Here is a 230,686-nt window from a genome sequence, read left to right on the forward strand (position 1 = left end):
CATGCAAAAAAAAGGGCCGTTAGGCCCTTTTTTGTAGGTGTTTTCTGCATAGTTATCTATGCTGTTAATATGACGTTAAAAAGGGCTTTAATTCACTGTTCGTTTTAGCGAAAATAGCTTTGTAACTCAGCACTTACGACATTTATAAGGTTTACTAATGACAGTCAACTCACAGCGACACTCAGTACTGCTTGATAACGTTTATTCACTTATCGATAAAAAAGTGGATGCGCAGCAGAAGTCTCTTGTGCAGCAATTCGGCCGCCTGTTGTATAAAAACATTTCTAATGATGATTTAGAAAACCGCAACGACAGCGATTTGTACGGTGCCACACTCAGCCTATGGAGTGGGTTGGCAAAATTTAAAAGCACGGCCCCCTACATTCGTGTGTTTAATCCTGAAATTGAAAAACATGGTTGGCATTCAAGCCACACCATTGTTGAAATTATTGTCAATGATATGCCGTTTCTTGTGGATTCGGTAAGAATGTCTCTTAACCGGCTTAATATCACGGCCCATCTATTTTTACACAGCCCTATTGCGATTAAGCGAAATGACAAAGCGCAAGTCACTGCTTTTGCCGAGCCGGGTAAAACCCTTGAAGGTACACGCAAAGAAACGGTAATTTTTATTGAGGTTGACAGGCAAACAAGTAAGTCTGATATCGAGACCTTAACCAAAGAGCTGCATTCCGTGGTAGATGAAGTGTCGCTGGCCGTGGCTGACTGGCAAGATATGACAGGTAAGCTGCAGACGGTGATTAAAGACACGGCTAAATTTAACTGGCCGGTATCTGCTGCCCACAAAAAACAGACCAAAACCTTTTTAGAGTGGTTGAGCGATCACAACTTTACCATGATGGGCTATCGCTATTATGAGGTGAAAGCCATTGAGGGAGACCACAGATGGATCCCCGCTAACGACACCAGTCTAGGGCTATTGAAAAACTCAATTAACGACCGTGAACGCTTGCTTTCCAAGTTACCTGCCTCTGCCAGAGAAGAAGCATTAAGCGACCACCCGCTTATTCTGACGAAAACCAACTCACGTTCACGTGTTCACCGTCCAGCCTACATGGACTACGTAGGCGTGAAAGTATTTAACAAAGACGGCAATGTCGTAGGCGAGCACCGCTTCTTAGGCTTGTACTCTGCGTCTTTCTACAACATGAGTGTAACGCAACTGCCTATTTTGAAAGAAAAGGTGCAAGAAATTTGTGCACTATCAGGCTTTGAGCCAGGCACACATGCGTTTAAAGCGTTTGAAAACATTGTTGAAACTTACCCGAGAGACGAACTGCTGCAAACACCGGCGGACGAACTGGCTCAAATTGTTATGGGTATCTTTCAGATGCAAGAACGGGGTATATCTCGGCTATTTATTCGCAAAGATGTCTTCGGTCGTTTCTTTTCGTGCATGGTATTTGTACCTAGAGAACGCTACAACACGCAGTTGCGTAAAGAAACACAAGCATTATTGAAAGCCTCGCTGGGTGCAAAAGAAGAAGTTGAATTTACCACCTTCTTCTCAGAGTCCGTGTACGCACGCACCCATTACATCGCCAGAGTGAAAGATAACAATGCGGAATATGACGTGAAGGAAATCGAAAAAAACATCATTGAATTAACCAAAACCTGGAATGACAGGTTAGCGTCATCGATTTCTGCAAATTACGGTGAAGCGTCTGGTAAGGCTTTAGAGCGCAAGTATAACAATGCGTTTTCCCGTAGTTACATGGAGCACAACCTACCCGGAGCTGCACTTGTAGATATTGGTAAACTTGAGCAACTGAGTGACGAACGTACTTTAGATATGCTGTTTTATCGTCCTCAAGAAGAGCAAAACGACAGCCAAATAGTTAAACTAAAACTGTTTCATCGTGCAGAGCCCATTCATTTATCTGACGTACTTCCTATGTTGGAAAACTTCGGATTGCGGGTTATTGATGAAAGCCCTTATAAAATCACATGCTCGAAAGGGGAAAAGAATTGGGTAATGGATTTCACCATGTTGCACAAAAGTGGCCAACACTTTGACATGGAAAATGCCCAAATACTCTTTCAAGATGCCTTTGCGAAGGTGTGGTACAACACCCTCGAAGATGATGCGTTCAACCGCTTAATACTAGGTGCAAACCTTACAGGCCGTAAAGTCACGATATTGCGTGCTTACGCAAAATACATGCGCCAAACCGGCAGTTCGTTTAGCCGCGACTACATTGCAAATACATTAGCGAATTACCCTGACATTGCCCGTTTGTTAGTTAGCTTCTTCGATGTGCGTTTTAACCCCGCGAAAAAACGCAATGCTAAAAAAGAAGAAAGCTTACTTGATAACATCAAGGCGCAATTAGACAACGTGGGCAACTTAGACGACGACAGAATTATCCGTCGCTACTTAGATATGATGTCGGCCACGCTAAGAACCAACTTTTATCAAAATGATGCGCAAGGCAACGAAAAATCCTATGTTTCATTTAAGATGGCGCCAGAACGTATCCCTGATATGCCATTGCCGCTGCCTAAATTTGAGGTGTTTGTCTATAGCCCACGTGTAGAAGGTGTGCACTTAAGAGGTGGGAAAGTCGCCCGCGGCGGTTTACGCTGGTCTGACCGCCAAGAAGATTTTAGAACAGAAATTCTTGGCTTGGTAAAAGCACAGCAAGTTAAGAACACGGTCATTGTCCCCGTAGGTGCAAAAGGGGGCTTTGTATGTAAAAAGCTTCCTGTGGGTGAAGGGCGTGAAGCCATTCAAGCGGAAGGCCAAGCCTGCTATAAGATTTTCATTACCAGCCTTTTAGACATTACAGATAATATTGTTAACGGCCAAATTGTCCCCCCCGTTGATGTCGTGCGCCTTGATGAAGACGACCCTTATTTAGTGGTAGCTGCCGACAAAGGCACGGCCACATTCTCTGATATTGCCAATGGCATCGCTGAAGATTTCGGTTTCTGGTTAGGGGATGCCTTTGCCTCAGGTGGCAGTATTGGTTACGACCATAAGAAAATGGGCATTACCGCACGTGGTGGTTGGGAGTCGGTTAAACGCCACTTCAGAGAAATTGGTATTGATTGTCAGACTACAGACTTTACCTGTGTGGGTGTCGGCGATATGGCCGGCGACGTGTTTGGTAACGGTATGCTGTTGTCGAAGCATACGCGGCTTATTTCAGCGTTTAACCATTTACACATCTTTTTTGACCCGAATCCCGATGCGGCCGCTAGCTACGAAGAACGTATGCGTTTGTTTGAAAACCCACGGTTAACCTGGGAAGACTACGACACCAAGCTTATATCTAAAGGCGGTGGTGTATTCAGCCGTGCTGCAAAATCCATTAAACTAACCCCTGAAATGAAAAAGTGGTTAGGCACACGTCAAATGACAATGACGCCGAATGAGCTAATTCATAACATTCTTAAAATGCCCGTTGATTTGCTTTGGAATGGCGGCATCGGTACCTACATTAAGAGTAAAAAAGAATCCCATTCTGATGTGGGCGACCGTGCCAACGACGATTTACGGGTTAATGGACAAGATGTTCAAGCGAAAATTGTCGGTGAGGGTGGAAATTTAGGTCTCACTCAACTTGGTCGAATTGAATATGCTGCACATGGCGGCCGTGTTAACACAGACTTTATTGACAATGTGGGCGGTGTTGATTGTTCAGATAACGAAGTTAACATCAAAATTCTGCTAAATGGTTTGGTGAACGATGGTGAATTGACCCTCAAGCAACGCAACAAGTTACTGTATGACATGACTGACGATGTTTCTCGTATCGTACTGAAAGACTGTTATCGTCAAACGCAATCCATCTCTATCACGGAATTGGCAGGCGTCAAACAGCTGAAAGAACAATTGCGGTTTATCCATGGCTTAGAGCGTGAAGGTCAGCTTAACCGAGAACTGGAGTTTATCCCAAGTGATGATGAAATTTCAGATAGGGTGGCGTCAGACCGCGGCCTTACACGCCCTGAACTTAGCGTACTTATTGCTTACGGCAAGATGGTGTTAAAAGATGAGCTGAATATTCCTGACATTACGGATAACCCATATCATGGACGCTTACTCATTAGCGCTTTCCCAGAAGTCCTCAGACAGAAGTTTCAATCTCACATGCAGCAACATCCGCTGCGAAGCGAAATTATTGCCACAAAATTAACCAATAATATGGTTAACGACATGGGGCTTAACTTTGTCTTCAGATTACAAGAAGAGACGGGCGCTAGTGTGCAGGAAATTGCTGACGCTTACGCGATAGTGCACGGTATTTTCAATATGGACGATTTGTGGTCACAGATTGAAAACCTAGACAATGTGATTGATGCCAAATTGCAGTTACATATGCTAGACGAAGCTAGGCGTATTATGCGCCGCGCCGCGCGTTGGTACATTAGACACGGCAATAAGTCACTGAGTATTGAAGATGCCATTGCAAGCTACAAAGATACCTTCGAAATCTTGTCTAAGAACCTACAAGATTATTTAGTCGAAGGGGAGTACACACAATTAGAAGATAAAACCAGTCGCTACGCGAGCCAAGGTGTACCACAAGACATCGCTTACAAGGTGGCAAGTTTCTCTAATATGTTCTCAAGTTTCGATTTAGCTCAAGTGGTTAGCTCGAACAAACACAGCACAGACGTTATCGCGCGCTTATACTTCCAGTTAGGCTCTCGTTTAGAACTTCACTGGTTCTTAGATCAAATCAACAACCAAGCGGTCAGTAACCATTGGCAAGCCCTGGCCAGGGCATCTTACCGTGAAGAGCTTGACTGGCAACAGCGCTCAATTACAGCAAATTTGTTGCACTCTAACCCAGATATTGACGATGCCGATCAAATTCTCGATGAATGGATTGAGAGTAATCAGGTGTTGTTAAAGCGTTGGTATCACATGATGTCTGAGTTTAAAACCAGTACAACTCACGAATTTGCGAAGTTTTCTGTCGCATTACGTGAATTGATGCTTTTAAGCGTGAAGTCTAACCATTAGAATACACGCATTCAGAGATGTCCAAGCCCTGTTTATCAGGGCTTTTTTATACCAATTAAGTGATCGAAAACACCCATGCAATCATTAGTGCAAAAACTACTGCTTCAATGCGAACCTGAAAAAAGTCACGATTTCACCATAAACTGGCTAAACAAAACGCAACATACGCCATTAAAATGGATGTATAGCACCACAACTGTCAAGAAACCGGTGACGGTAGCAGGGATCACATTTGATAACCCAGTAGGCTTGGCGGCTGGGCTAGATAAAAACGGGGATTGTATCGATGCGTTTGCCCAAATGGGGTTTGGATTTGTAGAAATTGGCACAGTGACGCCTCGCCCTCAGGCAGGAAACCCGAAGCCTCGGTTATTCCGCATCCCTGAAAAACAAGCCATAATTAACCGCATGGGGTTCAATAATAAAGGGGTAGATCACCTCGTAGAACAGGTAAAAACGGCGCAATTTAAAGGCCCAATTGGCATCAATATAGGGAAGAATAAAGATACTGAAGACGAGAAAGCGTTAGACGATTATCTCATTTGCTTGAACAAGGTGTATCCTTATGCGAGCTACGTCACTATCAATATTTCATCTCCCAATACACCTGGGTTAAGAAATTTGCAATATGGTGCAGCGCTAGATGCATTACTTGCAGGGCTGAAAGCCGCACAAGAAACCTTAACGCAAACCCACGGTAAATACGTTCCCTTATTTATTAAAATAGCGCCAGATCTTAGCGACGCTGAAATTACTAGCATTGCAGCCTCATTGATAAACAGTAAAATGGACGGCGTGATAGCCACCAACACGACCTTGTCTCGTGAGCAAGTGAAAGGGTTACTGCATGGCGACGAAACCGGTGGCCTAAGTGGGTCCGTACTGACTGACATGAGTTTAAATGTTACCAAGAAACTTTCTGCCGCATTAGACAGAGCTATCCCTATCATCGGAGTAGGTGGCATAGATTCACCAGAAACGGCAAAAGCCCGACTGGATGCTGGGGCATCATTAGTACAAGTGTACTCATCGTTTATTTATCAAGGCCCAAGCCTCGTTAACCGAATTGTAAAAGCGTTATAATAGCGGCAAAACACTGTCGGTAAAAAAACACCAAAATTGACAAAATCGCGCACACCATGGTGTGCGCTCTATCAGGTAATTGAATGAATACTATTCTGGTAACAACCAGTCGCGGATTAGATGAACTTCTTAAACAAGAAATTCTGACCTTGTGTCCTGATGCGCAAATTAAACAAGCGCCAGGCATGATGCAGTTTGAAGGCAGCAAAGAAGACGCTTATCGGCTTTGTCTGTGGTCTCGGCTAGCCAACCGAGTCATTTGGGTACTCGCTACCGGTAAAGCCAATGATGCCGATGCCCTTTATGACACGGCCATGTCGGTGGACTGGCAGTTACACATGGCATCATCCCATACCTTATCTGTACAATTTATTGGTACCAACTTTGCCATAAAAAATACCCAGTTTGGCGCAGTTAAAATAAAAGACGCCATTGTGGATCAATTTGTAGAGCAAGGGTTGGCGCGACCTTCTGTCGAACGTAAATTACCAGATTTCCCTGTTTATGCGCGGCTGCAAAGGGATAACGTTATTATTGGTCTAGACATGGCAGGAGCCAGTCTCCACCAACGCGCCTACCGCCAACAAACCGGTGATGCGCCCCTAAAAGAACATATTGCCTGCGCGATGCTTATGCGTAGTGGCTGGACGGAAAATACCGAAGCCCCACTTACGGATATCATGTGCGGATCAGGCACTATAGCCATCGAAGCCGCCTATATTGCCCGCAATATTGCACCAGGTATGAAACGACAATTTTGGGGTTTTAACAAATGGCTAGGACACGAAGCCGCCATTTGGGATGCCTTAGTTGAAAGTGCCCTTGCTTCACAAAAGCCCGCCGCAACCGGCATTTACGCAGCGGACTCCAGCCGTAAAATGGTAAGTATTGCAAAAGCTAACGCTGACTTTGCCGGCGTGTTTAGCGATATTTCCTTTAGTGTACAAGATGCAACAAAATCTTCTCCGCCCACGGCCGTTCCGGGGTTTGTAGTGTCAAACCCGCCGTACGGTGAACGATTAGGTGAATTAACCTCACTTATTCCACTTTTTAATGACTGGGGCAAACGCTTCAAAGAAGCATGGAAAGGCTGGCATGTTACCTTGCTGAGTAGTAACCGCGATCTATTACGCGTCCTTAAACTTCGCGCCTCGAAAGACTATGCCATGAATAATGGAAAGCTTGAGTGTCGACTTGTTAATTATGCATTGAACGAAGAAAACGTGGTGCAGTTTAATGAGGATGCGGGTGATCATGAGTTTGCCAATAGACTCAAGAAAAACCTGAAACGATTGAAAAGCTGGATTAAAAAGACCGATACCAATTGTTACCGAATTTACGATGCAGATTTACCTGACTATAACGTGGCCATTGATCGATACGATGATTGGCTTGTGGTGCAAGAGTATGCGCCACCTAAAACCGTGTCAGAAGACAAAGCCCGTAAACGTTTGCAAGAAGTGTTGTTGTATTTGCCAACCGTTACTGGTGTTTCGCCAAAACAGATTGCATTAAAAGTACGCAGCCAACAAAAAGGTACAAAGCAGTACGAGAAATTCAATCAAACTGGCGAAATGATGACGGTGCACGAAAACGGCGCTCAGTTTCTTGTCAACCTAACCGATTATCTCGATACGGGTTTATTCTTAGATCATAGAAATACCCGCCAAAAAGTGATGCAGCTCGCGAAGGGAAAAGATGTTTTGAACCTCTTTTCCTACACAGGCAGTGTGTCGGTATTTGCCGCTAAGGGCGGGGCGAAATCGGTGACCACTGTAGATATGTCTAAAACCTATTTAGACTGGGCAAAAAAGAATGTCGCATTAAACAAACTGCAAGGCCCTCACGCGTTTATTCAAGCGGATTGCACCACCTGGTTAAGCGACCATAAAGGAAAGTACGACTTAATCTTTATTGATCCACCGTCGTTTTCTAATTCAAAGCGAATGCAAAGCACATGGGATGTACAACGAGATCACATTATGATGCTTACCCATGCGCACAAATGCCTAAATGAAAAAGGCACGATTATCTTTTCTAATAATAAACGTGGTTTTAAACTGGATAGCGCAGCCCTTGAAACTCTAGGTTTCGAAATAGAAAATATTACCAAGGAAACCATTCCAGAGGACTTTGCCCGCAAAGGAAACATCCACCAATGTTGGGTTTTAACGTTATGAAAATAGTGTTTTACACCGGCCCGCAGTGCAGTTTGTGTGATTTAGCGGAATTAGAGTTAAGCAAAACCGCTATGTATTCCGCGTTAGACATTGAAAAAGTCAATATTCGCAACGATGCCAACTTATATCATTTGTACGGCGCACGCATTCCCGTGCTGAAACGTGCAGACAATAACCGTGAGATAGGTTGGCCATTTGACAGTAGTACCTTGGAGACATTTTTACAGTGAGTATTTTGCAGTTAAAAAACATCACTGTTATTTACGGTAATCCCCCTTTGCTTGATGGTGTAGAACTGCTGGTTCAACCAAAAGAACGGGTATGTTTAGTGGGCCGAAACGGCAGCGGCAAATCCACCCTAATGAAAGTGATAGCGGGTGATATTATTGCTGACGACGGCCAGCGTATCATCGAAAATAACACTATTATTGCGCGGCTTGAACAAGATCCGCCTCAAACAACCGATGTAACCTTGTTTGACTATGTGGCTGAAGGGCTCGCAGATATTGGGGAAACATTAAAAGCTTATTTCCATCAAACTCGGTTAGTCGCCGAAGATCCGAGTGAAGTGAACCTGAATAAACTTCAGGCGCTACAAGAGATATTAGAAGCGCGCGATGCGTGGCAGTTTGAACAGCAAATTGAACAAACCCTGACCATGCTAAAACTCGAGCCAGAGATATCATTATCCACCTTGTCTGGCGGATGGCGCAGAAAAGCGGCTTTAGCCCGCGCGTTAGTTCGCCAACCCGATTTGTTGTTACTGGACGAACCAACTAACCACCTTGATATAGAAATGATTCGCTGGCTTGAATCGAGTTTGTCTAACTACAATGGCGCCATTGTTTTTGTTAGCCATGACCGCGCGTTTATTCGCAGTATGGCTACCCGTATCGTAGATTTAGACAGAGGGACAATCACCAGTTATCCCGGCAACTACGAAACTTATTTAGAGAAGAAGCAACACGACCTGGAAGTCGAAGCGGCACAAAATGCGGAGTTCGATAAAAAGCTAGCCCAAGAAGAGGTGTGGATTCGTCAAGGTATAAAAGCCCGACGCACCCGCAATGAAGGGCGTGTTCGTGCACTTAAAAAGTTACGCGAGGAACGTCATGCCCGACGCGTTGTACAAGGGAATGCCGTGGTGGGCCAACATCAGGGCGCACGCTCAGGTAAAATGGTATTTGAAGTCAAAGATCTTGCGTACAGTATTGGCGGAAAAACCATTGTCAAACGGCTTTCGCTCAACGTAATGAGAGGCGACAAACTCGCGCTTATCGGCCCTAATGGTTGCGGTAAAAGTACCCTGATTAAACTTCTTCTTGGTGAGTTACAGCCTAATAACGGAATAGCGAAACAAGGCACTAACCTTGAAGTGGCTTACTTTGACCAGCATAGACACGGGCTGGATTTAGAAAAAACCGTCATTGATGCGGTAGGTGATGGCAAGCGTGATCTTATGGTGAATGGTCATCCACGTCACGTCATCAGCTATCTCCAAGACTATCTGTTCACGCCTGAACGCGTAAACGCACCGGTTAAATCACTGTCTGGTGGTGAAAAAAACCGCCTTATGCTTGCCAAACTCATGCTTAAACCTAGCAATGTTCTTGTTCTCGATGAACCCACCAACGACCTTGATGTAGAAACGTTGGAAATGCTGGAAACCTTATTGAATGAGTATCAAGGTACTGTGTTATTGGTAAGCCACGATAGAGAATTCGTGGACAACGTGGCTAACAGCTGTGTGGTATTTGAAGGAGAAGGGGAGTTAAGAGAGTTCATTGGTGGCTTTACGGATGTTGAGAATTGGTACAAAGAAAGAGACGCTCAACGTCAGGCTGTGACGAAAGAAGAAAAAGCTAAAGTAAAGAATGAAACTAAATCAACAAGTGATAGTCCTAGCCATAAGTCTTCTCCCCGTAAGACGAAAAAGTTATCATACAAAGACCAACGTGAACTAGAAACACTGCCCGCTGACATAGAACAGTTGGAAAGTGACGTTGAAGCGTTACAATTGCAAGTGAATGACCCTGAATTTTTTAGACAGGACAATGACACCACTGCAGAAACATTATCGCGCTTAGCAGATAAAGAAAACGCCCTAGCCCTTAAGTATTCGCGCTGGGATGAATTAGAAAGTATGCTGGAAGATAATCAGCAGTAAATAGGATTTTAGATGAAACGAACTCAGCTTGCCGCCGCCGTTCTGTTGGCAACAGGAAGTGTTTCGGCCTTAGCCGCAACCTATTCAGTGACGCCTCTTCCTTTAGAGGACAAAAGTAGAAATTACTTTGCCACCTCAATTGATAACGCTGGCAAGATGCTAGCCACGGTAGAATCGGAGTACAACCCACCGGTAGATGTGGAACAATTAGAAGACGATACCACCTTCTTCGACCTCTACGGCGGCTCGTTAGAAAATGAAGACGATGCACGTCAAGGTGTATTCACTGACGCTGACTATACGTTTATTGTAAGCTACCTCATTAGCAACCAAAGCGCCTCTGTAGGGCAAAAGCTAACGAGCTATCGTACCTATATGACTGACACCAACGACTTTGATTTGGTGCCAGGGCTGGACGAAGTCACCGACAAGTTTGACGATTACACGCAGTCGGTTGAAGCCATTGGTCAAGATAGCTTAAACGGTAACTTCATCGTTGGCGACTCAACAGGTCTGGTTATTTTAGATGAATACGAAGATGAAGATGGCAATACCATCAACTACACGTATCCTGAATCAACACAGCAAGCCTTCGTACAATCCTCTAATAACACCAGTATTTTAACGCCCGTTGATGACACGCTAGGTGGTTTTGCTTCTGCCCGTGCCATTAACAGTAACCTGCAAGTGGCTGGGTTTAGTACGGTGAGCTTTCTAGATACGGTGGATGATGCCATCGAAATCTGTGAAGACGATGAATTGCGTGGCGATATCCCTGAAGGGCGCTGTTACTACAACATCTACGCTGGCGACTTTAACGTGCCACGTATTTCAAGTTACTTCGTTACCAATTCAACTAGCTTTATGTCGAGCTTTATCCTTGCCTCAGAAGTGAATGCTACGATTTGGCAAATTGACGTTAATGGCGACATCATTAGTACGGATACCTTCCCGTTATTGTTCGACCCTGATGAAGACAGCACAACCCATTATTTTACCTATGCTTATGATATTAATAACCAAGGCATTGCTGTGGGCGAGGGCTTAACCGGCGACACGGTTACCATTACTCGCCCTAACTCTTCGGGGTTAACGGAGAGCGAACGCGTTGCCACCGTATTTCGTGATGGTGAAACGGTGGAATTACTACCACGGGAAGAAAACTTGCTTAGCCAAGCGATTGCCATTAACGACAATAATTGGGTAACAGGTGCGGTTTTACGTGCGTACAGCGATATTGCTCGTGCGCGTTTATTTGCTTACAACCTAGACACCACAGAACAAGTTTACCCCGATGGCTTTTTCACGACGTCTGCGGTTATTGCCAATGCGATAAACAACAACAATATCATTGTAGGTAAAGCCGATATTGAAGCAACGTCAGATACATTGCGCGAAACACATGCGTTCATGTACGACATTGAGACCGAAGAATTTACTGACCTTAACGATCTCATTTCTTGTGATAGCGACTATGAGCTAGTAGAAGCGTTGGATATCAATGATGACGACGAAATTATTGCTAACGCGAGGATCAAGAAAGCAAGCACCTATATTACAGGGGTTGAAATTATCAATTCTGAAGGTGAGACTGTAGAAGTGGATTCAATTGTCGCAGTAAAACTAACCCCCTCGACAGGCACCATTGAAGACTGTGATGTGGAAGAAGAGGATGAGCCTTATGAACGCTCAGGGGCAAGTTCCTCTCAGTTAGGGTTATTGCTGCTTGCTGGTATGGCCTTCATCCGCCGACGCTGGTTCAAGTAAAAGGGTTAAGAAACCTGTTTTGAAGCCGCTCTTTCTAGAGCGGCTTTTTTATTACTTATGCATTTAAAAAATGAAATATTTATGCATAAAAAGTGTAACAATAAAATCCTCAAATCTTCATCATCTTATGGTTTGTCAAGCCATTTAACTTGTAATTTATCTTGAACCATTTGGTCAGTTGCACTATCACAGTAGTGTGCACTAAAAAATTTTCCGGCACTATCGACAAAATAGATGTAGAGCGCCTAGGAAAAGTTTTGTTGCACATCCAACAAAGACAAGAGGCTAATCAATGAAAAGACAAAAAAGAGACAAACTGACACGCGCCCATTCAAAAGGGTATCAGGCAGGAATTAGCGGTCGTTCTAAGGACATATGTCCTTTTCAACAGAACGATGCGCGCTCTCAATGGTTAGGAGGCTGGCGTGAGGCAGTAGAGGATAGGCACATAGGACTGAGCGTCAAGTAACGCCTTCTCTTTTAATGATTATGCATGTAAAAGCCCCTAGCGGGTAATGCCAGTCAGTTAAGCTGACTGGCATTTTTTCTTTTTGAGAGGATATTTCTTGGGTTTTGGCTTAACCCATCTTGGATAACACCTGTCCTCGCGCCTCGGCGGAAGTAAGCAGTATCCCATCTGAGTAAGTAAAGCATTGTATATTTTTGGTATGTTCCCCGGGCTACTTAGAGATACAGTAACGAAGAAGTGCGTAATGGCCATAGCGCAACTTGTAAAGCTGAGTTGATTCGGTAATACACCGCCTAGTTTATTCGCCGCCGCAGTCATACCTTGTCTGATTAAGTTGTAACATAATAGAACGCCCCATAACTCTTGCCTTATCATGTCTGGGCGTTTACTTCTCAGCGTATACTCATTGTTCAGTAGTGACTGCTTCATCTCGCGATAACCCAGTTCAATCTCCCAGCGATATCGATACAACTCTACCATCTCGTCGCTAGGAAAACGCAATGGGTCCACCATTGATGACAACATCCTATACGTTTTTCCTTTAATAGTTTTGGTTACTAATCTAGCTTCTATAAATTCAGGTAAATCTTCGAACTTCTTTCTTGCCTGAGGCGTGCACGCTAGGCGTATATGCTTGTCTTGCTTACTAAAGCTGCTTATCACTTCGTATCGAAGGTCTTTTCTAGCAGGTATCATCCAATGCCTTTGCTCACCAGCTTGGTGCCAACGGTTTAGTAAGCCAAGCGAGTAGTACCCTTTATCGAATAGTGTTAAAGAATGGTCAGGGGTTGTTTCTACTAGCTCCTCTGCCAACTTCATTTCATTGGTACGATAGCCTGCAAAAGCGCTATTTATAAGCTGATGGCTAGTAATCTCCATATGACAGACCATACGGATTTGGGGGTAAATATTTTCACTATGCTGATTACTTTGCGTTTCAAACACCTTATGATTTTCTGGTGTATCGGCGGTTCGCCAAACGACACCATCCACAGCAAGTAAATTGAGTCCCGCCCAACGCTCAAACCGCGTAGACTCATAGCTATTTTTTGCCATCAAACGAAACACTTCTCGCACTGCATCTTCTCCTAATCGTTGCCTAGCTTGAACCATTGCGCTTGGTGCAACTAAAGCCTTTTTATCTGGCAGCATGATGTCCATCTGCGTCGCGATATTCCAGACAGATTCTTGCCGATACAGTGCCATGCCAACAATTGACCAGAGTACTGTTTCTAAAGGCAGCCTTCGTTTACGAATAGTAGCGACACCTGCTTGTTCGAAGCCTTGCTTAATAAGCTCTGGAGAAAGAAGCTCCGCATATTTTTCAAAGGTGTGAAAATTGTCTGAAGACTTAAAAACATTCGCTAATTCGCTTTCAAAACGCATAAAAAATCCGATATCAGAACCTGATATCGGATTTTGAACCGTTAAAAAGATCGGTCAACCGATCGTTAAATTATTTCTTAACTGATCGGCATTACCCCTAGCGGGGCTTTTTTCATTATAGGGGCAACAACGTGTGCGCCCTTAGCGAAACTGGCTAAAAGTTTGAGGTATCTTGGAACAAACCGACTTTTAAATCTTTCGCTACATAGATTTCTCTACCGTCAACTTCAACCACACCATCAGCCATGCCCATAAACAGCTTGCGCTTAATGACACGTTTCATGGTGATTTTGTAAGTCACTTTTTTCGCTGTTGGTAAAATTTGGCCGGTAAATTTCACTTCACCCACACCAAGCGCTCGCCCTTTACCTGGACCGCCGCTCCAACCTAAGAAAAAGCCAACTAATTGCCACATGGCGTCTAAGCCCAAGCAGCCTGGCATGACGGGATCACCAGGGAAGTGGCAATCGAAGAACCAAAGGTCTGGTGAAATATCCAATTCGGCGATAATTTCACCCTTACCGTGCTCACCGCCGTCTTCTGTTATAGACACAATACGATCCATCATTAGCATATTTGGCGCAGGTAACTGACTGTTTCCCGGGCCAAACATTTCACCGCGACTGCAGGCTAAAAGGTCGTCTCTATTAAAGCTGTTTTTCTGTTCTGACATTCCCAACTCGTTGTTTTAAAAATTACGATGCTAATTTAGCGAACACTTGTAAGCCAAACAACTCTGAACAGTCATTTTTCTTCACAAAAACGCATGGTAAACTCGAATATCTAACGAGCTTGTGATTACTATGACAGAAAAAACCAAAAAAAGTACAGTAAAAGACAAAGCAAAAGCGAACGCTGATAAGCAACGTCGCTTTCGTGAACGCCAACGAGAAGCAGGTAAAAAACTGGTTCGCGGTTATGTCTCGCCAGAAGCAAAGCTTTGCTACGATGAAATTCGCGAAAAAACCGGATGGAGTGACAGTGAAGCAGTGTCTAATTCAGTCAGGCTAATGTATGCCGCGTACAAGTGTGGCCAAATTAAATTGTTAAATGAGTGGTTAAGAAAAAATAACCGCTAGCCCTCATGATGTCATGAATAGTGAAACTCATGGCACAATGTAACAGTGCACCGAGCGAAATGATCATTTCGTTTTGCGCATCTGTTGACTTACCCATTGTCGAGACGGGCTATGGCTTAATGTATGACGCCTAACAATACGTTGCGCTTCTTGTAAGACATCGTCTCGTTCTCGGTACTGCCATAAACGGTCAGCCGTTAACTTTGAGTGATAAGAAATGTCGAGAATGGGCGGTAGATAATCACGAACAAGGTCAAAATCTAGCATCACACACTCTAACGGACCTAACATCCAAGGAGCATGACAGGCGTCGGAAGGCAACAGAGAAAGCTCTGGCACCCATCGCTTAATAAACTCTCCATTAGGGTCTAGCCGTTGAGATTGCGTATGAGGATTATACAGGCGAACAGTGTGGACGCCTGTTACGCTAGCCTGCATCTGAATTTGTGGATAATGAATGCCTGGTTCAAAGTCTAAAAACTGGCTCGCTAAATAGTGAGCAGCCTTTAGCCAATGCACATTTAAGTGATGGCATAAAAAGCTGGTAACCATGGCACGCATTCTAAAATTCAAATAGCCCGTGGCTTTCAACGCCCGCATGCAGGCATCGACCAACGGATAGCCTGTGCGTCCGTTTTTCCAAAGGTAAAAGCGCCGCTCTGCCTCTGGGCCATCAATGTATGGAAATTGGTTGTATGCCTTGTTAATAGGCCGACACTCCATGTCGTGTTCACTTTCAAATTTTTGAATAAAATGGCAATGCCAGTGTAACCGCGAGAGCAGGGCGTTAATGGCGCTTCGCCACGATTTCGTCGTGTGTTCTTTCGCTGCCTTCTGGTGTACAACAAACTGGTAAACCTGCTTAATCGATAGATTTCCCCACGCGATGTAGGGGCTTAATCGTGTGCAGGACGTGCGCGAAGCTAGCGGTGCAGAAATATCGCGGTGGTACCGTTCGCCTCTACCTTTAAAGAAATGATGCATGACGTGCCAACCGCGAGGTTCCCCCCCGGGTTGCATTAGAGCATGTTGTACTAGCGAGGGTTGATACACACGGGTTTTCATCACTGGAAGATGCTGCCAAGGGAACCAATTAGCTTGGGATAAATCAGGGTCTAGAGTAGGAGCATGCATGGTCAACTCCCAATTACTTTGCCACGCTTTTCTGTTCGGCAATCCTCTGATAACCGCGCCGCTTTTGGCTTCATGCCATGTCACTTGATTCCGGCTACACCACTCGGCCACTGCCAAATCTCGGTTATGCGTAACCGAAACACCGATTTCTTGGTGACTTCTGATACGCGTAACCCCAACATGTTGGCTAAGAAAGTCCAATGCCGCCAACATTTCCATATGAAGCTGCAAAACGCTTATTGAAGCCGGCACTTGCGCGTTTATGGCCTCTAAACTCTGGTGTACAAACTGCCAGTGCCGATCAGACATATGCGGGTCGCTCATGAGGCTAGGCTCCCAACAGTAAAACAAAATAATAGCTTCGTTATTTTGTATCGCCCGATAAAGCGGTTCGTGATCTCGTAGTCGTAAATCACGCTTTAACCAAATTAACGTGACCTCTGAGGTATCTATGACAGCCACTTATTGCAAAATTCTCCGTTGGGGTCGTAGGCTTCTGTCTGTTTAAGCAAGTTAAATTGCCTATGGCCTCTTGGATCACTCCCGACGCCAGCGAGATAAAGCCAGTTCCCCCAATTACTCCCTACATCAAAATCAATTAATTTGTGCTCGAACCAAGCTGCGCCATACCGCCAGTCTTGGCGCAGCTCATGCACAAAACAACTGGCGACGATTTGCCTCCCTCGATTAGATAAAAAACCGGTTTTTGCCAGTTGCCGCATACAAGCATCAACGATGGGGTAACCCGTAGTGCCATTGCACCATGATAAGAATGCCTGAGGGTCGTGGCTGGTATTTGGCTGCTTTCCATGAATGCCTGAATAGGCAAACCACTTACTTCCATGTTTTTGTTGTAACCAGAAAAAGAATTCTCGCCAAAGCAATTCAAAATAAACCCAATAAGTAGAGTCGTTTTTAACGTGCTTTTCTTCAAACGCAAACAGTTGTCTCATCACCGTCTTAGGTGATAAGGCACCAATGGCTAACCAAGGAGATAACTTGGTACTGTCTCGCCAATTATCGAGGCTGTTTCGGGTTTCTTTGTAAGTTGAAGCACCTTTCCAATCAAAGAGATAGCGATGTAAATGCGCAAGGGCGGCACGCTCTCCTCCTGTAAAAGTTTCTGTGCATTCGTCATCAAGTTGTGGTGGCGCACTCAACGTCATCGTACGGGATTTATTCATGCGAGGTGTGAAAGACAATGGCCAATGGGTAACATCATCTGACGCTGGAATATTCACGCCGTGTTTTTCAATTTTGCGGCGAAATGGCGAAAACACATCGGGAGTGTCGTTCACATCAAATGGCAGTGTGGCGGGACTGTACAAAGAACACGTATTGCCAGTGACCATGGTTACCGCTGGGAAATATTGCTGAATAACGTCGACTTCTTTAACCTCATTAAAGCCACCGTAATGACTAACACCTAGATGACTAAAGCTATTTTCAGTCAATAATTCAACAAGCACTTCGGCCACATTACCCGTGATAACAACCAATTCATGCCCTACACTGGTTAATGCGTTATGTAAGTCTGAAAGCGATTCCATTAAAAATTGATATCTGTGTTCGCCCATTGACTGAACGCCATAAGCATTTGGACAAAACCAGCTTTCATCGAGAATATACACAAGGGTCATTTCGTCAACTAAGCGAGTCATTGCCGCTAGTGCAGCATGGTCATGTAAGCGAAGGTCGTATCTGAACCAAAATAGACCACGAGTCTGTCGAAGGTGTGATTCGGCGGTGTTCGCAGGCTGAGTATTTATATTATCCATATTAATCACAGGATTATTTTTAACTACAGGATCTTTACGCCCCAGTAAAACGTAGAAGACAGGTTGTTGATTAAAACACTACGAACTAAACCTTAATAAAGACTCATTAAAAAAGGAAAAATTGTGACGGTTCCAGTAAGCATCATGTGGTTTAGGCAGGATTTGCGAGTGAAAGATAACCCCGCTTTGAATGCTGCTTGCGCGTCGGGAAACATTATTCCCATTTATATTTACGACACGAAAACGCCAGACGGACGAGAGCCTGGAGGGGCCAGTAAGTGGTGGTTGCATCACTCGCTCAGCAGTCTGAATAAAAGACTAAACGGCCATTTGCAAATTTTTAAAGGCGATGCAGAAACGATAGTCTTATCCTTGATGGAAACCTTCGATGTTAAACACATATACTGGAACCGTTGCTATGAACCTTGGCAAATAAATCGCGATAAGGCCATAAAGAAAAAACTCATTGAAAAGGGGGCTCAACCTCAGAGTTTTAACGGTGCCTTGTTGTGGGAGCCTATGAAGGTGCTTAAGAAAGATAAGACGCCATACCGAGTATTTACGCCTTATTATCGAAAAGGCTGCTTAAATGTAGAGCCGCCACGCTACCCAGAATCAACGCCTTCGCGTATCACTTATGCTGATGTAAAAAATAAAGGTGATAGTATTGATAGTTTGACACTGCTCCCATCACTGGATTGGGCTTCTAACTTTCCAAACCATTGGCACCCCGGTGAAGAAGGCGCGGCAGACAAGCTTGCTACTTTTATTCAGCAAGGGGCTAGATCGTATAAAGATAAACGGGATATACCGTCTGTCACCGGCACATCTCAACTTTCTCCTCACTTGCACTTTGGAGAAATTTCTCCTAACCAGATTTGGTATGCCATCAAAGACAAGTTTGGTCATTCAGAAGATAAAAGCATAGATACCTATTTGAGTGAATTAGGGTGGCGAGAATTCAGTTACTATTTACTGTTTCATTTCCCCACCTTGCCGAATAAAAACTTTAACGAAAAGTTTGATAAATTTAATTGGCGAAGTGATAACAAAGCATTACGAGCGTGGCAGCAGGGCAACACTGGCATTCCTATTGTAGATGCAGGCATGCGAGAGTTGTGGCAAACCGGCTATATGCACAACCGTGTAAGAATGATCGTGGGCTCGTTCTTGGTAAAAAACCTATTACTGAGTTGGCATGAGGGAGAAAAGTGGTTTTGGGACTGCTTGCTTGATGCTGACTTAGCAAGCAACAGTGCAAGTTGGCAATGGGTAGCTGGCACCGGCGCCGATGCGGCACCGTACTTCCGAATATTCAACCCCATACTGCAAGGGGAAAAGTTTGATAAGCAAGGTAAGTACGTACGAAAATATTGCCCTGAGCTTAAAGACCTACCCGATAAATACATTCATAAACCATGGGAAACGCCACCCATTATTGCCAAAGAAGCAAACCTTGAACTAGGTACCCATTACCCCAAACCCATTGTCGATTTAAAAGCATCCCGCGAACGTGCTTTAGATGCGTTTCAACAATTAAAGGGGTAGGTGAATGGCAACTCTTATTCTTGTGCTTGGAGACCAACTCACGCCAAGTCTACCGGTACTCAGTCAGGCGGATAAAGCGAACGATCGCGTTTTGCTTGCAGAAGTGAAAGAAGAGGCTACCTATGTAAAACATCATAAAAAGAAAATCGCTTTTTTATTTAGTGCGATGCGTCATTTTGCAAAGCAGTTAACAGAACACGGCTTTGGGGTAACCTATATAAAATATGACTCAGCAGAAAACAAAGGCAGTTTACTTGAACAAATAAAACATACCTTAGCGAAGGGTAGCTTCGACCACGTGAAAGTTACCATGCCCGGCGAATACCGCTTATACAAAAGCATGCAGCAATGGCAACAGGTATTAAATGTACCTGTTACCATAGAAGATGACCCACGTTTTTTGGCCACCATTGACGAATTTAAACAGTGGGCCGACGGTCGTAAGCAGTATCGTATGGAATTTTTTTACCGGGAAATGCGCAGAAAACATGGGATTTTAATGGAAGGCAAAAACCCCGTAGGTGGGAAGTGGAATTATGACGCTCAAAATAGAGAACCCATGAGCGCAACAGAACAGGTTCCCCTGCATTCAAAATTTGCCCCCGATATTGTTACACAAGAAGTAATATCACTGGTTGAAGATAATTTTTGTGACCATTTTGGCGACCTAACACCCTTTCATTATGCGGTCACCCGCACACAAGCCCTTCAAGTCTTAAACACCTTTATTGACGAAAGGTTACCTCAATTTGGGCAGTATCAAGACGCCATGATTGAAGGTAAACCTTGGCTATACCATTCACACATAGCGCTTTACCTAAATTGCGGGCTATTAACCCCGTTAGAATGTATAAGCGCAGCAGAACAAGCGTATTACGCAGGCACCGCGCCGCTGAACTCTGTAGAAGGGTTTATTCGACAAATTCTTGGTTGGCGAGAATTCGTGAGAGGTTTCTATTGGTATTTCATGCCGGGACTAAAGACAGGTAACTACTTTAACCACACCCGTAGTCTTCCCGCATTCTTCTGGGATACACAAACCAACATGAACTGTATGCGCCAGTGCATTAAAGAAACCAAAGCCAATGCATACGCACATCACATTCAACGCTTAATGGTTATTGGTAATTTTTGTTTGCTTGCAGGGTTAAGTCCCAACGACGTTCAGCAGTGGTACCTTTTAGTGTATGCCGATGCCTACGAGTGGGTAGAGCTTCCCAACGTCGCGGGAATGATCTTGTACAGTGACGGAGGCCACTTAGCCAGTAAACCCTATGTTGCTAGCGGCAGTTACATCAACAAGATGTCTAACTACTGCAAAAATTGCGGTTATCACGTCTCTAAAAAAACCGGCGAAAAAGCATGCCCATTTAATTACTTATACTGGAATTTCATTAGCCAACAAAAAGAAAAGCTAAAGGGGAACCCACGTATGGCAATGATATATAAAACCTATGAGCGTATGAAAGACGACAATATTGATGCAATGAAAGCACACGCCAATGCCTTTATCAATAAGCTGGAGAATAATGAAGAAGTCTGAACTACCCGAAAAAATGTGTCCAGTGTGCCTGCGACCTTTTGTTTGGCGTAAGAAATGGGAGAAAAATTGGGCTCAGGTAAAATACTGTTCTAAACGATGTTCGGGTAATAGCCGTAGAAACAAATAACGCCCACAACGCGAAATACCGTTGTCATATAAAGGAAGTCACCATGGATGCACCCATATCAGTAGATAAATTTCGCTTTCTTGTATATCGCTTTAAAGAGCGTTTGTGGGTAAAGCCCTTAACCTTTTGCGTATTGTCCATCGCGGCCGTATTTACAGCGAAAATTGCAGATGGACTCCCCATTGCCGAGCATTTACCCGTTATAGATCAAGCGTCGGTGGAAGCCTTGCTGTCAATAATGGCCTCAAGCATGTTGGTCATTGCCACTTTTTCTGCAGGCACTATGGTGAACGCGTATGCCTCGGCTAGTCGCTCATCAACACCGCGATCTGTCAGCTTACTGATTGCTGATGATGTATCACAAAACGCATTATCTACGTTTGTAGGCGCATTTATATTCAGCGTTGTTGCATTAACTACGGCAAAAAACGCCTTTTTTGCAGATGCTGGCGTGTTTCTACTGTTTGTTCTTACAGGTATTGTCTTTGCCGTGGTTATACTCACGTTTATTCGCTGGGTAGACAGCGTTGCTAGGCTAGGGCGTGTAGGGTCAACCGTGAAAAAGGTAGAAGATGCTGCTAGCAAAGCCATACACCATCGTATTAACAACCCAAGGTTAGCGGGCACCATTCCCCCCAACATAAACGCGTTAGTAGAGCAGGGGGCAGAACCCATTTTTACTGACGAAATAGGGTACGTACAACTTGTCGATATGCCCAAAGCCCATACCTGGGCCAGTAACAACAATGCGCGGGTGCACATTCAAGTATTGCCAGGAGATTTTGTTACCCCTGATAAACCTCTTGCGTATATAGAATCGAACGCCGCTACTGGCCAGCAACTAAAGCACGGTGCAATCACTGCGTCAAAAGGCACACTAATATCAGCGTTCAATATTGGTGACGAACGTTCGTTTGAGGCCGATGCTAGGTTTGGTCTTATTGTATTGGCGGAAATAGGCGCTAGAGCGTTATCGCCATCAGTTAACGACCCAGGCACCGCCATAAGCATTATTGGCAGCTACACACGCTTGCTGACATATTGGTCACGTAAAGAAAACAACAACGTTAACCACAGCGAAAAGAAAGACTCTCAACACAGTGATAAAAATAAGCAATTAGAAAAGTACACAAATGTTACCGTACCAAAACTTAATACCGCAGATATGTTTAATGACGCCTTTACACCTATAGCGCGGGACGGCGCGAATATGATTGAAGTTTCTGTTCAATTACTCAAATCATTAGAAGCGTTATCTAAATTACCCGATGAAGATGTGAGCGTAAACGCAATCAATACTGCCAAAAGTACCTATAAAAGAAGCCTGAAAAAACTAAGCTTTGAAGATGATATTGCCACGTTAGAAAAACATTATTTCTTAAAATAAAATGCTATCTGTAGGTTTTACAAAACAGATTGCTAGCTACAAGTGCCCGTTATTATTCAGCCAAATTATGCAGCCAATAGTTAGGAGTAAATCCGTTTTTCTTTTCTTTCACCGTTAGTTAGACGTTATGCCATTTCTAATTATGTATTGTGTCTTTGGGCGTTCATTTAAAACGAGCAATGACATCAGTCAATACAACGCTCATTCAAACGTTCAGCTACGTAAAATGTGAGAGGCAATGCCGCCACTTATCACTCAGATTTAAATCTCACGCATATTATATTAATTAAGCTAACCACATTTTCTGCACGTTTTATTTCATTTGGCTAACACAGCGCGACGCTATGCCAAAAAAGTATGTAAGCCATCACGCACGACAAACCAACTAATAATACTGGCATCAACGCCCCTAAACCTCCATATACTTAATTTCGCATAATATATATTATGTTAAATAGAGTATAAAAGTATTTAAAAAGGTGTCTAGCCATTAGGTGCTACATTGAGTATTCCATTATTTAATAACAATAGTAGTCTTACCCTTTCTCTTAATTTAGGTAGGTAAAATACGTTCTGCCGTTGTATGTTAATAATCTAAACCTTTAAGACCTAATACGGCTGAACTACCGTTTAGGTCACTGAAATTCGATATTTTAACGTAAGCACCTGTTATTTATATATTATTTTTTTAAAGGTTTCACTTAATGCTTTTCTTAAACAAAAAACCAAAATCATGCATAGCGAATGAGAAATATTTGCATAAATAACATCCTGAATAGGTTTTCAGTTACTAACCTGCGCAACAAGACAGCTCACTGACATCCTTACTGAAAGTTTGCGCACACAGTTTCAGTCCTTCGACCATTGTAAGATAAGGAAAGAGTTGGTTTGCTAAGTCATCGATTGTCATTTTATTGTAAATCGCAAGGGCAGCACTTTGGATTAGCTCACCACCTTCGTGTGCTAGAATTTGTGCTCCGATAAGCTTATTAGATTGCTTGTCTACTACAAGCTTGATAAAACCGTCTGTCTCAAAGTTGGCTAAGGCTCTTGGAACATTGTCCATCTCTAAAACTCGGCTAATAACGCTTATACCTTGTTTTTCGGCTTCAACTTCTGTCAAACCAACAGTGGCAACTTGAGGATCGGTAAAAATAACGGCAGGCATTGTTGATAAGTCTAGTTTCACGTTAGCACCTGTCATATTCGAACCAACACGGCTGCCAGCAGCCGCAGCAACATACACATATTGAGGTATGGTTGAGCAATCACCTGCGGCGTATAGATGAGAGATATTTGTCTCTAGTTTTTCATTAACAATGATTGCACCTTTATTGTCTGTCACAACACCTGCGACATCTAAGTGAAGCCTTGAAGTGTTTGCGTGACGACCTGTAGATATCAATAACTTCTCACAGAGCAAATTCTCATCTTGGGTCTGTATTAAAAAACCGTTTTTATCATGGGTGATTCGAGTAACTTGAGAATTATTTCTAATTTCAATACCCTCTTTTTCAAAACACTGACTTAATCTATCGCCCAACAGTGGATCCTCACTTTTCAACAAGGTATTGCGCGCTAAAATAGTAACTTTGCAACCTAATCGAGCATATGCCTGAGCAATTTCTACAGCGACAACAGATGAGCCAATTACTGCAAGGCTCTTAGGTAGCTTTTTTTCGAACAACGCTTCTGTTGAAGTCCAATAGGGGGTGTTTTGTAGTCCTTCTATTTTAGGGATGGTGGGTGTTGAGCCTGTTGCAATAAGAAACTTGTCTGCAAGTAGTGTTACTTCGGTACCGTCAGTATGGGTAATATTCAGCTCATTTTGACTAATAAACCGGGCATACCCCTTAATCAAGGTTAATGCAGGATTGTTTTCCAATATATTTTGGTATTTTGTAGTTCTCAATTCTTCTACGCGACTGATTTGCTGATGCGATAAAAGCGTGCGGTCTATTTTAGGTTCGTGGTCTTCAATGCCTTCAAAAGGGTTGCTTCGTTGTTGATGCGCTAATTGAGCGGCGCGGATGAGAATTTTTGATGGAACGCAGCCGACATTAACACAACACCCGCCTATTACGTCGGCTCCTTCTATTATGGTGACCCTTGCACCATTTTCTGCCGCCTTAATGGCGCATGAGAATGCCGCAGACCCACTGCCAATAATAGCAACATGAAGTTGCTTCGCCTTGCTTGCACAACAATTAGAGCTGCCTTGTGCGTTCATAGATTAATCGCTACTTTTTACGTTAGACGAATAGCCTGCATTCTCGGTGGCTGCCATTAACTCTTTTGTATTGGTTTTCGTATCGTCGAAAGTAACAATAGCTTCATTTGGCTCATATGTGGCTTCGACTGTTTTCACACCTTCCACTTTTTTCAGTGCTAATTTGACCGTAACGGGACAAGTAACACAATTCATGCTAGGTACTTCTAGCGTGACTGTTTTTAACTCTGCCCACGCGGTGGTGCTTGAAAGTAAAGCCATCGTAAGTAATAGTTTTTTCATAATATTTTCCTGTTTTAAAATGTTTTAGGGATTGTGTAAGGTTCTCGAAATCAGATTAACCAAACTAGCCAATAGTTACTTGTGATCAAAACAAGTGCTATTAATGACGTTATCCAAAAGGCAATTTGACGACGACGCCTTGTTTGCGGAATTGCGCAGACACTGCCTGGTTGGCATTTTTCAATCGGCCGATGGATTTTATAACCTGCATAGCCAAGGAAGAGCATGACGGTCACTACAAAAACTGGACGGTATGGTTCAAAAGCGGTTAGGCTACTAATCCATGAGCCACTTATTCCAAGCAACAATAGGACTAACGGACCTACACAACAAATGCCTGCCCCGATCGCCGCGATAATACCTCCCACCATCGGCATTTTAGAGTCGTCGTTGATCATATTTAATCTCGATATTGCATAAGATAGCACCGAGTATAAAGTATGTACCTTAGTACAGAGTCAAGCTTGATTAGTTATTTCATTGTGATTTGTTAGCGGGATGCTCTAGATAGTTAGATACATTTACTTTGGTGACAAGGCATTAATAATGGGGCAATGGCTATCATCATCATTCGTCTGACACTTAGTGATGCTCTCCAATAGCGCATGCTCTAATTGTTTTAGGTCTTCCAGCTTAGATTGCACAGATGCAAGCCTCTGTTTTGCTAGCGCTTCTACCTTGCTACAGCACTCGCTATTTAACGACAGCAGAGATTCTATTTCTTTAAGCGTAAATCCTAATTCTTGAGCGCGTTTTATGAATCGGATCCTATCAACCGTTTCCTTAGGATATAATCGATAACCCTCAGAGGGCTTTTGTGGCTGACTGATTAAGCCATTGCGCTCATAAAAGCGAATAGTTTCTTTATTCACACCGATTAGTTTTGCAATCTTTCCGATTGTCCCTGACATAAGCGAATCACCTCTACAATATAATTGTAAGACACAAGTAGTTATATCAAAGGCTTAAGCCGAGATATTGCCTAACTAAATGTCAAATGTAGCTATTGAACTTTTCTATCTTTACCTGATGCTGCTCGGCGTTTTCGCTCCACTTGCACATAAACTGTGTCAGTGGTCGCACTACTTGAATGACCTAGATCCTCAGATAAATCTTTCAAAGGCCTGTCACGTTCAATCTCCATGCTGGCACCGGTGTGACGCAAGTAATGTGTCGTTGCTTCATTTAATTTCTGTGCGGCTTCTACTCCTTGTTCTGACTTCATCTTATCGAAAGCTGCGTCAAATACTTGCTGCACGAGCCTGGATATTTGACGGCTTGTTAAACCTCCACGACCTCGTATTTTTTCGACCAACACGGTTTGTTCACCTTTGGATGGCAACGGTGACAGTCCACGCCATTCTCTATATCGTTTCAAAAACGTAAGATAACCCGGTGGTACCGTGATATCTCTAATCTTTTTGCCTTTTCCATAGGTCTTAAACCACCAGTTGTTGTCCTCATCTGTCCAAAAATGACTCATCAACGGTGTCCAGTCTTGGCGTTCTGAGAGCTCTGAAAGTCTCAGAAATAGGGTTTTCATGGTAGCAATAACGAATAAATTGCGTTCCACAAGCGGATCGTTATCAGCCATTTCAACTGCGGTATCTAGGAGATATTGCCATTGCTGTTCTGTTAATCGACTGATAGTTTTCACCTGACTGTCTTTTATCATATATTTACAGTCACGTTTTGCTAATGGAATAGGATTGCCGAAACAAATTTCTTCATCGATGAGATGGCGATAAAAAGAGCTTAATGCCACAAAGGTAGATTCTAGGGTCTGCAATGACGGTTGGTACTTTTTCGGATCGAGCACTCTATCTTTATCGTATTTGGGCGGCGTTTGCCTGAACGGCGTCCACTTAAGGTTTGAAGCAAAGTATCCGTTTTTGAAGCTAAATCGGTCATGGAGCTGCGTACTTATCCATTTAACCGGTGGCGCCACACAAAAATCAATGTATCGCAAAATATCTGCTTTGCGTAAATCGTCCACTGGCTGCTTATCCACCATGAAGACCCACAGTAGAAACTTTTCGATGTCATTTCGAAAACGCACATACGTGTGTTGTGATTTGTTGCGACCGATATACAAAAGGTAATCTTTTGCCCAGTCCCAGTGCTGTCTAATCCATGTTGGTTGCTTATCTAAGAATGAACTTAGTTGTGGATAGTCAGATAAATTGAGTTCTGCCAGCTCAGTATACGTGGGAAACAACGGTGTAGGTTTAGTGATGGCCAAATGTGTTTTTATTGTTGGTTAAGGTTGCAACACTATACTTACTCTTGCACCCTATGTCTAATACTAAACCGTATTAGACATAGGAGGATTTTAAAGATAGGATGTTCGACGGTGATAATAAACCTTTCCTCTCTGACGAACAAAGGTAAATTTAATTTGAAATGGCAAGGCGAATATTGTTTTGGTGAAACCTGGATTGCGTTTCGAGGTATGAGCGCAGAAAATAATTTGCATGCCCATGCCGCTCTGCAGTTGGTTGCAGGCGCAGGCATTACTGTTACCGATGACAACACATTTGAAAAACAAGGTAATGGGTGGTTAATTCCCTCAGGTGTTAAACATAGAATTACTACATCATCACCCATCGTCATTCTACTTATTGAACCAGATTCTTTTTTTGCCGACGCTCTGCAACCCTCTCAGCAAAAAGGTTTAATAGTACAAAGCCTCTCTCTGGAAATGTTAGACACGTTGTTAGCGGATATTCCTTTGCGTGACATGATGAATAAGCTGGAAACACTTTATCATCAAAATAACAGTGTCATTGACGCACGACTAATCTCGGCGATGACTTATCTCAACAGTATCGATAAGCGCCCGACTGTCGAGCTTATCGGGAAACATGTAGGTCTTTCAGTCTCTAGACTTCGCGCCTTATCGACACACTACCTTGGCGTCCCATTTTCAAAAATCATTGTATGGAAACAGGTAAACTTGGCATTTCAATCATTAGCAAAAGGCGCTTCCTTAGCGGATGCCGCTTATGATGCAGGCTTTGCCGATCAAGCTCATTTTACACGAATTCTGCGCGACACTATTGGCGTAACACCAGGACAAACCCAAAATATGGATAAACAATAGGCGCTTTTGCTTAATACAGGCGATTTGTTCAATACCCTTCGACTAAAACCTTGAATAATTCCGGTTCATAGACAGTTTGAAGGCAGCAAAATTATGAAACCACTTCTAAAACGTGAATATGAACGCTCAAAGAAATTGGCTCGGGAACTCGAAGCAACAGGAGATTTATCATCTGCCTTCATCGCGTTAGAGCGTGCGCATATTCTGGGTCAACGTTATCTTATTCCTCATATACACGCTCATCTTTTAATGTTGAAGATCGGACTAAAACAACGGGATGTCCGTGAAATTTTTGGACAACTGCTCAGGATCGTTGCAACAATCCCAGGCTATCTTTTGGGGTGGGTGCCAAAAGGTAATACCGGAGGTAGTAACGTATCGGCGCTCAAACCTATGCCCCTCCCTCCCGATCTCGCGCCGGTTTTAGCCGATTACAATGTATGGCGTGATGTGATGAAGCGAGCAATAATCTTTTGTGTGATCGCACTGTGCGTGATTGCTTCATTGTTTATTTTTGACGCTCGCCACCAGTCATCCGCTAGTGCATTATCGCAATACTGGACATCTCAGCGCTTTACACCCATATCGATTGGAGAAAGTACACACAGACTGAGTGTCACGCCCGTGGTTAATTTTTATGGGGAGCCGGGGTTTGCCACAGAGGCTGGTGTTTCATACTTAGTGCAAACGGATAAGCACACCGTGTTATTTGATCTGGGACACAACCGACAACAAGCACAAGAATCTCCACTTGAGCAAAACTTACAGCGCCTTGATGTAAACACTGATGAACTTGATACTGTTTTTATTAGTCATTTCCATCGTGATCATATTGGTGGGCGTACATGGGAAGAAAAAAGCAGTATAGGCTTTGGTTTTAACCAACCAGCACTGGTGAATACGTCTATTTTTGCCCCCATCCCACTTAGCTATCCTGGCAAGGATGTAACGACTATCGACAAGCCGACGATACTCATGGATTCACTGGCGTCAACCGGCCCCATTCCTCGACAGCTAGTCTTGGGCCGAGTTGACGAACAAGCCTTGGTGATCCATCTCGAAAACAAAGGACTCGTGGTAGTTGTCGGGTGTGGTCATCAAACACTGACTGCGCTGATAACCCATATTGAAACACATTTTGAGGCTCCTCTATATGCGTTAATCGGCGATGTACATTTTCCACTTGAAACAGGCCGGCTGCATATTGCTGGTATAGATATACAGCGTCGTTTGGCGTCAGGTAGCGGGCTTTTTTCTCCCATCAGTAAACAAGATGTACTTAATGATATTGCGTTAATGTCACAAAAATTCGACATAGTTGCGTTAGGTGCTCACGATACAAGCGACCAAGCATTGGTATTGGTTGAGGAACACTTTACCGGCGAATTCATACCCGTTCGCGCCGGTAAACCCATACATTTTGATGAGTTTGTTACAAGACTAGAGGAGGCACGCTAATGTCACCTATCAACGCCACTTATTTACAAGCCACTCCCCTACTTGATTTCGATACGCCCGCTATTCAGACGCTTATTGCCGAAAAGGAGTGGCAGTCACTGACTACCTCTGAGCGTATTGGTGCTATTTACCACTTTATACAAAACGATGTCGCATTTGGGTATAACAAACGTGATGATATAGCTGCTTCGGAGGTGCTTAAAGATGGTCTTGGTCAATGCAATACCAAGGCAACCTTACTGATGGCACTGTTAAGGGCAACCGGTATTGCATGTCGTTTGCATGGGTTTACCATCGATAAGCGATTGCAAAAAGGTGCTATCACGGGCTTACTGTATATACTCGCCCCACGGCTAATCATTCATAGCTGGGTAGAAGTACAACATGACAAAGAGTGGATCTCGTTGGAAGGCTTTATTCTCGATAACGGCTATTTAAACAGTGTTCAAAAGCGATTCCCAAAAGCTACGACGTTTTCAGGTTACGCCATCGCCACTAAAAACCTGCAATCACCTAACATTGCTTGGTGTGGAAAAAACACTTTCATTCAAAGTGAAGGGATTGTCGATGATTTTGGCATTTTTGATTCTCCCGATACGTTTTATCAAGCCCATGGTAATAATTTAAAGGGATTCAAATCCTTTTTATATGAAAATATTTTACGGCATAGTTTGAACCGGCGAATCGACTACATCCGTTCAAACAAGCTTTAGGAGAGCACAATGAATAACCAACAACGTAAGAGTAAAGTCTTTATTTCACATGCCATTTTTAACCGCATTTGGTTGCTGGTAATTGGCCTGATATTCATTATCAGCGCTATATCACATAGCTTTATTTGGGAACAATCGGTTGTACACAACTTGCTATTTCATCCTCTGATTATTCTCGTCGGATTAGGCCTTTTTGCGCTATATTGTCAGTCTCGAGAATGTTCTAAACTGTAATTGTCGATTGACAAAAAAGTATCACCCAAAACAAAAAACAATCATACTAAACAAAAAAGTATCATTCTTTTATCTTCATAGTTTTAGCGGAAGCATTAGACAAATAGCAGACGTTAAACGATGCTATTTTCAACTTCTGACTTTAGGCAAAGAAAACTAGCTTAAATTGCTATTACCGGCGTTTGAATTCATATTTACCACCGCCTTGGCTCAGAATGAAACCATTCGATTGAGATGATGAGGCACTCGGTTTGTTAAAGTTGATGACGATACCCGCAGGATCAAAACGAAATTCTGTTTCTGAATACGCTGTCAGCGGAAGAGCGCCTTGACCTTCTCCTTGACTCATTAATCTTCCATTTTCAACCCAAAAGCGAATCTTAATAGGCACTTTTGTGCTCGCATATTTACCTTCAAATGAGCTTAAAATCTTTTCGCTTAACGTTATAGGTTTTGCAGAAAAGTCAGGAATATCTATAGAAAGACCGTACATGTTTTTTAGAACTGCAATCAAAACATCGTTGAAGTTATAGTTCAATGCATTACTTAGCACAGTTACGTTTAGACCATCTTCTGTATTGTAGCCCGCTGCGGAAACAAATCCGTCAATGCCACCAAAATGCCCGTAAAACTTCTTCTCGCCAAACGGGGCCGCTGTCATACCTAGGCCATAACCATCTTCAAGCTTCATCATGGCACGCAAAGAATCGCTTGATATCAGTCTACCGTCAAACAACGCAGTAAAAAACTGATTGGTATCTTTCGCAGTAGAAACAATTGCTCCTGCTCCGTGAGGCACGCTCATATGCGTTTCTGGCTGCTTGATCCAGTGTCCGCTATGTCGATAAGACGAGGCTTCATTTTCTTCAATTTCAATGCTATTACCGTAATAAGTGCTGTTTAAATCTAATGGTTGAGTAATTTTCTCAATAATTATTTCGTTAAGCGGCTTGTCGTATAGCGATTCAATAATGAAGCCTAAGAGCGCATAATTAGAGTTAGAATACTTGTGTTTACTACCCGGGCTAAACTCAGGCCGATACCCTTGAATCCTTAAAAGAAGCTTTTCTTTTGTCTGCGGGGTCGTCATAAAACTCGTGTAGTCAGGGTCATTGGTATAGTTGAATATCCCTGAACGATGACTCAATAAATGCTTAATGTTGATGTGTTCTGCATTAGGAATGGCAGGGTAGAATTGGTTTAGCTTTGTATCCAAACTCAGCTTTCTATTTTCGATAAGCTGCATTACGAGTACCGCTGTGAATGTCTTTGTCACTGAGCCAATTCGAAAACGTGTTTGGGCAGAGATTGGACTATTATCTTCGACTGAAGCAAGACCAGCATAGTGCTCATAACGTGGAACACCATTCTCAGTCACATACACCGCAGTCATAATCTTATTATTGTCACTAAGGGCCTTTAAATAGGTATCTAGATCAGCTTGATGTTGGCTCAAACTTTGTGCAGCAGTAGGAAGAGTGAATAGTATAGCCGCGAACTTTGCCCAAAATACTATTAACCTAATCGTCGTCATCCTTTCCATTTCATTTCCCTTAATTTGTAAACTGAGTGAATTCGTTCGTCCTGTTTTATACTACTAGTCCTATTAGCAAAATGCGACCTGAAAACATAAAGCTGATGTGCTGCTACGTAGCCGCTTTTTTTCGGTGACAAAGATTTTCAACTTGAGCCTAGCAAAGGTCCGCTTTACGTACTTTTGAGTCGTTCAGTATGATACATTTTTGTACGTTAATTCGAGCCTAGTCATCAGATTCGATTCAAGAGTATGATTGATTTAGGCTTCAGCGGATTGGTCTTATGCCCGAAAGCAAAGGGTAATTCATTGCCAAAGAGTGATAGTTTTTTGTGAATCAACAGTAATATAAACAGCGCAATTAATAAGAGGGCACTCGAACTCATATCGAATGCCCCAGCTCAGTACACAACAAGCTTTTTGTAAACCAATCGAAACAAAACAGGCAGCACTACCAGTGTTAGCAAGGTTGACGATATTATCCGCCGATGACCACTGTGGCCAAAGGCCGTTATACCTCTGCGCCAGTATCCACGTTGATCGGCATGGGCACGAACACAAGGCTTGCTGCCAATGCGGCCATCAATATCGGCCGTAACCGCGTTAGTGCGCTGTCAATAATTGAACGAACCAATTCCCCTGTTTCTTCCAGTATTTGTCTGATATGAACAATGAATAGGTGACATGACTCAATAGTTTAAGCACTCTAGCTTGGCTAGAGCGTAAATCTGAGAGACACATAAAATGATAATAAGCGATTTATCGATACAACGATAAGCCATAATAAAGCGATGCTGAACTTACTAAGAAAAGTCTCTTCGGTATTGGCGGCTGATCATGTTGCGTGTATTTGTTCCAGCTGCTAACCGTGTTTTAGTTTTACATACAAATTAACGGTTACCAAAGGTGCATAACACTAATCCCGCAACAATAATGCGGAATTAGTGCATTTCTGTCTAAAAGTATACACTAGAACCGATAATTTACGCCAATTTCAAACGAACGCTCAGGGCCAACATAAATACCTTGTCGCATGCCGGTGATGTAGCGTTTATCAGTTAGGTTTTTGATAGCGCCGAATACCTTCATATTTTTGTTAACGGTATAACTAGCGTTTACATCTAACAAGGTATAAGCAGGTAACAAGCCACCCCAAATGCCACCCGCGGCATCATCAGGTATGTCTACTGTGTTGCTTGCATCACCATATTGTTCGCCTCGATGATGCACGGTTAATGCCCCGCTTAACTTATCACTTTCATAACTCAAAGCAACATTGGCAATTACTTTTGGCGCATACGGAAGTCGGTTTCCACTATTTTCTCCTGTTTTAAATTCTGAAGTTGGGATAAACGTAGCGTTAGTATCAATATAAAAGCCACTACCAATATCATAGGCTAACAGCAATTCCATACCTAAATGTTCAGTTTCACCGCCGTTGGACTGAGACAAATTAGGGTCGCTATTACCCGTTACCACTTGATTGCTAAAGTCCATGATAAAAGCGGCTGCTTCATAAGTAATGTCGCCCTGCTTTCCTCTGAGGCCTAGCTCATAGTTAGTTGAACGCTCTCCATCTAAGTTTTGATCGCTCAGCCCGTCAAGTGCCACACCGTTTGAAGCGGGCGAGAAAGCGCGGTAAACACCACCATAAATTTGTGCCGAATCATTCAAGTCGTAAGTTGCGCCAACACCGGGTAGAATTTCGGTGTTGCTGGTTGTTGCTTCTGCATTATCGTTGGTTAGTATTATTCTTTTTTGCTCATAGGACTCTACTCTAAGGCCGGGTGTAAAAGCAAAAGCATTGCTTAATTGAATACGGCTTTGGGCATAGCCGGCATAGCTTTGCGCCGAATCAATACGGTGGCGATCGTTTGCTCCTGTGCGATCGGAGCTGCGCAGCGCTCGAATTCGGGTGTCGTTTGACTCCTCTTGCATGAAACGTAAGCCAAATTCACTGTTGGCTTCTACACCCATAAGGCTGTGTTCTAAAGTCAAGCGAGTTTCTATTCCAACGCGCTCAAACGAGCGATTATTTCCGGTTAAACTGTCGGTATATACCCAACTATTGGCCTCGTTTGAGGCCTCAGTATCAACACTATAACGCCAATAATCGCGGCTCACGTCACTCCAATAAACAAGGGTGTTTAGGGTTGCGTCGTTAGATAATGACCATTCGTGATTAATATCAAACGCTGTACGCTCGGTTAAGTAGTAATCGTCTGGTGCAGGGTTGTAGTCTTCACCCGCTTCATACTCAGCTAGTAATAATCCACGATAAGAGATATTTGCGTCATTTTCATAACGCGATAGTTTAATGCCTAACTTTTGACCATTGTCAAAAATAACACCAGCTTTTGCCATTACATCGGTCATATCATAGCCTTTATCCATAAAGCCATCGCTGCTAGCGCGGGTTGCTAAAACACCAGCAAATGCATCCTCGTCTTCGTTTTTGCCACCCGCTTCTACAGTAATTTCTTGCATATTAAAGGAACCAGCACGGCCAGTGAGGATGACACCATCATCGGGTGTTTTAGTTTTATAATTCACTACGCCGCCTATTGTGGATGGGCCATAGCGAAGTGAAGCTGAGCCTTTCAGTACTTCAATTTGACTTACACGCTGAATACGGGGATTAAAATAACGGTCGTTACCAATAAAAAGACCCGGTGCAACGGGCACGCCATCTTCTAAAAGTAGAGACTTAGATTCACTTGCTGAAAGGCCCCGAATACCAATGTTAGACACTATGGCAGTTTCTTCTTCACTTTTAATATTCACACCGGGAATACTTCGCAAAACATCTTGTGTCGACAAAGGTTGAATTTTATCAATTTGATCTTGATTGATAATAACAACGCTACCCGTTTGTTTTAAAAGAGCGGAGGTGCTGTCGCCTATTACGCGAATAACTTCTATAGCAGGCATTAATTTGTCACCCGCCTCGCCTACATCGGGTGTTTCTTGAGCTAGTGAACTGAAAGATAGTAGTGCGGTCGAAACTGACAAAGTTAAGCGCGTTAGCTTTGTTTGCATAAAAAGTATTCCTTGGTGGGTAGTGATAAAAAGGCTTTAGATTTAATTTATGAATGATAATACGAATACCTATCATTAGCAATATTGCGCGCAACAAATGTCTTAATAACTGATAATTTATACTTTAGTAAATCACGTGATGAGTAATATTAGACACGTGAATTGTATGACGCTAAAACGGGAGTTCTAGATTGACGGTCGTATTCCGATTTACTTAAACACTGAATTCTCGAAATCAGGGGAAAAGTGTGCTAAGTCTCACCTGAACTGGTGTTCAAGTGATGCCAGAGTAGTGTCCAATTTCCCTAGCCTGGAACAGATCTAATTGGCGTTTTCTGCAATGATTAATGCAGTAGACTGGTGCGAGCAAGAATAGACGCTGTCCGACTAAAAAACGAGATGAATAGAGGCGGATATTGGACATCGAAAACTCTTGAACCGCCAGATCCAAGCGGAAACGCATATTTTTGTTTACTTGACAGGGCAGCTTAATGGGTGAACCCCTTATAAAGTGATAATCAGCCTGCCGATGCTCATCGCACACAGCAGGCCAGCTGAGCTTAAGAAGGCGCTCTTGCCATATCTTTTAACTTCCCTTTTGAAAACCAGGCGAATAGCACAGGTAATACAAATAGAGTTAAAAATGTAGCGGTTACCAAGCCACCAACGATTACACTCGCTAAAGGCTTTTGGATTTCAGCACCAACGCCATTAGACAGTAACATTGGAATAAGGCCTAGCGCAGATGTAATCGCTGTCATCAATACAGGGCGCAGTCTTGATGTAGCACCATCAAATACGGCGTCAGATACCGATAACCCGTCTGCAACACGCTGATTGATGCTTTCTACCATCACGACTCCGTTTAACACCGCTACGCCGAATAGGGTAATAAAACCTACGGAGCTCGGCACAGAAAGATATTGACCTGATAACCAAAGTGAAAATACCCCCCCGATAACAGCCAATGGTACATTTACAAGTATCAACATTGCCTGACCAAATGAAGCAAAAGCAAAGTACAATAATAAAGCTATTAACCCCAAAGAAAGTGGCACAACCAATGATAGTCGCTTCTGCGCTCGTTGCTGATTCTCAAATTGCCCGCCAATATCCACTGAATAGCCAGTAGGCAGTGCTAGCTGCTCATCAATAGATTGACGAATATCTGCCACCACGCTACCCATGTCTCGACCTTGAACATTTGCCTGGATAACAACTCGCCTCTGTACGTCATCACGTCTGACTTGCGGTGGACCAGAAGCAATCGTCACTTCTGCAACATCTCCTAAACGAACCCATGCACCTGACGGAGTTTGTAAGCGCAAGTCGGCTATCGTTTGACTGTTATTTCGAAATTGTTCAGCAAGCCTGACATAAATATCATAGCGCTCATTACCATTGATGATTTGGCCAGCGCTGGCTCCACCTAAACCTTCGCTTACGAGCTCCATTACATCACCCACGGCCAACCCATAGCGCGACAGAGCGCGGCGATTCGGTGTCACAATCAGTTGAGATTCACCGGCAATTTGCTCCATAGCAACATCTCTTGCACCTTCAACTTCTTTTACTAAAGCTTCAATGGCTTGGCCTTTTTCAGCCAAGATGTCAAGATCAGGTCCAAATAATTTAATGGCAAGTTGAGCTCTTACACCCGATAACAACTCGTCCACTCTTGTCGCGATAGGTTGAGAAAAATTGAAGAGCAAACCCGGATGTTGCTCCATTTTTTCTTCCATTAACGCTTGCAGTTCATAGCGGTTACTTGCACTTGTCCATTCAGGCACTGGCTTTAACCCGATATAAATTTCGATATTGTTTACAGGCTCAGGATCGCCTCCTATTTCGGCGCGACCGATACGCGACAATGTATAGGTGACTTCTGGAAACCCCATTAATATATTCTCAAGCTTAGGGGAGACCTCTAGGGCAGTATCTAAACTAGATGAAGGCGCTAAAGTAACACGCAAGTTAATGGTGCCCTCTTCCAGTTCTGGTACAAACTCTGTGCCAAGCCGAGGAAGCACTACACCAGCAGCGACTACCATAATTGCAGCAATTCCAATCACTACTTTTTTATGCAAAATTGCCCACGATAGCCCTTTGCGATACCCCGCGTCTAAAGGTTTCAACACAACGCTTTCTCGTGGTTTCACGCCTTTTTTAAATAGATACGTCGCCAATGCCGGTACAATAATCAGTGCAACTAATACCGCCGAAAGCATGGCCAACATAATACTAATAGCCATTGGTTGAAATAATTTTGCTTCAACGCCTTCAAAGCTAAACAAAGGCATGAATACCACAAGGATTATGGCTGTTGCGAAGAAGATAGGCCGGGCTACCTCCTTGCCCGCTTCTTGTAATCGCAAAGCGATACCGTGCGTATCATGGGACGAGTCTAATGGATCATCATCTTCAACATGTTCACCCAATTGTCGCTTGTGATCATGCTCAGCATCAGTGTGAGTCAAGTGTTTAAACATGTTTTCAACCATTACCACTGAGCCATCTACTAGCATGCCGATTGCCACTGCAATGCCCCCAAGCGACATAAGGTTGGCAGAAAGTCCAAACCACGACATGACCATTAAGGCAATACCAATAGAAATAGGGATCGAAATCAGGACTAAAAACGTGGCTCGTAGATTCATCAAAAATAAAGCTAGAATAACAATAATAAATACGAACGCTAACATTAGCGCATTTACAACCGTATCCACGGCTTGAGTAATTAAGTCAGCTTGATCGTAGAATACTTCAAAACTCACGCCATCAGGCAATGCTTGGTTAATTCGCTGAATACGAGCATTGACGCCATCAATTGTGGCTTTCGTGTTAGCTCCCATGCGCTTAAGTACAATGCCTGAGACGACTTCACCTAAGTTTTGAATGTTACCGTCGGCGTCTTTTCTGGTCATGGTGGCAGCACCCTGACGAATTTCGCTACCTAACTCAACGTTCGCCACATCGGATACAGTAATCGTTGTTCCGTCTACGGTTTTTAAAGGTACCTGACGTAATTGCTCTAACCCTTCCTCGCCATGATCTAACCAGCCAGTGCCTCTTATCACAAGTTGCTCCTGCCCTCGGTTCATATACCACCCCCCCACATTGGTATTATTCCGCTCAAGTGCTTCCATCACTATATCTTGAGTCAAGCCATATCCAAGTAATTGAGATGGATTGAGGTTAACTTGGTATTGGCGTACTTCCCCACCAAAAGAGAGCACATCCGTTACGCCATCGGCAGGAAGCAGCAGCAATTTCACCACCCAATCATTTAAACTACGCAACGCCATAGCGTCTAGGCCTGAATCGGGCTCAGCCAACAATAGATACTGATACACTTGCCCCAATCCTGATGTGTTGGGTCCCATTTCTGGCGTACCGACGCCCTCGGGAATTAACTCTTTAGCCGCTTGCAGACGCTCGAATACCAATTGACGTGCAAAATAGATATCTGTGTCCTCGCTAAACACAACGGTCACACCTGAAAGACCTGTTTTGGAAATAGAGCGCACTTCCATCACATCCGGTAAGGCATACATCACCGCTTCTATTGGATAAGTAATTAACTGCTCTACTTCTTCGGCAGCTAACCCCGGTGCTTCTGTATTGACAGATACTTGCACGTTGGTGACATCTGGAAATGCATCCAAATTCAGTTTTGGAATAACAAAAACCGCGCTGACTATTAACGTTGTCAGAGCAATCACCACTAACAAACGATTAGTAACAGCCCAATCAATTAATTTATTAAACATAAAGACTCCTCCTAATTAGTGGTTGTGTGGGTCAAAACCGCCTTTAGCGATTTGTGAAGCGACAAAAAAAGCACCTTCGCTTACTACGCGAGAACCCGGCTCTACACCGGTTATTTCCCGCAAGCCACCAAGCGCTCTTCCAAGTTCAACTTCGACGGGTAAAAACTCGCCGGGATGATCTTCTACAAATACCATCCAGTCTCCATCGGGCCCTCGCATTAGCGCACTTTCTGAAACAGCCATTACCGGCATTTTTGTCAGAAAACGGAAATACACCTCGGCAAATTGACCAGGATGCAAACGATGTTCAGGGTTGCTCACTAATAGCCGAACCGTTCTCGTTCGAGTAATTGGGTCAATGGTATGTGCCTCTTGTGTAACCGTTGCATCAACTGTGAAGTCTCCCACTTTGATTTGTGCCGGAGAACCTGCACCTAACCGCAGGTTAATATTCGATGGTAGATGCGCTTCTACCCAAAGTTCACTTTCATCTGCCAACGAGATCAACGGCTCTCCCGCATCAATACGCTGACCTTGTTCAAACGAGTCACTGAGTACCGCGCCATCAATTTCAGCACGTAAGCTATATTCTCCTAATGCTATTGATTGCTGTGAGGTGAGCGTTTTCAAATCTGCATCGGATAAACCATATGAGATTAATACTGCACTAGCCGCTTCAAAATTAGCTTTTGCATCAATGTAGCGCTGCTCTCCAACAGTTTTTCGACCAAGTCCTTTTACTCTTTCCCATTCTGGATATGTTGTTCGGTAATTGGCTTGTGCTTGCGCAACGGTTTCGCTAAAAAGCGTGACAAGCACTTGGCCTTTATTTACCCTGTCTCCCAATGCCACATGACGACGCGTGACAACGGATGCCACTCTGGGTGATACTCTATAGCTGCTATAGCCGTTTGATAATATTTCACCCGGTGCATACAAAGTATAATTGACAATTTTGGGGCTTAGTGTGCTTACTTTAATGTTGGCTAATGCCATTTGATTGGAGTCTAGCGATGCAGAAGCAGATTCATCATGCTCTTCATCGTCTTTATTCTCGCTTTCACCTTTATCATGAGCATGTTCGCTTTCGTGATCATCATGTTCATCGGCCCCCTCGCCTCCGTGCTCATCATGCTTTTGACCATCTTGTAGTTCATGTTCTTCATGACCATCATCAGTATGTTCGTCATGCTTATCTTGTATGCTTTTATCAATTCTTGTTACCGTTTCATTGTGAGCATGCTTTTGATCAGACTCTTGTGCGAAACTTGGTGCAGCGCCGACATATGAGGCGATGAAAACTGCTAATACTGTTTTATTCATTTTGTTAATCCTGATGATCAATAGAGAAATCGTGTTGAACTGGGGGCAAGTCGATAAGGCGACCTGATTGCAGCATGAGATTTTTCAATGCTATGCGCGTTTGCTTTTCCAGCTCTATGCCAGACAGTAAGCTTTCTGCGCGTTGATTCAGTGCTAGCAGGTAATTAGTTGTTGATAAATCGCCACTTCGCCACTGCTTTTCTAACAAATTAGCACTACTCTCGATGCGACTCTTTACGAGCGATTGCCATTGTGAAAACTGCTGGTTGTAGCTTTGCCATGCGCCAAACGCACCTTGTAAATCGAAACGTAGTTTCTGATACTGCGCTCTAAAACGTGCTTCGGTTTCTAACGCCATTCGTTCAGCGGAACGAGTTTCTGCACTGTAATTATTACGAATGTTTAACGGTATAGAAAAGGTCAGTCCAACGACGTTTTCTCGCTCTTCCCGCCCCGCATTAATACCAAAAGTAGGATTTGCTTTTGCATTACGTCTAGTGACTTCTGCTTCTTCTTTTTGCGTGAGCCATTGCGCATAAGCTTTAGCTATTTTGGGGTGCTTTAGTAATTCTTCATCAGACGGATATGCAACTTTAGAAGGCCAAAACTCGTCCGGTATCCGCCCTCGCTCTGGCTCCCAATCAGGAAGTAACTCACGCACTATTGCTTCGGCCATTTGAAGTTGAGCCTCTGCTCCCGCCACTTGAGCAAATTGTTTCGATAACGACAAAAAGGTAAGCTCTGCATCGATACTCCCTAGATCACCAGCCGCTTGACGTATTTCGACCAATTCAAGTAACGAATTAAGTTGCTGTTGTTGTGATTTTGCAATTACAGCGGCACTTCTTGCTGCACGCCAATTGATTAATGCATCAATAGCATCAGCTGATTTGTTTAAAACGACTTCTTGGTATTGAGCTTGTGCAGCAGTGCGCATAAAACCCGCTTTTTGTCGCCTTGCGCCTTGCCTGTCCCAAAGGTCGATTGTCTGTTCAACACCCACGCTGTAGTCATTGTTATCGCCATTACGCGTATAGTCAGTTGACAATTCAGGGTTATAAAGGGCTCGTTCAGAAGCATCAGCGAGCGCACCTGTGCTTAACAATTGTTCTTTGGCCGCGACAATATCGGGATGTTTGTTTATCTGTGAAGAGAACCAACTTTCCCAGTTCTGATTTTGCGCATGAGCAAAAATCGGTACAAACAATAAGCAAGTGCACAGCAGTTTGGTGCCATTAAATGTAAGTAAGCTAAGCCGTCTCAATGATGTGGCTTTTGTTGTTTGAATACGCTTAAAAGGCGCAGATAGCAGTGGCGACCTGACATGCAGGTCACGCCCAATAAAATGAGTAAGATTCATAATAATCCTAAAATTAAATAATAACGGACGTCGCGTTTAAGGTTATCGCGACTAGCTTTAAACAGAATTTAGGATTTTTGCTTAGGTGGGCGCAGTAAGCGGTTGATAGGTGCGTCTATAAGAGCATCTAGATAGTTAAAGTTGTGGTTTGACACCACGTGATGGTGTTTATTGATACTGTCATGACCGACCCACTGAACATGTGTACCATGGCAATGACCACAGTGATGACAGTCGGCTGGATTATGCTGCCCCTGTACTTGGTCGGTACTTGCATCTTGCGTACTTGTTGATGACAAACTCTTATCATGCTCAGCATGATTGTGTTCATGTTGCAAATGTTGAGTGTCTATTGCATCAAAATCTAACGAATTGGCCACAGCAGAAAACGACTGAAAGAGTATCAGCGAGATCATGATGTAACATATACGTTTTAAATTTTTCATAACAAGTAGCATACCAAACCTATTTCATTTCGTCACGACATTGTTCATCGGCAAATTCTAGCTCAACTGTAGTATGTTCAAAATGATACTTGGCTAATGAGCTTTGTATGCTCTCTTTTAATGACTGAATGTGTTCAACACTAACTTCTCCTTTTAAGACAAGGTGGACAGTCATAACATTGCGCTCTCCGTCTAACGACCAAATATGAAAATGATGGAGGTCGCTTACCTTATCGTTTGCAAGCAAGTCGTTTCGGATTGTTGACATTTGCTCTTCATCTGGCGTTGCCTGTAAAAATAGCATCAGGGTTTCTTTTAGGTTACGAAACACATTGAAGAGGATGAACAAAGTGAAGCCAATGGATAAGATGGGATCTAAAATCGCCCAAGGCTTGAACATTAAGACGATGGATACGATAAATACTGCCACCCAACCGAGAACATCTTCTAACAAGTGCCAATTAAGCACTCGTTCGTTTAATGACGTTCCTTCGCTTAGTTTATAAGCGGCAAAACCGTTTACTGCCATACCAAAAATAGATAAGGCTAACATTCCCTCTACTTGGGGCATTTCAGGCTCTGCTAAACGAGGGATTGCTTCAAACAAGATCCAAATAGAGCCTATGGTCAATACAACTCCGTTGATTAACGCCCCCAATAGTGAAAACCGCTTATAGCCATAGGAAAAAGTGCGATTGGCATCTTTATCGCTAAGTTTATTTAAGCCCCAAGAAGTACCAATCGACAAACTATCGCCTAAATCATGAACAGCGTCCGCCATAATAGCGGTACTGTTCGTTAGCCAGCCACCAATAAACTCGATAATGGTGAACACCACATTTAGGAAAAACGCCCAACCAATACGCTTTGACGCATCACTCGAACGCCCATGTGAATGGTCGTGACTATGATTGTGACTGTGCATGATTTAACCTTTTAAACACATGATGTTTTGCTTCTTTACTAAAGTTCATAAAGCCCCTCCTACATATCTAATGTAGTTGCTTGGAGCGTCCTATTCATTTTCTTAACAGTATTACCGATATAGTTATAAAAAACCAATGACACCATCAACTATTACTTTTCAGCGTTTGTATTTCAAAGGTCGATACTAGGAATCGACCTTCTCCATAACTATTATTAACTAGCGTGATTAATCGTCAATTTAGTTAGATGTCTCCCATACACAATTCTGTAGAGAACTGGTAGAACAACCAAAGTAAGCAGTGTCGAGGACAAAATGCCGCCAATCACAACAGTGGCCAACGGTCTTTGCACTTCTGCACCTATGCCCGTATTCAGCGCCATGGGCACAAATCCAAGGCTTGCAACTAATGCTGTCATTAATACCGGACGCAAGCGAATAAGAGCCCCTTCAACAATGCTATTCACTAATTCTCCGGTTTCTAGCAAACGTTGCTTGATGAATGACAGCATTACCAATCCGTTTAATACGGCAATCCCAGACAGTGCGATAAACCCTACCGACGCGGATATGGATAAAGGCATATCCCTTAACCAAAGAGACATTACACCGCCTGTTAATGCCAAAGGGATACCTGTGAAGATAATTAACGCATCACGTATTGAACCAAACGCAATTACCAGCATAGTCAAAATCACAAACAACGTAACCGGTACCACAATCGTCAATCGTTGACTCGCACTTTCGAGCTGCTCAAAGGTTCCACCATAGTCGAGCCAATAACCAGCAGGTAAATTTACTTCATCATTAATTCTCGCCTGAGCTTCCTCAACAAAAGTGCCAATATCTCTGTCACGCACATTTGCTGTGACAACAATACTACGTTTGCCATTTTCCCGGCTTATTTGGCTAGGTACTTCTTTAAATGCAAGTGTGGCTAATTCGCTCATTGGTACATGCTCACCAGAGGGCGTGACTATGGGAATGGTCTCAAGCTGAGTGAGTTCATTTCGAATGTCGTCGGCATATCGCACGACAATTTTAAAGCGTCTGTCGCCCTCAAAAATCATTCCAGCGGTTTCTCCACCTGTCGCAGCATTGAGCCATAACTGCAAGTCGGCTATATCCAAACCAAAGCGTGCCAATTGATCAGGCTTTGGTGTGACGGTGAAGATTGGAATGCCTTCTACCTGCTCAAGCCTCGCGTCATCAGCCCCTTCAATCGTTGAAATAACGGTCAAAATGTCAGAAGCAGATGCAAAGAGCGTATCTAAGTCATCCCCAAATAGCCTTATCCCCAAATCTGCCCTTACGCCACTAATCAATTCGTTAAAACGCATTTGTATAGGTTGCGTAAATTCATAATTATTGCCGGGCAAAGTAAACAAGTCCTCTTCAAACGTTTTCACTAACTCAGCTTTTGTCATTGATGGATCGGGCCATTGCTCCCTAGGCTTTAAAATAACAAACGTATCAGTAATGTTTGGTGGCATAGGGTCGGTGGCGACCTCACCCGTACCCGTGCGACCGAATACCGTCTGTACTTGCTCATACTGCATAAGTTTCGCTTCAAGAGTTTTTTGCATTTCAACTGCTTGTTCTACCCCTGTCCCAGGGATGCGTATCGCCTGTACTAAGATATCACCTTCATTGAGCTGAGGAATAAACTCCGAGCCTAATTTACTGCCCATCCATAAACTGCCGACAACCAAAGCACTCGCTGCTACTACCACTAGCCATCTAAAACGCAGCGCTCCGGTTAAAACAGGACGATAGACTGCCTTTGCACCTTTAATAATTGGGCTTTCTTTTTCGCTAATTTTACCTCTCATGAAAATTGCTATCGCCGCAGGCACTACGGTAAAACAAAATACCATTGCGGCAAGCAAAGCCATTATCACGGTCGCTGCCATGGGGTGGAACATTTTACCTTCGACGCCAGTGAGCGTGAACAAGGGGATATAAACAATGGTAATGATCAATACACCAAACAAACTGGGACGTATGACTTCATTAGTGGCTTCATAAACAACATTCAGCCTTTCTTTGAGCGGTAGAGTAGCGCCGTTTTGTTTCTGGGATTCGGATAATCGTCTGATACAGTTTTCAACAATGATAACTGCGCCATCGACAATCAAGCCAAAATCCAGTGCGCCTAAACTCATTAAGTTAGCAGACACATCGGTTTTGACCATACCCGATATCGTGGCAAGCATTGCCATGGGTATTACAGCGGCTGTAATAAGTGCAGCTCGCACATTCCCAAGCAAAACGAATAGCACAACGATGACAAGTAAAGCGCCCTCGACGAGGTTTTTCTGTACTGTGTCGATGGTTTTGTCAACGAGGCTTGTTCTATCGTAAACCGCTTCAAGGATAACGCCCTCGGGTAAGCTTGTTTTAATGGTTTCGAGCTTACTGTCCACAGCTTTGGCGACCGTACGAGAGTTTTCTCCCACTAACATCATTGTCGTGCCAATCACTGTTTCTTGGCCATTTAACGTGCCGGCTCCAGAGCGCAGCTCTTTACCGAGGTTGATTTGGGCGATGTCTTGAATTTTTACCGGTACGCCATCAATGATCTTAACAACCACTTGGCCGATATCGTCGATGCCCTTCAGTTGGGCTTCCGATCTGATCAGTACTTGTTGCCCATTTTGTTCTACAAAACCAGCGCCTTGATTCGCATTGTTGCGTTCTAGCGCACTGAGAAGGTCACCTGTACTTATCCCAAAGTTTATCATTGCGACTGGATTAGGATTCACATGATATTGCTTTTCAAATCCGCCTATCGCATAAACCTCGGTCACCCCCTCAACAAGCGACAATTGGGGCTTAACTACCCAATCATGGATCTCCCTTAATGCCATAGCATCATAGGGTTGACCGTTGTCCTGTCGCGCCTGAGGCTCAGCACTTAACGAGTACATGTAAATTTCACCCAAGCCTGTGGCGATAGGGCCCATTTCAGGGGTTAACCCTGTTGGCAATTGCGCCGCGATGGCGGTGAGACGCTCGTTGACGAGATTTCGTGCGAAATATAAATCGGTGCCCTCTTTAAACACGACTGTGACTTGCGACAAGCCATAGCGTGATATCGAGCGGGTATACGATAAATTAGGCAAACCGGCCAGCGAGGTTTCAACTATAAACGTTATGCGTTGCTCAGTCTCCAAAGGCGAGTAACCTGGGGTTGCGGTATTTATCTGCACTTGCACGTTGGTGATATCAGGCACAGCATCAATCGGCAGTTGTTTGTAACTGTACATACCAAAAAAGGCGACAAACAAGGCGAACAACATCATGACACCACGGCGCTCAATGGATAGACGGAGTATTGGTGCAATCATGCTCTCACCTCACCGTTTTTATGGACTTGGCTTTGCTTTTGACAATAAATGCGCAGGTAATTAGTCATCATCGCCCGCCTCCATTTTTAATAAATCAGCTTTTAGTAGATAGCTATTTTCTACAACGACTTGCTGGCCTATTTGAACGCCCTTCACAATCTCTACTAAACGGTTGTCCGTGTTCCCAAGTTTTACTTGGCGGGGGTAAAATCGTTCCCCTTCTTTGACAAAAACAATGGTTTGCCCATCTAACTCTTGTATTGAACTTTTGGGGAGAGCCAGATTGACTTCTTGGAACCCAATCTGAATATAACCCTCTACCATAGCGCCTAAAGGCCAATAACCACTGCCATTATCAACGTTTACAAACGCGATAGAATAGGGTTTGTCATCCGGTGAGGACGTAATGTGGCTTATACTTGATTGTTGCTGCAATTCCTCAAGCCTTAAAGTGACTTCCATATCAGCGGCAATATGAGTACGTTGTTTGGGGAAAATAGCCAATTGAGCAATTGCGCGAGAGTAATTAGCAACAGAAAGCAGCACTTGACCGTTGGTGAGCTCACCATCATTGGCGTGTCTAGCTATGATTTTTCCAGACATCGGTGAGGTGATTGAGTATTGATTTAAACTCTCGTTTGACTCAATGATTGCCAGTGTGTCACCTTTTTCTACTTTATCTCCAATATTCACCATGATACGTTTTACAACACCGTCGAAGCGGGCACGAATATGACTCAGTGACGCAGGATCATGAACTATCCGCCCAAATGTTCTGGTTGTGAGCGATAATGATCCTGACGCGGCTGAAGCAGTCACGATATCGTGTTCAAGCATCCGTTCTTGAGATAACACTACGTACTCGGGTCTTTCTTCGGCTTCCTCATCGTCATCATCAGCCAGGGCGACAGTAGCAAACAGTAAAGTCAGTAGCATGGCTAACACGCCAAGCAAGTCACGTGCGCTAGTGAGTAATGTAAATTGTGATGTATTCATTATTTTTTCTCTAGTAATTCTGATGATTGAGCAGACGTCGAGGGAGAGTCAGAAAACACGGGAATTCCCGTAAGTGCCTCTAGATCTGCGCTTCGAAGGTGAACTAAGCCTGCGGCTTTTATCATAGTTCGTTGCATATCTATGAGTTGCTGTTGCGTTGTCACCCACTCTATATAGTTGTAGCGACCACTTTCATAGCCATCCCGCGCCAATTTCAATGCAGATTCCAATGTGGGAACGACATTGTCTTGAAGGGTCGTAACAGTGAGCAAGGCTTGGTCTTTTGCGCTAATGACTTGATTTAATTGGCGAGTGAGTTCACGAATTTTCGCTTGTTTTTGATAGTCGATACTGTCAAGCAATGCGCGCTGTTGTTCGTATTCTCCTAGATTCCGCTGCTTGGTATTTAACGGCACCGAAATACTGGCGACTAACGCTGTGTCATTAATTCCCTGCATTCTTCGGATACCGGCTTCCCACGCAATATCAAACAGCTGGCTAGTCTGAACCACTCTTAGTCGGGCCTCTTGAACCCGATAATTATCAGCATAAAGCAAAACGTGTGGATTGCTTTGAAGCTGTGAAAGCATATGTTCAAGTGACAGTGAATTTGGAAACGATAACAGTGTCCCTTCAACTTCCGCAAACGCAGCGTTAGTGTCACCCCACATGATGGCCAGGTCGCGTTTATACTCATTGAGTTTTTGTTCACTTATCAATAACGACAAACGCGCCTGCGACAACGCTGACTCTGCACGTTTTTTCTCAAGTGGTGAAGAAGCCCCCGCTTCAACCCGTGTAGAGACTGTCTGAAGCATTGTGCGAGCCAGCATTTCAGCTCGTTGCTCAGTCTTGTGCAACGCTTGTTGGACAATGACATTGATATATCGTCGAGTTGTTTCACCCAAGATGTCCAGCGTACGAATGCGCCGTTGTGTAAGCAGTTGTGCTTTTTTTGAACTCACCACATTCATTCGGCCGCTGACTTTATCGCCAAGCTCGATGACCGACGATAAGGTCAGTGTCAATTCGGCATCTTTGATACCAGACACTTCGCCTGTTCCCAACACATTTTCAACTTCAACCCCAACAGACATTTCAGGTCGTAAGCTGGCCATTTTTGATTCACCATCCAAAGCCGAAGATTTAAATTCGAACACAACTAAATCTGGGTTGTTTGATAATGTGCGTTTGAGCGCATTTTCAAGCGTGATTGAAGACTTTTGCGCATTGGCAGATTGAACAGATATGCTCATGGTTACCAGTGCAGCAGATATCAATTTCAGATACGCTGAGCTAGCTTTTTTTATGCCCAATGGGCGTGAAGAACGCATAAAAGAACCTTTTGTTCATAAGATAACGACATACATGGAAAGCACCCATGCAAACATATAGGAGGGAATGGATTAATGTTGAGGTGGGCGCAAAAGGCCTTCGACTAGGCCGTCAGTGACGTTGCGGGAATAACTGTATTGATTGGTATATAACGGTTTAGCTACGTCATTTATTGGGTGTTGTGCCAGAAACTTAATCTGTCCACATTGACATAGCACACAATGGAAACACTTAGACTCTTCACTCGACGTATTATCACCAGCATTTACATTTTTTTCGGGAACATCATAAGTGCCTATCGACTTTGATTGTTCAGGGACTGACGATACCTCCGCAGGGTAGTCATCGCATTGAGCGGCGAACGAAAAGCCCGATTGACACATGAGCAAAGTAATAAGTAGCCATGCCAACCTACGCAGTTTTGATGTGCAATTAAAAATTGGCATGTTCTTATCAACTTTGCGCATTAAGCGCTCGCTGTCTTTCATTTCCAGCCTCTTCGAGGATCATTTTTGCCCCGCGCAACACAACGCACGAAACTATCACACCGATAACCAGATCAGGCCATCGAGAATCGAGCCAAAACACCAAAACGCCAGCAAAAATAACGCCTAAGTTGGCAATCACATCGTTGGCTGAAAATATCCAGCTTGCCCGCATATGCACTTCTTCATTTCTTTGTTTGCGTATGATCACAAGACAAATGACATTAGCAACCAGTGCAACTGCCCCCATAGCCATCATTAGTCCCGATACAGGTTCGCTACCGTAAATTGACCGTCTTACAATATCAATGATAATCAACACACCCAGTGCCATCTGAAAAAAGCCGCTAATTCTAGCCGCATTGGCTTTGTGCAATAGCGATTTACCAATAGCATAAAGGGCAACACCATAGACAACTGCGTCGGCGAGCATATCAAGTGAATCGGCTATTAATGCGGTTGAATCAGCAAGCAACCCGATCCCCATTTCTATAACAAACATTGTCGCGTTTATTCCCAAAAGCCAATACAAAACCTGTCGTTGAGACTGGTCTTTTATTTCAACTTCGCACCCACATCCGCTCATTAGAAACACACTCTTTACTGATGAATAGTATGAGTATAAAGTCTATACTTGGTATAGAGTCAACGGTTAGGAGAAAAAAATGAAAATTGGTGATGTCGCAAAGACGACAGGTTGTAGTATTCAGACCATTCGTTTTTATGAAAAGAAGGGGCTCTTGCCTGAGCTTAAGCGCTCAAGTGGAAATTATCGTGTCTACGACAAGGGGACTATTGAACAACTCCTGTTTATCAAACAGTGTCGTTCATTAGATATGTCTATCATGGAAGTAAAAACGCTAATGGACAGTCGTTCGAGGCCAGATCAGAGCTGTTCAAATATCAATACGTTAATAGCTAAGCATTTATCAGACGTCATTATTCGCATTGAAGAGCTAAACGCATTAAAGTCATCACTCGAAAATATGGCGTCAAAGTGTGATCAAAACAAAACCATTAGGGACTGTGGTATTTTAAATTATTTACACACTTAAAAGTGTAAGAAGCACACAATTTCATAGCGGGCGCTCACCTTAACTTGTATCTATCGGCTAACATTCGTCATGTGTATAGATTTGTGAAGCAAAAAATACTAGCCTGAACTTTTGATAATGAGTCAGCTATGCATATTCATTTGTGGCCCTACAAAGCGATTTACATCGGAGTCAGTCCTGATAATGATGTTCATGCACATCATGCAGTCCAAATTTGCATTGGTTTAGACAGAGACATCTCGGTTCAAGATTACAAGGCACAAAGTATTCACACCGGACAATGTATTGTGATTTTCGAAGATGTCCCTCACAAGCTTTTTGCGCAGGATGATCAAATTGTAGTCATCTATTTAGAGCCTGAGGATAGGCATAACCAACAATTTCTCACTGCCTTGCGTCAAACCAGGAGTGATGGAATTAATACTCTGCCGCTTACTGGTAAAGAATTGGGATACATTTCTCAGCATCTATTTACTGACGTCGATATCGACAAAGTGTGGAAAACAGTAAATAAAGCGGTAGGGCTAGTCTACAGTCCTGCGCTTTCATCGCGCCCAGAGGATAAACGGGTACGAGCGGTCATCGACATTATTGCTTCGCAGCGAGGTTGTGCAATCGATATGGCGTTTTTATCATCGAAGGTTTTCTTGTCCCCAAGTCGTCTCACACATCTTTTTAAGCAAGAAGTGGGTATACCTATTAGTCGTTTTATTGTCTGGTGGCGTGTGCGCGCCGCAATAGAACAACTGAGTAAGTCAGCAACATTGACTGAGGCTGCCCATGCTTCGGGTTTTTCTGACTTACCTCATATGAGTAAAACGTTTAAACAGCTGTTTGGATTTGCACCTTCCTCGTTATTCAAACCGCACACCATTAAAATTCACAGTAATTAGCCGTTTGATACAAGCCGAATCAAGTTTGACTAGGGAATAATATACGCATCAATAAAAACGCGAATGTGTAAATACTATGAGAACGTTGGTCCAATGGATGTTCAGTCCATTATTTTTTTTAAGCTTTATCTTTGCTGCAACCAGTATTTCCCAAAACACAGGATCTCCAGCTTGGCTTATCCCCCTGCTTTTATTCGCCATCGTCGTATCTTTTGTAGCTGAGAAATGGTTACCATATGAAAAAGCATGGAATACACCGCAGGGAGATTTCGGGCGAGATATAGTGCATGCCATTGTCAATGAAGGCTCTTTGGCTCTCACGGTCGCGTTTATCCCAATAATGACCGCGATAGTGCCCCACTTCAGTATTTGGCCTCACCATTGGCCACTACTAGTACAACTTGGCTTTGCCATCATCGTCGCTGACTTTGGGATAACGATGGCACATTATTTTAGTCATAAATACAAAGTGCTTTGGCGCTTACACGCGGTTCATCATAGCGTTGAACGAATGTACGGGTTCAATGGATTGTTAAAGCATCCCCTTCACCAAGCGATTGAACTAAGTGCAGGTACACTCCCATTACTTTTGATAGGTATGCCCTTAGAAATAGGCGCATTGTTAGGGTTTAGTGCTACCATACAGTTGCTGTTGCAACACTCTAACGTTGATATGCGGCTTGGCCCGCTAAAATATGTTTGGGCTGTTGCCCCAGGTCACCGACATCATCACGTAAAAGACGGTACCAGAGGTGACGTTAATTTTGGGTTGTTTACACATTTATGGGATCACCTCCTTGGCACATTCGTCACCAATTCTAATGAACGACCCTCACCACGTGATGGGGAGCTAGGAATTGGTAGTCAACCTAATTACCCACAAAATTATATCTCGCAGCTTTTTCAGCCTTTTAAGTGAAAGATTTAGCTTTTGGTTTTCTAATCAACTGCTCGACAATTGCTGCTCCAGACTATTATTCATGAGGAATATTACAAACATGTAATCAACCAGTAATAGCAGCGTCATGAGTTAATTACTTATGTTCGGTAGCCTAACTTAGCAGTTATCGTTATTTCGAGGAAAAACAAATGCAAATTGAGCAATTCAGTGACATTTTAGAGTGGACAGCTAATTACCATAAGGCTCTCGCTGAACAACTGCATTGCTGTTGTAAGAAGACGGATTTGAACAAACTTGTACTCGATTATCTCGCAATGCATGAAAACCACCTAAGTAAGCTGATCTTAGCCTTCAAAAACTTAGGTAAAACCGGAGAATTGGATACTTATTTTGTTGAGTACATAAACGATAAGCCTGACATACCTTTACTGTGTCCGCCTAACCTAGATGATTGCACTACTTATGAACAGGTCATAGAGCACGTTATGAAACGCCATCAACAAATTATCGAATTATTTTCGTATCTAAGGAAGCAAATGGTCGTTGGGCATCAAATAGAACTACTTGATTCTATTTTAGAAACCGAACAACAAGAGATTAAAATAATGGCACATGGTATTAACCGAGCGCACGAATTATAAGCCTTTCATTGGATTCATAAACTATGGAGTGAGGTTGTGAGGAAGCACCAACACAAGTCAAATTACAAAGAAGGAAGTCTCAGTCTTATTGGCGCGGTTGCAATGGGTACAGGTGTCATGATCGGTGCAGGTATCTTTGCTTTGACCGGACAAGTGGCTGAATTGGCCCGCGAGTGGTTCCCATTAGCCTTTATCATAGCGGCAATGATCACATCAGCAAGCGCGTATTCCTACGTGAAGTTATCCAATGCTTATCCTTCTGCAGGAGGGATTGCCATGTTTTTACAAAAAGCTTATGGCAAGGGGACTGCCACTGCGGTTTTCGCATTACTCATGTACTTTTCAATGGTAATTAATGAAAGCTTAGTTGCGCGGACATTTGGTCAATATACCGTACAAATAATTAATACAAAACCCAACGATTGGTTTGTCCCAGCGTTAGGTGTAGCAGTATTGATCTTTGCCTTTTTCATAAACATTATGAGTAACAAGGCTATCCAATCTATTTCATTTGTAATGGGAATCGCCAAAGCTTTAGGATTGGCGGTATTAGCGTCTGGAGGAATATATGCGGCCCAAAGAGGAGTTGTTGACACTTTTGTTCAAACGACCGACGCTTCGATTGTTGACTTTCTGGGGGCCGTCGCGCTAGCCGTATTGGCATTTAAAGGCTTTACTACAATAACAAATAGTGGCGGTGAAATCGAAAATCCACGTAAAAACGTGGGTCGCGCAATAGTCATTTCAATTGCGATTTGTATTTTCATTTACCTATTAGTTGCCGCAGCAGTTGGAACAAACCTATCAATCCAGGAGATCGTCGCAGCGCGCGATTATGCATTGGCAGAAGCAGCAAAACCAGCCTTCGGACAATATGGACTTTGGATAACAGTCGGTTTTGCGATAATTGCTACCGTGTCAGGCGTCATCGCAAGTGTATTCGCTGTATCGCGTATGTTAGCGATGCTAACTGACATGGAGCTTGTACCACACAGCCATTTTGGTATGCCAGGAAATATCCAAAAACACACGCTGGTATATACAATAGTCCTTGCTATGACGTTAACGATATTTTTTGATTTAAGCAGAATCGCTTCTTTGGGTGTGATTTTCTATCTGCTGATGGATATTGCGATTCACTGGGGCGTACTAAACTACCTGCGTAAAGAAATTTCTGCCAACCGGTTTATACTGTTAACCGCCATTACATTAGATTTAATTGTACTGATAGCTTTCATCGTCGTTAAGGTGAAAGCGGATAGCATCGTAATTTGGACGTCATTAGCGGGCTTGTTTCTGATAATTACCGCAGAGAAGCTTTATCTTAGCCGCAAAAGAAAATGATTTTACTGTTATATAGATAGGTAACTGAGGTCTGCATAACTCTTTTTCCACATTCTGATTTTAGTAGAAGTAATCTCACACTAAATTGTAATCCGTACTTTCCGGCGAATGAAAATCGTTACTTTATTCAGCTCATTGATTGATAATTGTAACAGCAATATCACGTATTAAAGAACTTATGGCACAAATATTGGATTGTCTTAGGTAAACCGTAAATACATACTAAGCAAACGGCATAAGCCATCTGACTCTGTAAATGTTATGCGCGGATAGGTCATTTTTACACTGTGTCGAATTGCAGCTATTAAAGGATTGTAAATTTAGATGACTCACGACGACCACACGACAATAGCTTTAAGTACACTTATCAAGTGCTTGATGCTTATTGCAAGTGTGACTTATGGTTCATCTGTGTTGGGTTGCGAAAGTGAAGGTACTGGCAACATCTCATCCATGAAGGGAACACCGGAAATTGAACAAGCAAAGCTGCATGTTCAAATGCACATTGAAGATAATGTTGATGAGAGCTGTCATGAGGAGTGCTGTACAGAATCTTGCGATTGTTCTCATGGAAATTGTTTTACAATTTGGCTACTGACCGGCAATTATCACTACAAAATTAAGTCATTTGATTATGTTTTCTCATTATTCGAAGGTGATTTACTACGGTCTCCTCCTTCTAGATTGCTTAGACCCCCAATAGCATAAGCCCGTTCTAGTTTTAACTACGAAAACTCGGTACATGCTCGGTCCGTTTTAACGTAAGCATGTGTCTGAATCTATCCATCAAATTAGAGAACAATTTATGTTAAACAAATTAAATAAAGATAGGCGCAGATTCGTTAAGTCTGCCGCTTTGACATTAGGTGGGACAGCGCTTTTACGTCAAATTTCACCAGCCTGGGCTAATCCAGAGGGCTTATCTCATGCTGGGCAAGAGTTAAAACCAAGTTTTGGAAACAACGTTGTCAGCGGGGAAAACATCAATATGATGATTAGCAGGCAGCACAAGCGTATTGCAAGCGCAGCTGGCCTACCAATTACAATTAATGGTTCGTCACCGGGCCCGTTAGTGCGTCTAAAAGAAGGTCAGCATGTCACTATAAATGTAACTAACAACTTGCTTGAAAGTACGTCAATCCACTGGCACGGATTGATACTCCCTTACACGATGGACGGTGTACCTGGCGTATCGTTTCCCGGTATCGCCGCTGGCAGTACCTTTACCTATGAATTCGATATTGAACAAAACGGTACATATTGGTACCACAGTCATTCAGGTCTTCAGGAGCAGCTTGGGCACCTTGGCCCCATGGTTATTGAACCAAAAGATGGCGACATCGGTGCAGATCGGGAGCACACCATTATTCTCAGCGACTGGACCTTTGAAGACCCTCACGATGTTTTCCGTCACCTTAAAGTTGCTGAGGGCTATTATAATTATCAGCAGCGTACAGTCGAAAACACGATTAAAGATATAAAGAGCCAAGGACTGATCAATACGGTCAAAGAACGAGCAATGTGGTCTCGTATGCGCATGAACCCAAGAGACATACTCGATGTAACCGGCGCGACCTATACATACCTGATGAACGGCCGTGACCCGCAAACAAACTGGACTGCATTGTACAAACCCGGAGAAAGCATACGCCTTAGGCTTATTAACGGGTCAGCAATGACCTATTTTGATTTCCAAGTACCAGGGTTGGATCTGACAGTTGTTGCAGTAGATGGTCAGCCTGTTAAGCCAGTAACAGTAGGTGAAATACGGATCGCTGTTGCAGAGACCTATGATGTCATCGTAAAACCCAAAGATACTAAAACCTATACCATTTTTGCACAAAGCATGGACAGAAGTGGCTATGCCAGAGGCACATTGGCAACATCTGTCGGCAAAGAAGCAAGTATCCCGGCACTTCGCCCAATGCCTGAATTAGGTATGGACGCTATGGGGATGTCGGGAATGGCTGACATGGATTCAATGGACGCTACGAACAACAAGGAGACTTATGGTGGCCAAGAAAATCACGGTCCTAATCATTCGATGGCAGCGATGCAAAACAAGGTAGTTCCTGTGGACGGAATCCCTATTACGCACTCACCGGACGGTCACGGACCAGGTGCGTCTATGATTGCCAAAAATCCGATCAGCCGACTAGACGACCCTGGAATAGGGTTTGATGGAGTTTCTCACAAGGTACTTGTTTATTCAGACCTTACAGGTGCCAAGCAGTGGCCAGATAACCGTGAACCAACACAAACCATCGAACTGCATTTGACCGGTAACATGGAAAGATACATGTGGTCTTTTGATGGCAAAAAATTCACTGAAGTGGATAAGCCCGTTCATTTCAAGTACGGGGAACGCGTGCGCCTTATTCTTGTCAATGATTCGATGATGTATCACCCCATCCATCTTCACGGTATGTGGATGGAGCTAGAAAATGGTAACTCCCCTTCCCCCCGTAAACACACGATCAGTCTCAAACCGAGCGAAAAAGTGTCTTTACTGATCAGCGCTGACGCACCCGGAAATTGGGCATTTCATTGTCACCTTCTATATCACATGGACGCTGGTATGTTCCGCGTTGTAAACGTTTCTTAAGGGGTACCTTCATGAATTTACGAATTATATTTGGACTAATAATACTTACCGTAACACTTCGTAGTGTCGCACAAGAAACACCTGAAAGCTGGCCATCGCCTGTCAAAGATACACTTAATGGTATTGTTCTATTTGACAGGCTAGAAGTAGCGCGCAACAACCGTGAGGAGAACATCGCGATTTGGGATATGATCGCATGGTATGGAGGCGACACGTACCGTCTTTATTTTAAAAGTGAAGGTGAAAATAAACAAAACGATGGGGAGCCAACGGATATTGAAAGAGCTGAACTGCTTGCTAGTCGCTTAATTGCACCTTTTTGGGAAATTCAGGTTGGAATTGGTGCCCGTGGCGAATTGACGAGTGACAGTAATATGGAAAATTATGCTGTAGTTAGCCTTTTTGGAATGGCTCCCTATCAATTTGAAGTAGATAGTTCACTTATCATTAACGAAGACGGTGATGTCAGTGTTTCAATGGAAGCCGAGTATGACTATCGCATGTCACAAACCTCATATTTGCAACCGCGAATATCACTGTCTGCTTCACTTTCTGAGTCAGAACGGTTTGATAGACCTTCTGGGTTTAATTCAATTCGTGTTGGCTTACGCTATCGAATGGAGGTCTCACGGGAATTTGCCCCGTATATTGGTGCCTATTGGTCTAGAGCCTTGGGAGCGTCAGCGGATAATCTACGTGGCATAGGCGATCCTGTTCATGAAACGGGTGTGGTTCTCGGTGCCCGTGTGTGGTTCTAATGCCTGAATTATCCCAACAGTTTATGGCGTTACTGATTCAGTTGTCAGTCGCATTACTAGCAATTATTGCAAGTGCACTTAGCCATTACCGTATATTGCAGTACTTGACGAAATTCATAGTTCGTCTTCGCAATGGAGCACGCGGTTTAATTGTACTGTTTTGTGGGATTACAGCGTCTCAATTGCTAGCAGCTCTGTGGTTTACATTTGCTTTTAAAGTTTCCATAGCAATAGACCTAGGGAACTTAAAGGGTGGCAGCTTAAACCAGTTTATTGAGCTTTTCTACTTTTCGCTAATCAACTTGACTACGCTTGGGCTAGGCCAGATTGAAGCGACTTCTCATTTGAGATTTCTTGCTGGAATAGAAGCAATGACTGGCTTTTTACTCGTGAGCTGTTCGGCCTCAGTTTTAATTAAATACATGAAACATTAATCTAGAATTCAAGGAATTAAACATGACTAAATATACTAAATTTTTCGTGATGATACTTACCTCTACCGCCTTTATGTTGGTTATGATGTACTTAAATTCATATTCAATTGAACACGTTTTCTTTAGCGAGACTCGCTTATACATGGCTATCTACATGGGGGCGATGATGGCGGTCATCATGCTGCTATTTATGCTGAATATGTATGAAAGCAAAATTAAAAACGCTTCAATTTTAGTAGGTAGTGTCGTTGTTTTTTGTTTGGCGCTGTTTTTGGTGCGATCGCAAGTCACCATTGAAGGTCGCGCGTGGATGAAAGCAATGATACCTCATCACTCTATTGCGATCTTAACCAGTGAGCGTGCAAATATTGATGATGTCCGAGTTCAAAAATTGGCCGAAGAAATTATAAACGCGCAAGAGCGTGAGATTAAGGAAATGAAATGGTTAATCTCAGATATCAACAATAATGGCATCGTGGCCTCAGCGAATGAAGCAACTCAGCGCCCAGTCCCCGACTTTAGTAAAAAGTAACGATTATCTTTTATTATTATTTTATACCGGATAACAAACATGAGTAAATCTGCAACGTTATACAGAATGCATACGAAGGAACATATTTGCCCCTATGGCTTGCGTTCTAAAGACCTGTTAGAAAGAAAAGGTTATAAAATCGACGATCATAAACTTAGCTCTCGTGAAGAAACGGATAAATTTAAGGGTAAACATGGCGTTGAAACAACACCTCAAACATTTATTAATGACAACCGTATTGGGGGATATGACGAGCTAAGGGAATTTTTTGATATGGGAGAAGCGGGACAGACTGGCACAACCTACACGCCGGTTATTGCCATTTTTGCGACCGCATTTCTAATGGCGTTAGGTATTGTATTCGCGCACGCCGGCACAATTGGGTCACTTTCGACCGTTCCAGTCATCGAAGTCTTTGTTGCACTTAGTATGTCGATTCTTGCGATTCAAAAATTACGCGATTTATATGGCTTTACTAATTCTTTTATTACTTATGATTTACTAGCGATGCGCAGTGTGCGATACGGTTACGTTTATCCATTTGCGGAAGCGTTCGCTGGGATTGGTATGCTTGCCGGAATATCAGGCTATGTCGTTGGCCCCGTATCTCTCTTTATTGGAACCATTGGTGCAGTATCGGTATTTAAAGCTGTTTACGTAGATAAACGCGAGTTGAAATGCGCTTGCGTCGGCGGAGACAGTAATGTTCCCCTCGGTTTTGTTTCGCTTACTGAAAATTTGTTTATGATTGGTGCTGGAATTTGGATGCTTTATCAAGCAATTGGAGCTTAAACATTGGGTGTTGCTCTAACACCTATTGATGAAGCCACAATCACTTTCCAAATTGCTCTAAAATACTTTATGCGCCCATTTGCCCGCAATGGGAAAATAGGCGCTTCCAGCGGTCAAAACTTGCCACGTTTTTAATCGTCACTCTTTGTCGAGAATGCTTTGAAAGCTTTTTCTAGCGAATCTTCAAACTTCTCTTTGTTACAACCCCCGTCTTCACTTTGTTTGGTTTCGTTGTCTGTTGGTTTAATGGCTTGATTTGGCGTGTTCGTGACTTGGAGTAAATCGGTATTTAGCATAGTGGAAACCCTTCTGTTCGCGTTGATCTCATTAAAAACTGGTGTGCCGGATAACACACACATTATCTAAAGCAAATAACAGGCCAAATTTCCATGTTAACAAATGTTTTGGGTTAACCCGAATGACAGTAAACTGCACTGAGAACGAATGCTTTCTATGTAGCTATTCAAGGCGTCGTCTACCGACGCTATGTCACGAAAACATATATCAATCGCTTTATCTACATGTGGACGAGATTGGATACTTGCAATAATCTGATCTTTATCACCACACATCATAAGCAAACGGATAGCCTCTTCCAAGTCGAGCATATGGCAACCTTCCATTGCTAATACACCGTTATGTTGCATTCGGTTAACCGCCTTTAAAGCTCGTTTATCACCCGTAAAAAGGTTTGATGGTTTGTTTTCTTTAGCGCCAAACGTGAGAATAAGATCTCCTGCGTCAAGGTGAGGGGTACGAAGTTGTGCAATAACATCAAGGGCTTGCTCGTCGGAGATTGTGACAGGTTCGCTGTGAGATACAAAATAAAGAATACTTTGTATGTGCGCCGGTTCGAATCCCATTTCATTCTTACTATGATCCACAGTGCTAATATCCTGTTTTAATTAGTGCTGATTGGTGAAGTCCAACACAAAGTTGCTCGATTCGCGCTACACTATTTCTGTCTATTGCTTTGCCCGGGTGGGACACGATGGCAGCTCCAAGGTTTATGTTTCGCATTTTCACGAATGTTTTCGTCAACGAATTGGTAGTAGCCTTCTTTCATCTTTGTCCAAAAATCATCAGAAATGTCTGCACCGTGTGCACGAATGATTGTCTCAATGCCATCTAAATTGCAGTGGGTCGCGTCATAGCCGATATGCAAAGTGTTTTTGGCTTCTTCAAATGAAACGGCATCAATACCAAAGGTCCCATCAATTTCAGCAACAATTGCTAATAAATTACCGTCGGTAATGCCGGTTAACTTCAAATGCCGTACCACTAAATTAGCCTCAGAAACGCCCACTCTGTGATCTAAATCGCTCATACTTTTCTCCTATAAATTAATTACCTACACAGTTATGTCAGTCACGTCACTAATTACTTAAAACGCTATTGGCATTAACCATTTGCTGCATTAACGATTGTAAAACTGTCATTCTTTGTTCTATTAACAACAAATGTTCATCTATCGAGTTCCCCATCACAACAATGTCGCTTGCTGATATGCCGCTTTCGATAAGAACAAGACTTCTTTGCAGGCCTTTTCTATATGTCTCTTTTAATAGTATCTTTTGTTCAGTATTAGATTCACTTTGGATCCTCTTCTCAATACTCGTTAAGTAGGTATCCATCATCTTCATATGCTCAACAATCAACGTTTGCCTCTCAGAAACGTCATTGATCCGTTGGATGCGTTGCATTAATGCATCCATGACGCGCTCGTTACTGCGTAACATCTCATCGGCACTCATGGATGTCTGAGCACTCGTAAAGGTAGCGGATAAAACGCCTGCGACAAACAATATTGAAACTAATGCTTTCTTCATTTTGTAATCCTTACACGGGGCTTGAAACGTTTGAATTGAGAAATCGTGGGAACCAACCTGGCGTGGCTTGCTTATATTGCCTATAGGTATCACCAAACTCAGTTTCGGCGTGCTGCTCTTCGCGTTTGGCCAGTCGAACATAGACAACAATGAGAATGGGAAACATGAGCAAAGTGGGTAGTGTTGGCCATTGCAGTAAAAAGCCAAACATGATCACAATGAAGGCAACATATTGGGGATGCCGACAACGTGCGTACCAACCGCTGGTCGCTAAACTGCTCGTTTTTTGCGCGTGATGCAGGACATTCCACGAAGCAGATAAAACAAAGAATCCTAAAACGATGAGAACATTACTCAAGATGTGCAGTACATCCCAATGCGCATCGCCAGATAACCCCAACAGTGTATGCCACAAGTGACCATTTTCGTGACTTAAAAAATCTACGCCTGGGTAACTTTCGGCTAACCAACCGGACAAAAAATAGATGGTAAGCGGGAAACCATACATTTCAGTAAATAACGCCACGATAAAAGCGGAAAATACGCCTAAGCTTCGCCAGTCTGTTTTTGACTTCGGCTTGACGAAACTAAACGCAAAAAAGATAAATATTGCGGAGTTAATGATGACTAACGTCCAAAGCCCATAATCTGATTCACCGGGCATTGTCGCTCTCCGTTTTACGTCTTTCCTTGCGTGCCTGCTCTAACCCTTCGATATAACCTTGTCTGTATTGATCATTGTCTTCGGTTTGCTCTTTAAATGTTTGCTCGTCGTTAGTATGTGTCTCATGCCCTTTACCATGACTTCCGTGCATAAAGATATGCATCACTGGGCATAGCAGCAGGATCAAGTAAGGTAGATAAGGGAAAACATGTTCACCATGCTCGACAAACAAGAAATAGCTTGCCGCCGCTATAAGTCCGATGGCGGACCAACCACTGGGGGTGCGCCAAAAAGGTAATTTTTGTTTATTCACAATACACCTCGCTTTTGTGTCGTTTAAGTTTTCAGAAAACGGTAAGTCACTTGATCACCAAAGTGCCACGGTACATTTGCATCTGACAATGAAACGGATAGCGACCTGCCTTTTTGGGGGGAATAGTGACCATCACACGCTTGTTAAGCACTAATGTTTCACTGATCTCCAACTCGGGTATTAGTAGTGTTTCCGCACAGGGGGTCGCATCTTCTCTATAGAACATCAGTTGTACAGACTCATTCGCGGGCACTGTGATATTGGCAGGTTGATATACGCCATCTTTCACGCGGACTTCGATGCTGCCGTCTCGTACTTCAGTTGACTTTGTTTGGTAAAGCCAAAACCACCAAACAATAAGCCCAATCACGACTAACCCTATCAAATTAATCCACATCATCTTTAGGTTCTCCTAGTGCTCTTTAGCTTTGAATAAACGTAATCGATTCGCGTTGGTCACTACCGTTAACGACGAGAATGCCATCGCTGCACCGGCAATTACTGGGCTAAGTAGTAAGCCTAAAAATGGATAAAAAACACCTGCAGCAAATGGGATCCCCGCGACGTTATAGATAAATGCTCCGAAGAGATTCTGCTTTATGTTTCTCAGCGTTGCCTTACTCACTGCAATCGCATCCGCTAACCCATGTAAGGAGCCTCGCATCAACGTGATATCTGCACTTTCTATTGCGACATCAGTGCCTGTTCCGATAGCAAATCCGACGTTGGCATGGGCTAAGGCGGGCGCATCATTGATCCCATCGCCGGTCATTCCGACGATTTCACCCTCACGTTGAAGTTCGAGCACTTTGTTTGCTTTATCTTCTGGCATCACTTCAGCAACGTAATCAACAATCCCCGCCTTTCGAGCAACGGCTTTTGCAGTCATACGATTGTCCCCCGTCAACATCACCACACGTATTCCGTTGTGCTGTAGGCGGTTAATCGCATCTATTGAGTCTGATTTTATGGGATCGGCAACAGCAATGACGGCAACTAATTTTGAATCAATCGCGAAATACATTGGGGTTTTAGCCTCTGCGGCCAGCCTCTGCGCTTTATCAACGTAATGATGAAGTTCTATTGATTTTTCTTTCATCAATTTTTCATTGCCAAATAGCAAACGCTGAGAATTCAGTGTTGCCGCTACGCCCTTCCCTGCAATGGACTCAAAATCAGTCACCGAGTGGATCGGCACACCTGTCTCTTTCGCTGATTCAACGATCGCCATTGCGAGTGGGTGTTCGGAACCCGACTCCAGGCTTGCAGCTAACGAAAGCACGTCATCTTGATTGTGATCTGACGCAATAACAACGTCGGTAACTTTAGGCGCCCCCTCTGTTATGGTGCCGGTCTTATCTAATACCATTGTGGTAATTTTCGAAGCAGATTGCAGCGCTTCACCGTTGCGGATAAGTACGCCTGCTTCAGCCGCCTTGCCAACCCCCACCATGACCGACATCGGCGTGGCTAAACCTAATGCGCAAGGACATGCAATAATCAGTACCGTAGTTGCTGACACGATTGCGAAGGCAACCTCGGGAGCCGGACCAAAATTGAGCCACGCTAGTGCGCTCATTACTGCAATGATCATAACAACTGGCACGAAATAGGCAGAAATAACATCTGCCAATCGACCAATAGGTGGTTTTGAATTTTGTGCACGTTTTACCATGTTGATGATCTGAGCTAGCGCGGTGTCTTTTCCCACGCGTTCTGCCCGAAAGACGATAGAGCCTGATTTGTTGATGGTACCGGCCACAACCTCATCGTCTTTTCGCTTCTCAATTGGCATGGGCTCACCCGTTAGCATTGATTCATCAATACTGGTTTGGCCCTCGACGACTACACCATCCACAGAAATGCGTTCTCCGGGTCGAACCCGGATAAGATCATTGAGCAAAACATCTTCAATAGGAATATCAATATCATCGCCATCTCGGATGACACGTGCAGTCTTGGCTTGCAAGCCTATCAGCCTTTTAATGGCCTCTGAGGTTTTACCGCGTGCTTTGATCTCAAGGGCCAGGCCTAAATTAATTAGGCCGATGATCATAGCGGTTGCCTCAAAATAAACATGTCGTGCCATTTCAGGGACATAGCCCGGGAAGAACACAACTGTCATCGAGTACAACCAGGCGGTTCCTGTACCCAAGGCTATCAAAGTATCCATATTGGCCGAATGATTTTTAAACGAATTCCATGCACCCACATAAAAATGCCGACCAGAGAACACCATGACACCTAATGTCATGAGCCCAATAATCAACCATACAATTCGCTCCGTGGTCGTGTTGACGCTCATTTCCCCGGTTACCAAACCATAGATCATGAGCGGTACTCCAAGCGACAATGCGATGACCATATGTCGCATTAGCTTTTTATAATAAGCCCAATCCGCTTGCTCTTTTTCTTCAATGGCAGCCTCATCAGAATCGGCATTTGCCAGCGTTGCGTTATACCCAGCTTCTTCTACCGCACCAACCAGTTCGCTTGGTGAGGCATTACCATTGATAAGCACTGTACGCTGTGCAAAATTCATTTCTGCGCCGGTGACGCCTGCGACTTGTTTTAAGGCTGTTTCAATTTTAGTGACGCAACTGGCACAACTCGCCCCTTGAATATTAAGTTGTATCTCGCCTGCTTCGGAAGACACCTGTCTGGTCTGCGTTTTAGTGTCAACCGCTTCGTTCGCAGTTGATGTTTTATCGCCGCCACTACAACACCCATGTGCTTTCGCACTGTCTGTTTTAGAATTCATGAACCACTCCCTATTTAAACCTTGTTATGACTTAAGCGCTGTGAAACCTTCAATTAAATGGCATATCGTATCGGCCGTTGGAGGTTGATCGGGTTTGTTTTGCCACTCTGAAGTGGCTAAGCGCATGCGCTCTCTAAGTTCATGCATGTCCTGATACCGCTGTTCAGTCTCTTTCAACCTCTTTTCAATAAGACGCCTTACCGTTGGACACGGCGCATTGGTTTGTGAAGATGTAACTAGGATCTCTTTAATATCATTGACCGAAAAACCTAAGGCGCGCGCACTTAAAATGAACCGCAGTCGCGTCACATCCGCCGGCCGATAATACTTGTATCCATTGTGGGATTTATTTGGGACCAAAAGTCCAATGCGCGTATAATAGCGCACGGTATCAACGCTAATATCTAGTGCATCTGCTATTTGTTTTACCCGCATTTTAACCCCCCGTCTTTATCAACATAGTTGTGCTGCTACAACACGCCTTTAATCCTATGTTTTACTCTAACCTTCATACGATAAACCTGTGAGCCGCTCACAGGTCAACACCTGAACCTTCAACAGATCCGTGGAAGTGGCTCATCTTCAAGCTCACTCATGAAGCGTCTTCCTCCCATTGGCGTAATTTACGCTCTATGCCTTTCATGATGATCTCCTTGAGCAATATTCGTGAATTTGCCCGACACTTATTGCTGCATCGTTTAAAGGTAAACAGCTTGGGATAACAACAGGAATGTCTGATTGTGCAAAACGTTCAGCTAGGCCATCGCATAAAATGCGGTTTTGGAAGACGCCTCCGGCCAAACCAATATGTTTGAAATCATACTTTTTGCGACAACGCTGGGTTAACTCCCACGCAGTTTCAATGAGTGATGCGTGAAAATTTGTGACGCGAACTGCTGGCGAACATGTTTTTGCGGATTGCATTAGCCTCTGTCCTCTATTAACTGTGCGGTGCTGGTATCGACCAGCCAATCACAAAGGATAAGGAAACAACAATCGCGCAAAGACCAAGCAATTGAAGCGATTTGAAGCGTTGTTCTTTGGGACGCAGTAGTACTAGCTTGAATGCGATGAGTGTTTGTATAAGGTAATACAGTGCAAATCCCTTTGACGCGAGATTAATGATTTCAAATACGTTGGATGACCAAACTAATATGCCTGCAATCGCGATGACAAGAACATAATAAAACTGAGGAGATATAGGTAAATGGAAGAGTTCTTTTAGCAAACCACCGCCACCGATAGTATCGGCTAATGCGGCACTTAACTGGCTTGCCGTCGCGGCCACAAGTAATAATATCGGCAATACCCAAATGGCTTGACCCAGGGTATAACTAATAGTTGTTTCATTCAGTTCGGTTATCGGAAAATCGAGAAAAATGGGACAGGTTAAACCAATAAAAACAACGTAAAGGAAAATGGCAATCCACTGGGCATATCGTCCCGCTTTAATACGCTGCTCTGCATTATAGCTATTGCCCATAAAACGCGTGGTTTCAAACCCTTGTGTCACCATAAGCATACCGGCAAGCATGCTAAGGGTTTCAAAATGGCTGAGGGATTGTATCGCCTCATGTTTAAACCACGCACTTTTTACTTGTATATCGTAAGTTGCTAGTGCTGTTAGTACACCAATAATAATCGCCAACTTAATTGTGACTGCGAATAACTCGATGGTTTCTAATCCTCTTGCACCGCGAAGCCAAGCGACCAACATAATGATGACAAGCAGCCCACTGGTAAACAATTTGATGAGCGTTGTATCGTCAATAGCAAAGCGGTCAAAGACAAACGCGGCAAACAAGCTAATGTAAAACGCCACAGAAATTGCGTATGCAGCACCGAGGGCCCATTGACTGGCTTTCTCAAGCGTTGCGATACTGCCGTGTGAATTGCGAGCAAGCTCAGGCTCTGCATGACGTATATTGAAGCGAATGACTGAACCCAACAAATATGCCAGAGTCGACAATAAAATAATGCCCAGTAGCGCCCATTTACCCATTACCGAATGCAGCAGTGGTGCAATGATCAAAAAGCCACTGCCAATAATTGAAGCCAGCGGTGTTACTGTCGCTCGCCATTGGACAGATTGTCGTAGGCGAGGCAGAAACAATACTATTGCTACCAACAGTGAGGTTGCCAGCGCAATGGAATTTGTGATCACAGTTTCTCCCCCTTAATGATGCTTGTACCAGCCGGCACGCTTAATATCGTTCCAGGAAGTCGATTGATGACAGGCATAACACGCCTCCACTTTGGCTTTTGGCTCGCCAGCGACTTTGGCGGAAATCATTTTAAAATGTTGCATGTAGTGACTGGGCGGCGCTTCATGACATTGATTGCAATCACGAGATTGACTCGAGGGGTGAATAAACGTCGGCAGTGACCACTTGTCTGTACTGTGGCATTGCACGCAATCCTCTCCGAACAACGTAAAGTGGCGATCATCGTTGCTGTGGCACTGTGAACAATTCAATAATGCTTCTTTATCACTGACGTCGGGATGCACAAATAGGGGATCAGCCGTTTGCTTATTCGCTAGAACATTTTCTAAAAAAGCCATCGTGGCTGCGCCTTCGTCAAACGGCACGTTTGGGTTGGGGAGCATATTGAACCCAATATCGACCAATGCAATATGGTTCATCAGTGAAATCTTAGCATCTTCACCTTGATGCTCAGTATGACAACTAGCACATTCTGTTATGTCGGCGTGAAACGCAGTAGGTTGACGCGCGACGATATGCGTATCATTTGCATGACAGGCCACACACTTGTCGCGCTCAACGCCTTCTACTGGCGTGTGACAACTCAAGCAGTCATCCGCCAAAAACGCATGCGCTTTGCTCAGTGAACCAGGCTCTACCATTTGTTCCCATGGAATTTTTGAAAGATCCTCTGGTGTGTGAAAAAAATGGCTAACACCAAAGCCCGCTGCGACTAAGCCCAGAATGACTATTATCCACTTGATCATAACCAGCGTAGTCCAAAGTAAACTTCACTGAAAATGTGAAAGAACAATACGCCATAGAGCGTTATCGAAATCACGATATGAAATTTCAACCAACGAGCAAACCAAGTTTTCGCAGTGTCGTGAATCAGAATGCTGTATTCAACATCAGAAATGGCATCGATAATAGATAGAACCTTACTCTCTTGTCGAAACAGCTTACTTTGCGCTGAAGTAGGTACACTTAAAGCAATGTATGGAATGTGTCTCGCTGATGTTTGGGCGAAAGTCGAATATCTTACGTCGCAGACCGCGTCTTTTAGAGATTGTTTGGCGCTTGAAAGTGCACCTTGGAGTTCGGTCACTTGACGCTTTTTCTCTTTCACATTTGAGGAAATAAGTCCTAGTACATACCGACCAACAAACCCACTGATCACAACGACCATCATAAAGATGATGATGGAGACTCCAGTAGCACTATCAAAACGATGGGCGCTATGGATGAGTGCAAGAATAGGTCCCAATACTCCAGCATAAATATGAATGCGCAGCAGCGTAGGCATGGCTATTTGCTTGGTCACGACTTTCTTTAGTGCTTTGTTGCGTTTAATGATCATGTAAAGCAACGGAATAAACATTAATACCAGCGCAGTCAAACCAACGACAAATCCAGCAAAGCTGCCAGGGAATGCTGGGTCACGGTGCCACACAAACCCTAGCCAAAGTAAGATCATTAAGACCACCAAGCTGCCTACAATGGTTCGCTCTTGACTATTCACTATGCTTCCACCTCCACATCAGTTTTAGGGATGGCTTGACAGGCTAAAATATAACCACTGACCCTATCTTCTGGCTCCAACCCATCATCAACCTCCATATCAACATCGCCGCGCAGTAATTTCACTTTGCAACTGCCGCAAGAGCCTGCCCGGCACGAATTCTCAATATCAACATCAAGTCCATCAGCAACGTCCAATACGGTTTCATCTGTGCCGGCTTGTGCCTGTGCATTTGATAAACTAAATCGCACTTGGCGCGTATTGTTTACAGGCGTGTTTGGGGCGACCTCCGTTTTAGTGGCCGTTTTCTTCGGACTCGCACCACCGAAAGCTTCTGTTTTAATATTCGCTTCAGGCATACCCAATTCAGATAAAATATCCTTGGTTGCATCCATCATTGCCGGCGGCCCACAAATGTGTGCTGTTTTTAATGCTATGTCCGGCACGAATTCATTTATCAATGCCGATGAAAAACGCCCCTGAGGTCCCATCCAAGATGTGCCATCCGCCTGTGTCATACTGACGAGTACTTTCAACCTTGGGTGACGTGCTTGTAGATATTTTAATTCCTGTTCAAAAATAAAATCGTTAGACGTTCGCGTACAAAACAGAAAATAAATGTCACCGTCCCAGCACGTCGTGGTTAAATAACGTACCGCGCTCATCATGGGCGTGATCCCAACCCCCCCTGAAATCAATACAACGCTACTTGCATCTTGACCATTGAAGTAAAACTTGCCGCCAGGCGCTTTAATTGAAAGCGTATCTCCCACATTTACGACGTCATGCATATGACGAGAAACAACACCGAATTCCTCGCGTTTGATGGTGACTTCAAAGTAATACTGCTCAGTGGGTGATGATGCGATGGTGTAAGACCGCTTCACCGGTTTTTCAACACCATCAATCGTGAGCGTAAAAGTCACAAATTGTCCAGGTTCAAAACTAAATGGGATGACTTGACCATCGGCGCTGGCAAGTCGAAACGTTTTAACATCATGGGTCTCATGAAAAATACCGGTGACTTGCATACTGCCACTATAGACACCTTTACGCGGTGACATAGTCGTAGAAGGTAATACATGCGCTGTAGCGGGTATTAAAACAGCGTCAGTCCCTACAGGTGCGTTAGTAGGTATCTCGTTAGGTGATGTTTGCTTAGTGGGCGCAGAAGCGCTTGCGGTCTCAGTGGACCTAAGCTCTTCTAGCAATGCGGCAGCTCTGCGCATTTTAAATCCATAAACATACACCATGACGACAGTGAAGATCAGCAGAACAAGCATCACTGCAGTATGAAACGGCGTCATGCCAAATAGTGTTGAGGAATCATTCACTGGTGAACTGGGTAGCAAATTCATTTGCGATTTAAACCAGGTTAATGCCACTCTTCTGGGATCTTGCCCATCTTGTATTGCCCGTTTTGCCGCAAGACCACTATCAAAATGCGCGATCCCTTCTTTAACGGTCTCAACAGCTACTTGCATTTGGGTATAGTCATCAACGGCTGCGGCACGGGCGAGCGATTCAAACCCGGTAGTCAGTTGTTCACTTCCTTGTTGCATACGCGCCGACGCTTTGCCTAAGATACTATCTCTTTGTTCCGGCGTGGTTGATTGCATCCGCATTAAAGTTGGATAGAGATCTTTAGGTTTAGGCGCTCCCATTTTCTCCATCATTTTATCCATGCCTTTTGCCATACCTGGCCCCATCATTGCGTTGGCATTGCCCGGCTGACCTTCAACTTGGTTGGCTAAAGCTGGAGAATCTGTACTTACCGCAACACTCGGCCCATTCGCTGCCTCAGGATGATGACTGGCATGCTCACTATCCTCAGTCTGTTGCTGTGCGTGCGCATTTATAATCACGAAAAAAAGAACGACGTTTAGAATGACACAATAGCGGTGAATGATTGATGCGCGTTTACTCCCCCTAGTCATGACGCATCCTTTTGTTCAGCCGCCCATAGCGCATTTATTTTCGCAATCTGCGGGGGTGTTAATACTGAGACGGCTTTCCCCACCGAAGCAATAAACTGTAGGCGTAGGGTGCTGTTTATGGCCTCTATTTCACTAATGGTGTCTTTAATATTGTCGTATTGAGGCAATCCTTGGGCTGTCAATTCCCACAATGATGCCTCTAATGCACTACGCTGCTGCGCAAGGCTTTTTTGGGAAGACTCCCACTCAGATTGAATCGATAACAACGTTTGATACTGCGTATCTGTTAGTTCTAATGTTGTTGTATGGTTTAAGAAAAAGGCTTGTTCACCAAGGTGGTAAATATGAGGTGCACTACTCGCACCTGGCAAGCTTATCGTTGATGAAGGTTTGGATATCTCCGGTGTATTTTGTTCAGGAGGCATACCCATCATCGAACTATTTTTCATCATCATCTTACACATCATCCCCATGCAAGACTTTCCGTTCATTGTCATCTTCTTTTTCCCTTTTCCCATGCCCATCTTCATCTTGCTCGTCGCTTTGGGGGGCGTAGATGATTCGTTGAGTTGAGGGCTGGCATCGCTTTGTTTAACGCCGATATTGCTTTTTGATCGCGCTGCCAGTGAGTTGTCTAATGAGCGCAAAGCTGATTGGATCTTTGCAAAGTCAGCCGGTGCTAACTCGGGCGCAGTGTCTGAAGATTGTGTTTCTTGAGATTTTTCTTTCGAACTAGTTTGTTGTGTTATCGCTGAACACGCGGTTGTGAATAAGACACTAGATAATACCAGACTCACAATAGCCGCTAAACGGTAGGTTTGGTGACACTCTCTAATCTTCACAACGGCATGCTCCTATTCAAAAATATCGATTAAAACCCACGATCAAACTCGACCATGTCATAACGTGCAAGTTCGCCATCAAGTACAATAGCCTCTGCAAAATGCTCATCCTTCGTCTTACCTAATCGAATTTTGCCCACGAATTCGCGCGAGTAGCCGTCTTCCCCTTCAGAAATTGCTGTCGCATCAAAAACGGTGCGATAAACATTAAAGACTTGATGTTCTTTGAGACCATCGGTGTCAGAGACACACACCACTACTTGTTTATCATCGACGGTAACAACCTGCCCACTCATGATGTAGTCATGGTATATCTGGCTTGCACAGCCCCCTAGTAGCCCAACAGACAAGACTGCAATTGATAAAAGCTTGATTAATTTGTTCATGTAAAACTCCCGCGATTATTAAAAGAAAAGAGGCAGTCGCTTTTCCAGCCTCATAACGCATTGATTAGTTCTTTTTATGCTTGTGTATTGGCTTCGCTTTTTCAGCCGTATGTCCCATCATTTGCCCCATCATGTCTTCCATCATGGCCATACGCTGTTCCATCATTTTCATTTTCTCATCGGTCGACATATCACTGTGTTTATGCTCCATGCCCATGCCGCCTTTCATTCCTTTTCCATCTTTCATTCCCATCGAATCTTTGCCTTCCATCATGCCCATCATGTCTTGCATCTTTTGGGCATGCTCATGCAACATGGCTTCACGCTTTTCAGGATCAGATTCACTTTTTACTGCATCTAAAACTGCTTGCATTTCTTCTATATGTGTTTGCATTTTCTTCATCATCTGACCGTCCATCATCGGCATGTCAGATTTATCAGTGTGTTGATGCGCGTAAGAAGTCGCAATTGGCGCAGCGACAAGGGCGCTGGCCAGTAATAATGACGTTAATGTTTTCATAATTTTTCCTTTAATTGTGCTCACATGAGCGGTTTAGGTTTGAAATAGACGACTTGTCACCTTAATCCTATGTCTTAGACTCAGGTCAAGGTGCTATTTGGGCGATAAAAATTCGGCCAAAACCTCAAGCTCTTCATCTGTTATAGGCATTTGTGGCATTGCAGATTAGTGCTATCGTAATTTTTTGCACCCGATTTATCCTTTGCTTTTGATGAAATCCATCCTATAAATCACACGATAAATGTAATTGATTTAGATCAATCCTTCACGACAATCGGATTACAGAATCATTACATTTCCGTAATCAAATTATCGATTTATTTATCCTTGGTTCAAAATTATCTATGCTCAAGCCGCGTCAACAGGTCTCCTCATAGCTACTTTGCAGCGGCATATGCTGAATACCAGATGGAATTTTTAATTGGGTGAGCGGATAATAAGAAATGACGAAACACATAATTGCGGTAATTACCGGAGCAGGATCAGGGATTGGATTAGCATTGACTAATGAATTCTTATCAAGGGATCCGGATATGCTTGTTGTTGCACTGTGTCGTGATAGCTCAGAACTAGGAGCGTTAAATGAAAAATTTGAATCCCGGCTCGTCATAGAACACGTTGATTTTAATCACGAAGCGGCAACGATTGAAATTCAAGAATCGCTTAGCCAATACGAACAGATTGATTACTTAGTGCATTGTGCAGGTATTGTCACACCGCTTAAACCTATTCAATCAATAGGCTACAAAGAATGGCGCACGGCACAAAGAATCAACTGCGATATCCCCTTTTTGATAACACAACTGTGCCTGGATAAGTTTAAACATAGCCGCGTACTGTATTTGACAAGCGAGCAACCCGTTAGTGCAGTGAAAGGCGCATCAGCATACTGTGTGAGTAAAACGGCTTTGAATATGGTGTGTAGTTGTTTTAGACAAGAAGTTAATGAAGATGTAGCTGTTTTTGCCACCGCAGCTCCCGGAAATGTTGATACAGCGATGCAAAAAAAAATCCGGCAAGTGCCAAGCGATGTACTGCCGATGTCGGCCTTTTTAAGAGGCTTACATGAAGAGAACAAGCTACTACCGCCGCGCCTTGTTGCACAATACCTTTGGCAATTGTTAAATCGTATAGACCCAAAGACATTTAGCAGAACAAATTGGGATTTATTGCAAAGCATTGACGAAGCGCCGCTCAACCCAATTGATACCAATAAAACTATTTCAACGAAGCCAACTGAATCTGACTTACTGTCGTTGCGAAACAAGTTAAGCGGCAGTGTCTGGGACGTTGGAAGTACAGGCTATTCAGCGCGGCGTCATGTTTTTAATCGAGCCATTTCACATTTTCCATATGCGATAGTCGTGCCTGAGTCAAACGTCGATATTATTAATACAATTGACTATGCCAATCGCCTTAATTTACAAATATCAGTTAAAGGCGGCGGCCATGGGGTAACGGGTGCGGCCGTTATTGACGGTGGCATTGTCCTTGATATGTCTGCCTTTCAAAGTATAGAACTTTGCGCAGTTGGTCAGTCAGTAAGAGTGGGCGCGGGTGTGAAAAATCATAATTTGGATCTGTTCTTATCGAAATATAAGAAAGTGATCCCATTAGGCACCTGCCCGGATGTCGGTGTTGTAGGAGCAACGTTAGGCGGCGGGATCGGTTTTTTGTCACGCAAACATGGGTTAAGTTGCGACAATGTCTTGGCGTTTAATCTGATCACAGCAGATGGTCAGCAAAGAGTTATAAACACTTTGGAACACTCTGATCTTTTTTGGGCACTACGCGGCAGTGGCGGCTCTCAATTTGGCGTTATCACCCACATAACATTTAGGCTGCACCCGGCTCCAGCTTATGTTCAAGGAGGTATCATTGAATGGCCAATTCAAAAGGCAAAGCCTATTTTAAAGCAATACAGCGATGCTGTACTGCAGGGGCCGAGAACGCAATTCTTATATGCATACATCGCTCGTTCAGCGTTACAAAATGCAAAAATATCAATTATGGGGTTTAGTGAAGACCCTGACTCCAACCTAAATAACATAGCAAAATGGGAAACGGATGCCGATATCTCTGTTACGCATAAACAATACATAGAGTGCCAGTCAAATGAATATGAACAAGGGCACGCACTTTATTGGCGCAATGGGATCATTGAAGGTGAACTTACGGAACAGTTTATTGATGCGCTTTTGCAATGCTATCAGTCTTGCCCAGACAACGCAGCGGGCATTATGCTCGATCCGTTATGTGGCGCGATCCAGGATATCGAGACCCATGAAACCGCATTTATTCATCGCGATGCCTCATTTGTATGTAGCATCACGGGTGTGACTCTGCCCGATCGAGACAATACCAAGGTTATAGACTGGGTTAATCAAACCTATGAACGATTATCCCCATTTTTTAATGGCCATGCCTACCAAAATTATGACATGGGCAACGACTGTCCATTGACCAGTTATTTCGGTCACCATGTAGAGCGTTTGATTGCTTTAAAAAAGAAATACGACCCTCAACTTAGGTTTGCAGGCTCTTTGCAGCGGGAATTACAATAAACCGTTAAGCTGGTGTAATACTTACTCAAGCGCTATGGCGATCAACCGTCAGTTGCAGTAATTAGGATATATACAGTGTTTAAATGGATGTTAGTTTTTACTCTACTTCTTCCCACCATTTGCTTTGCCGATACCGATGACTATGTTCACGCAGACTTCTATCGCGGATTAGTTGGCCTTAAGAAACAGGTTGATGAGATTAATCGAGATTTACTGTTATTGGAGAATGCTACGCTTTCCAATGCAGAAGTTAATCGTCGACTTGCGCGTATTGAACAAGATATTGATGCGGTGAAAACGTTATATAATGAAGCGACACGCAATTTGGCCAACACAGTATTAACATTAACAGCCATCCTAGTTGCCGTTATTTCTGCGGTTATTGCTTGGATGAACCCACACTATTACTGATATACAAGTGCTAGAAACGCCGAGACTACTTGTAAAACAAACAACGCTCTACTTTTGTCAAAGGTCCCTTATTATCATTGTCTCATCTTCAACTTAGACTCACATAACCGAATGCGAAAGCCAATACACGCTGCCTAATGTTACAAAAAACAGAGGTTGATGTAACACATACACAGCAAGACTGTGACGTCCTAAAAACGTGATTTTAGTTGATAATTTCAGTGAAGCACAGGGATCTATACCCTTAATAAACATATGGCCAACGCCAATGCCCAGCAATACAACGCCAACCCAAGGAAATAGTGCAACATAATCGTTGGGTGATGACGGCAGCCCCAATTCCCATAAGTTAAACGGCCATTTACTTGTAACCACATTCGTTAAGAACAGTGTAATAATCCCTATCCCAATAAAACAAGCCATGACTGGATAACGTGCGAAGGGAAAGCATAGTACACTGGCCACGGCGATAAAGTGTAAAACACCAAAAAATATCCAATTACTATTGAAAAACCAATAAGTAAATAGTGATATAACGCATGCCCATACCACTATCCACATTATTCGCTTCGCAAAGGATTTCAAATCCACGCGTTGGTGATGAGCGAACACCAATGATGCACCCACACTTAAGAAAAAGAGTGATAAAATGACATACCGAAATTGTTTCCAGCCAGGACCATTTGGCACACTCCAATCTACCCAGCCAAAGAACCGCAAGTCATACGCGAAGTGAAAGATCACCATTAATACAATGGCGACCGTGCGCATGATGTCTAGGGTAACGTTGCGAGTGATGGGCATACTGACGTCGCTTAATGATGCTTGTGGGGCTTTTTATCGCGGGTAGACGAATGTGAATGTATGACTTTCCATCCATTACTCGTTCGTTTAAACAAGTACGTTTGGTAGCCCTTTTTGTCAAATGTTGAGCCAGTTTTTCTTACTTCACCAGACACATTTACGGTCGTAATCGCCCATGCCATATCGTCATCAATTGTAATATCCATATCCAATATATCGATGGTGAGGCGTTTGAGTACTTCTTTCTCTGGCTCCACATGATTTTCGACGAGATCACTTAATCCTGTGTTTTGGCCGCCTGATTCAATGTATCGAGCACCTTTATGGTCGAGATAGTGTTCATAAAAAGGCCGTCCTTGGCCCGACTCCCAACCGTTTTCAATAGCAATGATAATTTCTTCAATCGTCGCTTTGTCTTCATCTGCCTGTGATGCAAAGACGCCCAGTGTAGTTGTGCTTAACATCAGGACGAGTGAGATTCGCATAAGTAACGTCATTTAAAGTTTTCCTATAAATTAAAGTGTTAATGGGACCAATGGATATGACTTATTTTCCAATGACCATTGATAAGGTTAAGTACCAGTGTTTCATTTCCTTGCTTATCAATTTGTTTACCTTTGTATGTGCCAAGGGTGTGGCTTCTGGCAATTGAGACCGCCGTATCCCCATAAACGCGAACATGATGTTCAATTGTTGTGGTTTTGACAGCCGCAGAAAACCGCATATCAGCGTGTAAATGATGTTGTCGATATTCTTCAGCACTGCGTTCTATTCGCGATCCCTCTAAAATAATGACTTCGGATGTCAATGCACTCATGACGTCATCCGCTTGTCCATTAGATAATGCTTCGTGATAAGCGAGCACACTGCGACCCGCTGCAGTATCCAAGCCACTGAAGTGAGTTGCAGAGCGCTCTATTGATTTGAGTGGCTCATGAGCAAACGTACTAAATGAAAGCAGCGCAATAGACAAAACAATCGTTAAAACGTAATTAATTTTCATATAAATCCAAAGTTAAGATTGAGGACCAAGAACAGTAGTCAAAACAGCGGTGATCAGAAAAATGCATAGTCCAATGAGCATTTCAATTTGGATCGAACGGCGCATGTCTATCGCTGCGTTACTGTGCGTTAAAAGCTTGGGGGTTGATTTTAATTTATGCCATGCGGCAAGCAGCAGGATCGCATTGACAAAGCCCAGCTTTAACAGCAGGCTTTGTCCATAGATTTGATTGAATAAATTACCTACAGAACCAACTAGCTCCCATGCTAGCAGAGTGCCGGCAAGGAGCAGCAGGCTCACCAGTCCTATAGCAAGATGACCAAATTGCCGCATCAGAGTGTATAGCGGTGTAGGCGATAGGTGTAGGCATGCTGCTGACAACGGCCAAAGAGCGCCCATCCAGCTTAGCGCGATGATCACATGCACAGCTAATGCATAACCATATGAACGTTCCAGTTGCACGGTATGCCCGGAAAGCATGAATACATATCCAATACTCCCCCACAGAATTATTGCACCAAGAAGAGTCACGATAAATTGAGGCGTTTTTTTGCGAGCGAGTTGCCAATAAAACGATCCACAAAAAGCAATGCCGACGATGAATATGCACAGCCGACTTATTGCAATAGTCCCTAAAGTAGATTGTGCAACCATACGTCGCATGACCGCATCAAACATGCCTGTGAAACCCGTTTGAGATAGCGACCCCACTTGGAAAAAGAAATCCAACGTAGTCGCGAAAACACCAACTAAACCAAACATAGCCATATACTTAATAATATGACCTTGCAGAAGCAGACGAACTTGAGATTGTTTTTCCAGACTAAATGGCACTAAAAGAAGGATAAGAAATCCGCCTAAAAGCGCCGACAGTCCTAGATAGACAGTAAGCTTGGTGGATAGGATCAATACTTCCCAAATTGCCATTTTAATCTTCCTCTTTAATGGTCTTTGTGTTGACTATGGGCTTTTTTGTCATCTTGCATGGACTTGCTTCCGTGAACCATGAAGTCAAATGAACCGTCCATTTTGTGCCCATCCTCACCAAGTAACATCCACTGTGCGGTATAGTTACCCGGCGATAACGTCGGTAAGTCGTAATTAAAGAAAGTGCTAGACTCCATCGATGGAGAAAAATTAAAGTCGACAGGCTCGCCGTTTTGAGAATTTAACATCAATTTGGCCAAACGAACTGGCTCAGTAAAAACAACGGACAATTGTGGAGGCGATGACATTAACATCGCATTGTTTTTTGGCATGGACGTTTTCAACGATGTGTGAGCATAACTGCTTGTGCTCAAGAAAAGAGCGGTCAGTAAGAACGTTGACAATAGTGTTTTCATAAATAAACCTCGGTAGTTTTAAGTAGTAGTAAATGGTGAAAATGAATCGATTTGTATAGCATTTTCATTGACGGAGTAGCGTAATAGTAATTGGGTTACATCGTTCATCATTGCCGGAGGACCGCAGAGGAAAAACAAACATCGATGGAGGCTACGGTGCGCAGACACAAATGCATTCAACGGCGTTTGTACGCGGCCCACCTGTCCATACCAAACAGAAGACGCGTTAGACACGATAGGTTGATAGGAGAAATTGGAATGCTGTGTTTCAACCGCTTTTAACCAGCAATGATTTGCCAATTCAACAGGGTGTTTGGCGCCATAAAAGAGGGTTATAGGCAGTGTCGAATGCAAGCCAAATATTAGTTCATCGATTAGAGCTTTTAGAGGTGCTATACCCGAGCCCCCACCGACCAACACAATTTCTCGTACACCAAGGTCATCAAGTAAGTTAAATCCCCCTCGAGGCGCAACTATATCAACCACCGTGCCGATGCTTAAATTACCAAGGTGAAAAGAACCGATGCCAGGTCTTTGGTTGTTAGATTGTGCCGGTTGCATTTTTATATTGAATGTAAGCACGCCACTACCATCATTTCGGTTTGCAACTGAATAATGCCTGACAGTGTTTGGATGGGAAAATGTAGCTGATTCAAAACGCGGCCAATAAGGCTGATAGCGTCTCGGTAAGTCTTTCGGAAACGCTAAAGATTGACCTTCTTTAATCGTGAATTGAACAAAACTGCCAGGCTTAAAATCCAGTGGAACACTGCCTTGATATTTAAATCTTAATTCTTTGATAAAGGGTGTAATGAATGTGTTTGAGAGCAACTCGCATGATACTGTTTTGGGGTTTGGAGACTCTACAAGCTGAACGTTGCCTTTCAAATCAGTGTTTTGCTGACAAGCTAAACGATAACCGGACAACAACCTGTCTTGAGATAAGCGGTATCGTTCTGCAACTGAAATGGCAGCCGATGGATCAAGACGCACAATACATTGGCCGCATGTTCCCCCTCCCCCACATACTGACCCAATAGAAAGGGCGTTGTGCTGTAGACAATCCAGAAGTGATTCATTGTCCTTAGCAACGACGTTTTGGAGGTAACCTTGCTGATCTCGTACCACTAAGTCTTGCTTTCTATACCACCACCTAATGAATACTTGCTTATTTTTAACGAGGCTAACCAGCCACGTAATTCCTGAAATACTCATCAGCACAGTCAGTAACGCGAGAGCCTTGATCCACCAGTGATTAAATGAGCCGGTGTTCTGATAATCCATAAAGTGCAATAGCATCAACAAGTTTGTCCATTCCCTGTTGCTATCGACGACGCCGGCCAATTCCCCTGTCGATGCTCGGACATAAATGTGTGTCGTTTCTCTGTCTGATAAACGTACATGCCAAACCGATTGTTGCTCTTTGGGTAGATGCTCTATCGGCGGATCAACACGGCGCAAATCTTGAATAGGCGAAGTTAACCGGAACTGATTGTTGACCAGATCACGGATATCGTTCGCTGTTAGTTCTATTTTATTTCCCTTTATCGCGTCTATTAACTCATACTCTCTTTCATGGGCATGTCTAGCATAGTGCGTCATAACCTTATAGGTCGGGTTTCCCAACAAGCTAAGCAGCTCAATAGAGAGCGCATTGGGTGAGCGTATAAGGACATTCTCAACGGATATTAGGTTTGGCGTTAATACACTTCCTGCAATAGCGTCACTTGCGATTCTGGAGAGGGGTTTACTGTGCTCAGCCTGTCCGAGTAAAAAACCCGTAGCGAGCCAAACCATTAATTGTGAAAACACAATTAATGCAAGGTATTTGTGAATGATCCGCCAGAACATTTCAGTCAGCTGCCTTTCGCGATGACGAAAAGGAATAAGGCAGCAATAGCAAGCCTGCTAATGCGGCCAACAGCCCTATGATAGTCATGCTCACTAATAGTGTATTACTAACGTCTTCACCGTCTTGGTAATCCATAATATGGAGGCGCCATAACCAATCAAATACTTGCCAAGGGGCATGTCGAATATATTCAACCGTACCTGTGTCTTGACTGACGTAAAATGTTGGCGCAAGTGCGCCTTTAAATTCAACTCGCCATAATGGACGTCCTCGTTGCCCAACCGCACTATCCTCTTCGTTTTCACCCAGCAAGGTCACATTGTCGACCTCATACGACCGACTTGACCTAGACATTGCGATGGCGGCGGCTTGTTTGTCTGACAACGGTTGGATGATGTCTCCAGATAAGCCGCTGATCAGGTGCGTCTTACTGGTGAGGGTTAATCGGTAAACCGGCATCTCCCCCACACTGCCCAAAACGATTGACTTAGCATCAGGGTAGCGAGCGACTATCTCATCAAAGCCAACGTTTACCGTTGACAATGATGAAAGCGCGGGCGAGCTTTTCATGAAATGATCGCCATGAATATAGTGGATATCAAACCAGACCATGTAGAGTCCACTCACTGACCAGAGGAGCATCTGCACACCGACAATCAACAGTAGGTATCGGTGTAACCGACGAGCAAGGCGACGCATAACTACCAATTACTCATCGTTTTGAGCTGCTGTTTTCGCCATATTAAATAAATGGCTGGTAAAATAAGTAGCGTCAATAAAATCGCACTGACCATCCCGCCCACCATGGGCGCAGCGATACGACTCATCACTTCAGACCCCGTACCTGAGCCATAAAGTACCGGTAATAGTCCGAATATAATGGTTGCGGTCGTCATCATGACTGGCCGGACACGCAAACCCGCGCCATGCAATACGGCTTCGGTTAGCATTCCTACGGTGGGTTTGATACCGTCCATTTTGCATTTGTCGATTAACGCCTGGTACTCATGATTCAAGTACACCAGCATAATGACGCCAATCTCGACAGCGACCCCGGCCAATGCAATGAAGCCAACGCCCACTGCCACTGAAAAGTTAAACCCCTCTAAGTACATAAGCCAAATACTACCGACCATCGATAAAGGCAACGTTCCCATGATGATCGCTACTTCAATAAAATTGCGGAAGTTGAGGTATAACAAGATCACGATAATGGCTAAAGTCAATGGCACTACATAGGTTAATTTTTCTTTTGCCCGCAACATATATTCATATTGTCCCGACCACGTTATGGAGTATCCTGCAGGCAATACCAGCTCCTCACTGACGACCTGCTGCGCTGCGACGACATAAGAGCCAATGTCTACACCATCAATATCCACATACACCCAGCCATTAAGGCGTGCATTTTCACTTTTAATGCCTGGGGGACCATCTTCAATATACACATCCGCGACATCAGCCAACGCAATGCGTTTGCCTTGTGGTGTGACAATAGGCAACAATGACAATGATTCAGGTGATGAGCGATATGATTGTGGATATCGAATATTCACTGGGTAGCGCTCTAATCCTTCGACGCTTTGTGTAACATTCATTCCTCCAATCGCACTAGAAACAACTTGTTGAACGTCTGCTATGTTAAGACCATAGCGAGCGGCCCGTTCACGTTGGATATCGACTTTGACATAACGCCCGCCGGCAACGCGCTCTGAATAAACGGATGCAGTGCCCTCAACATCTGAAAGTATCGTTTCAATTTGTTGACCAATCTTTTGAATTTCCATAAGATCTGGACCTCCAATCTTGATGCCCACGGGGGTCTTAATACCGGTAGCCAACATATCAATCCGCGTTTTAATTGGCATAACCCATGCGTTCGTTAACCCCGGCAAATTAACCACAGCATCAAATTCTTTGATCAGATCCTGGGTCGTCATGCCTTCACGCCATTGATCTTGAGGTTTTAATTGTATAAACGTTTCTATCATTGTTAATGGCGCAGGATCGGTTGCCGTATCGGCTCGGCCGACCTTGCCAAACACCGTTTCGACCTCAGGAACGGTCTTGATCAGTTTATTGGTTTGTTGCAATAACTCGCGTGCTTTACCTATCGAAATACCGGCATAAGTCGTCGGCATATACATTAAGTCACCTTCATCAAGCGGCGGGATAAATTCGCTACCGATCTTATCAATTGGCCAAAGCCCAATTCCCAGTACTATAACGGCGACCAGCATGGTCAACTTGGGAAAACGTAATACCGTTTTCAGTGTTGGCATGTATAAAAACGTCAAGAACCGATTTACAGGATTCTTATGCTCCGCAAGTACTTTACCGCGCACAAAGTACCCCATCAAAACTGGCACCAAGGTGATAGCAAGAGCTGCGGAAGCGGCCATCGCATATGTTTTGGTGAATGCAAGCGGCGAGAACATCCTGCCCTCTTGCGCTTCTAGTGTAAACACTGGTACGAAACTAACGGTGATGATCAACAAACTGAAAAACAGCGCAGGTCCGACTTCAGACGCTGAATCCATGACGACCTGCCATCGATTTTCTTTCGTCAGGGGGGTTCGCTCCATATGCTTATGCATATTTTCGATCATGACAATGGCCCCATCGCTCATTGCACCAATAGCAATAGCGATCCCCCCCAAGGACATGATGTTCGCATTGATACCTTGCATATACATCACGATGATTGCCGTGATGATTCCGACAGGAATACTTATAATTGCGACCAACGAAGAGCGTACATGAAATAAGAACGCGATACACACTAGGGCAACGACGATAAACTCTTCTACCAGTTTAGAGGCCAAGTTATCTACCGCCCGTTCAATCAAAGCTGAGCGATCGTAAACCGTGACGATTTCGACGCCATCCGGCAATCCTTTTTTAAGATCGTCGAGTTTAGCTTTGACTCCGTTAATGGTTGTTTGAGCATTTTCTCCAAATCGCATAACAACGATGCCGCCTACGGTTTCTCCTTCGCCATTCAGCTCAGCGATACCCCTGCGCATTTGGGGACCTAATTGCACATCCGCGATATCCCTAACCAACAGCGGCGTACCATTTTCATTCACGCCGAGAGGGATCGTTTCGATATCTTGTTTGCTTGAAATATACCCTGTCGCCCTGACCATATATTCAGCCTCAGCCATTTCAATAACAGATGCGCCAACTTCTTTGTTGCCTCTTTTGATGGCCGTTTGAATATGCGATAGCGGGATCCCATAAGCCCGCAGTTTTTCAGGATCAACTTTAACTTGATATTGCTTTACCATACCGCCTAACGCAGAAACCTCAGAGACACCGGGAACGGTTTGCAGTTCGTACTTGAGAAACCAATCCTGCAGACTACGTAGTTGTGATATGTCGTTTTTGCCTGTGCGGTCAACCAATGCATACAAGTAAACCCAACCCACACCCGTTGCATCTGGGCCTAATTGTGGCCGAGCATTTTCAGGCAAATTGGGAGCAACTTGAGACAGGTATTCTAATACGCGGCTTCGGGCCCAATAGAGATCCGTGCTGTCATCAAAAATGATGTAGACATATGAGTCGCCAAAGAAAGAATAACCCCTGACTGTTTTAGCGCCTGGTACCGACAACATCGCTGTTGTAAGCGGATAAGTCACCTGATCTTCAACCACCTGAGGTGCTTGTCCAGGGTAACTCGTCTTAATGATGACCTGGACATCAGATAGGTCGGGCAATGCATCAATTGGTGTATTCTTTATCGTGAATAAACCACCGCCGATAATAATTAAGGTCGTCAGTAATACGAAGAAGCGGTTGGAAACTGACCATCGAATAATAGCAGCGATCATTCGTGTGCTCCTCCATGGTTGCTATGATCCATCGAAGCATCTTGGCTTTCAGACTGAATGCTCAGGATCCTAAAGTTGCCGTCAGTGATCTCAAACGTAAATGTAATGTCAGCACCGACCGTAAATTGGCTGATATCGATAGCGTCGCTCACGGTAAAGTCAAGAGTTGCCGCAGGCCTATCCCACTTTGGGATCGCTTCACGTGAAATATTGACTACACGAGACTGCGTATTGATGGCATTAATGGTGCCTGTCACCACTGCGCTTTGCGCTGAACTTGGTTCTGCTGATTTTACATGGATGGTTGTTACCAGATAGTCGCTATCACCGGTTTTGGTGATTTCAATATGCAAATCCATACCAGCTTCCAACTGTGATAAATCGATAGTGTCAGCAACAAAGAAATCCATTGTCATCGCGGGCCAATCCCACGCTTCAATTGCTCCGTGGTCAAGATTTAGCATTTTGTGTGAGGACATAACTGAATTAATCGTTGCTTCAGTCCATATAGTGCGTCCATTTATAGTCTGTGTATCAGCATTGTCGTCAATGATATGCACCGTCGTTACCACATACTGACCATCGTTTTCTTTACTAATTTCAATATGCGCCCCCATACCTTGCCGCAAACTCGTTAGGTCTACGTGGTTGGCGACAGTAAAATCCATTGTCATTTCTGGCCAATCCCATTCACTGATGGCGCCATGGTTCACTGTTATCATGTTATGTGAGGGCATAACATCGGTGATGGTGGCTTCGGTAAAAACCGACGACGGGAGTGCACCAGGTGCTTCCATCCGTTTAAAATCTGAACTGATACTGCTTTCTGAATCGAGTAAAAAGTGTGCCGAGGTGACAATCTGATCCCCGTCGATGAGACCTGTAGTAATCTCAGTGTAGTCCTCTACCACTCGACCTACATCTACGGCAATGGACTTGAATTGCCCGTCACCCAACGCCAAGACAACACGATCTTGCGTGCCGGTTCTGATAACCGCTTCTGATGGCACAAGAACGTTGTCTGAGTCAAAGTCTGAATGTATTGTGATCTGGGCAAACATGTTCGGCTTAAGCGCGTAATCGGCATTTTTAAAGCGTAACCGAACCCGTAGCGTTCGAGTGCTCTGTTCAAGTGTGGGGTAGACGTAATCAACCTCACCCTCCCATGTTTTGCCGGGTAAAAAATCTAACGTCATTGTGACGGGAAGTCCAACAGTGACTTGCGCGGATTGCCGTTCAAAGATTTCAGCATCAACCCACACCTCATCCAACGCACCAATGGATAGGAGGGTATTGCCTGGCTTGATAAAGAATCCTTCGCGGATATTTAAATTGTCAACAAACCCGGTTTGCGGTGCCGAAAAAGTGATCGTTTGACGAACTTTTTTGCTCGATATTAAGGACTGAATCTCTTCATTTGGCATTTGCAACGCATCTAACCGCGACCGAGCAGCATTGATCAAATCGTCGCTCCCGCGGCGCATCGCGATCAGCAGCTCTTCTTGCGCATTAACCAATTCTGGGGAATAGAGCGAATACAATGGTTCGCCTTTTTTGACATACTCTCCCGAGGCTTTCACATGCAGTGTATCTACCCAACCTTCAACGCGTGGGTGGATATGTATCAAAGTGTCTTCATTGTATTGCACATAGCCAACCGTACGAATAGGGACATGCAGCGAGCGGCGTTGAACCGATGCTGTTCTTACCCCTAAATTATTAACTACATTGGGTGATATGCTAATGGTTCCCGGACCTTCATTACCTCCGGTGCTCTCCTCATAAACGGGGACGAGATCCATTCCCATCGGAGATTTACCCGGTTCATCACGACGGTAATTGGGATCCATCGGTGCCACCCAATAGAGTGGCTGGGGTTCTGTGCTTTGCCCTGCTGCGTTAGATGGTGCATCAGAAGGAAGTAGGGATGTATATGCTAACGCAGTCATTGCACCGCCGATAACACATCCTAAAATAATGGCTTTCGTGTTATTCATTATTGTTCTCCGAATTGAGTCTTGGAAATACCTGCGGTGGTATTGAAATAATAATTAAGTCGAATGTTTGTTCTGACGAGATCCACATCGATATCCAATGCATCAATACGCGCATTCAAATCCGCGATACGCGCGCGAGCAACTTCGGCGAAATCGCCGTCATCATTGGTGTAGGCATTCAAGGACGCATCTGCTTGTTCTTGCATTTGTGCTAATAACTCGTCGTTGTATAACGATTGCCTGTCAGTTAAACGTTCTCGCTCAGCGTATAACGACTGGATGGCAGACATCATTTCGCGCAGTGCGAGTAACTTGTCAGTCTTTATGGCTTCTGATTGATTTACGGCTGCAGAGACTTCTTTGTCTTGACGGTTTTCAGTAAAAATAGGTAAATCAAAACTAACACCGACTGACAAAAAATCAGCTCGACTTGCACCTGCCGGGGTATCATCGCGAAAAGCGTAACTGGCATTTACGCCCCATTGGGGTTTGTATTTTTCTTTAGCTAACTCAACCCCGGTTTGACTCGCTCTGATACGTTGATTAATGGATAAAATATAAGGGTGATCTGCGAGTAATTCCGCGAGCTGTTGTTGGTTTTTCCTTTTTACCATTAACAACGTGTTGTCAGTGATTTTTGCAATGGCAGGTAATGTATTAGGCAACTGCAACGCGCTAAATGCATCAAAGCCAAGTTGGCGTGCAGACTGCTGGTTTTTTAGGATCCATTCCAATAACTTACCTGTGGCGCGTTCTTCCAGTGCTTGTAGTTTTGTTAATCTGTCTTCTAACCGCGTCAATTCTAACTTTGCCCTAATGATGTCTTGCTGTCGCACGCGTCCAAGGGCGGTCGCATAATTCGCTTTGGCAATGTCACTGAGTTGCTCAAACAATGCCCTATCTTGATGGATTAGCTTAATACTCTGCTGCGCGCGATAAATTTCAAGCCAAATATCAGAGACCTGCACACGTGTGCGGGCGATGCGATCAGCACGCATTAATGGGTGCTCGGCGGCTTGCTCTCTTAATTGACGAGAACGAATATCTAACGAATCCCCTCTGGGGAACATCTGCGAAACCCCTGCCTTAAGTTGCGTCATGGGTTCTTGATCGAATGCGAATCCATCTGTTGGTAAGTTCGCCAAACCAATATTAACTACCGGGTCCGGCAAACTAGCGGCTGCCACGCTACTTGAAACAATGGCTTGCTCGCGATACTCACTGCCTACAAGCCAAGGGTCGTTGTTAATCGCGATTTCAACAGCCTGCTCCAATGTCAATACCGACTTGGTTTGACTTTGGGCGAGCCCAGTATTCAAAAGCGTCATTAGTACAATGACATGAAATGAAAAGCGTCTCATTAGAATTGCTCCTCATAGGTATTAACTTCGGCATAAGTGGTTGCGCTGCCATCGTCATTGAGTTGCAGAATAAGATAAGGACGAAATTGATCACCGACTTCCATACCAGGTGAGCCAATTGGCATAGCCGGCACACTGAGTCCGATGGCGCCTTCAGGTATATTGTCTAAAAATTGCTGAATGAATTTTGCTGGAATGTGACCTTCAAAAACAAAACCGCCTGGGGACAATGCCGTATGGCACGAACGGTAATTAGGCGCAATACCATATTTGTCTTTAATTCGAGACATTAACGTAACATTGGATACGTCTGCGTCGAACCCGTGCTCTTCAATATGGTTCACCCACTTTTGGCAACACTTACAAGAACGGCTTTTGTAGACTGTTAAGGATGTTATCGGGGATTCAGTCACTGCCTCTGAATCGTTATTAATCTGTGTTGCGTCGGTACATGCTGATAAAAACAGTGCAAACACCAAGGCTATCCACATCGAGCGATGCGTAATAATTGACATAATTACTTTCTCATTTCTATTGTTTAAATAAATGGCTTGCTACGAACATTCGACTAACAAGCGATATCATTGCCCGGATTCTAGACGGACTTATCCTGCTTAAATGAGAGAGTGTTTCGGAGGGCGCTGCAATCCACCTAAAAAGATTTGGTTTAGGTTTGGGTTAAGAGACTGAATACTCAGCGACACGCCATCGGGTGACGAATGAGCTTGACTAGAGAGAAGACCAATATGAAACATCGCCATTGGACAACAGCAATCTTGCTGACAACAATCATTCATATCATCGCTTTGTGAGTGTTTCATCATGTCATGAGCGCTTTGCATATCGTGAGATCCGAGATCCATCACCGCTGCCATTTCGTCACTGCATGGCATTTGCGCGAATACAAATGACTCACTCATTTGCACACTGAGCAATGCAATAACAATAAACATTTTAATGAAAGCGCTTTTCAAGTTCTCGTCATTCCATAGTTTTTGACAGACAGCAGTCGATGACAGCTTAATCACTGAATGAGATGTTAGCACCCTCGCCTGACAACCAGATTACCGGCACATTACAATTCGGTAATATAAACAATTGTAACCGTTCAGCAGGGCCCTATTGACAGCTAAATATATTTATTTTCAGTGATCTCTTGGATCCTATTGATTGATCCCCCCAGTCTGTCAAAGTGACTTCATGCCACGTAAAAAACAGCTATCAAAGCCGCCCGCAGTCGATAACTTAGATGATGCAAAATTGGTTATTCAAGCACTCTGGGACAGGCTAAATGACCTCGAAGACCGACTGAATCAAAACAGTCGTAACTCGTCGCGTCCGCCATCGTCTAATGGGCCGGGGGCGTCCTCTTCTGCGCCAGCTAAAAAGCCGACAGGCCGTAAGCGTGGTGCGCAATCCGGTCATAAAGGTAGCAAGCGGATGTTAGCCGAGAGCGTTGATGAAACCCTGACGTACTATCCCGATGATACGTGTGATTGCGGTGGTACTATTACTATCAGTGATTCACCGTATCGCCGCCATCAGGTTTTTGATATTCCTTCTCAGGCTTTCTCTGTGGTTGAACATCAGTTACATCAGGGTCAGTGTTGTCAGTGCAGCAAAACGGTAAAAGCAACGCTACCTGACAACGTGAATCAGGGACAGATGGGCAATAACCTGCTGGCATGTGTGGCAATGCAGTCCGGTCAGTTTCACCAGAGTATCAGTAAAATCCAGCAACAGCTCGAACAGAACTTCGGCTTATCGTTCAGTCGCGGTGCTATCTCTGAAGCGCAGGGCCGGGTTAGTTCAGTACTGACGCCAGCGTATCAGGATATCAAAGAGATGATGCGCACTGAGGCGGTGGTACACTGCGATGAAACCCGTCATCAGCGTGGCAACGAAAACCGTTGGATGTGGCAGGTCTGCACAGCAGAGTTATCATGCTTCATGACCCACTTCTCACGCGGCGCCTGGGCGGCAAAGAAATTACTGGGTGATAATCCAGAAAACATTGTAGTTACCGACCAGTATGCCGGTTATCATTACATTGATACTGACCACCGACAATTGTGCTGGGCGCATATCTTAAGAAACATGAATGCGCTGGCGGAAAGCTGGGGAACGAACAAGACTTATGGAACGACGTTAGTCAGGCTCATTCGCATACTGTTCCAGCTGCAACACCGGTATGAGAGTAACGAACTAAGTGAAAAGCGATACCGGGACCGAATGGAAAAACTGCGTATCGCCTGGCGAGAACAACTTGAACTGGCATCAAGGCGTTGTGTTACTCCCCGCTATCAGAACCGGTGTAAGCTGCTGCTAAAACACGATGATATGTGCTGGGTGTTCCTCAGTCACGATGGCGTCCTCCTCATTAACAATGAAGCAGAGCGTTCATTGCGAAGCTATGTGCTGTGGCGAAAAGGCAGCTATGGCGTGTGTTCTCACCGAGGGGAACTGTTCAGACAACGTATACTCACCATTGTAGAAACCTGCCGGAAACAAAAGCTGAATCCACTTAATTGGCTCCGCGCCATTCTCGAAGCGACGTTAAACAAAACGTCCTATCCTCTACTCGGCGACTTCAAAGCAGCCTGTCAATAGGGCCCTGCTGAACGGTTACAACAATTAGACCGATTATAATGGATTAAAAGCAAGGATTTCGTTGCATAATCAGCTACCTAAGGACTAACATATTTAGTGCACTCAACATTAAAGTATCTGGACGTCGGCGAAATTACGAAGCGATCTATATAGTATGATAGTAGGTGTTTCGTTTCACGGTTTCGTTACGTACATTAATATTGTAAGCGGGCTTATCATAAGTAACACGGGCGGAACATCGCATGAAAATATTAGTCGTTGAAGACGAAACAAAAACTGGAGACTACATCAAACAAGGCCTTGCCGAATCGGGCTTTGTTGTTGAGTTAGTTCGGACCGGCCTCGATGGCCATCACAAAGCCATGCTCGGTGAATATGAGTTGATCATCTTAGACGTCATGCTGCCTGATATCGATGGTTGGAAAATATTGTCATCGTTACGAGAGTCTAACAATCATACACCGGTTCTTTTTCTTACTGCTCGTGATCATGTGAATGACCGTGTTAAAGGTTTAGAGCTCGGCGCAGATGATTACTTAGTGAAGCCGTTTGCATTTGCTGAGCTGCTAGCGCGTGTGCGTACGTTGATCCGCCGCGGCACGTCCGTGCCCAATAATATTTTACACATAGCTGATTTGGAGCTCGACATTCCTTCGCGTATTGCCACGCGAAGTGGGCGCAAAATAAACCTGACAACTAAAGAGTTCACCTTATTAGAATTAATGGTGAGACGCCAAGGCGAGGTATTGCCGCGTTCTCTTATTGCTTCGCAAGTATGGGATATGAATTTTGATAGCGATACCAATGTGATTGATGTCGCCATTCGCCGTCTTCGAGCAAAAATCGATGATGACTTCTCACTAAAGCTCATTCAGACTGTGCGAGGGATGGGATATAAAATGTGCAGTAATGAATCTTAAGGATCTATCAAAGCGACCAAGCTCTCTCGCCTTTCGGGTCACTACACTTGTTGGGCTCACTATCTTTGTGTGCCTAACGTTTATAAGTCTTATGGTGCAGCAATCGATTGCTCAGCATTTTGAAGAGCAGGATGCAGATGAGCTGAATGAGGTGTTTCTAGCCGTGAAACGCAAGCTTAATACAGCGTATAATGAAGGGGTCGCACCGTCTAGCATATTATTCCAAGCTGTCTCTGGGCATCACGGTGTCTATTATTTAGTTAAAAATAAAGACAACAAAGTTATTTTTAGCAGTGAGAGCGCGGTGCTAGAAAAATACCCTGGGGATACGTATGAACTAGAACAAATAACGCCATCCATGTTAAGCCTCTTTTTCGACGGCGAACATATGTTACGGGCAACGGAAATAACCGTGCGTATTGAAGACGGCAACAGCCAAACACATTATCAAGTCATCGTTGCCTCGAACATGGAATTTCATATGAACTATATGGAAGACTTCGAGACAACATTGTGGGGGATCATTGTATTGTCTGGGGCTATTACGATCTTAGCCGCGCGGTTTGCTGTTTATCGTGGTCACTCCCCCTTACGACGTCTCAGTCGCAAAATCGGTTCCATCACCGCGGATAAATTGGATATCAGGTTGGAACCCACCGAAGTCCCAGTGGAGCTTGCTAATCTGGTGGAGTCCTTTAATGCGATGATTGAGAGACTTGAAAGCGGGTTTGAGCAGCTGTCCCATTTTTCCACTGACATAGCTCATGAACTAAGAACGCCTATCACCAACCTGACTACACAGACCCAAGTCATACTCAATCAACCACGATCGACGAATGAATATACTGACATCTTATATTCTAACTTAGAAGAGTACGAGCGAATGTCGAAAATGGTCAGTGACATGTTGTTACTAGCACAAACGGAGCATGGCTTGATCAAACCCAACGCTGAGCGGATAGACTGTCAGAAAGAAATCGGTGAATTAATCGAATACTTTGAGCTCTTGGCCGAAGAGAAGCACATCAGCATTCAACTTATTGGTCACAAAATAACGTTAATGTGCGACAAATCGATGTTTCGACAAGCACTGAGCAACTTGTTATCTAATGCCATTCGGTACACTCCCGATAATGCAGAAGTAACCGTATCTACTCAAATACAGGATAACGAAGCATTGATATCGATTTCAAACCCAGGTAATAAGATCCCTGACATTCAACTTTCTCGCCTTTTCGATCGTTTCTACCGCGCGGATCCATCTCGAAAACGTGACGGGCAAGGCGCTGGATTAGGATTAACCATTGCGAGATCTGTTCTTGAAGTTAACGGTGCACATATACAAGTGGGATCAGATGAGCAGGCAACCACGTTCACGGTCATCTTTCCATTGCGTAGCTGACGCCTCGAACACACGCAAGTGTTAGTTCGAGACGCCAGTTGGACTAAAAGGTATACACGCCTTTTAAATAATAGAAACCGCCGTTAATGCCAATGGGTGACGTCGTTGGGTACTTTGAACCCGCCACTTCGGTATCATAAAGCACATTTTCATCAGGGAGGTTATCAAACGCATTTCGAGCGCCTAGTGTCATAATAAATGATTCATTAATATGATAACCAACTTCAAAATCGACCGTGTATTCCGCACCCACTTCCTCTATGGGTAAACCGGCATAGATGTGATCTTCAAAAATGTCACTAAAATAATTAAGGCGCGTTAATACCCGCCAATCGCCATTCGTATGATTGCCAGGCAGGCTGAAGCGGTATTCAGGCAAATTATCCTCAATCATTCGAATGCGAGTGGGTGAAATGTTTTGGACTTGCTCACCATTCACATCGAACGTTTTAACATCATCAACTTCTGTATCGGTCCAGTTCCCCGCAAACGAGAAAACCGTATCTCCTCCCAACATTTCCATTGAATAATTAGCGACGACATCAATACCTTGTGTTAACGTTGCAAAGTCATTTGTGAAGAAACTCACTTCACTAAAACTCGATGCGTCAGTGACGCCTTGGGCGAGAAGCGCATTGATATCCGCTTGCGTGAGGGTGATCCCCGATGTTGTGCTGATCCTATTTTCAAATTCTCCTACCCATCCCACACTGTAGCTCGTAGATTCCTCAGGTTGGAGGGGCGTTGCCCCCTTTTGAATGGAAATCGGATCCGACGGCGGCAGCGTGGCTCTATCAACCAATCCCGTTGCACTGAACGCGGTAGTGACGTTTCGTACATTCGATTGTCCTATGGTCGGCGCTTTGAATCCAGTTGCGATGGCGCCGCGTATTGCGACGGTTTCATTTAGTTGATAGCGCGCAGACAGCTTGCCTTTGGTTGTGTCACCAAAATCACTAAAGTCCTCGTACCGAATAGCTGCCCCCACCATAAAATCGTCGCTAAAGAAATACTCCGAATCAATATACAGCGCTGCGCTATTACGACTATTCTTGCCTTGGAACCGAGCGGCTAGCCCAGGAAAGCCGTTTGAACCGATACCAAATCCCTGTGCGGCTAAAGGGCCTACTTCGTAGGACTTTGGATCCCCAGCGATGGCTTCAAACGCTTCATATCGATACTCAATGCCCCCGGCTAAGAACAACGGTTCATTCCCGCCAATATCAATATACTTATTGATGTCGATATTGAAGCTCGCTTCTGTTTGAATGTAGCGCCCGGGATTAAACGATGTTGGTGTATCCGGTCCTAATGACGGATTTATGGTGTTGCTAATGGCATAATCGATTTCATTAGTACCATAAGCACCACTGACATCGTAATTTAGCTCGTTATCCAATTCTCCACGAGTACCAACAACCAATGAAGCATCAGTAACGATCCCCCCAAATTTTGGGGTAAATCCACCAGGAAAGAGTTCGTTGAATGCAAAACAATCAGGATTGTTTGCAACTTGGTTGATATAAACAGGGTTTTCTAGCACGTTTGAGCCGACGGCTATATCGGTCGGACAGTTGCCCGATAGATCTGGCGTCAAGTCGGCTACCAGTAATAATTGCTCACCACTGTCATTGGTTCCGCCATCATTGACACCACCGCGGTTGTGTGGGTTTCGAAAGTAAAACCCGCCCTCCACTTCTCGTCTCGCATAGTTACCAAATAAATACGCTTCACTGTTTTGATCAAGCTCCAAACCTGCATTGGCAAAAAACTTAAGATCCCCTTTTATTTCAGGACTCCCCCATACTTGCGCCGGATCTTCAACGAACGTGTTGCCATTGTTTATCAGCGCCGCCGCATCATCGCGTTGTACGCTTCGTGACGTGGGATCGGCCGTTCGATATTCTAGAGAGAGATTGACAAACCCTTGATCAGTCAATGGCAACCCAACATTGCCCGCGACCATCGTCGTTGCGCCGTCCCCTTCATAATATTGACCTTTATTAAATTCCACTAGGCCTCCTTCAGCGTCATCTTTAAGCGCAAAGTTGATCACGCCGGCAATTGCGTCAGAGCCATATTGTGCTGCCGCACCGTCCCGTAATACTTCAACTTGTTTAAGTGCAACAGACGGTATGACGGATATATCAGGCCCTTGCGCACCGTCGGATATTTGACCACCTAAAAACGTAATAACCGCTGAGCGATGACGCCGTTTTCCATTCACCAGTATCAAGGTGTGATCCGGCGCGAGCCCTCTTAAATTCGCGGGACGTACTAGGGTTGAAGCATCATTAATTGGTTGGTCGTTAACATTAAAGGATGGCACGGCGGCTTGCATCATTGTCGTGATGTCGGTGGACCCGGTACTTTTAAATTCTTCTGCGCTGATAATGTCAACAGGTACCGCTGAATCCCCTATCGAGCGTGGCGCTGAACGCGTACCGACGACTGCATTTTTTCTACATCCGCCTCAGTGGTGCCGGCCTGCTCGTGTGCAACCAGCGTGGGTGAAATAGCCACTGCGATAGAAGCAGACAAAAGAGTCTTTGCAAACCCCAACCTTGTCGCCTTTGATTTAGTGTTAGTCATGTGTTTCCCTGATTTTATGTCTATGTCGTGTTGTTTGAAAAATCTCTTGAGAACCCAAACCGGTTGTTACAGATGTAGGAGGGCTAAGAGACTACCGTGCTGCGCAAAATACGCGCAGACACTGGCCAATACAGACAAAATCCGCCATGACCTACATGGCGGTGGAATTACATGATAATTACAATTTTGAAAGGTACTAAGAGTGTAAGAAATGCCTGATCTTCAGCCGGCAAATCATGACAATGCCATGGGACGCACAGGCTATGCTGCGCAGCGCCCCAGCACCGATAGCGTCATGAACAACGGTAGGGATTGGATCTTGAGCACAGCAATGTCATAAGAAAAGCAGACGGTCGATGTGCTCACCTGGTGAGACATTGTTCATTTGATAAGGTGGTATGTTTATCGTTCGCTACATAACATCTTGTGTCGTTTACGCATCAACAGCATTATCATTGCGGCGTATCATCGTTTACGCTTAACTTCTTCGTTTTTTTCACCGTTTTGTTTGTTTGGTGCATGTATTCTGCGATCAGATGCGCTTGTGTGTTTACCGTCGCGTCAGCTGCCACTAATTGCTGGCGAGTTTCATTAAGTGCAATCGTTTGTGTACTCAGAGCGTCAGTCGAAGAGGACAGATCATCGCGAAGCAGATCGGATGCGTGCTCTAACCTCTCGACGGTTTGTTCAAGACGCTGATTGTTACTGCGGGATTGCGCGAGTGCCTCTTCCAAAAAGCGGTTCTGCTCTGCCAATGCTTTGTGATCGTTAAGCGCCTGAGACAATGTAACCTCCAATCGCGCCAGTGTAAGTTTTTGCTCTTGGTTGGTGCCGGTTAAGCCGGCCAGCTCTTGCGTCAACGCGTGTTGTTGATGATTGAGTTGTGCGATCGTACTTTCAAAATGATGGGTTTCGCGCTCACGCTGAGACGCGACAGACGCACGATAATGCTCAAGCGCCGCACGCGCATCCACGTGCTTGTCCTCTAATGATTGATTATGCGTTGTCAGTAACTGGATTTCCTGTGTCATTGATGCGAGCCGTTGTTCGTAACGATCACACTCGCGAAGTGCTGTATCGCGCGCCGCTGTGATGTCAGTCACATATTGAGTCAATTCAGCGATGTCATTGTTAGCTCGCGCAATCTGAGCCTGCAACGTATCGTTTTGCTCCGATAGTGCGACTGCGCAAGCCGCCTGCTCGTCAAGTGACTTTTTAAACCTACTTTCACGTTCAACCAACGTGGCATGCGTCTCCTTTTTTAATCGCGCCGCAACGTGGCTTACAAGCTGCTGTAATTCTTCAGACAGTAAGACTTCTACCGGCGCATTTGCGCCCCCTTCGGTTAAGCGTTTCAAATGCTTATGAATAGTGCTCTTTGAGCCCGTATGCCCGAGCTCTGCGCGCACAGCGTCGATCGACACACTGTCACCGCGCGCAATGATGGCCTCTGTGGCTTGTTTAACGTTTGTCAGCGTCACGCCGGTTCGCGCCATGATAATGTACTGTATTACGTAATATGTATATACAGTATAATGTTGGAAGCATTCGAAATCAAAATAGGGAAATCAAAACAAGCGATAATCGTGGGTTATTTCACCTGTATACGCTGAAGCCCTTGATTAACCATTACATTGATACATACTATCCTTATCGCTAAAAATTGAGGTGTCAAAATCGCCCTATGTCTACCCTCCCCCGAAACGTACAAACACATTCGGTAGATGACTATGTTCAGGCCGCCACACGTGACAATACGAGACGCACTTACCAAGGTGCGGTCGAGCATTTTGAAGTGGATTGGGGCGGTATGCTGCCCACTACAAGCGAGGCGCTATGTCGGTATTTGGCACACTATGCGAATACCCTTGCCTACAACACACTCAAAACCCGATTGGCTGCCCTTTCCCAGTGGCATCAAAGCCAAGGATTTGTTGATCCCACCAAAGCCATCCAAGTGAAAAAGGTGCTTAAAGGTATACGGGCGTTGCACCCTGCCCCGGTGAAAAAAGCCACGCCCTTGGCGATGTCCATGCTTGAACAGTTAGACAGCCATCTCAATGCCGAATATCGCAATGACTCACGAGGTGTCGCATTGCGGGCCGCGCGCGACCGGGCTTTAATTTGGGTCGGATTTTGGCGAGGGTTTCGAAGTGATGAACTAACGCGTCTACTACTCCAGGGTATCGAGGAATCACCTAATCATGGCCTATCGCTTTACCTGTCACAGTCAAAAGGCGACCGGCAATACGCAGGTAAACGTCACCGGCTACCGGCATTAAATACGCTATGCCCATGTGCTGCGTTAGATGCCTGGCGAGAGATGTTGGGCGACCACGAGGGGCCTGTATTTCGAAAAATCGATCGCTGGGGTGTCATTGCTGAACATGCCTTAAACCCGCGGAGTATCAGTCGTATACTCAGACAACGATTTGAGAAAGCCGGTATCAATAACGCGCAGACATTTAGCAGCCACTCTCTTCGTCGCGGGTTCGCTTATTGGGCGGCAGAGCAGCGTTGGAGCTTAAGCGATCTGATGACACACGTAGGATGGAAAGACACACGTACCGCCATGGCATATTTAGAGACACTGCACCCTACATTCCAACAACCAACATAACGGATCCAGTTTATTCATCAATACTATCTTGGCTGGGCAACAACGAGTCCGGCGTGACACCGATAACATCTGCTAACTGATACAGTAATTCGATCGTGATATTGGCTTCACCACGCTCAATTCGGCCCACATAACTTCTGTCTACTTTCGCCTGTAGCGCTAACGCTTCTTGCGACAATCCTGCAGATTTGCGCGATGTTCGAATGACGCGCCCTAACGCGACGGATAACTGTGACATAAACTGACCTGCTTAAAAGTCAGTAATATCTCTACTTGCGGCTTAATTAACCACGGATTATAATCCTCATCTTTAAAATTCCCTTTGCAGTAAAAAGGTATATTATGCGGCAATTTACGCCCCACCCGGGTCTTATTCAGGCCATTGTCTCTCTCGATAGCCAGCGTTTTCGCGTCACCGACATCCGTGATCGTTACATGACATTATATCCAGGCAAACAAAACAAAAATGACGTGAGACGTTGGATACACAGTTTTATGCGGACGTTTATAAAGCATGGTTTATTAGTTGATGTCACAGAAAATGAGGACAAAGCGGCGCACTACCGCCAAACGAATAAATTACATTCGATAGTCGGATCATCGGCAAGTAACAACATCAACAATCAAGACACGTTGGAAAAAAATCTTACTGAAATACAAAAACGGCTCCATTCACGACAACATGATATTTTGATCAGCTTAGGTGCAACAGAGGAACTGGAAAGTTTAAAGATCGAATTCCCAGAAATGGCCCTGCGCATTGATAAAAAATTAAACGAATTTAAAGATCAAAATGTACGAACGCTTGGAAAAATAAAAGCGCTCGAATTATTGCTCTCTGCTACTTCATGAAACTTAGACATTGGCAAGCCCAATGCCTCGACGCTGCCATGAAACACTATCAAAGTGGTCATCGGCAATTTGGTTGTTTAGCTACGCCAGGTGCTGGTAAATCAGTTTTTGCCGCAGTGACGGTTAAAGCCATGCTCAACGCAGGTTTAGTGGATTTTGTATTGTGCATTGCACCATCTGTTACGGTAAGAAATGGACTTAAGTCAACGTTTGAAAAGGTGCTGGAGCAACCTATGGACGGATTCTTGGGCTCCATCGGACTAACACTGACTTATCAAGGCTTATCATCACTGGCACCCGGGATGATTGGCAGGCTGTTGCAACAACGCCTGATCATAGTACTCGATGAAATTCATCATTGTGGTGGTCATGATAGACACAATGCAACCTATTGGGGCGCATCACTGATGGCGTTGATGCAACACAATACACCGCCATACACATTATCCTTATCTGGCACGCCATGGCGAACGGATGAAAACTATGTCACCTCATTGCTTTACGATCAAAACCTACGTCCTGATATGCAGTTTAGTTATGGGCTAAATGATGCTGTTAAAGAAGGTGTGTGCCGCACACCTTCAGTGCATTTGATCGACAGTTCGAAATGGCGAGTGATTGAGCCAGACCAAACCACGCGAACGCATAACAGTCTGAAGCAACTCCTTAAAGATGAAAACCTGGCCTATCAACACGTCCTAGAGGAATCATTGTTTCTCTCGAACATCCTGCACTACGCAAATGAGAAATTAGTCACACTGAGACAAGGTTGCAGTGATGTAGGCGGGTTGATTGTGGCTTCAAGTATAAAACATGCCACTCAAATACAACGAATGTTAAGAGACATTACGCAGCAAGAGCCATGGCTCGTTACGAGTGACACAGATAAAAGCCATGCAGTCATTCAACAATTTAGAAATTCAGCTGCGCCTTGGTTAATTTCAGTTGGTATGGTCAGTGAGGGAACCGATATTCCAAGACTACAAGTATGCTGTCACCTTAGTCGGATCTGCACTGAACTGCACTTTAGACAAGTGCTTGGCCGTATCCTAAGGAAGCGCCCAAAAGATAATCATCAACAAGCAACTTTGATTGTTCCTGCGCACCCAGAGTTAAGTGAATTTGCCGCGATACTCAAAGCAGAAATTCCTGAACATGTTTCGGTGGTCTGGCGTAAGAAAAAAGGCAGCAGTTTAATGACATCAGTAAGTTCATCCAATGACACGCTAAAGCCTGATCCTGTAACAAATATAACAACTCAAACCATAGAAGGCTTGAGCCTTACAGAGCCGCAGACTGCGACGAATAAAGGGGCGACTTCTAGCGCTTTGGTCGCGCTAACCTCGTACGGAAGATTTGAAAAAGAGGTACTCCGTTTCACATAAATCGGAAACGATAAAAAAACAGTTCAAACGAAACAGAGGAAATTAGCTTGATTGGATTAAACAACGCGTACCTTATTGCTTGTTTTATTCTCGCTCAAAAGGTAATTCGCAATCTCCACAAATGACATTAAGTGTGGCTTTGCCGTAGATCTTTGTATCACATCCAGGACACACATGTTTACTGCGCGTTTGACGTTTAGCGACTTCTGGAAGGTAAAATGTGTCTGGCATAGCGTTGAAATCGTCATTCGTAGACGGTAATGCGCCAGATGCTGCCTCATCATCCAATGACACAACGTTGGCATTTAATACATCACTTGCATGAGCACAGTGTTCAACTAATGCATCCTGCGCCAACGTGGGTGTGTCGACAATCACAGGCTCATGAAGCTTGGGCAGCGCCAATCTATCTACCCAGTTTAGTCTGAAATCTATATCTTGCGTCAAGGTATTCGCCGCCTTCATAAAAGGACCTTGTTTCATGATAAAGTCACTCATATGACGTCCTACGATCGCACCTCCGGGCTCGCCTGTATCGGAGGGCATCAAACCGACATCCATCATCTTTTGTGCCCATTGTCTATTGTGGTAATGGCCATCGCTAGGCTGTCCAAAATGAAACTGCCATGCATGGACCATTTCATGAACGAGCGTTTGAAAGATTTCAATCATTCTTGATGAGGCGAAATAGGCGGGATTGATGCTGATTTCACTACACAGTTTACCTTGTGCGTTACCCCATCGCTTAGCCGCGAAGAACCCCATGACATTCTTTTTTCGTTGTAAGGTGAAAATCACGGGAGGCAACGCATTGTCAAATAAGCATGCATTAAAATGATCGTATGCGGTCACGAGCGGTGCGTAAAGTTCATCTGTAGGCGACATGACGTAATTACTACTATTCTGACATTCGTTACAATGTACATTACATTAGTGACGACAGTTTTGTTAGAAGATACGGTTATTAAAAATAGAAGAGTGATTCCAAAATACTTTATTTTGTACAGTGTACACTGCACAAATTTATCGATAATGTTATTAAAAAGTCGATATTAATATCGAAAAGGAATGAACATGGCACAAATGAAGGTGCTATCTGCTGCAAGAAAACAAGCCTTTAATAGCGTACCAAAATTGACCAGAGAAGCAACGCTTGGCTATTTTACTTTGGATTTAGAAACAAAAAAAATCTTACGTAAAATGCAATCGGATGTGGCGAAAGTGGGTTTTCTCGTTTCAAAGGCTTATTTTCAAGCGAAAGGACGGTTTTTTGAATCGAGTCGTTTCTTTGCTGCTGATATTAAACGAGCATCGCGTGTACTGGCGCTCAGTCACGCTGTCGATATGGAAAAATACACCCCAGAAATGGCAACTCGTCATAGGAAACAAATCCTCGCTCAGTATAACTGGCAGGCCTACAGCAATGAGACCGCAGCACTGTTAGCCTTACACACAGACAGTTTGGTCTCTATTCGCATGAATAAAGAAGACATCTTATTTGCATTGGTGTCATTTTGTTGGATGCGACGTGTGGAGATCCCTTCATACAACCAGTTCGTGGACATTATCTCTATCGGATTTCAATCTTATGAAACACGGATGCTTGAGCGAGTCGAGACATCATTATCCGCAAAAAAGAAAAACGCATTAATTCAATTTTTTCCACAACATTCACATCTACACTCCATAGGCGAGTTGAAAAGGATTGACCAAGGGCTTGGGCAACGAAGCCTCAATCAGAACGCTTCTATTTTAAAACTGTTTAGTGAGCAATTTAGTGAGTTAGCCAGAGTGTATAAAAAGGTTAACTTGACAGATGAAGCCATCACACATCTTTCTGATGCTATATATTTGGGAAACAATGACGAAATCAGGCGCCTGAAAAATGACAATAAACAATCGCTTTATTATCTTTCTTTTATTTATGATCAGGTTCACAAACGTAATGACTTTGCCGCTGATGCACTTCTCAAAGTCGTTAAACAATTTACGAATCGCGCAAAAGGTGATGAACGAAGCAAACGTGATGAACAACGGTTAAGCACATTAGAAGCAAATAGAACCGTGCTCAATAGTGCGAAAGACGCCAAACGCGTCTTAGAGCTGGTGTTTTCAATTACCAAAGATCCAAATCTATCATTTGAAGAGCGTAACGAACGTTCCCAACAGTTGATAAGCGCTTTTTTTAATGCGCAAAATCCGGAATTTGATAAGCATATTGAGCGTGTAGGAAACAGCATAATCAAACAAGCAACACACGCTGATTACTACAGCTCGCTTTTTGAAAACAGTCTTAAACTTCAACGTTTACTTGGTTCACTTATTAAAGCGATGAGTTTTGACAAACAGAGTAAAAATCAAGCGCTGCTAGATGCAATTGACTTTTACCTTTCGCAGCCCAAAGCGATTGACGAAGATTCTCCTACTGCGTTTCTAACGAAAACCGAAGCTAATCTTCTGTTTGAGGAAGACGATATAAACCCGCTTAATAAGTATCGTGTATTTCTTTTCAATGCAGTAGCAAAAGGACTCAAAGACAAATCACTCACCCTAGAATATTCGTACCGCTACAAGCAAACGCCCAGCTACATGATTGGAGTCGAAGAGTGGCGTAATCATAAGAAGCGATTATTGGCGGCTGCTTCCCTGGATAAATTTATTTATGGTCGTTCGGTTCTCGATGGTATAGGTATGAGTGTGACCCAGCGATTTGAAGACGTGACTCGTCGTATTGCTCAAGATGAAAACCCCCATTTCTCTGTCAAAGACGACGGAACCTGGCGTATTCGATACCCTGATCCAGAATTCTCCATTGCTAAATACATCCCAACCTTACTAGGATCATCGCGTTCAGTCACACTTCAAGATGTCATGTTCGAAATTGACCGACATACAAATTTTTCAAGCTGCTTTAGCAATCGGCTTCCTCGCGGCGGTAATACAGAGATTGATATTCGTTTACTTTTTGCCACGGTGTTAAGTTTGGGAACGAACCTTGGGCACACTGAGCTGGCCAGAGCCAGTAAGCTATTTTCTGAAAAAGCATTGAAAGATACTGAAAATTCTTGGGTATCGATTACCAATTTACAACGAGCGAATGACTGTCTGGTTAAGACTATTCAATCTCTCTCGCTGCCGACAATCTATAACGAAAATAATGGCAGGCTGCACACAAGTAGCGACGGTAAGAAGGTTGTCGTAAACGTCAATTCGTTGTTGGCAAATTACTCATACAAATACTACGGAAAAGAACAAGGCATAAGCGTAAATAGCTTCTTGGACGAAAAACAGTCTTTCTTTCATGTTAACGTTTTGACATCATCAGATCGTGAAGCGCCTTATGTGCTAGAAGGATTGGTATCTTCTAAACACACACTGATGCAAGACGACATTGAGGAACATATTCACAGTACAGACACCCATGGGTATACAGAGGCGGTATTTGCCGGTCTTTATCTCATGGATGTTTCATTTGCCCCTCGCATTAAAAACGTTCATCACCAAACGCTTTATGCTTATCATTCCAAATCAACACAGAAGTATTCTGATTCACCACTTGCCCCTAAGTCCCAAATCAATAAAAAACTTATATTGGATAATTGGGACGACATTTTACGATTGATGGCATCGATGAAATTAAAACGCTGTAGTTCATCTCAGATGCTCAAAATGCTATCCAGCAGTGAGCGTGATAATACTTTGTATAAGGCATTTAAAGAATTCGGTAGGTTGCTAAAAACCCACTTTATTCTCAATTATGTAGACGACGAAGAACTAAGACAAAATATTCAAAAGCAGCTCAATAGAGTTGAGCTGGGGCAAAAACTTGCTGATAAAGTACTTTTTGGCAGAAATGGCAAGCTTCAGGTTGGTTTGCACGATGAAGTTCAGTTGGTGATGGCTAGCAATACTTTACTGCGCAATATGATAATTCTATGGAACTACCTTTTCCTCTCTGACTACTGCTGACGTGCTCCAATAGATTCACACACCCAGTTAAGAGATAATTATCTCAACTGGAGTGTATATGAAAACCCGAAAAAGCTACTCGAAAGAATTCAAACTGGATGCGGTGAGTCTGGTTACAGAACAAAATTACAAGATTACTGAGGCTGCTCGCAGTCTTGGTATCAGTGCCAATATGTTAGGCCGCTGGCTTAAAGAGCAAGAATCAGAAGGGGCTCACGCATTTCGTGGCAATGGTAAGTTGACGCCCGAGCAGGAAGAAATTCGCCAACTGCGAGCAGAGAATAAGCGCCTGAAAATGGAGAAAGAGATCTTAAAAAAGGCAACGGTCTTCTTTGCCAAAGAAACCAAGTAAAATACGGTTTCATCACCCAACATAAGAAGACCTGGCCGATTAGCCTGATGTGCGAGATTCTTGGTGTCAGTCGCTGTAATTACTATAGCGCCGTGCGACGCAAGGAACACATTGAACCGGATCCGCAACATGATGAGTTAATTGAGTGGGTACAGAAAGTAGCAGATGCCAGTGACTTTACCTATGGCGTAAGACGTATGAAACGCGCGTTGAATTCGCTTGGTTATCCGGTTGGAAAACAGCGAACGAGAGCCTTGATGAAAGAAGCTGGAGTGAGCGTCAGACGACGTAGAAAATACAAAGTCACGACTAACAGCGACCATCAGCAACCTGTCTTCGATAACGTGCTGTCACGCGACTTTGATGCTCAAAAGCCAGACCAGGCGTATGTCTCTGACATTACCTACATCTGGACGCAAGAAGGCTGGCTGTATCTGGCCGTAGTGATTGACTTATTCTCACGAAAAATCGTGGGCTGGAGTATGGCATCGCGGATGAATGCCCAGCTTGTGTGTGATGCCTTAACGATGGCTTTGTGGCAACGTAAACCTAAAGTGGGCCTGATACATCATTCGGATCGCGGCTCTCAATACGCAAGCCGACAATTTAGACAGTTACTGACGCAATACAAGGTAACAGGTAGCATGAGCAGGAAAGGTGATTGTTGGGACAATGCCGTCGTAGAAAGCTTCTTCGGCACATTGAAACAAGAGCGAGTGCAGTGGCGTCACTACCAGAGTCGCCGTGCTGCCCAGCAGGATATTCTGCAATACATCACTATGTTTTATAACAGTCAGCGAATGCACTCATATCTGGATTACAAGAGTCCAAATCAATATGAGGCTGACATGGCTAACTTACAAAAAGCGGCTTAACTGGGTTGTGTGATTTTGGTTGACCACGTCATGCTTAACATTCGATTCTGAAGAACAACGCGCAAAAGTAATAGAGTCAATTTCAACTGGCTCAGTCATTGCTTGGGCCCATATTAACTTTATGGGTATTTACGAATTTAACCCAGTAGGTAAAAGCAGGTTTAATGCGACTTTAAACCAGATGCGCGATGTTTCCATCTAGATAATTTATTATTATCAATGGGCTAGCTCTTTATGTCGTAATCTAGTGACCTATACGGTGGTTCAGCCTAATACGGAGTACTAAATATCAATGATAAAATGGCTTACTTATTCAGTTTTAATTGGTTAAAAAATATTATTTTTAGCGCTTATGTAATTTACCATTCTCTAGTTTCACCATTTTATTCATTGGATTTTTCATTGGCGATTGCCTAGGTTAAATGTCTATCTCGAATCATCACTCATTGTTAGCTCTAGACGTTACGTGAGGATGCTAGGGTTATTAATGCGAAATTATATTGTTGCGTCGGCGGTCAAGCAGTAATAACTTAAATTGTATTTATGCATGGCTTATTTTATCAAAATCATAATCACTCACTTTATCTGTAGATTAAAAATTGATATTAGAGATTCAGTATTTTATGGCTCAGGTAAATAACGAAAAAGAAAGATAACGTATGTATTTTTAATTCCACTTTCTTTAAGCGGATATAAATTGATAAACCTTCCCCTTCATAAGCATTTCTATCGTTTTAATTACAAAGCTGGGCTTAATAACAAGTTGTTCAATCTAATTATCTAGATAGTGATAAATGGGTGACATTGACATTGCTTTAGTGGATGCGGGTTCAACTAACTGCGCTTAGTGGCGAAAGATTTTAGTTCGATCAACTGTACGTAATTTAGGCGCCGCTACGTGAAATCTGAGAACAAAGTAAGGCTACCACGTACAACATTTTACGTAGAAACGCGTATATGACACCTAAATAGTCAGCGTTTGATATTATAGGAAAAGCCATTTATACTGTAAATTCATACAGTTAATTGCGTTCGATGTACTGTTTCATTCATTTTCACGCATGATAACTGTCATTATCATGCGTGAAATTTCATACAAATCAATTAGTTATAGTAAAAATGGCAAATATTTCTAGGTTTACATCTACATCAAGAACTCATTCAGCATTGGCAGATACGTCTCAATTTGATGCATTTGATAACGAAAAAGCAGTTAACGCCTACTTCAAAGATATCTTCACCAAATTACCCAAAAATACGCAGCGCGCATACATTAGCGACTTTAATGAGTTTTCCATATTTTGCAAGCAGCATGCTATCGGCGGCTTCAATCACGATTTCTCACACAATGAGCAATGTATAAAACGGTATGTAGAGACGTTGTGTCAATCTCCCCTCGCCTACAGAACCATCAAGCGTCGCTTGTCTGCACTCAGTAAATTCCTTGGCATTACGAAGTTACCAAATCCAATCATTCATTCCGTCTATTTACGTGACTTTATCCGCCTTTCACTTATCGAGAATCAAAAGTTTCAATACTCGAGTAATCAAGCTGTGCCCTTAACCATCGAGCTGCTCGATACTATCAATAATAAAATAATGCCCGATAGCTTGCTAGAAATGCGTGATTTAGCGTTGGTAAACCTGATGTTCGATGCCTTGTTGCGGGCGGATGAAGTGGTACGTGTTTGTGTACCACATATACAAAGGCGCAATAATGCACTGTTAATTGTGTCCTCTAAAGCTGATCAAACGGGGAAAGGAAGTTTTCGCTATATTTCCAACAGCACTATTAATATGATTGATGAATACATTAATGAAGCCAATACGCAATCTGATTCCCTTGAACCTAGACACGCAGATGACCCCAGAAGAATTAATAAGGGGATTCTTTTTAGGCGGGTGAGTAATCACGGGCATGCCCTACTCCCACTTCATGAACACTCAGGCACAAGTTCGTCTGCTCCAGTATTAAACTACTCTTCTATTTATAGAATCTGGAAACGCATTGCGATGCGTGCGGGTATAAACGAAAATATTACTCCTCACAGTGGTCGCGTTGGCGGAGCGGTATCGTTAGCAGAAGAAGGCGCAACCCTGCCTGAACTTCAACTTGCAGGCGGTTGGCAGTCGCCCGATATGCCCGGTCACTACACTCAGCAAGCCAATGTAAAGCGTGGTGGAATGGCAAAATTGTCTCAAAAATTCAAACGCTAATCTGTCACTGTTCCCACCTGTACAAACCTAAAAAATCCATTCTCTACATAGCGCCGTACTCATTATATCTCAGCGATATAAGTAGGTATCAGCCTTATCAAGGCCGCTGTACTCGTTAAATGAACATAAACAAGGAGTGGATATGGAAAACGGTGTTAAAGAAACTCACGCAAAACTATTAGGCGAACTGGTGGTTCCCTCTAGTTCTTGGTCGTTACATCCAGAGAAAAAACCTGCGTTCAAAAGCAAAGAGCAAGTGGTTGATTATGTCACAGTCAATAGCGAGCCCCTTTATATCCATGTTCCGCTATGTGGCAAAGATGCCAGTGAAGACGAATACGTCCGTGTTATTGTGAATTCTAAGGATGAAGATGTGGTATTCAAAATTACCGACAGAGAAAAAGGCGGCGATACGCGAGTGCATGGCTCTCACATTAAAAACCTCAATAGCACAATATTAGAACTCGTGTCTCAGAGTTTAAAAGATGGCCGTCGAGCCAAACCACTGTAGTTTCACAGATTAAGCTAATTTACCTAAATGGCTTTGCTACCTGGGGATCTTCGTTAAAACAGAATGATCCCCCAGGTTGTGGCCGCCATTATCAAGCTTATGAATACTGCGGCTGAGCCGATATCTTTGGCTTTTCCAATAAGTTCATGCATGTCTGTGCTGACATGGTCGGCCAATTTTTCAACAGCAGTGTTTAATAATTCAGTTATAAAAACAATAAATAACGAAAAGAGTAGCAGTAGACGTTCTACGTGTTGTATATCTAAATAAAATGCACAAGGTATGAGAACAAGCATGGCAATACATTCTTGTCGTATTGCAGCTTCACTGGCAAAGGCGGCCTTTAAGCCTTTTATTGAATAACCTGTAGCAAAAATTAACCGCGAAAGTCCCGTTCGTTTAGGTGGCATAGTAACGTTGAATTAAGAACATGATTAATCACAGTAACCTATAAAAGTTACAGTGTTGTTACGTGCATATTCTGCGCCCTACTTGCTGCGCTTATTCGCCTTTGATTATTCTACCTTGACGGCAAGAACGTCCACCTTAACGCCATGTAACACTGCATTCGCGGTGGAGCCTAAAAGGAGTTTCAAACCGCTTTGACCGTGGGTACCAATCACTATGAGATCGGCACTAATTTTATCCGCTAAATGATGAATCTCATCAGCAGGTGCACCTATCTCAACATTGGCATGACTAGTCGGTATATTGTAAACCTCGGCGATTTCTCTTAATTTACTCAGCGCTTGGCTTCTTACTTCATCTGAGAAATCGCGCTCTAGAAACAAACCATAAGGCTCAAGATTGGTCTGCGGATACGCAACATACAACAAATGAATGTCTTGTGGGCTGCCGGCTAGTTTTAAAGCACGCTCGATAATTTGTTCATAGCTGCTAAAGACATCAATAGGAACAAGAATCTTGTTATAGGCTTCCATAATACACCTCTTTCGTGACGTGGTTGTCGGGGATAAATAAAATCGCCGCTAAGGATTCACACTATTACGCGTATTAGCGTTAACTTCCTTGATTGAAATCAAATCTTTTCACACAGGTTGTCACATACTTATAGTGTCATAACCTGTTGGGAAAGTTAAAGCCATGATTAAATATATTCTCGTTGTATTCGTCGCCAGCACACTGTTAGCGGGTTGCGATCTCGGTGCTAATTCACCACGGGGCTTTAGTTTGCCCGAGGGTGATATCGATAAAGGCAAAACCGTGTTTGTTCGTCACCAATGTACCGACTGTCACACAATGGAAGGTATAAATGTAGACGAAAACCACGTTTATCACATCAGCAAGCCCGTTCCCCTGGGTGGCTCAAGTGGCAGAATTACCACGTATGGGGAACTCGTTACCAGTGTAATAAACCCCTCTCACAAATTAACACGCAGACAACCATTGAGTGTAACTTCTGAAGATGGTGTATCGCTGATGAGAAACGTGAACGATGAGCTAACCGTCAGCGAACTCATCGATTTAGTCACTTTTTTGCAATCGACTTACAAAGTGGTTCCTTATCGCACGTCTGAATATCGTTTATATCAGCTACGTATGCCTGAAAAACCTGAGCAAGGGCAAAAGAGCAAGCTAAATTAGGAGACTTCTTTCGTCTCCTCTTCAATGTCTGCCAGTAAACTGCACGGCATAAAGCTATCTGCGTTTGCCTCTTTTACGTGAAGCTTAAACCGCTCTGGTACCTCGTCTTGCAGTAAACTTCCCCGTTTGACCAGGGGAAATATCTCATCGTAACGGGCTATGTTACATTGATTTACCCGTCTGAAAATATGAGTTCTGTTTAATTCTGTAGTACTCACATGGCCCGTTGACGAAAGAATATCCATGAGGGCATGCAATGTTTTTTTATGAAACAAATACACGCGTATCGACTTGTCCGCCACATCGAGGCCTTTCGTCAGTTTCGGATCCTGCGTAGCCACCCCCGTGGGGCATCTATTTGTATTGCACGACAAAGACTGGACACAACCTAACGCCAACATCATGCCTCTTGCGCTATTGCACAAGTCTGCTCCAAGGCTTAAATTTTTCGCGAGTTGAAAAGCGGTAATGATTTTACCTGATGCGATAATTTTAATTTTGTGACGCAAATCAAAACCAATTAAACAATCATCAACAAATGCGAGGGCTTCTCGTAAAGGAAAGCCAATTGAATTTGTATATTCAAGGGGCGCAGCGCCTGTGCCACCTTCCCCGCCGTCCACGGTAATAAAATCAGGCGTTACACCGGTTTTTACCATGGCTTTACACATCGCGACAAACTCGCTTTTTCGCCCTAAAGCCAACTTAATGCCAACAGGTTTACCGCCACTAAGTTTTCGCAACTTAGCGATAAAATCTACCATTTCTATGGGCGTCGAAAAGGCGCTGTGACGGGGTGGAGAATCAACCTGTGTGCCAGGTTCTACGCCACGAATATCCGCAATTTCAGGGGTATTTTTATACGCAGGTAAAATGCCACCATGACCAGGCTTTGCCCCTTGGCTCAGCTTTATTTCAATCATTTTTACTTGTTCTAACTGGGCTTTTTCTTCGAAAGTTTTTTCATCAAACCTGCCGTCCTTAGTGCGACAACCAAAATAGCCTGTGCCAATTTGCCACACTACATCTCCCCCATTTTCCAAGTGATAAGGTGTTAATCCGCCTTCACCGGTATTGTGGAAAAAACCGCCTTTTGCTGCGCCTTTATTCAGGGCTAATATGGCATTTTTCGATAAGCTACCAAAACTCATGGCACTGATATTAAGTACACTCGCACTGTAAGGCTTTTTGCAATCTGGACCACCAATATTCACTCTCGGGTCGTCTTCCATTTCTTTCAATTCACGGGCGGATAGTGAGTGGCCTATCCATTCATATCCATTTTCATAGGTATCGAGTTGGGTGCCAAACGGAACGGTTTCTCGGTTATTTTTAGCACGCTGATAAACAATGGTTCTAAACATTCTAGAAATAGGCGCGCCGCCGGTGTCCGTTTCTAGCACATATTGCTGCAAATACGGACGCAACGCTTCAACGGTCCATCGCACGCGGCCAATTAATGGGAAGTTTCTAAGTATCGAATGGTGTTTTTGGTTCGCATCGTAAATCGCAACACACCAAATAAACAACGTTAGAATAAGGAACCACCACACCGGCTGGTATATCAATCCGAGGATGGCATTTATCGCCACAATAAGTGTTAAAACACCAATGATCCAATTCCGCATATTAATCCTCAGTTAGTTATCTAGTGTGTTTACACAGCCACGCTAGATTTAGTTCAAATTTAGTTTAATAACAATTCGTTAGGCACAAGCCTATGCCTCAAAAATATGGTTATGCGTAACGGTATTTTCAGATTTCAATACGCTAGTTTTCAATTACATGCTAGTCTATTCCGGTTAGTTTAACTTTAGTCCTTACGTCGCCCATTTTTGGGCCGTGCTTTGTACATTAACTGAAATGATGAAAGGTATTTCATGGAGTATGCATTTCTTCTGTTTGCATTTGTATGTGGTTTAACCGTTAAACTCGTCGGTATACCGCCTTTGGTAGGCTATTTATTAGCGGGTTTCTTACTGAATATTGCCGGTTATACCCTTACAGACGAGCTCACAACCATCGCGAATTTAGGCATAACGATTATGCTTTTCACCATCGGCTTAAAACTTAACATTCGCGATTTAAGCAAACGCGAAGTATGGGCGGGTAGCCTAAGTCATACTCTACTTTGGGTGATTGTCATTACTGGCGCGGTCTATGGTGTGGCCGCGCTTGCCAGTCAGTTTGTTGGCGGATTAACGTTACAAAGCGCCATGCTGATCGCGTTTGCACTGAGCTTTTCAAGCACTGTTTGTGTAGTGAAAGTGCTTGAAGAAAGTGGCGAAAGTAAAACGCGTCACGGCAGGCTTGCTATTGGTATTTTGGTTATGCAGGATGTGTTTGCCGTTATCTTCTTAGTGGCAGCCACCGGTAAACTGCCGTCTGTGTGGGCCTTAGGGTTACTTGCGCTTATTCCAGCACTGCCTTTTATTCACCGCATAATCAATCAATCTGGACACGGCGAGTTATTACCGCTAACTGGTTTTATTCTTGCCTTGGGCGGCTACAATCTTTTCGAGTTAGTGAATATTAAAGGCGATCTTGGCGCGCTTATTTTCGGCATCATGCTTGCGCAACACGAAAAGTCTACTGAGTTAGCTAAGTCACTAATGAGTTTTAAAGACCTTTTCTTAATTGGTTTCTTCCTAACCATTGGTCTTACTGCCCTACCAGACATGAATATGATCATCCTATCCCTCGTTTTCTGTTTGTTTATTCCGCTGAAAGCGGGCTTATTCTTCGGCCTGTTTACTGCCCTGCGTTTACGGGGTAGAACCGCCTACCTTGCTAGCTTGGTGCTTTCAAATTTTAGTGAGTTCGGGCTTATTGTGGGCGCATTAGCAGTGAGTTTGGGCTTATTGGCCAATACATGGTTAGTGATTATTGCCCTTGCAGTATCTATATCATTTGTGTTTACCAGCGTGGTATACCGCAACTCCCATTCGCTCTATAACAAATATAAAGACGCGATTAAGCGTTTCGAGAAACAAACTCGGTTAAAAGAAGACGTCTACCCTACCTTACACAACGCGGAATTCCTGGTATTAGGTATGGGGCGAGTAGGTAAAGGGGCTTTTAATGCATTAGCAAAGCTTGGCGATGTTAACGTGTGGGGCATGGATGCAGATAGGCTTAAAGTGAAACAAATGAACAGTGAAGGTCACAATGTCATTGTGGGCGATGGTGAAGATGTTGATTTGTGGGACAACCTTGATTTACGTAATGTTAAGCTGATTTTACTCGCGCTTCCCTCCATCCAAGATGCCATCAACATTAAGCGACAACTGACCAATGCGGGCTACACAGGAAAAGTCGCCGCAATCGCACGCTACGAAGATGAAGTTCAAGAGTTGCTCAACCATGATATTGATAAGGTATTTAACTTCTTCACGGAAGCCGGGTTAGGTTTTGCTGAAGAAAGTTTAGCGTATGTCGATGCGCCTAGAGCCTAGGCACAGCATCAAATGCAAACAAAGGATGTAGTGATAACCATTGCCATTTGTATCCCATTGTATTTAAAGGATTTTTTTGATTTTTCACGTTATGTGGCCTATACTATCGTCATAATTTGATAAGGGTTTAACGCAATGAAAGGTGATAAACAAGTTGTTGCAAAGTTAAATGACATATTAACCAGTGAGTTAACGTCAATTAACCAATATTTTCTTCATGCTCGTATGTTCAAAAACTGGGGCTTGAAAGAACTAAACGAAAAGAATTACAAAAAATCCATTAAAGACATGAAACAGGCAGACGACCTAATTGAGCGTATTCTGTTTCTTGAAGGGCTTCCTAACCTTCAAGCGTTGGGTAAGCTTTACATTGGTGAAGATACTCAGGAAATGCTGGTATGCGATAGCCGTTTTCAAAAAGAGCAATTGCCACTATTACGAGAAGCCATTGCACTTTGCGAAGAAAAGCAAGACTACGTGTCCCGTGATCTTCTTGAAAGCATCTTAGAGTATGAAGAAGAACACTTAGACTGGATTGAAACGCAAGAGTATCAAATTGATGCCATGGGAATAGAAAACTATCTTCAAGCTCAAGTGATGGGAGACGACTAATGAAAGGTAATCAAGCAATTATTAATGGGCTTAATGAGCTTCTCTCTTATGAGCTTGCGGCCATGGATCAATACTTTATCCATTCGCAAATGTATTTAGACTGGGGCTTGCAAAAGCTTTACGAGCGTATTGATCACGAATTCGATGATGAGCGTGGCCACGCTACTAAGCTTATTGAGCGTATGCTGTTTTTAGAAGGCACGCCTGATATGATAACGCGTACTGGATTTAAAGTGGGTAAAGACGTACCTGAAATGCTAGAGAGCGACTTGCGTGTTGAGTATGAAGTTGATGCTAAATTGCGTGAAGTAATAGCATTATGCGAGACAGAAAAAGATTACGTCACCCGCGATATGCTTATTGTGTTACTCGACGATACTGAAATGGATCACGCTCATTGGTTAGAGCAGCAAATCGGACTGATTAAACGCCTAGGATTACAAAACTACCTTCAGTCGCAAATGTAATCCTCTGTTACCCCGTTTTTGGCAATTTCATTATTGTGACTAACTCAATGCCTGAGGCTGACTTAAAAGGGTCGCTCAGGCGTTTTACGTTTCAGTGGTAAAATACAAATACGTTGGCTCGGTGGTGTCTTTTAGGTTCACGCGCAATTGCCATTTCATAAAGGCTTCACTGCAACTGCCCAGCATAAACCACCCAGACCAATGGGACTGATCCTCCTGATCTAACAGTACGGGTATTTTTCCCATGTACATATTCACCCCTTCTATCCACGCACTTTCAACCTGAGTACCTGCGGGTAACGAGAGGGTGAGTGTGACCGAGGTTTCTGGTTCTGGCGGTTCAGAGAAATGCGCACTGGCTTGTCTGCCTTGAATTAAAAATCGGCAACGTCCGTTGACAAAATGACAACTATTGCCTATTCCCTTTGTAGCATCGTCACCTTGTTGCTTGGCAACTTGGAACCGGTGCCCAATAAAAAGCGTCGCCGCCACAAGAAAAATACACAGCGGGCCTAGCCATGAATGTAAATTTTTTGTTTTAAATTTGTTTTCGTTTTTTAGCATTTCTTAAATTTTGTGTATTTCTTCATTGATGGAGATCAAGCATAGCGACTTTATGGTATCTTTTTGTAATTAAAAACCTTATCATCCGCGTACCAACTGGCTTGGAGACAATAATTATTACTCTTTCCGAGCTCGGTGTGAAGCGTTATTCCTTAGCTGATACACGTCTCGACCGTACTATTCCGGCAGTTGGAGACCATAGTTCATTTGAAGTGGAAGATTCATTAAAATGAGTGAAATAAGCCAAGCACAACCTGATTACAATTATAAAGTAGTTAGGCAATTTACCATCATGACCATAGTCTGGGGTATCATTGGTATGGGCCTAGGGGTATTTATTGCCGCGCAATTATTTGCACCTATGCTCAACTTTGACACACCATGGCTAACGTTCTCGCGTCTGCGTCCGTTACACACCAATGCCGTTATTTTTGCCTTCGGTGGCTGTGCATTGTTCGCAACGTCATACTATATTGTTCAGCGTACCTCTCAGGTAAGACTGTTCAGCGACAAATTAGCCGCATTTACCTTTTGGGGCTGGCAAGCCGTTATTGTGTTAGCGATCGTTTCGCTACCTCTCGGACTGACCAGTTCTAAAGAATACGCTGAGCTAGAATGGCCAATCGATATATTGATTGCGCTGGTCTGGATCGCTTATATCATTAACTTCTTCGGAACCCTCGTTATCCGTAAAGTGTCGCATATTTACGTGGCAAACTGGTTCTTGGGCGCGTTCATGCTTACCGTGGCTGTATTGCACATAGGTAATAGTATGGCCATTCCGGTGTCTTTCACTAAGTCGTATTCGTTGTATGCTGGCGCCGTAGACGCCATGATGCAATGGTGGTACGGCCATAACGCAGTAGGTTTCTTCTTAACTGCGGGCTTCTTAGGCATGATGTATTACTTCGTTCCTAAGCAGGCGGGTCGCCCGGTTTACTCGTACAGACTGTCTATCGTTCACTTTTGGGCGCTAATTTCATTGTACATTTGGGCCGGTCCTCACCACCTACACTACACTGCCCTACCTGACTGGACTCAGTCTTTGGGTATGGTGATGTCAATTATCTTATTCGTTCCTTCTTGGGGCGGTATGATCAACGGTATTATGACGCTATCTGGCGCGTGGCATAAACTTCGCACCGACCCTGTACTGCGTTTCCTTATTGTTTCATTGTCTTTCTACGGTATGTCTACCTTCGAAGGTCCAATGATGGCAATTAAGACCGTTAATGCACTGTCACACTACACTGACTGGACTATCGGCCACGTACACTCTGGTGCACTAGGTTGGGTTGCCATGGTATCAATTGGTTCAATTTACCACTTGATCCCAGTGTTGTTTGGTCAACGTGCTATGTACAGTACTAAACTGGTTAACGTGCACTTCTGGTTCGCGACCATCGGTGTTGTGTTATACATCGTTGCTATGTGGATGTCTGGTGTACTACAAGGTCTAATGTGGCGTGCAGTTAATGCTGACGGCACCTTAACCTACAGTTTTGTGGAATCATTAGAAGCGTCTAAGCCTTTCTATGTGGTTCGATTCATTGGTGGTTGTTTCGTGGTAGCGGGTATGCTTGTTATGGCATACAACACATGGAAAACCGTTCGTGCCCCTAAAGGCAGTATCGCTGCAGACCCAGCGACTCAGCCAGCGTAGTAAAGGAGACGAAGAATGAAAAACCCACATGAGTTAATTGAAAAGAACGTTGGCCTGTTAACGGTACTCATCCTTATCGCTATTAGCTTTGGTGCTATGGTGCAGATTACCCCGTTAATGTTCCAACAACAGGTGATGGAACCGGTAACAGGTTTACGTCCCTACACTGCACTTGAACTTGAAGGTCGTGACATCTACATCCGTGAAGGCTGTGTAGGTTGTCATAGCCAGATGATTCGTCCATTCCGTGCTGAAACAGAACGTTATGGTCACTACAGCGTTGCTGGCGAATCAGTATGGGAGCACCCTTTCCTATGGGGTTCTAAGCGTACTGGTCCTGACCTAGCCCGTGTTGGTGGTCGTTACAGCGATGAATGGCACCGAGTTCACCTGCTTAATCCTCGTAACGTTGTGCCTGAGTCGAATATGCCAGGGTTCCCTTGGCTTGCGGAAAACACGCTTGATGGCGAGTTAACAGCTGAAAAAATGGAAGTATTCCGTGGCTTCGGCGTGCCGTATACCGACGAAGATGTCGCGGGTGCGAAAGCGGCAGTACAGGGTAAAACGGAAATGCAAGCCCTTATTGCTTATCTACAATCTCTTGGCACACATTTGAAATAATATGGATCAAGGAATTGTAGGCAGCATTTTTACTGTCATCGTCTTTGTTTGCTTCATCGGCATTGTTTGGTGGGCCTTCAGTGGCCGTAACAAACAGAAGTTTGATGAAGCCGCAAACCTACCGTTTGCAGACGAAGAAAAAGAAAAATCAAAAGAAGATTAGCAGGAGTCTTGAACTCATGAGTATGTTTTGGACAATTTGGATTTCAGTGATAACCCTTGGGTTAATCATTGGTTGCTACTTCCTTCTGCGCTGGTGTTTATCCAACCAGACAGGCGTGCCAGAAGGTGAGTCAATGGGTCACGAGTTTGATGGTATTGAGGAACTCAATAACCAGCTACCTCGTTGGTGGACAATTATGTTCTACATGACCATCGTTTGGGGATTCATTTATCTTGCGTTATACCCAGGTCTTGGGTCTTACGAAGGGATTTTTGGTTGGAAGAGTTCTAACCAAAATATTCAATCTCTAGAGGAATCGATGCAAGCGCGTATTGACGCGACAGAAAATGGCGAGTTTGTTCAGTATGATCGTGAGTTAGATTATGCGGCTGAAAAATTCGATCCTATTTTCGCTGCGTATGCAAAAGTACCGGTAGAAGAGCTAGCGAAAGATCCTGAAGCCAATAAAGTAGGTCAACGTTTGTTCCTACAAAATTGTTCTCAGTGTCACGGCTCTGATGCACGCGGTCAAAACGGTGGCTTCCCTAACCTAACGGATAACGATTGGTTATACGGCGGTTCTGGTGCCAAAATTGTTGAGACCTTAACCCTAGGGCGTCAAGCTGCCATGCCTGCATGGATTGACACATTAGGTGAGCAAGGCATTGAAGAAGTCGTTAACTACGTACTTAGCCTAAGCGGTCGCGATGTTGACCCACAGTTAGCCGAAGCAGGTCAAGCACGCTTTGCAGTGTGTGCAGCCTGTCACGGAGCAGACGGCAAAGGCAACCAAGCACTGGGTGCGCCTAACCTGACTGACAACATCTGGCTTTACGGCGGCAGCCACAGAGCAGTAACTGAAACGCTTACCTATGGTCGTAATGGCGTTATGCCATCATTTAAGAAAACCTTGGGTGAAGATAAAATTCATGTTGTTGCGGCTTACGTATATAGCCTCTCAAATGATTAATGATGTAAATCATTAAAATCCTAAAAAGCCTCGTTATCACGAGGCTTTTTTTATGAGAAAATACAAACAGGTAGCCCTGAGCTTTTCAGGGGTCGTCGCCCCTATACCAGTGTCTTATTTTCCGCTGAAATCAAGCAAAAAGTGAAATACGACTAGGGCGTTAATGCTGTAAACACGAGAAAACCGATTAATGAATACTCCTTGGTATAAACAATTCTGGCCCTGGTTCCTCATTGCCGTCCCTATCATTACCCTCATCATGGGGGGCGTATTGCTAAAATTAGCGATTTCTACCGAAGATAGCTTAGTCGTAGACGACTACTATAAAGAAGGAAAAGCCATAAACGCCACACTAGATAAAGAGATTATGGCGAGAAAACGCAATATCACCACGGAGCTTACTGTGAATGATGGCCGTATTGCGTTGAAGTTTCATTCTGGTATTCCACAAGAAGGCACCGCGCTTAAACTGAGTTTTTACCATGTTACTTTGGAAGAGCGTGACACCAGTATTTTACTCGCACGAGATGCACAAGGTGTATATCGTGGCTCAACAGAGGTTTCTCTTGATGGGAAATGGCGTATTAGCCTCACGCCTATTGATGAGTCGTGGAAAATTCAAAACGTTGTGCAATTACCCTACTCTGGCGCGATAAAGTTTAATCCCTAATGGCATCCTCTTCTCAGTGCTATCATTGCGGACTACCCAATGACAGTAAGCAAATCTTTGAAACCCAGATTTTAGGCGACACTCGGCAGCTGTGCTGCCCAGGGTGTTTAGCAGTGGCACAAGCCATTGTGGATAACGGCTTAGAGGATTACTACCAATTTAGAACAGAACCCGCTAATAAGTCGGATGACAGCATTTTAAGTACACTAGATGAACTGGCTGTTTATAACGATCCCGCCCTACAAGAAGACTTTGTTTTTGATGAAGGTCACTACAAACAAATTCAACTTACCCTGGAAGGAATAACCTGTGCCGCCTGCGGATGGCTAATTGAAAAGCAATTGAGCAAGGTAAAAGGGATTAAGCAAGTCGCCGTAAACGTACAAGAACGGCGAGCACTAGTGACGTGGCTAGATGAAGACATTAAGCTTAGCCAAATTATGGCCAGCCTTAAGCGCATTGGTTATCACGCCTCGCCCTTTCAAGCCGACGAACACGAAGCCAGCTACAAACGAGAAGAAAAAGCCTTTTTAAAGAAACTCGGGTTAGCAGGCATCATGACGATGCAAGTGATGATGCTTATGGCCGGATTGTATTTCGATTGGTTTGGTGCCATTGAACAAGAAACACGTCAGTACTTTTATTGGGTGGCGCTTACCCTTACCACACCTGTGGTGCTTTATTCTGGCAGCAATTTTTACTTAGGTGCCATTAAAGCGTTAAGTGCAAAAACCGTGAACATGGACGTGCCTGTTACCCTTGCCGTATTTGGTACTTATATTGCCGGCCTACGAGCCACCTTGCTTGAAACCGGCGAAGTGTTCTTCGAATCAATCTGTATGTTCATCTTCTTATTACTACTTAGCCGTTTTTTTGAACACAGAAGCCGACATAAGGCAGCCCAAATCTCTGCCAATATGACGCAGTATATTCCTGTATCAGCAACAAAAGTGAATGCAGATGGCACATTTTCGAATTGTTTAGCCAAGCAATTAAGGCCAGAAGATATTGTTTTTGTAAAGGCTGGCGAGACCATTCCGGTAGACGGTATCGTGCTGGAAGGCACCGCTTCTGTGGACGAAAGTATGCTCACCGGCGAGTTTAATCCGGTGAATAAACGCCCTACTGCTAGTGTTTACGGTGGTACCGTTGCCCAAGATGGCGCATTAACCATTAAAGTCACACAAAGCCTAAAACATGCGTTGGTTAATCAAATTGTCCGTTTACAGGCCAGCGCTATGGCCTCCAAACCCAAAGCCGCGTTGCTGGCAGACAAGTTCTCTCGATATTTTGTAAGCGCCGTATTGGTAATCTCAGCAGCCACCTACGGGTTTTGGACATTTGTGGGCAATGAAGATGCCTTCTGGATTACCATTTCCGTGTTGGTTGCCACATGCCCTTGTGCACTCGGTTTGGCCACGCCCTCGGCACTCACTTGCGCGGTGGCTAAGCTAAACAAACAAGGCATTTTGCTAAAACGTGCTGATGCCCTTGAGCAACTCAATGACATTGACACCATTGCGTTAGATAAAACCGGCACCCTTACACAAGGGAAGTTTTCCATTCAGTCGGCGTGGTTTGCAGAGGGTGTAGATAAAACCACAGCGATGGACATTGCCGTAGCACTTGAAGCGCGCTCAGAACACCCTATCCAACAAGCATTTACAGGTAAGATTAAGCACAAAGTATCAGACTTCGAAGTCACGCCAGGAGGCGGAATTAGCGGAAACGTGAATGGCAGTGCATTTTCCATGGGATCTGCTTCCTATTGTGGCGTATCACTCCCCGCCAATTTGCCGTTCGTTGCCAACGTGCTATTGGTGTCTGGCAACACGCTAATAGCGGCGTTTTTAGTCAGTGACAAGTTACGTGATGACACGCAAGCCACATTAGATATGCTAAGCCAATATCAGTTGATGGTATTAAGTGGTGACACCCAAGAAAACGTGAATAATATTGTTAACACCCTGCCTATTCAAACTGCCCTTGGTGGCTTGTCCCCTGAGCAAAAGTTTGAAGAAGTACAAAAGCTTCAACAGCAAAACAAAAAAGTCCTTATGATGGGTGACGGGATAAATGATGCGCCAGTGCTTGCAAGTGCAGACGTGGCTGTTGCAGTGGGTAACGCCACCGATGTGGCAAAAACGGCAGCCGATGTCATCTTGCTGGGTGATAGTCTTTTATCCGTGCCACAGCTACTTAATGTTGCCCTAAGTGTTAAACGTAAAATTAGACAAAATATCGCGTGGTCTGTAGGTTACAATATTTTGATTCTTCCCTTTGCCATTGCCGGTGTGTTGTCTCCCTGGATGGCCGTTGTGGGTATGTCTCTCAGCAGTATTATCGTAGTAACCAATTCAACACGACTATTAAGTAAATAATTAATATGAGTATTATCTACGTTCTTATCCCTATCGCCATTATTATTGTTGCAGTGGCCGTGGTTATCTTTTTTTGGGCGGTACGCTCGAATCAATTTGAAGATTTAGACCGCCAGGGTTACAGCATTTTATTTGATGATGATTTATCGCCAGAGGAAAAAGCCTTGGCTGAAGAACGCAAAAAAGTGCAACAAAATCAGGAAAATGATGACAGAAATTAATCTGTTGTCAGCATTTCTCATCGGTATTGCTGGGGGCGTACACTGCGTTGGCATGTGCGGTGGTATTGTCGCTGCGCTTCGTTCGGTTACGCCTAGCCATAAGCCCGCGTTTCCTTTTACCCTCGCCTACAACCTTGGTCGTATAGCTAGTTACACCTTAGCTGGTGCAATCACAGGTGCCATGGGGCAAATTGCCCGCCACTATATTCCTGTCGCATCTTATGTGCTTTCGTTACTCAGCGCTTTAATGCTGTTGGCCTTAGCCTGTTATTTGGGAAAATGGTGGACAGGCTTAACCCATGTTGAGGCCCTAGGGAAAGGCATATTTAAACGTATTCAACCTTATTCCAAACGCTTTCTCCCCTTTAAAACCCCTTGGCATGCGTTACCGTACGGCTTTATTTGGGGCTGGTTACCTTGCGGACTCGTGTATTCCACCCTTACTTGGGCATTAGCATCAGGGACAGCGGTGGACGGTGCTTCCATTATGTTTGCGTTTGGCTTGGGCACTTTACCTACATTACTCGCGGCAAGCACGGGGGCGGCTTACATTGTGTCTGCTTTCCAGCAGCCAAAACTTCGACAGACACTAGCGGTTTGTATGGCCTTATATGCAATTTATTTAATTTATCGCGCATTTTAGCCGCTATCGTAGTAACATTTACGTAGAGTTTACCAGTTTAGGTGCGGTTATTATGAGCAAAGGAAGCGAGTTTTCAATTCACTGCCAAAATTGCAGTTTTAGTCATTTATGTTTACCCGTGGCGCTGAATAAAACAGAAATTGAGTCGCTAGACGACATTATTGAACGAAAAAAGCCCTTGCATAAAGGCGACGCGCTGGTAAAAAATGGCGATGTATTTCATTCGTTATTTGCTGTACGCACCGGCTCTTTCAAATCCTTTGTCACTAACGCTGATGGTGAAGAGCAAATTACCGGCTTTCATTTTCCTGGCGACATCATCGGCTTTGACGCCCTTCGTAGCCAAAAGCATCAAAGCTATACCCAAGCGCTTGAAACCGCCATGGTGTGCGAACTCCCCTACGAAACATTGGATGAAATGTCGGTGCAATTCCCCAAATTGCGCCGCCAGATCATGAGCTTTATGAGCGCTGAAATTAAGCAGGATCACGATATGATCATGTTACTCAATAAGCGTTCTGCCGAAGAAAGGTTGTTATATTTTCTGGCGCATCTTTCTGGCCGTTTTGAAGAGCGAGGGTTCTCCCATCGTGAGTTTCATTTAACGATGACAAGAAACGAAATAGGCAACTATTTAGGGTTAACCATTGAGACAATAAGCCGTTTATTAAGTCGCTTTCAAAAAGAAGCGATCATTCGCGTAGACGGCAAACTCATCACTATTCTCAATTTCGACGCATTGGACAGTAAACTACAAAATGTCACTGTGCCAACGATTGCCTGTACAGGTATCTGATATTTTGTAATCGCTTTGATCTAAAACAACTTACGTTTTTACAAATAGGTATTACACTTACATCATAACTATCGCAAACGATGAAGTTCGGAGGGGTTATGATTAATTATCAACACATTCTCGCTGTTGTAGAAATGGAGAGAGACACCCAGCCCGCCCTCAGTCGCGCTCAAGAAATATCTGACAAAACAGGCGCAACGATCACCGCTATGCTGGTGGTATACGATTTATCCTATGATATGACCACCATGTTAAGCCCGGATGAACGTGAGGCTATGAAAGACGCCGTTACCAAAGAGCATGCAAGCTGGCTGTCAGAACACTTACGCCAACTTGGCTTTTCCCATATAGACATTGTGGTTCAGTGGAATAATCGCGCTTTTGAGGCAGTGATTCACCATGTTATTGATAACGATATTGATTTAGTAGTAAAAGCTACTAAGCGTCACGATGATCTCGCCTCGGTTATTTTTACGCCAACCGACTGGCATTTACTGCGTAAGTGCCCTAGCCCAGTGCTATTAGTGAAAGAGCATGATTGGCCAGAAGGTGGCCAAATCATCGCTGCGGTGAATGTGGGTTCTGAAGATGACGAACATAACCTATTGAACGATAAACTGACTGTGATTGCCAATGATTATGCAAAGTTACTGAACGGCAATGTCAATCTCGTCAACAGTTACCCTTCTACACCGTTGAATATTGCGATAGAAGTACCTGAATTTGACCCTGACGCTTACAACAACTCGGTAAAACATCATCACCAAGCTGAAATGGCAGGCCATGCAAAAAAATACGGTATTACCACAGCAAACACCTATGTAAAAGAAGGCTTACCAGAAAAAGTCATCCCCATGGTAGCCAAAGATATTGACGCGGAATTAGTGATAATTGGCACCGTGGGGCGGGTGGGACTGTCGGCAGCACTAATTGGCAATACGGCAGAACACGTGATTGACGAACTAGATTGCGACGTGCTGGCCGTAAAACCTGATGGTTTTGTATCGCCGTTAGCAAATAAAAAATAGCGACAGCCCATTATCTGTACATCGCGCAATAATTTCGTTAAAGCGGGTTATTGTGTTTACTAGCATGGCTCATAAAGTCGACTTTGTTGTATAATGGCGGCTTTCGCAGTAACCAAGCCAGTATTATTATGAGTGCAAATATCAGCAGTGCAGATGTTGCTAATAGCCCATCGCAAAGTAAACAAAAATACAACCTAAATAAGCTTCAAAAACGCTTACGTCGCAACGTGGGTAAGGCCATTGCTGATTTCGGTATGATTGAGCATAACGATAAAGTCATGGTGTGCTTATCTGGTGGAAAAGATAGCTACACCATGCTAGATATCCTCATGTTTTTGAAAAAAATTGCACCCATTCATTTTGATATCGTGGCGGTTAATCTCGATCAAAAACAACCTGGATTTCCTGAGCATGTCCTACCGCAATACTTAGATAGCTTAGGGGTAGAGTATAAAATTGTTGAAGAAGACACCTACTCCATTGTAAAAGACAAAATACCTGAAGGTAAAACGACCTGCTCGCTTTGTTCTCGCTTGCGCAGAGGGATTTTGTACCGTACGGCGAAAGAACTAGGCGCAACAAAAATTGCCCTGGGTCACCACAGAGACGACATGCTTGAAACCTTCTTTTTGAACATGTTTCATGGCGGCAAGTTAAAATCTATGCCACCTAAACTAGTGAGCGACAATGGCGAGCACATTGTTATTCGCCCCCTCGCTTATTGTAATGAAAAAGACATTATCAAATATTCCGAGGCTGCTGAGTTTCCCATTATTCCCTGTAATTTATGTGGCTCGCAAGAGAATCTGCAGCGTCAGAATATTAAAGCCATGCTACAAGACTGGAACAGACGATTTCCAGGGCGAATTGAGTCTATGTTTAGCGCATTACAGAATGTGGCACCTTCCCATTTAGTAGATAAAAACTTATACGATTTTAAAAGCATCAAGACGCAAGATGCGCCGGTGGCAGACGGTGATATTGGTTTTGATCCTCCTAGCTTTGATACTCAACCCACTGCTGAAGAAGAAAACGATATTCACATAGTGAACATGACGGAAGCAAAGTAAATGAAGATTGGCTTAGCACTAGGCGCTGGCGCCGCAAGAGGTTGGACCCATATAGGTATTATCCAAGCATTGGAAAAACTCGGCATAAAAATCGATGTGGTTGCTGGGTGTTCTATTGGCGCTTATGTCGGTGCTGCCTATGCAAGCGGCAAGTTAGAGGGGCTAAAAGAGTGGTCTTGTTCCCTAAGCGATTGGCAAGTATTAGCGCTTATGGGTGTTGGTTTACGCCGCGGTGGCTTGGCAAGTGGACAAAAAGTATTCGACAAATTGGCGTCTGAGTTTTGTGCAGAAAGCTATGAAGAAATGAACAAACCCTTTGCGTCGGTAGCCACAGATTTATATACCGGCCGTGAAGTCGTGTTCAACTCAGGTCCTGTGGGAAACAGTATTCAAGCTTCTTGCGCTATTCCCGCTTTGTTTTCCCCTGTACCTTATGAAGACAGATGGCTGGTTGATGGTGCAGTGGTAAATCCAGTGCCCGTGAACCTTTGTCGTCAATTGGGCGCTGATTTTGTCATTGCGGTTAACTTAAACGCCGACTTTAGGCCACTTAGGCTAGAAAAACTGCGCCAAGACCATGAAGAAAACCAACGTAAAACCGAAGACTTCTTCACCAAAAGCCAAAATGTTTTAAAGCAGTGGTTTTCACCAGATAGCAAACGAGACGATAAAGATACAGAAGCGCAAACCGATGATTCACTTGCCGCAGAGGTTATTGAAAAAGTCGAAGAAGAACTCACAGAGGTACCGGTAAAGGTTAACAAACGTAATCCACCGGGTATTATGAGCGTCATGAGCAGTTCGTTAGAGATTCTTCAAGCCAGAGTAACCCGTTCCAGACTCGCGGGCGATCCGCCAGATATTCTTATTGAGCCTCAATTAACCGATGTAGGCATTATGGAATTTCATCGTGCCGAAGAGTTATGCGCAAAAGGGGAAGAAACCATTAATCGAATAGCGGAACAAATCCGCTATCAATTATTAACCTAAAAAGCCTAATGCGTTAGCGATTAAACTGCTAACTTGACGCTAACGCAGTAATACGAAGTGGCGCTTCGGGTAACGTAATACCTTTAGCGTCTTTCAACCAGTCTTCGTTAAGCTGTAATACGCCGTTATTAATAGGTAGCCCTTCTGGCGTAATATAATCTAAATTCTCATCATTAAATTGAATCATTAAACCGGTAACGCTGGGCATAAGAAAAGACAAAAAGCTGCCCATTTCATTGAAAAATGCTTCGTACTGCGCATATAAAAAATTCAGTTCTTCTACCGTATAGTGGGGTTTTAAATAGGACGGCTGTGTTTCTAGTTGTACCGACATATCACACAGGTTAGCCGCCTCTTTTAAATCAATACGCACGTAGGCGTTCGCAAGTTTAAGCGCACGCTCGGTTGGCACAGTAAAACGCCCCTCTTTACTCACTTCTAACGTCATGGTTTGTTTATCGGTAACAATATCAGCCTGATTAATGTCACAAAGGCGCCCTTCTCCCACGCGTAGAAAACCAAACGCAAATTGTAGAGCCTGAGTATCTTCATTATCTAGCTTTTTTACATGGCTATAAAAACGGCTGTATTCTACATCGATGGTTTCTGCACACGCGGGAAAAACAAGCCCTACAGCGAGAACAAAAGAAACTAGTGATTTCATTGGGTTAAATATTCCTCGTTAAATCTGATCATGGTTTGCAACTCGTCGACATAGGCTGCTCCACGTTCAGAGTAATTCATTAATCCTTCAGCTAAGGCCACACCAGTAATTGGAATTTGATTGGCTCTTAGTCGACTTCTTATTTCACGTAAATCTTCATAAGCGTCGTGGCGATTTAAGTTGCGCATATACGTGTAGGTAGCGCGAGACAAGCTGTCAAACTTAGCGACTTCGTGAGAGGCACCTTCGTTTCGCCTACTTGGAACAAAACCACACCCTTTACTAAAACACCAAAGTCCAAAAAAGTTATACCCTTTGCGGGCGAAGCGACTGGTACCCCATGCTGACTCGTTTGCCGCCTGCACTAACACCAACTCAACCGGTAAAATATCAATTTTGTCTAGTAAGTCTAATAGCCGCATATTTAACGGCTGTGACGATTTAACCCGGTACTCTTCCTCCAACCAGTCTAGCTTTTCAATGTCATCGTCTGACAAAGGTTCGTCTGTGATTGCTTTACGGTAAAGGGTTTGAACATAATGCCGTAATGTCAAAATATAGCTATTTTGCTTCTCGACTTCGGGTCGAAGATAGTCGAAAAACGCCGCTTTTTTCTGTTTAACATCGGTGTACACAGAAAAATCCGGCACCGGCTTTTTCGCTTCCTGAGTTTCAGGAATATCCAAAATCGACGGCGACTTTTTCGTAAAAATTAGCGCGTTAATAACAATAACCGCCAATACAACAATCATAATGGCGACAATTTTAAATGTTTCTCGTTTATGCATCGAAGCTAGACTCGTTCCTTTCCTTTGGTTTAGCTTCCGTGCGAACTTGCTCTCCGCCAATTAACTTTTCGTATAACACGCCGATAAGGCTGAAATACAAAGGCATGATCCAAATAAGAGAGAGCCCAAGTGTAAGTGGTATGGTAATCGCCAACACTGCCATGATCATGAAAAGCGCAGTGATTTGACCCCAATAAGCGTTAAATACGCGACAAGATAATAAAATGGCCTTAAGCGGAGTCAGTGACTTGTCTGCCACCAACATTAACGAAAAAGAGGTGGCCATCCAAAAATACAACCCTGGAATAATCAGTAACACTAACCCTAGTTGCATAAGAATGCTGTTAACCAACTGGGTTAGTGCCAACAAGAAGATAAGAGGGATATAGTCGAATAAGGCAAAGACCGTACGTGGAGTCTTACGCGCATGACTTAAGCCCAACATATACAGGCCGGTAATTAACGGTGACACCACAAAAACAGTGGCAATTTCAATAAATGACTGATGTTGTATAGTAAAGGAGCCGTCGTCATGTACCGTAATATACGGCTGTGTAATAGCGCCTATTATAACAAAGACAACGACCAACACGATACAGGCCTGAATTAAGGTTGCAAAGTTTGCCTTAGTCATTTGGTTGGCCCGCAAAAACACCGCTTTTACATCAAAGTCGTGGGATTTTTCCAGGGTACGTTGTAACGTTGTTTTTGTGTGATCGCCATTATTCTCAGGCATCATATTATTCGCCACTGTGTCCTCTACTACAAAATTAGGCTAACCGGCGTATTGTACATGAATGGAGAGTGTTAACCCAACACGAGTTTTGCCGCTAAACCGACAAGCAACACGCCCATTGCTCTATCTAACCAATACCCTTTTTTGCCAATCAGGTGAGCTACCTTGCTAGTACTGAGTAAATAAGACAGAAAACAAAACCATAGTCCAGTCGCAAAAGCTAAATAGATACCGTAGCCCGCTTTCACCATGAAGGGCGTGTCTACACTGATGATAGCAGTAAACAAAGACAGGAAGAACAAGGTGGCTTTAGGGTTTAATCCGTTGGTTAAAAAGCCCACCCAAAAGGCGCGTTTAACAGAGATAGTTTGGCTTTCAACGGCGGGCGCATCTACCTTTTCATCTTTTGGCGGCCCACTACGCAACGCCCCAATCGCTAAATAAACCAGATAAGCAGCGGCTAAATAACTAAAGGTAGTAAACAGCCAAGGCGTAGTGGCTATCACCACACTTAACCCTACTAAGGAGTAGGCGACATGTAATAAAATGGCGAAGCCAATCCCAACACTGGTGTAAATAGCAATGCGACGCCCGTATGCCACGCTATGGCGCACCACCACAGCAAAATCTGGCCCTGGGCTAGCCACGGCCACAAGATGTACTAAGGCGATCGTAATAAATTCATTTAAATACTGCATTAAATGGTCTCGGTTTGCTTAATAATTCTGTCTACTAACAAAGGTACTGTTTGTGAGGCTTTACCTGTTAACGACTCATCAAAATAAAGGTTAGTCGACGTTGGCGCTAAATTTACCTCGATGGTATGCGCACCATACTCTTTTGCCGTTTGTACAAAGCCCGCGGCAGGATAAACTTGACCAGAAGTGCCCACGGCAATGAAAATATCAGCCTTCGAAAGGGCGTCAAAAATGGTGTCCATATACATAGGGACTTCACCAAACCATACAATATCAGGGCGCAGAGAAAAACGCCCGCAACAGGGGCAGACAGAGTGAGCATCGAAACTTTTAGACCACGCGAAGCGCTGTTCACTATAAAGGCAACGGGCAGAAAGCAGTTCGCCGTGCATATGCAGCACCCGTTGACTCCCCCCTCGCTCATGCAAATTATCCACATTCTGGGTAACCAGCATTAAGTTTTCGCCTAGGGCTCTTTCTAATTGCGCCAGCGCCATGTGCGCGGCATTCGGAACAACCTCTTCACTATGAAGTTGCGCTCGACGGGCATTATAAAATCGATAAACTAGAGCAGGGTTGCGTTCGAAACCTTCTGGTGTAGCCACATCTTCCACATGGTGATTTTCCCATAAGCCATTGCTATCTCTGAAGGTTTTTATTCCAGACTCAGCCGAAACGCCAGCCCCAGTTAATACCACAACCCGAGGTAAGTTATCCATATTTAATCTTATTTACTCATATTGTTAAAATACTATTTAACCACAGGAAACGCTTGATTAGCGCCCCATTCTGACCATGAGCCATCGTATACAGCGATGTGAGATGCGCCGCACAGTATGGCGGCAACGCCCACAATGCACGCGGTAACGCCTGAACCACACGTGCATATCATGGGTAAAGACAGATCGACCTTTGCTTCATCGAAAATTTGTTGAAGCGCCTCTACCCGTTTAAATCTCCCCTGATCGAGAAGCTGAGCAAAAGGAACATTGAAGGCGCCTGGCATATGCCCCGACCTTACCCCTTGTCTTGGCTCTTCGACTTCACCTGAAAATCGCGCTTCACTGCGTGCATCTAACAGCTGCGTTTGGGAATCTAACGCGTGCAAAACCGCAGAGCTATTAACAAACCAATTAGGTTCTGGCGCGGCTTGATAGTGTAAATGGGTTAGCGGTTGAGCTTCACCTACTGGAAAACCCGACAATTCCCACGCGGGCTGCCCGCCGTCCAAAATACGCACTTTTTTGTGCCCCATGGCTTTGAGCATCCACCACACTCTCGCCGCACTATATATACCGCGAGTATCATAAACCACGACATCGCTATTATGGGTAATCCCTACTTCCCCCAATAGTAACGAAAAATCATGAGCCGACGGCATGCTATGGGGAAATCCCGTAGTATGATCGCTACCCTGCCCGTCTAAATCAATATCGACAGAATTGGGGAGCACCATGCCCTCACGATTGTCGGCTTGTTTGGAGACTGGGTCGTCCATTACTGCTCTCACCAGAGTAAGTGGTGCAGATTGGAGTTCAGATGAAAGTTGCGAGGCGTTTATAAGGATAGACATGAGAATACCTAAAAACCCGCAGCTTTCACTGCGGGCGGTGTCGTTTATAGAACAGCTATTGCTGCTTCATAATTGGGTTCTTCTGTAGTTTCAGCAACTTGCTCTGTGTAAAGTACACTGCCATCCGCATCAATCACAACCACACTACGAGACAACAGCCCAGTCAGTGGCGCAGACGAGAAAGTGACGCCATAGTCTTCACCGAAGCTTGAACGGAACGTTGAGCCTGTGATGACATTTTCAATACCTTCGGCACCACAAAAGCGACCAGCAGCAAATGGAAGATCGGCAGACACACAGATAACCTGTGTATTCTCTAGCTTAGACGCTTCTTCGTTAAATTTACGTACAGACGTAGCGCATGTATCCGTATCAATAGACGGAAAAATGTTAAGGATCACACGTTTGCCGCTTAATTCTTCTAATGTAACCTCGCCTAAATCCGCTTTAACTAGCGTAAAGCCTGGCGCTGGTTGGCCAACTTCTGGCAGCTCGCCAACGGTTGTCACTGCATTACCTTGAAACGTTACTGATGCCATGTTTTTCTCCTTGGTTAATCAAAACATCACTATAGATGCTAAGTTCAATACGACGCAAGCAGACTATTGGTCTACCTGCGCTTTTGCAAATTCAATTTTATGGGTTAAATGGGGTTTGCCCTTTAAATACTGATGCCTGAATACACTAAAATACTGTGCCAAGTTACGCGCAGATTCGGTCTCGCCCGCTAGATCTAACACGCTGATCCCCACTTCTGCGGTACAATGCTGAAACTCATGTGTAGACGCTCGCAATAGGTAATTTGAAGCAATATCCGGTGACACGCCCAACACAGGTAAACTATCTAAGTACGGACTCTTCCCAAACATTTTTCGCGCTTCCCGCCAGGTTCCATCAAGGAAGATAAAAAGTAATTTCTTATTCGGCGCGGCCACAGGCTGATGTATACACCGTTCTTCGCTTGCGTACTCATGCGGAAAAACAATGATGGGTTGATAAAGCGGGTTGTTCAATAGCGCTAATAATGGTTCACAAGGCATGGTGCGATGCCATAAAAAAGCATGATTATCAGCAATAACATCGGCGATAAGCCGGCCAGTATTAGTGGGCTTATAGTATTCCCCTTTGTACATGATAAACGCCACCGCACATTGGCCAGCGGGTGTCGGCTTACTGGCGCACATACAATTCACTGTAGGTAATAAACAGCCTTCACAGCGCACTACTTTGCTGCCTCGGGCATTAAATGCACGCTGTGCAGTAGCAAGTTCGTCAGCCCGAAGCTGCATAACGGAGTTTTTGTGTAACAAGGGAATATCTATGTATATTGAAGTCGCCAAATATTACCATAAAAACCTAGTTCGGGGAGCCGATTTCTAAAAGCTTGGTCCAACCATGGAAGCGTTAATTTTTATAACTCGAGCGTTAAAGGTAACACTAGTTTGTGGCAGAACCGATGGAGTGCAATAAGTAGGGAATCGAGAATCGTACTCTACCCACTGAGCTATTCCCACACTCTATTATCATGCCGGTAATGTAAACTTCACTGACGTTAGTATCAGTCGTCCCATAAGTGCTGTCAGCTGTTTTTACATTCTAGTACGAGAAATGAAATTATAATTAGCTAACTAGCTGATAAATAATACATATAAAAAATGGCATTAGAAATGCTATAGGCGCTCAGCCAAAATCGCTTGGCTCTAGACACTTTTGAGTATAAATCAATGCTTAAACGCCTTATTAGCGGTACATTTTTGCTGTTAACCCCCATTCTTGCGAATGCTGCTGTTATTGTGCAAGACCTCACAGTCACTCGTGACCAAACAGATTTTGACACGCCTGTAGTATTTAACTTATTCGATAACACCACAGGCAGTGTACTGGAATCTGTCGTGGTTGAATTGTTTGCTCGGTCAAGCGGCTCTATACAAGTTGAGAACAGAAGTACGACAAGAGCGTCGAGTGTTACCGCTGTTTTATCAACCATTATCACACTACAACTGCCAGATGGAACAACAACATTAACGGCAACGCCTTCAACAACACGAACAGATAGCTTGTCGACCTTTGATGGTGTTGTTGATTACGATGGCACCTCAGGTGTGGAGTTCGTTAATTTAGCCACTAACGATTATGAAAGTTTGATAATAAGCTCACCCAGCCTACTGACGTTATTTACAGGAATAGGCCAAAGTCAATTTTTATTCGAAGCAATTGCAACAAGTACAGTTAACGGTGGCGGTAACCTTGCTACATTAATTGATACCTTTGCATCAGCTGACGTGCGAATTACCTACTATTACGTTCCTGTAAGTCAATCATTAGGTCTATTACTATTAGGTGTAGGTCTTATGATGGCAAGACGATACAGCCGTTAACTTTAAATAATGGGGTCAGAGTACTTTTTCGCATAAGGAAACGTGCTCTACCCTCGTCAATGATCGGCAGTAATAAGCATTGAAATAACTGATGCTAGAAAAGGTTGAATACGTTTGCTGTGTTGAATATTTTAGGCTCTTCATCATTAACGGGGGACATCCGCATTCATTAAACTGATTTTGCGAAGAATCATTTAATGGAGAGTACAGATGTCCCACGCAGGTACTATTTTAGGCATAAGTGAGTTAGAAATAGAACGTGTTCATCGACATGATTTTATTGAAGTGTGGGCAAAGCCTACTAAAAAGCCTCTATGCAAGCATTGTGAGAGTCGACATTTACGCATAAAAGCCACACATAAGCGCACTGTAAAGCACACGCGTCAAGGTAATCAGGTGCTAACGCTACATTTAAAGGTGCCTAAGTATCATTGTCGATGCTGTGGTCGTTATTTCAGGCATCCTTTTGTTGGGATTCGGCCTCGCTATCGGGCATCAGAGTGCTTTCGCTTGGAAGTCTTTGAGGCGCACCACGGCGGTGTTACGCAGCGTGGCATCTCACGCACACATCGCATTAGTCCAACTACGGTAGAGCGGTGGTACCAATCTCATATCAGCCAAAAACATAAAGAGATTATCATCGCCCCTGCCCGAGATGTTGGGGGTAGATGAACACTTTTTTACCCGTAAGAAGGGTTATGCGACGACGTTTGTAGATTTACGACATCGTAGTGTGTTTGATGTAAAACTGGGACGTTCTGAATTAAGTTTACGCTCGTATTTGCGCCACCCTCCCAATAAAGAGAACGTGAAGCTCATCGCGATGGATTTGTCCGAAACGTATCGCAGCATTGCTAAAAAGTACTTTCCTAACGCGACAATCGTCGCTGACCGTTTTCATGTGGTGCGCTTGATCAACCATCACTTCTTAAAAGCGTGGCAGCAACAACACCCTGAAGGACGTAAAAATCGGGGTTTACTTAGTTTGATGCGACGACATCAATGGCATTTAAGCGAAGAGAAAAACAGCAACCTACAACGCTACTTAGCTGACTATCCGGTGTTGAAAGCACTGTATGAGGTCAAACAGAAGCTCATCAGGTATATGCTGTTAAAGACTATGAATGAAAAACGAATGGAGAAGACATTACCGAGGTTCTTAGACTTGCTTGAACAGTTACATCACAGTCCACTTCGTGCACTGGCCAATACCTTAACTTCGTGGTTGCAACCTATCATCGCCATGTGGCGCTTTACACGGAACAACGGCGTCACCGAAGGCTTCCACAACAAAATGGAAATGATATCGAGAAGAGCGTATGGTTTTAGAAACTTTGAAAATTACAGAATAAGAGTGATGACCCATTGCGGATGGGATGGTGTTATCAATAGGGTAAGATGAGTGCTGATCCCCCGTTTATGGGGTAGAGCCGATGAGTGCTGATCCCCCGTTTATGGGGTAGAGCCTCTTAATTAGTCTCTTAGAACTTATTGAAATATAGAAATGGTGCCGGGGCCGAAGTTAAAAAACAAATCTAACCGATTGATTTAATAATTTATTTTAAAGTTAACTAACCATTTATAGCACCAAATGTAGCACCAATTAACTTGCTTAGCCTCATATAATTGAGGTATCGCTGGTGGTTATAAAAAATAAACTATATATAGCGAAACGGTATTATTTTTCTTCAAGTTCTTTCGAGCTTTCATTCTGTCCCGTCTCTATAACAGCGATACTTTCTGCTTGCTCCAATATTTTTGTCGCGTCCTCTGCTGAATAACCTTCTAGCCAAACACTGGTACCTTCTTTCGTTCTGATATTGATACGCCTATTTTTCTTATAACGAACCCACGCCAAACATGCCACAGCCAGTGCTCCAAAGCCGCCGTGTAATATAATCTCTATGGTTAATCCGGAGGCCATTACGCTTTCAGATAGATGAAATACTTTGCTATGTTTGAGCTGCGCTTCGTCTAACGCTTCACAAAACGATTCAGAAGAACCTTTAAACGCGGTTACCCGTAATTTTTCCATTAATTTGCTTCCTATTTGTCGTAGTTTTTGGAATGCCTGTTATCACTTTGCCACATCACTTGTAGATCTTCTCTGGCGTATTCCACTAGCAGCTTATGAGCTTCTATGCATTCATTAAGCTGGTGGCATATATAGGAAGATGGACTATAGTATTCCTCACCAACACTCGGATCTGTGCAGTCGGGGTCAAGAAGCTCTAAATCAATTCTAGCTCGTCTCCTTTCCTCCGCTTTTAGGTACCTGTCTATTGCGCTTAGCACTTCCTTATCAAGAAACAGCGTACCGATAGTTTTTACTTCATTTTCAAGCTTTGCATTTGAAGACTTAATCATCTTCTCTTTTTCACTAACCAGCGTTTTCAATGATTGCGGCCTATCACTTTCGCTAGGCTTTAAGCTGTTCTCAATGAATTTAAGTGCTTCAAGAATTGTTTCAAAAATTTCTAATACGTTCGAGTAAAACTCTTTCTTAATTTCCCACCTTTTCTGCGCTACCCACACGTCAGACATTATGTGCTGTTCGGTACTTTTCACCACAGTAGTTGTCTCATGCAGCTGTAATTTTAAGTCCTCTAGGTTTTCCTTTGTAGCCAGGTCACTAGCCTTTTTTTTGATATAAGTTAATAAATACGCTGCAATGAGCCCATGCACCAATACTACTAACCCGTAGCCCCACTCAGTCATATCTTTACACCTTTCATCAAAAGCATATTTCGGCCCTTATAAATTTGCACTATCGTTTCTAAATTTGCACTTTACTTTAAGCGTTAATCAAAAGTGCAAACACAATATACAACTGATAAATATACAGTTATTTATATAATTTGCACTATTTGCACTTTTTGCAGTAGAAATATGCCTATCTAACCCCGTGCCCCTTAACTTTTTGCTTTCACGCGAAGAGAAGCCCGATTCGACACACTATATTTTGGTCTTGCTGTATTGGGTATGAACAACCATAACGAGGTAAAACACAGTTACCCTTTGAGTAATATTTATAAATTAGGTTTGGTATACAATACCTTAGTGCAAACGTTCAATTTAACGGTGCAATGTACCCACCATTAAATTGAACCAAAGCATATAAATCGAACTAAGTATGAATTTACATATCATTTAAACCAATGATTTTAATGAAGTTATCTCACTTAAAATATAACCCCCCTTTGAAATTTTCTATAGCTGTTAAAGATACGCGGTTCCGTGTGCCGTACAACCCCCCCTTTCCAAAAGGACCCGTGAAAAAGCATAGGCAAATAGCATTCTGAAGTGAGTTCGTTGGCAAAGGTTATGGTGGTGGGTGTACACCATTGCACCTCAGTCGTGTGAAGTCTGTTCAGAAGTCTTTACAACTGAAAGCGCGTTATGCCCCGTTGCGCAGGGTAGAAGGGACAAACCCCTGACCTAGTAAAATAGAGTGCAAATAGTGCAAATAGTGCAAACGGGAGTTGTAACCCTATGTTTATAAATACATATTTAGCATTTGCACTACTGCAAACGGCTATAAACAAAGTGCAAATAGGTACTGCATAGTGCAAATTTAATAAGATAAATGGCGTGTTATAGGTGCTTACAGAGAAAGAAATGAGAAGTTGAGGCGATAGGTTTAGGTGGTTAACCATATGCAATAATACTAAACCTGTATGTTTAAACAGGCTTAGTATATTACGTGTTATTTCTTGGCATACACACACGCTCAGGCCGACTTAGTTTGTTCAGCATCTTGTTGATCACTATCGCTTAAAGTCATTCTGTCTACAGCGTCAAAGAGTGACGATGCCTTGAACTTAATCACCTGTTGAGACTTACCACCGGCATTGGGTAGAGCTTCAGAGGTGTTAAGCTTCTTACGTTCTAGCTCTGACGGTCTGAGTATAGAAACACTTAAATCTCTAAGCAGTCGAGCGGCCCTCTTCCCGTCAAAGCCTTTACACATAACATCCATAAATATGTCTTTGTACACGTAATACATATGGTCTGTAGTAGCGTCTTTATCAGGGTGCCTAGTGGTAATTTGCTCTCTATAGCCCCATGTTTCCAATTTGGCTGGTACATGCTCATCAATAATCATAGGGTCTTTGGCCCCGCTTCTATCCCACCGTTTAAAGTGCTTTTCACCATAAAGCTTTATTTGCTTCGCCAGGTGATTAAGAAGCTGTATTTCTTCCACGTTCCCAGTACCACCTCGAATATCTACCCACATTCTGAACAACGATATAGCCGATTGAATAGAATGGCCCTCGCTCCATCCAGTAATGCCAAAAGTTGAAGCAAGCTCACCAGCTAAGCCCACCAGCGCAAATTTCTGAAAGGCCCTTACCGCTTGTCCACCAGCATCATTACCAAGCACCCTTTCTCTGTACGTTGCAATCTCTGCATGATGCACTTTGATTAGTTCGCTTAAGTCGGTACTGGTTAATTGCTTGATAAACTCTAAGAACGGTTCACCGTGATACTTTTCACACGCCTTGTTCAAGTGATCAGACAATGCAGCACCGTTAATAAAATTATGTGTGTTCGTGTATATGCCATTACGCTTTTTAAGTGCTTCGTCTTCGTGCTGTGAAGCTGGCAGAGAAAGAAACCGCATATGAACACCACCATTAACCGATTTGCCAATGCTGCCTAAGTAGTCATCAATAGTCTTTTCACCGTTTGACAAAAACGCCAGGTTCCAACGCTGTGTTTTCTTCTTGGCATAGTCAGGGCCAGAGCGGTTTTTACCTTTACCGTTACCAACCATGTATATGATCCCCTCAATGGTAAGGGGATTAGCTTCGTTTAGCTCATCGAGCGCCAATAGCATGTCTGAATGTAAGGCTGCGGTATCTTCCAAAGCGTTATCAGTGGTACGCCATGAGCCTTTAAATTCGCTAGGCTTACCATACACAGAACAAGCAACATTCATTAACGTGGACTTACCTAACGAACTATCACCGTAGAAGTGAAACCCAACGTTTTCAGAAAGCCCCATTAAGCTGACTAGGGGGCCAGTAAAGGCAAGAGACACAGCAAGAGTAAGCAAAGGGTTTCCTTCGCAATATGACGCTATTTCACGTTGCCAATCTGATATAGCGCCATTGGCCTTTAATTTACAATCACGGGCGTTTTCATTGTCGTAAAGAAGCGGTGACACTGTTTCACCTATTGTTTGGTCGGGCAAAATGAAAGCGTTTTTATGCCAACCTAACTTTTTAACTAACCCTACTCTATTGGTTATGTCAGGGCAGTTAAGGTAATCAATGAGTTTTCCTTTCTCTTGTGAGCGTGGCTCTATATGAAGCCCCTCTGAAAGTAATTGTTTTCTAATGTCTGAACCACCGTCAGTAGCAAACAGGCGCTTAGGGATATTTAAGCGCTTCTCTTGACCGTCATAGTCTTTAAAGCGCACAAGTACCCCCCAATCTTGACCAGAGCCACCAGCATCACGGGTTAAGGCTAGCAGTTCTAAAGGGGCGCATATTCGCTTGTATATTTCATTCCCTTTATCGTCAGACTTGTAAAACGCTTCTACACCGTTATCGGTTAATTTAAAGCCTTGAGGTATATTGGGCTTAATATCGCTAGGGGCGTGTGTAACCGCCTCTTTTATGAATAGTTCACCACTTTTCTTTAACGCTTCTAAGTGTGTAGCGCCCCAGCCTAGCTCAATAGCGTCTGCGGCATCCGCTTTATCGGGCCACGTGCAATCTTCACCAAATAAAGAGCCACCTTCGCTTTCAGAAAGAGGGGTTTTAGCTAAGCTGTCTAAATTAATAATTCGAATGCTTGCTGCATCTAGTGAAGTGAGTAAGTTCTTAAGCTCTTTGGCGCACTTAATACCGGCATTATCATTATCGGGCCATATGATTACATTGCGCCTAGCCAACGGTGTAAAATCGGCCTTACTGATAGACTTAGAGCCATTAGGCCACGTCATACAAACACAGCTAGGGAACAATACTTTTGCCGCGTCTGCGGCCTTCTCACCCTCTGTAAGAACTACTGTGGCTTTAGGGCGCTTTGCAAGTTCATCTAATCCGTACAATGGGCGGTTTATTTTTGGCATAGACCATCGCCACTTAATTTCACTAGTGTCACGGTTTCTATATAGGGCTAACGGATAAAATGCTTTTTCTCTTTTGCCGTCTATTTGTTTATCAAAGCGCAGTACTTTAAGAATAAGCTGATTGTTAGCGTCCCTGTATTCCCATGTAAAAGTAGGTAAGCCATGTTTGTAGTGTTTTTTATGGCAACGTCTAACAAATTCGTGCGGCACAGGCGTTACGTGTAACCACTCTTCACTATTTCTACGGGTATTTGAGGTGCTTTTGTTTGTTTTTGTTTCAACTCTATTACCATAGTTGAGTAAGTCGCTAAGCTCTTTGTAGGCTTCGCCTTGAGGCTTGTTTGTAACATATGCCACCAGAGATATAACGTCTTGACCTTTCGCCTCGCTATCTGCAAAGTCAGCCCAAACACCTGTATTGGTATTAATACTGAATGAACCAGATTTTTTGTCTGCTCTTCTTGGGTTTAATGGCTTGTACTCATGGCCCTCATGCTTTCCGTTAGGTAAGTAATGGTGTAATACGCTATCAATATTACTCAACGCATACTCATTTAGGCCTTTAAAATCTAACTTACCCATTAATACCTCTTCTTTCTGCAAGACTTAGCTTTGTTTATTCTGCTCATTGATTGCGATTTCACATGAGCTGAGAAAAGGACTACAGGCTTTTTGGGGTTTCGTTTTTTTGTTTTAAAGGTTAGCCAATGCACCACACACGTAGCACCACAAGGTAAGTTGATAACCTCCCTAGGCAACTGTTTAATTTCGGTTGCTGGTGGATAGCAAAGGTATATTAAGTTGTTAACAGTGAATTGCTCTAAAGGCTGATTAGCCACACGCAATACTTCAAGAAAACCAAGTACTTTTTGCTCACTATCCCCAATGATATACACGTGATCAGGTTCAAGGTGCTCTTTACTTGTTAGCTCTCGTATTTTCATAGGTCTAACCCCATTTGCTTGGCTTTATTGCTTACAAAAGGGCGGTTGAAAGTTTCGGGGATTTCGTACACCAGGCATTTACCGCCATTAGCCAATGGATGGTGTTTAAACTTAAACTGAAACTCTAGGTTACTAGAGGGGACATATTCCAAATAGTAGCCCTCGTTCTCTGTTTCCATCACTTCGCATGGACCAGTACCGCGAGCAGCTCGAAAACCTATAACTTGATTTACAGTAGAACCGATAAAATAGAAGTGATCAGGCTTATACGGGATTGTCTTTTGCATTACTGCCCCCGTGATATTGCTATACGTTCAGCTTTCCATTGATTGATTTCAGAAAGAAGCCAGCCGCTTGCTCTACCGCCTAGGCTTATAGGAGAAGGGAACTGTGATTGCTTTATCAGTAGGTATATTGTGCTTTTCTTTAAGCCAGTGGTCCTCTCAACCTCCGGCATTCTTAGAATTGGGTCATCTGTTATCGGGGTATATGCCGATGCGCTGTTATTCATTCCAATTATCTCCACTTAAGACCAAAATTGTTTAGGGTGGAAATATTAAATAAAACCGAAACGCCTAATAAGTGGGGATAAAACAGCAAATAAGGAATAAACCCCCTAGGGGGATTTTGAGTAAATAAGAATAAAAACCCCCTATTACAAAGATGCCTGTCGTTTGTGTGCTGCGGTTAAATCATCTGTAAGGCCCCGTATTGACTTGTTATCGACCTCACTATAGAAAGTGTCAGAAAGTCGCTTTACGCGGGCTCTATAGGGCTTGTTTGTTAGGCTAAGCAAGCAGTAAGTGACATACCGGATAAAGTAAGCCCGTGGTGCATTGGTGTCATTGGGTTTCTTTAGGGTGATTTCAGGCCAGAACGGCTCATAGGTATATTGTAAATCTTCCCATGACTTTATAGGTTCAAACTCTACATCTACTTGCGTAAGCCTGTCTAAATCCCACATAAAGCCACTTGTAGAATAAAATATTCTTTCGTGCATCTCGCTTTTTAAACGGCTTGCCTCTTGTTTATCCGATATATGGGTATCGACCAGCCATGCTAGGTCTTGGTATAAGTTAAATACCCTTTCGTCAGATACTGATTGTAAGTCGCTTCCAGATAAAAGGGCTGCGAGTCTCTGTGACGTTTGAGCCACATCAGCTTTCCATTTTTGTCTGCCCTTTGCTGTTAGCTTGCCTTGGGGGTTATTGGGGCCTAAATACCCCATTACAATTACAGCAAGTAAGTTTGGAGCTGTGTAGTCGCTACAGGATATAGCATCTTTCCAGATATAAGCATTATCAGGGTTGTTATAAAAGAGTCTAGGAATGTCACTGATAGCTTGTGAAGCGCGCTTAGCCCTATCAATAAGTAAACTTAGATATTCACGGCTACCTTCGCTTTGTGTCGTGGCTAATTCATTATTAAGGCTTTGTATGCTTCTGGCCTTGTGTTGTAAATCGGGAAGAATTTCATTTTCCCACGATGATAATGCTTCATCTAATGAACCGAGCATTTTTGTCATACCGTACCCCTACGGAATCCCATAAAGAGGAACTGGCACAGGTGATTGGGGTCACTTTTCGGGAGCTACCCTAGCGCCAGTCAAAACCTATTTTTAAATACTGATCACATTACCGCGAGGTTGGTTTTGTTCAGGTGCAATTGCTTCTTCCACTTCCTTAACCAATTGACCCAGCGAAGTACTCAACGTCCATATAGCACTTCTAAAAAGCCTAACCTCCTTTGAGTTCGACTCTCCAAAGCGAAAAAAGCAGCTATTCAATTTTTCTTCTAATTCACGATCTAAAGACTTTAAGGAAAACGCCAAATTAACTATTTGTAAAAACGCTGCGTTTTTATCGGGATTACCTTTCGCATTTTCAAAATCATTCGCCAAATGTATTCGTTGCTCCAATGAACTATTTATACTTTCAGCAAGTTGAACCATGGCTTTAATGCTACTTTGCCGTCCTTGATTACAGATAATAGTCAGAGCAGCATGGATACCTTCGTAACAGATTTCAAAGCTTTCTATATCTAATGTTATTGCGTTTTCGTATTGCATCTTTATTTCCCTTACAGTGTTGCGCTGCACTACTCATATCAGGCTTGTTTTTTAAAAATGGGCGTAACGTTACCGTTATTCTTAAGACTATCTAAGTAATCACTCCACCATTGCATCATTTCTTTACGTTCTTCTAAGTAACGAGCATGGTGTGTGTAAGCAGCTCTAACCCCATTCCTTTCCATATGTGAAAGCTGACGTTCTATTGCGTCAGGGTTAAAGCCTGTTTCATTCAGAATTGAGGACGCCGTAGCACGGAAGCCATGAGGGTTTGCTTTACTTTTGCCTTTGGTTTCACCATCGTACCCCATGCGAAAAATAGCCATACGCATAGTATTGTCAGACATTTGTTTAAACCTATCTCTTTCAGAAGGAAAAACGAACTCGAAACGAGCGCTGAACGGCTTGGTATTTTCCAATACTGCAAGTGCTTGCCTAGAAAGTGGCACAATGTGATCAGACTTCATTTTCATTCTATGCGCAGGTATGCGCCATAACTTTTCTTCTAAGTCGAATTCATCCCAACGAGCACCGGCTAATTCACCAGGTCTAACAAAGGTGTGTACTAATAGTTCTATTGCTAGCTTGGTAAGCAAGCGGCCTTGCTGGTGGTACGCATCTAGATCACGTAGGAACTGAGGTAATTCTTCCCTTGGTAGAGAGGCCCTGTGCGAGGTTTTACGCTTTTCCAGTATTCCGGATAGCTCAGAAGCAGGGTTATGGAGTAAAACGCCAGTCTGTACAGCGAAACGACAAACGCGCCTTATGTCTTGAAGTACTCTTTGTGCTACATCGAGCGCACCACGCGCTTCTATTTTCTGAACAGTTCTGATTATGTCTTGAGGTGTGATTTCACCAATGGGGCGCTTACCTAGTGTCTTTAACGCATTATCATTTAAACGAGTCCAAATACGGGCGGCATGGCCCTCGCTCCACTGACCCTTTTGCTTATTCCACCAAAGCCGTGCTTGTGTGTTAAACAGCTCTATCTCGCTTACAGAAGAAAGGTGCTTCTTTTCCTGCTTTATAGCGCTAGGGTCAATATCATCCCTTAATAGCCTTCTAGCTTCTGATACTGCTTCTCGTGCATCCTTCAAAGACACTTCTGGATAGACGCCAATTGCCAGTGTCTTTTGTTTACCCTGAAAACGATACTTAAGACGCCAGTACTTAGAGCCATTCTTTTTCACGAGCAAGCGCAAGCCCTTCTCATCGGTGAGCCAAATATCCTTTGTACTTGCTTGAGCCTGTTTTATTTGAATGTCTGTTAACGGCATGTGGTGCTACCTATCGTCTGATTAATCGACTGGTGCTACCAACATGCTTACTTGCTGGTGCTATTTAGTCGTAATTGAATCTGTGTAGCACCGAATGTAGCACCATGTGCTTAGGGATGACAATAGACCGCATTGGACGTAGTAAGACACAAAAGCCTGATAAACAGTAGGAATAAAGCTGAAAATTGACTGGTATGGAGTGTGTTAAAACATGAAATGGTGCCCGGGGCCGGACTTGAACCGGCACGCTGTTACCAGCGAGGGATTTTAAATCCCTTGTGTCTACCAATTTCACCACCCGGGCATCGGGTTGCTTTTCAGCAAAGGTGTCAGGCGTAGAACCTGATGCTGCAAGGCAGCTTATGGAGGCGGAACCCGGAGTCGAACCGAGATCCACGGATTTGCAATCCGCTGCATAGCCATTCTGCCATTCCGCCCTACTAGCTATTGCATTTTAGATTTTGGAGCGGGAAACGAGATTCGAACTCGCGACCCCGACCTTGGCAAGGTCGTGCTCTACCAACTGAGCTATTCCCGCACTCTTAAATCTTACATTTCGTTTCGGTGATGTCCTCTCGAAATGTGGGGTGCATTCTACCTGTACCCGCCAAACTGTCAATACGAAAAACAGTGAAAATTAAGGAAAATTTGCATTTTTTTGTTCGTTTGCCTTATTTTTATTCATTTTGATTATAACGCGATCAATTTGGTTTAATTGCGTTGCCACCTAAATGTGGCCATGCTGCTTTTGTGTACACCAACATTGACCATAAAGACAACAGTGCAGCAATATAAAGAAGAATATAACCAAGTGTGACCCAGTAAATGGTAAAGCCCATGAAGGTTTCTAGTCCTGACAACAGGCCGATTAAGGCTAACATTTGAGCAGTTGTTTTCGCTTTTCCTATGAACGACACCTTTACCGCTTCGCGCACACCGTTTTGCCCCATCCATTCCCGTAACGCAGAAACATAAATTTCTCTTACGAGTAATGCAATTGAGGGTAAGGTAATCCACAAATTTGCGTAGCTGTGGGTAATCATTAATAACGCAGCGCCTACAATTAGCTTATCGGCAACGGGGTCGAGGAATGCACCGAAGGGGGTGCTCTGTTGTAATTTTCTTGCGAGGTAGCCATCAAACCAGTCGGTAATAGCCGCTAACCAAAATATAAATGCGCCGGCTTCATGCGCCCAACGCCAATCTAAAAAATACACAGTTACGAATACGGGTATCAGAATTACTCTAAATAAAGTAATGATATTTGGAACAGTCCACATAAAAAAATCTCAATGTTTGCCAATGACTGGCGATTTAGCGCAGCGTTATCGCTTTAGTTTTCACACACATTACCCCATGTCACAAAAAAATGCGCGGAAGCTTGTGTGTTATTGATGTAAATGGTCGTAAATAGTCTCTGCCAAGTCTTGGCTGATACCGGGTACACCCGCAATTTCTTGTTTACTGGCTTTTTTAAGGCCTTGTAACCCCCCCATATATTTCAACAAGGTCTGTCTACGTTTTGCTCCAATACCAGGAATGCTCTCAAGGCTAGACGTGGTTTTAACCTTCTGTCGTCTATTTCTATGCCCTGTAATTGCAAAACGGTGTGACTCATCACGTATATGTTGAACTAAATGAAGGCCGGGCGCATGCGGGTCCATGGGTACCACATCGTGATTACCCGCCAAGATCAAGGTTTCTAATCCAGGTTTTCGTGTGGTGCCTTTCGCCACACCTAATAACATCGGTTTCTTATCATGAGGCCAATCTTCGAAAAAGGCTTCTGCTTGCGCTAGCTGCCCTTTTCCTCCATCAATGAGTAGCAAATCCGGTATTTTTTGTACTTCTTTAACCGATTTGTATCGTCGCTTCAGCGCCTGCGCCATAGCTGCGTAATCATCGCCAGGCGTAATACCTTCAATATTATACCGGCGATAATCACTTTTTAACGGCCCTTCTCTATTAAACACCACACAGGACGCCACGGTTTGTTGCCCTGATGTATGGCTAATGTCAAAACACTCCATGCGCTGTATGGGGTTTTCGAGTTCTAGCGCCGTTTCTAAGTCGATATAGCGAGCAAAAACCGATTTTTGCGCGCTGTACTGACTTTCTAGCGCCGTTTCAGCATTGGCTTGCGCCAACTGAAGATAACGTCGCTTTTCTTCCCTGGCCCCTTTAAAAAAGGTCACTCGGTACTTTGCTTCTTCACTGAGCAAGGTGGCTATGGCTGAATCATCGGTTAATTCTCGGGGAAGGACTATTTGCTTTGGAATAACCTTATTGCCAGCCAGATAAAACTGTAAGAAGAATGATTCAAAAATTTCTTGTTCGTCGGCGGTAGAGGGCACTTTAGGAAAAAACGCTTTACTTCCCAGCAATTGGCTATCTCGAATAAACATCACTTGAATACACGCCATATTGCCTTTAACCGCAAACCCAAATACATCCATTTCGTCTTGGGTTCCCGCTACCCATTGGCGTTCCTGCACTTTTCTCAATGCATTAATTTGGTCTCTATATCTGGCTGCCGCTTCAAAATTAAGCTGCTCACTGGCAGATTCCATTTTCTCAACCAAGGTACCTATCACCTGCTGGTTCTTTCCTTTGAGGAATAACTTGGCCAGTGCCACCTGGTCAGCATATTCTTCGTTAGATACATTGCCTTCCACACAGGGGGCGCTGCACCGCTGCATTTGATACTGCAAACATGGGCGGCTTCTGCTTCTGTAGTAACTATCTTCGCATTGACGAACGGGGAAAATTTTCTGCATTGAGCGCAGGCTTTCTCTTACCCCCCAAGCGCTTGGATAGGGGCCAAAATACTCCCCCTTTTTCTTTTGCGGCCCTCGGTGGAATGAAAGCCGAGGGTGTTCGTGATCAGATAAAAAAATGAAAGGGTATGACTTATCATCTCGCATCACTACGTTATAGCGAGGCTTGTACTTTTTAATGAAGTTATTTTCTAGCAAGAAGGCTTCGGTTTCGCTGTTAACCACCGTGACGTCCATTTTCGCAATTTGGCTAACCAATGAACGTGTTTTGGCGTTATCCACGTTTATCCTGAAGTAACTGGATACCCGTTTTTTTAAGTTTTTGGCCTTACCGACATAAATAACTTCATCCTGGGCGTTGTACATTCGGTACACGCCAGGCTGAGACGTTAAATTTTTTAAGAATGCTGCTGAATCAAACGTAGACATCTATTAAAGTAAATTAGAATCAATGAGTTTGTGGCGCAGCGCTAGGTGAGTAAGTTCAACATCTGTGGTTACGCCTAACTTATCGAACATGCGATAACGATAGGTGTTCACTGTTTTTGCGTTAATACTAAGTTCGTTTGCAATATCTGGCACCCGCTGCCCTTTAGTGAGTCTTAATGCAATACTGAGTTCACGTGAAGAAAGTTCATTAAACGGGTTTTCTGAACTTGGAGATAATTTGTCAATCGCAATGCTATGAGCAATTTCGTTATCGAGATACTTTTGACCTGCGGCCACTTTATATATCGCTCGAATGACTTCTTCAGGCTCGGCATCTTTAGTTAAAAAGCCAAACGCCCCTGCGTTCATTACCTGCATGGGTATGGGGCTTTCTTTCACCATAGACACACAAACCACCCGCGTGTTTTCAGACATACGGACAATACGTTTGGTTGCTTCTAACCCGCCAATGCCGGGCATATTTACATCCATGAGTACCACATCTGGTGCGTTTTTACGGCACAACTGTACCGCCTCTTCACCGTTTTTAGCTTCGGCTATTACGGAGAATTCACTTTCGTCTTCCAAAATCCGGCGGATCCCTGTTCTGACCAAATCATGGTCATCTGCTAGGATAATTTTAATCACACTAGTATCTCACTGACTTCTGTTCTTATTACACGTGTACTTAATGCTGGCTTTAACGTCGCAGTATATTGCATAAACTTTGCAATAAACGTTCCAGCAAAATAGCCGCAGGCGATTGCTGTTAAAAGAAAAACGTTCAACAATTAAGTCCAAGTTGCCTTCATCATACCACGAGATACGTTAAGGTGAAGCGTTTACCGGAGATTTGCCCTCAACGAAATTGTACTAACTTATTTACTTAGGTTTAGATATTGGGCAAATCGAACCACAAGGCCAAAGCTTCACCCTGACTGTCCAGTTGTAAACGGTCGTTCATATATATGCCCAAGCCATCACCCTGACGCAATGAAATGCCCTGTAATTCGCTTTTTATATTGGCCTTTAGCGTACCGCGAACAATATGCAAATAGCCCTTTCTGGCCCCGGTATGCAAGGTAAATTGTTCGCCGTCAGAAAGGTGAATGCTGCTAATACTGGCGTCTTGCTTTATGGGTAACGAGCCCTGACGGCCATCTGCAGACACTAGCAGCTGACGTTGGCGTGCAGCAACGTTAGCATTCGCACCATGTTCATCTTGATGCGCTTCTGTTGTGCGGGGTAGTGACATGTCAGGCGTTAGCGTCCTAGACGATAATGGATTTGTTTCCCCCCTTGGCGCCAGCGCCCTTTGTCCGTAGGTAGGTGCGCCCCCTTTTTGATTCGGTAGAATCCAAATCTGCAAAAAATTGACTTCCTCTGTGTCAGAAGCATTGTATTCTGAGTGCATAATTCCCCTGCCCGCACTCATCACTTGAATGTCTCCCGCTGGCACTTGGTATTCATTGCCAGCACTATCTTTGTGCTTCAATGCACCTTTCACAACATAAGACACAATTTCCATGTCTTTGTGGCCGTGGGTGTCAAAGCCTCTACCGGGCTGAACCACATCGTCGTTAATCACCCTAAGCACGGAAAAGCCCATGTGGTTAACATCGTAATAATGCCCAAAGGAAAAGCTATGGTTGCTATTCAACCAACCTAAATTAACCTTGCCCCTTTCTTCTGCCTTTCTCATGTAAACCATGTAAGTTGCTCCACTCTGCGTGCGCGTTTTTCAAACGGTGAATCGCACTAAATCTATTCGCCAATATGCGCATTATAGTTTCGCAATAACTTGGATTAAATTTCATAAAAGCTTGATTACTGTTCTATTAAATAGAATGGCGCCGATCGCAGGTAAGCGAGGTATAAAACACACGCAAGCTAAAAGCGGTTAAAGAAGATGCGATCTAACGCTTGCTCAATAACACGAGGATGGCAGGCTAAATTAAGTCGAATAAATCCCGGGGCACCGAAAGATTGACCGTCAGTGCCCATTACTCCACGGTCTAAACAGGCTTGAAAACTGCGCGCGGCAAAGGTGCAAGTGTAGCGGGATTCGTCCTTCGACTCTAAATTTAACCATAAAAAATACCCAGCTTGGCCTAGGGTATAATCAGGGTGTAAACCATGATAATTAAAATAAAAATCAACAAACTGGCGATTGTAATCAATACTGTGACGCAGAGCGTTTAACCACGCCCCCCCCTCTTTATAGGCCGCAATAAGTGCAAGCTGAGATAAAAAACTCGCCTCAAGATGACGGGCTTTAATAGCCTGGGCAAACTGCTGTTTACTATCTGGGTTGGGCACGATGGCATATGAAGCCCCTGGTACGGCGGCCAAGTTAAATGCTTTTGAAACACTGTTAATATGAATAATGTTACAGCGGTCTCGCAGGCGACTTTTACTGCCAAATAGTGGCACTGAAGCAGGCCGATACGGGCTCGAAAACCCAAATTCACTATGCACTTCGTCTGTCACCAACAAAATATTATGTTGATGACAAAACGTCACAATTTCCTCTTGGCATTGCTCAGATAATACCGTCCCCGTTGGGTTGTTAGGGTGGCATAGCACCATGGCCGATGCGTTTTCACACAATGCATTCAGATTGATGGAATGCGCTGCCTTACTGCTTGTTGATATCGCAATGTCGTGGGCTTGCATTCCATTTAAGGCAATACAGGCTTTTAACGGCCCATAGGTGGGAGTCAGGATCATGATACTGTCGCCAGGCTGACAGAATGTTTTTAACGCCACATCCACCGCACTCACCACACTGGCAACACCCACCACAGAATGTGGGCTTACCGGAGAATTGGTCTCTCTATGCTGTGTACCTTGAGGCTTAAACCAGTGAGATACCGCATTCGCCGTGGCGTGATGAATGTCGTGATAGCCGTAATGTGATGAAAGTGCAGCTGCCAAGCGCTTGCCAATAACCCCAGGTGGCGGACAGTCCATATCGGCGATCCCCATGCCTAAGGGATCCACCGGCGTTGTCGACTCACCCGTTTGCTGAGAAAGAAACTTCGTTCGCGTATGCGCAAGGTTATCTTTAGCCATGGGCGTATTGCAAGTATGATCACCCCCTTCATGTAATGAAGGCGCCGTCCACTGGGCGTGCCAACATGCTTGGCCCGCCTGTCCGTTTGATACATTGGCCATAGGGGAGTTTTTACCCGATGCGGCGTGATACGAAGCATCCATTTTACTTAGCAGCGAACGTGGCTGCTTGGCTTCAGTCAGGCCCATTTTTGAATGTCGTCCCATGGTTTTCCCAATGCTTTTTTACCCTAATGGGTTCAACTTATCACGCTACACCGTTACTTCTTTTCGAATACATTAAATTCAGACAGCGTATGCTGAAATTTACGCTTAGTTTCGCGGATAACAAACGGAATCTCCTGTGCAGCTTTAACCCGCACAAAATCTTTCGCCAGTGCATCTTCTAATGCTTGGGTTGAATTCAAGGTTTCACCATTTTCGTCTTTATACCCCCCTAGCCATTCAGAACGCTCTGTGTATTCTTCTAACCAAGTAAACGGGCTAGCAATAATTAATAAGCCGCCTCTGTTAAGCCTATGGCTCATGTCTTCTAATACTTTACGAGGGCTATAGACTCGGTCGATAAGGTTACCCATAAAAATTAAGTCGTAACCTTTGTACTGGGGTTTCAAATTACACGCATCACCTTGGGCAAACGCCACCTTGTTTGCCGTATTGTCTAAGCCCAACGCCGACAGTTTTCTGGCTTTAAATGCAGTGAGTTCACCTTCTTCTATGAGGTGATAACGAATTTCACCTTGCTCTTGCATGGTAAACGCCGTTTTAATAAAACGGGCTGAAAAATCGATACCATCAACATGAGCAAAATGTTTCGCTAACTCAAAACTAGAGCGCCCTACCGCACAGCCTAAGTCTAATGCTTTTTGTGCGGGACGTTGTGCCATAGCGTCGATGCAAAATTCGGCGCTCGCCTTTGCAAAGTTTTGCACACCATAGTATTCATCACCATAGTGAAATTCACTGTATTGAGACACTTGAGTGTCGCTTTCATAGTCTAAATCATTAACTTGAATGAGGCTTTCAGCTTGTACGTAGCGAAAGCCTGCATGTTGAAAAAAGTGCCGTCTGAATGCATAACGGCTATGCTTCATAGCTTCATTCCCTGTTGAGATCCAACTGCCACCTTTAATTAAATTATGTTTATTGTCGAAGGTTGGCGTTGTGAAGTCGTCATATAGCGGATGCACCTTAAATCCATCAAAGGGATAAATGGGCGTTTCCGTCCACTGCCAAACGTTACCCACAACATCATAAAATTCACCGGATTTATGTTTCGTGACAGGCTCGCTAGACGCATACTGACTCAATGCAATATTAAACTCACTGGAATATACCGGTTGGTTTACACCGCTAAAGTCACGTAAGCGAAACCATTCGTTTTCGGTAGGTAAACGAATCAATTGGCCTGTTTTTTCACTTTTGTAATTACAAAATGCTTTTGCTTCGTGATAATTCACATCAACAGGCCAATCTAACGGTAGAGGCATTTCAGAAAGCATGCTTCTGTAAACATAACCCTCGTCGGCTTTACGCCAAAACACAGGATGGCTCGCCTTGGTATACTCGCGCCATCGATTGCCTTCCTCTTCCCAGTAGTCAGGGTTTTGGTAGCCCCCCTCTTCAACAAAGTCAAGAAACTCCCCGTTCGACACCAGAAACTTGGCGGCTTTGAATTCATTAACCTGGGCTTGGTGTTCACCATATTCATTGTCCCAACCATAATAGGCCGAGTCCCACGATTTAGTCGCATCCACATGCCCTGCTTTCACTGGAACTAAGCTATTTTGCGGCAGTTCACTCTCGGCAAATGTACAGTTTGGGCACACAGGCCAGGCGCTAGATGCACTTACCATAGAAAGCGGTAATTGGCGAATTAACACCGACGATGTTTCTAAATGAATGCGCTCATGTTCAATGCCCATGACAATAGGCCACATGGGGCTTTCCCAATCTATGGGCATCGTAAATTCTAGTTTGTCTATTAAGTCGCATACCAACGCGCGCACTTTATTTCGGTATTCAGCAACGTCGCTTACAGCAGGCCAATGATAGTTTTCATCGTGTAAGTCATCCCAACTCATTTCGTCAACGCCAATGGCAAATAACGACTCAAACTTAGGGTTAATCCGCTGGCTAATGGCTTTTGCTAAAACCAGTTTATTGATAAAAAACGTAGCGGTGTGACCAAAATAAAAAATCAGTGGGTGGCGAAGCTTTTCAGGGCGCGCATAAAAGGCGTCGTCACCATTAAGACAGGAAAATAAAGCCTCGTAGGTATTAAAAGAATCAAGAAAATAAGCTTTAACCTCTTCCCGCTTTTGCTCAACAGAACCATCCCTCAAGTTGAGCGTAGACATTGCCTGCATATTATCCCCATTTATTTTTATTAAGACGTGCAAATACCACAAACGACCAAGGCGATCGCGAATTAACACATAGTTATACAGTTAAATTAGTAGATGAACGATTGGTAACGTTTAACTGACATACTCTGAAGTTTAGCAAACGATGCCATTTATCGAGCCTCCCGCCGGTATATTTACATTCGCTTTTTCACCAGCTTAAACATGCTGCAACGTTTTTATCAGTTTTATATGAACAAGGCACGACAGCGCAATCATTCTTTTCAATAGAAATCTACTTACAATAACGAGACAGGATGAGATCACAAATGCTTTCAGTCAGATAAAAGAAAAAAGCCTTGCTTTGCAGCGAGGCCTTTTTTGGTGGATATATTTTATCCATAAAAAAACCCGCAACAATGTGCGGGTTTCTCTAATATGGCGGAGAGTGAGGGATGTGCTCGGGTACGTCCTGTACCCGACCCTTCGGGCGCCTGCGGCGGCACCAATCGTTCCCGACGATTGGTCGAACAACGGGGGCTCTCACCCTCACTCTACAAAGGGGTTATTCTGCCCATAAAAAAACCCGCAACAATGTGCGGGTTTCTCTAATATGGCGGAGAGTGAGGGATTCGAACCCCCGGTGGGTTTGACCCCACGTCTGATTTCAAGTCAGGTGCATTAAACCGGGCTCTGCCAACTCTCCTGAAGTGCTGCGTATCTTAATGATTTCGCTGAAAGTGTAAAGCACTAATTTAAACATTATTGTTCAACCGATTAATTGATAAACAAAGTGTTTAAATTTTGGTTAATTTACCTAGACGAAACGCCCGTCAGTGGTTGTCACGCCTCAGTTTTGCCATAAAAACATACTTGCTGGCTTGGTCAATAAGGTCAACGATATTGCTTTATCAGCCTTTCTTTCATTAACACCGTAACAAACATGAAGCGGCAGCAAATGTTCTTCTCTTGGGTGTGCAAATATTCCATGGGGCGCGTTTTTCCAGGCGCTCAATGTTTGACCGCGCTCTATTTCGCTTATGACACTAGACTGCATGGTATCTTGTAGCCATTGATTAAAGTCCCCCGCTTTTTTATTTGCCGACGCTGAACTATCAAAAAAGCCACGCATATTATGAAAAGACGACCCCGAGCCCAACACTAAAACATGCTTATCGTTATAATTAGCGTCTAAAATGTGTCTTAGTGCCCTTCCTAACGCAATGTGCTTTGCCGCATTTAAGTCTGCCGTTAAGGATACTTGAATACAGGGAATGTCCGCTTCTGGATACATGATAGTGAGAGGAACAAACATACCGTGATCAAACCCGCGACTTGGATTAGCCGTTGCCTCAATACCCTGTGCTTGCAAACCCGCCACAATAGATGCAGATAAATCGGGGATACCAAGGGCTGGATACTGCAATGTATACGCGCTTTCAGGAAAGCCGTAGTAATCGTAAATCAAGCTGGGTTTGTTACCGGCAGTCACTTGGGTGTCATTTTCCTCCCAGTGTGCACTGATCACAACAATGGCGTCTGGCCTTTGTATGTCAAGCGTTATGGATTTAAGTACCTCAATCATTTCTTGATGATTCGCATCCCCCACACCGCCTGTACCAATGCTGTTTTCAAGAAGTGGCAGCGGACCGCCGCCGTGTGAAATATAAGCCGTTGTAATACTCATCCGTGTTTTCCCAATATCGCCATTAAAGATGGTTAACCCCATAGAGAAAAAGGCACCCTTCCGGTATGCCTTTCCTCAATAAGACACTGTGTTAATCGTGTAATTTCTTACTAACAACAGCATCAAGTGAAAACGAACCGGCGCCTTGAATGGCCAGTGCAATAGTGGCAGCCAATAGCGCTAAAGCAAATTCGTAACCGTTGTTGCTCATAAATAATCCGTTACTCCCATGAACACTAAAAATAGCGACTACCATGGTGAACGCACTGAGTGCAGCAGCGGGACGTGTGAGTAGCCCAAGTATTAGCGCAATCCCACCAAAGAACTCTGCACTACCGGCGAGTAATGCCATGACAAACCCAGGAGCAAGGCCAATACTTTCCATCCATTGCCCAGTGCCCTCAAGGCCATAACCGCCAAACCATGCAAAGAGCTTTTGCCCGCCATGGGCCGCTAAAATAATTCCTACGGGTACGCGTAGCACCACATTCGCTACGCTGTTGCTAGAAAATACGGTTTTTAAAAAATGCTTATTCATAGTTTCACCTTAATCATTGAGTCACAGCAACCACGTTGCCGTGCCGAAAAGTTTGTAGAAAGTGGTTAGCCCTTTGTTCACAACGAAGCGCTCACTCCATGGATGTAGCATAGTTGCCAACATAATTTGAATAAAGCGATGCTTTGTTGAATAATTAACAACAAATTGTTGTTAATAGGGCGAGTAAGAGGAAAGTGGATAAAATAGCACTGCTAAAAACCTTTGTGGTGGTGGCCAATGAAGGCAGCTTTACACGCGCTGCGGATAGACTTAACACGTCGAACCAGCTTATAAGTAAATATGTGGCCCAGCTAGAAAAACACTTAGACGTACGTTTATTCAACCGCACGACCCGCAAAATTCATCTCACTGAAGCCGGTCAACAGTGTTTACTGCACGCCAATCATATTTTAGAAAGTGTTAACGATATGGAAGGGCAACTTGGCCTACTCAACACACACGCTAAAGGCGTGTTGCATGTCAGTGCCCCAGTATCCTTTTCTACCTTACACCTTTCTTCTGCACTCGCAGCGTTCCAACAGGCTCACCCCAGCGTTTCTGTAAACTTACAATTGAATGATCGCAAAGTAGACGTGGTAGAGGAAGGGCTTGATGTTGCTATTCGAGCCGGTCATTTGTCTAACTCGGCGCTGGTCGCAAAAAAGATCACCACCATTCATTTAGCTTTGTGCGCATCGCCGGCCTATTTAGAAAAATATGGTACTCCCTCACATCCATCAGAGTTAAAGCCAGAGCATTACCTAGAATATGCCTATGTTAATTACGATAGTGACACATCGGAATTGATGAAGGCTCTGAAAACGAATGCGCAAAAAGTTACCCCAAAATTGGTTGCAAATAATGGTGAAGTGCTGACTAACGTGGCAAAACAAGGCGATGGCTACGTTTTACAACCTACCTTTATCGCCGCTGACGCGCTCACACGTGGAGAATTGATTTCTATTTTAGATGAATTCGTCCCACGCCCTATCTCACTTTATGCGGTATACCCACACCGTAAGCTGGTTTCAAATAAGCTGCGCGTGTTTATCGACTTTTTATGTGCGTATTTTGAAGATACCCCTTATTGGGATAAGCGCCTACCACGAGGTTAATATTAAAACAGGGGGCGAATATGCCGCCCCCTGTTTTTTCTTCAGTGACTTAATTGGTATTTAAACCCTGAAGGTTTCCATGATGGCCGGCACCCCAGGGAACATGCCAATCAGCGCCATAACGGTACACAACACCAAAAAAGTAATGCCAGGAATAAGCCAGCGGCCGGCTTTACCGAGCTCCCCAGCTCGCTCTTTGCAACCCACTAAACCCAAGTTATCAAGCAACATAGTAAACGACCAACCGAATACGGGGTTAACAAGCACCGAGGAAATCACCACAAGAGCGGCTGACTGCGTGGTTTTGCCTTCTCGGGTCATTTGCATTCCTGCTTCCATCAATGGCAAGAATACACCCACAATAAGGGCGACACATAACACGGGCGGCCAAATGGCCAAATCCATTGGGTACCCCCAAAGGGCGGCAACCACACATAGAACCCCGGTTACAATCGCGCCGCCGGGAATGGGCCTGCGAGCAATTGAAGCTGGAATAATATACGTCCCCCAAGAAGAAGAAAGGTTACCACCACCTAATAAACTCCCCACCGCCTGACGACTTGATGCAGCAATCATAGTGTCGTCAATGTTCATGTGCGCTTTTTCACTGTTTTTAGGGTAGCTTAGTTTTTGAAAGACTTGGTGACCTAAAAAGTCTGGAGACCACATTGCCACAGCCAACACAGCGAAAGGTAATACAGCGACAAAGTGCGACCAATCAGGTAACCCGAGTTGCCACCCCGTATCTTCTCCCCACCAGTACGCAGGGTTAAGGTTCGGCATACCTGGCGACGTATTAAATTCAAAAGGCGCCCCCATAGCCAAAGCAATAACCGCGGCCATTAAGGCACCAAGAGGAATAGCCAACCAGCGCTTTTTAATATGCTCTAACCAGGCGTACATTAAAATGGTGGCAATAATCACCACAAAGGCTAAATACGCCATATCGAAACTTTCCGCCCAGGCAAACAGTTTTTTAACTTGGCCTGTAATACCAATAAACCCTAAGTAAAGTAACAGCCCGCCGCAAACCCCATTACTGGTTAGCCTTGCGAGAATACTTCCTCCCTTCGTAATACCCAGTAAGAAACCAAAAAGCCCGATCAGTAACCCCAATGCCATTGGATGGCCGCCGGTAGCCACCATTAAAGGGACTAAGGGCAACAGAGGGCCGTGGGTACCTGCTAAGTTAGCAGATGGGTTTAAAAAACCAGAAATAAGCACAACAAATAGTACGGCAGCAATCATCAGCTCAAAACGTACGTTTTCAATCACAAATTCTGGTGATAAGCCAAGTGGCGCTGCAAACGCCCCTACCACAGCAGCCACCATAACGATTTTCCCAATGGTAGCGGCCATACCTGGCACGAAGTCTTCCCATTCAATACGATAATCTCTGCCCGGCAAATTTAGCCGCCAGCGCTTTGGCGAAATTATTTGAAGTTCATGGTTGAGATACGCTTCTCGAGACGGAAATTCACTGCTTGATTTGTGACGTTGTTGGTAAGAAGAACTTTCTTGAGACACATAACACCTTTAGATTGCGCGAAGAAAACGCAAGACTAAACATGTGAAAAGATTGTAACAATGCGACTCTGGTCTTATACGAAGGTTTAACGCTCAATGTGAATGGAAAACCGCCTCTTTTATTTTCAATTTTATTGGGGCATAAAAAAACCCGCAACAATGTGCGGGTTTCTCTAATATGGCGGAGAGTGAGGGATTCGAACCCCCGGTGGGTTTGACCCCACGTCTGATTTCAAGTCAGGTGCATTAAACCGGGCTCTGCCAACTCTCCTGAAGTGCTGCGTATCTTAATGATATTTTTATGACTGTAAAGCGAAAATTGAAAAAAATTGTTTAACTGCCGAGAAATCATCCAATTAGATTGTTTATCAAGGCAATAAGGCGTTTTTATCTTCAGTTAATCGAATTTTCATCTGAAACTACTTGAAAATGGGAACTAAAAGCCATACAACATACACTAAATAACTGTGTACCATTTTGGTCATATCATAGTCCTATTGGAGGAAACAATGGATCAACGTTCGATGTATTCAAGTGCATCTCAACCATCGGTATTGCAAACGAACAAGGTTCTACGCAACACCTACATGCTGCTTGCGATGACACTAGCGTTTAGTGCGGTTTGTGCTGGTATAGCTATGGCAGTAGGCATTTCTCCTATGATGTCTCTGGTAATGACTATCGGTGCGTTTATTACACTGTTTGTTGTACAAAAGAAAGCTGACTCGGCGTCTGGTATATACTGGGTGTTCGCGTTTACCGGCCTGATGGGCGCATCGTTAGGTTACACACTTAACTTTTATTTAGGTGTTGCCGGTCCAGGGTTAATTATGGAAGCGCTAGGTGCAACAGCATTAGTGTTTTTTGCGCTGTCTGCCTATGCCCTTACTACAAAGAAAGACTTCTCATTCATGGGCGGGTTCTTAGTGGTAGGTCTTGTGGTTGTACTAGTGGCGGCAATTGCGAATATCTTCTTCGCCGTGCCGGCGGTTAGTCTAGCAATTAGTGCAGCTATCGTATTTATTATGTCTGGTTTCATTCTATTTGATACCAGCCGTATTATTCATGGTGGTGAAACAAACTACATTCGTGCGACAGTTTCGCTATACTTGAACATATACAACTTGTTCACCTCTATTCTTCACCTACTCGGTGCGTTTGGCGGCGACGACTAAGCGAATATATAAAGGTTAAAGTAAACACCCCTTAACCGGGGTGTTTTTGTTTGTATGAAAGCATATTCAATACTTATCACGTCCTCCCCCTACCATGGTGATTGTGCCCAACGCGCCCTCGCCTTTATCGATGGCTTATTGGCCAATGGCGATACCTTAAAGCATGTCTTTTTTTATGGCGATGGCGTATATCATTGTAATAATATGATGCTTCAAAGTGGCAATGACTTTTATGTTTACGGCGCATGGGAGTCGCTTGCAAGCACACACAACACTCAGCTTTTGGTCTGTATTACCGCGGCGGTTAAAAGGGGAATAGTGAGCCAGCAAGAAGCGGCTGAAAATGGCATAATCGCTGTAAACTTAACGGCCCCCTTTGTGCAAGCCGGCCTTGGCGAATTTTTTAGTGAGCTTCATCAATGTGAACGGTTGGTGCAATTCTAATGGCCACACTTTTAATCAGATTTACCCAAGCGCCCTACACCAGTGGCAAAAGCCAAGAGGGTTTAGATTTTGCGCTGGCGGCGACAAATTACGGCCATATTGTTCATGTGCTTTTTGAAGGTGAAGGGGTTTTACAGTTAGTAAAAACTGATGCCGTAAATACGCTGAAGAATCACAGTAAACGATTAGCCTCCATGCCATTTTTTGACATAGAAGCGTGTTTTATATGTCAAGACAGTGCGCGCCAATGGGATATAAGTACGCTTTTAGCCAATACTGATGTCGCCGCTGAACTAGACGCGCACTATGTAGACGCCCCTGCACGTATTTCATTAATTAATGGTGCCGACCATGTGGTAACGTTTTAATGCTGATCAACATAACTCAAGCCAAATTGGATACTCGCCAAAAAACACTGATTACGGCTGCGCTTTCACACAATGCAACAACCAGCATTGTCTTTTCTGGCGATGGCGCTTACGCCCATGTTGTGGAACAAGCCTTTCTCGCTGAGTGCGTCAGCAAATCTAACGCCGAGTCCGTATTGCACGTTCACGTGATAAAAGAGGATGCTACTGCTCGTGGCGTCACGCTTTCACAAACAGTCAACCCGTTGGATTATCAAGGTTTTGCCGCCCTCACAAGCACATTTAATCAAATGGTAACGTTTTAATCATGACCCAAGAAACCTACAGCTTTCTATACAAAGGCCAAGCTATCGCAACTGACAAAGCGGGGTATCTCCTTGACTACACCCTTTGGGAAGAAGGGATGGTTGAAATTCTTGCTCGCGAAGAAAATATTGAGTTAACCGATGCCCATTGGGAAGTGGTTCGCTTTGTGCGCGGCTTTTATGAAGAATACGAAACCAGTCCGGCCATTCGTGCATTGGTAAAAGCCATGGCGAATAAATACGGGCCTGAAAAAGGAAATAGCCGTTACTTGCAACGCTTATTTAAGAAAGGACCTGCTAAACAAGCCACTAAACTGGCTGGGCTGCCTAAGCCTGCAAAATGCCTATAAGCGACGCCCGTTTTAATTGAATGCCCTTACACGCATTAACACCTAGGAATAACCCATGGATCTCATTTTTTTTGATTTAGATGGCACATTGTTAAATAGCCAATCACAAATATCGGATTTCACCCGTGAGACCCTTGCCCTTCTTAGAAAAAACGACATTGCCTATACGGTTGCCACAGGCAGAACCATGTTGTCCGCCAGTGCTATTATTGCCGAACACAGCTTTTTACTGCCACATATTTACAATAACGGCGTCACGGTATTTAACCCACAAGACAATTCACTCAAATTAGAAAACTTGGTTAACCCCAATGAATTAGAGTTTATTATTAGTCTGGCGCAAGAACAGGGGATCACTCCTTTTGTCAACGTGATTGCAGGCACATCACACGAAGTTTACCACCCTCCTGCCCGTCACCCCATAGAGCATGATTTACTGAGTAAATACTTCAAAAGAACCGACGCGGTGCTATTACCTCTTTCCCAGCTTTCACTGACCGATAACATTACGAATATCAGTATGATTGGTGATAGCGCTACCATTCATTCCCTGTGGGACAGAGTTAATAAGGTAGACACTCTGGTGGCTTATTCTGGCCCGGCGATTGAAGGGAATAATTTTAGTTGGATGGATATTCACCATCGCGCTGCTAGTAAAGGGGGCGCAGTAAAACAATTAAAACAGCAGCTTGGTGCTACAAACATCATTTGTTTTGGCGACGGTGATAACGATTTAAGTATGTTTGAACTGGCAGACGAAAGTTATGCGCCAGACAATGCTAAACAAGCGATAAAACAAGCCGCCAGTGAGGTCATTGGCCATCATAACGAAGACGGTATCGCACGCTTTTTACGCCAGCGTTTTTCACTGTAAGTATTCGTCCTACCAGCTGACTATTCCACTTTGTTAACGTGCGGTATGGCGCCAATACTAATTTAAGCTTTGTACGGTAACGAGAGCAGTAACTAAATACACATGATTGCTCTTCATAAACGTATTGTTACGAATTATTCTCGCCTTGTTAGTTTTTTCCTGTTGATTTTGTGTTATAAAAACGCGCGCAAAGTCACATTCATTTGCGTTTTCATAATAAAATCAGGGACTAATGTGAATATGAAAAATAATAAAAAATTACTTTCAGCGATACCTATTCTCGCTATCGTTAGTGTGGCATCGGGATGCGCGACAACCAGTTCACAGGTTGTCGAAACACCTAAAGTAAACACCTATAACACCCAATATACGGGTGAGAAAAAGAAATTGGTTGTCGGTCAATTCGTTAACCGTTCAAGTTTTCAAAATGGTATTTTCTCTAACGGCCAAGATCGTTTAGGCGGCCAAGCAAAAACGACGCTTATTAGCCATTTGCAGCAAACCAATCGATTTAGCGTGCTAGACCGCGATAATATGAGTTTACTGGCTGAGGAAGCAAAGCTAACTGGTACAGAACAAAATATATCTGGGGCCCGGTTTGTCGTTACCGGCGATGTTACCGAGTTCGGTCGCAAAGCCATTGGCGATAAGCAGTTATTTGGTATTTTGGGTAAAGGGAAATCACAAATAGCCTACGCAAAAGTGACGCTGAACGTCGTGGACGTTACGACGTCCGAAGTGGTTTATTCGGTAGCCGGTGCAGGTGAGTACAGCTTATCTGAACGCGAAGTCATCGGCTTTGGTAGCACAGCAAGTTACGACGCTACATTGAACGGTAAAGTTCTTGATTTAGCCATCCGCGAGTCAGTTAACAACCTCGTAAACGGTATCGAAACAGGCGCGTGGAAGCTATAAGATGAAAAAAACAATCATAACGATGGCCATTGCACTTGGCATAGTGGGCTGTAAAACAACAGAACCTCTTTATTATTACGGCGAATACAACACGGCCGTATATACCTATCTTAAAGGTGAAGGGGCAACGTTGGAAGAACAAATAACGGCACTTAAAGAAACCATCGAACTTGCTGATGCTAATGGAAAGCCTATCGCTCCTGGCGTTCACGCCCATTTAGGCATGCTTTACTTTGAAACGGGCAACCCACAACAAGGCGAAGTACACTTTGAACAAGAAAAGCAGATGTTCCCCGAGTCGGTCCAATACATCGACTTTTTACTTACATCAGCAAAGGGAGCATAATCAATGTTGTTCAGATCTTTCATTGTTGTTGGTGCAATGGCGCTTTTATCCGCCTGCGTAAGCTTACCGCCAGCTCACGATTACAGTGCGTTTAAAGCAGCCAACCCAGCGTCGGTTATCATTTTACCCCCTATCAACAATACACCGGAAGTTATTGCGCCCTACAGTGTTATGACGCAAATGGCTACACCCATTGCTGAATCTGGTTTTTACGTGTTCCCTGTTGCTATGGTTAATCAAACCTTTAACAACAATGGCCTTACCGTGGCCAGTGATATACATGCAGTGGCCCCCACGAAGTTGAAAGAAATTTTCGGTGCGGACGCCGCCTTATATGTATCTATTGAAGACTATGGGACGAGTTACGTGGTGATTTCAAGTGAAACACGCGTAACCGTTACTGCCTCGTTAGTTGATTTGGCTTCTGGCCAAATGCTATGGACTGGAACGGCTAACGCCTCAAGTGCAGAACAACAAAATGCTAACAGCGGTGGTTTAGTGGGTATGTTGGTTCAAGCTGCGGTAAATCAAATTTTTGAGACCGTGACAGATAGAGGTTTTGATATTGCCGCTATCGCGTCTGCACGTCTTCTATCTGCAGAAAGTTACAACGGCCTTCTTTATGGCCCTCGATCACCGAGTTACGGTCAACCGGTTGCTAGCGAGAAAAAGTAAGTTTTCTCAATATAGGTGGCAATAAAATCGCTACCTCAATCATTAGAAAAGCCCGTCACTTCATTGTGTACGGGCTTTTTCATGTCATTATTTCAGCTTAGTTAGCACTGATACGTTCTTGACCATTCATATAGGGCACTAGTGCTTTAGGCACAGTCACACTGCCATCTGCCTGCTGATTATTTTCTAGAATAGCCACAAGAGTTCGACCTACCGCTAAACCCGAGCCGTTAAGGGTATGCAATAATTCTGGCTTATTCGTTTTAGGGTTTCTAAAACGCGCTTGCATGCGACGGGCTTGGAAGTCTAACATGTTTGAACATGAGGAAATTTCACGATAAGTGTTTTGCGCGGGTAACCACACTTCCAGATCGTAGGTTTTACACGCACCAAAGCCCATATCGCCGGTACATAGCAGTACTTTACGGTAAGGTAGCTCAAGCTTCTGAAGGATAACCTCAGCATGGCCAGTCAGTGCCTCTAATGCGTCAAAGCTATCTTCTGGTTTAACAAGCTGAACAAGCTCTACTTTGTCAAACTGATGCTGACGAATAAGGCCACGGGTATCACGTCCGTACGAGCCCGCTTCAGAACGGAAACACGGGGTATGCGCCGTCATTTTCACTGGCAGTGTCTTCGCATCTAAAATTTCATCGCGGGCAATGTTCGTTAGTGGTACTTCGGCTGTGGGAATAAGGCTTAGTCCTTGTCCTTCTTCCGTTGCCGGTTTAGTGTGAAATAAGTCCTCACCAAATTTAGGCAGTTGCCCAGTACCGTATAGGCTGTCGGCATTCACGAGGTAAGGCACATACATTTCTTGGTAGCCATGTTCTTGTGTATGAACATCTAGCATAAACTGCGCTATGGCGCGGTTTAAACGTGCTACATCACCGCGCATAACCACAAAGCGGCTGCCAGTAAGCTTACTCGCGGTGGCGAAGTCTAGGCCATTATTTAGGCCTTCTGCCACATCCACGTGATCTTTCACGTCAAAATCAAATTGACGAGGCTCACCCCATCGAGAGATCTCAACGTTGTCTTCTTCATCTTTACCCTCAGGCACAGATTCATCAGGTAAATTAGGAATCCCCTGGGTGAACGTATTAATTTCTTCTAACAACGAAGAAAGCTCAGCTTTAGCGGCATCCAGTTCGTCGCCCAGTTTACCCACTTCAGCGAGAAGTGGCGCAATGTCTTCGCCCTGCGCTTTTGCTTTACCGATGGACTTACTTCGTACGTTACGTTCGTTTTGCAGATCCTGTGTTCTGGACTGAAGTGTTTTTCTTTTTTCTTCAAGGGAACTGAAAGCTGCTACATCGAGGTTAAAACCACGGGCAGCCAGTCGCTTGGCTGTTTGTTCTATATCGCTTCGCAAACACTTTGGATCTAACATGTGTTTCTACTTATCCTTTCATTAATTCAATGGCTAGCCAACCTGCCAGTAAACAGGCGCCAACATTAAGAAATACATTTGCTATCGCCTTTAGCCATAGCCCATTTTCTAACAACGTTAAGGTTTCTACCGAAAACGTGGAGAACGTGGTAAATGCCCCTAACAGTCCAACACCTATTAATGCTCTGTAAGGTGAGTCGCTTAAATCGTGGCGTTCTATAAAACCATAAAGTAATGCCAACGAGAACGACCCTATTACGTTCACGGCTAGTGTACCAAACGGCATGTGTTTTCCAAATAAGGAATCTACCGTTGTGGTAACAAAATACCGTAAACACGCGCCCGTTGCGCCGCCAACGGCAATAAAACAATACAAAGCTAACCCTTGAGGCAAAATTAAACTCCCTAAGCGCAGTTATTAGTGGTTTGAGTGAGGTGGCAATAAAACGCGAATATGTACCATCGTTGCCTATTAGCTAACACAAGTGATTAGGCTAAATTTGCCTTGATAACTCTACCTTTTTATTGGGCTTTGCGCATTAAGTGAATCAAGATAATCTCGCTTCGCTTTTAGCGCTTTTTCCAATCCCCGTTCATTAGGGTGATAGAAACGCGTATTGGCTAAGCCATCAGGGAAGTAAGTTTCTCCGGCGGCGAATGCATTTGGCTCGTTATGCGCATAACGATAGCCATCACCATGACCTAGCTCTTTCATCAGTGAGGTAGGCGCATTGCGTAAATGCAGGGGTACGGGAGCATCGGAGGTTTTACGCGCTAGGGCTTTCGCCTCGCTAAAGGCCATGTATACCGCATTACTTTTTGCCGCTAAAGCACAATATACTGCGGCTTGTGCAATAGCCCGCTCCCCTTCAGCAGGGCCAACACGGTGAAAGGTGTCCCACGCATTAATGCACAGTTGCATAGCGCGCGGATCGGCGTTTCCAATATCTTCAGACGCGATGGCGAGTAATCGTCGACCCACATAAAGCGCATCACCCCCACCGTCAAGTATTCTGGCGTACCAGTAAAGTGCCGCATCAGGATCTGAGCCCCGTACGGATTTATGAAACGCCGAAATAAGATCGTAAAACGTATCACCCTTGTTGTCGTAACTGGCCACTTTTTCACCCACAGCTTGTTCAATGTCACCGATGTTAATTTCAGTGTCATTAGTAAAGTCTGCAGAAAGTTCCAAATAGGTAAGTAAGCGTCTGGCGTCGCCGCCACTTAATTCCACCAAGGCACTTTTCGCACTCTCGGCAATGGTAAGTTTTCGCTGCCCTAACCCCTTTTGGGTATCTAACAGAGCGCGGTCAACCAATTCATATAATGCCTCTTTCTCAAGAGGTTTTAACACGTAAACACGCACCCGAGACAGCAAGGCGTTATTCAGTTCAAAAGAAGGGTTTTCGGTGGTGGCGCCAATGAAGGTCACCACCCCAGACTCAACAAAAGGCAAAAAAGCATCTTGCTGGCTTTTGTTAAACCTATGCACCTCGTCAACAAACAATAGCGTACGCTGATTGTAACGAGCATTCTCTTCCGCAGCGTCCATTGCTGCACGAATGTCTTTTACCCCACTGGTGACTGCCGATATCCGCAATACGGTGGCGTTAGTGTAATGGGCAATCAATTCTGCCAATGTGGTTTTGCCAGTACCCGGAGGACCCCACAATATCATTGAGTGGCAATGCCCTGCATCTAACATTTTACGCAGTGGCTTATCATGCCCTAACAAATGTGACTGACCGCTGTATTCTTCAATAGTTACCGGGCGCATGCGCGCTGCTAAGGGCGCAAAGGCTTGATTAACATTGCTCATCAACGCTGATCATCAACGATGTAGCTTTCTGGTATGTCAACCGTAAACGTATCGGCAGCAAGCGGAAAACGGGTTTCGATGTTGTTAAACACCAATGTACTGGTTTGCTGCTGAGCATCTAGCATGGTCATGACTGCAAGTTCGTTGTCTTGATTAAACTGCAAAGTGAGCGTTTCTATTTGCCCGCCTTTTTCTTTCGGCGTAACTTGAAAGCCACGACGGCTTGGCTCGTCTGGGTTGCGCACCTGCTCAATAGTGAATTTGTCCCAAGTGGCTGCATCGTTAGCAGTAAGGAGCATGATGGGGTTATCTTTGATGGCATTCGCCTGAGATAATACCGTTACCTGCTCAACAAAGGTATCAAGATTCCACACAGCTTCGCCGTCTGCAACTAACAGAGTTTCATCAGGAAACGTGGTTTCCCAGCGCAATTTGTCGGGGCGAGTCATGGTAAGTTTACCCTGCGCCTCGTGCACGACATTGTTGTCAGCATCCATCACAGATTGCTCAAAGTCAGCGCGAAACTGCTTCATGGTGACAAGCAAGGCTTGTAGTTGCTGCTGAGATAGTTGCCCGTCTTCTTGGGTACTGTCTTGTTGTGTACTCGCCTGCATAGTAGCCGTGTCAACTAACGCACTTGGCGTAGCAGCGTGGGCACTGGTAAGCGTGCAAGCCACAAGGCCAGCGAAATAAATAGAAACTGCTTTATTCATAAACTTATTCCGTCATTTAGTCTTTAGGTGGGGGCGGCGCTAATACCTCACGGTTACCGTTATGCCCTTGTGCACTTACGACCCCACTCATTTCCATTTGTTCCACTAAGCGCGCGGCTCTATTGTAACCAATTCTAAATTTACGCTGTACACTAGACACACTGGCCCGGCGTGTTTCAGTCACAAAGGCAACGGCTTCATCGTAGAAGGCATCAAATTCTTGCTCTTCGCCTTCAGGCTGCTCGCCTGGAAGTAACACCTCGGCACTGGCTTCACCATTAAGAATTTCATCAATATATTCAGGCTCACCGCGTTTTTGCCAATCGGCGACAACCGCATGCACTTCGTGATCGTCCACAAATGCGCCATGTACCCGAGTGGGCACCGGACTACCTGGCGGCAAGTAAAGCATATCTCCCATACCGAGCAAAGTTTCTGCACCTTGTTGGTCAAGAATGGTGCGAGAATCTATTTTGCTCGACACTTGGAAGGCTATCCGGGTGGGAATATTGGCTTTAATCAGGCCCGTAATTACATCTACCGACGGACGCTGGGTCGCCAACACCAAGTGAATTCCCGCCGCACGGGCTTTTTGTGCTATACGCGCGATAAGTTCTTCTACCTTTTTACCCACAATCATCATCATGTCGGCAAATTCATCAACCACCACCACGATAGCGGGAAGCTTTTCTAGATCTGGCGCTTCCGGATCCATGCTTTCTTCGCTTTTCCATAGCGGGTCTTTAATTGGCGTGCCATTCGCAATGGCTTCGGCAACTTTGGCGTTATACCCTTTTAAGTTTCTTACCCCTAACGCGCTCATGAGGCGGTAACGTCGCTCCATCTCACCAACACACCAACGCAGCGCATTGGCGGCTTCTTTCATGTCGGTGACCACTTCCGCAAGTAAATGAGGAATGCCTTCGTATACCGACAACTCCAGCATTTTAGGGTCAATCATGATCATGCGAACATCTTCAGGCGTGCTCTTATACAGCAAGCTCAAAATCATAACGTTCACACCCACAGACTTACCCGAGCCTGTTGTACCGGCCACTAACAGGTGAGGCATTTTCGCCAAGTCTACAATCACCGGCTTACCAGAAATATCAGCCCCCAACACCATTGTAAGCGGCGATTGATGAGACTGGAACGCGTCACAGCTAATCACTTCACTCAAGCGCACCATTTCCCGTTTTTTATTGGGTAACTCCAAACCAATCACGGATTTGCCTGGAATAACTTCCACCACACGAACAGAGATGGCAGACATTGCACGCGCCAAATCTTTTGATAGGCCAGTAATCTTACTTACCTTCACACCAGGGGCTAAATCAAGCTCGAAACGCGTAATAACAGGGCCTGGGTACACACCAACTACTGTCGCTTCAATATTAAAATCGGCCAGTTTCTCTTCCACCAAGCGCGATATGGCTTCTATTTCTTCTTCCGTGAGTGGGTTTTCATGTTTGTCTGCTCTTTCTAGCAAATCAAAAGAAGGCATAGGAGGTAAATCTTCCGCCCCCTCCCCTCTTGGAGCTTTCACGGGTTTGGCCCCCATCGCAACCGGGGTAAAATTAGCAGACTGAGGTTGGGCGTGAGTTTGTTCCTTTTCTACAGGCGGCGCTGTTTCTTGCTGTTCATCATCTGCGGGGGTAGCAACAGCTTCGTCTTCGCCGATCACATCAGTGGAAAAAACCGGCTCCTCTTTTATTGCCGGTCGTGGGGCTGTGACTTCTGAGCCCTTGTCTTCTAAACGTTTGTCTTCTGAGCGTTTGTCTTCAGCGCCTTTTACCGCGTGCACTTTGTTTTTAACGGCTTCACGCATTCCCGATAATGAGAACGGTGAAGGTTTCGCTTCTGATGGCTCTTCCGCGGGCGTATGAGTTTCATCAGGGGCAAAAGGTGGTAAATCGTCGCCAAGTTCACCAAAGGTTGGTTCACTTCTTTGCGTTGTGGTGTGTGAAGCATTAGCCCCATCATGACGGATGGGGCTGTCACTTTCGTTGTCTGAAGCGGTTGATGGCGTGTCCCCGTGCGCACTGGTTTGAGGTTGGCTAGAGACCTCCTCTTTACCTTGCGGCTCTGCGCGCATGCTGGTTATATCGAACTCAGTGGCGCTAGATTTAGATTTTTTATTCGGCAATGCTAGTCTAGGCATATCTATTGCCAAGGCCTGCTGAGGAAGCGAGAGTGTTTTGCGTCCAAACCATAGGGTTAGCTCGCCAAGCCTATCCACAATTGTCAGCCAACTCACCCCGGTTAACAGCGTAAACCCAGTACAAAAGAAACACAGTAACAACAATATAGTACCTGCGGTATTAAAATAAGGCACTAAAGCGGTACTGATGACATCGCCGACAAAGCCTCCCGCGGAAAAATTGAATATATCGTCGAAGTTAATGCTAGCGATACCGGTTGCCCCGAGCGCCATAAGTAAACCGCCGATAATGCGTAAGCCTATGGTGAGATAATCGAATTCGTTGAGGGATTTTATATGTTGGAAAAGAAACCAACCTAAAAATGCTGCCCCAAATGGCATGAGATACGCCAAATACCCAAATGAAAACAGCAAGAGGTCGGCAACCCACGCACCGGTGGCGCCTACCCAATTGTGAACGTCTAGTTGCAACCCAGCTTGACTCCAGCCAGGATCACCAGGATGAAAAGATACCAATGCCAGCAATAAGAAAAAGGCGAAAACGCAGGCCATAATCATGCCTGATTCCCACACTCGCTGAACTCCTGTCAATCGCGCCATAACCCTAAATCACTTTTTAAAAACCTGCACTAAATTGCAGAGTTATCAATAACCACTGTACTTTTGCACAGCCTATCACAAATTCACTAACTTGAGCCACGCTTTCATTACTTCAAATTAATTCTAAGTGCCGTGGTACATTTCACTTCTTCCATCACCACATAGGTTCGTGACTCACTCACACCGGGTAAGCGAAGCAAAGTATCACCGAGCAAACGTCGATAACTCGACATGTCAGCCACCCTCGCCTTAAGCAGAAAATCAAAGTCGCCGGAAACCAGATGACACTCTTGAATATCGTCGTGCAGTTTCACCGCAGCAGAAAATTCTGCAAAAATGTCCACGGAGGTTTTCGTTAGGGTGATTTCAACAAACACTAACATAGCCGCACCAAGCTTCTCTGGATCAACGTCGGCATGGTAACCCTTAATATACCCTTGGCTCTCTAACCGCTTTACCCTTTCTAGGCACGGGCTGGGGCTTAACCCCACCTCTTTGGCTAATTCTACATTAGAAATGCGGCCGTTTTTTTGCAGTTGAATAAGAATATTTCTGTCTATTCGGTCAAGGTGTTTTGGCGTTTTTACTAACATACAAAATACTGTGAAATGTTACTTTAATAATACTATATACTGACTTTTGATTATTTTCAGCACATAGTTTTTCATTATCTCTCGTATACTGGCACAAAATAAATCACAGCAGCCTTGACATGAGGCTGAACATCAGAGGAATTTACATGCTAGTTGGTGTACCAAAAGAAATTAAGAACCATGAATACCGTGTTGGCTTAACGCCCGCCGCCGTTAAAGAGTTTGTTAGCAACGGCCATCAAGTGTTAGTCGAAACACTGGCCGGTGACGCCATTGGTTTTAGCGACGATATGTATATCGCTGCTGGTGCAGCCATCGCCTCTACAGCTGAGCAAGTTTTTGCTGAAGCAGAAATGATTGTAAAAGTGAAAGAGCCTCAACCCAACGAATGTAAAATGTTACGTAAAGGCCAAACCCTTTACACCTACCTTCACTTAGCGCCAGATCCAACGCAAACCGAACTTCTTATTGCGTCTGGGGCAACCTGTATCGCTTATGAAACTGTGACCGACGACCGTGGTGGTTTACCCCTACTAGCACCAATGAGCGAAGTTGCAGGTAGAATGTCAGTACAAGCTGGCGCCCATTACTTAGAAAAAGCCCATGGCGGCAGCGGGACGCTGCTTGGTGGCGTACCCGGTGTTGCTCCAGGAAAAGTATTGGTTATTGGCGGCGGCGTGGTAGGAACCAATGCAGCTAAAATGGCGTTAGGCTTAGGTGCAGATGTCACTATACTCGACCGTTCGTTACCGCGTCTTCGTCAACTTGACGACATCTTCAACGGCCAAGTTAAAACCGTTTATTCCACCCTAGATGCTATTGAGCATTATTCTGCTAACGCAGACTTAGTCGTCGGTGCGGTACTTATCCCAGGTGCCGCTGCACCTAAGCTTCTTAATCGCGAGCAAATTTCAGCGATGAAGCCAGGCTCCGTTCTCGTGGATGTAGCCATTGACCAAGGCGGTTGTTTTGAAACCTCGAAAGCCACCACCCACCAAGACCCTGTTTATGTGATTGATGACGTTGTACATTATTGTGTGGCAAACATGCCAGGTGGTGTAGCACGTACGTCTACCATGGCATTAAACAATGCCACCTTACCTTTTGGTTTGGCCCTCGCTAACAAAGGACCAGCGAACGCTATGTTGGAAGACAAGCATTTATTAAACGGCTTAAATGTTCACGAAGGTAAAGTGACATACAAAGCGGTGGTGGATGCCTTGGGTGAAAAGTTGGGCTTAACCTATACGCCAGCAGAAGAAGCGCTGAAAGGCTAATTATCGCTTTTCATTAGCCAGTTAAATACAATGCCCAGCTTAGTCGCTGGGCATTTTTGTTTACGCTATTGAATGATTTACTGATGTTAAAACCGCAACAGGATCGTCAGCCTTCGTTATCGGTCTTCCCATCACCAGGTAGCTTACGCCGCTAGCTATGGCTTCATCGGGTGTCATTACCCTTTTTTGATCGCCAGCATCCGCGCCTTTTGGGCGAATCCCCGGCGTTACCAGTAAAAACGCATCAGTGTAGGTTTGCCTTAACACCTGAGCTTCCTGCGCCGAGCACACAATGCCATCCAACCCTGCTTGCTGGGTTAGCTTGCAAAGACGAAGTACCTGTTGTTGGGGTGTAACATTATCTATGACATCGCTCAACTGAGCCTGATCCATACTGGTTAGCACCGTCACCGCAATCAACTTTGTTTGAGGGTGACTGCTGCTGGCAATGGCTTCTTTAGCAGCCTTCATCATAGGCACCCCGCCAGAGGCATGTACGTTTACCATCCATACACCCAGTTCTGCAGCCGCTTTACACGCTTTTGCGACCGTATTTGGTATATCGTGAAATTTAAGATCAAGAAAAACATCAAACCCTTTGCTGACCAAGGTTTTAACAAATTCAGGGCCAAAGAGCGTAAACATTTCCTTGCCTACTTTTAATTTGCACAGTGAAGGGTCAAGTTGCGCCACAAACGAAAGTGCGGTTTCTTTATTGTCGTAGTCTAAAGCAACAATTACGCGGGGTTCTTGCATGGTGGACTTATTCTCCGTCTAAACCTTTTATGGGTTTCACTACGCCCCACTTTTTACATGAAGGACATAGCCAGTATAACTTTCGGCCTGAGAATCCACAGCTGTTACAACGGTATTGTGGCCGCTGTAGCATTTGCTTTTCTACTAGCTCTTTGAGTAAGCGCAAACTGTCAGCCGAATTTTTATCTTCAATTTGATCAATATATAACCCCATGAGGGTTTTAAAGCCGCGCATGGTAGGTCGTTTACGCAACTGCTCTAATAGATAATTTGCGGCTTGGCCGGTGTCACCTTTCATCAGAAGTACATCAACCATCGCCAAGTACGAAGTGGCGCATTCTTGCCAGTGGGCCTCTAAGCTTTTTTCAAAGCTGTCCCAATCGCCGGTTTCTTTTGCAATTTCTTCTAAACTTGGTACCGCTTCACTAAACCAGTTGATATCTCGTTCTGCCACTTGCACAAAATACGCACGAGCGTCGCTGTATCGCTTTTGGTTGAAGGCCAAGTTGCCTAACATTAACCAAGGGCGCACCGCATGCTCATCAGCGTTCACGGCTTTTTGCAGTAACGTTAGTGCAACGCCCTCACTGTCGTTTTTCAGTTCAACGTGAGCCTGTTCACAGTAAAAGTGGGCAAGTCGTTCGCATACATCATCATTATCACCGTGACACTCCACCATTCGCTCCGCAAGCTCAATGGCACGCTCCCATTCTTTTGTGGTTTGATAAATGCTGAACAGTTGCTGTTGCGCAACAAGGTAGTGCTTTTCGCTATTGAGCAATTGTAGGAAGGCGTTTTCGGCCCGCTCTAGAAAGCCAGCTTGAGTATAATCGTGCCCCAATTCTTTAAGTGCATTTTCACGTTGATTTGGCTGTATTTCTTCACGGCTAACTAAATTTTGATGTACCTTGATGGCTCTGTCTATTTCTCCCCGATGACGGAAAAAGTTACCCATCGCAATATGAGTCTCAATGGTATCGCTGTTGATATTGATCATTTTAATCAAGGTATCAACCGCTTTGTCTGGCTGGTCGGAAAGGAGAAAGTTTAAGCCTTTATAGTAATGCTTAGAAAGAATACTCGACTGTTTACGCTGAGCTTGGCGCACACTATTTCGGCCCATGATCCAGCCGTAGCCTGCCGCAACAGGCAATAGTAAAAACAGCAACTCGAGCATAATTAGTGGTCTTTTTTCAGGCTATTAATTTTTGCGTTAGCAGACATCAGCTGAACCCGAAGGTGTAACCAACTAATCGACATGATTAAAATGCCAATGCCAATGCCTAGGGTCAAGAGGATTGCAATTAACGACGACAACCGTAAATTTGCCTGAGCAATGAGGTAGTTAACCGTAATTTCGGCTTCGTTTTGCGCACCAATGACAAACGCTAAGGCCAGTAGGATTAGAACGAAAACTAGTATTAAGATCCCTTTCAAGATCAAACCCTTCTAAATATTTATTGGTTAAGAATAGCAAAATGCTGAGACAGATAATACCAAAACCCCATGATTTAGGGTGATGTTTATTACGCTGCCCCTTCTTTTTCACTGTTTGTTTGGGTGGGTTTGGCAATCAGCTTGGCCATGACTAAATCGTGATGGAGAGCGGACATGTTTGTAACAAAGATACAATGGGTATAACCGGCTTGCATGGTTTCTAACTTGTCATACATGGCTTTATCTAACTTAGACAACTGCGCTAACCGCTTTTTAGTTAACGGCGTGATAGCACCATGACAGCGAATCGCAGTGACATCTGTTGCGCTAATTTGAATTTTTTCTTCTTCTAGTTGTGACTGAATTTGGCTTCTAAGTTTAGTATATAAAAAGTCGCGCTCTTTTATGTAAACAAGCCGGTTGTCACTTTTCCGAACACAGTGCACCACTAAGCTATGATCCATGGCACCTTTAAACATGGCATCTAACATCAGTGACTTCGGTTTTGATTGCGCTTTATCAGCAAAAAAACCGTGAAGTGGAATAATATTCTGCGTACGGGAGAACGGATACAAATCGTCAGAAGCATCACTTTGATAAACGGTTTTTAAGCGGTCTAAGATATGCCTATTCATCACACACAGCACTGATAAAGAAGGCATGTGTCGTACTGCGAGTTCCCATATAAACCTATGGGTCGCGCGCTGGATGCGTGCCACATCTCTTAACTTAAAATACGCGGTATTTTCTTCGACCATGGCATCAACGTTAACACAGGTTTTCGATTTTTTACCGTCGTCTTGCAGGCAAAGTCGCACGGTTCCTGAACTTTTATCGTAGTGAACAACCCGATACTTTTCATTTTTTATTTTAAGGTCTGGCACAGATACCCTAAGTTCAGGCTGTAAATCTGTGCCTACAGGCACGAGTAATTTCATACCACTTGCCGACAGGTCTGACACTCTAACGTCTAGAGAATTTAACAAGCCTAGTTTAATTTGCGCGGATTTATCAATAACGTAGCGGGTTTCAGAGCGGCGATCTAACGCCTCTTCCATAACATAATCTATGTGCCAACGTTCGCCTGATGCCCTTAAAGACTTGGCTAAGGGTTTAAACTCGCACTTTTCGCTAAGGGTAAGGTTGTTAAGATACACAGTCACATCACGACAATACATAACATTACTTATGGCGCCGAGGTGCTCAAAGTCTTTGCTGGCAATGTCATGAATAGCGAAGGCTTTTTGTTTATCTTCTTTAGTGATGTCATCCAAACGACACTGAGTACAAATAAAGTCGTTATTTTTAACGAGCAAGTACACAATAGCATTGAGTTGTCCCATCGCTAACAATTGCCTATGGGTAGCCGTAATCGCTATTTCACCGCTTTTGGTTTTAATCTTGCCATAAAATATATACGCCTCGTTGTAGCGCATTAATTCTGTAGCCAACACATCGAATATGGTTTTGTCTTGCAAACTCTTAAGTAATAACTCAGCGTTGTTATGTTCAACGTTGGCTTTGGTGAATAACGAAATAACCGGCTTAAGTGATTTTTTATTTGGCGCAAGAAAAACCGGCATCCACGGGCTATTCTCTAAAATTCTGTCTCTTTCTAAATCTTGCATAGCCCGTTCAATTTCGAGGTCACGTTGAAGGGGCTGTTTATATGAGACAGCTTTAATGTAGCGTTTAAGTTGGTTTAATAAACCGAGGTCAGTTTCCGATGAAATGGTAAAGAAAGATTCGTATTTTCCTAGATGCTTATTGTACTTTGTGGTATCTAGTTCATAGGTAATTTCTGTTGGCTCTTTCGTTAACCCCATCACTTCTGGGATAGTAAAAGTAATAATATCACCGGTAGTTACATTCGGTGGACGCTTAGTCTCTACTGCTAATCCCGTGAATGAAAGCGAACTGACGGTACAGTGACGGCCTTTTTCAAAGTCTGGAGACGAAACAGTAAAATTAGGTCTAACGGCAATATCGTTGCCAAAATCGATATCCGTAAATGACTGGCTTTCTACTTTAAACGCATCAACGATTTTCTTGAATTGGTCACGTTTGATTTGGGTTTGATAGAAGTCGGAATTCATGACCGACTCAAACACCCCCACAGTATAGCGTTCCTGGTAAAGCGAGGTTTCGCTTTTTAAGATTTCCGCGCCCACTTTGTCTAACCGCATAGGGATACCAAAGTGTTTGAATTTCATCACGGGGAATTGGGCGAACGCAGAATTATCCGCGGAGGCATCGGTTAAAGAAGTCAGTCTTACCACTTCTTCTTTTACGATTTTGCGGACACTACTTGGCAGCCTTTTTGAAAACTTATTAATTCCTTCTAACAGTCTATTGTCTTGTTCATAAGGAATTAATGCACGTATTAGCGGCTGGTACTGCTTTATTATTTGTTCTTCTTCGCCGACAGACATTGGTACACCGAGCACCACTTATTATTTATACAGCCTATTACTATAAAACCGTATATATTATGGGGTCAATAGTTAAACTAAAGTTAACTTGTTTAACCCATAGCCAAATACAAAAAAACCGCACTCGGTGCGGTTTTTATTTTAAGCTATTGACGCATCAACACGTTCGCGAAGCTCTTTGCCAGGTTTAAAGTGTGGCACATATTTACCATCTAACTTTACTGTTTCACCGGTTTTTGGATTTCTACCTACGCGAGGCGCACGGTAGTGCAGTGAAAAACTTCCAAACCCACGAATTTCAATACGCTCACCCTTTTGAAGGGTTTGCGCCATTTGTTCGAGAAGTTCTTTAATCGCTAATTCGAGTTCTTTCGCTTGAATGTGACGCGCTTGATCTGCGAGCCGTTCAATTAATTCAGACTTGGTCATATAAACCTCATTGTCAATAATATGGTTAAACAGCTAGCGCAAATCGGGTGTGCATATGCACACCCGCAGCAGCATTATTCGCCTTTAGCAGCTTTAAATGCTTCTGCCATCGCGTTAGCGAAACCAGCGTCTTCTTGCTGGTTAACTTTATCGATAGCTTCTTTCTCGTCAGCTTGATCTTTCGCTTTAACAGAAAGGTTAACAGTGCGATTCTTACGGTCAACGCCCATAAATTTCGCTTCAATGCTATCACCAACTTTCGCTTCTTCAGTTGCGTCTTCAATACGGTCAACAGAAAGATCTGCAACACGGATGTAGCCATCAACTTCTTCAGCTAGGTTTACAGTAACGCCTTTAGCATCAACTGCTGTTACTGTACCAGTAACGATAGCACCTTTCTTGTTATCTGTCAGATACTTGTTGAAAGGATCTTCTTCAATCTGCTTAACGCCTAGAGAAATACGCTCACGCTCTGGGTCGACTTGTAGTACAACTGCAGAGATTTCGTCGCCTTTCTTATAGTCGCGAACTGCGTCTTCACCAGACTTGTTCCAGCTAATGTCAGAAAGGTGAACTAGACCGTCGATACCACCGTCAAGACCGATGAAGATACCAAAGTCAGTGATTGACTTGATCTTACCAGACACTTTGTCACCTTTTTCGTGTGACTTAGCGAAAGTTTCCCAAGGGTTGTCGATGCACTGCTTAAGACCTAGAGAAATACGACGACGTTCTTCGTCGATTTCAAGAACCATAACATCTACTGTGTCACCTAGGTTAACAACTTTAGATGGGTGGATGTTCTTGTTAGTCCAATCCATTTCAGAAACGTGTACAAGACCTTCTACGCCGTCTTCGATTTCTACGAAGCAACCGTAATCAGTTAGGTTAGTTACCTGACCGTTGATCTTAGTACCTTCTGGGTAACGTGAAGCAATTTCTTGCCATGGATCGTTGCCCATTTGCTTCATACCAAGAGAAACACGTTGCTTCTCTTTGTCGAACTTAAGTACTTTAACGTTGATTTCGTCACCAACATTCACGATTTCACTTGGGTGCTTAACGCGCTTCCAAGCCATATCAGTGATGTGTAGTAGACCGTCTACGCCGCCAAGGTCAACGAACGCTCCGTAATCAGTAAGGTTCTTAACGATACCTTTGATTTCGTGGCCTTCTTCAAGGTTAGCAAGAAGCGTTTCGCGCTCAGCGCTGCTTTCTGCTTCAATAACTGCACGACGAGAAACAACAACATTGTTACGCTTAGCGTCAAGCTTGATAACTTTAAATTCAAGCTCTTTGCCTTCAAGGTGCGTAGTATCACGTACTGGACGTACGTCAACTAGTGAACCAGGAAGGAATGCGCGAACACTGTTAACTTCAACAGTGAAACCGCCTTTAACTTTACCGTTGATAACGCCTTTGATAGTCGCTTTATCATCGTAAGCTTTTTCCAGCTCAACCCACGCTTCGTGACGCTTGGCTTTTTCGCGAGAAAGGATAGTTTCACCGAAACCATCTTCAACTGCATCTAGTGCTACGTCTACTTCGTCACCGATAGCGATTTCTAGTTCGCCTTCAGCGTTCTTAAATTGGTCTGCTGGGATAGCACTTTCTGATTTCAAGCCCGCATCAACAAGAACGATGTCTTTGTCGATAGAAACAACAGTACCTTTTACAATTGAACCAGGACGTGTTTCTAGTTCTTGTAAGCTTTCTTCAAAAAGTTGTGCAAAATTTTCAGTCATAAGGTTTAAATAAACTTTTAAGTTGATATCCACGCTTCTAATCCGGACAACGTGGGGTTATTAAAAATCGTCGCTACTCCCTGTTGCAACGCTGCTTTGGATGCGATTGTCTCGCGCTTTTTACAAGCGTGAGGAAATAATATCCATCGCTTTTTCAAAGACTTGGTCAATATCCAAGTCCGTCGAATCAATAATTACTGCATCTTGTGCCGGCACCAAAGGGGCAACCGAACGTTGTGTGTCACGCTCGTCTCTTGCTTTGATATCGGTTAAAAGGCGCGCAATATTAACATCCATCCCTTTATCTTTCAACTGGCTATAGCGACGCTCTGCGCGGGCTTCAGCACTGGCTGTAAGAAATATCTTTACATTTGCTTCCGGGAATACAACGGTGCCCATGTCTCTTCCATCGGCCACTAAACCCGGATCTTGCTGAAATGCCCGCTGACGTCTAAGTAATGCTTCTCTTACTCGAGGTAAGGCTGCGACTTTAGAGGCGACTGCGCCCACATCTTCAGTACGGATATCATCTGTAACGTCTTCGCCTTCAAGGATAATGCGGGTTGCATCCTCGTTAGTTTCAAAACTTACATCAAGACCGGTTGCTAGTGGAACAACACATTCTTCATCTTCACACGGAAGGTCGTGGTGTAAGGCGGCAACAGCTAATACGCGATAAATTGCGCCACTGTCTAAAAAATGCCAACCTAGTTTTTTCGCCAGTAAGCTACTTAACGTACCTTTACCAGCACCACTAGGACCGTCTACCGTGACAACGGGTGTGGAATGCATACCTGCTCCAGAATTTAAAATACTAAAAAATCGCGCGCAATTATACGCGTTCATAACAGATAAGCAATGCCACCGGGCGACGATGGCATTGGATGTTAGACTAATTTATAAGGGCAGATCGCTGCAATTTTGCAGATAAACGCCAAATTAGCTGTATAGCGTGGCAAATCGAGTAAAGTAGTCTGGGAAGGTTTTACGCGTGCAACCTGGGTCATTAATGGTAACAGGGGTGTCACTTAACGCCACAAGAGAAAAACACATGGCTATGCGATGGTCGTTGTAGGTGTCAATTTCCGCATGCTTAAGTGACGCCGTTGGCCAAACTTTAATAGAGTCATGGCCCTCTTCCACTTTAGCCCCTAATTTTTGCAGTTCGGTTGCCATGGCTGCCAAACGGTCAGTTTCTTTGACCCGCCAGTTATAGATGTTTGTCATGGTTGTTGGACCTTCGGCAAACAAAGCCGTAGTCGCTATGGTCATGGCCGCATCAGGGATATGGTTCATATCCATGCTGACACCTTTGAGCGGCGCGCCTGTCACTTCTACATATTCGTCATTCCAGACCACCTTTGCACCCATTGCTTCAAGTACATCGGCAAAACGAATATCACCCTGTATCGAATTTTGCCCAATACCGGTTACGCGTACCGTACCACCTTTAATGGCGCCGGCTGCAAGGAAGTAAGACGCCGAAGATGCATCACCTTCTACCATAAATTTTCCCGGGGCTACGTACTTTGCGTCTCCCGAAATGGTGAATGTCTGGTAGTTGTCATTTTCAACAGACACACCAAACTTCGCCATGGTATCTAAGGTAATATCGATGTAAGGTTTTGATACTAATTCGCCTTTGATACGAATAGTAACATCGCCTGCAAATAAGGGGGCTGCCATTAACAGCGCTGTCAAAAACTGACTGGATACACTACCGTCAACGGACATTTCCCCACCAAGCAAGGTTTTACCCTTTATCTGAAGAGGTGGAAAACCGTCGTTTTTCAGGTAACTAATGTCAGCATTGGCTTCACGTAGCCCATCGACTAAATCGCCAATGGGGCGCTCTTCCATACGTGGCTCGCCGGTAAGTACACAGTCTACCTTGCTTGCAGCTAAGGCGGCACACAAAGGACGCATTGCAGTACCCGCGTTTCCTAAAAATAGTTCTAGTGGTTCTGCGACATTAAATGCCCCGCCGTTACCGCTAACCGTACAGCCTGTTTTATCTTCATTAAGCGTATACTGAATGCCCAATTGCGTAAGCGCGTTAAGCATATGCGAAATGTCATCGCTGTCTAACAAATTCGTTAGCTCCGTGTCACCTTCTGCTAAAGCGGCCAGTAACAGCGCGCGATTTGATAAGCTCTTTGAACCAGGTACATTGACCTCTCCCGATACTTTTGCAATCGGTGCTAATGTTAACTGTTCCATTTTTTACCCATTTACTCTTTCAAATTCGCGCATAAATTCAACTAGCGCCACAATACCTTCGACTGGCATTGCATTATAAATACTGGCTCGCATGCCACCTACAGAGCGGTGACCTTTAAGCGCCAGTAAGCCTGCTGCTTGTGATTGCTCTAAAAACAAGCTGTCTAGCGCCGGATTAGCCAGATGGAAAGGAACGTTCATTTTGGAGCGGTTATCAGGATGAACCTTACTCGAATAAAAATCTGAACTGTCGATGGCAGAATACAGTAGCGCGGCTTTTTCCCCGTTACGTTTTGCCATGGCATTCACGCCGCCCATGTCTTTTAACCACTCAAACACTAAACCAGCCAAGTACCATGAAAAGGTTGGCGGCGTGTTGTACATGGAATCAGATTTTGCTGCTAAAGCGTAATCGAAAATGGAGGGGGTTTCTTTTCGGGCTTTGCCAACAAGATCATCCCTAACAATCACCACAGATAAACCACTTGGACCAATATTCTTCTGGGCTCCGGCATAAATAACGCCATGCTTCGCCACATCCAACGGTTGCGACAAAATGGTAGAAGACATATCTGACACTAAAGGCACATTTCCCGCTTCAGGCAACCAGTCATAGGCGATACCGTCAACGGTTTCATTAGGACAAAAGTGATAGTAAGCCGCAGACTGGTCAATATCACTTAAAGCCGGTGGTGCAACATACTGGAGACCGTCTTTTTCTGATACATCGCCGACCACAACCGCCTTGTTGTATTTATTTGCTTCGGTTACCGCCCCTTTAGACCAAGAGCCACTAACAAGGTGCAAACTGGTGTCGTTGGGGTTAGACAAGTTTAGTGGAACCGCGGCAAACTGTCCTCGCCCACCACCGTGAGTAAAGAGCACATGATAGTTTGATGGGACAGACAAGAGATCACGAAGATCTTGTTCGGCTTTTGCTGCTATTTCGATGAAGTCTTTGCCTCGGTGGCTAACTTCCATCACAGAGCAACCAAGGTCGCGCCAATTGGTAAATTCTGCTTGGGCTTTTAGCATAACTTCTTTGGGAAGCATGGCTGGGCCGGCACTAAAGTTAAAAACCTCTTTCATTGCGTTTTTCAACACCTGTAAATAATCCCATTTAGACTCGGTCATGCCGTGTGAAAAAGCATTTACCTTGCCTAAATGGTAAAACAAGCGGCTTAAGCCGCTTGTTTTTAAAGAACACTGATAACGCGCTAAGCCTTTCGGTTAGCGCACCACCCCTACTCTTCTGTCGTTGAGCCATCGCTGTCTTGTGCAGCGTTATCTTGCTCTGGAACAGCAGTTTCTGCTTGTTCTGCTACCTCTTCTGAAATAATTGGGTTACCGTCTTCATCTAGTTCTTGTAACTCAGCCACTTCTTCAATGCGTTGTAATCCAACGACGTGCTCGCCTTCTACAGTGCGTATAAGTCGAACACCTTGTGTGTTACGCCCTACTACAGACACTTCACTTACACGTGTTCTTACTAAGGTACCTTGGTCGCTGATCAACATAATTTCGTTGCTGTCATCAACCTGTACCGCACCCACTACCTTACCGTTACGCTCAGAGACTTTAATTGATACAACACCTTGTGTTGCTCGGCTTTTCGCTGGGTAATCATCAAGCGGCGTACGCTTTCCAAATCCGTTTTCGGTGGCAGTAAGTACAGGGCCGTCGCCTTTCGGCACAATCAGTGAAACCACTTTTTGGCCGTCTTGCAAACGGATACCACGAACACCTGTTGCGGTACGACCCATTGGACGCAGTGCTAATAGCTCTTCACCGGTTTCAGGGTCACGTTTAACTTCGCCTGTTTCGCTGTCACGAAGTTTTTCGTTAAAGCGAACCACTTTACCTGCATCAGAAAACAGCATGATGTCGTCGTCACCATGGGTGATATCAACACCAATAAGCTCATCACCTTCATTCAAGTTAACGGCAATAATACCGCTTGAACGTGGGCGAGAATATAGACTCAGATCGGTTTTCTTCACGGTACCGTTGGCCGTTGCCATCAATACATATTTGCCTTCTTCAAACTCTTTAATTGGAAGAATAGCAGTAATACGCTCGCCTTCTTCAAGAGGAAGAATATTAACAATAGGACGTCCACGTGCATTTCGGCTGGCGAATGGCAATTGATACACTTTCAGCCAGTACAAACGACCACGGGTTGAGAAGCATAAGATATGATCATGGGTATTAGCCACCAACAGTTTTTCGATGAAATCTTCATCTTTCATCTTAGTTGCCGATTTTCCACGGCCACCACGACGTTGCGCTTCATAGTCGGTAAGCTTTTGATATTTTACATAACCTTCACGAGAAAGCGTCACAACAACGTCTTCTTGTTCAATTAAATCTTCAATATCTATATCATGACTTGCCGCCGTAATTTCGGTACGACGTTCATCACCAAATTCGTCGCGTACTTTTTCTAGCTCTTCTTGAATCACTTCCATCAAACGCGCTGGGCTGTTTAAGATGTGTAGCAATTCAGCAATAAGCTCAAGTAGCTGCTTGTATTCTTCTAAGATTTTTTCGTGTTCTAAGCCGGTTAGCTTATGTAAACGAAGATCGAGAATGGCCTGCGCCTGTTGTTCCGTTAGGAAATACTGACCATCACGAATACCAAATTCTGGCAATAACCATTCTGGACGCGCCGCATCATCGCCAGCACGCTCTAGCATTTGCGCTACGTCACCTAGATCCCAGCCTTGTGCCACTAAAGCTTTTTTCGCTTCTGCAGGGCTTGGAGAGGCTTTAATCAACTCAATGATAGGGTCGATATTCGCCAGGGCAATCGCCAAACCTTCAAGGATATGGGCACGATCACGGGCTTTTCGCAGCTCAAATACAGTACGACGAGTGACGACTTCACGACGGTGCAGTATAAAGGCTTCTAAGGTGTCTTTTAGATTAAAGACTTTAGGCTGGCCATTGTCCAACGCCACCATATTAATACCGAATACTGTTTGTAACTGTGTATTGGCATATAAATGGTTAAGCAGCACTTCTGCTGATTCATTACGTTTGACTTCTACAACAATACGCATTCCGTCTTTATCAGATTCGTCACGGAGTGCAGAAATACCTTCGATACGCTTTTCTTTAACCAGCTCGGCAATTTTTTCAATTAAACGAGCTTTGTTAACCTGATACGGAATTTCATTAATGATAATGGTTTCTTTACCGTTATCTTCCGTTTCAATTTCCGCTTTAGCACGCATATATATTTTGCCGCGACCAGTACGGTAAGCGTCATCAATACCTTTACGTCCGCTTATCATAGCGGCTGTAGGGAAATCAGGACCAGGAATATAGGTCATGAGATCATCAATGGTGATATCTGGGTCTTGAATTAACGCCACACAGCCATTGATAACTTCAGTTAAATTGTGCGGGGGAATATTGGTAGCCATACCCACCGCGATACCAGAAGACCCATTCACTAGCAGGTTGGGCACCTTAGTCGGTAAAACTTCTGGTATAAATTCAGTACCATCATAGTTAGGTACAAAATCTACTGTCTCTTTATCGAGATCAGCCAATAGTTCGTGGGCGATTTTCGCCATACGAACTTCTGTGTAACGCATAGCCGCCGCGGAGTCACCGTCCACAGAACCAAAGTTACCTTGGCCATCTACTAACATGTAGCGTAGCGAGAATGGCTGTGCCATACGTACGATAGTATCGTAAACAGCAGAGTCACCATGAGGGTGATACTTACCAATTACGTCACCTACCACACGGGCAGATTTTTTATATGGCTTATTGAAGTCATTTTTAAGTTCGTTCATGGCGAACAGCACGCGACGGTGCACTGGCTTCAGGCCATCTCTCACGTCAGGCAAGGCTCGCCCGACAATAACGCTCATCGCGTAATCAAGATAAGAGTTTTTTAGCTCTTCCTCGATATTTACGGGGAGGATTTCTTTAGCGTTATCAGACATAAACTGCTTAATCCCTTTATTTCGGTTTGTTCTGCGTAATCCATTCCAGTGCGTATGCTATATCAATCGTGACACAGCGCGCTTAACTGAGGGCTCGCATTGTTATTATGGGGGTCATAATCCTGTTCGAGTGTAACACTTGATGACAAAATTATGTAGCGCTTAATTACTTAACCCACCTTAGGTTATAACAACCGTTTACTTTTCGTTCAACAGTTTACCCTAGATGGATATTCCCCACTAAAAACGATGCACATAAGTGCGGTTTTGCGCTATTTTATCACGTTATCTCGTAGCCAATAGTACACTTACGCAATGGCGGACAATAAAATACAGTCAGCATAACCTGTCATCGAAGATGTCTCATTGCTTTATTAGGTGGTGCAATTAGCTACTTTTAATTAGTCACAAATAGGAAGGTAAAAAATGACGAATGTTGATGAGCAAGAAATTGGTAAATTTTCTGAGCTCGCATCAAGATGGTGGGATCCCGAAGGTGAATTTAAACCCCTTCATCTAATTAATCCCCTTCGTTTAGATTTTATCAATCAACACAGTCAAGGGCTGTTCGACAAAAAGGTATTGGACATTGGCTGTGGTGGCGGAATTTTAGCGGAATCAATGGCAAAAGCGGGCGCGCAAGTTACCGGCTTAGACATGGCTCAGGCATCACTCGATGTGGCGAAACTCCATGGTTTAGAATCAGGCGTTAAGGTTAGCTATCATTGTGAAACCGCTGAAAACTTTGCCGACGCCCATCCAGCTGAATACGACGTGGTCACCTGTATGGAAATGTTAGAGCATGTTCCCGACCCTGCTTCGGTGGTAAAAGCATGTGCGACCATAGTTAAGCCCGGTGGTCACGTATTTTTTTCCACACTCAATAGAAATATTAAATCTTATTTAATGGGGATCCTTGGTGCAGAATATCTGTTAAAACTCGTACCTAAGGGAACACATGATCATGGTCGCTTCATTAAACCATCGGAACTCATTGCAATGACAGATGAAGCAAACCTTTTTCCCCGTGATATGACAGGTTTACACATGGACCCGCTTTCCCAAGGCTTTTACTTGTCAAACAAAAACGTGGATGTGAACTACCTACTCTATACTGTACGTGAGGAAGATTAAGGCACTAGATATAGGGCTTCGGTGATAATTTAGCCACCATATATCGTGTTTTTATAAAAAAACGGTTTTTGGAATAATTTATTTTAACCTTTAATCATTTTTTTCAATAGTGCTTGCATTCCATCGATTTGACGATTGTAGAATGCTAAAAAGTTAGTTGTTACTAACCTAATTTCCGTGCCAGTTTAAGTGGTGGAATAAGCAACAGGTATTGGGTTGCAATCGAAGGCAAACCTCACTATCTTGTGATGAGTTCAAAGGGGGAGATCCTAGGATCATCTAAACGATCATTCTTCTCGATCAAAGTAGGATCTTGGCTTTTGACACTCGGCTTGGTTATGTCCAAGACCATGGTGACTAACCTTCATAATGGTCTGCGGTGTAAATAGCCTCACAATACAGACAGAAATTGCAAAAAGTACAAAAAATATAACAACTCGTGCAAGTAAGATTGATACGCAACGTGGTTTTGCCCTGATGGCATTCAACCAACCTCGTTGTGTTTTGTTGTGTAGTTATCGCGGTAATGCATTTATCGCCGCACAATAATAAACGAACACAAAATATAACAGGGCTACATGCCCACGATTCAAGCGCTAACAGACAACGGCCAGTAACATGAATAATAACTTATCTGTCACCAAGCGAAACGGTGAAAAAGAGTCCATCGACCTAGAAAAAATTCACAAGGTTGTGACGTGGGCAGCTAAAGGATTACACAACGTTTCAGTTTCTCAAGTAGAAATAAAAGCGCAAATCCAATTTTACGACGGTATTAATACCAGTGAAATTCACGAAACTTTGATTAAGTCAGCCGCGGATCTTATTTCGACAGACGCGCCTGATTATCAATATTTAGCCGCTCGCCTCGCTATCTTTCATTTACGTAAAAAAGCCTACGGCCAATTTGAGCCGCCAGCGTTATTCGACCATGTCAGTAAAATGGTAGAAATGGGCAAGTACGACAGTCATATTCTTGAAGATTACAGCGCTGAAGAATTCGCAGAAATGGAAAACTATATTGACCATTGGCGCGATATGAATTTCAGCTACGCGGCGGTTAAGCAGCTAGAAGGTAAGTATTTAGTACAAAACCGTGTTACAGGTGAAATCTACGAAAGCGCACAGTTTCTTTATATTCTAGTGGCGGCCTGCTTATTCGCTAATTACGATAAAGCGACGCGCATGGACTACATTCGTCGTTTTTACGACGCAGCGTCTACATTTAAACTGTCACTTCCTACGCCTATCATGGCCGGAGTTCGTACCCCTACTCGTCAATTTAGTTCATGTGTATTGATTGAAACAGGCGATAGCTTAGATTCTATTAATGCGACAGCAAGTGCCATTGTGAAGTACGTTAGCCAGCGTGCCGGTATAGGGGTAAATGCGGGCCGTATTCGCGCTCTAGGTAGCCCTATTCGTGGTGGCGAAGCCTTCCATACGGGTTGTATCCCCTTCTACAAGTACTTCCAAACAGCAGTGAAAAGCTGTTCACAAGGCGGTGTTCGTGGTGGCGCAGCTACTTTGTTCTACCCCATCTGGCATATGGAAATTGAATCGTTACTGGTACTTAAAAATAACCGTGGTGTTGAAGAAAACCGCGTTCGCCACCTTGATTATGGCGTTCAATTTAACAAATTAATGTACCAACGCATGATGAAGGACGATTACATCTCATTGTTCAGTCCGTCAGATGTACCTGGGCTCTACGATGCTTTCTTTGCGGATCAGAATAAGTTTGAAGCACTGTATGTGCAGTACGAAAACGACGATAGCATTCGCAAAAAACGCATTAAAGCCATGGAACTGTTTAGCTTGTTTATGCAAGAGCGTGCAAGTACAGGCCGTATTTACCTACAAAACGTTGACCACTGTAATACTCACAGTCCGTTCAATCCAGAAGTCGCCCCTGTTCGTCAAAGTAACTTATGTCTTGAAATTGCGCTACCGACTAAGCCACTTCAACATGTGAATGATGAAAATGGTGAAATTGCGCTGTGTACCCTGTCAGCCTTCAATCTAGGTGCTATTGAATCATTAGACGAGTTTGAAGAGCTTGCTGATTTAGCTGTACGTGCCCTAGACAATCTGCTTGATTATCAAGATTATCCGGTACCTGCCGCGTATAACGCAACCATGGGTAGACGTACATTAGGTGTGGGCGTAATCAACTTTGCTTACTACCTCGCTAAAAATGGGGTTAAATACTCAGATCATAGCGCGAATGGTTTGGTTCACCGTACCTTCGAAGCAATGCAATACTACCTCTTGAAAGCGTCAAATAACTTGGCGAAAGAAAAAGGGGCGTGTCCTAAGTTTAATGAAACCACTTACTCTCAAGGTATTATGCCTATCGATAGCTATAAGAAAGAGCTAGATAGCGTATGCAACGAACCTTTGCATTACGATTGGGACGCATTGAGAGAGGAAGTAAAAACACACGGCCTACGTAACTCTACTTTATCAGCGCTTATGCCGTCTGAAACCTCTTCGCAAATCTCTAATGCTACCAATGGTATTGAGCCGCCACGAGGATTCATCAGTATTAAGTCTAGTAAAGACGGTATTTTGAAGCAGGTTGTACCTGAATACGAAACATTAAAAGACAAGTACGAATTACTGTGGGATATTCCATCAAATGATGGTTATTTGCAGCTTGTTGGAATTATGCAGAAGTTTATTGACCAAACCATTTCTGCCAACACCAACTATGATCCAAGCCGTTACGATGGTAATAAGGTCCCGATGAAGCTATTGCTGAAAGACCTACTAACCACTTACAAGCTTGGTGTAAAAACACTTTATTATCATAACACTCGCGATGGTGCCACAGATGCAACTGCCGTTGATGCAAAAGCCAACGTGCCTTTGCCTCGTCAGGAAGAAGTGGTAGTAGAAGAAGACGATGATTGTGCTGGCGGTGCGTGCAAAATTTAGTGCGCACCCTTTGCCTTATCGCAGCAAGAACACCAATAAATAAACGCGTTTATCATTAAGTTTTTAGTTAGGCCACCATGAAATATACTACGTTTAATCAGCAAAGTACTAACCCCTTGGTTGAGCCAATGTTTTTCGGTAACCCCGTTAACGTTGCCCGCTACGACCAACAAAAGCATGCTATCTTCGAAAAGCTTATTGAAAAGCAAATTAGCTTTTTCTGGCGCCCAGAAGAAGTTGACGTTTCACGAGACCGTGTAGACTTTCAAAAGCTAACCGACCCAGAAAAGCATATTTTTATTTCAAACTTGAAATATCAAACACTGCTAGATTCTGTGCAAGGACGAAGCCCTAACATTGCGTTTCTTCCCATCATTTCCTTACCGGAATTAGAAACTTGGGTAGAAACCTGGTCGTTTTACGAAACGATTCACTCACGCTCTTACACGCATATTCTTCGTAATCTGTTTTCAGATCCTAGTGAAATTTTTGAAGACATTGTAGTAAACGAAGAAATTAAGCGCCGTGCAGCGGATATTTCTAAGTACTACGACGATTTGATATTTGCTACCCAACTTTGGCAAACCCAAGGGGAAGGTGTGCATACCGTTGGTGGCACAGCCTATACGGTAAATATGTACGAGCTTAAGAAAAAGCTGTTCTTGTGCATGAACTCGGTAAATGCGCTAGAAGCCATTCGCTTTTATGTTTCTTTTGCCTGTACCTTTGCGTTTGCAGAACGTAAGTTGATGGAAGGTAATTCAAAAATCATTCGTTTGATTGCGCGAGATGAAAACCTTCATTTGTCTTCTACCCAGCACATTTTAAATTTATGGGCGAAGGGTAAAGACGACCCCGAGATGGCGCAAATTGCAGAAGAGTGTAAATACGAAGCTCGCGACATCTTTATGAACGCCGTAGCGCAAGAAAAAGAATGGGCAGATTACCTGTTCAAGAGTGGTTCCATGATTGGTTTGAACAAAGAAATTCTTTGCCAATACGTAGAGTATATTGCAAACCAACGGATGACAGCCATTGGTCTTGACGCACCATTTGATGTCAGCAGTAACCCGCTACCTTGGATGAACAACTATCTTAATTCCGATAATGTTCAAGTTGCCCCTCAAGAATCTGAAATTAGCTCTTACCTTGTAGGACAAATCGATTCAACGGTTGGCGAAGGTGATTTTGCCGATTTTGAGCTGTAATTTATTGCAGTAATGAATAAAAACGATAAGGCTTTTCGCATCGATGTGGTAGATGTGGGAAGCCTATCTGCAACACCTGAAACCACCCTACTCACCGCACTCGAAAACGCCAACGTGCATATTCACTATCATTGTCGTGAAGGATTTTGTGGTGCATGCAGGACAAAATTACTTGAAGGTGAAGTAGAGTATAAAACCGACCCACTTGCGTTTATTGATGACGACGAGATACTACCTTGTTGCTGTGTCGCGTTGTGCCCACTCAAAATTAAAGTACAGCTTTAACTGCCCGATTGACTGTTTTTAAAAACATGGTCACCGAATAACTTTTCAATCAATTTCCTGCTGCCTTTAACAAGGAAATGATACAGCAGAATGGGTATTGGCATTTTACACCAATGGCCCCGTGCCCAAGCCAACGTAATAGCAATGCCTTGATATTTACATGGCATGTATGGGTGCGATGGCAACACTGTTTTACTGTATATATTTTTCAGCAGCCACCATTTAGCCTTAGGTAAAGTGTTAGGCTGCAAAGCCTTCGGCACACCTACATCAAAAAACTGACTCACAAAGTAAAGGGCAAGAATAACATCGGTTTTAAAACCCACACAGTCGGTTAACCTCACCAATTCAGTCCAAAATTCCTGGCTGTCAAAACGCTGAATGAGCAACCAAATATCGATGAGATCTCGGTAACCTTTATCTTGATCTTCGTTAAAAAACAGATGAACACTTGAATGCAATACAAGTGCGGCCGGTGACAATGTTTCAAACCCACCTTGGCTTTGCATGGTGTGCTCGGTGAGTATGGCGCTTGGGGGGGCCTTTCCGGATACCGGCGGCACAATATTGTGATGAATATCAAGCACAGTCCCTCGGTTACTATGGATTAAAGGCGGAATTTCGTGCATCCATTTGCGGTAATACGCTTCGTCGTAGTTATTCACGGGTTTAGCAATCCAACCTTTAAACCCTAAACGCTTTTCGATAGACAATAGTGCGTCTTTATCCACTAAGATATCAATATCAGAATACACTCTCCCTTTCGCCAGCTGGCCGCCAAGCAAGGTATAAGCCGCCCCTTTTAAAAACAAAATATGCTGACTAAACTGACTGCACAACGGCACTAACATTCGTGCTTCTATTTCAACCTGTTTAGCTTGTCTGGTTGCTAGGGTTTTCGCATTACCCAGGTGCGCTTGAACAAACGCTGGAAATCCCTCACTTTCATCCTCATACCAATAAGCAAATCTCGCCAATAGCATTTCACTTCTCAGCAATAACACTAAGGCTTCCCACTCTCGATTGCTTAACGAAGACAGCTGAGCCTGCTTTAACCAAATACCATGTAAGAAATCTGCACTAAAGATCACGTTGCTATTGCCAAGGTTTCTTCAATAAAGCTCACTATTTCATCAGCCTCATTAAAGGTAATGTGATACGCACTGACCTTGTCGGCTATACCCGCTAAGGTACTAAACCCTTGGGCACCTAAAATACCAATATTAAAGCAATGCTCGTAAATCTGATTAAAAGCTTGCCTGTGTGTAAGAGGTTGAATTTCGCAATAGGTATCTGCCCGGTAGCTGGGGAGTACGACTGCACTTAGCGAAGCGGTACACCCTTTTTCACGCCACGATATCTCGGTGGGCGCCAGGTGTACCACATCACCTTTGTGCGTATTGGGTGCAATGTCTGATTTTGCCTGTTCAGGTAGCCATTCGCTGACAATGTCTACTGATGCGTTTTTTAAACATACTGGTCTTACAAATGGGGTAACCGTTAAAGTATTGGGCGTAATAAGCGCAAGTTCATCAGATAAAAGACGCCACCCATGCTTCATAAATGCACAACTGGTGGTACTTTTACCTGAGCCAGGGTGAGCGGGTAGCAGTATGGCTTTATTGTCTTTTGCCAACACACCAGCATGCACAATGACATGGCTAACCTCATGCGCTGCAATGACCCAGTTTAGCCCCCACTCCAGCATTGCATAGCTCTTGTCTGCATCCATAGGCAGGAAAGGCTCAAGGTCATCGCATTTAAAACGCGCTTGCTGTTTCCACGGCCGCCCTACTTTACGCTGTAGTAGTAGAGACACAGAATAATGGGCAAAATCGTTTTCTGTGGGCGCGGTATTTAAGTTGGCACTACCATACACCCGCTGAAGATTATTGATAACAAGGGTAGAGTTCGTTGTCACGCGAAACGAAAAGGGGACGGTGTTTAATATGACTTCATGCATCATCACTGACAATCCAGCCACGCTTTTCTAATTTTTCAATACTGTATGCATGGTATTCGGTAATGTGGAGTTTACCGCTCTCTATCGAAAAGCAAAGGGCAAGTGATAGAATGTCACCACTGTATTCGTCATAAAACACGCTGCCGCTATTATCTGCAAAACAAAAAGGAATGATGCCATCACGCAATGTCACGGTTTGGTTCATTAACCCATGCCACTCCCTGTTGCGTTAGCGCTAAACGACAAACCTTACTGGCACACGTTACCGACGTGATTATCGTCAATAAAGTTGGACATTTCATCAGCCACCGAATAGGTATTCCATTTCGCGTCAGAATACAGGTCTCGGGCATAGGCTTCTGGAGTAGAATATGCACCGCCAGATGACGGGTCGGCTACTGGGAACCACACATCATTGCTGCCAGACATATAGGCGTTCGCGTACATAGCAACCAAGAAATAATTGACATTAGATGGGCCGCCCAATTTACTCTTGTTGTTAGAGACTTTTAATGTACCGCCACCACCTGGCGCATCCAATACATCTTGTAACGTAACGCTGCGCAATTCAGAAGTGCTTGTTTTTGTGTCCGCAGTACCAATTAAATCGCCGCCAAAAATGTAATAGAAACTTTCGTGACTTGGCCAGCCACTATGGTTTTTGTAGTAACCTGGAGAAAGTACAGCAAGACACTGCGTAGTAAGATTTGAAGAGCCCTGCCCCGAAGCCACGATAGAAGTCGTCACAGTATTGGCCCACACTGATTTTGCCGGAATTGACGCCACAGCGGTGCCGGCAGCAAGCCCCTTTAAAATCCGACGACGAGACTTATCTTTAGCATTGACTTCCATATGACCTCCCACAACACCTCGTTAACTGCATAAGCCCTTCACACAGGCAATATAACCAAGCTGTACTCATAGTGAAATAGAGCTATTGGCTAATGATAACACTAAACCAGAAGCAATTTACAACTATAGTATAATGCGAATTTCACCCTAAGAAAGGTGCATTGCGTTTTTCTCTATTTATTTCCTTATAAATAACCATCATAAATAGAAAATTGACTGTGTCGACTTAGCCCTTATTATGAATCCGATCAGTTATTTACAGTTTCACATTAAGGATTCACCATGACTGCGAACGTAAACGCACTATTTACATCATTTAATAGCAAGAACCTTTCGCTGAGTAACCGGGTGGTAATGGCACCGATGACGCGACAATTTTCGCCCAATGGTATCCCTACTTCAGACGTGGCAGGCTATTACAAACGGCGTGCGCAAGGTGGCACGGGCCTTATTATTACAGAAGGAACAACGGTAAACGATAAAGTCGCCACAATGGATGCAAACATTCCTCAATTTCATGGTGAAGAAGCACTGACAGGTTGGAAACAGGTTGTGAGTGAGGTGCATCAAGCTAACGGTAAAATCATGCCTCAATTATGGCATGTTGGTATGGCGCGTGTTGCTGAAAAAGCCCCCTACCCTGAGCTTCCTAGTGCAGGCCCTTCTGGTCTATTTAAACCAGGTAAACAAGGCGCTGAACCTATGACAGTGCAGCATATAGAGGCTGTCATTCAAGCCTTTGCTGATGCCGCCTCGGATGCCAAGGCTATCGGTATGGACGGCGTGGAAATTCACGGTGCCCATGGCTATCTTGTTGACCAGTTCTTCTGGGAAGGCACTAATCAGCGCACAGATAGCTGGGGTGGCAATATGGCCAACCGAAGCCGCTTTGCTATTGAAATTGTAAAAGCAATAAGAGCGGCAACGGGCCCTGATTTTCCTATTGTTTTACGTTACTCACAGTGGAAGCAACAAGATTATACGGCACGGTTGGCTCATACGCCGCAAGAACTCGACGCCTTTTTGACCCCACTGAGCGATGCGGGCGTGGATATTTTTCATTGTTCTCAACGTCGCTATTGGGAGAATGAATTCGAGGGAAGTGAATTAAACCTGGCGGGATGGACGAAGAAGATCACTGGCAAACCTACGATTACCGTGGGCTCAGTTGGGCTTAGCGGGGACTTCTTTGGCGCATTTAAAGGTCAAGGGTCACAAACCCGTGCCGTAGACGACCTTATTGCAAGACTAGAACATAATGAGTTTGATTTAGTGGCAGTGGGTCGCGCTTTACTGCAAGACCCTAATTGGGCAAACAAAATTAAGGAAAATAAGACGAGTGAGCTCAGTGAATACTCAGGTGAAGCACTAGCAAGTTTATCTTAACGCGAATGGGGTATTTAGGCATGCCTATCTACCCCCGTTTTACTTAGCGTTTGGCGATAACCAACCCTATACCACCCAACGTCATTAGTGACGCCACGATAATTTGCATATTAATAGCCTCAGCCAGAAAGACCCACCCCATAAGGGTAGCAATAACAGGGACGCTTAATTGCACAGTGGCTGCTGTGGTGGAACGAATTAAAGGTAACGCTTTGTACCATATAGCATAACCGCAGCCAGAAGCGATAATTCCAGATGCCAACGCATATATTACCCCGCCTATATCAAACTGTAGATTTCCTTCAAACGCAAGCATAGCCAGTAAAGGTAAAGAGATTATAGTGGCTACGGCAAAGTTACCCGCAGTAAGGCGTAACGGGTTGACGGCTTTTTTGCCCAATAAAGAATACACACCCCATGCCATGCCTGCCATTACCATGAACACCGCGGAAACCAAGGGTGGCGTGCTTGCAGAAGGCAGGAGTAAGACGATTAACCCCGCTAAGGCAAGGCCGAAACCAATCCACTGTAATAAAGAAAATCGCTCGCCAGTAAAATAGCTAACACATAACATAGTGAGCTGTACCGCCCCAAATAATAACAGTGCGCCTGTGCCTGTAGACATATTCACGTATGCATATGAAAAACCAGCCGCATAAATAAATAAGGCTATAGCCCCTACCAACTTCGCGTTTGAAAATATCACGCTAAAAATGGCACGCTTCCTAGCGCTTTTGGGTTGATTAAAAAGTACCAACAGGCAAAGGCAGAGTGCTCCGCTAAACAAGCGAATGACAGTAAACAGGCCTGGATCGATATGCGTATTCGCTAATGCCATACGGCAAAAAAGAGAATTGGCGGCAAACGCCAGCATAGACACGCCCACTAACGCCCAAGTTTTACTCATCAATAACCCTCATCCTGTATGACTCCCTCGCGCCCCTGTTTGACTGGGCAACTTTTGATTGTGCAAAAGAAAAGGACCTGAGAAGGTCCTTTTTTATTTCAATAAGTCGCGACTTAATTAAAGTGACAAGCCTATACGCTGAGCAACTTCAATGTAAGTTTCTACCACAGATCCTAAACCTTGTCTGAAACGATCTTTATCCATTTTCTTGCGCGTTTCTTTGTCCCACAAACGACAACCGTCTGGTGTAAACTCATCGCCAAGTACAATATTACCGTCTTTGTCGACGCCAAACTCTAGTTTATAGTCAACAAGTAGCATTCCGCCTTCTGCGAATAATGCTTTTAGCACACTGTTTACTTCAAACGTAATGGCTTTCATTCTAGCGATTTGCGCTTCAGTAGCCCAACCGAAAGAAGCAATGTGGTAATCATTGATCATGGGGTCATGCAAAGCATCGTTTTTCAAGAAAAACTCAAAAACAGGTGGCGATAACTCTTGGCCTTCTTCAACACCTAAGCGGCGAACAAGAGAGCCCGCTGCCAGGTTCCTTACCACGCACTCAACTGGAATCATATCGAGCTTCTTAACCAGAGACTCGGTATCTGAAATCAGTGATTCCACCTGAGTGGCAATGCCCGCCTCTTCAAGTTTTGTCATAATGAAATGATTAAACTTGTTGTTGACTTCACCCTTGCGATCAAGCTGTTCTATTTTTTCGCCATCGAACGCCGAAGTGTCGTTGCGAAAGTGCAAAATAAGTTTGTCGCTATCATCGGTAAAATACACCGTTTTTGCCTTACCACGGTAAAGCTCGTCACGTTTTTCCATTCTCAGTCTCAATTAAATATCAAGGTTATCTTCTGACATGACCTCAGCAAAAGTGCTGTATAGGTCGGACACCTGATTAGCTTCAAAAGGCTGACTTTCATTGTCCATAAAGGTAATGCTAGTGCGGTTTTCGCCAGCAGCCTTTACTTTCAAGCGATAGTCACCCTTTTCTAACAATTCTTGATTACTAGAAAATAAACCATCCCACCAGCTTCCATCACCACCATTGTAGGTAACGAATAATAGCCCTGTTGATTTATCTAAATCTTTTACGTCGAAGCCTAGTTTACGCAATACAAGCAAGGTACGTGGCCAAACCACATCATATTGTGACGACACCACATAGGCTGCATCACCGTCATCGTTAAAGCCCATTTCAGTTTCAAGGCCCTGACGGATACGCGCTATTCTGCGGGTTTCTTCAAGTTGTACTTGATATTCGTAGTGACCCACTACTTGGTTTAATACATCAACCTCTTCACGACGCTCTTGAAGGCTAGTAATTTCGTCCTTCACGTCGTCACCCACGGTTTCCATGTAGTCTTTTAAGTCTACACTTAAGGCCGCACTTCTACCGTGAGGTTTAACGTCGAGGTTAAATTCAAAACGTCGACCAATTTGGCTTTCCGTACTGGTCCAGCTATACCAAGGGCTATCAAGTTCCTTGGTAATAATCATCCAATCGGTAATAAGTACTTTATTGTCCGGATCGAAGCTATCAACACCAATACCTTGCTGATCTAAAAAGCTAAGTAACGAGTTCCAAATGGCTTGATCTAGCGGTTGACTGTCATCCACTTGGTCGAACCAAATAGTGGCGGTATGTTGACCTTCCTCAACATGTGACCCTGTCACGAGAGGTAAAACAAGCGCTGGCGACTGAACAATTAAGTTTTTACCCACGAGTGAGGTGTCTGCATCTTTACTGACTTCAGGCAGCGCGAACTCTCGGGAAAAAGCAGGCGTATCGAGATCAGAAGGTACGGAAAGTTTTTTCGTTTCTTCTGTTTTTAAATACTCATAACTGCCAGAAGCGGTTTTTCTATCTATTTGGCTTGAACAACCTGCAAGTGCTACCACGGCCAGTGAACTTGCTAGAGCCAGCGTTCTTTTCATCTGTGTTCCTTATTAACCAGAAATCAATTCGTATTTTTGTAATAGTTCTTCGATATGTTTTTGGCTTGCAAGTTCCGGTAAAACCATCGGTAATCGCATTTCAGCACTTTCCATCATGCCCATTTTGTACAATGCCCACTTCGGCATAACCGGGTTAGGCTCGATAAATAGGGCGCTGTGGAGTAGTTCAATGGTTTTATCAATCGCTTTACATTGAGCAAAATCTTTTGCCAATGCGGCTTCGCACATTTGCGAAATTGCCTTTGGCACCACATTCGCTGTAACCGATATGACACCATGACCACCTTCACACATGAAATCACTACTGGTACCGTCATCGCCACTTAATAATACGAAATCTTTCGGTACGAGTGCCTGCGTTGCTTTTAATCGAGAAATATCGCCCGTTGCGTCTTTCAAGCCGACAATATTTTTATGCCCGGCTAATTCACTTACGGTTTCTGGCAACATGTCTGCAACAGTTCTACCAGGCACGTTATAAAGCAAAATAGGTAATTCGCTGGCATCGGCAATCGCATTGAAATGCGCCACCATACCGGCCTGTTGCGGCTTGTTGTAATAAGGTACAACGCTTAAGAATCCGTCGATACCCGCTTTACCGAGCTGCTCAGTAAGAAAAATTGCTTCAGCTGTAGAGTTTGCCCCACTGCCAGCAATAACAGGTATAGCACCTGACGCCATGGCAACGGTCTCTTTTACTACGTTAACGTGTTCGTCAAAGGGTAGAGTGGCCGATTCACCTGTGGTGCCAACCGATACAATCCCATGCGTACCCTGCTCTACATGAAAGCGTACTAACTTTTCTAATGACTTATAATCGATATCGCCGTTTTGGAACATCGGCGTGACGAGTGCTACGTAACTGCCAGTAAACATAATCTCTCCGCAAAATGTGAGCGCACATGGTAAATATGTCAGTGCCTAAACACAAGCGGCACGACAGGCAAAATGGTAAGAATTTACCAATATATCCCCTTCTCACCCCAAAAAGGCGCTAACTTCGCAAAAAACTCTATGCTAACATCGTCAAAATGGTTCCCTCAGATGTAAACTTGCATGTCTAAACATCAACTTATCGTGACAATATTAGGCACGGATAAAACGGGTATATTAAGCGAGTTAGCCTCGACGGTCTCTGAAGCACAATGCAACATTCTCGACAGTCGACAAGCCATTTACGGTAAAGAATTTTCGCTTACAATGATTTTAGAAGGCTCACAACCGGCTATTACGAAAGCCGAGTGCCTTATTCCCCCCGTGTGTCAGCGCCTTGATCTGCTGTCAATGATGAAGCGTACTAGCCATCACGCCAAGCAAAATTTGGAACATCTTTTTCATGTTGAGTTCAGTGGCGAAGATACCGCTGGGCTTATAAAATCCGTTACGGGCTTCTTTGCTGATAGAAACGCGTCAATAAGCGCATTTAGGCAAAAAACATACAGACAGACCGGTTCACAAAAAGAGTCGATGAAGTGTAAATTCGTCGTGAACATGCCTGCTCACGAAAACTTCGACGCTTTAGAGGCAGAATTAACTGCCCTTTTCGAAACATTAAACGTAACCGGAAAAGTCATCGATAAACACAAGAAGGAGACAAATGAAAACCTTACAAGCTGGTGATAAAGCACCTCAGTTCTCATTACAAAATCAAAACGATGAAACGGTATCTCTTAGCGACTTTGCGGGAAAAAAAGTACTGGTATACTTCTACCCGAAAGCCATGACGCCCGGATGTACGGTTCAGGCCCAAGGGCTGCGTGACAGCAAAGAAGAATTGGTCGCTAAAAATGTTGAAATACTCGGCATCAGCCCAGATCCCGTTAAGCGCTTACCGAAATTTGCAGACAAAGAAAGCTTAAACTTCACCCTACTTTCAGATGAAGACCATGCTGTGGCTGATGCGTTTGGCGTGTGGGGCTTGAAAAAATTCATGGGTAAAGAATATGATGGTATTCATCGTATCAGCTTCATGATTGACGAAAACGGTACCATTGAACAGGTTTTCAATAAGTTTAAAACCAAAGAACACCACACCGTCATTTTGGATTATTTAAATACCTAAACGCGCACGTGGGAAAATGACTATATGCACAAAAAAGCCGCTACTGAAGCGTAATGCCGATCAGTTAAGAAATAATTTAACGATCGGTTGACCGATCTTTTTAACGGTTCAAAATCCGATATCAGGTTCTGATATCGGATTTTTTTATGCGTTTTGAAAGCGAATTAGCGAATGTTTTTAAGTCTTCAGACAATTTTCATACCTTTGAAAAATATGCGGAGCTTCTTTCTCCAGAGCTTATTAAGCAAGGCTTCGAACAAGCAGGTGTCGCTACTATTCGTAAACGAAGGCTGCCTTTAGAAACAGTACTCTGGTCAATTGTTGGCATGGCACTGTATCGGCAAGAATCTGTCTGGAATATCGCGACGCAGATGGACATCATGCTGCCAGATAAAAAGGCTTTAGTCGCACCAAGCGCAATGGTTCAAGCTAGGCAACGATTAGGAGAAGATGCAGTGCGAGAAGTGTTTCGTTTGATGGCAAAAAATAGCTATGAGTCTACGCGGTTTGAGCGTTGGGCGGGACTCAATTTACTTGCTGTGGATGGTGTCGTTTGGCGAACCGCCGATACACCAGAAAATCATAAGGTGTTTGAAACGCAAAGTAATCAGCATAGTGAAAATATTTACCCCCAAATCCGTATGGTCTGTCATATGGAGATTATTAGCCATCAGCTTATAAATAGCGCTTTTGCAGGCTATCGTACCAATGAAATGAAGTTGGCAGAGGAGCTAGTAGAAACAACCCCTGACCATTCTTTAACACTATTCGATAAAGGGTACTACTCGCTTGGCTTACTAAACCGTTGGCACCAAGCTGGTGAGCAAAGGCATTGGATGATACCTGCTAGAAAAGACCTTCGATACGAAGTGATAAGCAGCTTTAGTAAGCAAGACAAGCATATACGCCTAGCGTGCACGCCTCAGGCAAGAAAGAAGTTCGAAGATTTACCTGAATTTATAGAAGCTAGATTAGTAACCAAAACTATTAAAGGAAAACGTATAGGATGTTGTCATCAATGGTGGACCCATTGCGTTTTCCTAGCGACGAGATGGTAGAGTTGTATCGATATCGCTGGGAGATTGAACTGGGTTATCGCGAGATGAAGCAGTCACTACTGAACAATGAGTATACGCTGAGAAGTAAACGCCCAGACATGATAAGGCAAGAGTTATGGGGCGTTCTATTATGTTACAACTTAATCAGACAAGGTATGACTGCGGCGGCGAATAAACTAGGCGGTGTATTACCGAATCAACTCAGCTTTACAAGTTGCGCTATGGCCATTACGCACTTCTTCGTTACTGTATCTCTAAGTAGCCCGGGGAACATACCAAAAATATACAATGCTTTACTTACTCAGATGGGATACTGCTTACTTCCGCCGAGGCGCGAGGACAGGTGTTATCCAAGATGGGTTAAGCCAAAACCCAAGAAATATCCTCTCAAAAAGAAAAAATGCCAGTCAGCTTAACTGACTGGCATTACGCTACTGAAGCGGCTTTTTTTATTGCTGATTAACTGGCGTTTGTCGTGGCCTCATACCACCTACATTGCGCTATCTTGCATCACAGGAGGATTACTCGACCATGCGGTAACAACAGCTTTCACTAGGGTCGCTAAAGGAATGGCGAAGAATACCCCCCAAAAGCCCCATAAGCCGCCAAATACCAACACCGCGATAATGATGTAAAGCGGATGCAAACTGACAGCCTCAGAGAACAACAATGGCACCAGCAAGTTGCCATCTAAGGCTTGAATGATGCCGTAGGCTATCATGAGATACCAAAACTCAGGGGTAAAACCCCATTGGAACATGGCAACCACGGCCACAGGTATCGTCACCACTGCCGCACCTATATAAGGAATCAGTACAGATAGCCCCACCAATACCCCTAACAAAATGGCGTATCTTAAGTCCATTAAGACGAAAGTAATACATGACACCGCGCCCACAATAACGATTTCAATCACCTTGCCACGAATATAGTTGGCGATTTGTGCATTCATTTCATGCCCAACCTGGGTAATAAGTCGGCGCTCTTTAGGCAGAAGTCGAGAGATATTTTCTAGGAAAAACATTTTATCTTTCAGCATAAAAAATATCATCAAGGGCACAAGCACAATGTAAACCAGCAATGCCGCTACATTAGCAATATTGCTAAAGGACACAGAAATAAGCGTTTCTCCTACTTCTACCAATTTTTCATTCAGCCCTTCCATCATCTGATGTATCTGATACACCTGCACGTAGTCTGGGTATTTTTCAGGCAACGTTAAGATCCAATCTTGTGCCTTTTGCCATATTAACGGCGATTCTTGCACAAGATTCACGCTTTGCTTTGAAATAATAGGCACAAGCCCAATTAAAAGTAATATGGTGAGCGTTATAAAACCCAACAACACAGCGCCACAGGCAAGCCCGCGCCCCACCCCAATTTTGACTAATTTGGTCACGGGCCAATCGAGTAGATAAGCAATAACGGCTGCCACTAAGACAGGCATAATAAGCTCACCCCACAACAGCAATACCGTGGTTGTGAGCAAAATAAGGATAAGCAGCATGGCTGCATCAGGATCGGAAAATTTGCGTCGGTACCATCTACCAAACACATTAATCATAAATAACGCTCGAAATAATAACTAAAGTGGCATGCATCATAGTGTAACAGGTGTGATTGGAGCAATATAGAAAGTTTAAAAATCAGCATATTTTTTGCGCAAAAAAGTCGCTTTATGTTGTTCAATTTGTAACAGATTTTGTCACCTAAGGGTGGTATATCACGCATGTCTGCGGCAGAATGAAAAATTGATGAAAATTAATTGAAACTGAAAGACAACTTTAGTGCTCTAATAAATCAATAACCCTTACCTAATAGCCTAAGGATACATGAAAAAAACATTTTCAATCTGGTTGTTCTGCTTGTCACTGTGCGTTACCGCAAGTTTATCGGCTGTGGCACAGGACGCGACATACAGTAATAAGAATGCGCTGCCTGAAATTGGTGTTGTGGCGTCAGACGCCATTTCTTTAGATAAAGAAATGATTGTTGGCGACGCGGTTATGCGTCAAATGCGCGGGCAGAGCCCCGTTATCGCCGATCCCGTTCTTGACGAGTATCTACAAGACTTGGGCAACCGCTTAGTCATCCATGCTGAAAATGCGAAGTTTCCGTTTGAATTTTTCTGGGTAGACAATGATGCAATTAACGCGTTTGCGTTTTTTGGTGGACACATTGGCGTACATACCGGCTTAATGCGTCGGGCGAAAACCGAAAGTGAATTGGCCTCCGTGTTAGCCCACGAAATATCTCACGTTACCCAGCGTCACATCGCACGTAAAATGCAGGCACAAAAACGCTCATCTCCCTTAGCCATTGCATCGCTAATTGGTGGCGTACTCATTGCTATGGCCAACCCTGAAGCGGGTATTGCTGCCATGCAAGCGGGGTCGGCGGCATCCGCTCAATTGCAAATAGACTATACCCGTACCAATGAACAAGAGGCTGATCGAATTGGTATTAGCATGCTTGCAAGAGCCGGTTTCGATGTGACAGCTGCCGCCAGTTTTTTCTCTACCATGGCGGAAGAATACCGCATGGTATCTAAACCGCCCGCTCGGCTGTTAACGCATCCCTTAACCGAAACCCGTATCGCCGATGCGCGAGCCAGAGCCGCTGATTATCCAGCACGTTATTTACGCCCCAGTGTACAGTTCGAGTTAGCCAAAGCGCGAATTATGGCCCGTTATTCTTTTGAACCCGATTACGCCGTGGACTATTTTAACGCCGCACTAGAAAAAAATGCTTATAAGCTGAAAGTGGCTGCGCAATATGGCTTAGCATTGGCCTACATGAGAGCGGAAGAAAACGAGAAAGCAAAAGAAATTGTCATTAATCAGCTACTGTCACAAGACCCTAGCAATCTGTTTTATCTTGACGCTGCCACAGATATTTATATTGCGTTAGGGGAACCCCTGAAAGCGGTTGAGTTACTGCAACCTCATGTTTCGTTAAACCCGCGCAATCAGGTGTTGGCATTAAATCAAGCCAATGCGCTGATCAGCGCCAGCCAGTATGAGCAAGCGATAGATTTACTACGGGACTTCCTGTTAGTGAACAAAGACTACCAAATTGCTTATCAACTAATGACGGAGGCTTACCAAAAAGCCAAGCAATTTTCTCAAATGCATCAAAGTAAAGCCGAAGTTTACGCCTTATATGGGGCTTACACCCGCGCGGTCGATGAACTTCAATATGCATATAACTTTGCCGGCGAAGATCACCTTGAAAAACAGCGTATTCGTGCCCGCATAAAGCAATTTAGAGATCAGGAAGAGCGCTTAGAGCGCCTTTAATTGGGCTAAGCGTTGGGCTAATGACGACGCCGTGACTTCTCCCATTATTGTGTCTCTTACCCTGCCATCAGGGCCGATAATAAAGGTGGCAGGTAGGTAATTGGGTTTGGCCATAGGTAACAAGGTATCTTCGTTTGCCTCAATAACTTTCAAGGTAATCTTATGAGCCGCCAGCATGGCCACTAAGTCACTGTGAGACAAGGCGTCGTAATTGATGGCAAACAATTTTGTGTTTGCGGGCAGCGCGCGGTCAAACTCATGCAGTTCAGGCATTTCACGTAAACAAGGCACACACCAAGGCGCAAAGTAGTTAATAATAACCCAGTTCCCTTCTAATTCTTGCCACTGATAAGTGGTGCCATCGGTGGTAACAAAGTCTGCCTTGGTATACTGATAACCCACAAAACCAGCAATGACTGAAAAAGCCATTAGGCCAATAATGCCAATCAATTTTACATACTTCATGGTGCCCTACCCTTTACTGCGATGCGCTAGCCTAAAGCGTTAGGTCTAGCGTAGACACATTATCATTGGTGTCAAATTTAGCATAGGAGGCGACAAAAACTTGAAAAAAGACGTAAAAACGGCAATAGTCTGCGCCATTATTTTACCCTTAAGATCATCTTAGGTATTTCATCATGTCTTCTACTGTCATTCTACATAACCCTCGATGCTCAAAAAGCCGTCAAACCTTAGCGTTGCTTGAAGAAAAAGGCATTGCGCCTCAGGTAATCGAATATTTAAAAACGCCATTAAGTGTTGACGAACTCAACGATGTGTTTAAAAAACTTAATCTTGAGTCTGTTCGCCAAATGATGCGTACTAAGGAACAGGAATATAAAGACGCAAATTTAGCTGATACGGCCTTAAGCGATAACGATCTTTTTGCTGCCATGGCAGCAACACCAAAGTTGATGGAGCGACCTATTGTTATTACAGAAAGTCAGGCACGTATTGGGAGACCGCCCGAGTCTGTATTGGAAATTATTTAATGGAACCTGTACTTGTACTATATTACAGCCGCCATGGCAGTACGCGTAAATTGGCCGATGCTATTGCTCAGGGGGTGATAAGCACGGGGGCAGAAGCCTGGGTACGAACCGTTAAACCACTCAATGAACGGGATGGCACCGCCCAAGACAATGCAAACTTGGCAGCACCTGTGGTTACCGACGAAGAGTTGGTGCAATGTTCAGCATTAGCCCTTGGCAGCCCTACTCGCTTTGGCAATATGGCAGCCCCTATGAAGTATTTCTTAGATGGCACCAGTTCCCATTGGTTAAAAGGCAGCTTAATTAATAAACCCGCATGTGTATTTACGTCTTCATCTTCGATGCACGGCGGGCAAGAAAGCACATTGCTCTCTATGATGTTGCCGTTAATGCATCACGGTATGCTAATGTGTGGTCTGCCTTATAGCGAACCGGCTTTACATGATACTCAGTCGGGCGGCACCCCCTATGGTGTTACACATGTGGCCATGCACAACAATACGCAACAACTTAGCGACGATGAAAAAACCTTATGTCTGGCTCAAGGCAAACGCTTAGCGCAACTTGCAAAGTCGCTTACCCAACATTTACCGGAGAACACCCATGGCGCCTGATACCCGCAATTACCGTTACCTTGCGCTAATTTGCCACCTATTGTTAGTCGCATGGATTGCTCTGTTTGGCAGTTTGCCTTAAGTACCACCCAAACCTACTCGCTTATTTTTATTGTATTGCTGTATTTAGTGCCTATTTTATTGCCGTTACCCGGTGTTATTAAGGGCAAACCTTACACCCATGCGTGGGCAAATTTCGTCGTCCTTTATTATCTTATGCATGGCTGTACCGTCGCCTACGCTGTGCCCGCCGAACGTTTGTACGCCGTGATTGAAATTTTACTGTGTACAGGCATGTTTGCAGGATGCAGCGTTTTCGCCAGAAAGCGAGGACGAGAACTTGGTCTAGGTATTAAAAAGCTAAAAGTTGAAATGGCAGAAGAGAAAGCCTATTTCGAAGGCCAGAAACAACAAGGCACAAACAACGGCGAATAACCTTACAATGATGTCGGAGGTTAAGGAGTAAAAGCCCTTACCAGACATGACAGTCATCTTGATACAGAGAATACACGTTCAACGTCTGTGTGAAACACTCCTTGAACATAACCTCTATTTGGAGAACATTGAAAATAACTCTGTATACAATGTTATTCGTCTTTCTTGATTAATATGAATTAGATTAAGCTAAAGTGTGAACTCCACGCGATGGGTCGTAGTCGTTATTCCCAAAGATTGGATTAATCTTCTAACAGGGTACTGTCAACAATGCGCTTGAGCTGTACCCACTCATCTTCTGACATGTACTTTTGCGCGAGATTGACAAACTCACCAGATTGATAAAGCGACATTAGAACATCATCAAAAGCTCTGAGAAAAGCACGGCTCCCCTCTAAATCATTACACATTAGGTGGCCTTCTTCATACCTGGGTGTACCAGCAATTCCATAGCTGCGTAAGTTTTCTACTTCAGGGTTATTTCTCATAATACTGGGATAGGTCAGATAAAAGGCTACTCGGCCTTTCGACAACATTTCAATCATCGAAGAGTAAGGGTCGATACCGTGTCTGACGTACAGGTTATTCGGGGGAATTTTCGCAATAATATCATCTAAGAAATCCCCGTATGAATGGTTAGCGCCCGTAAGTAAAGTGTATTCTGTTGAAGATACCAACATTTCCACTAAATCGATAACGTTCCCATTGCTGTCGAGAAATTTTTGACTAATAGGCTCACTACTTTTTTGCTGATAAAGTCGTCGATTGAAAAAGAAATCCGTGGGGCGACTAAAAACATAAACCTTTTCCCTCTCCTCTGTCTTTAGCCGAAACGGTGTGCATATAGGTTCACCCTCAGACATTAGCGTACTTATGCGCTCATGGGGAGCAAACAGCAATTTGTCTACGGATAATTGTGTGAGCACCCTGTTATACACTTCTTCTGGAAAACTCTGTGGAGGCTTGTTGTGTGCAATAACATCAAACATATTTTTGGAATCAGTCACAATCACAATTGCCAAACTCACTGACGACCAACAGAGTGTTATCATTAGGCAAACCCAACAGAATAACTTAAGTCTCATCCTTTTCTACTACCTATATCAGAAACACAAAGAAAGTACTGCCTTTACACATTTTTGCTTCTCGCCCACATAACTAATGCTGTAAACGTCCAGAGTACGTTTCAAAAGCGTTGTTTTTTGACTATGAAGTCTTAACTCGTTTTCAACATTTTGTCTATGTGCGTTACTACTGCTTTATCGTCTTTTATGCGTTGACAAAAAAAGTGTTTCTTTGCTTCTAACTCTTGCTTGAATTCAGGGCATAAATGCCCCAACTTCAAATAGCGATCGAGTCCACTTTTAATCTCTTTCAACGAAAAGCCAATTGCCTTTCCCTGCACAATAAACTGCAATATAGCCAAGTGATCATTAGTGTAGAGCCTATATCCATTCGCACTTCGATGGGGTGCGGGCAATAGCCCTATATCTTCGTAATAACGAATTGTATCCCGCGATAAACCCGACTTATTTTCAAGCTGTGAAATTTTCATAAAGTATGGATTGACTATGGTGTTACTCCACACCTTAGCATAGTCGAAAAAGGAGATCTTATGAAATTTACACAGATTAGAAATGCCACTATTTTGATTGAATTCAGTCACGGCAAAATAATTGTCGACCCAATGTTAGCAAGAAAAGGTTCACTGCCTAAACTGCGTTACTACAAAAGTGATAAACGGAATCCCTTGGTTGATCTACCCGAAGTATTTACTGAGAACAAAGACAATATTGATTACGCACTTATAACGCACTGTCAAAAAGGTCACTTTGACCACCTTGATAGAGCGGGCGTCCGCTGGTTAGTCAAACATCAAATCCCTACATTTTGTACGCCAAGAGACGAAAAATTTCTCGATAAAAAACAAATCCTGACTCGAGTATTGGCGCAAAAGAGAAGCACCTTTTTTGATGGTACTATTGAACGTATTCCAGCGACTCATACGCGAGGTTGGTTAACAGCATTCATGGAGCACGGTACAGGTTATTTTATTCAATTGCCAAATGAGCCAAGTGTATATTTAATGGGCGATACAGTGCTAACCCACTCTATTCGCAATTTCATTCAGGACAACCAGCCTGACTACATCGTTGCGCCAACGGGCAAAGCGCAATTTGACCTGGGCGCACCTTTACTATTGGACGAAAACGAGATTATCGAATTAGCGAACTTAAGCACTGGAAAGATTATTTGCAACCACATGGGCGCCTTAGATCATTGTCGAATTGACCACCATAGTCTCGCAGCACTATTAGAAAAGCATGCCGTGAAGGACAGGTACATCATTCCTCGCGATGGCGATACCGTGATACTAACAACAAATTATTGAGAATCTAACAGTGGTTAGCTCGGCTTTCAGAGAGGCTTTGAAACACTAGTTATCGGGTACTACGTCAATCTGAGTGCCATAATTGCACATGTGAATAATCGATGGGTTTTCTTGGTGTCATGCCAACGCTCCCCCTGTACAGGATAGCGTTGCATTCACCAGTTGAACTCAAGACGTCTTAAGGGCCTTCACACTGCCGTTGGGTTTTATGTGCTCAATTCATTGTATTTCGGAAGGACGGAGGGTCAATACTTCATAACCATTTTGAGTGACGAGTATGGTATGCTCCCATTGAGCAGATAACTTTTTGTCCCGGGTAACCACAGTCCAGCCGTCTTTTTTCAATTTGGTTTTATGGCTATCTTGATTGATCATAGGTTCAATAGTAAATGTCATGCCGGCTTGTAATTGCATACCCGAATTCGCAGAGCCAAAGTGCAACACTTGACGCCTTAGTCTCTTGTTATGTTTACATTACTCTACAGCCTTCTTTATATATTTTGATACTTTAGAGTTAGAAACCGCTGCATCACCATAAATTTTAGGTGATGGAAAATACTCAGCATTCAACTGTATTTCCGACGCTACAGCCTCATCAAAATAATCAGCAACAAATGCTAAAGTCATATCCATACCTGCAGAAACACCTGCTGATGACCAGATATTACCGTCTTTAATATAACGCTCCTCGATAACCTCAACGGAGGTATCTTGTTTTAGTTCATCAAGAAACGCCCAATGTGTTGTCGCTTTTTTGTTAGCAAAAAGTCCCGCTCTTTGCATTAAGTACATGCCAGTGCAAATAGATAAAATACTGTGAGATTGACTACTAGTTTCTTTTAAATATTGAATTACATCAGGATCTTCCATCGCCAACCTCGCGCCACTACCTCCAGGAACAATTAAGACATCAGGAAAAATATTTTCAGTAAAATGTATATCAGCATTAAATCGCATTCCATGCTCACCCGAAGGATTCATAGAATTTAACGAAATAAGTTTAGGAGGCTCACAAAGTTTCATTTCAGCTAAAAGCCCAATAAGTTCCCATGAGCCAACTAAATCTAATTCTTCAACTTTGTCAAAAATAGCAAAATATATTTTCAAAACTACTCCTTGTCCGACTGTAAACATAACTTTTCAATAACGGGCGCAGACATGTGAGGCTTAATGGCGAAACCGCCCCGCGTGTATGCGTGCCAGCGAACGAAGTGAGTGTGTTGATTAGGTTGTTAGCTGCCACTGTAAAATTGAAAAGTGATAGCATATACGCTAGCATACAGGGTATGAATAAAGTAGTTATTGACACCAGTGTACTTATTAGTGCTCTGATTGGCAAAACAGGCCCTGCCCGAGAAGTGATACGGCAATGCTTGTTGGGTCAGCTAAAACCGCTCATTAGCACGACCTTATTTTTGGAATACGAAGCAGTAAGTAAGCGAGACAAGATCAAAGAGTTGTGCCCGCTTACCGAGGACGAAGTGAGCGAGTTGCTAGCAGCATTTTTTAGTGTTTGCGAATGGGTGCAGATACATTATTTGTGGCGGCCAAATTTAAAAGATGAAGGCGATAACTTTCTTATTGAGCTTGCAGTAGCAGGAAATGCCGAGAGCATTATTACGAATAACCTAAAAGACCTGCGAAATGCGGAATTACAATTTGATGGTTTGAAAGTGTTAGCGCCCGAAGATTATTTGAGAGGAGTTTAATATGTCCACTTTAACCGTACGTTTACCAGACGATAAGCATAATCGATTGAAGGCTTTGGCGGCGCATAAAAAGTTGAGCTTAAACAAATTGATAGAAGAGTTGTCTACACAAGCGATAGCTGAATTTGATACTGAGGTAAGATTTAAGGCTATTGCTGCTACTGGAGACAAAAAGAAAGGTTTAGAGCTTCTAGATAAGCTTGATTCACATTTTGGCAGCTAACAATTTAATAAGGCGAAAATTGCGAGTTTTTCTACCGATCTACCGCTCGTTTTTGTCCATATTGTCATGCTTACCCAGTTTGTGAAAGCCGATGTTCGTGGTCATAACTGAGCGTTGTTAAGTTTGCTGCCATCAATTCGCTTAACTTCCGTATTCTTTACATTTATCCATTTAAGGTAAACCTAACTCGCGTTTCACCATAGCCACCGACAACTTTTTTTGTTCTTGCAGCGAACGTGTATCTAAACGTTCAAGCAAGCCCAGCAAACTGCGCAAATCTCTATCACTATGATAAAGCAAAAACTGAAGCGCCTGTTCCGATAACTTTAGTCCTCGTTGAGACGCCCTTAAACGTAAAACATCCTTACGCGAGTCATCATCAAGGGTATTTAAGTGATAAATCACCCCCCAGGCTAAACGGGATCGCAAATCGGGCAAAACAAACTTAGGGTGACTGGGCCCAAGTTGACTGCTGCCCACCACTAGCGCCCCCGGGTTTTCTATAACACGATTAAACAGGTCGAATAGTGCTTCTTCCCACGCGGTAATGCCTGCTACAGCATGTATATTGTCTAAACAGATAAGCGATAAATTTTCTAATCCATCGAAGATATCGAGCGACCACTGGGCGTGTTGATTTAAATTGAGATATATATGGTTTACCTGTTGCGTGGCCAATTGATGACACAGCGCATAAAGCAAGTGGCTTTTCCCCACGCCACTGCCACCCTGTAGGGTAACCAGCGGCAAATGAAGAGAGGCAAGACTCACCAGCCTGGGTTCGTCTCGCCACTGTGGCATGCCAGTCGCAACATCTTTTAGCAATGTAACCACCTCTTGATTCCCTTTGTCGATGATACTTTCAAAGGTTTCATCGGTAGGTAGAGTTACAGGTAATGGCAGTTGCGACGTAAAGGTGTCTATGATTAATTACCCCAATAGAAGGTGTAGCTTTCGACAACCTGCCCGTAGACATCTGTGACTGGACGAAGTTTGTTTTCTAGCCGAACGGTGTTAATCAAATCTTGCGCACTACCCAGCAACGTAATGGTATAGGTAGCCACTGAACCTTCTTGTTGAATAAGTGCAGCACTGTCTACCACGCTCAAGCTATTTAAATAGGCGGTAGCGTTCGCGTAACTGGTGACCGAGTTCACATTGGCTATGGATACAGTAATCGTCACTTTTTCAGCATCGCTGGCCCCTGGGATAATGGCATATTGCGCCGATAGGTAGTTGGAATACGCATCGACAAGAAGCGACGCTAAAGTCGCCGGATCGTCTGCAAATATGCTGCCGTAACTCACTTTACCACCGCCCACAAATACCCAATCTAACGCGTAGTCACCCTGCTCTGCGCGCTGGGCATAGGTGGTAAATTCATCCATGGTAAAGGGTGGCATAGACACATTTGTAACACCTTCTACTGAATCATCATCGCCCGCCTCTGACATCGCATCGGTGTTATAAGGTTGCTCTGCCGATTCAGCAGTATAATCACTCTCGTGAGCAACAGGGTTGTCATTCAGATCTGCTGTGGCTAAATCCTGAGAATCACCCCGTGTAGCGTCTAATTGCAGCTGTTCCAAACGTGCAGTCTCTCCTGGCACTTCACTCACAGTGCCCGGCTCATTTTTATACACTCTTGCGCCAATGACATTATCCACACTGTAGCGATTAGACGCCTGAGTGAGCGACTGTACAAAACGCCCCCATACATCATAGATAGAAATGGTGCTTCTGTCGGTTAAATCCATTAAAGGGAAACTTAACGGCAGCCCTCTCTCTTTCGCCTTGGCACTTAAGTGTTCTCGCATCTCGCTAGGGGTAGTTTCATCTAACAGCTGTCTTTCTCCAGACTCACTGTCTTCCGTGGCCATCCATAATAACGTCTCTGGACGGCGTTCCCCCCAAAGCGGCAACCCTTCTCGCTGCAACAACTCGTTCAGCTTTATTTTATCGAATTCAGCCACATAAAGGGTCTCCCCCTCTTGAAAGTCAAACCGATAAGAACGAAGGTAGGCTTGTGGCGTGCGTAAGGCGGCTTTTACACCTGGGTTTTGCAGCGCATCTTTATTGCCCGTAATTTTTATCATTACCTGCTTAAACGCCGATTTTAGCGCGCTATCCTGTGAACGCTGACTTTGGTCGTCCACCGCAATCGCGGCAATATTGGTTTGTATAACCTGTGTAGCTTCAACATGACCAGACACCAACGCAGACAGTACGATAGACGTTGCCCAAAAACCTAAGCAGCCACGCACGCTTCCTTTTCTAAGAGAAATCAATTGCTTTATTACTCCAATTACGTTCATAAGGTCTCACAGATATACGGCTATTCTCTTTCATCTGATGACTTTTTTCATCATTAATTTATGCATTACGTGCCACGATGGTGGAATATATCCAGGAAATACTCACTCCACCCCGTACAACGCACTAATGAGACAAAAAATAAAGGCGTACCACATACCCCGTTGGAAACCCGCCTGCGATCATTTTTAGCCCTTCAACTTTAAATTTGAAGAATATGCCAGATATCCCCGTTTGAAAATTGGACTTGTGGTCACTTGCTGGTAGAATCCGCGTTTTTCTACCTCTTTGTTCTAGGGTTCACACGTGAGCGAAAATAAAACCTCTCTAAGTTATAAAGATGCTGGTGTTGATATTGATGCAGGAAATCAACTTGTCGAACGCATAAAGTCGGTGACGAAAAAAACACACCGACCTGAAGTTAAGGGAAACTTGGGAGGCTTTGGCGCACTTTGCGAATTGCCGACGAAATACAAGAAACCACTGCTTGTCTCTGGTACTGACGGTGTAGGCACCAAATTACGGGTAGCGATGGATGCAAACCGTCACGATGGTGTAGGTATAGACTTAGTGGCGATGTGTGTTAACGACCTTATTGTACAAGGTGCAGAGCCATTATTCTTTCTCGATTACTACGCGACAGGTAAACTCGACGTAGACGTAGCAGCATCGGTGGTTACTGGCATTGGCGAAGGCTGTGAACAAGCCGGCTGCGCACTGATTGGCGGTGAAACTGCTGAAATGCCAGGCATGTACCACGATGGTGACTATGATATTGCGGGCTTCTGTGTGGGCGTTGTTGAAGCAGATAATGTGATTGATGGCAGTAAAGTCAAACCTGGACAAAAGCTCATCGCCTTAGGATCTTCCGGTCCCCATTCCAATGGCTACTCACTTATCCGTAAAATCTTAGAAGTTAGTGAAGCTGATGTAAATGAAGCGCTTGAAGGGCAACCTCTTATTGAGCACTTGCTAGCCCCTACCCGTATTTACGTAAAATCTGTTTTAGCCCTGCTAGAAGAGGTTGATGTCAGTGCGATTTCACATATTACCGGCGGCGGTTTCTGGGAAAACATTCCACGTGTACTTCCTGATGATGCGAAAGTGGTGATTGACGAATCTAGCTGGCAGTGGCCATCAATCTTCAATTGGTTACAAGAAAAGGGCAACGTTACGCAACACGAAATGTACCGTACATTTAACTGCGGTGTTGGTTTAGTTATCGTGGTAGACGAAAACGTTGTAGAGCAAGCGCTAGCAATACTGAAAGCTCACGGTGAAAATGCATGGCTCATCGGCCACATCGAAGCGAAAGACGGTGAACAACAGGTAGAGATTAATTCGTGAGTACAACGAAAGCCAAACTGTGTGTGCTGATTTCCGGTAACGGAAGTAACTTGCAGGCCATGATTGATGCCGTGGATGCCGGTAGGCTAAACGCAGAGATTGTTGGGGTTATCAGTAATCGCCCCAACGCCTATGGGTTAACGCGAGCTGAAAATGCTGGCATTAAAACGCTTTGCTTAGATCACACCGAATATGCTGATAGAGCGGCCTACGATGTAGAACTTCAACGAGCCATTGAATCCTTGCAAGCCGATGCTATCGTGCTTGCTGGGTTTATGCGTATCCTTACCCCGGAGTTTGTTGACGCTTTTGCAGGAAAATTACTGAACATTCATCCGTCTTTGTTGCCTAAATACAAAGGGTTGAACACCCATCAGCGTGCCATAGATAACGGCGACAAAGAACACGGCGTTAGTGTACACTTTGTTACGCCTGAGCTTGATGGTGGCCCAGTAATCATTCAAAGCCGTGTTCCTGTGTTTGAAGATGACACCGCGGATGATTTGGCTGAGCGTGTTCAAGAACAGGAACGTCGCATTTACCCACTGGTACTTTCATGGTTCAGTGCAGGGCGACTTAAAATGCTTAACAATAAGGCGATCCTAGATGAACAAGAATTACCAGAATCGGGTTATGCAAGCGAGTAAACGGGGTGTAGTGGCTGCACTCGCATGGATAGTTGCCTCAGCAGCAACCGCAAGTAGCAGCTCTCCAGAGCAAGCCATTAGCCATTTAACCCCGTACGAGGCTGTATACACAGCCTATAAGTGGGGTGACGACGTTGGCGAGGCAACACTAAAGTTAGAGTCGCTAAGTAACGGTCAATATTCCCTCACCTATTCTTCAAAGGTCTCTAAGTTTTTTCTCTCCGATAAACGTCATGAGCACTCTATCTTCAAAATTGATGAAGGTGCGTTAGTGCCGATAGAGTATCACTATACACGCACTGGCACAGGGCCAGACAAATCGTTGGATGTGACGTTTAACAAAGACCAAGAAGGTAAAATCAAAGTCAAAAAAGGCGATACATTTGACTATAATGGCGAATTCGACAATCAAATTTACCGTATCGATTTAGCCAATAAATTAGCCAATGGTGAAACCCAATTTGACTATAGTTTTATTAATTACCGTGGTGAATTAAGATCTTACGGCGTTGAAGTCATTAAGCGTGAGCCACTGGACTTACCTTTTGGCCAACTCGATGCTGTTAAAGTGAAGCTTATTCGTGACTCAAATAAGCGAGAAACATTTGCCTGGTTTGCGCCGACCCTCGATTTTGCGTTGGTGCGTTTACAACAGTTCAAAGATGGCGAAGAACAAGGCGACATAAAACTGAAGTCTTTCGATACCCTCGATTAAGAAAAAGCGTTCATCTTAACGAAACAACAGGGGGCGATTATATTGAGCCCCCTTTTTATTCCTCATTTATCTTCCACCCCACTAACCATAAGGGTTAGTCCTATATCAACTATCACCCAAATTAATGCAAAAATCATGTAAAAATCTTGATCTTTGGGCAATTAAATAATACGTTTACCTAATGCTGGTCAGACCTCAAATTATTGCAAAGTTCTTCACAGATCTTTGCGGTTTTCTGAGAGAATTCAGTCTAACGTTTAACGCCTTTTCAGGAGTGAAGTATGGCAGATTTTATATGGTTTTTACTGGTCGTTTTAGCACTGGCAATTGCCAGCTATCAACGCACCAGTTTGGTAACAGCAGTCGCCATGGGTGCGGGTGTGATGATTTTAGGTACCCTCTTTGGCGATATCGGCCTGTTTGGATGGGTAGTTTATTTAGCATTAACACTGCCTTTTACCCTTTCGAACATTCGACAGTCTTACATCACTAAGAAGCTTTTGGCGTTCTATAAAAAAGTGATGCCTGAAATGTCGAGCACTGAACAAGAAGCCATCGACGCCGGCACCGTGTGGTGGGACGGTGATATTTTCAGTGGTAAGCCTGACTGGGACAAGCTACACCGAATTCCAAAAGGCCGCCTTTCTGCTGAAGAGCAAGCCTTCTTAGACGGCCCCGTCGATAAAGTTTGTTCAATGGTGGACGAATGGCAAATTAATCACAAAGACGCCGACCTACCTCCTGAAATTTGGGACTTTTTGAAAGAGCACAAATTCTTCGCCATGATCATCAAGAAAAAGTATGGCGGCTTAGAATTTTCAGCTTACGCACAATCTCGCGTATTACAGAAGTTAGCTGGCGTGAGCGCCGTGCTTTCAAGTACGGTAGGCGTTCCTAACTCTCTTGGCCCTGGTGAACTGCTGCAACACTATGGCACCAAAGAACAGCAAGATCATTATTTACCGCGCCTAGCGGGCGGCGAAGAAATCCCTTGTTTTGCACTCACGGGCCCTGAAGCGGGTTCTGATGCAGGGGCAATCCCAGATGTGGGTATTGTGTGTAAGGGCGAATGGAACGGTGAAGAAGTGTTGGGTATGCGCCTAACCTTTAATAAGCGTTATATTACGCTTGCGCCTGTTGCGACAGTGATTGGTTTAGCATTTAAACTTCAAGATCCAGAAGGCTTACTAGGAAGCAATAAAGAGCCAGGCATTACCTGCGCTCTTATACCTCGTGATACCAAGGGGCTAGAAATTGGCCGTCGCCACTTCCCGCTTAACACGCCGTTCCAAAACGGGCCTATTCGCGGTGACGATATTTTTGTTCCAATCGATTACATTATCGGTGGCCCCTCAATGGCCGGTAAAGGCTGGCGTATGCTGGTAGAATGTTTATCGGTGGGTCGTTGTATCACTCTCCCTTCATCTGCAGCAGGTGGTGCTAAGGCGATTTCATTGGCAACCGGTGCTTATGCACGAATTCGCCGCCAATTCCGTATGCCTGTCGGCCATATGGAAGGTGTAGAAGAAATGCTTGCCCGTATTGGCGGCAACGCTTATTTAATGGATGGGGTGACCCGATTCTCTACCGTTGGTGTGGATTTAGGTGAGAAGCCTTCGGTCATTTCTGCCATTTGTAAATACCATCTTACCGAGAAAATGCGTCAGGTCGTAAATGACTCGATGGACGTTCATGGTGGTAAAGGCGTCATGCTTGGGCCAAACAACTACCTAGGTCGCGGTTATCAAGGTGTGCCCGTGTCAATTACAGTAGAAGGTGCGAATATCCTTACCCGAAATATGATGATTTTCGGTCAAGGCGCAATGCGCTGCCACCCATATGTACTTCAAGAGATTCAAGCTGCGTCTATCGACGACAAGAAAGAAGCGCTAAGTGCATTTGATAAGGCGGTATTTGGGCATATTGGCTTTGCCATTGCTAATACTGTGCGTAGTGTGTGGTTCTCTCTAACAAATGGTGCATTTAGTGGCGCGCCATTCGCCGACGAAACCGCACGCTATTACAAGTTACTGCAAGGTTACAGTGCTAACCTAGCGCTACTTACCGATGTTTCTATGGGCGTGCTGGGTGGCGATTTAAAACGTCGTGAACGTTTATCTGCCCGCCTTGGAGATATTTTAAGTGGCTTGTACCTTGGCAGTACAACCCTTAAACGGTTCGATGAAGATGGCCGTTTGCAAGAAGATTTACCTTTGCTTCATTGGGCAATGCAAGACACCTTGCACGACATTGAAACTGCAATTGATGATTTTCTAGCGAACTTCCCGAACAGAGTTATCGCTGGCGTTATGCGTGCACTAGTGATGCCTTTCGGTCGTCGAGTTGGTAAACCTTCAGACAAAACTGAACACGCGATTGCGCAAATGTTACAAACACCGTGCACTGCACGTAGTCGCTTAGGATACGGACAGTACCTCACCCGTGAAGAAGGCAACTTGTTTGGTGATTTAGAGCAAACCTTGGATGACGTGCTTGCAGCTGAGCCTATTTTCGAGCGAATCTGTAAACACAAGAAGGCTAAGTTGCCCTTTACTCGCTTAGATGTACTGGCTGATGAAGCGCTATCGGAAGCGTTGATCAATGAAGATGAGGCGAACTTACTGCGTAAAACAGAAGCAGGCCGTTTGCGTACCATCAATGTTGATGACTTTGATCACGAAGAGCTTATTGCAAAAGTGAACTCACAAAGCGAAGAGAAAAAACGCAGTGGAAAAGCCGCGTAGTTAAAAGCGTCACTTAACTAAAAAGGTCACGTTTAACGTGACCTTTTTTTAAAAACTTATTCATAGCATAAAACAAATAAAAAAGGCGCTTTAACAATAAGCGCCTTTTTCGTCAGTACTTTAAGCCTGTATTTAACTTAACTGAAGTTTATCCATAAGTAGTACCGCTTGAGTACGCGTATTAATTTCTAGCTTACGCAAAATTGCACTGATGTGTGCTTTAATCGTTGCTTCAGTCACGTTCATTTCGTGGGCAATTTGTTTATTCATAAGGCCGTCACGAAGATAAGAAAGCACCTGAATTTGCTTAGGCGTAAGTTCTCTGAATCGTTGTAATAGTAATTTCAACTCATCATCCACTTTCTCAAGCTCGTCTTCCATACCTTCAGGAAGCCACTTTTTGCCACCAATGATATCGATAATCGCTTGTGCAATTTCTCGGGTTGGCGACACTTTCGGAATAAACCCTTGTGCGCCTAAGCTCATTACTTGAGCGACGACTTCGACAGTATCGCTACCAGACACTACACCAATTGGAATATTTGGAAATTGTTCACGCAAGGTAATGATGCCGTTGAAGTACTCTCCACCGGGCATGTTGAGGTCGAGAAGAACTAACTCAACACCGTCATATTCATTTAACTTAGCGACAGCATCGTCTAGGCTGCCTGCTTCAAGAATTTGGGCGTTTTCAAAATAGGGTTCCAACGCGCCGCTTAACGCTTCGCGAAATAATGGATGGTCATCTGCTACAAGTATTCTTGTCATTAGCGTTACTACTTCCTTATTATCTTTACAACCTAGGTTAATACGTTAACTAGAATTCGGAAAGCCCTATATCGGAAAAAATAGCATATTTTAGCGAAATTTCTTCTTTTTCAGCGGCAATTTAGTTGTTGAGGGGTTGGTGATAAAGGTAAAATCGCCCGCAAGTTTTAGCAATGAGTAAAAAATACGTGCAAAAACACGATAACCTGTTTGCCAACCCTTTGAACAAGGTTGCTGATTTTAAGTTTGATGAATCGGTTGTAGACGTATTCCCAGACATGATTCAACGATCGGTTCCTGGTTATGAATCCATTATTCATACTATTGGGGAATTAGCCAAGTCCGTGGTAACAGAAGACTCCAATGTTTACGACCTAGGTTGTTCACTGGGTGCCGCCAGTTTATCCGTTGCACGGGCTACCGAATCTAAACGCTGCAATATTATTGGTGTAGACAGTTCGCAGGCAATGGTTGAACGCTGCAAGCGCATGGTTCAAGCATTTAATTTGCCCAACCCCATCGATATTATTCAACAAAATGCGCAAGACACCACCATTGTTAACGGGTCTATGGTTATCATGAACTTTACCCTACAGTTCATTCCACCCTCTGATCGCGCTGCCTTGTTGGCGAAAATTTATGAAGGCCTTAACCCTGGCGGGGTGTTGGTGCTGTCTGAGAAAATCAAACACCCCACTGTGGCGGGCAATGAATTGCTAATCGACCTTCATCACCAATTTAAACGCAATAATGGTTACAGTGAGTTGGAAGTGAGTCAAAAACGTGCATCGCTGGAAAAAGTGATGTTGACTGACACATTCGCCGAACACGAAAAGCGCCTATTAGAAGCTGGGTTTAGCGATGTTGTCATGTGGTTTAAATGCTACAATTTCACCTCTCTTGTTGCCATCAAGTAAGCCAATACCTAACGGAAGGACTAAATGAGTAAGCCAGAAGCGCAGTGGTTTAACGACTGTTATAAATCTCTTTTCGATACCCCTTTAAGCCATTGGCTTCAAACGTTGCCAGCTCAATTAGATCACTGGCAACGCAACAGTAAACATGGTGAGTTTGATAAGTGGTGTCGCTTACTTGCCAAGTTACCCTCAACCACCCCTTCTAATATTGAGTTAGATGAGAAAGTAGCGGTAGGCTCCCTTGCCGATGTAGATGTCTACACGCAAAAGAAAATTAGCAGGTTATTACAGCAGTTTATGCCTTGGCGTAAGGGCCCCTTTTATGTGCATGATATTCATATCGATACAGAGTGGCGTTCAGATTGGAAATGGGATCGGGTATACCCCCACATTACGCCACTAAAAAATCGTACGGTTCTCGATGTGGGCTGTGGAAGTGGCTACCATATGTGGAGAATGCTCGGGCAAGGCGCATCTCGGGTTATCGGTATAGACCCTACCCAACTCTTCTTTATTCAATTTCAAGCAATTAAGCACTTTATTCCGCGAAATGATATTCACTTCCTGCCTCTGGGAATTGAAGAAATGCAGCCGTTGAACGCCTTTGATACGGTGTTTTCTATGGGGGTGCTTTACCACAGAAAAGACCCTATTCAATTTCTTAACCAGCTTAAACACCAGCTTCGCAAGGGTGGTGAGTTGGTGCTTGAGACCCTCGTGGTAGATGGTGATGAGCAAACCGTGCTGATGGCCGGCGAGCGATATGCACAAATGCGTAATGTATGGTTTTTGCCTAGCACAAAAGCGTTAGCAGTGTGGCTAGAAAGGGTGGGATTTGAAAATATTCGCGTGGTAGATGTGAATCACACGACCCTCGATGAACAACGCTCTACACCGTGGATGGATAGCCAGTCACTGAAAGATTTTCTCGATCCTGAAGATATTACGCGCACTATTGAAGGATACCCTGCACCACAAAGGGCTGTTTTAATTGCCAATCGTAAATAAAAGGGGCAACCGCTGCCTTTACGTGATATTGGCATAAATGTTGATACCTCAATCTTTAGTGAATGTGCTAAATCCGCTTTGATTGAGGTAGTAACATGGATATTAAAGGGTTTTTAAAGACACAACGATTGCCCCTCGCCTACGCGGACACTGCACAGAAATGGTTCATACCTTTATGTGAGCGTCTACTAGAGCACCAAAAAGGTGCAAAGAAAACATTTATCGTGGGAATTAACGGTAGTCAAGGGTCTGGAAAATCTACACTGACGGCGTTTATTGCCGCCTATCTGGAGAGTGTGCATAACAAAAACGTGGTCGCTCTCTCTATTGACGATTTCTATTTCGACAAAGCGCATCGTGGTGAGCTGTCTTCACACGTTCATCCGTTATTAGCCACGCGCGGCGTGCCCGGCACGCACGATATTTCACTTGCCCTTGATACCATTAATGCGTTGCAATCAGCACAATCGGTGGCAGTCCCGCGTTTTAATAAAGCCACTGATAATCCATTCCCAACCGCGCAATGGCCGTTAGTTGATGGCCCCGCCGACGTGGTTATCTTGGAAGGATGGTGTGTGGGAATTAAACCTCAAATTCCTTCACAGTTAAATGCGCCTGTAAATTCTCTAGAAGAAACTGAGGATCCGCTTGGTATATGGCGCAACTTCGTTAATACTGAACTGGCGAGCACCTATCAAACATTGTTTTCTCTCATTGATTATCAAGTGATGTTAAAAGCCCCTTCTTTCGATTGCGTGTTTAACTGGCGATTAGAACAAGAAGATAAGCTTCGAGCCGCCACCGAAGGCGAGTCGACCGGTATCATGAGTGAGAGTGAAATAGCGCGCTTTATACAGCATTATCAACGTTTGACTGAACATGCGTTAAAGACATTGCCTGACTCTTGCGATACCGTGTTTACGTTAGATGAAAACAGAGCCATAACATCATAGGAAGTTTGTTAATGACAAAAACGCTTGTTTTCACCGATATGGATGGCACTTTATTAGACCATCATACTTATTCATTTGACGCGGCGAAGCCCGCGCTAAACGCGCTAGACGAAAAAAACATACCCGTTATTCCCACGACCAGTAAAACGTTTGCTGAGTTACAACCGCTAAGAAAATCTATTGGCCTCGACGGTCCATTTATTATTGAAAATGGGGCAGCGGTTTTCATACCACATGGCTTTTTTAAGCAAAAACCCACTGGCACTGTATGGGTAGATGGGTATTGGTGTAAGTCTTTTATTTCGAATCAGAAATACTGGATTAAGCTTATCGATAAAATTAACGCAGATTTTGCGGGTGAATTTAAACAGTTTTCTAAAATGTCGGTTCAAGACATTCAAGACGCCACGGGGTTAGATGAAGCCTCAGCGAAACTTGCGGCTAAGCGACAATTTGGTGAACCCGTTCTGTGGACGGGTTCCGAAGAAAGAAAACTCGCCTTTATTGAGGCTATCAAGGAAAGGGGGGCATACCCGCTTGAAGGTGGGCGTTTTGTCCACGTTTCAGGTAACTGCGATAAGGGTCAAGCCCTAAAGTGGCTTGCTCAAGAATTTCAAAAACAACACAACTGCAAGGTTCGCACACTGGCACTTGGCGATGGAAAAAATGATATTGCCATGCTTGAAGCTGCGCATGTTGCTATACGAATCATTTCACCGGTAAACCCTCCGCCAAACGTAAAAAAAGAAGAGGTTTATACCAGCACCCTACCCGGCCCTGAAGGCTGGAACGAAATGCTTACTCAATTGCTTTCCCTATGATCAGGAGGACACATGGCTGATTTTTATCAAAATGGTGTGGTTACAACGTTACATAATTTATCTCGTCGACCTACAGAGGAACTAGAAGCCGAGTTACTCCGTTTTTCTCAGAAAAGACCCATGGCGCTTATTCTGCCCTCACTTTTTTCTGAGTTAGAAGGAGAAGCTTTACCTCATATTGTGGAAGAACTGACCCAAGTGCCCTACTTATCTGAAATTGTAATAGGCCTTGATAGAGCAACCCAAGATCAATACAAACATGCCTTATCGTTTTTCGACAAGCTTCCCCAACACCACAGAGTACTGTGGAATGACGGACCACGCTTAAAAGCCATTGACGAAGAATTGCAAGCGCAAGGCCTAGCGCCAAAAGAATTGGGTAAAGGGCGCAACGTATGGTACTGCATGGGGTACGTTCTCGCCTCTAATCGCGCTGAATCGGTTGCCTTGCATGATTGCGACATCGTGACGTACAACAAAGATCTACTGGCTAAGTTAATATACCCCGTCGCCAACCCAACCTTTAACTACGAGTTCTGTAAAGGGTATTATGCCCGTGTAGCAAATGGAAAAATTAACGGTCGTGTTTCTCGTTTGTTAGTTACACCGCTACTTCGCGCCCTTAAACGCATCATGGGCGATAACGAATATTTAGAGTTCATGGATAGTTTCAGGTATCCACTGGCGGGCGAGTTCTCCTTCCGTCGAGATGTTCTAAATGATATCCGCATTCCCAGCGACTGGGGCCTAGAAATTGGTGTTCTTTCTGAGATGCACAGAAACTATTCACACAATCGTTTATGCCAAGCAGATATTTGCGATATTTACGATCATAAACATCAAGATTTGTCGCTGAACAATGACCAAGGCGGCCTATCAAAGATGTCTATCGACATTACCAAAGCGATTTTCAGAAAGTTAGCAACCCAAGGCTACACTTTCAGTAATGAAATGTTTCGCTCGATTAAAGCAACCTACTTTAGAATTGCATTAGATTTCATCGAAACCTATCACAACGATGCCGTGATGAATGGTCTTACGTTAGATATACACAGCGAAGAAAAAGCGGTAGAAATGTTTGCAAGTAACATTATGAAAGCTGGCGAGAACTTTTTAGCCAACCCAATGGAAACGCCGTTTATTCCAAGTTGGAACCGAGTAACCAGTGCTGTACCCGACATTTTAGAGCGTTTATTAGAAGCCGTAGAAGCCGACACCGCAGAATTTATGGAAAAGTAAACTATGACTTGGAATATTCTCCATGACAAAGTAAAGCACCACTTGGAATTCATCTATGCTGATGTGGATTTACCGTTAACCATAGACCAGTTAGCGGTATCTTTGATGAAAACCATAGGTATTGATGATGAGGTGGATATCGCTCAACCTCAGTCCCATTACAATTATTGGGACGAGGACGACATCATCATGATTACTTATGGTGATAGCGTGATTGATGGTGACGAGCGACCCCTTGTCACCTTAAACCGCTTTTTGCACCGCTACTGCAAAAACACGGTCAATAATGTTCATATTCTTCCTTTTTTCCCTTATAGCTCTGATGATGGCTTTTCCGTCATCGATTACTCTAGTGTCAATGAGTCGTTAGGTACATGGGAAGATATTGAAGCCATAGCAAAAGACTATGGTCTAATGACGGATTTGGTGATTAATCATTGCTCTGCCCGTAGCGCCTGGTTTGACAACTTCGTCAAAGGTGAAGGCACAGGTTCAGATTTTTTCTTTACCGCCGCCGACCCTGCCGATGACCTATCTATGGTGACACGGCCACGTGTTTCACCGTTATTGCGTGAAACCGAAACGGCCAAGGGTACTAAACACGTATGGTGTACCTTTAGCCACGATCAGGTAGATTTTGATTTTAGAAATCCAAACGTCTTATTGGCCTTTGTCGATATCATTCGCCTGTACATCGATAAAGGCGCGAAACTGTTCAGGTTAGATGCAGTGGCGTTTCTTTGGAAAATTGTGGGCACAAATTGTATTAACTTGCCGCAGACACATGAAGTTATTCGCTTATTGCGTACCCTCATTGAGCATGTAGACCCGTCAATTATTATCATTACCGAAACGAACATCCCAAATAGAGAAAATCTCACCTATTTTGGCAACGCCAATGAAGCCCACGCTATCTACAATTTCTCGCTACCTCCCTTATTAGTAAACACCTTGGTTAGCGGTGATTGTAAGTACCTTAAAAGCTGGATGATGAGTATGCCACCGGCTCAAAATGGCACGGCATATTTTAACTTTATTGCCTCTCATGACGGCATTGGTCTTCGCCCTGCGGAAGGCTTGTTAAGTGACGAAGAAATATCTGAACTTGTGCATACTATGCAAAACTTCGGCGGTAAAATTTCATGGCGAGCGTCTGATCACGGCCAACAAAAGCCTTATGAAATTAATATTACCTTGTTTGACGCACTACAAGGCACGATCAAAGGGCCCGATAGGTGGCAGATCGATCGCTTCATATGTGCCCATGCCATTATGTTAGGCATGGAAGGCATACCCGGTTTATACATTCATAGCTTGTTAGGCACATCCAACGACTACGAAAAGGTAGCCAATACGGGGCAAAACCGCTCTATTAACCGCAGGCGCTGGGAGCTAACCGAATTAGAGGCACTGTTAGATTCACCTTACTCTCAGCACCATAAAGTGCTAACTCGTCTATCGCAGCTTATTCGGGTAAGAAAAGCCCAACCAGCATTTCATCCTAACGCCACCCAATTTACCTTGCAGTTGGGAAATCAGATATTTGGATATTGGCGACAAAGTCTCGATCGAAAACAGAGCGTTTTCTGTATCAGTAATATCAGTGACGAAGAGCAATCTGTGCTTTTGTCTGACATTAACCTTATTGGTACAGATAACTGGATTGACTTAATTACACGTCAAGAAATTGCGTTATCAAGCAGCTTTTTACAAATGAAGCCGTATCAAACACTGTGGATCAGTAATCAAGATTTTGAATAACATTGACGAAAGTACCTCGTTGCCGTCTGCACAAGACGGCGCGTTCATCTTTGATTTAGATGGCACCTTAGTAGACTCTGTTCCAGACATTACCCGCGCTATCAACCTCGCCTTAAAGGCACTTAAGCGTCCAACTTGTGAAGAGGGTGACGTTCGACATTGGATAGGAAATGGCGCGAAGGCGCTTGTGAGACGCGCCGTATCCTCTGGGTTTCGCCCTACCATTGACGTGCCACAGAGACTATTGGAAGAGACCCATACCCAGTTTCTTAAATACTATAGCGACACACTGTGTGAAAGCTCTACCCTTTACCCTGGTGTAAAAGAAACCCTCGCCGAATTGAAACGCATTGGCTACCCATTGGCTATTGCGACTAACAAGCCTGCGCGTTTTATCGCGCCAATATGTGAAACCTTAGAAATAAACACTTTTTTCAGTCTTTGCGTAGGGGGAGATTCATTACCCGAGAAAAAACCTTCGCCCTTGCCTCTTGCTCATCTATGCCACCAGCTCAACAAACAGGCTCACCATTGCATCATGGTGGGCGACTCTAAAAATGACATTTTGGCTGCCAAAGCCGCGGGCATGCGAAGTATTGGCCTTACCTATGGGTATAATTATGGCGAGTCAATAAGCCAATATCGCCCTGATTGGGTGTTTGACGATTTTAGCGAAATCACCTCTCTGTTACCTTAATCACGGTTGCGTTTGTTATCCTATTTACACCGCGTCCTTCCCAAGCAAACATAGGCCGTAAATGGCCTACCCCGCTTTCTTAATTATCACACATTAATCTTTGGTATAACCGCGATTTTTCTGTAATATCCTGCTGTTCAAAATATTCGAGGAGTTATTAGGATGTCAGCGAGTTGGCTTTCACTGGAGAGCGCATTAGACAAAGCGTTATCTGCCGCACACACAGTAACAGAATGTGAAACCGTATCGCTGTTTAGTGCTAATAACAGAATTGTGGCGACAGACATTGTTGCCACTCTAGATGTCCCGCCTTGGGATAACTCAGCCATGGATGGGTACGCAGTGAATACTGCCGGCCTGTCTACGTCATCCCCGCTAGAGGTTCAGGGTACTATTACCGCCGGCATGGCCGCTGATACCCCGTTATCACCTAATCGTGCTTTTAAAATTATGACAGGGGCTCCCGTGCCACCTAACGCTGATGCGGTGGTGATGGTAGAGAATACGGAACAACGGGAAAATAAGGTCATCATCAAATCCTTGCCAACGTCAGGTGAAAATATCCGTTTGAAAGCTAACGATATCTCAGCCGGCGAAGTACTTATCGCAAAAGGCACGCGATTAAATGCTGAACATTTAATGTTGTTATCGTCTCAAGGGCTAGACAAAGTCTCAGTATATAGAAAGCTTAAAGTCGGCGTTGTGGCCACTGGCAGCGAATTAGCACAGCCAGGTGACAACCGAAGTTCAACGCAAATATTTGAATCTAACCGTGTTGGCGTTTGTGCAATTTTAGGCAATGAAAACCTGGATATCGTGGATTTTGGTATTGTTGAGGACGACAAAGACAGCTTGCAGCAACTGTTTGAAAGTGCAATAGGCCAAGTGGATATTATGGTAAGCAGTGGCGGCGTTTCAGTGGGCGATGCCGACTACGTGAAAGAAATCATCAATCGTCTAGGTGGCGTAGATTTCTGGAAAGTCGCCATTAAGCCAGGGAAGCCTTTCGCCCTAGGTTATTTACAACAAAGTGATGCGCAAAAAAATAGCCAACGTACCTTATTTTGTGGGTTACCCGGCAATCCCGTGTCTTCCTTTGTTACCGCAAAACTCCTTGTCGTACCGGTGATACGAAAAATGCAGGGGCAAGTCAATGTGTCTGCACCGCTAACGATCAATGCAACGTTAACTCACCCCATTAAGCGCCGTGCTGGGCGACGAGATTTTCAGCGCGCAACCATGCACAAAATGGCCGATGGTGGCTACGAGGTAACGCCGTTTAAAACTCAGAGTTCCGGTGTCATGACCTCTATCACCTCAGCAAATTGCTTTATGATCCTTCATGAAGACGTGAGTCAATTAGACGCTGGCGACACCGTACCTGTGATGCCATTTACACTGTAACCTTTTTCTGACGAAAATGGCGAATACGTCGTGTCCGGTACAACACTAGGGTGACGTCCTCGTGTTGTTTTAATCAAACAATATTGAATTATCTGGCCCATAAGCACCTCTGCATGTGGCCATCATTGAAAAGAGTACTAGGGTGAATAAGAAACGCTTTTTGCTAGAAGCTAGAGATGTATTAAAACTGGCCTGGCCGTTGTTGATAGCACAAATAACACAGATGCTCATGGGCGTGAGTGATACCATTATGGCTGGCCGCTACAGTGCCACCGACATGGCCGCTGTAGCACTGGGTTTTAGTATCACCATTCCGCTACTTTGTTTTATTCAAGGAATCGCCCTCGCGCTTCCCCCCATTATTTCACGGTTACAGGGGAACAAAAACTTAGCGGGCATTGCGGATGCTAGCCAACAGGCCGGCTACTTGGTCTTTTCCGTAGGCGTAGTGATTACGGCTTTTATTCCCTTTGTTTCCAACATTGTGTCTATGTTCCCCATGGCTCCCGAGCTTTACACCATCACGGTCGATTATGTCACTTATGTATTGCTTGCTATGCCTGGGTTCGCCTTGTATCAATGGCTACGTAATTATTGTGAAGGGCTAGGTAAAACCAAACCCACTATGACCATTACTGTCATTGGCCTAATGGCCAATATCCTGGGTAACTATTTGTTTATTTACGGTGCTGGACCTATTCCTGCCATGGGGGGGGCCGGTTGTGGTGCCGCTACCGCTATTGTTATTTACACCATGCTCATTGCCACCGTCATTTACGTGCGATTTGCTCCGGCATTAAAAATGTATCGCTTATTTGATACGCTATACCGCCCTAACCTAGCCGTGATTCATCGAACCTTTAAAATGGGCTTGCCCATTGCAATGACCATATTGTTTGAAGTTACGCTGTTTTCAGTCATTGCTCTTTTACTCGCGCCATTCGGTGCCACCATGGTGGCTGCCCACCAGGTGGCGCTAAACTTCTCTGCACTGATGTTTATGTTTCCTATGAGCATTGGCATGGCGGTGGCTATTAGAATAGGGTATAGAATTGGTCAGAATAATCACAGACAAGCGAAAATTGCCGCTCGTAGTGCAATAATGATTGGCTTTTTCACCTCCGTTTGTACTGCCACCTTCACCCTGTCTGCCAAAGCATTTATTATTGGCTTATATACCAGTGATGAAGCCGTCTACTCTCTGGCAAATGCGCTACTGATATACGCCGCCCTTTTTCAACTGTCTGATGCCGTGCAAGTTATTTCAGCCAATGCACTTCGCGGTTATAAAGATACAACGGCAATGTTTATTATTACCTTCGTATCTTACTGGTTGATTGGCTTACCTACAGGGGTCATTCTAGGGCGTACACAGTGGTTAACGGATGAACCTATGGCTGCGGCAGGCTTTTGGATTGGCTTATTTGTTGGGCTAAGTGCGGCGGCCATTATGCTTGGTGCTCGCCTACTGTATATTCAACGGCCTTCGGCGCGAGTCGCTAGCTGATCCCAATCCTCGGGTGTATCTATATCCCATTGTGCATTGGGTATAGATACAGCCGTTACTTTGCCGTTCTCCTGCCAATGCGAGATCAGGTGTTTAGCGCCTTTGTCCCCACTCAGTTGTATTAGCTCTTCAAACGCCTTTTTGGGAAAAATAGCCGGTACCGTATAGTTACCTTGCCATTCACAGCAAATAATATGCTCAGGTTCACGCTCACTGGCGTGAAGCAGCGCACGGTAATCTCCGTCGGTTAAACAAGGTAAATCGGCAAGGCCCACCATAATATGGGATGGCCTAGAAGAAAATGGCTGTGATTGCGACATAACGGACGACACCCCCAAGCTAAGGCTTGTCCCCATGCCCTTATGCCAATTGGGATTAAAAACGCTTTGCACTGGCAGGGCGTTCAGGCTTGGTTGAATGGCTTTTTGCCATTTACCCGTGACCACCACTACCGAAGGCGTTGTGGCCTGATAACTCAAAGCCTGAATAAATCGTGCGGCAGTATGGCTCAATAACGTTTGGCCTGTTTCTGGGTGACAGGACATTAACTTATTACCATGGAACCGGCGACTTTGCCCTGCACTTAGCAGTACACCGGCTACCGTTAACTTACTCATTCACGCTTTTTGCCCATAAGTTGATGAATTAACGAGAACGACTTAACCCTTTAATGGCTTGGGTTAATCCTTCTAAAGTTAACCCATACATTTTATCTTCCACTATCTCTTGCATAATTTTTATAGAAGAATAATAAGGCCAATATTGCTCAGGCTGTGGATTAAGCCACACCGCATGGCTAAAGTGATTGAGCAATCGCTGCATCCAAGCGCTTCCCGGCTCTTCGTTCCAATGTTCTACGCTTCCACCTGGATACGTAATTTCATAGGGGCCCATGGTGGCATCTCCAACGAAAATAACTTTATAGTCACTGCCGTATCGATGAATAATGTCCCACACAGGAATACGCTCTTTATCTCTGCGCGCGTTATCTTTCCACACCTCTTCATACACGCAATTGTGAAAGTAAAAGTACTCAAGGTACTTAAATTCAGTTTGCACGGCGGAAAACAGCTCCTGTGTGGTTTTAACATGGGAATCCATTGAGCCTCCCACATCGAAGAACATCAGTACCTTAACCGCGTTGTGCCGTTGCGGCGCCATGTGAATATCTAACATGCCCCCTTTTTTAGCGGTTTCTCCGATGGTAGTGGCCACATCAAGTTCTTCACTTGCCCCCGTTCGGGCAAACTTGCGTAATTTTCGTAGTGCTACCTTGATGTTTCGCGTACCCAGTTCAACGTCTGAAGACAGGTTTTTAAACTCTCGTTTGTCCCACACCTTTGCAGCAGAAAATTTTCGATTCCCTTTTTGCCCTATGCGTACGCCTTCAGGATTATCGCCATACGCACCAAAAGGCGACGTTCCGCCAGTGCCTATCCATTTATTTCCGCCTTGGTGACGCTTTTCTTGCTCTTCTAAACGCTTCTTCAGCGTTTCCATCAGTGCCTCTAATCCCCCGGCTTGCCGCAAGGCTTCCCGCTCTTCTGGGCTAAGGTTTTTTTCTAATTCTTTTCGCAACCACTCTTCAGGTATGTCTTTGCCGAACAAGTCTATGGACTCAACCCCCTCGAAATAATCCGCAAATGCCCTATCGAATTTGTCGTACTGGGTTTCGTCCTTAACCATAATCGTGCGAGATAGGCTGTAAAACCCGTCGAGATCGGCGTAAACCACGTGCTTTTCTAACGCTCGCAGCAAATCAAGCAATTCCCGTAGGGTGGTTTTAACCTGATATTTTCGTAACGTAAAAAAGAACTGAATAAGCATTATCGACGCGCCATAAAGACCAGTTTTTCAAACAAATGTATATCCTGCTCGTTCTTTAACAACGCACCGTATAAAGGCGGGATAGCCGCTTTGCCATCTTTATTGTATAGAGCTTCAGGAGAAATATCTTCCGCCACTAACAATTTTAACCAATCAATCAGTTCTGAGGTTGATGGCTTTTTCTTTAACCCCGGTACTTCTCGAATGTTGAAAAATGCCTTTAACGCCTCATCCAATAAACGCTTTTTCAAGTGTGGAAAGTGAACGTTGACAATCTCTTGCATATCTTCCGGTGAAGGGAATTGAATATAGTGGAAGAAGCAACGGCGGAGAAACGCATCGGGTAGCTCTTTTTCATTATTAGAGGTAATAATAACAATGGGTCGCTGTTTTGCCACAACTCGCTCTTGAGTTTCATAAACAAAAAATTCCATTTTATCTAACTCAAGGAGAAGATCGTTTGGAAACTCAATGTCGGCTTTATCAATTTCGTCAATCAATAACACGGGGCGCTTTTCAGCGCTGAACGCCTCCCACAACTTGCCTTTGACAATATAGTTACCTATATCGTGAACGCGATCATCCCCTAACTGTGAATCTCGCAAACGCGAAACGGCGTCGTATTCGTACAACCCTTGCTGAGCTTTCGTCGTAGATTTGATATGCCACTGAATAAGATCGGTACCAAGACTTTCAGCCAATTCTTCGGCTAACATGGTTTTACCTGTGCCCGGCTCACCCTTAATAAGCAGCGGTCGCTCTAGGGTGATGGCTGCATTAACGGCCAGTTGAAGATCTTTGGTTGCGATATAGTTAGACGTGCCACTAAAAGCCATTGTGCTCTTACTCCGTATAATTCTTCGTCTTCATGTATTTTAACAATAACATATAGCTAAAAAACACTTTGCATTTTTACGTTTGGGACCAATGATATAAGGGTAAAGTGAAATTCCCTAATTCAGGCTATGAATTATTAACTATTATTAGTGCCTGTATTCTTTGTTCACAACTAACACGACAGACGGAATTTCCACATAAATCAGGAACGAGTTAAGGATTAATAATGAACGTATTTGACGACAATTCGCTTTCTATTGGCCGTACGCCACTAGTTAAATTAAACCGCGTAACCTCAGGTAACGTGTACGCTAAAATTGAATCGCGTAACCCAAGCTTCAGTGTGAAGTGCCGTATTGGTGCCAATATGATTTGGGATGCTGAGCAACGTGGCGTGCTTACGGAAGGTAAAGAAATTGTTGAACCTACCAGTGGTAACACGGGTATTGCATTAGCCTTTGTGGCGGCTTCACGCGGTTACAAGCTAACCCTAACTATGCCTAGCAGCA

General features: G+C 44.1%; 212 protein-coding genes, 5 tRNA genes and 6 pseudogenes (1 of these 223 running past the window's edge). 98 read left to right on the top strand and 125 right to left on the bottom strand.

Annotated elements, in window-relative coordinates:
* Positions 1-157 precede the first annotated feature (157 nt).
* The 7 genes from IUA53_RS09495 to rmf all read left to right on the top strand — a co-directional run bounded on the left by IUA53_RS09495 (position 158) and on the right by rmf (position 12,662).
* Positions 158-4,996, top strand: coding sequence for an NAD-glutamate dehydrogenase (locus IUA53_RS09495; protein ID WP_196899339.1), 4,839 nt, complete (start codon positions 158-160; stop codon positions 4,994-4,996).
* Between the two features lie 75 nt (positions 4,997-5,071).
* On the top strand, positions 5,072-6,079 hold the full coding sequence (pyrD, locus tag IUA53_RS09500; protein WP_044447544.1) for a quinone-dependent dihydroorotate dehydrogenase: 1,008 nt from the start codon (positions 5,072-5,074) through the stop codon (positions 6,077-6,079).
* Positions 6,080-6,162: 83 nt separating this feature from the next.
* A complete protein-coding gene (rlmKL, locus tag IUA53_RS09505; RefSeq protein WP_196899341.1) occupies positions 6,163-8,259 on the top strand; it encodes a bifunctional 23S rRNA (guanine(2069)-N(7))-methyltransferase RlmK/23S rRNA (guanine(2445)-N(2))-methyltransferase RlmL in 2,097 nt (698 codons plus the stop codon).
* A complete protein-coding gene (locus IUA53_RS09510; protein ID WP_044449533.1) occupies positions 8,256-8,489 on the top strand; it encodes a glutaredoxin family protein in 234 nt (77 codons plus the stop codon). Before rlmKL ends, IUA53_RS09510 begins: the two co-directional genes overlap by 4 nt.
* The gene (gene uup, locus IUA53_RS09515; RefSeq protein WP_196899343.1) at positions 8,486-10,426 is read left to right on the top strand and encodes an ATP-binding cassette ATPase Uup; all 1,941 of its coding nucleotides are present in this window, start codon (positions 8,486-8,488) and stop codon (positions 10,424-10,426) included. The genes IUA53_RS09510 and uup overlap by 4 nt, the downstream gene beginning before the upstream one ends.
* 12 nt (positions 10,427-10,438) lie before the next feature.
* Entirely contained in the window at positions 10,439-12,193 is a 1,755-nt protein-coding gene (locus IUA53_RS09520) for a DUF3466 family protein (protein ID WP_196899345.1), read from the top strand.
* Between the two features lie 292 nt (positions 12,194-12,485).
* The gene (gene rmf / locus IUA53_RS09525) at positions 12,486-12,662 is read left to right on the top strand and encodes a ribosome modulation factor (protein ID WP_044057140.1); all 177 of its coding nucleotides are present in this window, start codon (positions 12,486-12,488) and stop codon (positions 12,660-12,662) included.
* A 57-nt stretch (positions 12,663-12,719) separates the two neighbouring features.
* Here rmf and IUA53_RS09530 read toward each other — a convergent pair whose 3' ends face one another.
* Both IUA53_RS09530 and fabA read right to left on the bottom strand, forming a co-directional pair.
* Positions 12,720-14,048: an IS4 family transposase gene (locus IUA53_RS09530; protein ID WP_196897847.1), complete on the bottom strand. Its 1,329-nt coding sequence runs from the start codon at positions 14,046-14,048 to the stop codon at positions 12,720-12,722.
* 154 nt (positions 14,049-14,202) lie between these two features.
* Positions 14,203-14,721 (bottom strand): 3-hydroxyacyl-[acyl-carrier-protein] dehydratase FabA, encoded by a 519-nt coding sequence (fabA, locus tag IUA53_RS09535; RefSeq protein ID WP_044057141.1) that lies wholly within the window; start codon positions 14,719-14,721, stop codon positions 14,203-14,205.
* 130 nt (positions 14,722-14,851) lie between these two features.
* Between fabA and IUA53_RS09540 the strand changes: the two genes are divergently transcribed.
* Entirely contained in the window at positions 14,852-15,127 is a 276-nt protein-coding gene (locus tag IUA53_RS09540) for a hypothetical protein (protein WP_044057142.1), read from the top strand.
* A 63-nt stretch (positions 15,128-15,190) separates the two neighbouring features.
* On the opposite strand, the gene IUA53_RS09545 is transcribed toward IUA53_RS09540, so the two are convergent.
* Both IUA53_RS09545 and IUA53_RS09550 read right to left on the bottom strand, forming a co-directional pair.
* Positions 15,191-16,723 carry a cryptochrome/deoxyribodipyrimidine photo-lyase family protein gene (locus tag IUA53_RS09545; protein ID WP_231401299.1) on the bottom strand — a complete coding sequence of 511 codons (1,533 nt, stop codon included), beginning with the start codon at positions 16,721-16,723 and terminating at the stop codon, positions 15,191-15,193.
* The gene (locus IUA53_RS09550; protein ID WP_196899347.1) at positions 16,711-18,039 is read right to left on the bottom strand and encodes a DASH family cryptochrome; all 1,329 of its coding nucleotides are present in this window, start codon (positions 18,037-18,039) and stop codon (positions 16,711-16,713) included. The genes IUA53_RS09545 and IUA53_RS09550 overlap by 13 nt, the downstream gene beginning before the upstream one ends.
* A gap of 123 nt (positions 18,040-18,162) precedes the next feature.
* Here IUA53_RS09550 and IUA53_RS09555 point away from each other — a divergent pair, with 123 nt between their 5' ends.
* The 4 genes from IUA53_RS09555 to IUA53_RS09570 are packed head-to-tail and all read left to right on the top strand — an operon-like array spanning position 18,163 to position 22,644.
* The gene (locus tag IUA53_RS09555; protein ID WP_044057144.1) at positions 18,163-19,587 is read left to right on the top strand and encodes a cryptochrome/photolyase family protein; all 1,425 of its coding nucleotides are present in this window, start codon (positions 18,163-18,165) and stop codon (positions 19,585-19,587) included.
* A gap of 4 nt (positions 19,588-19,591) precedes the next feature.
* Entirely contained in the window at positions 19,592-21,130 is a 1,539-nt protein-coding gene (locus IUA53_RS09560) for a cryptochrome/photolyase family protein (RefSeq protein WP_196899349.1), read from the top strand.
* Positions 21,117-21,257, top strand: coding sequence for a DUF2256 domain-containing protein (locus IUA53_RS09565; protein ID WP_081869487.1), 141 nt, complete (start codon positions 21,117-21,119; stop codon positions 21,255-21,257). Before IUA53_RS09560 ends, IUA53_RS09565 begins: the two co-directional genes overlap by 14 nt.
* A gap of 43 nt (positions 21,258-21,300) precedes the next feature.
* Positions 21,301-22,644, top strand: a complete 1,344-nt coding sequence (locus IUA53_RS09570; protein WP_196899351.1) for a DUF2254 domain-containing protein — start codon at positions 21,301-21,303, stop codon at positions 22,642-22,644.
* 790 nt (positions 22,645-23,434) lie between these two features.
* On the opposite strand, the gene merA is transcribed toward IUA53_RS09570, so the two are convergent.
* From merA to IUA53_RS09595, 5 genes are all read right to left on the bottom strand, one after another.
* On the bottom strand, positions 23,435-24,874 hold the full coding sequence (gene merA, locus IUA53_RS09575; RefSeq protein ID WP_052806657.1) for a mercury(II) reductase: 1,440 nt from the start codon (positions 24,872-24,874) through the stop codon (positions 23,435-23,437).
* Between the two features lie 3 nt (positions 24,875-24,877).
* The gene (merP, locus tag IUA53_RS09580) at positions 24,878-25,156 is read right to left on the bottom strand and encodes a mercury resistance system periplasmic binding protein MerP (RefSeq protein WP_012518533.1); all 279 of its coding nucleotides are present in this window, start codon (positions 25,154-25,156) and stop codon (positions 24,878-24,880) included.
* Between the two features lie 50 nt (positions 25,157-25,206).
* Positions 25,207-25,554 carry a mercuric transporter MerT family protein gene (locus IUA53_RS09585; RefSeq protein ID WP_015067766.1) on the bottom strand — a complete coding sequence of 116 codons (348 nt, stop codon included), beginning with the start codon at positions 25,552-25,554 and terminating at the stop codon, positions 25,207-25,209.
* A gap of 123 nt (positions 25,555-25,677) precedes the next feature.
* Entirely contained in the window at positions 25,678-26,067 is a 390-nt protein-coding gene (gene merR / locus IUA53_RS09590) for an Hg(II)-responsive transcriptional regulator (protein WP_015067767.1), read from the bottom strand.
* A gap of 92 nt (positions 26,068-26,159) precedes the next feature.
* Entirely contained in the window at positions 26,160-27,398 is a 1,239-nt protein-coding gene (locus IUA53_RS09595) for a tyrosine-type recombinase/integrase (RefSeq protein ID WP_012518530.1), read from the bottom strand.
* Between the two features lie 156 nt (positions 27,399-27,554).
* Between IUA53_RS09595 and IUA53_RS09600 the strand changes: the two genes are divergently transcribed.
* The 4 genes from IUA53_RS09600 to IUA53_RS09615 all read left to right on the top strand — a co-directional run bounded on the left by IUA53_RS09600 (position 27,555) and on the right by IUA53_RS09615 (position 30,664).
* Positions 27,555-28,259: a helix-turn-helix domain-containing protein gene (locus IUA53_RS09600; protein WP_015067768.1), complete on the top strand. Its 705-nt coding sequence runs from the start codon at positions 27,555-27,557 to the stop codon at positions 28,257-28,259.
* Positions 28,260-28,352: 93 nt separating this feature from the next.
* Positions 28,353-29,717 (top strand): MBL fold metallo-hydrolase, encoded by a 1,365-nt coding sequence (locus IUA53_RS09605; RefSeq protein WP_012518528.1) that lies wholly within the window; start codon positions 28,353-28,355, stop codon positions 29,715-29,717.
* Positions 29,717-30,430: a transglutaminase-like domain-containing protein gene (locus IUA53_RS09610; RefSeq protein WP_012518527.1), complete on the top strand. Its 714-nt coding sequence runs from the start codon at positions 29,717-29,719 to the stop codon at positions 30,428-30,430. Before IUA53_RS09605 ends, IUA53_RS09610 begins: the two co-directional genes overlap by 1 nt.
* Before the next feature lie 9 nt (positions 30,431-30,439).
* Positions 30,440-30,664 (top strand): hypothetical protein, encoded by a 225-nt coding sequence (locus tag IUA53_RS09615; protein ID WP_012518526.1) that lies wholly within the window; start codon positions 30,440-30,442, stop codon positions 30,662-30,664.
* Between the two features lie 172 nt (positions 30,665-30,836).
* Here IUA53_RS09615 and IUA53_RS09620 read toward each other — a convergent pair whose 3' ends face one another.
* From IUA53_RS09620 to IUA53_RS09680, 13 genes and pseudogenes are all read right to left on the bottom strand, one after another.
* Entirely contained in the window at positions 30,837-32,207 is a 1,371-nt protein-coding gene (locus IUA53_RS09620) for a serine hydrolase domain-containing protein (protein WP_020744069.1), read from the bottom strand.
* Positions 32,208-32,599: 392 nt separating this feature from the next.
* Positions 32,600-32,862: pseudogene (locus tag IUA53_RS20460) on the bottom strand (efflux RND transporter permease subunit); the annotation flags it as partial.
* A gap of 305 nt (positions 32,863-33,167) precedes the next feature.
* Positions 33,168-35,237: a TonB-dependent receptor family protein gene (locus IUA53_RS09630; RefSeq protein WP_196899353.1), complete on the bottom strand. Its 2,070-nt coding sequence runs from the start codon at positions 35,235-35,237 to the stop codon at positions 33,168-33,170.
* A gap of 560 nt (positions 35,238-35,797) precedes the next feature.
* A complete protein-coding gene (locus IUA53_RS09635) occupies positions 35,798-39,007 on the bottom strand; it encodes an efflux RND transporter permease subunit (protein ID WP_020744071.1) in 3,210 nt (1,069 codons plus the stop codon).
* A gap of 15 nt (positions 39,008-39,022) precedes the next feature.
* The gene (locus tag IUA53_RS09640; protein WP_020744072.1) at positions 39,023-40,330 is read right to left on the bottom strand and encodes an efflux RND transporter periplasmic adaptor subunit; all 1,308 of its coding nucleotides are present in this window, start codon (positions 40,328-40,330) and stop codon (positions 39,023-39,025) included.
* A gap of 4 nt (positions 40,331-40,334) precedes the next feature.
* Entirely contained in the window at positions 40,335-41,690 is a 1,356-nt protein-coding gene (locus IUA53_RS09645; RefSeq protein WP_231401300.1) for a TolC family protein, read from the bottom strand.
* A 68-nt stretch (positions 41,691-41,758) separates the two neighbouring features.
* Positions 41,759-42,136 (bottom strand): hypothetical protein, encoded by a 378-nt coding sequence (locus IUA53_RS09650; RefSeq protein ID WP_071981290.1) that lies wholly within the window; start codon positions 42,134-42,136, stop codon positions 41,759-41,761.
* Between the two features lie 19 nt (positions 42,137-42,155).
* On the bottom strand, positions 42,156-43,061 hold the full coding sequence (locus IUA53_RS09655) for a cation diffusion facilitator family transporter (RefSeq protein WP_196899355.1): 906 nt from the start codon (positions 43,059-43,061) through the stop codon (positions 42,156-42,158).
* Positions 43,062-43,276: 215 nt separating this feature from the next.
* Entirely contained in the window at positions 43,277-46,411 is a 3,135-nt protein-coding gene (locus IUA53_RS09660; protein ID WP_196899357.1) for an efflux RND transporter permease subunit, read from the bottom strand.
* Between the two features lie 60 nt (positions 46,412-46,471).
* Positions 46,472-47,407, bottom strand: a complete 936-nt coding sequence (locus IUA53_RS09665) for an efflux RND transporter periplasmic adaptor subunit (RefSeq protein ID WP_015065925.1) — start codon at positions 47,405-47,407, stop codon at positions 46,472-46,474.
* Positions 47,407-48,741, bottom strand: a complete 1,335-nt coding sequence (locus IUA53_RS09670) for a TolC family protein (protein ID WP_196899359.1) — start codon at positions 48,739-48,741, stop codon at positions 47,407-47,409. The genes IUA53_RS09665 and IUA53_RS09670 overlap by 1 nt, the downstream gene beginning before the upstream one ends.
* Positions 48,742-48,813: 72 nt before the next feature.
* Positions 48,814-49,230: a hypothetical protein gene (locus tag IUA53_RS09675; RefSeq protein ID WP_231401301.1), complete on the bottom strand. Its 417-nt coding sequence runs from the start codon at positions 49,228-49,230 to the stop codon at positions 48,814-48,816.
* Entirely contained in the window at positions 49,196-49,813 is a 618-nt protein-coding gene (locus IUA53_RS09680) for a cation transporter (protein WP_196899361.1), read from the bottom strand. Before IUA53_RS09680 ends, IUA53_RS09675 begins: the two co-directional genes overlap by 35 nt.
* 79 nt (positions 49,814-49,892) lie before the next feature.
* Here IUA53_RS09680 and cadR point away from each other — a divergent pair, with 79 nt between their 5' ends.
* The 11 genes from cadR (at position 49,893) to IUA53_RS09735 (ending at position 59,182) form a co-directional block, all read left to right on the top strand.
* Positions 49,893-50,282: a Cd(II)/Pb(II)-responsive transcriptional regulator gene (gene cadR, locus IUA53_RS09685; RefSeq protein ID WP_105937005.1), complete on the top strand. Its 390-nt coding sequence runs from the start codon at positions 49,893-49,895 to the stop codon at positions 50,280-50,282.
* Positions 50,283-50,410: 128 nt separating this feature from the next.
* Positions 50,411-51,175 (top strand): helix-turn-helix transcriptional regulator, encoded by a 765-nt coding sequence (locus tag IUA53_RS09690; RefSeq protein ID WP_196899363.1) that lies wholly within the window; start codon positions 50,411-50,413, stop codon positions 51,173-51,175.
* Between the two features lie 76 nt (positions 51,176-51,251).
* A complete protein-coding gene (locus IUA53_RS09695) occupies positions 51,252-52,094 on the top strand; it encodes a sterol desaturase family protein (protein WP_196899364.1) in 843 nt (280 codons plus the stop codon).
* Between the two features lie 170 nt (positions 52,095-52,264).
* On the top strand, positions 52,265-52,717 hold the full coding sequence (locus IUA53_RS09700) for a hypothetical protein (protein ID WP_044447482.1): 453 nt from the start codon (positions 52,265-52,267) through the stop codon (positions 52,715-52,717).
* 36 nt (positions 52,718-52,753) lie between these two features.
* The gene (locus IUA53_RS09705) at positions 52,754-54,061 is read left to right on the top strand and encodes an APC family permease (protein ID WP_196899366.1); all 1,308 of its coding nucleotides are present in this window, start codon (positions 52,754-52,756) and stop codon (positions 54,059-54,061) included.
* 324 nt (positions 54,062-54,385) lie between these two features.
* Positions 54,386-54,769: a hypothetical protein gene (locus tag IUA53_RS09710; protein ID WP_044447478.1), complete on the top strand. Its 384-nt coding sequence runs from the start codon at positions 54,386-54,388 to the stop codon at positions 54,767-54,769.
* A gap of 97 nt (positions 54,770-54,866) precedes the next feature.
* Complete coding sequence (locus tag IUA53_RS09715) at positions 54,867-56,666, top strand: copper resistance system multicopper oxidase (protein ID WP_044447476.1); 1,800 nt, start codon at positions 54,867-54,869, stop codon at positions 56,664-56,666.
* An 11-nt stretch (positions 56,667-56,677) separates the two neighbouring features.
* A complete protein-coding gene (locus IUA53_RS09720) occupies positions 56,678-57,424 on the top strand; it encodes a copper resistance protein B (RefSeq protein ID WP_044447474.1) in 747 nt (248 codons plus the stop codon).
* Complete coding sequence (locus tag IUA53_RS09725) at positions 57,424-57,858, top strand: two pore domain potassium channel family protein (RefSeq protein WP_172655516.1); 435 nt, start codon at positions 57,424-57,426, stop codon at positions 57,856-57,858. Before IUA53_RS09720 ends, IUA53_RS09725 begins: the two co-directional genes overlap by 1 nt.
* Positions 57,859-57,880: 22 nt before the next feature.
* Entirely contained in the window at positions 57,881-58,390 is a 510-nt protein-coding gene (locus IUA53_RS09730) for a DUF305 domain-containing protein (protein WP_044447469.1), read from the top strand.
* A 39-nt stretch (positions 58,391-58,429) separates the two neighbouring features.
* A complete protein-coding gene (locus IUA53_RS09735) occupies positions 58,430-59,182 on the top strand; it encodes a MauE/DoxX family redox-associated membrane protein (RefSeq protein WP_044447467.1) in 753 nt (250 codons plus the stop codon).
* 131 nt (positions 59,183-59,313) lie between these two features.
* Here IUA53_RS09735 and IUA53_RS09740 read toward each other — a convergent pair whose 3' ends face one another.
* From IUA53_RS09740 to IUA53_RS09815, 17 genes are all read right to left on the bottom strand, one after another.
* Positions 59,314-59,478 (bottom strand): hypothetical protein, encoded by a 165-nt coding sequence (locus tag IUA53_RS09740; protein ID WP_044447465.1) that lies wholly within the window; start codon positions 59,476-59,478, stop codon positions 59,314-59,316.
* A gap of 96 nt (positions 59,479-59,574) precedes the next feature.
* Complete coding sequence (locus tag IUA53_RS09745) at positions 59,575-60,066, bottom strand: hypothetical protein (protein ID WP_196897007.1); 492 nt, start codon at positions 60,064-60,066, stop codon at positions 59,575-59,577.
* Positions 60,067-60,137: 71 nt separating this feature from the next.
* A complete protein-coding gene (locus tag IUA53_RS09750) occupies positions 60,138-60,509 on the bottom strand; it encodes a hypothetical protein (RefSeq protein ID WP_044447462.1) in 372 nt (123 codons plus the stop codon).
* 49 nt (positions 60,510-60,558) lie between these two features.
* A complete protein-coding gene (locus tag IUA53_RS09755; protein ID WP_105935235.1) occupies positions 60,559-61,011 on the bottom strand; it encodes a hypothetical protein in 453 nt (150 codons plus the stop codon).
* Positions 61,012-61,021: 10 nt separating this feature from the next.
* Positions 61,022-61,675: a methyltransferase family protein gene (locus IUA53_RS09760; RefSeq protein WP_196897008.1), complete on the bottom strand. Its 654-nt coding sequence runs from the start codon at positions 61,673-61,675 to the stop codon at positions 61,022-61,024.
* Positions 61,665-61,988 (bottom strand): DUF2933 domain-containing protein, encoded by a 324-nt coding sequence (locus IUA53_RS09765; protein ID WP_013755268.1) that lies wholly within the window; start codon positions 61,986-61,988, stop codon positions 61,665-61,667. The genes IUA53_RS09760 and IUA53_RS09765 overlap by 11 nt, the downstream gene beginning before the upstream one ends.
* A gap of 46 nt (positions 61,989-62,034) precedes the next feature.
* On the bottom strand, positions 62,035-62,388 hold the full coding sequence (locus IUA53_RS09770) for a cupredoxin domain-containing protein (RefSeq protein WP_044447459.1): 354 nt from the start codon (positions 62,386-62,388) through the stop codon (positions 62,035-62,037).
* Positions 62,389-62,400: 12 nt separating this feature from the next.
* Positions 62,401-64,749 (bottom strand): heavy metal translocating P-type ATPase, encoded by a 2,349-nt coding sequence (locus IUA53_RS09775; RefSeq protein WP_196897009.1) that lies wholly within the window; start codon positions 64,747-64,749, stop codon positions 62,401-62,403.
* Positions 64,750-64,773: 24 nt separating this feature from the next.
* Complete coding sequence (locus tag IUA53_RS09780) at positions 64,774-65,184, bottom strand: MerR family transcriptional regulator (protein WP_044447457.1); 411 nt, start codon at positions 65,182-65,184, stop codon at positions 64,774-64,776.
* A 204-nt stretch (positions 65,185-65,388) separates the two neighbouring features.
* On the bottom strand, positions 65,389-65,673 hold the full coding sequence (locus tag IUA53_RS20465) for a Kae1-like domain-containing protein (RefSeq protein ID WP_044447453.1): 285 nt from the start codon (positions 65,671-65,673) through the stop codon (positions 65,389-65,391).
* Between the two features lie 16 nt (positions 65,674-65,689).
* On the bottom strand, positions 65,690-66,913 hold the full coding sequence (locus IUA53_RS09785) for a hypothetical protein (RefSeq protein WP_044447451.1): 1,224 nt from the start codon (positions 66,911-66,913) through the stop codon (positions 65,690-65,692).
* Between the two features lie 12 nt (positions 66,914-66,925).
* Complete coding sequence (locus tag IUA53_RS09790) at positions 66,926-67,720, bottom strand: multiheme c-type cytochrome (RefSeq protein WP_013755284.1); 795 nt, start codon at positions 67,718-67,720, stop codon at positions 66,926-66,928.
* Positions 67,717-68,475 (bottom strand): hypothetical protein, encoded by a 759-nt coding sequence (locus IUA53_RS09795; protein WP_013755285.1) that lies wholly within the window; start codon positions 68,473-68,475, stop codon positions 67,717-67,719. The genes IUA53_RS09790 and IUA53_RS09795 overlap by 4 nt, the downstream gene beginning before the upstream one ends.
* Complete coding sequence (locus tag IUA53_RS09800; protein ID WP_196897010.1) at positions 68,475-70,412, bottom strand: 2Fe-2S iron-sulfur cluster-binding protein; 1,938 nt, start codon at positions 70,410-70,412, stop codon at positions 68,475-68,477. The genes IUA53_RS09795 and IUA53_RS09800 overlap by 1 nt, the downstream gene beginning before the upstream one ends.
* Complete coding sequence (locus IUA53_RS09805; protein ID WP_196897011.1) at positions 70,409-71,254, bottom strand: hypothetical protein; 846 nt, start codon at positions 71,252-71,254, stop codon at positions 70,409-70,411. The genes IUA53_RS09800 and IUA53_RS09805 overlap by 4 nt, the downstream gene beginning before the upstream one ends.
* Before the next feature lie 29 nt (positions 71,255-71,283).
* The gene (locus IUA53_RS09810) at positions 71,284-71,640 is read right to left on the bottom strand and encodes a hypothetical protein (protein ID WP_117316841.1); all 357 of its coding nucleotides are present in this window, start codon (positions 71,638-71,640) and stop codon (positions 71,284-71,286) included.
* Positions 71,641-71,704: 64 nt separating this feature from the next.
* Positions 71,705-72,160 (bottom strand): hypothetical protein, encoded by a 456-nt coding sequence (locus tag IUA53_RS09815; protein WP_044447442.1) that lies wholly within the window; start codon positions 72,158-72,160, stop codon positions 71,705-71,707.
* Positions 72,161-72,603: 443 nt separating this feature from the next.
* On the opposite strand from IUA53_RS09815, the gene IUA53_RS09820 reads away from it, so the two are divergent.
* Both IUA53_RS09820 and IUA53_RS09825 read left to right on the top strand, forming a co-directional pair.
* Positions 72,604-74,724 carry an SDR family NAD(P)-dependent oxidoreductase gene (locus IUA53_RS09820; protein ID WP_196897012.1) on the top strand — a complete coding sequence of 707 codons (2,121 nt, stop codon included), beginning with the start codon at positions 72,604-72,606 and terminating at the stop codon, positions 74,722-74,724.
* Between the two features lie 75 nt (positions 74,725-74,799).
* Positions 74,800-75,135, top strand: coding sequence for a hypothetical protein (locus tag IUA53_RS09825; protein WP_231401115.1), 336 nt, complete (start codon positions 74,800-74,802; stop codon positions 75,133-75,135).
* A gap of 99 nt (positions 75,136-75,234) precedes the next feature.
* On the opposite strand, the gene IUA53_RS09830 is transcribed toward IUA53_RS09825, so the two are convergent.
* The 12 genes from IUA53_RS09830 to IUA53_RS09885 form a co-directional block, all read right to left on the bottom strand.
* Positions 75,235-75,939, bottom strand: a complete 705-nt coding sequence (locus tag IUA53_RS09830) for a DUF1624 domain-containing protein (RefSeq protein WP_044447438.1) — start codon at positions 75,937-75,939, stop codon at positions 75,235-75,237.
* Positions 75,940-75,950: 11 nt separating this feature from the next.
* Positions 75,951-76,436, bottom strand: a complete 486-nt coding sequence (locus tag IUA53_RS09835; RefSeq protein WP_044447436.1) for a nuclear transport factor 2 family protein — start codon at positions 76,434-76,436, stop codon at positions 75,951-75,953.
* A 26-nt stretch (positions 76,437-76,462) separates the two neighbouring features.
* Positions 76,463-76,942: a YybH family protein gene (locus IUA53_RS09840; RefSeq protein WP_044447434.1), complete on the bottom strand. Its 480-nt coding sequence runs from the start codon at positions 76,940-76,942 to the stop codon at positions 76,463-76,465.
* 12 nt (positions 76,943-76,954) lie between these two features.
* Complete coding sequence (locus tag IUA53_RS09845; RefSeq protein WP_044447432.1) at positions 76,955-77,869, bottom strand: copper resistance D family protein; 915 nt, start codon at positions 77,867-77,869, stop codon at positions 76,955-76,957.
* 14 nt (positions 77,870-77,883) lie between these two features.
* On the bottom strand, positions 77,884-78,285 hold the full coding sequence (locus IUA53_RS09850) for a copper resistance CopC family protein (protein ID WP_044447430.1): 402 nt from the start codon (positions 78,283-78,285) through the stop codon (positions 77,884-77,886).
* Between the two features lie 18 nt (positions 78,286-78,303).
* The gene (locus tag IUA53_RS09855; protein ID WP_044447428.1) at positions 78,304-80,136 is read right to left on the bottom strand and encodes a 2Fe-2S iron-sulfur cluster-binding protein; all 1,833 of its coding nucleotides are present in this window, start codon (positions 80,134-80,136) and stop codon (positions 78,304-78,306) included.
* Position 80,137: 1 nt separating this feature from the next.
* A complete protein-coding gene (locus tag IUA53_RS09860; RefSeq protein WP_231401117.1) occupies positions 80,138-80,749 on the bottom strand; it encodes a peptidase in 612 nt (203 codons plus the stop codon).
* A gap of 89 nt (positions 80,750-80,838) precedes the next feature.
* Positions 80,839-83,973 (bottom strand): efflux RND transporter permease subunit, encoded by a 3,135-nt coding sequence (locus IUA53_RS09865; protein WP_196897013.1) that lies wholly within the window; start codon positions 83,971-83,973, stop codon positions 80,839-80,841.
* On the bottom strand, positions 83,970-85,970 hold the full coding sequence (locus IUA53_RS09870; RefSeq protein ID WP_196897014.1) for an efflux RND transporter periplasmic adaptor subunit: 2,001 nt from the start codon (positions 85,968-85,970) through the stop codon (positions 83,970-83,972). Before IUA53_RS09870 ends, IUA53_RS09865 begins: the two co-directional genes overlap by 4 nt.
* A complete protein-coding gene (locus tag IUA53_RS09875) occupies positions 85,970-87,331 on the bottom strand; it encodes a TolC family protein (protein WP_123324646.1) in 1,362 nt (453 codons plus the stop codon). Before IUA53_RS09875 ends, IUA53_RS09870 begins: the two co-directional genes overlap by 1 nt.
* Positions 87,331-87,846, bottom strand: coding sequence for a DUF411 domain-containing protein (locus tag IUA53_RS09880; RefSeq protein WP_126873371.1), 516 nt, complete (start codon positions 87,844-87,846; stop codon positions 87,331-87,333). The genes IUA53_RS09875 and IUA53_RS09880 overlap by 1 nt, the downstream gene beginning before the upstream one ends.
* A 99-nt stretch (positions 87,847-87,945) precedes the next feature.
* Positions 87,946-88,284 (bottom strand): hypothetical protein, encoded by a 339-nt coding sequence (locus IUA53_RS09885; protein ID WP_231401119.1) that lies wholly within the window; start codon positions 88,282-88,284, stop codon positions 87,946-87,948.
* Positions 88,285-88,531: 247 nt separating this feature from the next.
* On the opposite strand from IUA53_RS09885, the gene tnpC reads away from it, so the two are divergent.
* The 3 genes from tnpC (at position 88,532) to IUA53_RS09900 (ending at position 92,263) form a co-directional block, all read left to right on the top strand.
* Positions 88,532-89,941, top strand: coding sequence for an IS66 family transposase (tnpC, locus tag IUA53_RS09890; protein WP_196899485.1), 1,410 nt, complete (start codon positions 88,532-88,534; stop codon positions 89,939-89,941).
* Between the two features lie 242 nt (positions 89,942-90,183).
* Positions 90,184-90,861 (top strand): heavy metal response regulator transcription factor, encoded by a 678-nt coding sequence (locus IUA53_RS09895; protein WP_196897015.1) that lies wholly within the window; start codon positions 90,184-90,186, stop codon positions 90,859-90,861.
* Entirely contained in the window at positions 90,851-92,263 is a 1,413-nt protein-coding gene (locus IUA53_RS09900) for a heavy metal sensor histidine kinase (RefSeq protein ID WP_196897016.1), read from the top strand. The genes IUA53_RS09895 and IUA53_RS09900 overlap by 11 nt, the downstream gene beginning before the upstream one ends.
* Before the next feature lie 43 nt (positions 92,264-92,306).
* Here IUA53_RS09900 and IUA53_RS09905 read toward each other — a convergent pair.
* Positions 92,307-94,855, bottom strand: a pseudogene (locus tag IUA53_RS09905) (TonB-dependent receptor plug domain-containing protein).
* 211 nt (positions 94,856-95,066) lie between these two features.
* On the opposite strand from IUA53_RS09905, the gene IUA53_RS20370 reads away from it, so the two are divergent.
* A complete protein-coding gene (locus IUA53_RS20370; protein ID WP_260563439.1) occupies positions 95,067-95,195 on the top strand; it encodes a hypothetical protein in 129 nt (42 codons plus the stop codon).
* Between the two features lie 112 nt (positions 95,196-95,307).
* Here the strand turns inward: IUA53_RS20370 and IUA53_RS09910 are convergent, their stop codons facing one another.
* Complete coding sequence (locus IUA53_RS09910; protein ID WP_044447534.1) at positions 95,308-96,351, bottom strand: DNA-binding protein; 1,044 nt, start codon at positions 96,349-96,351, stop codon at positions 95,308-95,310.
* 188 nt (positions 96,352-96,539) lie between these two features.
* Between IUA53_RS09910 and IUA53_RS09915 the strand changes: the two genes are divergently transcribed.
* Positions 96,540-97,475 carry a site-specific integrase gene (locus IUA53_RS09915; protein WP_044447532.1) on the top strand — a complete coding sequence of 312 codons (936 nt, stop codon included), beginning with the start codon at positions 96,540-96,542 and terminating at the stop codon, positions 97,473-97,475.
* Positions 97,476-97,485: 10 nt separating this feature from the next.
* Here IUA53_RS09915 and IUA53_RS09920 read toward each other — a convergent pair whose 3' ends face one another.
* Complete coding sequence (locus IUA53_RS09920) at positions 97,486-97,713, bottom strand: helix-turn-helix domain-containing protein (RefSeq protein ID WP_044447531.1); 228 nt, start codon at positions 97,711-97,713, stop codon at positions 97,486-97,488.
* A 104-nt stretch (positions 97,714-97,817) separates the two neighbouring features.
* Here IUA53_RS09920 and IUA53_RS09925 point away from each other — a divergent pair, with 104 nt between their 5' ends.
* Both IUA53_RS09925 and IUA53_RS09930 read left to right on the top strand, forming a co-directional pair.
* A complete protein-coding gene (locus tag IUA53_RS09925) occupies positions 97,818-98,327 on the top strand; it encodes a hypothetical protein (protein WP_044447529.1) in 510 nt (169 codons plus the stop codon).
* Entirely contained in the window at positions 98,324-99,712 is a 1,389-nt protein-coding gene (locus tag IUA53_RS09930) for a DEAD/DEAH box helicase (RefSeq protein WP_052806658.1), read from the top strand. Before IUA53_RS09925 ends, IUA53_RS09930 begins: the two co-directional genes overlap by 4 nt.
* Positions 99,713-99,796: 84 nt before the next feature.
* Here IUA53_RS09930 and IUA53_RS09935 read toward each other — a convergent pair whose 3' ends face one another.
* On the bottom strand, positions 99,797-100,597 hold the full coding sequence (locus IUA53_RS09935) for a SprT-like domain-containing protein (protein WP_044447527.1): 801 nt from the start codon (positions 100,595-100,597) through the stop codon (positions 99,797-99,799).
* A 189-nt stretch (positions 100,598-100,786) separates the two neighbouring features.
* Here IUA53_RS09935 and IUA53_RS09940 point away from each other — a divergent pair, with 189 nt between their 5' ends.
* The 4 genes from IUA53_RS09940 to IUA53_RS09955 all read left to right on the top strand — a co-directional run bounded on the left by IUA53_RS09940 (position 100,787) and on the right by IUA53_RS09955 (position 107,636).
* A complete protein-coding gene (locus IUA53_RS09940; RefSeq protein WP_044447525.1) occupies positions 100,787-103,681 on the top strand; it encodes a Tn3 family transposase in 2,895 nt (964 codons plus the stop codon).
* Between the two features lie 58 nt (positions 103,682-103,739).
* Positions 103,740-104,908, top strand: a protein-coding gene (locus IUA53_RS09945) for an IS3-like element ISAma1 family transposase (RefSeq protein ID WP_085929700.1) whose coding sequence is annotated in 2 segments (ribosomal slippage) — positions 103,740-103,989 and positions 103,989-104,908 — 1,170 coding nt in all. Because the reading frame shifts where the segments join, the coding sequence is not laid out codon by codon here.
* A gap of 1,119 nt (positions 104,909-106,027) precedes the next feature.
* Positions 106,028-107,125, top strand: coding sequence for a tyrosine-type recombinase/integrase (locus IUA53_RS09950; RefSeq protein WP_044447560.1), 1,098 nt, complete (start codon positions 106,028-106,030; stop codon positions 107,123-107,125).
* 142 nt (positions 107,126-107,267) lie between these two features.
* On the top strand, positions 107,268-107,636 hold the full coding sequence (locus tag IUA53_RS09955; RefSeq protein ID WP_044447563.1) for a hypothetical protein: 369 nt from the start codon (positions 107,268-107,270) through the stop codon (positions 107,634-107,636).
* Between the two features lie 53 nt (positions 107,637-107,689).
* Here IUA53_RS09955 and IUA53_RS09960 read toward each other — a convergent pair whose 3' ends face one another.
* Both IUA53_RS09960 and IUA53_RS09965 read right to left on the bottom strand, forming a co-directional pair.
* On the bottom strand, positions 107,690-108,046 hold the full coding sequence (locus tag IUA53_RS09960; protein ID WP_044447565.1) for a diacylglycerol kinase: 357 nt from the start codon (positions 108,044-108,046) through the stop codon (positions 107,690-107,692).
* A 105-nt stretch (positions 108,047-108,151) separates the two neighbouring features.
* Positions 108,152-108,577: a universal stress protein gene (locus tag IUA53_RS09965; protein ID WP_196897017.1), complete on the bottom strand. Its 426-nt coding sequence runs from the start codon at positions 108,575-108,577 to the stop codon at positions 108,152-108,154.
* A gap of 163 nt (positions 108,578-108,740) precedes the next feature.
* On the opposite strand from IUA53_RS09965, the gene IUA53_RS09970 reads away from it, so the two are divergent.
* Positions 108,741-109,241: a c-type cytochrome gene (locus IUA53_RS09970; RefSeq protein ID WP_196897018.1), complete on the top strand. Its 501-nt coding sequence runs from the start codon at positions 108,741-108,743 to the stop codon at positions 109,239-109,241.
* On the opposite strand, the gene IUA53_RS09975 is transcribed toward IUA53_RS09970, so the two are convergent.
* On the bottom strand, positions 109,238-110,869 hold the full coding sequence (locus IUA53_RS09975) for an FMN-binding glutamate synthase family protein (protein WP_196897019.1): 1,632 nt from the start codon (positions 110,867-110,869) through the stop codon (positions 109,238-109,240). The two genes, IUA53_RS09970 and IUA53_RS09975, sit on opposite strands and share 4 nt — an antisense overlap.
* 252 nt (positions 110,870-111,121) lie before the next feature.
* Here IUA53_RS09975 and IUA53_RS09980 point away from each other — a divergent pair, with 252 nt between their 5' ends.
* The 3 genes from IUA53_RS09980 to bfr (IUA53_RS09990) all read left to right on the top strand — a co-directional run bounded on the left by IUA53_RS09980 (position 111,122) and on the right by bfr (IUA53_RS09990) (position 113,775).
* Positions 111,122-112,696, top strand: coding sequence for a cation:proton antiporter family protein (locus IUA53_RS09980; RefSeq protein ID WP_044057153.1), 1,575 nt, complete (start codon positions 111,122-111,124; stop codon positions 112,694-112,696).
* A 135-nt stretch (positions 112,697-112,831) separates the two neighbouring features.
* Positions 112,832-113,308: a bacterioferritin gene (gene bfr / locus IUA53_RS09985; RefSeq protein ID WP_044447567.1), complete on the top strand. Its 477-nt coding sequence runs from the start codon at positions 112,832-112,834 to the stop codon at positions 113,306-113,308.
* On the top strand, positions 113,308-113,775 hold the full coding sequence (gene bfr / locus IUA53_RS09990) for a bacterioferritin (protein ID WP_196897020.1): 468 nt from the start codon (positions 113,308-113,310) through the stop codon (positions 113,773-113,775). Before bfr (IUA53_RS09985) ends, bfr (IUA53_RS09990) begins: the two co-directional genes overlap by 1 nt.
* An 84-nt stretch (positions 113,776-113,859) precedes the next feature.
* Here the strand turns inward: bfr (IUA53_RS09990) and IUA53_RS09995 are convergent, their stop codons facing one another.
* On the bottom strand, positions 113,860-114,267 hold the full coding sequence (locus IUA53_RS09995) for a hypothetical protein (protein WP_231401121.1): 408 nt from the start codon (positions 114,265-114,267) through the stop codon (positions 113,860-113,862).
* Between the two features lie 301 nt (positions 114,268-114,568).
* Between IUA53_RS09995 and ccoN the strand changes: the two genes are divergently transcribed.
* The 12 genes from ccoN to IUA53_RS10055 all read left to right on the top strand — a co-directional run bounded on the left by ccoN (position 114,569) and on the right by IUA53_RS10055 (position 125,555).
* Positions 114,569-116,002, top strand: a complete 1,434-nt coding sequence (gene ccoN, locus IUA53_RS10000) for a cytochrome-c oxidase, cbb3-type subunit I (protein ID WP_044057157.1) — start codon at positions 114,569-114,571, stop codon at positions 116,000-116,002.
* A 15-nt stretch (positions 116,003-116,017) separates the two neighbouring features.
* The gene (gene ccoO, locus IUA53_RS10005; RefSeq protein WP_044447569.1) at positions 116,018-116,623 is read left to right on the top strand and encodes a cytochrome-c oxidase, cbb3-type subunit II; all 606 of its coding nucleotides are present in this window, start codon (positions 116,018-116,020) and stop codon (positions 116,621-116,623) included.
* 1 nt (position 116,624) lies between these two features.
* The gene (locus tag IUA53_RS10010; protein ID WP_044057159.1) at positions 116,625-116,786 is read left to right on the top strand and encodes a cbb3-type cytochrome oxidase subunit 3; all 162 of its coding nucleotides are present in this window, start codon (positions 116,625-116,627) and stop codon (positions 116,784-116,786) included.
* 16 nt (positions 116,787-116,802) lie between these two features.
* Entirely contained in the window at positions 116,803-117,756 is a 954-nt protein-coding gene (ccoP, locus tag IUA53_RS10015) for a cytochrome-c oxidase, cbb3-type subunit III (protein WP_044057160.1), read from the top strand.
* Positions 117,757-117,946: 190 nt separating this feature from the next.
* A complete protein-coding gene (locus tag IUA53_RS10020; protein WP_044057161.1) occupies positions 117,947-118,426 on the top strand; it encodes a FixH family protein in 480 nt (159 codons plus the stop codon).
* The gene (locus IUA53_RS10025; RefSeq protein WP_196897022.1) at positions 118,426-120,807 is read left to right on the top strand and encodes a heavy metal translocating P-type ATPase; all 2,382 of its coding nucleotides are present in this window, start codon (positions 118,426-118,428) and stop codon (positions 120,805-120,807) included. The genes IUA53_RS10020 and IUA53_RS10025 overlap by 1 nt, the downstream gene beginning before the upstream one ends.
* Positions 120,808-120,812: 5 nt before the next feature.
* Positions 120,813-121,028: a cbb3-type cytochrome oxidase assembly protein CcoS gene (ccoS, locus tag IUA53_RS10030; RefSeq protein WP_044057163.1), complete on the top strand. Its 216-nt coding sequence runs from the start codon at positions 120,813-120,815 to the stop codon at positions 121,026-121,028.
* Complete coding sequence (locus tag IUA53_RS10035) at positions 121,015-121,671, top strand: sulfite exporter TauE/SafE family protein (protein WP_196899487.1); 657 nt, start codon at positions 121,015-121,017, stop codon at positions 121,669-121,671. The genes ccoS and IUA53_RS10035 overlap by 14 nt, the downstream gene beginning before the upstream one ends.
* A 52-nt stretch (positions 121,672-121,723) precedes the next feature.
* Entirely contained in the window at positions 121,724-122,467 is a 744-nt protein-coding gene (gene fnr / locus IUA53_RS10040) for a fumarate/nitrate reduction transcriptional regulator Fnr (RefSeq protein WP_044057165.1), read from the top strand.
* Between the two features lie 98 nt (positions 122,468-122,565).
* Positions 122,566-123,495 carry a universal stress protein UspE gene (gene uspE, locus IUA53_RS10045; protein ID WP_044447578.1) on the top strand — a complete coding sequence of 310 codons (930 nt, stop codon included), beginning with the start codon at positions 122,566-122,568 and terminating at the stop codon, positions 123,493-123,495.
* Between the two features lie 128 nt (positions 123,496-123,623).
* Positions 123,624-124,565, top strand: coding sequence for a tRNA 2-thiocytidine(32) synthetase TtcA (gene ttcA / locus IUA53_RS10050; RefSeq protein WP_044449537.1), 942 nt, complete (start codon positions 123,624-123,626; stop codon positions 124,563-124,565).
* Positions 124,566-125,555 (top strand): patatin-like phospholipase family protein, encoded by a 990-nt coding sequence (locus tag IUA53_RS10055; RefSeq protein ID WP_044057167.1) that lies wholly within the window; start codon positions 124,566-124,568, stop codon positions 125,553-125,555.
* Between the two features lie 28 nt (positions 125,556-125,583).
* Here the strand turns inward: IUA53_RS10055 and IUA53_RS10060 are convergent, their stop codons facing one another.
* The 8 genes from IUA53_RS10060 to IUA53_RS10095 form a co-directional block, all read right to left on the bottom strand.
* Positions 125,584-126,219 carry a DUF2987 domain-containing protein gene (locus IUA53_RS10060; RefSeq protein WP_196897023.1) on the bottom strand — a complete coding sequence of 212 codons (636 nt, stop codon included), beginning with the start codon at positions 126,217-126,219 and terminating at the stop codon, positions 125,584-125,586.
* Positions 126,216-127,007, bottom strand: a complete 792-nt coding sequence (locus IUA53_RS10065; RefSeq protein ID WP_044057169.1) for a glucosaminidase domain-containing protein — start codon at positions 127,005-127,007, stop codon at positions 126,216-126,218. The genes IUA53_RS10060 and IUA53_RS10065 overlap by 4 nt, the downstream gene beginning before the upstream one ends.
* Positions 127,000-127,758 (bottom strand): stress protein, encoded by a 759-nt coding sequence (locus tag IUA53_RS10070; protein WP_231401122.1) that lies wholly within the window; start codon positions 127,756-127,758, stop codon positions 127,000-127,002. Before IUA53_RS10070 ends, IUA53_RS10065 begins: the two co-directional genes overlap by 8 nt.
* Positions 127,759-127,814: 56 nt before the next feature.
* On the bottom strand, positions 127,815-128,441 hold the full coding sequence (locus IUA53_RS10075) for a LysE family translocator (RefSeq protein ID WP_196897024.1): 627 nt from the start codon (positions 128,439-128,441) through the stop codon (positions 127,815-127,817).
* Entirely contained in the window at positions 128,441-129,160 is a 720-nt protein-coding gene (gene cobB, locus IUA53_RS10080; protein WP_196897025.1) for a Sir2 family NAD+-dependent deacetylase, read from the bottom strand. The genes IUA53_RS10075 and cobB overlap by 1 nt, the downstream gene beginning before the upstream one ends.
* 32 nt (positions 129,161-129,192) lie before the next feature.
* A complete protein-coding gene (locus tag IUA53_RS10085) occupies positions 129,193-130,014 on the bottom strand; it encodes a sulfurtransferase (RefSeq protein WP_044446305.1) in 822 nt (273 codons plus the stop codon).
* Between the two features lie 44 nt (positions 130,015-130,058).
* Positions 130,059-130,553 carry a thiol peroxidase gene (gene tpx / locus IUA53_RS10090; RefSeq protein WP_044446307.1) on the bottom strand — a complete coding sequence of 165 codons (495 nt, stop codon included), beginning with the start codon at positions 130,551-130,553 and terminating at the stop codon, positions 130,059-130,061.
* Between the two features lie 63 nt (positions 130,554-130,616).
* Complete coding sequence (locus tag IUA53_RS10095) at positions 130,617-131,303, bottom strand: tRNA-uridine aminocarboxypropyltransferase (RefSeq protein WP_044057174.1); 687 nt, start codon at positions 131,301-131,303, stop codon at positions 130,617-130,619.
* A 435-nt stretch (positions 131,304-131,738) separates the two neighbouring features.
* Between IUA53_RS10095 and IUA53_RS10100 the strand changes: the two genes are divergently transcribed.
* Together IUA53_RS10100 and IUA53_RS20470 are read left to right on the top strand one after the other, a co-directional pair.
* Positions 131,739-132,392, top strand: coding sequence for a choice-of-anchor E domain-containing protein (locus IUA53_RS10100; RefSeq protein WP_196897026.1), 654 nt, complete (start codon positions 131,739-131,741; stop codon positions 132,390-132,392).
* Between the two features lie 210 nt (positions 132,393-132,602).
* A pseudogene (locus IUA53_RS20470) lies at positions 132,603-133,794 on the top strand (ISL3 family transposase).
* Positions 133,795-134,070: 276 nt separating this feature from the next.
* Here the strand turns inward: IUA53_RS20470 and IUA53_RS10115 are convergent.
* The 20 genes from IUA53_RS10115 to IUA53_RS10210 all read right to left on the bottom strand — a co-directional run bounded on the left by IUA53_RS10115 (position 134,071) and on the right by IUA53_RS10210 (position 153,614).
* A complete protein-coding gene (locus IUA53_RS10115) occupies positions 134,071-134,427 on the bottom strand; it encodes a hypothetical protein (RefSeq protein ID WP_196897029.1) in 357 nt (118 codons plus the stop codon).
* Between the two features lie 11 nt (positions 134,428-134,438).
* A complete protein-coding gene (locus IUA53_RS10120) occupies positions 134,439-135,110 on the bottom strand; it encodes a hypothetical protein (RefSeq protein ID WP_196897030.1) in 672 nt (223 codons plus the stop codon).
* A 1,012-nt stretch (positions 135,111-136,122) separates the two neighbouring features.
* Positions 136,123-139,056 carry a DUF927 domain-containing protein gene (locus IUA53_RS10125; protein ID WP_196897031.1) on the bottom strand — a complete coding sequence of 978 codons (2,934 nt, stop codon included), beginning with the start codon at positions 139,054-139,056 and terminating at the stop codon, positions 136,123-136,125.
* 358 nt (positions 139,057-139,414) lie between these two features.
* Positions 139,415-139,705, bottom strand: a complete 291-nt coding sequence (locus IUA53_RS10130; RefSeq protein WP_196897032.1) for a hypothetical protein — start codon at positions 139,703-139,705, stop codon at positions 139,415-139,417.
* Positions 139,705-139,929 (bottom strand): helix-turn-helix transcriptional regulator, encoded by a 225-nt coding sequence (locus IUA53_RS10135; protein ID WP_052235447.1) that lies wholly within the window; start codon positions 139,927-139,929, stop codon positions 139,705-139,707. The genes IUA53_RS10130 and IUA53_RS10135 overlap by 1 nt, the downstream gene beginning before the upstream one ends.
* Before the next feature lie 144 nt (positions 139,930-140,073).
* On the bottom strand, positions 140,074-140,943 hold the full coding sequence (locus tag IUA53_RS10140) for a hypothetical protein (RefSeq protein WP_196897033.1): 870 nt from the start codon (positions 140,941-140,943) through the stop codon (positions 140,074-140,076).
* 93 nt (positions 140,944-141,036) lie between these two features.
* On the bottom strand, positions 141,037-141,486 hold the full coding sequence (locus IUA53_RS10145) for a hypothetical protein (RefSeq protein ID WP_196897034.1): 450 nt from the start codon (positions 141,484-141,486) through the stop codon (positions 141,037-141,039).
* A gap of 38 nt (positions 141,487-141,524) precedes the next feature.
* Positions 141,525-142,763 (bottom strand): tyrosine-type recombinase/integrase, encoded by a 1,239-nt coding sequence (locus tag IUA53_RS10150; RefSeq protein WP_196897035.1) that lies wholly within the window; start codon positions 142,761-142,763, stop codon positions 141,525-141,527.
* A 217-nt stretch (positions 142,764-142,980) separates the two neighbouring features.
* Positions 142,981-143,067, bottom strand: a tRNA-Leu gene (locus IUA53_RS10155).
* Between the two features lie 59 nt (positions 143,068-143,126).
* A tRNA-Cys gene (locus IUA53_RS10160) sits at positions 143,127-143,200 on the bottom strand.
* Positions 143,201-143,225: 25 nt separating this feature from the next.
* Positions 143,226-143,301: transfer RNA gene (locus IUA53_RS10165), tRNA-Gly, on the bottom strand.
* 163 nt (positions 143,302-143,464) lie between these two features.
* The gene (pgsA, locus tag IUA53_RS10170) at positions 143,465-144,043 is read right to left on the bottom strand and encodes a CDP-diacylglycerol--glycerol-3-phosphate 3-phosphatidyltransferase (RefSeq protein ID WP_044057188.1); all 579 of its coding nucleotides are present in this window, start codon (positions 144,041-144,043) and stop codon (positions 143,465-143,467) included.
* Positions 144,044-144,151: 108 nt separating this feature from the next.
* Positions 144,152-145,969, bottom strand: coding sequence for an excinuclease ABC subunit UvrC (gene uvrC / locus IUA53_RS10175; protein WP_196897036.1), 1,818 nt, complete (start codon positions 145,967-145,969; stop codon positions 144,152-144,154).
* Between the two features lie 3 nt (positions 145,970-145,972).
* On the bottom strand, positions 145,973-146,617 hold the full coding sequence (gene uvrY, locus IUA53_RS10180; protein WP_044057190.1) for a UvrY/SirA/GacA family response regulator transcription factor: 645 nt from the start codon (positions 146,615-146,617) through the stop codon (positions 145,973-145,975).
* A gap of 244 nt (positions 146,618-146,861) precedes the next feature.
* Positions 146,862-147,680, bottom strand: coding sequence for a pirin family protein (locus tag IUA53_RS10185; RefSeq protein ID WP_196897037.1), 819 nt, complete (start codon positions 147,678-147,680; stop codon positions 146,862-146,864).
* Between the two features lie 179 nt (positions 147,681-147,859).
* Positions 147,860-149,251, bottom strand: coding sequence for an aminotransferase class I/II-fold pyridoxal phosphate-dependent enzyme (locus tag IUA53_RS10190; RefSeq protein WP_196897038.1), 1,392 nt, complete (start codon positions 149,249-149,251; stop codon positions 147,860-147,862).
* A gap of 53 nt (positions 149,252-149,304) precedes the next feature.
* Positions 149,305-151,413, bottom strand: a complete 2,109-nt coding sequence (gene ovoA / locus IUA53_RS10195; protein WP_196897039.1) for a 5-histidylcysteine sulfoxide synthase — start codon at positions 151,411-151,413, stop codon at positions 149,305-149,307.
* A gap of 590 nt (positions 151,414-152,003) precedes the next feature.
* Positions 152,004-152,095: transfer RNA gene (locus IUA53_RS10200), tRNA-Ser, on the bottom strand.
* 144 nt (positions 152,096-152,239) lie between these two features.
* Positions 152,240-153,118, bottom strand: a complete 879-nt coding sequence (locus IUA53_RS10205) for a DODA-type extradiol aromatic ring-opening family dioxygenase (protein WP_231401123.1) — start codon at positions 153,116-153,118, stop codon at positions 152,240-152,242.
* Between the two features lie 49 nt (positions 153,119-153,167).
* Positions 153,168-153,614, bottom strand: a complete 447-nt coding sequence (locus tag IUA53_RS10210; RefSeq protein WP_196897040.1) for a DoxX family protein — start codon at positions 153,612-153,614, stop codon at positions 153,168-153,170.
* Between the two features lie 194 nt (positions 153,615-153,808).
* On the opposite strand from IUA53_RS10210, the gene IUA53_RS10215 reads away from it, so the two are divergent.
* Positions 153,809-154,729: a LysR family transcriptional regulator gene (locus IUA53_RS10215; RefSeq protein ID WP_044447601.1), complete on the top strand. Its 921-nt coding sequence runs from the start codon at positions 153,809-153,811 to the stop codon at positions 154,727-154,729.
* Between the two features lie 60 nt (positions 154,730-154,789).
* Here IUA53_RS10215 and IUA53_RS10220 read toward each other — a convergent pair whose 3' ends face one another.
* Positions 154,790-156,256, bottom strand: coding sequence for a DUF3360 family protein (locus IUA53_RS10220; protein ID WP_044447603.1), 1,467 nt, complete (start codon positions 156,254-156,256; stop codon positions 154,790-154,792).
* 179 nt (positions 156,257-156,435) lie between these two features.
* A tRNA-Ser gene (locus IUA53_RS10225) sits at positions 156,436-156,527 on the bottom strand.
* 238 nt (positions 156,528-156,765) lie between these two features.
* Here IUA53_RS10225 and IUA53_RS10230 point away from each other — a divergent pair.
* The 9 genes from IUA53_RS10230 to IUA53_RS10270 all read left to right on the top strand — a co-directional run bounded on the left by IUA53_RS10230 (position 156,766) and on the right by IUA53_RS10270 (position 161,708).
* Complete coding sequence (locus IUA53_RS10230) at positions 156,766-157,431, top strand: Bax inhibitor-1/YccA family protein (protein ID WP_044057195.1); 666 nt, start codon at positions 156,766-156,768, stop codon at positions 157,429-157,431.
* Between the two features lie 54 nt (positions 157,432-157,485).
* Positions 157,486-157,875, top strand: coding sequence for a sulfurtransferase complex subunit TusD (tusD, locus tag IUA53_RS10235; protein ID WP_044447604.1), 390 nt, complete (start codon positions 157,486-157,488; stop codon positions 157,873-157,875).
* Positions 157,875-158,243 (top strand): DsrE family protein, encoded by a 369-nt coding sequence (locus tag IUA53_RS10240; protein ID WP_044447606.1) that lies wholly within the window; start codon positions 157,875-157,877, stop codon positions 158,241-158,243. Before tusD ends, IUA53_RS10240 begins: the two co-directional genes overlap by 1 nt.
* Positions 158,243-158,548, top strand: a complete 306-nt coding sequence (locus IUA53_RS10245) for a DsrH/TusB family sulfur metabolism protein (RefSeq protein WP_044447608.1) — start codon at positions 158,243-158,245, stop codon at positions 158,546-158,548. Before IUA53_RS10240 ends, IUA53_RS10245 begins: the two co-directional genes overlap by 1 nt.
* A 2-nt stretch (positions 158,549-158,550) precedes the next feature.
* Complete coding sequence (locus IUA53_RS10250) at positions 158,551-158,898, top strand: TusE/DsrC/DsvC family sulfur relay protein (protein WP_044447610.1); 348 nt, start codon at positions 158,551-158,553, stop codon at positions 158,896-158,898.
* A 55-nt stretch (positions 158,899-158,953) separates the two neighbouring features.
* On the top strand, positions 158,954-159,772 hold the full coding sequence (locus IUA53_RS10255; RefSeq protein ID WP_044447612.1) for an HAD family hydrolase: 819 nt from the start codon (positions 158,954-158,956) through the stop codon (positions 159,770-159,772).
* A gap of 240 nt (positions 159,773-160,012) precedes the next feature.
* Positions 160,013-160,687, top strand: coding sequence for a CsgG/HfaB family protein (locus IUA53_RS10260; protein WP_044449547.1), 675 nt, complete (start codon positions 160,013-160,015; stop codon positions 160,685-160,687).
* A 1-nt stretch (position 160,688) separates the two neighbouring features.
* Positions 160,689-161,033, top strand: coding sequence for a DUF4810 domain-containing protein (locus IUA53_RS10265; protein ID WP_044057201.1), 345 nt, complete (start codon positions 160,689-160,691; stop codon positions 161,031-161,033).
* A 3-nt stretch (positions 161,034-161,036) separates the two neighbouring features.
* Positions 161,037-161,708, top strand: coding sequence for a DUF799 domain-containing protein (locus IUA53_RS10270; RefSeq protein ID WP_044447616.1), 672 nt, complete (start codon positions 161,037-161,039; stop codon positions 161,706-161,708).
* A gap of 97 nt (positions 161,709-161,805) precedes the next feature.
* Here IUA53_RS10270 and serS read toward each other — a convergent pair whose 3' ends face one another.
* The 6 genes from serS to lrp form a co-directional block, all read right to left on the bottom strand.
* The gene (gene serS, locus IUA53_RS10275; RefSeq protein ID WP_044057203.1) at positions 161,806-163,101 is read right to left on the bottom strand and encodes a serine--tRNA ligase; all 1,296 of its coding nucleotides are present in this window, start codon (positions 163,099-163,101) and stop codon (positions 161,806-161,808) included.
* Between the two features lie 10 nt (positions 163,102-163,111).
* Positions 163,112-163,495: a fluoride efflux transporter CrcB gene (gene crcB / locus IUA53_RS10280; protein ID WP_044057204.1), complete on the bottom strand. Its 384-nt coding sequence runs from the start codon at positions 163,493-163,495 to the stop codon at positions 163,112-163,114.
* A 120-nt stretch (positions 163,496-163,615) separates the two neighbouring features.
* Positions 163,616-164,923, bottom strand: coding sequence for a replication-associated recombination protein A (locus IUA53_RS10285; RefSeq protein WP_044447617.1), 1,308 nt, complete (start codon positions 164,921-164,923; stop codon positions 163,616-163,618).
* Positions 164,923-165,636, bottom strand: coding sequence for an outer membrane lipoprotein chaperone LolA (gene lolA, locus IUA53_RS10290; RefSeq protein WP_044447619.1), 714 nt, complete (start codon positions 165,634-165,636; stop codon positions 164,923-164,925). Before lolA ends, IUA53_RS10285 begins: the two co-directional genes overlap by 1 nt.
* Before the next feature lie 16 nt (positions 165,637-165,652).
* On the bottom strand, positions 165,653-168,397 hold the full coding sequence (locus IUA53_RS20415) for a DNA translocase FtsK (RefSeq protein ID WP_044447621.1): 2,745 nt from the start codon (positions 168,395-168,397) through the stop codon (positions 165,653-165,655).
* A gap of 107 nt (positions 168,398-168,504) precedes the next feature.
* Complete coding sequence (gene lrp / locus IUA53_RS10300) at positions 168,505-168,990, bottom strand: leucine-responsive transcriptional regulator Lrp (RefSeq protein ID WP_044058896.1); 486 nt, start codon at positions 168,988-168,990, stop codon at positions 168,505-168,507.
* Positions 168,991-169,136: 146 nt separating this feature from the next.
* Here lrp and ald point away from each other — a divergent pair, with 146 nt between their 5' ends.
* Positions 169,137-170,267 carry an alanine dehydrogenase gene (gene ald, locus IUA53_RS10305; RefSeq protein ID WP_044447626.1) on the top strand — a complete coding sequence of 377 codons (1,131 nt, stop codon included), beginning with the start codon at positions 169,137-169,139 and terminating at the stop codon, positions 170,265-170,267.
* A 60-nt stretch (positions 170,268-170,327) separates the two neighbouring features.
* Here ald and pyrF read toward each other — a convergent pair whose 3' ends face one another.
* From pyrF to gyrA, 10 genes are all read right to left on the bottom strand, one after another.
* Entirely contained in the window at positions 170,328-171,023 is a 696-nt protein-coding gene (gene pyrF / locus IUA53_RS10310) for an orotidine-5'-phosphate decarboxylase (RefSeq protein ID WP_044447628.1), read from the bottom strand.
* Positions 171,024-171,030: 7 nt separating this feature from the next.
* On the bottom strand, positions 171,031-172,200 hold the full coding sequence (lapB, locus tag IUA53_RS10315; protein ID WP_044447630.1) for a lipopolysaccharide assembly protein LapB: 1,170 nt from the start codon (positions 172,198-172,200) through the stop codon (positions 171,031-171,033).
* Positions 172,201-172,202: 2 nt separating this feature from the next.
* Positions 172,203-172,460 carry a lipopolysaccharide assembly protein LapA domain-containing protein gene (locus IUA53_RS10320; RefSeq protein ID WP_044447632.1) on the bottom strand — a complete coding sequence of 86 codons (258 nt, stop codon included), beginning with the start codon at positions 172,458-172,460 and terminating at the stop codon, positions 172,203-172,205.
* Between the two features lie 89 nt (positions 172,461-172,549).
* Positions 172,550-174,892, bottom strand: coding sequence for a PilZ domain-containing protein (locus tag IUA53_RS10325; protein ID WP_196897041.1), 2,343 nt, complete (start codon positions 174,890-174,892; stop codon positions 172,550-172,552).
* Positions 174,893-175,033: 141 nt separating this feature from the next.
* Positions 175,034-175,321 carry an integration host factor subunit beta gene (ihfB, locus tag IUA53_RS10330; protein WP_044057213.1) on the bottom strand — a complete coding sequence of 96 codons (288 nt, stop codon included), beginning with the start codon at positions 175,319-175,321 and terminating at the stop codon, positions 175,034-175,036.
* 74 nt (positions 175,322-175,395) lie between these two features.
* The gene (gene rpsA / locus IUA53_RS10335) at positions 175,396-177,066 is read right to left on the bottom strand and encodes a 30S ribosomal protein S1 (RefSeq protein ID WP_044449549.1); all 1,671 of its coding nucleotides are present in this window, start codon (positions 177,064-177,066) and stop codon (positions 175,396-175,398) included.
* Positions 177,067-177,186: 120 nt separating this feature from the next.
* Complete coding sequence (gene cmk / locus IUA53_RS10340; protein ID WP_044057214.1) at positions 177,187-177,858, bottom strand: (d)CMP kinase; 672 nt, start codon at positions 177,856-177,858, stop codon at positions 177,187-177,189.
* 147 nt (positions 177,859-178,005) lie between these two features.
* Positions 178,006-179,286: a 3-phosphoshikimate 1-carboxyvinyltransferase gene (gene aroA / locus IUA53_RS10345; protein ID WP_196897042.1), complete on the bottom strand. Its 1,281-nt coding sequence runs from the start codon at positions 179,284-179,286 to the stop codon at positions 178,006-178,008.
* A gap of 3 nt (positions 179,287-179,289) precedes the next feature.
* Positions 179,290-180,375 (bottom strand): 3-phosphoserine/phosphohydroxythreonine transaminase, encoded by a 1,086-nt coding sequence (serC, locus tag IUA53_RS10350; protein ID WP_044058898.1) that lies wholly within the window; start codon positions 180,373-180,375, stop codon positions 179,290-179,292.
* A 155-nt stretch (positions 180,376-180,530) separates the two neighbouring features.
* Complete coding sequence (gene gyrA, locus IUA53_RS10355) at positions 180,531-183,245, bottom strand: DNA topoisomerase (ATP-hydrolyzing) subunit A (protein ID WP_044057216.1); 2,715 nt, start codon at positions 183,243-183,245, stop codon at positions 180,531-180,533.
* A 426-nt stretch (positions 183,246-183,671) separates the two neighbouring features.
* On the opposite strand from gyrA, the gene ubiG reads away from it, so the two are divergent.
* From ubiG to yfaE, 4 genes are all read left to right on the top strand, one after another.
* A complete protein-coding gene (gene ubiG / locus IUA53_RS10360) occupies positions 183,672-184,379 on the top strand; it encodes a bifunctional 2-polyprenyl-6-hydroxyphenol methylase/3-demethylubiquinol 3-O-methyltransferase UbiG (protein ID WP_196897043.1) in 708 nt (235 codons plus the stop codon).
* A 618-nt stretch (positions 184,380-184,997) separates the two neighbouring features.
* Positions 184,998-187,319, top strand: a complete 2,322-nt coding sequence (nrdA, locus tag IUA53_RS10365) for a class 1a ribonucleoside-diphosphate reductase subunit alpha (protein WP_044057218.1) — start codon at positions 184,998-185,000, stop codon at positions 187,317-187,319.
* Positions 187,320-187,396: 77 nt separating this feature from the next.
* Positions 187,397-188,527, top strand: a complete 1,131-nt coding sequence (gene nrdB, locus IUA53_RS10370) for a class Ia ribonucleoside-diphosphate reductase subunit beta (protein WP_196897044.1) — start codon at positions 187,397-187,399, stop codon at positions 188,525-188,527.
* A gap of 12 nt (positions 188,528-188,539) precedes the next feature.
* A complete protein-coding gene (gene yfaE, locus IUA53_RS10375; protein ID WP_044057220.1) occupies positions 188,540-188,812 on the top strand; it encodes a class I ribonucleotide reductase maintenance protein YfaE in 273 nt (90 codons plus the stop codon).
* Here the strand turns inward: yfaE and IUA53_RS10380 are convergent.
* From IUA53_RS10380 to IUA53_RS10395, 4 genes are read right to left on the bottom strand one after another with little or no spacing between them, the layout of a single operon-like run.
* Complete coding sequence (locus tag IUA53_RS10380) at positions 188,809-189,903, bottom strand: nucleotidyltransferase family protein (RefSeq protein ID WP_196897045.1); 1,095 nt, start codon at positions 189,901-189,903, stop codon at positions 188,809-188,811. The genes yfaE and IUA53_RS10380 overlap by 4 nt on opposite strands.
* Positions 189,900-190,778, bottom strand: a complete 879-nt coding sequence (locus IUA53_RS10385) for an HprK-related kinase A (protein WP_196897046.1) — start codon at positions 190,776-190,778, stop codon at positions 189,900-189,902. The genes IUA53_RS10380 and IUA53_RS10385 overlap by 4 nt, the downstream gene beginning before the upstream one ends.
* Complete coding sequence (locus IUA53_RS10390; RefSeq protein ID WP_044447642.1) at positions 190,768-190,980, bottom strand: hypothetical protein; 213 nt, start codon at positions 190,978-190,980, stop codon at positions 190,768-190,770. Before IUA53_RS10390 ends, IUA53_RS10385 begins: the two co-directional genes overlap by 11 nt.
* Positions 190,981-191,024: 44 nt before the next feature.
* Positions 191,025-191,627 carry a hypothetical protein gene (locus IUA53_RS10395; RefSeq protein ID WP_044057222.1) on the bottom strand — a complete coding sequence of 201 codons (603 nt, stop codon included), beginning with the start codon at positions 191,625-191,627 and terminating at the stop codon, positions 191,025-191,027.
* Between the two features lie 282 nt (positions 191,628-191,909).
* On the opposite strand from IUA53_RS10395, the gene IUA53_RS10400 reads away from it, so the two are divergent.
* Positions 191,910-193,013 (top strand): NADH:flavin oxidoreductase, encoded by a 1,104-nt coding sequence (locus tag IUA53_RS10400; RefSeq protein ID WP_196897047.1) that lies wholly within the window; start codon positions 191,910-191,912, stop codon positions 193,011-193,013.
* 43 nt (positions 193,014-193,056) lie between these two features.
* Here the strand turns inward: IUA53_RS10400 and IUA53_RS10405 are convergent, their stop codons facing one another.
* The 4 genes from IUA53_RS10405 to dapA all read right to left on the bottom strand — a co-directional run bounded on the left by IUA53_RS10405 (position 193,057) and on the right by dapA (position 196,764).
* Entirely contained in the window at positions 193,057-193,920 is an 864-nt protein-coding gene (locus IUA53_RS10405) for a DMT family transporter (protein WP_044057224.1), read from the bottom strand.
* Between the two features lie 117 nt (positions 193,921-194,037).
* Positions 194,038-194,751 carry a phosphoribosylaminoimidazolesuccinocarboxamide synthase gene (purC, locus tag IUA53_RS10410; protein ID WP_196897048.1) on the bottom strand — a complete coding sequence of 238 codons (714 nt, stop codon included), beginning with the start codon at positions 194,749-194,751 and terminating at the stop codon, positions 194,038-194,040.
* 12 nt (positions 194,752-194,763) lie between these two features.
* Positions 194,764-195,867 (bottom strand): outer membrane protein assembly factor BamC, encoded by a 1,104-nt coding sequence (gene bamC, locus IUA53_RS10415; protein ID WP_044057226.1) that lies wholly within the window; start codon positions 195,865-195,867, stop codon positions 194,764-194,766.
* Between the two features lie 12 nt (positions 195,868-195,879).
* Positions 195,880-196,764, bottom strand: a complete 885-nt coding sequence (gene dapA, locus IUA53_RS10420; protein WP_044057227.1) for a 4-hydroxy-tetrahydrodipicolinate synthase — start codon at positions 196,762-196,764, stop codon at positions 195,880-195,882.
* Between the two features lie 180 nt (positions 196,765-196,944).
* Here dapA and IUA53_RS10425 point away from each other — a divergent pair, with 180 nt between their 5' ends.
* The 3 genes and pseudogenes from IUA53_RS10425 to IUA53_RS10435 all read left to right on the top strand — a co-directional run bounded on the left by IUA53_RS10425 (position 196,945) and on the right by IUA53_RS10435 (position 199,424).
* Positions 196,945-197,508 (top strand): glycine cleavage system protein R, encoded by a 564-nt coding sequence (locus IUA53_RS10425; RefSeq protein WP_196897049.1) that lies wholly within the window; start codon positions 196,945-196,947, stop codon positions 197,506-197,508.
* A complete protein-coding gene (gene bcp, locus IUA53_RS10430; protein WP_044057229.1) occupies positions 197,486-197,950 on the top strand; it encodes a thioredoxin-dependent thiol peroxidase in 465 nt (154 codons plus the stop codon). Before IUA53_RS10425 ends, bcp begins: the two co-directional genes overlap by 23 nt.
* 146 nt (positions 197,951-198,096) lie before the next feature.
* Positions 198,097-199,424: pseudogene (locus IUA53_RS10435) on the top strand (IS4 family transposase).
* Between the two features lie 74 nt (positions 199,425-199,498).
* Here IUA53_RS10435 and IUA53_RS10440 read toward each other — a convergent pair.
* Complete coding sequence (locus tag IUA53_RS10440; protein WP_044447650.1) at positions 199,499-200,572, bottom strand: AI-2E family transporter; 1,074 nt, start codon at positions 200,570-200,572, stop codon at positions 199,499-199,501.
* Positions 200,573-200,840: 268 nt separating this feature from the next.
* On the opposite strand from IUA53_RS10440, the gene IUA53_RS10445 reads away from it, so the two are divergent.
* A complete protein-coding gene (locus IUA53_RS10445; protein ID WP_044057231.1) occupies positions 200,841-202,307 on the top strand; it encodes a M48 family metalloprotease in 1,467 nt (488 codons plus the stop codon).
* Here IUA53_RS10445 and IUA53_RS10450 read toward each other — a convergent pair.
* The gene (locus IUA53_RS10450) at positions 202,293-202,772 is read right to left on the bottom strand and encodes a TlpA family protein disulfide reductase (protein ID WP_196897050.1); all 480 of its coding nucleotides are present in this window, start codon (positions 202,770-202,772) and stop codon (positions 202,293-202,295) included. The two genes, IUA53_RS10445 and IUA53_RS10450, sit on opposite strands and share 15 nt — an antisense overlap.
* Before the next feature lie 173 nt (positions 202,773-202,945).
* On the opposite strand from IUA53_RS10450, the gene arsC reads away from it, so the two are divergent.
* The 3 genes and pseudogenes from arsC to IUA53_RS10465 all read left to right on the top strand — a co-directional run bounded on the left by arsC (position 202,946) and on the right by IUA53_RS10465 (position 204,348).
* Complete coding sequence (gene arsC, locus IUA53_RS10455) at positions 202,946-203,299, top strand: arsenate reductase (glutaredoxin) (protein ID WP_196897051.1); 354 nt, start codon at positions 202,946-202,948, stop codon at positions 203,297-203,299.
* On the top strand, positions 203,299-203,913 hold the full coding sequence (wrbA, locus tag IUA53_RS10460; protein ID WP_196897052.1) for an NAD(P)H:quinone oxidoreductase: 615 nt from the start codon (positions 203,299-203,301) through the stop codon (positions 203,911-203,913). Before arsC ends, wrbA begins: the two co-directional genes overlap by 1 nt.
* Positions 203,903-204,348 (top strand): annotated as a pseudogene (locus IUA53_RS10465) (DUF2069 domain-containing protein). The gene wrbA and the pseudogene IUA53_RS10465 overlap by 11 nt, the downstream one beginning before the upstream one ends.
* 242 nt (positions 204,349-204,590) lie before the next feature.
* Here the strand turns inward: IUA53_RS10465 and IUA53_RS10470 are convergent.
* Together IUA53_RS10470 and IUA53_RS10475 are read right to left on the bottom strand one after the other, a co-directional pair.
* The gene (locus IUA53_RS10470; RefSeq protein ID WP_196897053.1) at positions 204,591-205,400 is read right to left on the bottom strand and encodes a transporter substrate-binding domain-containing protein; all 810 of its coding nucleotides are present in this window, start codon (positions 205,398-205,400) and stop codon (positions 204,591-204,593) included.
* A gap of 164 nt (positions 205,401-205,564) precedes the next feature.
* Complete coding sequence (locus tag IUA53_RS10475) at positions 205,565-205,903, bottom strand: MerR family transcriptional regulator (RefSeq protein ID WP_196897054.1); 339 nt, start codon at positions 205,901-205,903, stop codon at positions 205,565-205,567.
* Positions 205,904-205,963: 60 nt separating this feature from the next.
* Here IUA53_RS10475 and IUA53_RS10480 point away from each other — a divergent pair, with 60 nt between their 5' ends.
* On the top strand, positions 205,964-206,740 hold the full coding sequence (locus tag IUA53_RS10480) for an MBL fold metallo-hydrolase (RefSeq protein WP_196897055.1): 777 nt from the start codon (positions 205,964-205,966) through the stop codon (positions 206,738-206,740).
* Between the two features lie 219 nt (positions 206,741-206,959).
* On the opposite strand, the pseudogene IUA53_RS10485 reads toward IUA53_RS10480, so the two are convergent.
* Positions 206,960-207,187, bottom strand: a pseudogene (locus IUA53_RS10485) (M24 family metallopeptidase); the annotation flags it as partial.
* Between the two features lie 27 nt (positions 207,188-207,214).
* Positions 207,215-207,847 carry a DJ-1/PfpI family protein gene (locus tag IUA53_RS10490; protein ID WP_044057239.1) on the bottom strand — a complete coding sequence of 211 codons (633 nt, stop codon included), beginning with the start codon at positions 207,845-207,847 and terminating at the stop codon, positions 207,215-207,217.
* Positions 207,848-208,026: 179 nt separating this feature from the next.
* On the opposite strand from IUA53_RS10490, the gene IUA53_RS10495 reads away from it, so the two are divergent.
* Both IUA53_RS10495 and IUA53_RS10500 read left to right on the top strand, forming a co-directional pair.
* Positions 208,027-208,449, top strand: coding sequence for a putative toxin-antitoxin system toxin component, PIN family (locus tag IUA53_RS10495; protein ID WP_044449557.1), 423 nt, complete (start codon positions 208,027-208,029; stop codon positions 208,447-208,449).
* Between the two features lies 1 nt (position 208,450).
* Positions 208,451-208,672: a toxin-antitoxin system HicB family antitoxin gene (locus IUA53_RS10500; RefSeq protein WP_012517112.1), complete on the top strand. Its 222-nt coding sequence runs from the start codon at positions 208,451-208,453 to the stop codon at positions 208,670-208,672.
* Between the two features lie 171 nt (positions 208,673-208,843).
* On the opposite strand, the gene hda is transcribed toward IUA53_RS10500, so the two are convergent.
* Both hda and IUA53_RS10510 read right to left on the bottom strand, forming a co-directional pair.
* Positions 208,844-209,599, bottom strand: coding sequence for a DnaA regulatory inactivator Hda (gene hda / locus IUA53_RS10505; protein WP_332310826.1), 756 nt, complete (start codon positions 209,597-209,599; stop codon positions 208,844-208,846).
* The gene (locus tag IUA53_RS10510; RefSeq protein WP_196897056.1) at positions 209,599-210,987 is read right to left on the bottom strand and encodes a DUF2066 domain-containing protein; all 1,389 of its coding nucleotides are present in this window, start codon (positions 210,985-210,987) and stop codon (positions 209,599-209,601) included. The genes hda and IUA53_RS10510 overlap by 1 nt, the downstream gene beginning before the upstream one ends.
* Positions 210,988-211,291: 304 nt before the next feature.
* Between IUA53_RS10510 and purM the strand changes: the two genes are divergently transcribed.
* From purM to fadE, 4 genes are all read left to right on the top strand, one after another.
* A complete protein-coding gene (gene purM / locus IUA53_RS10515; RefSeq protein WP_044057242.1) occupies positions 211,292-212,332 on the top strand; it encodes a phosphoribosylformylglycinamidine cyclo-ligase in 1,041 nt (346 codons plus the stop codon).
* On the top strand, positions 212,329-212,979 hold the full coding sequence (gene purN, locus IUA53_RS10520; RefSeq protein WP_044057243.1) for a phosphoribosylglycinamide formyltransferase: 651 nt from the start codon (positions 212,329-212,331) through the stop codon (positions 212,977-212,979). Before purM ends, purN begins: the two co-directional genes overlap by 4 nt.
* A complete protein-coding gene (locus IUA53_RS10525; protein WP_231401124.1) occupies positions 212,939-213,694 on the top strand; it encodes a DUF3108 domain-containing protein in 756 nt (251 codons plus the stop codon). Before purN ends, IUA53_RS10525 begins: the two co-directional genes overlap by 41 nt.
* A 281-nt stretch (positions 213,695-213,975) precedes the next feature.
* Positions 213,976-216,438 (top strand): acyl-CoA dehydrogenase FadE, encoded by a 2,463-nt coding sequence (gene fadE, locus IUA53_RS10530; protein ID WP_196897057.1) that lies wholly within the window; start codon positions 213,976-213,978, stop codon positions 216,436-216,438.
* Between the two features lie 132 nt (positions 216,439-216,570).
* Here fadE and IUA53_RS10535 read toward each other — a convergent pair whose 3' ends face one another.
* Positions 216,571-217,206, bottom strand: a complete 636-nt coding sequence (locus tag IUA53_RS10535; RefSeq protein ID WP_044057246.1) for a response regulator transcription factor — start codon at positions 217,204-217,206, stop codon at positions 216,571-216,573.
* Between the two features lie 188 nt (positions 217,207-217,394).
* Between IUA53_RS10535 and cmoA the strand changes: the two genes are divergently transcribed.
* The 9 genes from cmoA to IUA53_RS10580 all read left to right on the top strand — a co-directional run bounded on the left by cmoA (position 217,395) and on the right by IUA53_RS10580 (position 227,513).
* Positions 217,395-218,123, top strand: a complete 729-nt coding sequence (gene cmoA, locus IUA53_RS10540; RefSeq protein ID WP_044058903.1) for a carboxy-S-adenosyl-L-methionine synthase CmoA — start codon at positions 217,395-217,397, stop codon at positions 218,121-218,123.
* A 24-nt stretch (positions 218,124-218,147) separates the two neighbouring features.
* Positions 218,148-219,131 (top strand): tRNA 5-methoxyuridine(34)/uridine 5-oxyacetic acid(34) synthase CmoB, encoded by a 984-nt coding sequence (gene cmoB / locus IUA53_RS10545; protein WP_196897058.1) that lies wholly within the window; start codon positions 218,148-218,150, stop codon positions 219,129-219,131.
* Between the two features lie 95 nt (positions 219,132-219,226).
* Entirely contained in the window at positions 219,227-220,084 is an 858-nt protein-coding gene (locus tag IUA53_RS10550; protein WP_196897059.1) for a kinase, read from the top strand.
* A gap of 11 nt (positions 220,085-220,095) precedes the next feature.
* A complete protein-coding gene (locus IUA53_RS10555) occupies positions 220,096-220,905 on the top strand; it encodes an HAD-IIB family hydrolase (protein ID WP_196897060.1) in 810 nt (269 codons plus the stop codon).
* Between the two features lie 12 nt (positions 220,906-220,917).
* On the top strand, positions 220,918-222,144 hold the full coding sequence (locus IUA53_RS10560) for a glycosyl transferase (RefSeq protein ID WP_044057249.1): 1,227 nt from the start codon (positions 220,918-220,920) through the stop codon (positions 222,142-222,144).
* Between the two features lie 3 nt (positions 222,145-222,147).
* Positions 222,148-223,905 carry a sugar phosphorylase gene (locus IUA53_RS10565; RefSeq protein WP_196897061.1) on the top strand — a complete coding sequence of 586 codons (1,758 nt, stop codon included), beginning with the start codon at positions 222,148-222,150 and terminating at the stop codon, positions 223,903-223,905.
* Entirely contained in the window at positions 223,898-224,602 is a 705-nt protein-coding gene (locus IUA53_RS10570) for a phosphoglycolate phosphatase (RefSeq protein WP_231401125.1), read from the top strand. Before IUA53_RS10565 ends, IUA53_RS10570 begins: the two co-directional genes overlap by 8 nt.
* Before the next feature lie 162 nt (positions 224,603-224,764).
* Positions 224,765-226,006, top strand: a complete 1,242-nt coding sequence (moeA, locus tag IUA53_RS10575) for a molybdopterin molybdotransferase MoeA (RefSeq protein WP_044447675.1) — start codon at positions 224,765-224,767, stop codon at positions 226,004-226,006.
* A 142-nt stretch (positions 226,007-226,148) separates the two neighbouring features.
* Positions 226,149-227,513, top strand: coding sequence for an MATE family efflux transporter (locus tag IUA53_RS10580; RefSeq protein ID WP_044057252.1), 1,365 nt, complete (start codon positions 226,149-226,151; stop codon positions 227,511-227,513).
* On the opposite strand, the gene IUA53_RS10585 is transcribed toward IUA53_RS10580, so the two are convergent.
* Genes IUA53_RS10585 through IUA53_RS10595 form a run of 3 tightly spaced genes read right to left on the bottom strand, consistent with a single transcriptional unit; the run spans position 227,483 to position 230,176 of the window.
* A complete protein-coding gene (locus tag IUA53_RS10585) occupies positions 227,483-228,130 on the bottom strand; it encodes a nucleotidyltransferase family protein (RefSeq protein ID WP_044447677.1) in 648 nt (215 codons plus the stop codon). The two genes, IUA53_RS10580 and IUA53_RS10585, sit on opposite strands and share 31 nt — an antisense overlap.
* A gap of 28 nt (positions 228,131-228,158) precedes the next feature.
* Entirely contained in the window at positions 228,159-229,340 is a 1,182-nt protein-coding gene (locus IUA53_RS10590; RefSeq protein WP_044447678.1) for a vWA domain-containing protein, read from the bottom strand.
* Complete coding sequence (locus tag IUA53_RS10595; RefSeq protein ID WP_196897062.1) at positions 229,340-230,176, bottom strand: AAA family ATPase; 837 nt, start codon at positions 230,174-230,176, stop codon at positions 229,340-229,342. The genes IUA53_RS10590 and IUA53_RS10595 overlap by 1 nt, the downstream gene beginning before the upstream one ends.
* A 227-nt stretch (positions 230,177-230,403) precedes the next feature.
* On the opposite strand from IUA53_RS10595, the gene cysK reads away from it, so the two are divergent.
* On the top strand, positions 230,404-230,686 hold the 5' end (the start) of the coding sequence (gene cysK, locus IUA53_RS10600; protein ID WP_044057256.1) for a cysteine synthase A. Its footprint extends 683 nt past the window's final position; only the first 283 of its 966 coding nucleotides appear in the window; it begins with the start codon at positions 230,404-230,406; its stop codon lies off the right edge, out of view.

The organism is Alteromonas sp. B31-7 (assembly GCF_015767655.1).
GTDB lineage: Bacteria > Pseudomonadota > Gammaproteobacteria > Enterobacterales > Alteromonadaceae > Alteromonas > Alteromonas australica.

Bases quoted from the DNA above. Each gene is read 5' to 3' on its own strand.
- IUA53_RS09495 (WP_196899339.1), top strand. From the start codon at position 158: ATGACAGTCAACTCACAGCGACACTCAGTACTGCTTGATAACGTTTAT.
- pyrD (WP_044447544.1), top strand. From the start codon at position 5,072: ATGCAATCATTAGTGCAAAAACTACTGCTTCAATGCGAACCTGAAAAA.
- rlmKL (WP_196899341.1), top strand. From the start codon at position 6,163: ATGAATACTATTCTGGTAACAACCAGTCGCGGATTAGATGAACTTCTT.
- IUA53_RS09510 (WP_044449533.1), top strand. From the start codon at position 8,256: ATGAAAATAGTGTTTTACACCGGCCCGCAGTGCAGTTTGTGTGATTTA.
- IUA53_RS09520 (WP_196899345.1), top strand. From the start codon at position 10,439: ATGAAACGAACTCAGCTTGCCGCCGCCGTTCTGTTGGCAACAGGAAGT.
- rmf (WP_044057140.1), top strand. From the start codon at position 12,486: ATGAAAAGACAAAAAAGAGACAAACTGACACGCGCCCATTCAAAAGGG.
- IUA53_RS09530 (WP_196897847.1), bottom strand. From the start codon at position 14,048: ATGCGTTTTGAAAGCGAATTAGCGAATGTTTTTAAGTCTTCAGACAAT.
- fabA (WP_044057141.1), bottom strand. From the start codon at position 14,721: ATGTCAGAACAGAAAAACAGCTTTAATAGAGACGACCTTTTAGCCTGC.
- IUA53_RS09540 (WP_044057142.1), top strand. From the start codon at position 14,852: ATGACAGAAAAAACCAAAAAAAGTACAGTAAAAGACAAAGCAAAAGCG.
- IUA53_RS09550 (WP_196899347.1), bottom strand. From the start codon at position 18,039: ATGGATAATATAAATACTCAGCCTGCGAACACCGCCGAATCACACCTT.
- IUA53_RS09560 (WP_196899349.1), top strand. From the start codon at position 19,592: ATGGCAACTCTTATTCTTGTGCTTGGAGACCAACTCACGCCAAGTCTA.
- IUA53_RS09565 (WP_081869487.1), top strand. From the start codon at position 21,117: ATGAAGAAGTCTGAACTACCCGAAAAAATGTGTCCAGTGTGCCTGCGA.
- IUA53_RS09570 (WP_196899351.1), top strand. From the start codon at position 21,301: ATGGATGCACCCATATCAGTAGATAAATTTCGCTTTCTTGTATATCGC.
- merA (WP_052806657.1), bottom strand. From the start codon at position 24,874: ATGAACGCACAAGGCAGCTCTAATTGTTGTGCAAGCAAGGCGAAGCAA.
- merP (WP_012518533.1), bottom strand. From the start codon at position 25,156: ATGAAAAAACTATTACTTACGATGGCTTTACTTTCAAGCACCACCGCG.
- IUA53_RS09585 (WP_015067766.1), bottom strand. From the start codon at position 25,554: ATGATCAACGACGACTCTAAAATGCCGATGGTGGGAGGTATTATCGCG.
- merR (WP_015067767.1), bottom strand. From the start codon at position 26,067: ATGTCAGGGACAATCGGAAAGATTGCAAAACTAATCGGTGTGAATAAA.
- IUA53_RS09605 (WP_012518528.1), top strand. From the start codon at position 28,353: ATGAAACCACTTCTAAAACGTGAATATGAACGCTCAAAGAAATTGGCT.
- IUA53_RS09610 (WP_012518527.1), top strand. From the start codon at position 29,717: ATGTCACCTATCAACGCCACTTATTTACAAGCCACTCCCCTACTTGAT.
- IUA53_RS09615 (WP_012518526.1), top strand. From the start codon at position 30,440: ATGAATAACCAACAACGTAAGAGTAAAGTCTTTATTTCACATGCCATT.
- IUA53_RS09620 (WP_020744069.1), bottom strand. From the start codon at position 32,207: ATGGAAAGGATGACGACGATTAGGTTAATAGTATTTTGGGCAAAGTTC.
- IUA53_RS09630 (WP_196899353.1), bottom strand. From the start codon at position 35,237: ATGCAAACAAAGCTAACGCGCTTAACTTTGTCAGTTTCGACCGCACTA.
- IUA53_RS09635 (WP_020744071.1), bottom strand. From the start codon at position 39,007: ATGTTTAATAAATTAATTGATTGGGCTGTTACTAATCGTTTGTTAGTG.
- IUA53_RS09640 (WP_020744072.1), bottom strand. From the start codon at position 40,330: ATGAATAAAACAGTATTAGCAGTTTTCATCGCCTCATATGTCGGCGCT.
- IUA53_RS09645 (WP_231401300.1), bottom strand. From the start codon at position 41,690: ATGAATCTTACTCATTTTATTGGGCGTGACCTGCATGTCAGGTCGCCA.
- IUA53_RS09650 (WP_071981290.1), bottom strand. From the start codon at position 42,136: ATGAAAAATTTAAAACGTATATGTTACATCATGATCTCGCTGATACTC.
- IUA53_RS09655 (WP_196899355.1), bottom strand. From the start codon at position 43,061: ATGCACAGTCACAATCATAGTCACGACCATTCACATGGGCGTTCGAGT.
- IUA53_RS09660 (WP_196899357.1), bottom strand. From the start codon at position 46,411: ATGATTGCACCAATACTCCGTCTATCCATTGAGCGCCGTGGTGTCATG.
- IUA53_RS09665 (WP_015065925.1), bottom strand. From the start codon at position 47,407: ATGAATACATCACAATTTACATTACTCACTAGCGCACGTGACTTGCTT.
- IUA53_RS09670 (WP_196899359.1), bottom strand. From the start codon at position 48,741: ATGCGTTCTTCACGCCCATTGGGCATAAAAAAAGCTAGCTCAGCGTAT.
- IUA53_RS09675 (WP_231401301.1), bottom strand. From the start codon at position 49,230: ATGAAAGACAGCGAGCGCTTAATGCGCAAAGTTGATAAGAACATGCCA.
- IUA53_RS09680 (WP_196899361.1), bottom strand. From the start codon at position 49,813: ATGAGCGGATGTGGGTGCGAAGTTGAAATAAAAGACCAGTCTCAACGA.
- cadR (WP_105937005.1), top strand. From the start codon at position 49,893: ATGAAAATTGGTGATGTCGCAAAGACGACAGGTTGTAGTATTCAGACC.
- IUA53_RS09690 (WP_196899363.1), top strand. From the start codon at position 50,411: ATGCATATTCATTTGTGGCCCTACAAAGCGATTTACATCGGAGTCAGT.
- IUA53_RS09695 (WP_196899364.1), top strand. From the start codon at position 51,252: ATGAGAACGTTGGTCCAATGGATGTTCAGTCCATTATTTTTTTTAAGC.
- IUA53_RS09700 (WP_044447482.1), top strand. From the start codon at position 52,265: ATGCAAATTGAGCAATTCAGTGACATTTTAGAGTGGACAGCTAATTAC.
- IUA53_RS09710 (WP_044447478.1), top strand. From the start codon at position 54,386: ATGACTCACGACGACCACACGACAATAGCTTTAAGTACACTTATCAAG.
- IUA53_RS09715 (WP_044447476.1), top strand. From the start codon at position 54,867: ATGTTAAACAAATTAAATAAAGATAGGCGCAGATTCGTTAAGTCTGCC.
- IUA53_RS09720 (WP_044447474.1), top strand. From the start codon at position 56,678: ATGAATTTACGAATTATATTTGGACTAATAATACTTACCGTAACACTT.
- IUA53_RS09725 (WP_172655516.1), top strand. From the start codon at position 57,424: ATGCCTGAATTATCCCAACAGTTTATGGCGTTACTGATTCAGTTGTCA.
- IUA53_RS09730 (WP_044447469.1), top strand. From the start codon at position 57,881: ATGACTAAATATACTAAATTTTTCGTGATGATACTTACCTCTACCGCC.
- IUA53_RS09735 (WP_044447467.1), top strand. From the start codon at position 58,430: ATGAGTAAATCTGCAACGTTATACAGAATGCATACGAAGGAACATATT.
- IUA53_RS09740 (WP_044447465.1), bottom strand. From the start codon at position 59,478: ATGCTAAATACCGATTTACTCCAAGTCACGAACACGCCAAATCAAGCC.
- IUA53_RS09750 (WP_044447462.1), bottom strand. From the start codon at position 60,509: ATGAGCGATTTAGATCACAGAGTGGGCGTTTCTGAGGCTAATTTAGTG.
- IUA53_RS09755 (WP_105935235.1), bottom strand. From the start codon at position 61,011: ATGAAGAAAGCATTAGTTTCAATATTGTTTGTCGCAGGCGTTTTATCC.
- IUA53_RS09760 (WP_196897008.1), bottom strand. From the start codon at position 61,675: ATGCCCGGTGAATCAGATTATGGGCTTTGGACGTTAGTCATCATTAAC.
- IUA53_RS09770 (WP_044447459.1), bottom strand. From the start codon at position 62,388: ATGATGTGGATTAATTTGATAGGGTTAGTCGTGATTGGGCTTATTGTT.
- IUA53_RS09775 (WP_196897009.1), bottom strand. From the start codon at position 64,749: ATGAATTCTAAAACAGACAGTGCGAAAGCACATGGGTGTTGTAGTGGC.
- IUA53_RS09780 (WP_044447457.1), bottom strand. From the start codon at position 65,184: ATGCGGGTAAAACAAATAGCAGATGCACTAGATATTAGCGTTGATACC.
- IUA53_RS20465 (WP_044447453.1), bottom strand. From the start codon at position 65,673: ATGCAATCCGCAAAAACATGTTCGCCAGCAGTTCGCGTCACAAATTTT.
- IUA53_RS09790 (WP_013755284.1), bottom strand. From the start codon at position 67,720: ATGATCAAGTGGATAATAGTCATTCTGGGCTTAGTCGCAGCGGGCTTT.
- IUA53_RS09800 (WP_196897010.1), bottom strand. From the start codon at position 70,412: ATGACTAGGGGGAGTAAACGCGCATCAATCATTCACCGCTATTGTGTC.
- IUA53_RS09810 (WP_117316841.1), bottom strand. From the start codon at position 71,640: ATGAACAAATTAATCAAGCTTTTATCAATTGCAGTCTTGTCTGTTGGG.
- IUA53_RS09815 (WP_044447442.1), bottom strand. From the start codon at position 72,160: ATGAAAACATTAACGTCATTATTACTGGCCAGCGCCCTTGTCGCTGCG.
- IUA53_RS09820 (WP_196897012.1), top strand. From the start codon at position 72,604: ATGACGAAACACATAATTGCGGTAATTACCGGAGCAGGATCAGGGATT.
- IUA53_RS09830 (WP_044447438.1), bottom strand. From the start codon at position 75,939: ATGCCCATCACTCGCAACGTTACCCTAGACATCATGCGCACGGTCGCC.
- IUA53_RS09835 (WP_044447436.1), bottom strand. From the start codon at position 76,436: ATGACGTTACTTATGCGAATCTCACTCGTCCTGATGTTAAGCACAACT.
- IUA53_RS09840 (WP_044447434.1), bottom strand. From the start codon at position 76,942: ATGAAAATTAATTACGTTTTAACGATTGTTTTGTCTATTGCGCTGCTT.
- IUA53_RS09845 (WP_044447432.1), bottom strand. From the start codon at position 77,869: ATGGCAATTTGGGAAGTATTGATCCTATCCACCAAGCTTACTGTCTAT.
- IUA53_RS09850 (WP_044447430.1), bottom strand. From the start codon at position 78,285: ATGAAAACACTATTGTCAACGTTCTTACTGACCGCTCTTTTCTTGAGC.
- IUA53_RS09855 (WP_044447428.1), bottom strand. From the start codon at position 80,136: ATGTTCTGGCGGATCATTCACAAATACCTTGCATTAATTGTGTTTTCA.
- IUA53_RS09860 (WP_231401117.1), bottom strand. From the start codon at position 80,749: ATGGTCTGGTTTGATATCCACTATATTCATGGCGATCATTTCATGAAA.
- IUA53_RS09865 (WP_196897013.1), bottom strand. From the start codon at position 83,973: ATGATCGCTGCTATTATTCGATGGTCAGTTTCCAACCGCTTCTTCGTA.
- IUA53_RS09870 (WP_196897014.1), bottom strand. From the start codon at position 85,970: ATGAATAACACGAAAGCCATTATTTTAGGATGTGTTATCGGCGGTGCA.
- IUA53_RS09875 (WP_123324646.1), bottom strand. From the start codon at position 87,331: ATGAGACGCTTTTCATTTCATGTCATTGTACTAATGACGCTTTTGAAT.
- IUA53_RS09880 (WP_126873371.1), bottom strand. From the start codon at position 87,846: ATGTCAATTATTACGCATCGCTCGATGTGGATAGCCTTGGTGTTTGCA.
- IUA53_RS09885 (WP_231401119.1), bottom strand. From the start codon at position 88,284: ATGTTTATTGTTATTGCATTGCTCAGTGTGCAAATGAGTGAGTCATTT.
- tnpC (WP_196899485.1), top strand. From the start codon at position 88,532: ATGCCACGTAAAAAACAGCTATCAAAGCCGCCCGCAGTCGATAACTTA.
- IUA53_RS09895 (WP_196897015.1), top strand. From the start codon at position 90,184: ATGAAAATATTAGTCGTTGAAGACGAAACAAAAACTGGAGACTACATC.
- IUA53_RS09900 (WP_196897016.1), top strand. From the start codon at position 90,851: ATGAATCTTAAGGATCTATCAAAGCGACCAAGCTCTCTCGCCTTTCGG.
- IUA53_RS20370 (WP_260563439.1), top strand. From the start codon at position 95,067: ATGCCTGATCTTCAGCCGGCAAATCATGACAATGCCATGGGACGCACA.
- IUA53_RS09910 (WP_044447534.1), bottom strand. From the start codon at position 96,351: ATGGCGCGAACCGGCGTGACGCTGACAAACGTTAAACAAGCCACAGAG.
- IUA53_RS09915 (WP_044447532.1), top strand. From the start codon at position 96,540: ATGTCTACCCTCCCCCGAAACGTACAAACACATTCGGTAGATGACTAT.
- IUA53_RS09920 (WP_044447531.1), bottom strand. From the start codon at position 97,713: ATGTCACAGTTATCCGTCGCGTTAGGGCGCGTCATTCGAACATCGCGC.
- IUA53_RS09925 (WP_044447529.1), top strand. From the start codon at position 97,818: ATGCGGCAATTTACGCCCCACCCGGGTCTTATTCAGGCCATTGTCTCT.
- IUA53_RS09930 (WP_052806658.1), top strand. From the start codon at position 98,324: ATGAAACTTAGACATTGGCAAGCCCAATGCCTCGACGCTGCCATGAAA.
- IUA53_RS09935 (WP_044447527.1), bottom strand. From the start codon at position 100,597: ATGTCGCCTACAGATGAACTTTACGCACCGCTCGTGACCGCATACGAT.
- IUA53_RS09940 (WP_044447525.1), top strand. From the start codon at position 100,787: ATGGCACAAATGAAGGTGCTATCTGCTGCAAGAAAACAAGCCTTTAAT.
- IUA53_RS09950 (WP_044447560.1), top strand. From the start codon at position 106,028: ATGGCAAATATTTCTAGGTTTACATCTACATCAAGAACTCATTCAGCA.
- IUA53_RS09955 (WP_044447563.1), top strand. From the start codon at position 107,268: ATGGAAAACGGTGTTAAAGAAACTCACGCAAAACTATTAGGCGAACTG.
- IUA53_RS09960 (WP_044447565.1), bottom strand. From the start codon at position 108,046: ATGCCACCTAAACGAACGGGACTTTCGCGGTTAATTTTTGCTACAGGT.
- IUA53_RS09965 (WP_196897017.1), bottom strand. From the start codon at position 108,577: ATGGAAGCCTATAACAAGATTCTTGTTCCTATTGATGTCTTTAGCAGC.
- IUA53_RS09970 (WP_196897018.1), top strand. From the start codon at position 108,741: ATGATTAAATATATTCTCGTTGTATTCGTCGCCAGCACACTGTTAGCG.
- IUA53_RS09975 (WP_196897019.1), bottom strand. From the start codon at position 110,869: ATGCGGAATTGGATCATTGGTGTTTTAACACTTATTGTGGCGATAAAT.
- IUA53_RS09980 (WP_044057153.1), top strand. From the start codon at position 111,122: ATGGAGTATGCATTTCTTCTGTTTGCATTTGTATGTGGTTTAACCGTT.
- bfr (WP_044447567.1), top strand. From the start codon at position 112,832: ATGAAAGGTGATAAACAAGTTGTTGCAAAGTTAAATGACATATTAACC.
- bfr (WP_196897020.1), top strand. From the start codon at position 113,308: ATGAAAGGTAATCAAGCAATTATTAATGGGCTTAATGAGCTTCTCTCT.
- ccoN (WP_044057157.1), top strand. From the start codon at position 114,569: ATGAGTGAAATAAGCCAAGCACAACCTGATTACAATTATAAAGTAGTT.
- ccoO (WP_044447569.1), top strand. From the start codon at position 116,018: ATGAAAAACCCACATGAGTTAATTGAAAAGAACGTTGGCCTGTTAACG.
- IUA53_RS10010 (WP_044057159.1), top strand. From the start codon at position 116,625: ATGGATCAAGGAATTGTAGGCAGCATTTTTACTGTCATCGTCTTTGTT.
- ccoP (WP_044057160.1), top strand. From the start codon at position 116,803: ATGAGTATGTTTTGGACAATTTGGATTTCAGTGATAACCCTTGGGTTA.
- IUA53_RS10020 (WP_044057161.1), top strand. From the start codon at position 117,947: ATGAATACTCCTTGGTATAAACAATTCTGGCCCTGGTTCCTCATTGCC.
- IUA53_RS10025 (WP_196897022.1), top strand. From the start codon at position 118,426: ATGGCATCCTCTTCTCAGTGCTATCATTGCGGACTACCCAATGACAGT.
- ccoS (WP_044057163.1), top strand. From the start codon at position 120,813: ATGAGTATTATCTACGTTCTTATCCCTATCGCCATTATTATTGTTGCA.
- IUA53_RS10035 (WP_196899487.1), top strand. From the start codon at position 121,015: ATGACAGAAATTAATCTGTTGTCAGCATTTCTCATCGGTATTGCTGGG.
- fnr (WP_044057165.1), top strand. From the start codon at position 121,724: ATGAGCAAAGGAAGCGAGTTTTCAATTCACTGCCAAAATTGCAGTTTT.
- uspE (WP_044447578.1), top strand. From the start codon at position 122,566: ATGATTAATTATCAACACATTCTCGCTGTTGTAGAAATGGAGAGAGAC.
- ttcA (WP_044449537.1), top strand. From the start codon at position 123,624: ATGAGTGCAAATATCAGCAGTGCAGATGTTGCTAATAGCCCATCGCAA.
- IUA53_RS10055 (WP_044057167.1), top strand. From the start codon at position 124,566: ATGAAGATTGGCTTAGCACTAGGCGCTGGCGCCGCAAGAGGTTGGACC.
- IUA53_RS10060 (WP_196897023.1), bottom strand. From the start codon at position 126,219: ATGAAATCACTAGTTTCTTTTGTTCTCGCTGTAGGGCTTGTTTTTCCC.
- IUA53_RS10065 (WP_044057169.1), bottom strand. From the start codon at position 127,007: ATGCATAAACGAGAAACATTTAAAATTGTCGCCATTATGATTGTTGTA.
- IUA53_RS10075 (WP_196897024.1), bottom strand. From the start codon at position 128,441: ATGCAGTATTTAAATGAATTTATTACGATCGCCTTAGTACATCTTGTG.
- cobB (WP_196897025.1), bottom strand. From the start codon at position 129,160: ATGGATAACTTACCTCGGGTTGTGGTATTAACTGGGGCTGGCGTTTCG.
- IUA53_RS10085 (WP_044446305.1), bottom strand. From the start codon at position 130,014: ATGTCTATCCTTATAAACGCCTCGCAACTTTCATCTGAACTCCAATCT.
- tpx (WP_044446307.1), bottom strand. From the start codon at position 130,553: ATGGCATCAGTAACGTTTCAAGGTAATGCAGTGACAACCGTTGGCGAG.
- IUA53_RS10095 (WP_044057174.1), bottom strand. From the start codon at position 131,303: ATGCAGCTTCGGGCTGACGAACTTGCTACTGCACAGCGTGCATTTAAT.
- IUA53_RS10100 (WP_196897026.1), top strand. From the start codon at position 131,739: ATGCTTAAACGCCTTATTAGCGGTACATTTTTGCTGTTAACCCCCATT.
- IUA53_RS10115 (WP_196897029.1), bottom strand. From the start codon at position 134,427: ATGGAAAAATTACGGGTAACCGCGTTTAAAGGTTCTTCTGAATCGTTT.
- IUA53_RS10120 (WP_196897030.1), bottom strand. From the start codon at position 135,110: ATGACTGAGTGGGGCTACGGGTTAGTAGTATTGGTGCATGGGCTCATT.
- IUA53_RS10125 (WP_196897031.1), bottom strand. From the start codon at position 139,056: ATGGGTAAGTTAGATTTTAAAGGCCTAAATGAGTATGCGTTGAGTAAT.
- IUA53_RS10130 (WP_196897032.1), bottom strand. From the start codon at position 139,705: ATGCAAAAGACAATCCCGTATAAGCCTGATCACTTCTATTTTATCGGT.
- IUA53_RS10135 (WP_052235447.1), bottom strand. From the start codon at position 139,929: ATGAATAACAGCGCATCGGCATATACCCCGATAACAGATGACCCAATT.
- IUA53_RS10140 (WP_196897033.1), bottom strand. From the start codon at position 140,943: ATGACAAAAATGCTCGGTTCATTAGATGAAGCATTATCATCGTGGGAA.
- IUA53_RS10145 (WP_196897034.1), bottom strand. From the start codon at position 141,486: ATGCAATACGAAAACGCAATAACATTAGATATAGAAAGCTTTGAAATC.
- IUA53_RS10150 (WP_196897035.1), bottom strand. From the start codon at position 142,763: ATGCCGTTAACAGACATTCAAATAAAACAGGCTCAAGCAAGTACAAAG.
- pgsA (WP_044057188.1), bottom strand. From the start codon at position 144,043: ATGTGGACTGTTCCAAATATCATTACTTTATTTAGAGTAATTCTGATA.
- uvrC (WP_196897036.1), bottom strand. From the start codon at position 145,969: ATGTCTACGTTTGATTCAGCAGCATTCTTAAAAAATTTAACGTCTCAG.
- IUA53_RS10185 (WP_196897037.1), bottom strand. From the start codon at position 147,680: ATGGTTTACATGAGAAAGGCAGAAGAAAGGGGCAAGGTTAATTTAGGT.
- IUA53_RS10190 (WP_196897038.1), bottom strand. From the start codon at position 149,251: ATGGGACGACATTCAAAAATGGGCCTGACTGAAGCCAAGCAGCCACGT.
- ovoA (WP_196897039.1), bottom strand. From the start codon at position 151,413: ATGCAGGCAATGTCTACGCTCAACTTGAGGGATGGTTCTGTTGAGCAA.
- IUA53_RS10205 (WP_231401123.1), bottom strand. From the start codon at position 153,118: ATGGGGTTAACCATCTTTAATGGCGATATTGGGAAAACACGGATGAGT.
- IUA53_RS10210 (WP_196897040.1), bottom strand. From the start codon at position 153,614: ATGAATAAGCATTTTTTAAAAACCGTATTTTCTAGCAACAGCGTAGCG.
- IUA53_RS10230 (WP_044057195.1), top strand. From the start codon at position 156,766: ATGGATCAACGTTCGATGTATTCAAGTGCATCTCAACCATCGGTATTG.
- tusD (WP_044447604.1), top strand. From the start codon at position 157,486: ATGAAAGCATATTCAATACTTATCACGTCCTCCCCCTACCATGGTGAT.
- IUA53_RS10240 (WP_044447606.1), top strand. From the start codon at position 157,875: ATGGCCACACTTTTAATCAGATTTACCCAAGCGCCCTACACCAGTGGC.
- IUA53_RS10245 (WP_044447608.1), top strand. From the start codon at position 158,243: ATGCTGATCAACATAACTCAAGCCAAATTGGATACTCGCCAAAAAACA.
- IUA53_RS10250 (WP_044447610.1), top strand. From the start codon at position 158,551: ATGACCCAAGAAACCTACAGCTTTCTATACAAAGGCCAAGCTATCGCA.
- IUA53_RS10255 (WP_044447612.1), top strand. From the start codon at position 158,954: ATGGATCTCATTTTTTTTGATTTAGATGGCACATTGTTAAATAGCCAA.
- IUA53_RS10260 (WP_044449547.1), top strand. From the start codon at position 160,013: ATGAAAAATAATAAAAAATTACTTTCAGCGATACCTATTCTCGCTATC.
- IUA53_RS10265 (WP_044057201.1), top strand. From the start codon at position 160,689: ATGAAAAAAACAATCATAACGATGGCCATTGCACTTGGCATAGTGGGC.
- IUA53_RS10270 (WP_044447616.1), top strand. From the start codon at position 161,037: ATGTTGTTCAGATCTTTCATTGTTGTTGGTGCAATGGCGCTTTTATCC.
- serS (WP_044057203.1), bottom strand. From the start codon at position 163,101: ATGTTAGATCCAAAGTGTTTGCGAAGCGATATAGAACAAACAGCCAAG.
- IUA53_RS10285 (WP_044447617.1), bottom strand. From the start codon at position 164,923: ATGAGCAATGTTAATCAAGCCTTTGCGCCCTTAGCAGCGCGCATGCGC.
- lolA (WP_044447619.1), bottom strand. From the start codon at position 165,636: ATGAATAAAGCAGTTTCTATTTATTTCGCTGGCCTTGTGGCTTGCACG.
- IUA53_RS20415 (WP_044447621.1), bottom strand. From the start codon at position 168,397: ATGGCGCGATTGACAGGAGTTCAGCGAGTGTGGGAATCAGGCATGATT.
- lrp (WP_044058896.1), bottom strand. From the start codon at position 168,990: ATGTTAGTAAAAACGCCAAAACACCTTGACCGAATAGACAGAAATATT.
- ald (WP_044447626.1), top strand. From the start codon at position 169,137: ATGCTAGTTGGTGTACCAAAAGAAATTAAGAACCATGAATACCGTGTT.
- pyrF (WP_044447628.1), bottom strand. From the start codon at position 171,023: ATGCAAGAACCCCGCGTAATTGTTGCTTTAGACTACGACAATAAAGAA.
- lapB (WP_044447630.1), bottom strand. From the start codon at position 172,200: ATGCTCGAGTTGCTGTTTTTACTATTGCCTGTTGCGGCAGGCTACGGC.
- IUA53_RS10325 (WP_196897041.1), bottom strand. From the start codon at position 174,892: ATGTCTGTCGGCGAAGAAGAACAAATAATAAAGCAGTACCAGCCGCTA.
- ihfB (WP_044057213.1), bottom strand. From the start codon at position 175,321: ATGACCAAGTCTGAATTAATTGAACGGCTCGCAGATCAAGCGCGTCAC.
- rpsA (WP_044449549.1), bottom strand. From the start codon at position 177,066: ATGACTGAAAATTTTGCACAACTTTTTGAAGAAAGCTTACAAGAACTA.
- cmk (WP_044057214.1), bottom strand. From the start codon at position 177,858: ATGCATTCCACACCCGTTGTCACGGTAGACGGTCCTAGTGGTGCTGGT.
- aroA (WP_196897042.1), bottom strand. From the start codon at position 179,286: ATGGAACAGTTAACATTAGCACCGATTGCAAAAGTATCGGGAGAGGTC.
- serC (WP_044058898.1), bottom strand. From the start codon at position 180,375: ATGAAAGAGGTTTTTAACTTTAGTGCCGGCCCAGCCATGCTTCCCAAA.
- gyrA (WP_044057216.1), bottom strand. From the start codon at position 183,245: ATGTCTGATAACGCTAAAGAAATCCTCCCCGTAAATATCGAGGAAGAG.
- ubiG (WP_196897043.1), top strand. From the start codon at position 183,672: ATGACGAATGTTGATGAGCAAGAAATTGGTAAATTTTCTGAGCTCGCA.
- nrdA (WP_044057218.1), top strand. From the start codon at position 184,998: ATGAATAATAACTTATCTGTCACCAAGCGAAACGGTGAAAAAGAGTCC.
- nrdB (WP_196897044.1), top strand. From the start codon at position 187,397: ATGAAATATACTACGTTTAATCAGCAAAGTACTAACCCCTTGGTTGAG.
- yfaE (WP_044057220.1), top strand. From the start codon at position 188,540: ATGAATAAAAACGATAAGGCTTTTCGCATCGATGTGGTAGATGTGGGA.
- IUA53_RS10385 (WP_196897046.1), bottom strand. From the start codon at position 190,778: ATGATGCATGAAGTCATATTAAACACCGTCCCCTTTTCGTTTCGCGTG.
- IUA53_RS10390 (WP_044447642.1), bottom strand. From the start codon at position 190,980: ATGAACCAAACCGTGACATTGCGTGATGGCATCATTCCTTTTTGTTTT.
- IUA53_RS10395 (WP_044057222.1), bottom strand. From the start codon at position 191,627: ATGGAAGTCAATGCTAAAGATAAGTCTCGTCGTCGGATTTTAAAGGGG.
- IUA53_RS10400 (WP_196897047.1), top strand. From the start codon at position 191,910: ATGACTGCGAACGTAAACGCACTATTTACATCATTTAATAGCAAGAAC.
- IUA53_RS10405 (WP_044057224.1), bottom strand. From the start codon at position 193,920: ATGAGTAAAACTTGGGCGTTAGTGGGCGTGTCTATGCTGGCGTTTGCC.
- purC (WP_196897048.1), bottom strand. From the start codon at position 194,751: ATGGAAAAACGTGACGAGCTTTACCGTGGTAAGGCAAAAACGGTGTAT.
- bamC (WP_044057226.1), bottom strand. From the start codon at position 195,867: ATGAAAAGAACGCTGGCTCTAGCAAGTTCACTGGCCGTGGTAGCACTT.
- dapA (WP_044057227.1), bottom strand. From the start codon at position 196,764: ATGTTTACTGGCAGTTACGTAGCACTCGTCACGCCGATGTTCCAAAAC.
- IUA53_RS10425 (WP_196897049.1), top strand. From the start codon at position 196,945: ATGTCTAAACATCAACTTATCGTGACAATATTAGGCACGGATAAAACG.
- bcp (WP_044057229.1), top strand. From the start codon at position 197,486: ATGAAAACCTTACAAGCTGGTGATAAAGCACCTCAGTTCTCATTACAA.
- IUA53_RS10440 (WP_044447650.1), bottom strand. From the start codon at position 200,572: ATGATTAATGTGTTTGGTAGATGGTACCGACGCAAATTTTCCGATCCT.
- IUA53_RS10445 (WP_044057231.1), top strand. From the start codon at position 200,841: ATGAAAAAAACATTTTCAATCTGGTTGTTCTGCTTGTCACTGTGCGTT.
- IUA53_RS10450 (WP_196897050.1), bottom strand. From the start codon at position 202,772: ATGAAGTATGTAAAATTGATTGGCATTATTGGCCTAATGGCTTTTTCA.
- arsC (WP_196897051.1), top strand. From the start codon at position 202,946: ATGTCTTCTACTGTCATTCTACATAACCCTCGATGCTCAAAAAGCCGT.
- wrbA (WP_196897052.1), top strand. From the start codon at position 203,299: ATGGAACCTGTACTTGTACTATATTACAGCCGCCATGGCAGTACGCGT.
- IUA53_RS10470 (WP_196897053.1), bottom strand. From the start codon at position 205,400: ATGATAACACTCTGTTGGTCGTCAGTGAGTTTGGCAATTGTGATTGTG.
- IUA53_RS10475 (WP_196897054.1), bottom strand. From the start codon at position 205,903: ATGAAAATTTCACAGCTTGAAAATAAGTCGGGTTTATCGCGGGATACA.
- IUA53_RS10480 (WP_196897055.1), top strand. From the start codon at position 205,964: ATGAAATTTACACAGATTAGAAATGCCACTATTTTGATTGAATTCAGT.
- IUA53_RS10495 (WP_044449557.1), top strand. From the start codon at position 208,027: ATGAATAAAGTAGTTATTGACACCAGTGTACTTATTAGTGCTCTGATT.
- IUA53_RS10500 (WP_012517112.1), top strand. From the start codon at position 208,451: ATGTCCACTTTAACCGTACGTTTACCAGACGATAAGCATAATCGATTG.
- IUA53_RS10510 (WP_196897056.1), bottom strand. From the start codon at position 210,987: ATGAACGTAATTGGAGTAATAAAGCAATTGATTTCTCTTAGAAAAGGA.
- IUA53_RS10525 (WP_231401124.1), top strand. From the start codon at position 212,939: ATGAACAAGAATTACCAGAATCGGGTTATGCAAGCGAGTAAACGGGGT.
- fadE (WP_196897057.1), top strand. From the start codon at position 213,976: ATGGCAGATTTTATATGGTTTTTACTGGTCGTTTTAGCACTGGCAATT.
- IUA53_RS10535 (WP_044057246.1), bottom strand. From the start codon at position 217,206: ATGACAAGAATACTTGTAGCAGATGACCATCCATTATTTCGCGAAGCG.
- cmoB (WP_196897058.1), top strand. From the start codon at position 218,148: ATGAGTAAGCCAGAAGCGCAGTGGTTTAACGACTGTTATAAATCTCTT.
- IUA53_RS10550 (WP_196897059.1), top strand. From the start codon at position 219,227: ATGGATATTAAAGGGTTTTTAAAGACACAACGATTGCCCCTCGCCTAC.
- IUA53_RS10555 (WP_196897060.1), top strand. From the start codon at position 220,096: ATGACAAAAACGCTTGTTTTCACCGATATGGATGGCACTTTATTAGAC.
- IUA53_RS10560 (WP_044057249.1), top strand. From the start codon at position 220,918: ATGGCTGATTTTTATCAAAATGGTGTGGTTACAACGTTACATAATTTA.
- IUA53_RS10565 (WP_196897061.1), top strand. From the start codon at position 222,148: ATGACTTGGAATATTCTCCATGACAAAGTAAAGCACCACTTGGAATTC.
- moeA (WP_044447675.1), top strand. From the start codon at position 224,765: ATGTCAGCGAGTTGGCTTTCACTGGAGAGCGCATTAGACAAAGCGTTA.
- IUA53_RS10585 (WP_044447677.1), bottom strand. From the start codon at position 228,130: ATGAGTAAGTTAACGGTAGCCGGTGTACTGCTAAGTGCAGGGCAAAGT.
- IUA53_RS10590 (WP_044447678.1), bottom strand. From the start codon at position 229,340: ATGCTTATTCAGTTCTTTTTTACGTTACGAAAATATCAGGTTAAAACC.
- IUA53_RS10595 (WP_196897062.1), bottom strand. From the start codon at position 230,176: ATGGCTTTTAGTGGCACGTCTAACTATATCGCAACCAAAGATCTTCAA.